Source organism: Polynucleobacter sp. MWH-UH23A (assembly GCF_040409805.1).
In the GTDB taxonomy this organism is placed as follows: Bacteria; Pseudomonadota; Gammaproteobacteria; order Burkholderiales; family Burkholderiaceae; genus Polynucleobacter.
Map to the genome: position 1 here is coordinate 737,394 of NZ_CP099572.1, position 230,686 is coordinate 968,079.

212 protein-coding genes and 8 tRNA genes (1 of these 220 running past the window's edge) are annotated in these 230,686 nt (G+C 45.2%); 143 read left to right on the forward strand and 77 right to left on the reverse strand.

Annotated elements, in window-relative coordinates:
* Positions 1-134: 134 nt before the first annotated feature.
* A complete protein-coding gene (locus tag NHB35_RS03985; protein ID WP_353433386.1) occupies positions 135-1,136 on the forward strand; it encodes a class 1 fructose-bisphosphatase in 1,002 nt (333 codons plus the stop codon).
* A gap of 92 nt (positions 1,137-1,228) precedes the next feature.
* Here the strand turns inward: NHB35_RS03985 and cphA (NHB35_RS03990) are convergent, their stop codons facing one another.
* Positions 1,229-3,799 (reverse strand): cyanophycin synthetase, encoded by a 2,571-nt coding sequence (cphA, locus tag NHB35_RS03990; RefSeq protein WP_353433106.1) that lies wholly within the window; start codon positions 3,797-3,799, stop codon positions 1,229-1,231.
* On the reverse strand, positions 3,800-5,992 hold the full coding sequence (gene cphA, locus NHB35_RS03995; protein ID WP_353433107.1) for a cyanophycin synthetase: 2,193 nt from the start codon (positions 5,990-5,992) through the stop codon (positions 3,800-3,802). It lies immediately after the preceding gene.
* Between the two features lie 202 nt (positions 5,993-6,194).
* Between cphA (NHB35_RS03995) and NHB35_RS04000 the strand changes: the two genes are divergently transcribed.
* The 11 genes from NHB35_RS04000 (at position 6,195) to NHB35_RS04050 (ending at position 17,497) form a co-directional block, all read left to right on the forward strand.
* Positions 6,195-8,552, forward strand: coding sequence for an ABC transporter ATP-binding protein (locus tag NHB35_RS04000; protein ID WP_353433108.1), 2,358 nt, complete (start codon positions 6,195-6,197; stop codon positions 8,550-8,552).
* The gene (locus NHB35_RS04005) at positions 8,549-9,028 is read left to right on the forward strand and encodes a DUF1854 domain-containing protein (protein ID WP_353433109.1); all 480 of its coding nucleotides are present in this window, start codon (positions 8,549-8,551) and stop codon (positions 9,026-9,028) included. Before NHB35_RS04000 ends, NHB35_RS04005 begins: the two co-directional genes overlap by 4 nt.
* A 15-nt stretch (positions 9,029-9,043) precedes the next feature.
* Positions 9,044-9,119 (forward strand) — tRNA-Thr (locus tag NHB35_RS04010).
* Between the two features lie 267 nt (positions 9,120-9,386).
* Positions 9,387-10,385 carry a tripartite tricarboxylate transporter substrate-binding protein gene (locus tag NHB35_RS04015; RefSeq protein ID WP_353433387.1) on the forward strand — a complete coding sequence of 333 codons (999 nt, stop codon included), beginning with the start codon at positions 9,387-9,389 and terminating at the stop codon, positions 10,383-10,385.
* 82 nt (positions 10,386-10,467) lie between these two features.
* A complete protein-coding gene (locus NHB35_RS04020; RefSeq protein WP_353433111.1) occupies positions 10,468-10,995 on the forward strand; it encodes a tripartite tricarboxylate transporter TctB family protein in 528 nt (175 codons plus the stop codon).
* A 41-nt stretch (positions 10,996-11,036) separates the two neighbouring features.
* The gene (locus NHB35_RS04025) at positions 11,037-12,533 is read left to right on the forward strand and encodes a tripartite tricarboxylate transporter permease (RefSeq protein ID WP_353433112.1); all 1,497 of its coding nucleotides are present in this window, start codon (positions 11,037-11,039) and stop codon (positions 12,531-12,533) included.
* A 98-nt stretch (positions 12,534-12,631) separates the two neighbouring features.
* Positions 12,632-13,003: a DUF2946 family protein gene (locus NHB35_RS04030; protein ID WP_353433113.1), complete on the forward strand. Its 372-nt coding sequence runs from the start codon at positions 12,632-12,634 to the stop codon at positions 13,001-13,003.
* 69 nt (positions 13,004-13,072) lie between these two features.
* Entirely contained in the window at positions 13,073-15,256 is a 2,184-nt protein-coding gene (locus NHB35_RS04035; protein ID WP_353433115.1) for a TonB-dependent receptor, read from the forward strand.
* Complete coding sequence (locus NHB35_RS04040) at positions 15,256-16,500, forward strand: sialidase family protein (protein WP_353433116.1); 1,245 nt, start codon at positions 15,256-15,258, stop codon at positions 16,498-16,500. The genes NHB35_RS04035 and NHB35_RS04040 overlap by 1 nt, the downstream gene beginning before the upstream one ends.
* A complete protein-coding gene (locus tag NHB35_RS04045) occupies positions 16,500-16,976 on the forward strand; it encodes a TlpA disulfide reductase family protein (RefSeq protein WP_353433118.1) in 477 nt (158 codons plus the stop codon). The genes NHB35_RS04040 and NHB35_RS04045 overlap by 1 nt, the downstream gene beginning before the upstream one ends.
* A 38-nt stretch (positions 16,977-17,014) precedes the next feature.
* Positions 17,015-17,497, forward strand: a complete 483-nt coding sequence (locus tag NHB35_RS04050) for a copper chaperone PCu(A)C (RefSeq protein WP_353433119.1) — start codon at positions 17,015-17,017, stop codon at positions 17,495-17,497.
* An 87-nt stretch (positions 17,498-17,584) separates the two neighbouring features.
* Here the strand turns inward: NHB35_RS04050 and ilvD are convergent, their stop codons facing one another.
* Complete coding sequence (gene ilvD, locus NHB35_RS04055; protein WP_353433120.1) at positions 17,585-19,276, reverse strand: dihydroxy-acid dehydratase; 1,692 nt, start codon at positions 19,274-19,276, stop codon at positions 17,585-17,587.
* A 228-nt stretch (positions 19,277-19,504) separates the two neighbouring features.
* Between ilvD and NHB35_RS04060 the strand changes: the two genes are divergently transcribed.
* Positions 19,505-20,134, forward strand: coding sequence for a response regulator (locus tag NHB35_RS04060; protein ID WP_353433122.1), 630 nt, complete (start codon positions 19,505-19,507; stop codon positions 20,132-20,134).
* 101 nt (positions 20,135-20,235) lie between these two features.
* Positions 20,236-21,273 (forward strand): helix-turn-helix domain-containing protein, encoded by a 1,038-nt coding sequence (locus tag NHB35_RS04065; protein ID WP_353433124.1) that lies wholly within the window; start codon positions 20,236-20,238, stop codon positions 21,271-21,273.
* A 30-nt stretch (positions 21,274-21,303) separates the two neighbouring features.
* On the opposite strand, the gene NHB35_RS04070 is transcribed toward NHB35_RS04065, so the two are convergent.
* The 3 genes from NHB35_RS04070 to ppa form a co-directional block, all read right to left on the reverse strand.
* Positions 21,304-21,642 (reverse strand): P-II family nitrogen regulator, encoded by a 339-nt coding sequence (locus NHB35_RS04070; protein ID WP_173955517.1) that lies wholly within the window; start codon positions 21,640-21,642, stop codon positions 21,304-21,306.
* Positions 21,643-21,713: 71 nt separating this feature from the next.
* Positions 21,714-23,333, reverse strand: a complete 1,620-nt coding sequence (locus tag NHB35_RS04075; RefSeq protein WP_353433125.1) for an NAD+ synthase — start codon at positions 23,331-23,333, stop codon at positions 21,714-21,716.
* A gap of 33 nt (positions 23,334-23,366) precedes the next feature.
* Positions 23,367-23,903 (reverse strand): inorganic diphosphatase, encoded by a 537-nt coding sequence (gene ppa / locus NHB35_RS04080; protein ID WP_353426738.1) that lies wholly within the window; start codon positions 23,901-23,903, stop codon positions 23,367-23,369.
* 173 nt (positions 23,904-24,076) lie between these two features.
* Between ppa and NHB35_RS04085 the strand changes: the two genes are divergently transcribed.
* Positions 24,077-26,137 carry a sodium-translocating pyrophosphatase gene (locus NHB35_RS04085; protein ID WP_353433126.1) on the forward strand — a complete coding sequence of 687 codons (2,061 nt, stop codon included), beginning with the start codon at positions 24,077-24,079 and terminating at the stop codon, positions 26,135-26,137.
* A gap of 135 nt (positions 26,138-26,272) precedes the next feature.
* Positions 26,273-26,503, forward strand: coding sequence for a hypothetical protein (locus NHB35_RS04090; protein ID WP_353433127.1), 231 nt, complete (start codon positions 26,273-26,275; stop codon positions 26,501-26,503).
* Positions 26,504-26,538: 35 nt separating this feature from the next.
* On the opposite strand, the gene trxB is transcribed toward NHB35_RS04090, so the two are convergent.
* Complete coding sequence (gene trxB, locus NHB35_RS04095) at positions 26,539-27,495, reverse strand: thioredoxin-disulfide reductase (protein WP_353433128.1); 957 nt, start codon at positions 27,493-27,495, stop codon at positions 26,539-26,541.
* 39 nt (positions 27,496-27,534) lie between these two features.
* On the opposite strand from trxB, the gene NHB35_RS04100 reads away from it, so the two are divergent.
* The 4 genes from NHB35_RS04100 to NHB35_RS04115 all read left to right on the forward strand — a co-directional run bounded on the left by NHB35_RS04100 (position 27,535) and on the right by NHB35_RS04115 (position 32,051).
* Entirely contained in the window at positions 27,535-29,847 is a 2,313-nt protein-coding gene (locus NHB35_RS04100) for a DNA translocase FtsK 4TM domain-containing protein (protein ID WP_353433129.1), read from the forward strand.
* A 7-nt stretch (positions 29,848-29,854) separates the two neighbouring features.
* The gene (locus NHB35_RS04105) at positions 29,855-30,538 is read left to right on the forward strand and encodes an outer membrane lipoprotein carrier protein LolA (protein ID WP_353433130.1); all 684 of its coding nucleotides are present in this window, start codon (positions 29,855-29,857) and stop codon (positions 30,536-30,538) included.
* 49 nt (positions 30,539-30,587) lie between these two features.
* Positions 30,588-31,898 carry a serine--tRNA ligase gene (gene serS / locus NHB35_RS04110; protein ID WP_353433131.1) on the forward strand — a complete coding sequence of 437 codons (1,311 nt, stop codon included), beginning with the start codon at positions 30,588-30,590 and terminating at the stop codon, positions 31,896-31,898.
* A 63-nt stretch (positions 31,899-31,961) separates the two neighbouring features.
* A tRNA-Ser gene (locus tag NHB35_RS04115) sits at positions 31,962-32,051 on the forward strand.
* An 852-nt stretch (positions 32,052-32,903) separates the two neighbouring features.
* Here the strand turns inward: NHB35_RS04115 and NHB35_RS04120 are convergent.
* Both NHB35_RS04120 and NHB35_RS04125 read right to left on the reverse strand, forming a co-directional pair.
* The gene (locus NHB35_RS04120) at positions 32,904-33,194 is read right to left on the reverse strand and encodes a DUF6804 family protein (RefSeq protein WP_353433132.1); all 291 of its coding nucleotides are present in this window, start codon (positions 33,192-33,194) and stop codon (positions 32,904-32,906) included.
* Positions 33,195-33,206: 12 nt separating this feature from the next.
* Positions 33,207-33,881, reverse strand: coding sequence for a hypothetical protein (locus NHB35_RS04125; protein ID WP_353433133.1), 675 nt, complete (start codon positions 33,879-33,881; stop codon positions 33,207-33,209).
* A gap of 102 nt (positions 33,882-33,983) precedes the next feature.
* On the opposite strand from NHB35_RS04125, the gene NHB35_RS04130 reads away from it, so the two are divergent.
* On the forward strand, positions 33,984-34,475 hold the full coding sequence (locus tag NHB35_RS04130) for a hypothetical protein (protein ID WP_353433134.1): 492 nt from the start codon (positions 33,984-33,986) through the stop codon (positions 34,473-34,475).
* A 411-nt stretch (positions 34,476-34,886) separates the two neighbouring features.
* The gene (locus NHB35_RS04135) at positions 34,887-35,276 is read left to right on the forward strand and encodes a surface-adhesin E family protein (RefSeq protein ID WP_353433135.1); all 390 of its coding nucleotides are present in this window, start codon (positions 34,887-34,889) and stop codon (positions 35,274-35,276) included.
* 94 nt (positions 35,277-35,370) lie between these two features.
* Here NHB35_RS04135 and NHB35_RS04140 read toward each other — a convergent pair whose 3' ends face one another.
* The 3 genes from NHB35_RS04140 to NHB35_RS04150 form a co-directional block, all read right to left on the reverse strand.
* Positions 35,371-36,774 carry a hypothetical protein gene (locus NHB35_RS04140; RefSeq protein ID WP_353433136.1) on the reverse strand — a complete coding sequence of 468 codons (1,404 nt, stop codon included), beginning with the start codon at positions 36,772-36,774 and terminating at the stop codon, positions 35,371-35,373.
* A 626-nt stretch (positions 36,775-37,400) separates the two neighbouring features.
* Positions 37,401-37,919: a hypothetical protein gene (locus NHB35_RS04145; RefSeq protein WP_353433137.1), complete on the reverse strand. Its 519-nt coding sequence runs from the start codon at positions 37,917-37,919 to the stop codon at positions 37,401-37,403.
* A gap of 20 nt (positions 37,920-37,939) precedes the next feature.
* Positions 37,940-39,169, reverse strand: coding sequence for a site-specific integrase (locus tag NHB35_RS04150; RefSeq protein ID WP_353433138.1), 1,230 nt, complete (start codon positions 39,167-39,169; stop codon positions 37,940-37,942).
* Positions 39,170-39,315: 146 nt separating this feature from the next.
* Here NHB35_RS04150 and NHB35_RS04155 point away from each other — a divergent pair, with 146 nt between their 5' ends.
* The gene (locus NHB35_RS04155) at positions 39,316-39,579 is read left to right on the forward strand and encodes a hypothetical protein (RefSeq protein ID WP_353433139.1); all 264 of its coding nucleotides are present in this window, start codon (positions 39,316-39,318) and stop codon (positions 39,577-39,579) included.
* 20 nt (positions 39,580-39,599) lie between these two features.
* Here the strand turns inward: NHB35_RS04155 and NHB35_RS04160 are convergent, their stop codons facing one another.
* Complete coding sequence (locus tag NHB35_RS04160; RefSeq protein WP_353433140.1) at positions 39,600-40,406, reverse strand: hypothetical protein; 807 nt, start codon at positions 40,404-40,406, stop codon at positions 39,600-39,602.
* A gap of 223 nt (positions 40,407-40,629) precedes the next feature.
* Between NHB35_RS04160 and NHB35_RS04165 the strand changes: the two genes are divergently transcribed.
* Positions 40,630-40,848 carry a DUF465 domain-containing protein gene (locus tag NHB35_RS04165; RefSeq protein WP_353433141.1) on the forward strand — a complete coding sequence of 73 codons (219 nt, stop codon included), beginning with the start codon at positions 40,630-40,632 and terminating at the stop codon, positions 40,846-40,848.
* Positions 40,849-40,870: 22 nt separating this feature from the next.
* On the opposite strand, the gene NHB35_RS04170 is transcribed toward NHB35_RS04165, so the two are convergent.
* The 4 genes from NHB35_RS04170 to NHB35_RS04185 form a co-directional block, all read right to left on the reverse strand.
* Positions 40,871-41,212, reverse strand: a complete 342-nt coding sequence (locus NHB35_RS04170; protein ID WP_353433142.1) for a zinc ribbon domain-containing protein YjdM — start codon at positions 41,210-41,212, stop codon at positions 40,871-40,873.
* Between the two features lie 12 nt (positions 41,213-41,224).
* A complete protein-coding gene (locus NHB35_RS04175; protein WP_353433143.1) occupies positions 41,225-41,572 on the reverse strand; it encodes a phage holin family protein in 348 nt (115 codons plus the stop codon).
* 68 nt (positions 41,573-41,640) lie between these two features.
* Positions 41,641-41,841, reverse strand: coding sequence for a SlyX family protein (locus tag NHB35_RS04180; protein ID WP_353433144.1), 201 nt, complete (start codon positions 41,839-41,841; stop codon positions 41,641-41,643).
* Between the two features lie 12 nt (positions 41,842-41,853).
* Positions 41,854-42,075 carry a hypothetical protein gene (locus tag NHB35_RS04185; RefSeq protein ID WP_353433145.1) on the reverse strand — a complete coding sequence of 74 codons (222 nt, stop codon included), beginning with the start codon at positions 42,073-42,075 and terminating at the stop codon, positions 41,854-41,856.
* Positions 42,076-42,104: 29 nt separating this feature from the next.
* On the opposite strand from NHB35_RS04185, the gene NHB35_RS04190 reads away from it, so the two are divergent.
* A complete protein-coding gene (locus NHB35_RS04190; protein WP_353433146.1) occupies positions 42,105-43,103 on the forward strand; it encodes an LLM class flavin-dependent oxidoreductase in 999 nt (332 codons plus the stop codon).
* A gap of 16 nt (positions 43,104-43,119) precedes the next feature.
* On the opposite strand, the gene NHB35_RS04195 is transcribed toward NHB35_RS04190, so the two are convergent.
* Both NHB35_RS04195 and NHB35_RS04200 read right to left on the reverse strand, forming a co-directional pair.
* Positions 43,120-43,530 (reverse strand): putative toxin-antitoxin system toxin component, PIN family, encoded by a 411-nt coding sequence (locus NHB35_RS04195; protein ID WP_353433147.1) that lies wholly within the window; start codon positions 43,528-43,530, stop codon positions 43,120-43,122.
* A 17-nt stretch (positions 43,531-43,547) separates the two neighbouring features.
* The gene (locus NHB35_RS04200; RefSeq protein ID WP_353433148.1) at positions 43,548-44,096 is read right to left on the reverse strand and encodes a YaeQ family protein; all 549 of its coding nucleotides are present in this window, start codon (positions 44,094-44,096) and stop codon (positions 43,548-43,550) included.
* Positions 44,097-44,174: 78 nt separating this feature from the next.
* Here NHB35_RS04200 and NHB35_RS04205 point away from each other — a divergent pair, with 78 nt between their 5' ends.
* From NHB35_RS04205 to NHB35_RS04220, 4 genes are all read left to right on the forward strand, one after another.
* Positions 44,175-45,161, forward strand: a complete 987-nt coding sequence (locus NHB35_RS04205) for a tripartite tricarboxylate transporter substrate binding protein (RefSeq protein WP_353433149.1) — start codon at positions 44,175-44,177, stop codon at positions 45,159-45,161.
* 27 nt (positions 45,162-45,188) lie between these two features.
* Complete coding sequence (locus NHB35_RS04210) at positions 45,189-46,817, forward strand: NAD(P)/FAD-dependent oxidoreductase (RefSeq protein ID WP_353433150.1); 1,629 nt, start codon at positions 45,189-45,191, stop codon at positions 46,815-46,817.
* A 6-nt stretch (positions 46,818-46,823) separates the two neighbouring features.
* Positions 46,824-48,239: an oxygen-independent coproporphyrinogen III oxidase gene (gene hemN / locus NHB35_RS04215; RefSeq protein ID WP_353433151.1), complete on the forward strand. Its 1,416-nt coding sequence runs from the start codon at positions 46,824-46,826 to the stop codon at positions 48,237-48,239.
* Positions 48,240-48,406: 167 nt separating this feature from the next.
* Positions 48,407-49,033, forward strand: a complete 627-nt coding sequence (locus NHB35_RS04220) for an OmpW family outer membrane protein (RefSeq protein ID WP_353433152.1) — start codon at positions 48,407-48,409, stop codon at positions 49,031-49,033.
* 48 nt (positions 49,034-49,081) lie between these two features.
* Here NHB35_RS04220 and NHB35_RS04225 read toward each other — a convergent pair whose 3' ends face one another.
* Positions 49,082-49,678: an AAA family ATPase gene (locus NHB35_RS04225; protein ID WP_353433153.1), complete on the reverse strand. Its 597-nt coding sequence runs from the start codon at positions 49,676-49,678 to the stop codon at positions 49,082-49,084.
* A gap of 67 nt (positions 49,679-49,745) precedes the next feature.
* On the opposite strand from NHB35_RS04225, the gene NHB35_RS04230 reads away from it, so the two are divergent.
* Positions 49,746-51,668 (forward strand): ATP-binding cassette domain-containing protein, encoded by a 1,923-nt coding sequence (locus NHB35_RS04230; RefSeq protein WP_353433154.1) that lies wholly within the window; start codon positions 49,746-49,748, stop codon positions 51,666-51,668.
* Between the two features lie 4 nt (positions 51,669-51,672).
* Here the strand turns inward: NHB35_RS04230 and NHB35_RS04235 are convergent, their stop codons facing one another.
* The 4 genes from NHB35_RS04235 to NHB35_RS04250 are packed head-to-tail and all read right to left on the reverse strand — an operon-like array spanning position 51,673 to position 55,576.
* The gene (locus tag NHB35_RS04235) at positions 51,673-51,993 is read right to left on the reverse strand and encodes a chaperone modulator CbpM (protein WP_353433155.1); all 321 of its coding nucleotides are present in this window, start codon (positions 51,991-51,993) and stop codon (positions 51,673-51,675) included.
* Between the two features lie 4 nt (positions 51,994-51,997).
* Positions 51,998-52,978, reverse strand: coding sequence for a DnaJ C-terminal domain-containing protein (locus tag NHB35_RS04240; RefSeq protein ID WP_353433156.1), 981 nt, complete (start codon positions 52,976-52,978; stop codon positions 51,998-52,000).
* 60 nt (positions 52,979-53,038) lie between these two features.
* Positions 53,039-54,586: an altronate dehydratase family protein gene (locus tag NHB35_RS04245; RefSeq protein ID WP_353433157.1), complete on the reverse strand. Its 1,548-nt coding sequence runs from the start codon at positions 54,584-54,586 to the stop codon at positions 53,039-53,041.
* A gap of 27 nt (positions 54,587-54,613) precedes the next feature.
* Entirely contained in the window at positions 54,614-55,576 is a 963-nt protein-coding gene (locus NHB35_RS04250) for a tripartite tricarboxylate transporter substrate binding protein (protein ID WP_353433158.1), read from the reverse strand.
* Between the two features lie 62 nt (positions 55,577-55,638).
* Between NHB35_RS04250 and NHB35_RS04255 the strand changes: the two genes are divergently transcribed.
* Positions 55,639-56,784, forward strand: coding sequence for an enolase C-terminal domain-like protein (locus NHB35_RS04255; protein WP_353433159.1), 1,146 nt, complete (start codon positions 55,639-55,641; stop codon positions 56,782-56,784).
* On the opposite strand, the gene NHB35_RS04260 is transcribed toward NHB35_RS04255, so the two are convergent.
* Positions 56,771-57,706 (reverse strand): 3-hydroxyacyl-CoA dehydrogenase NAD-binding domain-containing protein, encoded by a 936-nt coding sequence (locus NHB35_RS04260; RefSeq protein WP_353433160.1) that lies wholly within the window; start codon positions 57,704-57,706, stop codon positions 56,771-56,773. The two genes, NHB35_RS04255 and NHB35_RS04260, sit on opposite strands and share 14 nt — an antisense overlap.
* A gap of 146 nt (positions 57,707-57,852) precedes the next feature.
* On the opposite strand from NHB35_RS04260, the gene NHB35_RS04265 reads away from it, so the two are divergent.
* From NHB35_RS04265 to NHB35_RS04280, 4 genes are read left to right on the forward strand one after another with little or no spacing between them, the layout of a single operon-like run.
* Positions 57,853-58,779, forward strand: coding sequence for an SMP-30/gluconolactonase/LRE family protein (locus NHB35_RS04265; RefSeq protein WP_173956703.1), 927 nt, complete (start codon positions 57,853-57,855; stop codon positions 58,777-58,779).
* Positions 58,766-59,515: a GntR family transcriptional regulator gene (locus NHB35_RS04270; RefSeq protein WP_353433161.1), complete on the forward strand. Its 750-nt coding sequence runs from the start codon at positions 58,766-58,768 to the stop codon at positions 59,513-59,515. Before NHB35_RS04265 ends, NHB35_RS04270 begins: the two co-directional genes overlap by 14 nt.
* A gap of 6 nt (positions 59,516-59,521) precedes the next feature.
* Positions 59,522-60,571, forward strand: coding sequence for an Ldh family oxidoreductase (locus NHB35_RS04275; RefSeq protein ID WP_353433162.1), 1,050 nt, complete (start codon positions 59,522-59,524; stop codon positions 60,569-60,571).
* Between the two features lie 19 nt (positions 60,572-60,590).
* Positions 60,591-61,562, forward strand: a complete 972-nt coding sequence (locus NHB35_RS04280) for a tripartite tricarboxylate transporter substrate binding protein (RefSeq protein ID WP_353433163.1) — start codon at positions 60,591-60,593, stop codon at positions 61,560-61,562.
* 32 nt (positions 61,563-61,594) lie between these two features.
* Here NHB35_RS04280 and NHB35_RS04285 read toward each other — a convergent pair whose 3' ends face one another.
* Positions 61,595-62,296 (reverse strand): pirin family protein, encoded by a 702-nt coding sequence (locus NHB35_RS04285; protein ID WP_353433164.1) that lies wholly within the window; start codon positions 62,294-62,296, stop codon positions 61,595-61,597.
* Between the two features lie 78 nt (positions 62,297-62,374).
* Here NHB35_RS04285 and NHB35_RS04290 point away from each other — a divergent pair, with 78 nt between their 5' ends.
* Entirely contained in the window at positions 62,375-63,787 is a 1,413-nt protein-coding gene (locus NHB35_RS04290; RefSeq protein WP_353433165.1) for a TAXI family TRAP transporter solute-binding subunit, read from the forward strand.
* Here NHB35_RS04290 and NHB35_RS04295 read toward each other — a convergent pair whose 3' ends face one another.
* The 3 genes from NHB35_RS04295 to NHB35_RS04305 form a co-directional block, all read right to left on the reverse strand.
* The gene (locus tag NHB35_RS04295; protein WP_353433166.1) at positions 63,788-64,246 is read right to left on the reverse strand and encodes a phosphate-starvation-inducible PsiE family protein; all 459 of its coding nucleotides are present in this window, start codon (positions 64,244-64,246) and stop codon (positions 63,788-63,790) included. It abuts the gene before it with no gap.
* 106 nt (positions 64,247-64,352) lie between these two features.
* On the reverse strand, positions 64,353-65,627 hold the full coding sequence (locus NHB35_RS04300; RefSeq protein WP_353433167.1) for an NAD(P)/FAD-dependent oxidoreductase: 1,275 nt from the start codon (positions 65,625-65,627) through the stop codon (positions 64,353-64,355).
* Between the two features lie 9 nt (positions 65,628-65,636).
* Positions 65,637-65,969, reverse strand: coding sequence for a c-type cytochrome (locus tag NHB35_RS04305; protein WP_353433168.1), 333 nt, complete (start codon positions 65,967-65,969; stop codon positions 65,637-65,639).
* 198 nt (positions 65,970-66,167) lie between these two features.
* Here NHB35_RS04305 and NHB35_RS04310 point away from each other — a divergent pair, with 198 nt between their 5' ends.
* From NHB35_RS04310 to NHB35_RS04320, 3 genes are read left to right on the forward strand one after another with little or no spacing between them, the layout of a single operon-like run.
* Positions 66,168-67,901 carry a phospholipid carrier-dependent glycosyltransferase gene (locus tag NHB35_RS04310; RefSeq protein WP_353433169.1) on the forward strand — a complete coding sequence of 578 codons (1,734 nt, stop codon included), beginning with the start codon at positions 66,168-66,170 and terminating at the stop codon, positions 67,899-67,901.
* Complete coding sequence (locus NHB35_RS04315; protein WP_353433170.1) at positions 67,898-69,169, forward strand: sialidase family protein; 1,272 nt, start codon at positions 67,898-67,900, stop codon at positions 69,167-69,169. The genes NHB35_RS04310 and NHB35_RS04315 overlap by 4 nt, the downstream gene beginning before the upstream one ends.
* Positions 69,166-69,789 (forward strand): hypothetical protein, encoded by a 624-nt coding sequence (locus tag NHB35_RS04320; protein ID WP_353433171.1) that lies wholly within the window; start codon positions 69,166-69,168, stop codon positions 69,787-69,789. The genes NHB35_RS04315 and NHB35_RS04320 overlap by 4 nt, the downstream gene beginning before the upstream one ends.
* Before the next feature lie 68 nt (positions 69,790-69,857).
* Here NHB35_RS04320 and NHB35_RS04325 read toward each other — a convergent pair whose 3' ends face one another.
* The 6 genes from NHB35_RS04325 to fabI form a co-directional block, all read right to left on the reverse strand.
* Positions 69,858-70,847 carry a tripartite tricarboxylate transporter substrate-binding protein gene (locus tag NHB35_RS04325; protein ID WP_353433172.1) on the reverse strand — a complete coding sequence of 330 codons (990 nt, stop codon included), beginning with the start codon at positions 70,845-70,847 and terminating at the stop codon, positions 69,858-69,860.
* Positions 70,848-70,937: 90 nt separating this feature from the next.
* The gene (locus NHB35_RS04330) at positions 70,938-71,783 is read right to left on the reverse strand and encodes a CoA ester lyase (protein ID WP_353433173.1); all 846 of its coding nucleotides are present in this window, start codon (positions 71,781-71,783) and stop codon (positions 70,938-70,940) included.
* Between the two features lie 23 nt (positions 71,784-71,806).
* Positions 71,807-73,183 carry an MmgE/PrpD family protein gene (locus NHB35_RS04335; RefSeq protein ID WP_353433174.1) on the reverse strand — a complete coding sequence of 459 codons (1,377 nt, stop codon included), beginning with the start codon at positions 73,181-73,183 and terminating at the stop codon, positions 71,807-71,809.
* 9 nt (positions 73,184-73,192) lie between these two features.
* The gene (locus tag NHB35_RS04340; protein WP_353433175.1) at positions 73,193-74,077 is read right to left on the reverse strand and encodes a MaoC family dehydratase N-terminal domain-containing protein; all 885 of its coding nucleotides are present in this window, start codon (positions 74,075-74,077) and stop codon (positions 73,193-73,195) included.
* A gap of 35 nt (positions 74,078-74,112) precedes the next feature.
* Entirely contained in the window at positions 74,113-75,450 is a 1,338-nt protein-coding gene (gene chrA, locus NHB35_RS04345) for a chromate efflux transporter (RefSeq protein WP_353433176.1), read from the reverse strand.
* Entirely contained in the window at positions 75,447-76,232 is a 786-nt protein-coding gene (gene fabI / locus NHB35_RS04350; protein ID WP_215317584.1) for an enoyl-ACP reductase FabI, read from the reverse strand. The genes chrA and fabI overlap by 4 nt, the downstream gene beginning before the upstream one ends.
* Before the next feature lie 134 nt (positions 76,233-76,366).
* Between fabI and NHB35_RS04355 the strand changes: the two genes are divergently transcribed.
* The 5 genes from NHB35_RS04355 to NHB35_RS04375 all read left to right on the forward strand — a co-directional run bounded on the left by NHB35_RS04355 (position 76,367) and on the right by NHB35_RS04375 (position 82,702).
* Positions 76,367-78,169: an extracellular solute-binding protein gene (locus tag NHB35_RS04355; RefSeq protein ID WP_353433388.1), complete on the forward strand. Its 1,803-nt coding sequence runs from the start codon at positions 76,367-76,369 to the stop codon at positions 78,167-78,169.
* Positions 78,170-78,180: 11 nt separating this feature from the next.
* Complete coding sequence (gene yejB, locus NHB35_RS04360) at positions 78,181-79,245, forward strand: microcin C ABC transporter permease YejB (protein ID WP_353433389.1); 1,065 nt, start codon at positions 78,181-78,183, stop codon at positions 79,243-79,245.
* Positions 79,242-80,267 (forward strand): ABC transporter permease, encoded by a 1,026-nt coding sequence (locus tag NHB35_RS04365; RefSeq protein WP_353433177.1) that lies wholly within the window; start codon positions 79,242-79,244, stop codon positions 80,265-80,267. Before yejB ends, NHB35_RS04365 begins: the two co-directional genes overlap by 4 nt.
* Positions 80,264-81,910 (forward strand): dipeptide ABC transporter ATP-binding protein, encoded by a 1,647-nt coding sequence (locus NHB35_RS04370; protein ID WP_353433178.1) that lies wholly within the window; start codon positions 80,264-80,266, stop codon positions 81,908-81,910. The genes NHB35_RS04365 and NHB35_RS04370 overlap by 4 nt, the downstream gene beginning before the upstream one ends.
* Before the next feature lie 138 nt (positions 81,911-82,048).
* Positions 82,049-82,702 (forward strand): C40 family peptidase, encoded by a 654-nt coding sequence (locus NHB35_RS04375; RefSeq protein ID WP_353433179.1) that lies wholly within the window; start codon positions 82,049-82,051, stop codon positions 82,700-82,702.
* Between the two features lie 28 nt (positions 82,703-82,730).
* Here NHB35_RS04375 and NHB35_RS04380 read toward each other — a convergent pair whose 3' ends face one another.
* Entirely contained in the window at positions 82,731-83,546 is an 816-nt protein-coding gene (locus NHB35_RS04380; protein ID WP_353433390.1) for a patatin-like phospholipase family protein, read from the reverse strand.
* Positions 83,547-83,820: 274 nt separating this feature from the next.
* On the opposite strand from NHB35_RS04380, the gene scpB reads away from it, so the two are divergent.
* The 15 genes from scpB to NHB35_RS04455 all read left to right on the forward strand — a co-directional run bounded on the left by scpB (position 83,821) and on the right by NHB35_RS04455 (position 101,554).
* Positions 83,821-84,552, forward strand: coding sequence for an SMC-Scp complex subunit ScpB (gene scpB / locus NHB35_RS04385; protein WP_353433180.1), 732 nt, complete (start codon positions 83,821-83,823; stop codon positions 84,550-84,552).
* A 6-nt stretch (positions 84,553-84,558) separates the two neighbouring features.
* Positions 84,559-86,313: a 23S rRNA pseudouridine(2605) synthase RluB gene (gene rluB / locus NHB35_RS04390; RefSeq protein ID WP_353433181.1), complete on the forward strand. Its 1,755-nt coding sequence runs from the start codon at positions 84,559-84,561 to the stop codon at positions 86,311-86,313.
* Positions 86,314-86,496: 183 nt separating this feature from the next.
* On the forward strand, positions 86,497-86,988 hold the full coding sequence (gene rimP / locus NHB35_RS04395) for a ribosome maturation factor RimP (RefSeq protein WP_353433182.1): 492 nt from the start codon (positions 86,497-86,499) through the stop codon (positions 86,986-86,988).
* Complete coding sequence (gene nusA, locus NHB35_RS04400) at positions 86,985-88,466, forward strand: transcription termination factor NusA (RefSeq protein ID WP_215389758.1); 1,482 nt, start codon at positions 86,985-86,987, stop codon at positions 88,464-88,466. The genes rimP and nusA overlap by 4 nt, the downstream gene beginning before the upstream one ends.
* Before the next feature lie 13 nt (positions 88,467-88,479).
* On the forward strand, positions 88,480-91,233 hold the full coding sequence (gene infB / locus NHB35_RS04405) for a translation initiation factor IF-2 (RefSeq protein WP_353433183.1): 2,754 nt from the start codon (positions 88,480-88,482) through the stop codon (positions 91,231-91,233).
* 12 nt (positions 91,234-91,245) lie between these two features.
* Positions 91,246-91,614 (forward strand): 30S ribosome-binding factor RbfA, encoded by a 369-nt coding sequence (gene rbfA, locus NHB35_RS04410; RefSeq protein WP_353433184.1) that lies wholly within the window; start codon positions 91,246-91,248, stop codon positions 91,612-91,614.
* Between the two features lies 1 nt (position 91,615).
* Complete coding sequence (gene truB, locus NHB35_RS04415; protein ID WP_353433185.1) at positions 91,616-92,527, forward strand: tRNA pseudouridine(55) synthase TruB; 912 nt, start codon at positions 91,616-91,618, stop codon at positions 92,525-92,527.
* Between the two features lie 58 nt (positions 92,528-92,585).
* Complete coding sequence (typA, locus tag NHB35_RS04420; protein WP_353433186.1) at positions 92,586-94,403, forward strand: translational GTPase TypA; 1,818 nt, start codon at positions 92,586-92,588, stop codon at positions 94,401-94,403.
* Between the two features lie 92 nt (positions 94,404-94,495).
* A complete protein-coding gene (locus NHB35_RS04425; protein ID WP_353433187.1) occupies positions 94,496-96,847 on the forward strand; it encodes a Tex family protein in 2,352 nt (783 codons plus the stop codon).
* Positions 96,848-96,857: 10 nt separating this feature from the next.
* Entirely contained in the window at positions 96,858-97,766 is a 909-nt protein-coding gene (locus NHB35_RS04430) for a pseudouridine synthase (protein WP_353433188.1), read from the forward strand.
* A gap of 34 nt (positions 97,767-97,800) precedes the next feature.
* On the forward strand, positions 97,801-98,055 hold the full coding sequence (locus NHB35_RS04435; RefSeq protein WP_353433189.1) for a hypothetical protein: 255 nt from the start codon (positions 97,801-97,803) through the stop codon (positions 98,053-98,055).
* Positions 98,056-98,140: 85 nt separating this feature from the next.
* The gene (gene dusA / locus NHB35_RS04440; RefSeq protein WP_353433190.1) at positions 98,141-99,226 is read left to right on the forward strand and encodes a tRNA dihydrouridine(20/20a) synthase DusA; all 1,086 of its coding nucleotides are present in this window, start codon (positions 98,141-98,143) and stop codon (positions 99,224-99,226) included.
* Positions 99,227-99,280: 54 nt separating this feature from the next.
* Positions 99,281-99,356 (forward strand) — tRNA-His (locus NHB35_RS04445).
* Between the two features lie 80 nt (positions 99,357-99,436).
* Positions 99,437-100,222 carry an SUMF1/EgtB/PvdO family nonheme iron enzyme gene (locus NHB35_RS04450; protein WP_353433191.1) on the forward strand — a complete coding sequence of 262 codons (786 nt, stop codon included), beginning with the start codon at positions 99,437-99,439 and terminating at the stop codon, positions 100,220-100,222.
* Positions 100,223-100,225: 3 nt separating this feature from the next.
* The gene (locus NHB35_RS04455) at positions 100,226-101,554 is read left to right on the forward strand and encodes an AAA family ATPase (protein WP_353433192.1); all 1,329 of its coding nucleotides are present in this window, start codon (positions 100,226-100,228) and stop codon (positions 101,552-101,554) included.
* 4 nt (positions 101,555-101,558) lie between these two features.
* On the opposite strand, the gene NHB35_RS04460 is transcribed toward NHB35_RS04455, so the two are convergent.
* From NHB35_RS04460 to NHB35_RS04475, 4 genes are all read right to left on the reverse strand, one after another.
* Positions 101,559-101,897, reverse strand: coding sequence for a hypothetical protein (locus NHB35_RS04460; protein WP_353433193.1), 339 nt, complete (start codon positions 101,895-101,897; stop codon positions 101,559-101,561).
* A 41-nt stretch (positions 101,898-101,938) separates the two neighbouring features.
* Positions 101,939-102,232 (reverse strand): ADP-ribosyl-(dinitrogen reductase) hydrolase, encoded by a 294-nt coding sequence (locus NHB35_RS04465; RefSeq protein WP_353433194.1) that lies wholly within the window; start codon positions 102,230-102,232, stop codon positions 101,939-101,941.
* Positions 102,233-102,588: 356 nt separating this feature from the next.
* Positions 102,589-104,178, reverse strand: a complete 1,590-nt coding sequence (locus tag NHB35_RS04470; protein WP_353433195.1) for a gamma-glutamyltransferase family protein — start codon at positions 104,176-104,178, stop codon at positions 102,589-102,591.
* Between the two features lie 19 nt (positions 104,179-104,197).
* Positions 104,198-105,178 carry a tripartite tricarboxylate transporter substrate binding protein gene (locus NHB35_RS04475; RefSeq protein ID WP_353433196.1) on the reverse strand — a complete coding sequence of 327 codons (981 nt, stop codon included), beginning with the start codon at positions 105,176-105,178 and terminating at the stop codon, positions 104,198-104,200.
* A gap of 118 nt (positions 105,179-105,296) precedes the next feature.
* Here NHB35_RS04475 and NHB35_RS04480 point away from each other — a divergent pair, with 118 nt between their 5' ends.
* Genes NHB35_RS04480 through NHB35_RS04490 form a run of 3 tightly spaced genes read left to right on the forward strand, consistent with a single transcriptional unit; the run spans position 105,297 to position 108,526 of the window.
* Complete coding sequence (locus NHB35_RS04480; RefSeq protein WP_353433197.1) at positions 105,297-106,613, forward strand: aspartate aminotransferase family protein; 1,317 nt, start codon at positions 105,297-105,299, stop codon at positions 106,611-106,613.
* A 49-nt stretch (positions 106,614-106,662) separates the two neighbouring features.
* Positions 106,663-107,538 (forward strand): isocitrate lyase/PEP mutase family protein, encoded by an 876-nt coding sequence (locus tag NHB35_RS04485; protein ID WP_353433198.1) that lies wholly within the window; start codon positions 106,663-106,665, stop codon positions 107,536-107,538.
* Positions 107,539-107,548: 10 nt separating this feature from the next.
* On the forward strand, positions 107,549-108,526 hold the full coding sequence (locus tag NHB35_RS04490; RefSeq protein WP_353433199.1) for a tripartite tricarboxylate transporter substrate binding protein: 978 nt from the start codon (positions 107,549-107,551) through the stop codon (positions 108,524-108,526).
* A 13-nt stretch (positions 108,527-108,539) separates the two neighbouring features.
* On the opposite strand, the gene NHB35_RS04495 is transcribed toward NHB35_RS04490, so the two are convergent.
* Together NHB35_RS04495 and NHB35_RS04500 are read right to left on the reverse strand one after the other, a co-directional pair.
* Positions 108,540-109,268, reverse strand: coding sequence for an LrgB family protein (locus NHB35_RS04495; protein WP_353433200.1), 729 nt, complete (start codon positions 109,266-109,268; stop codon positions 108,540-108,542).
* The gene (locus tag NHB35_RS04500) at positions 109,261-109,608 is read right to left on the reverse strand and encodes a CidA/LrgA family protein (RefSeq protein ID WP_353433201.1); all 348 of its coding nucleotides are present in this window, start codon (positions 109,606-109,608) and stop codon (positions 109,261-109,263) included. The genes NHB35_RS04495 and NHB35_RS04500 overlap by 8 nt, the downstream gene beginning before the upstream one ends.
* A gap of 136 nt (positions 109,609-109,744) precedes the next feature.
* Here NHB35_RS04500 and NHB35_RS04505 point away from each other — a divergent pair, with 136 nt between their 5' ends.
* From NHB35_RS04505 to soxA, 6 genes are read left to right on the forward strand one after another with little or no spacing between them, the layout of a single operon-like run.
* On the forward strand, positions 109,745-110,194 hold the full coding sequence (locus NHB35_RS04505; protein WP_215317607.1) for a (2Fe-2S)-binding protein: 450 nt from the start codon (positions 109,745-109,747) through the stop codon (positions 110,192-110,194).
* A 10-nt stretch (positions 110,195-110,204) separates the two neighbouring features.
* Entirely contained in the window at positions 110,205-112,421 is a 2,217-nt protein-coding gene (locus tag NHB35_RS04510) for a molybdopterin cofactor-binding domain-containing protein (RefSeq protein ID WP_353433202.1), read from the forward strand.
* 18 nt (positions 112,422-112,439) lie between these two features.
* Positions 112,440-112,916, forward strand: a complete 477-nt coding sequence (soxX, locus tag NHB35_RS04515; protein ID WP_353433203.1) for a sulfur oxidation c-type cytochrome SoxX — start codon at positions 112,440-112,442, stop codon at positions 112,914-112,916.
* Positions 112,917-112,925: 9 nt separating this feature from the next.
* Entirely contained in the window at positions 112,926-113,390 is a 465-nt protein-coding gene (locus NHB35_RS04520; RefSeq protein ID WP_353433204.1) for a SoxY-related AACIE arm protein, read from the forward strand.
* 10 nt (positions 113,391-113,400) lie between these two features.
* Positions 113,401-113,730 carry a thiosulfate oxidation carrier complex protein SoxZ gene (locus tag NHB35_RS04525; protein WP_353433205.1) on the forward strand — a complete coding sequence of 110 codons (330 nt, stop codon included), beginning with the start codon at positions 113,401-113,403 and terminating at the stop codon, positions 113,728-113,730.
* Positions 113,727-114,509 (forward strand): sulfur oxidation c-type cytochrome SoxA, encoded by a 783-nt coding sequence (gene soxA, locus NHB35_RS04530; protein WP_353433206.1) that lies wholly within the window; start codon positions 113,727-113,729, stop codon positions 114,507-114,509. Before NHB35_RS04525 ends, soxA begins: the two co-directional genes overlap by 4 nt.
* A 16-nt stretch (positions 114,510-114,525) precedes the next feature.
* On the opposite strand, the gene purU is transcribed toward soxA, so the two are convergent.
* The 4 genes from purU to NHB35_RS04550 all read right to left on the reverse strand — a co-directional run bounded on the left by purU (position 114,526) and on the right by NHB35_RS04550 (position 118,805).
* A complete protein-coding gene (gene purU / locus NHB35_RS04535; RefSeq protein WP_353433207.1) occupies positions 114,526-115,380 on the reverse strand; it encodes a formyltetrahydrofolate deformylase in 855 nt (284 codons plus the stop codon).
* Between the two features lie 78 nt (positions 115,381-115,458).
* Positions 115,459-115,815, reverse strand: coding sequence for a hypothetical protein (locus NHB35_RS04540; RefSeq protein ID WP_353433208.1), 357 nt, complete (start codon positions 115,813-115,815; stop codon positions 115,459-115,461).
* Between the two features lie 14 nt (positions 115,816-115,829).
* Positions 115,830-116,243 carry a surface-adhesin E family protein gene (locus tag NHB35_RS04545; protein WP_353433209.1) on the reverse strand — a complete coding sequence of 138 codons (414 nt, stop codon included), beginning with the start codon at positions 116,241-116,243 and terminating at the stop codon, positions 115,830-115,832.
* Between the two features lie 99 nt (positions 116,244-116,342).
* A complete protein-coding gene (locus NHB35_RS04550; RefSeq protein ID WP_353433210.1) occupies positions 116,343-118,805 on the reverse strand; it encodes a penicillin acylase family protein in 2,463 nt (820 codons plus the stop codon).
* Between the two features lie 135 nt (positions 118,806-118,940).
* Between NHB35_RS04550 and NHB35_RS04555 the strand changes: the two genes are divergently transcribed.
* Both NHB35_RS04555 and NHB35_RS04560 read left to right on the forward strand, forming a co-directional pair.
* Positions 118,941-119,028 (forward strand) — tRNA-Leu (locus NHB35_RS04555).
* A gap of 27 nt (positions 119,029-119,055) precedes the next feature.
* Positions 119,056-119,529 carry a hypothetical protein gene (locus tag NHB35_RS04560; protein ID WP_353433211.1) on the forward strand — a complete coding sequence of 158 codons (474 nt, stop codon included), beginning with the start codon at positions 119,056-119,058 and terminating at the stop codon, positions 119,527-119,529.
* A 19-nt stretch (positions 119,530-119,548) separates the two neighbouring features.
* On the opposite strand, the gene NHB35_RS04565 is transcribed toward NHB35_RS04560, so the two are convergent.
* From NHB35_RS04565 to NHB35_RS04585, 5 genes are read right to left on the reverse strand one after another with little or no spacing between them, the layout of a single operon-like run.
* The gene (locus NHB35_RS04565) at positions 119,549-119,962 is read right to left on the reverse strand and encodes a biopolymer transporter ExbD (protein WP_173955595.1); all 414 of its coding nucleotides are present in this window, start codon (positions 119,960-119,962) and stop codon (positions 119,549-119,551) included.
* A gap of 2 nt (positions 119,963-119,964) precedes the next feature.
* Entirely contained in the window at positions 119,965-120,657 is a 693-nt protein-coding gene (locus tag NHB35_RS04570; protein WP_353433212.1) for a MotA/TolQ/ExbB proton channel family protein, read from the reverse strand.
* Between the two features lie 5 nt (positions 120,658-120,662).
* Positions 120,663-121,343 (reverse strand): energy transducer TonB, encoded by a 681-nt coding sequence (locus tag NHB35_RS04575; protein WP_353433213.1) that lies wholly within the window; start codon positions 121,341-121,343, stop codon positions 120,663-120,665.
* Complete coding sequence (murI, locus tag NHB35_RS04580; protein WP_353433214.1) at positions 121,340-122,167, reverse strand: glutamate racemase; 828 nt, start codon at positions 122,165-122,167, stop codon at positions 121,340-121,342. Before murI ends, NHB35_RS04575 begins: the two co-directional genes overlap by 4 nt.
* A gap of 47 nt (positions 122,168-122,214) precedes the next feature.
* A complete protein-coding gene (locus NHB35_RS04585; RefSeq protein WP_353433215.1) occupies positions 122,215-123,738 on the reverse strand; it encodes a fumarate hydratase in 1,524 nt (507 codons plus the stop codon).
* A 178-nt stretch (positions 123,739-123,916) separates the two neighbouring features.
* Here NHB35_RS04585 and acs point away from each other — a divergent pair, with 178 nt between their 5' ends.
* The 6 genes from acs to NHB35_RS04615 all read left to right on the forward strand — a co-directional run bounded on the left by acs (position 123,917) and on the right by NHB35_RS04615 (position 128,981).
* On the forward strand, positions 123,917-125,890 hold the full coding sequence (acs, locus tag NHB35_RS04590) for an acetate--CoA ligase (RefSeq protein WP_353433216.1): 1,974 nt from the start codon (positions 123,917-123,919) through the stop codon (positions 125,888-125,890).
* Positions 125,891-125,949: 59 nt separating this feature from the next.
* Positions 125,950-126,040, forward strand: a tRNA-Ser gene (locus tag NHB35_RS04595).
* Positions 126,041-126,154: 114 nt separating this feature from the next.
* Positions 126,155-127,879, forward strand: coding sequence for an amidohydrolase family protein (locus NHB35_RS04600; protein ID WP_353433217.1), 1,725 nt, complete (start codon positions 126,155-126,157; stop codon positions 127,877-127,879).
* Between the two features lie 26 nt (positions 127,880-127,905).
* Complete coding sequence (locus tag NHB35_RS04605; protein ID WP_353433218.1) at positions 127,906-128,211, forward strand: YciI family protein; 306 nt, start codon at positions 127,906-127,908, stop codon at positions 128,209-128,211.
* 69 nt (positions 128,212-128,280) lie between these two features.
* Positions 128,281-128,637 carry a DUF6516 family protein gene (locus tag NHB35_RS04610; RefSeq protein ID WP_353433219.1) on the forward strand — a complete coding sequence of 119 codons (357 nt, stop codon included), beginning with the start codon at positions 128,281-128,283 and terminating at the stop codon, positions 128,635-128,637.
* Complete coding sequence (locus NHB35_RS04615; protein ID WP_353433220.1) at positions 128,634-128,981, forward strand: winged helix DNA-binding protein; 348 nt, start codon at positions 128,634-128,636, stop codon at positions 128,979-128,981. Before NHB35_RS04610 ends, NHB35_RS04615 begins: the two co-directional genes overlap by 4 nt.
* A gap of 2 nt (positions 128,982-128,983) precedes the next feature.
* Here the strand turns inward: NHB35_RS04615 and NHB35_RS04620 are convergent, their stop codons facing one another.
* Positions 128,984-129,574 (reverse strand): DUF1080 domain-containing protein, encoded by a 591-nt coding sequence (locus NHB35_RS04620; RefSeq protein ID WP_353433221.1) that lies wholly within the window; start codon positions 129,572-129,574, stop codon positions 128,984-128,986.
* A gap of 156 nt (positions 129,575-129,730) precedes the next feature.
* Here NHB35_RS04620 and NHB35_RS04625 point away from each other — a divergent pair, with 156 nt between their 5' ends.
* The 6 genes from NHB35_RS04625 (at position 129,731) to NHB35_RS04650 (ending at position 140,467) form a co-directional block, all read left to right on the forward strand.
* A complete protein-coding gene (locus tag NHB35_RS04625) occupies positions 129,731-132,103 on the forward strand; it encodes a DUF748 domain-containing protein (protein WP_353433222.1) in 2,373 nt (790 codons plus the stop codon).
* A 9-nt stretch (positions 132,104-132,112) separates the two neighbouring features.
* Positions 132,113-132,337 (forward strand): hypothetical protein, encoded by a 225-nt coding sequence (locus NHB35_RS04630; protein ID WP_353433223.1) that lies wholly within the window; start codon positions 132,113-132,115, stop codon positions 132,335-132,337.
* A 185-nt stretch (positions 132,338-132,522) separates the two neighbouring features.
* Positions 132,523-134,325 (forward strand): NAD(P)H-dependent oxidoreductase subunit E, encoded by a 1,803-nt coding sequence (locus NHB35_RS04635; protein WP_353433224.1) that lies wholly within the window; start codon positions 132,523-132,525, stop codon positions 134,323-134,325.
* A 29-nt stretch (positions 134,326-134,354) separates the two neighbouring features.
* Positions 134,355-137,249, forward strand: a complete 2,895-nt coding sequence (gene fdhF, locus NHB35_RS04640; protein WP_353433225.1) for a formate dehydrogenase subunit alpha — start codon at positions 134,355-134,357, stop codon at positions 137,247-137,249.
* 101 nt (positions 137,250-137,350) lie between these two features.
* Positions 137,351-139,006, forward strand: coding sequence for an L-aspartate oxidase (nadB, locus tag NHB35_RS04645; protein WP_353433226.1), 1,656 nt, complete (start codon positions 137,351-137,353; stop codon positions 139,004-139,006).
* A gap of 72 nt (positions 139,007-139,078) precedes the next feature.
* Positions 139,079-140,467, forward strand: a complete 1,389-nt coding sequence (locus NHB35_RS04650; RefSeq protein WP_353433227.1) for a TAXI family TRAP transporter solute-binding subunit — start codon at positions 139,079-139,081, stop codon at positions 140,465-140,467.
* A gap of 130 nt (positions 140,468-140,597) precedes the next feature.
* On the opposite strand, the gene NHB35_RS04655 is transcribed toward NHB35_RS04650, so the two are convergent.
* The 6 genes from NHB35_RS04655 to pgi all read right to left on the reverse strand — a co-directional run bounded on the left by NHB35_RS04655 (position 140,598) and on the right by pgi (position 146,267).
* Entirely contained in the window at positions 140,598-140,870 is a 273-nt protein-coding gene (locus tag NHB35_RS04655; protein ID WP_353433228.1) for a BrnA antitoxin family protein, read from the reverse strand.
* Positions 140,830-141,042 (reverse strand): BrnT family toxin, encoded by a 213-nt coding sequence (locus NHB35_RS04660; RefSeq protein ID WP_353433391.1) that lies wholly within the window; start codon positions 141,040-141,042, stop codon positions 140,830-140,832. The genes NHB35_RS04655 and NHB35_RS04660 overlap by 41 nt, the downstream gene beginning before the upstream one ends.
* A gap of 229 nt (positions 141,043-141,271) precedes the next feature.
* Positions 141,272-142,126: a carboxylating nicotinate-nucleotide diphosphorylase gene (nadC, locus tag NHB35_RS04665; protein ID WP_353433229.1), complete on the reverse strand. Its 855-nt coding sequence runs from the start codon at positions 142,124-142,126 to the stop codon at positions 141,272-141,274.
* Between the two features lie 80 nt (positions 142,127-142,206).
* Positions 142,207-143,334, reverse strand: coding sequence for a quinolinate synthase NadA (nadA, locus tag NHB35_RS04670; RefSeq protein ID WP_353433230.1), 1,128 nt, complete (start codon positions 143,332-143,334; stop codon positions 142,207-142,209).
* A 39-nt stretch (positions 143,335-143,373) separates the two neighbouring features.
* Positions 143,374-144,759, reverse strand: a complete 1,386-nt coding sequence (locus NHB35_RS04675) for a phosphomannomutase/phosphoglucomutase (RefSeq protein WP_353433231.1) — start codon at positions 144,757-144,759, stop codon at positions 143,374-143,376.
* Between the two features lie 5 nt (positions 144,760-144,764).
* Positions 144,765-146,267, reverse strand: coding sequence for a glucose-6-phosphate isomerase (gene pgi / locus NHB35_RS04680; protein ID WP_353433232.1), 1,503 nt, complete (start codon positions 146,265-146,267; stop codon positions 144,765-144,767).
* A gap of 166 nt (positions 146,268-146,433) precedes the next feature.
* Between pgi and NHB35_RS04685 the strand changes: the two genes are divergently transcribed.
* The 3 genes from NHB35_RS04685 to NHB35_RS04695 all read left to right on the forward strand — a co-directional run bounded on the left by NHB35_RS04685 (position 146,434) and on the right by NHB35_RS04695 (position 148,125).
* A complete protein-coding gene (locus tag NHB35_RS04685; protein WP_353433233.1) occupies positions 146,434-147,570 on the forward strand; it encodes an NAD(P)/FAD-dependent oxidoreductase in 1,137 nt (378 codons plus the stop codon).
* A gap of 34 nt (positions 147,571-147,604) precedes the next feature.
* Positions 147,605-147,692 (forward strand) — tRNA-Ser (locus NHB35_RS04690).
* Positions 147,693-147,912: 220 nt separating this feature from the next.
* Positions 147,913-148,125, forward strand: a complete 213-nt coding sequence (locus NHB35_RS04695) for a hypothetical protein (RefSeq protein WP_353433234.1) — start codon at positions 147,913-147,915, stop codon at positions 148,123-148,125.
* Positions 148,126-148,166: 41 nt separating this feature from the next.
* On the opposite strand, the gene NHB35_RS04700 is transcribed toward NHB35_RS04695, so the two are convergent.
* Positions 148,167-148,985 carry a hypothetical protein gene (locus NHB35_RS04700; protein WP_353433235.1) on the reverse strand — a complete coding sequence of 273 codons (819 nt, stop codon included), beginning with the start codon at positions 148,983-148,985 and terminating at the stop codon, positions 148,167-148,169.
* A gap of 267 nt (positions 148,986-149,252) precedes the next feature.
* Between NHB35_RS04700 and NHB35_RS04705 the strand changes: the two genes are divergently transcribed.
* Positions 149,253-150,707, forward strand: coding sequence for a HAMP domain-containing sensor histidine kinase (locus tag NHB35_RS04705; protein ID WP_353433236.1), 1,455 nt, complete (start codon positions 149,253-149,255; stop codon positions 150,705-150,707).
* Positions 150,708-150,795: 88 nt separating this feature from the next.
* Positions 150,796-152,928 carry an alkyl sulfatase dimerization domain-containing protein gene (locus NHB35_RS04710; RefSeq protein WP_353433237.1) on the forward strand — a complete coding sequence of 711 codons (2,133 nt, stop codon included), beginning with the start codon at positions 150,796-150,798 and terminating at the stop codon, positions 152,926-152,928.
* A 12-nt stretch (positions 152,929-152,940) separates the two neighbouring features.
* Here NHB35_RS04710 and NHB35_RS04715 read toward each other — a convergent pair whose 3' ends face one another.
* Positions 152,941-153,873 carry a transporter gene (locus tag NHB35_RS04715; RefSeq protein WP_353433238.1) on the reverse strand — a complete coding sequence of 311 codons (933 nt, stop codon included), beginning with the start codon at positions 153,871-153,873 and terminating at the stop codon, positions 152,941-152,943.
* Positions 153,874-153,938: 65 nt separating this feature from the next.
* Positions 153,939-155,174 carry a CoA transferase gene (locus NHB35_RS04720; RefSeq protein WP_353433239.1) on the reverse strand — a complete coding sequence of 412 codons (1,236 nt, stop codon included), beginning with the start codon at positions 155,172-155,174 and terminating at the stop codon, positions 153,939-153,941.
* Between the two features lie 141 nt (positions 155,175-155,315).
* Here NHB35_RS04720 and NHB35_RS04725 point away from each other — a divergent pair, with 141 nt between their 5' ends.
* The gene (locus tag NHB35_RS04725) at positions 155,316-156,296 is read left to right on the forward strand and encodes a tripartite tricarboxylate transporter substrate binding protein (protein WP_353433240.1); all 981 of its coding nucleotides are present in this window, start codon (positions 155,316-155,318) and stop codon (positions 156,294-156,296) included.
* Positions 156,297-156,299: 3 nt separating this feature from the next.
* The gene (locus tag NHB35_RS04730; protein ID WP_353433241.1) at positions 156,300-157,103 is read left to right on the forward strand and encodes an enoyl-CoA hydratase/isomerase family protein; all 804 of its coding nucleotides are present in this window, start codon (positions 156,300-156,302) and stop codon (positions 157,101-157,103) included.
* Between the two features lie 16 nt (positions 157,104-157,119).
* On the opposite strand, the gene hemW is transcribed toward NHB35_RS04730, so the two are convergent.
* From hemW to rph, 3 genes are read right to left on the reverse strand one after another with little or no spacing between them, the layout of a single operon-like run.
* Positions 157,120-158,295, reverse strand: coding sequence for a radical SAM family heme chaperone HemW (gene hemW, locus NHB35_RS04735; RefSeq protein WP_353433392.1), 1,176 nt, complete (start codon positions 158,293-158,295; stop codon positions 157,120-157,122).
* Between the two features lie 28 nt (positions 158,296-158,323).
* Positions 158,324-158,926, reverse strand: coding sequence for an RdgB/HAM1 family non-canonical purine NTP pyrophosphatase (rdgB, locus tag NHB35_RS04740; protein WP_353433242.1), 603 nt, complete (start codon positions 158,924-158,926; stop codon positions 158,324-158,326).
* Between the two features lie 36 nt (positions 158,927-158,962).
* Positions 158,963-159,703 carry a ribonuclease PH gene (rph, locus tag NHB35_RS04745; RefSeq protein WP_353433243.1) on the reverse strand — a complete coding sequence of 247 codons (741 nt, stop codon included), beginning with the start codon at positions 159,701-159,703 and terminating at the stop codon, positions 158,963-158,965.
* A 35-nt stretch (positions 159,704-159,738) separates the two neighbouring features.
* Here rph and NHB35_RS04750 point away from each other — a divergent pair, with 35 nt between their 5' ends.
* The 4 genes from NHB35_RS04750 (at position 159,739) to NHB35_RS04765 (ending at position 164,005) form a co-directional block, all read left to right on the forward strand.
* The gene (locus NHB35_RS04750) at positions 159,739-160,683 is read left to right on the forward strand and encodes a YicC/YloC family endoribonuclease (RefSeq protein WP_353433244.1); all 945 of its coding nucleotides are present in this window, start codon (positions 159,739-159,741) and stop codon (positions 160,681-160,683) included.
* 38 nt (positions 160,684-160,721) lie between these two features.
* Positions 160,722-161,360, forward strand: coding sequence for a guanylate kinase (gene gmk / locus NHB35_RS04755; RefSeq protein WP_353433245.1), 639 nt, complete (start codon positions 160,722-160,724; stop codon positions 161,358-161,360).
* A gap of 44 nt (positions 161,361-161,404) precedes the next feature.
* Positions 161,405-161,608, forward strand: coding sequence for a DNA-directed RNA polymerase subunit omega (gene rpoZ / locus NHB35_RS04760; RefSeq protein ID WP_173955625.1), 204 nt, complete (start codon positions 161,405-161,407; stop codon positions 161,606-161,608).
* A gap of 102 nt (positions 161,609-161,710) precedes the next feature.
* Positions 161,711-164,005, forward strand: a complete 2,295-nt coding sequence (locus tag NHB35_RS04765) for a bifunctional (p)ppGpp synthetase/guanosine-3',5'-bis(diphosphate) 3'-pyrophosphohydrolase (RefSeq protein WP_353433393.1) — start codon at positions 161,711-161,713, stop codon at positions 164,003-164,005.
* A gap of 29 nt (positions 164,006-164,034) precedes the next feature.
* Here the strand turns inward: NHB35_RS04765 and greB are convergent, their stop codons facing one another.
* On the reverse strand, positions 164,035-164,535 hold the full coding sequence (gene greB, locus NHB35_RS04770) for a transcription elongation factor GreB (protein WP_353433246.1): 501 nt from the start codon (positions 164,533-164,535) through the stop codon (positions 164,035-164,037).
* Positions 164,536-164,553: 18 nt separating this feature from the next.
* On the opposite strand from greB, the gene NHB35_RS04775 reads away from it, so the two are divergent.
* The 8 genes from NHB35_RS04775 (at position 164,554) to NHB35_RS04810 (ending at position 172,626) form a co-directional block, all read left to right on the forward strand.
* A tRNA-Arg gene (locus NHB35_RS04775) sits at positions 164,554-164,630 on the forward strand.
* A 99-nt stretch (positions 164,631-164,729) separates the two neighbouring features.
* Complete coding sequence (locus tag NHB35_RS04780; RefSeq protein WP_353433247.1) at positions 164,730-165,920, forward strand: ABC transporter permease; 1,191 nt, start codon at positions 164,730-164,732, stop codon at positions 165,918-165,920.
* Entirely contained in the window at positions 165,920-166,729 is an 810-nt protein-coding gene (locus NHB35_RS04785) for an ATP-binding cassette domain-containing protein (protein WP_353433248.1), read from the forward strand. Before NHB35_RS04780 ends, NHB35_RS04785 begins: the two co-directional genes overlap by 1 nt.
* The gene (locus tag NHB35_RS04790) at positions 166,726-167,661 is read left to right on the forward strand and encodes an MlaD family protein (RefSeq protein WP_353433249.1); all 936 of its coding nucleotides are present in this window, start codon (positions 166,726-166,728) and stop codon (positions 167,659-167,661) included. The genes NHB35_RS04785 and NHB35_RS04790 overlap by 4 nt, the downstream gene beginning before the upstream one ends.
* On the forward strand, positions 167,658-168,284 hold the full coding sequence (locus tag NHB35_RS04795; protein WP_353433250.1) for an ABC-type transport auxiliary lipoprotein family protein: 627 nt from the start codon (positions 167,658-167,660) through the stop codon (positions 168,282-168,284). Before NHB35_RS04790 ends, NHB35_RS04795 begins: the two co-directional genes overlap by 4 nt.
* A 9-nt stretch (positions 168,285-168,293) precedes the next feature.
* Positions 168,294-169,292: a tripartite tricarboxylate transporter substrate binding protein BugE gene (locus NHB35_RS04800; protein WP_353433251.1), complete on the forward strand. Its 999-nt coding sequence runs from the start codon at positions 168,294-168,296 to the stop codon at positions 169,290-169,292.
* 53 nt (positions 169,293-169,345) lie between these two features.
* Positions 169,346-170,131: an SDR family oxidoreductase gene (locus NHB35_RS04805; protein WP_353433252.1), complete on the forward strand. Its 786-nt coding sequence runs from the start codon at positions 169,346-169,348 to the stop codon at positions 170,129-170,131.
* Between the two features lie 128 nt (positions 170,132-170,259).
* Positions 170,260-172,626, forward strand: a complete 2,367-nt coding sequence (locus tag NHB35_RS04810) for an FtsX-like permease family protein (protein WP_353433253.1) — start codon at positions 170,260-170,262, stop codon at positions 172,624-172,626.
* A gap of 8 nt (positions 172,627-172,634) precedes the next feature.
* On the opposite strand, the gene NHB35_RS04815 is transcribed toward NHB35_RS04810, so the two are convergent.
* Genes NHB35_RS04815 through NHB35_RS04830 form a run of 4 tightly spaced genes read right to left on the reverse strand, consistent with a single transcriptional unit; the run spans position 172,635 to position 174,887 of the window.
* Complete coding sequence (locus NHB35_RS04815) at positions 172,635-173,171, reverse strand: RDD family protein (protein WP_353433254.1); 537 nt, start codon at positions 173,169-173,171, stop codon at positions 172,635-172,637.
* A gap of 11 nt (positions 173,172-173,182) precedes the next feature.
* Complete coding sequence (locus NHB35_RS04820; protein WP_353433255.1) at positions 173,183-173,803, reverse strand: DUF3106 domain-containing protein; 621 nt, start codon at positions 173,801-173,803, stop codon at positions 173,183-173,185.
* Positions 173,804-173,850: 47 nt separating this feature from the next.
* Positions 173,851-174,321: a DUF3619 family protein gene (locus NHB35_RS04825; RefSeq protein ID WP_353433256.1), complete on the reverse strand. Its 471-nt coding sequence runs from the start codon at positions 174,319-174,321 to the stop codon at positions 173,851-173,853.
* Positions 174,318-174,887: an RNA polymerase sigma factor gene (locus tag NHB35_RS04830; RefSeq protein ID WP_353433257.1), complete on the reverse strand. Its 570-nt coding sequence runs from the start codon at positions 174,885-174,887 to the stop codon at positions 174,318-174,320. The genes NHB35_RS04825 and NHB35_RS04830 overlap by 4 nt, the downstream gene beginning before the upstream one ends.
* Positions 174,888-175,078: 191 nt before the next feature.
* On the opposite strand from NHB35_RS04830, the gene NHB35_RS04835 reads away from it, so the two are divergent.
* From NHB35_RS04835 to NHB35_RS04970, 28 genes are all read left to right on the forward strand, one after another.
* A complete protein-coding gene (locus tag NHB35_RS04835) occupies positions 175,079-176,866 on the forward strand; it encodes an acetolactate synthase 3 catalytic subunit (protein WP_353433258.1) in 1,788 nt (595 codons plus the stop codon).
* Positions 176,866-177,357 (forward strand): acetolactate synthase small subunit, encoded by a 492-nt coding sequence (gene ilvN, locus NHB35_RS04840; protein WP_011902903.1) that lies wholly within the window; start codon positions 176,866-176,868, stop codon positions 177,355-177,357. The genes NHB35_RS04835 and ilvN overlap by 1 nt, the downstream gene beginning before the upstream one ends.
* A 55-nt stretch (positions 177,358-177,412) precedes the next feature.
* Positions 177,413-178,429 carry a ketol-acid reductoisomerase gene (gene ilvC, locus NHB35_RS04845; RefSeq protein ID WP_353433259.1) on the forward strand — a complete coding sequence of 339 codons (1,017 nt, stop codon included), beginning with the start codon at positions 177,413-177,415 and terminating at the stop codon, positions 178,427-178,429.
* A 38-nt stretch (positions 178,430-178,467) separates the two neighbouring features.
* Positions 178,468-179,115, forward strand: a complete 648-nt coding sequence (locus tag NHB35_RS04850; protein WP_215389640.1) for a phosphatidylserine decarboxylase — start codon at positions 178,468-178,470, stop codon at positions 179,113-179,115.
* 25 nt (positions 179,116-179,140) lie between these two features.
* A complete protein-coding gene (gene pssA, locus NHB35_RS04855) occupies positions 179,141-180,004 on the forward strand; it encodes a CDP-diacylglycerol--serine O-phosphatidyltransferase (RefSeq protein ID WP_353433260.1) in 864 nt (287 codons plus the stop codon).
* Between the two features lie 219 nt (positions 180,005-180,223).
* Positions 180,224-181,768: a 2-isopropylmalate synthase gene (locus NHB35_RS04860; protein ID WP_353433261.1), complete on the forward strand. Its 1,545-nt coding sequence runs from the start codon at positions 180,224-180,226 to the stop codon at positions 181,766-181,768.
* Between the two features lie 216 nt (positions 181,769-181,984).
* On the forward strand, positions 181,985-182,254 hold the full coding sequence (rpsO, locus tag NHB35_RS04865) for a 30S ribosomal protein S15 (protein ID WP_068323724.1): 270 nt from the start codon (positions 181,985-181,987) through the stop codon (positions 182,252-182,254).
* 272 nt (positions 182,255-182,526) lie between these two features.
* Positions 182,527-184,686 (forward strand): polyribonucleotide nucleotidyltransferase, encoded by a 2,160-nt coding sequence (gene pnp / locus NHB35_RS04870; RefSeq protein WP_353433262.1) that lies wholly within the window; start codon positions 182,527-182,529, stop codon positions 184,684-184,686.
* 32 nt (positions 184,687-184,718) lie between these two features.
* Complete coding sequence (locus tag NHB35_RS04875) at positions 184,719-185,717, forward strand: NAD(P)H-quinone oxidoreductase (protein WP_353433263.1); 999 nt, start codon at positions 184,719-184,721, stop codon at positions 185,715-185,717.
* Positions 185,718-185,733: 16 nt separating this feature from the next.
* Positions 185,734-186,492, forward strand: coding sequence for a triose-phosphate isomerase (gene tpiA, locus NHB35_RS04880; RefSeq protein ID WP_353433264.1), 759 nt, complete (start codon positions 185,734-185,736; stop codon positions 186,490-186,492).
* 20 nt (positions 186,493-186,512) lie between these two features.
* The gene (gene secG / locus NHB35_RS04885) at positions 186,513-186,857 is read left to right on the forward strand and encodes a preprotein translocase subunit SecG (RefSeq protein ID WP_353433265.1); all 345 of its coding nucleotides are present in this window, start codon (positions 186,513-186,515) and stop codon (positions 186,855-186,857) included.
* Between the two features lie 85 nt (positions 186,858-186,942).
* Positions 186,943-187,027 (forward strand) — tRNA-Leu (locus tag NHB35_RS04890).
* Positions 187,028-187,134: 107 nt separating this feature from the next.
* Positions 187,135-187,494, forward strand: a complete 360-nt coding sequence (locus tag NHB35_RS04895; protein ID WP_068948474.1) for an NADH-quinone oxidoreductase subunit A — start codon at positions 187,135-187,137, stop codon at positions 187,492-187,494.
* Between the two features lie 5 nt (positions 187,495-187,499).
* Positions 187,500-187,982, forward strand: coding sequence for an NADH-quinone oxidoreductase subunit B (locus tag NHB35_RS04900; protein ID WP_114638664.1), 483 nt, complete (start codon positions 187,500-187,502; stop codon positions 187,980-187,982).
* Between the two features lie 3 nt (positions 187,983-187,985).
* A complete protein-coding gene (locus NHB35_RS04905) occupies positions 187,986-188,585 on the forward strand; it encodes an NADH-quinone oxidoreductase subunit C (protein ID WP_353433266.1) in 600 nt (199 codons plus the stop codon).
* Between the two features lie 3 nt (positions 188,586-188,588).
* Positions 188,589-189,842: an NADH-quinone oxidoreductase subunit D gene (locus NHB35_RS04910; RefSeq protein WP_353433267.1), complete on the forward strand. Its 1,254-nt coding sequence runs from the start codon at positions 188,589-188,591 to the stop codon at positions 189,840-189,842.
* A gap of 22 nt (positions 189,843-189,864) precedes the next feature.
* Positions 189,865-190,371: an NADH-quinone oxidoreductase subunit NuoE gene (gene nuoE / locus NHB35_RS04915; protein WP_173955649.1), complete on the forward strand. Its 507-nt coding sequence runs from the start codon at positions 189,865-189,867 to the stop codon at positions 190,369-190,371.
* Entirely contained in the window at positions 190,368-191,666 is a 1,299-nt protein-coding gene (nuoF, locus tag NHB35_RS04920) for an NADH-quinone oxidoreductase subunit NuoF (RefSeq protein WP_353433268.1), read from the forward strand. The genes nuoE and nuoF overlap by 4 nt, the downstream gene beginning before the upstream one ends.
* A 31-nt stretch (positions 191,667-191,697) precedes the next feature.
* Entirely contained in the window at positions 191,698-194,007 is a 2,310-nt protein-coding gene (gene nuoG / locus NHB35_RS04925; protein ID WP_353433269.1) for an NADH-quinone oxidoreductase subunit NuoG, read from the forward strand.
* An 8-nt stretch (positions 194,008-194,015) separates the two neighbouring features.
* Complete coding sequence (gene nuoH / locus NHB35_RS04930; RefSeq protein WP_353433270.1) at positions 194,016-195,089, forward strand: NADH-quinone oxidoreductase subunit NuoH; 1,074 nt, start codon at positions 194,016-194,018, stop codon at positions 195,087-195,089.
* Between the two features lie 11 nt (positions 195,090-195,100).
* Positions 195,101-195,592: an NADH-quinone oxidoreductase subunit NuoI gene (gene nuoI, locus NHB35_RS04935; protein ID WP_215317688.1), complete on the forward strand. Its 492-nt coding sequence runs from the start codon at positions 195,101-195,103 to the stop codon at positions 195,590-195,592.
* Positions 195,593-195,613: 21 nt separating this feature from the next.
* A complete protein-coding gene (locus NHB35_RS04940; RefSeq protein ID WP_353433271.1) occupies positions 195,614-196,261 on the forward strand; it encodes an NADH-quinone oxidoreductase subunit J in 648 nt (215 codons plus the stop codon).
* Positions 196,258-196,566: an NADH-quinone oxidoreductase subunit NuoK gene (nuoK, locus tag NHB35_RS04945; protein ID WP_114638655.1), complete on the forward strand. Its 309-nt coding sequence runs from the start codon at positions 196,258-196,260 to the stop codon at positions 196,564-196,566. The genes NHB35_RS04940 and nuoK overlap by 4 nt, the downstream gene beginning before the upstream one ends.
* A 2-nt stretch (positions 196,567-196,568) precedes the next feature.
* Positions 196,569-198,623 carry an NADH-quinone oxidoreductase subunit L gene (nuoL, locus tag NHB35_RS04950; RefSeq protein WP_353433272.1) on the forward strand — a complete coding sequence of 685 codons (2,055 nt, stop codon included), beginning with the start codon at positions 196,569-196,571 and terminating at the stop codon, positions 198,621-198,623.
* Between the two features lie 24 nt (positions 198,624-198,647).
* A complete protein-coding gene (locus tag NHB35_RS04955; protein WP_353433273.1) occupies positions 198,648-200,114 on the forward strand; it encodes an NADH-quinone oxidoreductase subunit M in 1,467 nt (488 codons plus the stop codon).
* Positions 200,115-200,124: 10 nt separating this feature from the next.
* Positions 200,125-201,624 (forward strand): NADH-quinone oxidoreductase subunit NuoN, encoded by a 1,500-nt coding sequence (gene nuoN / locus NHB35_RS04960; RefSeq protein ID WP_353433274.1) that lies wholly within the window; start codon positions 200,125-200,127, stop codon positions 201,622-201,624.
* A gap of 159 nt (positions 201,625-201,783) precedes the next feature.
* On the forward strand, positions 201,784-202,383 hold the full coding sequence (locus NHB35_RS04965) for an NUDIX hydrolase (RefSeq protein WP_353433275.1): 600 nt from the start codon (positions 201,784-201,786) through the stop codon (positions 202,381-202,383).
* Between the two features lie 76 nt (positions 202,384-202,459).
* On the forward strand, positions 202,460-202,948 hold the full coding sequence (locus NHB35_RS04970) for a DUF1178 family protein (RefSeq protein ID WP_353433276.1): 489 nt from the start codon (positions 202,460-202,462) through the stop codon (positions 202,946-202,948).
* Positions 202,949-203,031: 83 nt separating this feature from the next.
* Here NHB35_RS04970 and NHB35_RS04975 read toward each other — a convergent pair whose 3' ends face one another.
* Positions 203,032-204,552: a CoA-acylating methylmalonate-semialdehyde dehydrogenase gene (locus NHB35_RS04975; protein WP_353433277.1), complete on the reverse strand. Its 1,521-nt coding sequence runs from the start codon at positions 204,550-204,552 to the stop codon at positions 203,032-203,034.
* A 157-nt stretch (positions 204,553-204,709) separates the two neighbouring features.
* On the opposite strand from NHB35_RS04975, the gene NHB35_RS04980 reads away from it, so the two are divergent.
* Both NHB35_RS04980 and NHB35_RS04985 read left to right on the forward strand, forming a co-directional pair.
* The gene (locus NHB35_RS04980) at positions 204,710-205,831 is read left to right on the forward strand and encodes an NADH:flavin oxidoreductase/NADH oxidase (protein ID WP_353433278.1); all 1,122 of its coding nucleotides are present in this window, start codon (positions 204,710-204,712) and stop codon (positions 205,829-205,831) included.
* A gap of 15 nt (positions 205,832-205,846) precedes the next feature.
* Complete coding sequence (locus tag NHB35_RS04985; RefSeq protein ID WP_353433279.1) at positions 205,847-206,842, forward strand: tripartite tricarboxylate transporter substrate binding protein; 996 nt, start codon at positions 205,847-205,849, stop codon at positions 206,840-206,842.
* Between the two features lie 8 nt (positions 206,843-206,850).
* Here the strand turns inward: NHB35_RS04985 and NHB35_RS04990 are convergent, their stop codons facing one another.
* Positions 206,851-208,161 (reverse strand): amidase, encoded by a 1,311-nt coding sequence (locus NHB35_RS04990; protein ID WP_353433280.1) that lies wholly within the window; start codon positions 208,159-208,161, stop codon positions 206,851-206,853.
* 81 nt (positions 208,162-208,242) lie between these two features.
* Here NHB35_RS04990 and NHB35_RS04995 point away from each other — a divergent pair, with 81 nt between their 5' ends.
* The 3 genes from NHB35_RS04995 to NHB35_RS05005 all read left to right on the forward strand — a co-directional run bounded on the left by NHB35_RS04995 (position 208,243) and on the right by NHB35_RS05005 (position 212,136).
* A complete protein-coding gene (locus NHB35_RS04995) occupies positions 208,243-208,905 on the forward strand; it encodes a SprT family zinc-dependent metalloprotease (RefSeq protein ID WP_353433281.1) in 663 nt (220 codons plus the stop codon).
* 62 nt (positions 208,906-208,967) lie between these two features.
* Entirely contained in the window at positions 208,968-210,059 is a 1,092-nt protein-coding gene (locus NHB35_RS05000) for a tartrate dehydrogenase (protein ID WP_353433282.1), read from the forward strand.
* Between the two features lie 112 nt (positions 210,060-210,171).
* The gene (locus tag NHB35_RS05005; protein ID WP_353433283.1) at positions 210,172-212,136 is read left to right on the forward strand and encodes a tetratricopeptide repeat protein; all 1,965 of its coding nucleotides are present in this window, start codon (positions 210,172-210,174) and stop codon (positions 212,134-212,136) included.
* On the opposite strand, the gene dnaQ is transcribed toward NHB35_RS05005, so the two are convergent.
* From dnaQ to NHB35_RS05030, 5 genes are read right to left on the reverse strand one after another with little or no spacing between them, the layout of a single operon-like run.
* On the reverse strand, positions 212,129-212,842 hold the full coding sequence (dnaQ, locus tag NHB35_RS05010; RefSeq protein ID WP_353433284.1) for a DNA polymerase III subunit epsilon: 714 nt from the start codon (positions 212,840-212,842) through the stop codon (positions 212,129-212,131). The two genes, NHB35_RS05005 and dnaQ, sit on opposite strands and share 8 nt — an antisense overlap.
* Positions 212,842-215,940 (reverse strand): efflux RND transporter permease subunit, encoded by a 3,099-nt coding sequence (locus NHB35_RS05015; RefSeq protein WP_353433285.1) that lies wholly within the window; start codon positions 215,938-215,940, stop codon positions 212,842-212,844. Before NHB35_RS05015 ends, dnaQ begins: the two co-directional genes overlap by 1 nt.
* The gene (locus tag NHB35_RS05020; RefSeq protein ID WP_353433286.1) at positions 215,937-217,301 is read right to left on the reverse strand and encodes an efflux RND transporter periplasmic adaptor subunit; all 1,365 of its coding nucleotides are present in this window, start codon (positions 217,299-217,301) and stop codon (positions 215,937-215,939) included. Before NHB35_RS05020 ends, NHB35_RS05015 begins: the two co-directional genes overlap by 4 nt.
* 60 nt (positions 217,302-217,361) lie before the next feature.
* Positions 217,362-217,808, reverse strand: a complete 447-nt coding sequence (gene rnhA / locus NHB35_RS05025) for a ribonuclease HI (protein WP_353433287.1) — start codon at positions 217,806-217,808, stop codon at positions 217,362-217,364.
* Positions 217,808-218,629: a class I SAM-dependent methyltransferase gene (locus NHB35_RS05030; RefSeq protein ID WP_353433288.1), complete on the reverse strand. Its 822-nt coding sequence runs from the start codon at positions 218,627-218,629 to the stop codon at positions 217,808-217,810. Before NHB35_RS05030 ends, rnhA begins: the two co-directional genes overlap by 1 nt.
* Positions 218,630-218,636: 7 nt before the next feature.
* Here NHB35_RS05030 and gloB point away from each other — a divergent pair, with 7 nt between their 5' ends.
* The 7 genes from gloB (at position 218,637) to NHB35_RS05065 (ending at position 228,447) form a co-directional block, all read left to right on the forward strand.
* Complete coding sequence (gloB, locus tag NHB35_RS05035) at positions 218,637-219,440, forward strand: hydroxyacylglutathione hydrolase (RefSeq protein ID WP_353433289.1); 804 nt, start codon at positions 218,637-218,639, stop codon at positions 219,438-219,440.
* Positions 219,440-220,843, forward strand: coding sequence for a transglycosylase SLT domain-containing protein (locus NHB35_RS05040; RefSeq protein WP_353433290.1), 1,404 nt, complete (start codon positions 219,440-219,442; stop codon positions 220,841-220,843). The genes gloB and NHB35_RS05040 overlap by 1 nt, the downstream gene beginning before the upstream one ends.
* A gap of 33 nt (positions 220,844-220,876) precedes the next feature.
* Complete coding sequence (locus tag NHB35_RS05045) at positions 220,877-222,760, forward strand: propionate--CoA ligase (protein ID WP_353433291.1); 1,884 nt, start codon at positions 220,877-220,879, stop codon at positions 222,758-222,760.
* Between the two features lie 231 nt (positions 222,761-222,991).
* On the forward strand, positions 222,992-224,179 hold the full coding sequence (gene carA, locus NHB35_RS05050) for a glutamine-hydrolyzing carbamoyl-phosphate synthase small subunit (protein WP_353433292.1): 1,188 nt from the start codon (positions 222,992-222,994) through the stop codon (positions 224,177-224,179).
* A complete protein-coding gene (carB, locus tag NHB35_RS05055) occupies positions 224,179-227,442 on the forward strand; it encodes a carbamoyl-phosphate synthase large subunit (protein ID WP_353433293.1) in 3,264 nt (1,087 codons plus the stop codon). Before carA ends, carB begins: the two co-directional genes overlap by 1 nt.
* Positions 227,443-227,497: 55 nt before the next feature.
* Positions 227,498-227,974, forward strand: a complete 477-nt coding sequence (greA, locus tag NHB35_RS05060) for a transcription elongation factor GreA (RefSeq protein WP_353433294.1) — start codon at positions 227,498-227,500, stop codon at positions 227,972-227,974.
* Positions 227,974-228,447 carry a DUF4149 domain-containing protein gene (locus NHB35_RS05065; protein WP_353433295.1) on the forward strand — a complete coding sequence of 158 codons (474 nt, stop codon included), beginning with the start codon at positions 227,974-227,976 and terminating at the stop codon, positions 228,445-228,447. The genes greA and NHB35_RS05065 overlap by 1 nt, the downstream gene beginning before the upstream one ends.
* Positions 228,448-228,473: 26 nt before the next feature.
* Here the strand turns inward: NHB35_RS05065 and NHB35_RS05070 are convergent, their stop codons facing one another.
* Positions 228,474-229,100, reverse strand: coding sequence for a YhbY family RNA-binding protein (locus NHB35_RS05070; RefSeq protein WP_353433296.1), 627 nt, complete (start codon positions 229,098-229,100; stop codon positions 228,474-228,476).
* Between the two features lie 127 nt (positions 229,101-229,227).
* On the opposite strand from NHB35_RS05070, the gene NHB35_RS05075 reads away from it, so the two are divergent.
* On the forward strand, positions 229,228-229,902 hold the full coding sequence (locus tag NHB35_RS05075) for an RlmE family RNA methyltransferase (protein ID WP_353433297.1): 675 nt from the start codon (positions 229,228-229,230) through the stop codon (positions 229,900-229,902).
* Positions 229,903-230,049: 147 nt separating this feature from the next.
* Positions 230,050-230,686: the 5' end (the start) of an ATP-dependent zinc metalloprotease FtsH gene (gene ftsH, locus NHB35_RS05080; RefSeq protein ID WP_353433298.1), read on the forward strand. It continues 1,241 nt past the right edge of the window; the window shows 637 of its 1,878 coding nt (coding positions 1-637); its start codon is at positions 230,050-230,052; the stop codon falls past the right edge of the window.

The following is a 230,686-nucleotide window of genomic DNA, read 5'->3' on the forward strand; positions in this document are numbered from 1 at the left end:
ATACATAATAGCATCAAAATAAACATCAAACAACTCAAAATTTCCAATTTGGAGGCTAAAAATAAGGTGTTTTTAGTAGGAAACTAATTACAGGGCAAAATAGAGACCAATTCATGTTTTAGCGCTCTGGAGAAATCGTTTTGTCTTCTACCCATACCAATTTCAAGCAGTATTTGGCAATAGCCAAACCAAAGGGGGCTGCTGTGCCAGCTGGCCTCCAAGATTTATTGCTTGCTGTAGTCAATACCTGCTCAACCCTAAGTCATGAAGTTGCTCAAGGAGCATTAATTGGACTGCTGGGTTCTGCTGGTACCGGAAATGTTCAGGGTGAAGTTCAGCAAAAGCTCGACATTATTGCGAATGATTTATTAATTGATGGTGTAAAGAACTGCAAATCATTGGCTGGACTAGCATCTGAAGAAATGGAATTGCCTGTTCCTGTTCAGGGTGCAGGCGACTATTTATTATTATTTGATCCACTCGATGGCTCATCTAATATTGATGTCAATGTTTCCATTGGGACAATTTTCTCAATTCTCAAAAAGCAAGATCCGCAAGCGCCACTACAAACCTCTGACTTTTTATTATCAGGTCGTCACCAAGTGGCTGCTGGATATGTCGTGTATGGACCTCAAACCACAATGGCTCTGACCTTGGGCGATGGCGTTGTGATGTTTACGCTGAATAAGGTGACGGGCGAGTTCTTGCTCATTAAAGACGCCGTGACGATTGCGCATTCAACCAAAGAGTTTGCAATCAATATGTCCAATATGCGCCATTGGGCGGATCCAGTGCGCCGCTATGTGGAGGAGTGCTTAGCCGGAGTAGGCGGCGCTCGTGAAAAAGACTTCAATATGCGTTGGATTGCATCTATGGTGGCCGATGTTCACCGTGTACTTTCTCGTGGTGGCGTATTTATGTATCCATGGGATAAGCGCGAGCCAAATAAGCCAGGTAAATTGCGCCTGATGTACGAAGCCAACCCCATGAGTTTCTTGGTGGAGCAGGCAGGTGGCGCATCTACCAATGGCAAAGATTTGATTATGGATTTGCAACCTACCGATCTGCATGAACGTGTTTCAGTAATACTTGGGTCTAAAGAAGAAGTTGATCTTTTGCGTCACTACCATGCATAAGAATGTTTTCAGATTAAATTCCGAGATCATAGGTAAAAAACCCAATCAGACGATTGGGTTTTTATTGAGTAAGGCTTAATCAATTTAGCCTTCTAAGGCTGCACTTTTTCTTTAAGGTAGGCTAATGACTCCTCAACCTGGTCAATTAAGATTAAGCAGATATCGCCCTCAGAGACATCATTCAAGGCGGTATCAATAGCCAGAAACTCCCCATGAATTTCTTTCACCTGTTTAGCTCTAGTTGCGCCAACCAAGCCTTCTTGTAAAAGCTTTAATACTTCGCCGTCTTCGCGACCGCGCTGACAGGCATCTTGATAAAGAATGACATTGTCAAATGCATTGCCCAGAATACGCGTGAGATCACGAATATCTTCATCCCGACGATCACCAGCGCCACTGATAACCACATGGCTCTTTTTGGGTTTCATCGCCTCAATTGCACTGGTCAGAGCACGCATCGCATCTGGATTGTGGCCATAATCGGCAATGACGGTAGCGCCTTTGTGTTTGAACTGGTTAAAGCGACCCGGTACAGAATTGGCAGTGCTTTCAAAGCTGCTTAAGCCGCGTGCAATTTTTTCTGCATCCAATCCAAGCGCCCAGGCAGCGCCAATTGCCGCCATGGCATTCTCGATTTGGAAGCCAAGGACACCATTTTGGGTTAATGGGATTTCGCTAACAGGGAAGCGGTAGATGACGCGCGAGCCTTTTGAAGCGACGATATAGGTGCCGTCAAAGAAAATGACTTTTTTGTTTTTCGCACGATGCGCCGTAATCACAGGGTGATGTTGGTTCTGGGCAAAGAAGATGACGCGGCCAGGGCATTTATCACCCATCTTTGCAACCATTGGATCTGCTGCATTCAACACTGCGGCACCTGTAGGGGCGACGTTTTGCACAATCACACGCTTGAGGATTGCTAGATCTTCAACGCTGGTGATGTAGTTCAATCCCAAGTGGTCACCTTCACCAATATTAGTTACAACGGCCACTTCACAACGATCGAACCCTAAGCCTTCACGTAATAAACCACCACGAGCAGTTTCCAGAACAGCTGCATCTACATCTGGATGCATTAATACATTACGCGCACTCTTAGGCCCACTGCAATCACCAGTGTCAATCAGGCGGTTGTTGATGTACACACCATCAGTGCCAGTCATGCCAACTCGTAAGCCCGTTTCACTCAGTAGATGGGAAATTAATCTGACTGTCGTAGTTTTGCCGTTAGTTCCGGTAACGCCTACTACTGGAATGCGTCCATCTTCACCGGGAGGGAACATCATATTGATGATGTCTTCGCCAACGGGGCGACCTTTGCCGTAAGAGGGTTTGAGATGCATGCGCAATCCAGGGGCCGCATTGACCTCGACGATGCCACCACCTTGTAGCTCTAATGGTTTGTAGATGGACTCACAGAGAATATCGACGCCAGCAATATCAAGGCCAATCATTTGAGCTGCCGCAACTGCACTTGCTGCGACATCGGGGTGCACATCATCGGTTACATCGGTTGCAGTGCCACCAGTACTGAGGTTGGCATTATTACGTAGCAAGACACGCTCACCAATTTTGGGAATATATTGTGGCGAGAGTCCATTGCTTGCCAAGTGCGCAAGTGCAATATCATCAAAACGAATCTTAGTTAGGGCGGTAGCATGACCATCACCACGTAAAGGATTCTGATTCTCTTTTTCAACTAGCTCAGCAACCGTATGTTTGCCATCGCCCACAACTTGAGCAGGTTCACGACGGGCAGCTGCTGATAAGCGATTACCTACAACCAAAAGCCGGTAGTCAGCTCCAGGAAGATATCGCTCAACAATCGTTTCACGTCCAAAGGCTTGCGTCACTTCAAAACCAGCGCGCACTTCCTCTTCGGTCTGAATGTTTGCAACAACTCCTTTACCTTGATTGCCATCTTTGGGCTTCAAAACGATAGGGCCACCAATCTTTTGGGCAGCACGCCATGCATCATCAGCGCTTGTTACTACCTCGCCAATGGGAACGGAAACGCCTGCAGCGGCGAGTAAGTTCTTGGTAAGCTCTTTATCTTGGGCAATCGCTTCCGCAATTGCGCTCGTATCACTCGTTTCCGCGGCTTGAATACGTTTTTGCTTGCTTCCCCAACCAAATTGCACCATGCTGCCTTCAGTCATGCGGCGATATGGAATGTTTCTTTGAACGGCGGCGTCCACTATTGAGCCAGTGCTGGGGCCTAGGCGCACATCTTCATAAAGCGCTTCAAGCTCAGATAAAGCAGCAGCTAGGTCAAAAGGAGCGTCATTAAGGGTCGCTTGAATCAGTGCGAAGGCAAAATCAAATGCCATACGGCCAACAACTTCTTCAATGTATTCAACAACAACTTGATACACGCCTTCGTCAATCGTTTGTACAGTGCGACTAAATGTCACAGGACATCCTGCTTGTGCCTGCAATCCAAGCGCAGCATGTTCTAGAGCGTTTGCAAGAGAGAGTGGGTCAGTGAGTCCGCCGCGACGCATGCTGCCAAGTTGTGGAAAGCGTTCACGAATTTTGGTCTCAAACTGAGGAATAGCATCGATTGAGCGCTCGTTCACATCGCAAGTGACAATGGCTTCTAATGCTGTGTGGCGACTCCATAAATTTGGGCCGCGCAACATACGAATGCGGGTGATTTCCAATTAAGCCCCTGTTATGGTTGTTGCATCTGGCACAAAGGTTTGCGCGCCAGCTTCAATCACGTTAAATGGAATATCCAGGGCCCATGCTGCTGCAATGGCAGCGCCGAGGTTCATGGTTTTCCAAGGTGTGGTGGTATTTGATTCGGAGTGTCTTGGTACTGGGATCGATTTCTGATCTAACTTGCCAGCTTTCAATGTGATTTGTTGTTTGCCAACGAGTACAGCACGACCACCATTTTGAATATGCGCTTTAACTACTTCAGAGTCTAGATTTTCGCTAAAGAAAATCACCTCACCATCGCATAGCTCAGCCATTTGAACGCACATGGCATCATCAGCATTCAGCACACCAACACCAGTTGGAAGCACAACGTCAATTTGAGTGCGCACAATGCTAAAGACTTGATCTTCATCATAGATAGCGTACTCAGGGAAGTTGGCTTTGGGGTCTACGTTAAGAACAATACCCACTTGGCAGCGATCATAGGCTAAACCTTCAATCAACATTGACAGGTGATTGTTTTCAATAACAGCAGCCTCAACAGCACGGTTCAATAGTGTGCGACGGGCATTTTCCCAGTTTGATGCATTGGTGTTCGGAATGGCTCGATTGCCAAAGAACAAGCCCTTACTACAAGATAGGCCGACGTATACATTAGTAAGACGTAAAAAGTGGGCAACCATTTCAGCAACGGGTGTTTTGCCACTCTGGCCACAGATACCAACTAAGGGAATGCGGAAGTCGGCGCCAGGTGGGAAGAGGTGATTCGCAATCTCTTTTCCAACGGGTTGTGGCTTACCGCTTGCAGGCTTTAAGTGCATCAATAGACCTGGGCCTGCATTGACCTCAACTATCGCTGCATTTTGTTCTGCGAGTGGACGGCTGATATCTTGCGCCACAAGATCAACGCCAGCGATTTCTAAACCAACAACACGAGCGGCTAAAGCAACCTGCCTGGCGACATCAGGGTGAACTAAGTCGGTGACGTCAAACGCCACATTGCCATTACTTTGAATAAGTACTTTTTGATCCAGGGCGGGGATGCTATCACCAGTAAGTTTTTGACGAGCCAGTTCTAATTCAACGGCAGAATCAATTCTGACGGGATTCAAAGGATGTTCTTCAGCAGTACCGCGACGGGGATCAGAATTAATCTGAATTTGAATGAGTTCACGAACGGTATGTTTACCATCACCAGTAACCCAAACGGTTTCACCTTTTGCGGCAGCAACAACTTTATTGCCAACAACTAGTAAGCGGTGCTCATCACCAACAATATGACGCTCAACCAAAACTTCGCTACCTTCATCAATCGCTACAGCATAGGCTGCTTCAATTTCTTGTTGGGTGTACAAATTAATAAATACGCCACGACCATGGTTTCCGTCAATCGGCTTCACAACAACAGGTAAGCCGATATCTTGTGCTGCCTCCCAGGCATCATCAGGACTAGTAACGGTTCTACCTTCAGGCGTTGGAACACCTGCGCTACGTAACAGGCTTTTAGTTAAATCTTTATCACGAGAAATCGTTTCTGCAATCGCGCTGGTTTGATCTGTCTCAGCAGTCCAGATGCGACGTTGCTTTGCACCATAGCCTAATTGAACTAAGTTCCCTTCAGAAAGGCGAATCGAGGGAATGCCACGCTCTTCGGCAGCATTCACAATACACGCAGTGCTAGGGCCAAGTAATAAGTCATCACCAAGATCGCGCAACTTCTCAATGATGTCTTGAACTAATGCAAGGTAGTCTTGATTGTCTTGGGCAAGTGCCAAATAAAGATCACGAGCGTACTTTAATGCGGTGAGGGTAACTTCTTCATTGATCGCACTAACCATGACTTTGTAAACACCACGACGGTCGCCGTCACGAGCCTTGCCAAATCCTCCAGGAATTCCAGCGAGATTTTGCAATTCAAGTGTCAGGTGCTCCATGATGTGAGCTGGCCAAGTGCCTTCTTCAACGCGTTTGAGAAAGCCGCCGGTTTCACCATAACTGCAACGGTGCTCAACTAGACTTGGAAGTGCTTTAACCAGGCGGTCATAAAAGCCTGGGATGAGGTTAGAAGGGTAGTCCTCAAGTTCGCCGATATCGATCCACACCTCAATGACAGGGTGGTAGGTCCACATATTGGGACCACGCAGGTGCTTAACACTCAGGATTTCAATATATTTATCTAATAACTGGGGCATTTAAGGTTTAGCGAGGGGTCTTAGCCGAAGTTCGGGGCTTGGACGGAGCAGGCTGTCTCTGAGTTCTAGTTTTATTGAAAATCCAAAAAGTGGCAAAAATACATAAAAAAGCTGATTACGCTAATTTAACGGTTTTCCGCCCCCTAAAGTTGACAGAGACAATAAATCTAAAAAATTGAGCTCCACTATACTTTTGGGGTTAATGAAGCCAGAAATCCTACCTTTTGCCCCCGCTTTGCCAAGCTACTGGCAAGCCATTTTGAGGGGTGAAAAATCGCCTATTCAATCCGAAGAAGCCTTGCTGGCATGGGTTGAACTCGATTTAGATGCGGATCTGCGTTTTAACAAAAGCCTTTTGGCGCTGACAGAACAGCTCTTAATTTGGACTGATGGTCAGCATTTTGAGTTCTGGACGATTGGCGCAGAAGTGCGCTTGGTTCACGGGGATCATGCAGGTGTCGGGCACTTAAGGCTCGAGTTAGCCAACAGTCTGAAAAAGATTTGGTATTTCACTCTAGCAGTGAACCCACAAGTGCTGCGTCTGCAATCTGCTTTCAGAAAGTTGACTCAAGGTAGTCAGCAAAGCGAGAGTGAGCTCAGCGAGTATGACAAGCAAGTATGCCCAGCATGCTTAAGCCCCAAACCCGCAAACTCCGATGCTTGTCCAACCTGTGATCCTGAAGACGATAAGCCGCCTTCAACCTGGACATTATTCAAGCTTTGGCGTTTTGCTAAGCCTTATCAAAGCCAGCTATTACTCGGTTTTGTCTTGACCCTGTTATCGACTGGTGCAACTTTGATTCCGCCATACCTTACGATGCCTTTAATGGATCATGTATTGATTCCATATGAGCGGGGCAATCCAATCGATTTTCATTTGGCGAGTATGTATTTGCTAGCACTCTTTGGTGCAGCGCTAGTTGCTTGGGGTCTTGGTTGGTGGAAGACATACTTGCTTGCACTAGTGAGCGAGCGTATTGGTGCAGACCTTCGCAATACTACTTTTGAACACTTATTAAAGCTCTCGCTCGAGTACTTTGGGGGCAAGCGCACTGGTGATTTGATAGCTCGCATAGGCGCGGAGACCGATCGTATCTGCGTCTTCCTATCCCTTTACGCGCTCGACTTTGCGACAGATGTGCTCATGATTACGATGACTGCGGCCATCCTAGTTTCGATTGATCCGTTATTAGCTTTGGTCACTCTAGCGCCGTTGCCATTCATTGTCTGGATGATTCATGTGGTGCGCGATAAGTTGCGTTTTGGTTTTGAAAAGATTGATCGTATTTGGTCTGAAGTGACCAATATCTTGGCTGACACTATTCCAGGTATTCGTGTTGTCAAAGCATTCGCACAAGAAGATCGCGAACTTAAACGTTTCGTAGATTCCAATAAACACAATTTACAAATCAACGATCGAGTCAATCGCGTTTGGGGATTGTTTTCTCCAACAGTCACTTTATTAACTGAGACTGGTTTGCTGGTGGTGTGGGGCTTTGGTATTTGGCAAGTAGCACATCAAAAAGTGACAGTAGGTGTGCTGATTGCCTTCCTGGCTTACATTGGCCGTTTCTATGTGCGCTTGGATTCTATGAGTCGGATTGTTTCGCATACTCAAAAAGCTGCTGCAGGTGCTAAACGTATCTTTGATATTCTGGACCACGTCTCAAGCGTTCCCGAGCCCATCAATCCCGCGCCTTTAGGCCCTGTTCAAGGTCGAATCACCATGCGTGGCGTGGGCTTTCGGTATGGCAACCGTGCCGTATCCAAAGGAATTGATCTAGAAATTGCCCCTGGAGAAATGATTGGCTTGGTTGGTCATAGTGGCTCAGGTAAGAGTACCTTGGTAAACCTGATCTGTCGTTTCTATGACGTGAGCTCGGGTTCTATTGCATTAGATGGGCGCGATATTCGCAGTATTGGTATCGCAGACTATCGCAAGCGCATCGGTCTTGTGTTGCAAGAGCCATTCTTATTCTTTGGAACGATTGCTGAAAATATTGCATACGGAAAACCTGATGCAAGCCGTGAAGAAATTATTCAAGCAGCCCGTGCTGCCCATGCTCATGAATTTATTCTGCGCCTACCGCTTGGTTATGACTCGCTGGTGGGTGAGCGTGGTCAATCACTCTCTGGTGGTGAGCGTCAACGTATTTCAATCGCTAGAGCGTTGCTGATTAACCCAAGCATCTTGATCTTGGATGAGGCTACTTCATCAGTCGACACTACCACCGAGAAAGAAATTCAGCGGGCGTTGGACAACTTAGTGAAGGGACGCACAACGATCGCAATTGCACACCGTCTCTCTACTTTAAGAAAGGCCGATCGCCTTGTGGTGCTTGATAAAGGCGAGATCGTAGAGATTGGTTCTCATGAGCAGCTAATGGAGGCTGAAGGCGCCTATTACACCTTGTACCTGGCGCAATTGCGCCATGCTGCAGAGCTGGTCGAGGGTGGTGCAATCGGCGAAAGTTTAGAAGAGACCGCAGAAGAAAAACAAGCAGAAAGACAAGAAGAATCCTTGCAAGTAATCGCGAAAAATATTGGGGGAGGGGTATGACGCAAGATCATCAATCCACTAATGCATTACATCGTGATTCGCTTGGACGTTTAGTCTTTATCGACGCAAAAGGGATATCGCACATCGACGTTCATCCAGTCAGAGCATTCCCAATTACCGCAACCAGTGTTGGTATTGCCATCATGAACCAATCAGGCAAGGAAGTCTGTTGGTATCCAAATGTATCGGACATTCCAAAAGCAGAACTCGTGCTTATTGAGGAAGAATTGGCTGCACGTGAATTTATGCCGGTAATTGAAAAAATCACTAGAGTCTCTACCTTCGCAACACCCAGCATCTGGGATATCGAAACTGATCGCGGCCCTACGCGGATTCGTTTGAAGGGTGAAGAAGACATTCGTAGAATCGCTGGCAATACATTGCTAATTGCCGATTCGCATGGCTTGCAGTTCTTAATTAAAGATGCCACCCAGTTGGACAAGACCAGCAAGAAGTTTTTGGACCGATTCCGCTAGAATTTAACCAATTCAGCCGCTTTAGCTCAGTTGGTAGAGCAGTTCATTCGTAATGAAAAGGTCGCCAGTTCGATTCCGGCAAGCGGCACCATCACACTTGCCCCGAATGCCTTTAGGGTCTTTAATGGTGCAAGTTTTTGCAATTGCAAACGCCCTTTTTGTGCAGAAATTAGTACACTATGAATTGGCTTTGGCTTGATTTATAAGGGTTTTCACTAAAACGAAGACCTCTATGTGACTCGTTTTTGAAATTATTGATGGTAGTCAAGTTCAACTTTTCTAACTTGTTCAAAAATCACACGTGTATTAAATAAGCCAAATTAAATTGGTAATCATTTTGGAGACAGATGTTATGAAGATGAAGTTAAAAGGGGCTTTACTTTCTGCCGCATTGGCCCTTGGCGTTACTGGCGCATCGACTGCCTACGCAGCATGGGAGCCAACTAAACCAGTTGAATTCATCATTCCAGCAGGCCCAGGTGGCGGCGCCGATCAGATGGCTCGCATGATTCAGGGAATCATTACCAAAAATAATTTAATGAAGCAGGCAATCATTCCGGTCAATAAAGGCGCCGGCGCTGGTGCAGAAGGCTTCTTGGCAATGAAAGAGGCAAAGGGCGATCCAAATAAGATCGTGATCACTCTTTCTAATTTGTTTACAACACCATTGGCAACAGGTGTTCCATTTAGCTGGCAAGACATTACGCCAGTGGCAATGTTGGCACTTGATCAGTTTGTGCTGTGGGATAACGCAGAAAAGCCTTATAAGACTGCGAAAGAATATATCGATGCAGCAAAAGCAGCTGGGCCTGGCAAATTCAAAATGGGTGGCACAGGCTCTAAGTCTGAAGATCAAATCATTACCGTAGCCATCGAAAAAGCGACTGGTGCAAAGTTCACCTACCTTCCATTTAAAGGGGGTGGCGATGTAGCGGTGCAACTCGTTGGTAATCACATTGATTCTTCCGTGAACAATCCAATTGAAGCCGTTGCTCAATGGCGTGCTGGTAAGTTGCGCGCGCTTTGTGTGTTTGATGACACTCGTATGCCTTACAAAGAGAAGATCACTCCAACGCAATCATGGAACGATATTCCAACCTGTAAAGAAGCTGGCGTTGCCACTGACTATGTCATGTTGCGCGGTATCTTCATGGCTCCCGGTGTAACGCAAGAGCAAGTTGATTTTTATGTGAACTTATTCAAAAAAGTTCGCGAGACACCAGAGTGGAAAAAATTCATGGCTGATGGCGCTTTCAACCAAACATTCATGACTGGTAAAGAGTTTCGTAATTGGCTCACATTGAATGAAGCTTTACATAAGCAATTGATGAGTGAAGCTGGCTTCTTAGCCAAGTAATTTGTAGGGTATCGAATAGGGCCTCCTTTGGAGGTCCTATTTTTTAGTTGTGTTTTATTAACTCTAATTAGTGAAAAAAGTAATGTCTGAACATAATAAAAATACAAATACAGAGTCTGTAATTAGCGTGCGCGCTATGGAGATCATTACAGCGCTTTTATTTATAGCGGTTGGCCTGACTGTGATGGTTGGCAGTATTAAGTTGGGTGCAAGTTGGGGTAGTGATGGTCCCGAGGCGGGCTATTTCCCTTTTTATGTCAGCTTAATCATTATTGTTTCTAGCGCGATTACGCTTTATCAAGCGGTGATTGTGAGCAAGAATAAGAAAACCGAGTCATTTGTTGATAAAGAATCATTTGGTCAAGTGATGGCTGTTTTGCTCCCGGCATTTGTGTTTATTTTGGGTGTTCAGTTGATCGGTATTTATGTTTCCTCGGCTATTTACATTGCCATATTTATGGTTTGGTTAGGTAAGTATCCAATTTGGAAGGCTGTTGCCGTAGCAGTGGGTGTAAGTGCTGCCCTTTACTTTATGTTTGAGTATTGGTTCCAGGTTCCACTACCACATGGTTCGTGGATTAACCCGCTCGAGTTCTTGGGCGTGCAATAAAAAATAACTATTAAAAAAGATTAGAAAAGAAGGAGTCCAAGTTGGAAGAAATTAGCGCTCTATTCAGCGGCTTTGCCGTTGCAATGACACCATTTAATTTATTGCTCATGCTCGTTGGTGTGACGCTTGGGGTGATCATCGGCGTGTTGCCTGGTCTTGGTGGTGCAAACGGAATTGCGATTTTGCTGCCATTGACTTTTACAATGCCCCCAACATCTGCAATCATCATGCTCTCTTGTATTTACTGGGGTGCTTTGTTCGGTGGTGCGATTACATCCGTTCTGTTTAATATTCCTGGTGAGCCGTGGTCGGTTGCGACAACCTTTGATGGTTATCCAATGGCGCGTAATGGCAAAGCTGGCGAGGCCCTAACAGCGGCGTTTACTTCTTCATTTGTGGGTGCGTTCATCGCGATCGTGATGATTACTTTCTTGGCTCCTTTGGTGGCTAAGTTCGCATTGCAGTTTGGTCCGCCCGAGTTCTTCTCTGTCTATTTACTCACCTTCTGTAGTTTCGTGGGTATGAATAAAGGTTCGCCATTTAAGACCATTTCCGCGATGATGTTAGGTTTCGCATTAGCGGCAGTAGGTATGGATACCGTTACTGGTCAATTACGCTTGACTTTTGGCCATGCTGAATTGATGCGCGGTTTTGACTTCTTGATCGCTGTTATCGGCTTGTTCGGTATTGGCGAGATTCTTCTTTCTATGGAAGAGGGTCTGGCTTTCCAAGGCGCGGCTGCGAAGATTCGTGGCAAGGTTGTGTTGGAAACTTGGAAGCAATTACCAAAATATTGGGCAACCTCAATTCGTAGTTGCTTAATTGGTTGCTGGATGGGTATTACTCCAGGTGGCGCCACACCAGCATCCTTTATGGCCTACGGTGTTGCTAAGCGTGTATCGAAAAATGGCGAGAAGTTTGGTACCGGCCAGATGGAGGGTATTGTTGCTCCAGAAACTGCCGCTCACGCTGCAGGTACATCGGCCTTGCTCCCAATGTTGTCTTTAGGTATCCCAGGTTCACCAACCGCAGCGGTATTGCTCGGTGGTTTATTGATTTGGGGTCTGCAACCTGGCCCATTGCTCTTCGTCGAGAAGCCAGACTTTGTGTGGGGCTTGATTGCGAGTATGTACTTGGGTAACTTGGCAGGCTTGTTTGTGGTGCTAACTTGCGTGCCACTGTTTGCCTCCATCTTGAGAATTCCATTCTCAATCATCGCTCCAGTCATTATTGTGATTTGTGCGGTCGGTGCGTATACCGTTCATAACGCAACCTTTGATGTTTGGCTGATGCTTGGTTTTGGTGTGCTTGGTTATGTCTTTAAGAAGCTTGATTACCCAATGGCTCCAATGGTCTTGGCCTTGGTGTTGGGTGATCGCGCAGAAGACTCATTCCGTCAGTCAATGCTGATTTCACAAGGTAGCTTAGATGTGTTCTTCTCCAACTACTTAGTTGGCGCCATCACTACATTTGCATTGTTGCTCTTGTTCTGGCCGTTGATTGGTAAGTTGATTGGCAAGAAAAAGGCTGCGGCATAAGGCCCAACCTAATTAATAGTTGGGTTTGTTAGTGAAAAGGAGGCGAATGCCTCCTTTTTGCATTTGAGTTGTAGAAAATCCGATAAAATCCCTTCATCATGAATTTCCATAAAAATCGCCTCATTCACTGGATTGCCGCTATGGCCATCGCAATGAGTGCGCTTGCACCAGCAGTTTCACAAGCAGTATCGCTTGCGAAACACGGCCAGGGTTTCTCAATGGAGATTTGTTCTGCCGATGGCAACAAGATGCAAATTGATATTCAGGCTGATGATCAGGAAGTTGCCAATCAAATACAGCCTTGTCCATATTGTGTAGCTCATAACCCATTTACACCAGCATTCAATACAAACCTCACTTTTGCAACGCCAACATCATTTGCGTTGCTTCCAAAGCTTTTCTATCAATCACCCAAACCTCTTAATGTTTGGGTAACCCCTCCCTCAGCAGCGCCTCCTACACAAGCCTAAATCTATTTAGGGCATAGCCTAGCTATGTAGTTGGCAACCAAGTTGCCGTGAAGTTGTGTGGAGAAGTGCGTGTTATTTAAGCAAAAGAAAATTATTGCGTGTATTGGTCTGTTATGCAGCTCAATGGCTGCAGCTCAGATTGCGCCGCCACCTGACTATGATCAAAAGTTAAGCAATGTAGTTGTCAGTGCAACGCGTTCTGGAACTCCGCTGGATGAGGTTCCACTCAATACAACAGTTTTAACTAAGGAAGTTTTAGAGAGCTCTCCAGACCAAACAATTGATCAGGTTTTAAAAAATGTGCCAGGGGTCATCCTGAATGATCAGCCTTATTATCAAAAGGATCCGACAGGCCAAAGCATCAACGTGCGCGGGCTTGGTAATGCTAGAACTCTCGTTCTTATTGATGGCTTACCAGCTAATGATGCATTTTATGGAACTGTTCAGTGGAACTTAGTTCCAATGTCCTCAATAGATTCGGTTGAGTTTATTAGGGGTGGTGTTTCCAGTTTATGGGGAAACTATGGGATGGGTGGCGTGATTAATATTAAAACGAAGACGCCATTTAATAGTCAGCAAGAGGTATCGGCAAGTATGGGCTCATATGGCACTGGGAATGTTGCAGCCTCAAAAGATATCATGGCTTCAGACGCATTACAGCTACGCTTTTCGGCTGACTATTTTGCTACTGATGGTTATCAACAGATTGCAACGATTGCACCAGCTGCACCAAATAGCATTAAAAATGGCCAAGGTCCTGCAAGCTCTTATAACTCCAATATGAGGCTTCAAGGCTATTTCAAGACCAGTCAAGACACCACTGGATTTTTTAGGGCTGGTTACCATACGATGTCAGACTTATCCTCAGGGTATGCATTTGCAACAAATATCATGCAGGAAACTGATTTGGCTGCCGGCACAACAACGCGTTTAGACACTAGCTCTAAGGTGGATGCCAATTTCTTTTATGAAAATACGGGCTTTAATAAGCAGAATGGATCTACAAGCACAACCGCCTCTAATGGAATTCCAGCCAATACGCCATATATCAATGCAAACTATAAGGATCCATATAGCACTATAGGTGCTTCGGCTCAGTACACAAAGGATCTGACTGGCATAGTCGATCAATACGTTGTTGCCGTAGACGCGCGTAGTATTAGTGGCTCAAATCAAACTAATAATTTTTTGAATAATGGTGCTTCGTCTGCAGTGAACTACGCAAAGGGTCAGCAAACATTTTATGGCTTGATGGGTCAGATCAAATCTAAAGCAGAGTCTTTTCCGTTAGAGACAACATTGGCAGCTCGAATCGACCAGTGGAATAGTCAAACGCCTAATTACTACAATGCTGGATCGAATGGCGTCAATCCGGTCTATCAAAACATCCCAAGTCAAAGTAAGACGCAACTTAGCCCAACTTTAGGTTTGCTCTATAAATTAAGCAGTAATTGGGATCTTCGATCCGCTGCTTACCAAGCATTTCATGCTCCTGGTATGAATAACACCTTGCGTAGTTATGGTTCTGGTAATGGGTATTCATTTGCGAATCCAAATCTGACTCCTGAAACAATGACTGGTTATGAAATTGGCACCGATTATCGATGGAGGGGTGGTTTTGCCCAATTAACGGGGTTTAATAACTATATTCAAAATGCGGTAGCCTCATATTCTCTTAATAAAAACAGTAGCGTTGACCAAGCTTTAGCTCAACAGTTATGCGGGGCATCTACCACTTGGACCGGTCAGACTGGTCAGTATGGCGCTTGTGCATCAGCACAAAGCCTGAGTTACTACACCAACAATCAAAATTTGCTTAGTCAGGGTATTGAGTTTCAATTTCATCACGACATTAACTCTCAATGGGCTACAGACGCAAACTATGCATTTACAAGCACCAAACTAACAATGAGCGCAACGAGTGATCCAACAGGTAAGCAGTTAGGAGGAGTGCCGCAGAATTTGCTAGGCGGTGGTATTACGTATTATCCAGTTCCGCAGGCTAGCCTGACTGCTACCGTTCGTTACGTTGGCAGTTCTTGGATGAATACCTCTAATACCCTGCCGGTACCTGCGTATGCGGTAGTTGGGTTGCGCGCAAATTATGAGATGACTAAAAATGCCACTATTTATGCATCAGCAGTCAACTTATTCAATCGACAATATATTACTTTCGGTACTGGATCCAATAATACGAGCTATATATTAGGTATGCCCCAGTCAATTAATGTTGGCGCACGTATTATTTTCTAATGTCATCATTTTTCACCTATCCTGCTTTCAAAGTACTTTTCTTAAGTGCTTTGGGAGTGGTGTTCTCTAATTATGCTATTGCCCAAATGGATCACTCATCTCATATGATGAGTTCTTCGACTAAGTCTGTTGCATGCACAAGTTCAGGTCTAGAGTGCGCTAATGCAGCAACTCCATTCATGCTACAAGATGGTGGTTTGTTATTAGCTTGGACAGCTGGAGGGCGGGTTTCTGTGGCACAGTCGTCTGATAAGGGGAAAACATTCTCAACCCCAGTATCTATCGCTCAACATGGTAAGGCCTTAGATTTCGGTGCTGACGCCAGACCCCAAATTGTTGCCAATTCGAATGGAAAAGTGTTTTTAGCATACGCTTTCTTCAAAGATTCCAACTGGAATGCGCAAATCAATACCTCAATTTCAAATGATGGTGGCAAGACATTCTCGGCACCAAAGTCTCTAGTGAATGACTCAGCTAGTCAGCGATTTCCATCTGCGTTGATTGGGTCAGACAATGCCATTTTTGTGGCATGGATTGATAAACGCATAGTGGCCGATGCTAAAAAGGCCGGGCAGCAACGTTTGGGCGGTTCTATTACATATTCTTTCTCTGAAGATGGCGGTGAGACTTTTGCTCCAGAAAGAATTGCTAACGAAGCAAGCTGTGAGTGTTGCCGAATCGGTGCAGCTATAGATTCACAAGGTGGAGTAGGGGTAGTGTATCGAGCGATATTTCCTGGTGGTATACGAGACCATGCTACCCAAATCATTGCGTCATCGGGCCCTGGAAAAGTCCGCCGCGTTTCTAATGATGAATGGAAAACCGATGCTTGTCCGCATCACGGGCCTACAATCGCTATTTCCCAATCTGGAAAGATGCATGTAGCTTGGTTCACGCAAGGTAGCAATCGCTCAGGCGTATTTTATGCAAGCTCCGTTAATCGGGGTGAGACATACACCAAGCCACAACGTATTGGAGCGATAGATGCAAATATTTCAAGACCATATCTGTTGGCGGTAGATAACTCGATTTGGTTAGCATGGAAAGAGTTTGATGGTGTGCGTACAGCAATCTACTTAAAAAAATCATTTGATGATGGAAAGATATGGTCTGCCCCAGAAATGATTTCTAGTACAACTGGATATAGCGATCATCCGTTGTTATTAAACCAAGGCGATGAGGTATATCTCTCCTGGCTTACTCGCGATGATGGTTACCAACTAATACCATTAAACTCAAAATGATGAAAAAAATATTTCTACTTATTTCCTTGATGTGTATTTTTATTCAATCAGGGTTTGCACAAGGTAATTCAATCAAAAATTATCAAAAAGGCGATTGGAAGACCATTGTTAAGCCTTACGCTGGTCAAGCAGTCATTGTTCACTTTTGGGGCGTCACATGCGCACCTTGCGCCAAAGAAATGCCGCAATGGGGAAAGTTTGTTGCTCAGAATAAGAGTGCGCCGGTTATTTTTATACAGGTCGATGATGTATCTCCTGATAGTGCTTCCAAGATGATGTCTTCTGGCGGTCTCGCTACTGCAAATGCTTATACGTTAGCGTCGCCGTTCGATGATGCTTTGCGCTACGAGATTGACCCCAAATGGCGCGGTGAAACACCGATGACATTATTGATCGATAAAAATGGAAAGGTGATGCAAAAAACGGGCACTATGGATTTCTATAAATTAAGGCAATGGTATTTAGTCAGTGCCTAATTTAGCTGGCAAGGTAATAAATTCTTAAGGAGAGTTAAATGAAACAATTTTTATATAAAGCGATTGCTATCAGCGTTCTTGGGCTTGCTGTATCGGCTGTCTCAATGGCACAGGGCGTTACAAAATCTGTTAAAACGGATGCGATCAAAATCGAGGGAGCCTATACACGCGCTACTGCTCCTGGCCAACAAGTGGCTGGCGGTTTCATGAAAATCGATAACAAGGGCAATGTGGCTGATCAATTGTTATCAGCAAGCTCCCCGGCTGCAGGTGAAGTTCAATTGCATGAGATGGCAATGGATGGCAATGTCATGAGAATGCGCCAAGTAAAAGACATTGCTGTTCCTGCAGGTGGTTCTGTTGAATTAAAACCAGGCGGTTATCACTTGATGTTCATGAATTTAAAAGGCCCATTCGCTGCTGGACAAACGGTTCCCGTTAAGTTGAAATTTGCGAAGGCAGGAGAGGTTGAGGTAAAAATGCCTGTAAATGCCATGGGTGCTCAGCACAATATGCATTGATATATATTAAAGGTAGCATCATTAAAAAAGCCCCTAGTCTTATCTAGGGCTTTGTTTTATTAACTTCTTTTCTTGCTTGATTGCTTATTACAGATCTAAGTTCAAGTCTGTTACCGCACCTTTACTGGCAGTACTTGCCAGCTTGGCATACTTGGCTAGTAAGCCGCGGGTATAGCGTGGCTTAGGTTGCTTCCAAGCGGCGCGACGCTTAGCGATTTCTTCATCGCTGACATTGAGCTGAATCAGTAGTTTGTGAGCATCTATGGTTACGGAGTCACCTTCGTTGATGAGCGCAATGGTGCCACCAACATAGGCCTCAGGAGCCACGTGACCAACAACCATGCCCCATGTGCCACCAGAGAAGCGGCCATCGGTAATGAGGCCCACGGATTCACCTAAACCTTGGCCAACCAAGGCTGAGGTAGGTGCGAGCATTTCACGCATACCAGGGCCGCCTTTAGGGCCTTCATAACGAATCACTACGATGTCGCCATCCTTGATCTTCTGAGCCATGATGGCTGCCATTGCATCATCTTCTGAATCAAATACGCGTGCAGGGCCAGTAATGGATGGGTTCTTCAAGCCAGTAATTTTCGCAACACAGCCTTCTGGAGAAATATTGCCCTTCAAGATGGCCAAGTGACCTTGTTTATATAAAGGATTATCTAAAGTGCGAATTACCTTTTGATCAGCACGCGGTACTGAAGGAACATCCTTTAATACTTCGCCAATCGTTTTGCCTGTGATGGTCATGCAATCACCATGTAACAAGCCGCCATCTAACAAAATTTTCATCACTTGTGGAATGCCGCCAGCTTGATGTAAATCGGTTGCAAGATAAGTCCCTGATGGTTTCATGTCAACGATAACGGGAACACGTTTACGAATGCGCTCAAAGTCATCAATTGTCCAGTCGATTTCTGCGGCGCTAGTAATGGCCAAGAAATGCAATACCGCATTAGTCGATCCACCTACCGCCATGATGACGCTGACAGCATTCTCAATGGATTTTTTGGTAATGATGTCACGTGGGCGTAAATTATTTTTAATGGCTTCCACTAGAACACGTGCGGACTCAGCGGCGCTTGCCACTTTCTCAGCATCTTCGTTCGCCATCGTTGAGGAGTAGGGGAGACTCATACCAAGAGCCTCGAAGGAGGAGCTCATCGTATTGGCGGTATACATGCCACCACAAGAGCCGCTGCCTGGGCAAGCGTGCTGCTCGACACCTTTTAAGTCTTCTTCAGTCATTCTGCCCGAGGTAAATTCACCAACCGCTTCGAATGCGGAAACAATATTGAGATCTTTGCCTTTATAGTGACCTGGCTTAATAGTTCCACCGTATACATAAATCGCAGGAACGTTGGTGCGGGCAATCGCCATCATGCCGCCTGGCATATTTTTATCGCAACCTCCAATAACAAGCACACCGTCTTGCCATAAGCCGTTGACGCAAGTTTCGATACTATCGGCAATCACTTCACGAGATACGAGTGAGTACTTCATCCCTTCGGTGCCCATGCCAATACCATCAGATACTGTTGGAGTGCCAAACATTTGCGCTTTGGCGCCAGCTTCTTCAAGCGCAGTAACGGCAGCATCCGTTAATTTTTGCAAGCCACTATTGCAGGGAGTAATAGTGGAGTGACCATTGGCAACGCCAACCATAGGCTTGGAGAAATCCTTTTCTTGATAGCCCATCGCGTAATACATCGAGCGGTTTGGTGCGCGGGCAACTCCCTCGGTGACCATACGAGAGCGTTCATTAAGGCGTTTCATGCTAATTACTCCAGAAAAAGATGATTTCGAAAGGCTCTATTGTGCCGTGAGATGCTCAGTGCCGTATTTGTCCGCAGGCTGCTCAATATTGCTTAGATATGTTGCACTGCAGTATTAAATTACGGCTTAGACCCTAGTTTAAGTCGTAAATGTTAGCCTGATAGCTAATAGCCTGATCAAATTCACTGCAGTACATTTGCCTATCGAATACTTTTTCCTTTGAATTCAATGACTAAAGTTGGCCATGTTTATTTAATTGACGATGATGAGTCTATGCGCTTGTCTCTCACCAGGATGTTACGAGAGTTAGGTTATCTCGTTGAGGAATACGCTTGTGCAAAGGTTTTTATAGAGAAGTCCATACCAGTATCTCCAGCGGTTATTTTGTTAGATATGCAAATGCCAGATATGTCAGGCTTGGATTTGCAGGAAGCACTTCTGAAATTAGGTCGCAAAACACCTATCGTCTTTGTAAGCGGCCAAAGTCACCCCCATCAAATTGTTCAGGGCCTCAAAAAGGGCGCCCTCGACTTTCTATTTAAGCCTTTTAATCTAGAGGAGCTATTAAAAGCAGTAGCCGATGCAGTCGACTTTGATAGCCGTCAATTGAGGCGCGTATCTATTGATGTTGAAACCAAGCGAGATTATGAGAGGCTTACTCCTAGAGAGCGGGAGGTCTGTGCTTGGTTAGTCAAGGGACTATTAAACAAAGATATTGCGGTCAAATTAGGGACTACAGACGCAACGATTAAGGTTCACAAAGCCAGAGTAATGGAAAAGATGCATGCAGATTCGCTGCAGACCTTGGTTAAGAAGTACTTGGAGTCGGATCTCGAAAATCACCCTTTGACCACTTGAGCACAGTTTGAGCTTAATAATTGCCTATACGGCTAATTACTTCTGTGCCATTATGGGATTAATATCAAATCTATTAAATTAAACAAATTTGATTCTGGCAAGTGAATACATCAAACAAACTTCCTGAAATAAAAAAAGAGGCTTTCAAGAAAGCCCGAGAAAGTCTTGGATTAAGCACCAAAGATTTATCTGGGATGGCATGTTTATCGGTTCGTCAAATTGAGCAAATTGAAAATGGTGAGACCAGTACCTTTTACGGACCTCAGGTAAAAGTTACGGCAGCAAAAAAGGTTGCGGGCTTGCTCAAATTAAAAGAAGAAGACGCTTTTGATTTTGGGGCAGTAACGCCTAATAAAGCAGAGACCAAAAAAGAGGTCAAAGAATCTAAAGAGGACGCTAAAGATTCCGAAAAAGTATTTAAGGAAGTTCAATCCACTGATACAGAGTCATCAAAGTCGATTAAGACAAGCGCGCCTAAAAAAGCGGATGACCTAAAGAAATTTGCGCCATCTCAACAAGCCATTAATCAAAGCACCCAAAGTTCCGCCTCAAAAAATCCAAAGAGAAGGCTATACATTCTTGGAGGTATTGCTGCAGCACTAGTTTTTTCAATCATCAATTTGCGCCCCTTATTTTTCCCGGAGGTGGTTAAAGAGGAAGTAGTGGTTGTGGAAGAGACTCAAGCCGCAGCTCCTGCCGATGCGCCTGTAGATCCTAAGGCAGCATCGCCAGCAAGCGCTCCTGAGCCGGCTTTGGCGGCAGTTGCGCCTACTCCAGCCCCAGCTGCTGTGACAGCCCCATCAACAGAATGCCCGCCCGCGGATACTGCAGCAGTGAGCTACAAACCAGACGCCCCTAAAAAGGCTGGAGATATGGTGTATTTGCAATCTAAGACTGCGCAAACGGTTTGTGTTGTTGATGCGAGTGGTAAGACTCAAAATAAAACACTAGAGCCTGGAGTGGGGGCTAGTATTTATGGAAGGCCGCCATTGAAAGTATTAACTTCAGGCTCGGCTCAAGTGGATATCTATTACCAAGGCGTAAAAGTGCGTTTATCTAATACCACCGCAAAGAATATTCTTTTGGAGCCGGCTGAAATTATTCAGCCCTTGGCTCCCACAGATTCCCAGTTTCGTTGAAACGGGATTACTTCAATCTAATTTGACTTCTTAAACTGCTGACTCGTTTGTTTCGCCAGTACGAATACGAATCACTTGTTCAACTGGAGTGATAAAGATTTTTCCATCACCAATTTTGCCAGTACGAGCAGCTTTGGTAATCGCTTCGATTGCCGCTTCAACACGATCGCCTGGAACAACAGCCTCGACCTTTACTTTAGGCAAGAAGTCGACCACGTATTCAGCGCCACGGTAGAGTTCGGTATGGCCCTTTTGGCGGCCAAAACCCTTCACCTCAGTTACGGTAAGGCCAGTTACGCCAACTTCAGCTAGTGCTTCACGAACTTCATCGAGTTTGAACGGTTTAATAATAGATGTAATGAGTTTCATGTATTCCCCCTAATGCAGTAATCATACCTAGAACTGGAAAGAAGTGCCAAATTTGGCCTTCTACGAGCACTTTAGGCTCTAAATTGGGACGTGATGGGATAACGCCAGTCGCGACCGAAAGCGCGGGTGGTAACGCGAACCCCAGGTGGCGCTTGACGTCGCTTATATTCATTTAGCTTAATCAAACGCGTCACTTTTTCTACGCTCTCAGCATCAAAGCCAGCATCAATAATTTGGGAGATGGATTGATTCTGTTCCATATAGCGCTCCACAATGCCATCGAGCACTCCGTAAGAGGGTAGGCTGTCTTGATCCTTTTGGTCAGGGCGCAATTCTGCGGAAGGGGCGCGCGTCAGAATGCGCTCCGGAATGATTGGTGCAATGCTATTGCGATAGGCACACAATCGGTAAACCAAAGTCTTAGCAATATCTTTAATCACTGCAAAGCCACCAGCCATATCTCCGTAGAGAGTGCAGTAGCCGACAGCCATCTCACTCTTATTGCCAGTTGTTAATACAAGACGTCCAGTTTTATTTGAGAGAGCCATCAGTAGAGTGCCACGAACACGTGCCTGAATATTCTCTTCAGTAGCATCCACAGACATGCCCTTGAACTGTTCTGCTAGAGAAGCTTCTAGCGCATCAACAGGACCGCTAATTGGAATCTCATCGTATTGGACACCTAAGTTCTGCGCCATTTCACGGGCATCAATCCACGAGATATCTGCGGTATAGCGTGAAGGCATCATGACAGTGCGTACTTTATCGGCACCAAGGGCATCTACTGCAATTGCTAGCACTAGGGCGGAGTCAACGCCACCAGACAAACCAATGATGACCCCAGGAAAGCGATTCTTATTGATGTAATCGCGTACACCCAAAACGAGGGCTTGATAGGCCTGTGCCTCAACGCTTTGTGTTGCGGTAATGGATCCAGCCTCAAGCTCTCCAGCGCTATTGACATTGACTAAGCCAAGGGCGGACTCAAACTGTGGCATTGCCATCGCCACTTCACCTTTGCTAGTTAAAGCAAATGAACCACCATCAAACACTAACTCATCTTGGCCACCAACAGCATTGACATATACCAATGGCATTTTGGTTTGCGCTATATGACTACGCAAAACATCAATGCGTAGCGCTTCTTTCTGGAGGTGATAGGGGGAGGCATTAGGCACTAGCAATACCTTCGCACCAGCAGCGTGCGCTTGTTTTGCTGGTCCAGCATGCCAAGCGTCTTCACACAAAATCACACCATATGAAATGCCATCACATTCAAATACACAAGGTTTATCGCCAGGTACGAAGTAACGCACTTCATCAAAGACTTCATGATTAGGCAATTCTTGTTTGGCATAACCTGCAATTACCTTGCCATTACGCAAGACCGAGGCGTAGTTCTGCAAACCATTACCAGTTTGTTTGGGATGCCCGACGATGACAGTGAGATCCTGAAATTGCGCTAATGACTTGCAGAGCGATTCGAGCTCTTGTGCGGCCGCTTGAATGAAAGCAGGACGTAGTAATAGGTCTTCTGGGGGATAGCCTGTGAGCGCAAGCTCTGGCGTAATAAGGAGCTTAGCGCCTTTGGTGCTAGCTTCCTGAGCGGCTTTGAGAATGAGCTGCGCATTGCCAGCCAAATCGCCCAGTAATGGGTTGATCTGGGCTAGGGCGATGGTTTGCGCGCTCACTCCGAATCACAAAGCCTAATCAGTGTTTAAGAATTAAGCGTGCTCTTTGTTGTAACGCTCAATGCCCTCAAGAATTTCTTTATGGGCTTCTGCAACGCCACCCCAACCCTTGACTTTGACCCATTTACCTTTTTCAAGATCTTTGTAGTGTTCGAAGAAGTGCTGAATCTGATTCAAACGCAATGGGTTCATATCTTCTGGTTTTTGCCAGTGAGTGTAGATTGGCAAAATCTTATCTTCTGGAACTGCCAACAATTTTGCATCTTGGCCTGCTTCATCTTCCATTAATAAAATACCAATCGCGCGGCAGCTAACAACCACCCCTGGAATTAATGGAAAAGGCGTAATCACGAGAACGTCAACAGGGTCGCCATCACCAGCAATCGTTTTATTGATGTAACCATAGTTACATGGATAGTGCATAGAAGTGCCCATGAAACGATCGACAAAAATAGCGCCACTCTCTTTATCCACCTCATACTTGATTGGATCCGCGTTCATTGGGATTTCAATAATGACGTTAAAGCTCTCTGGGATCTTTTTACCTGGCTTGACGTTGTCGAGACTCATAAATACTCCGAATAGTGATTAGTAAATACCCTGATCCTCGAGAGGGGGCACAGGGGTAATTCTGCTACATACTGATACAGCTTAAAGACCATAGTTTAAAGCCTTCGCAAACCTGGTTGACCTAAGCGCTAGTAGATACAAAACAATAAAGACTAACTTTAGGGAGTTCAAGCATGAGTAATGTCACTTTAGGCTTGTATTTTGCCTTGGCATGCGGTGTCTTAGCCGTAATTTACGGTTTTGTGATGCGCGGCTGGATTTTGAAGCAAAGTACGGGCAACGCCAAAATGCAAGAAATTGCAGAGGCGATTCAGCAGGGTGCGGCAGCGTATTTATCGCGCCAGTACAAAACGATTGCCATTGTGGGGGTAGTTCTCACTATTTTGATGGCGCTCTTTTTGGATTTTGCAACCGCCATTGGTTTTGTAGTGGGAGCAGTTCTTTCCGGTGCTTGTGGTTTCATCGGGATGAATGTTTCAGTACGCGCTAACGTCCGTACTGCAGAAGCTGCAACCAAGGGAATGAACGAAGCGCTCAATGTCGCATTTAAAGGTGGCGCCATTACTGGCATGCTGGTAGTTGGCCTTGGGCTTCTGGGAGTTGGCCTGTTCTTTATGTTCCTAGTTTCGATTGGCGCTGGACAAGACCTTTCTTCAGTCTTGCATCCATTGATTGGTTTAGCCTTCGGATCCTCATTGATATCGATTTTTGCCCGTTTGGGTGGCGGCATCTTTACTAAAGGCGCAGACGTTGGCGCCGACTTGGTTGGTAAAGTTGAAGCGGGTATTCCAGAAGATGACCCACGTAATCCAGCGGTGATTGCAGATAACGTTGGTGACAACGTTGGCGATTGCGCAGGTATGGCAGCTGACTTATTTGAAACATATGCGGTGACGCTGATTGCCACAATGGTCTTGGGATCTTTGATGGTATCTGGTGCCCCAGTAGCAGCAATCATTTATCCATTGGTTCTTGGTGGTGTATCGATCATCGCCTCCATCATTGGTTGCTCATTTGTTAAAGCAAGTCCTGGTATGAAAAATGTGATGCCAGCGCTTTACAAAGGTTTGATTATTGCAGGTGGACTGTCATTAGTCGCTTTCTATTTTGTGACTAACTTCATCATGCCTGATGATGCTTTAGGGATCCCAGGTAGTCAGTGGCGCTTATTTGGTTCAACAGTAGTAGGGCTTTTATTGACCGCTGCATTGGTATGGATTACTGAGTACTACACGGGTACTCAATTTAATCCAGTACAGCATATTGCCGAAGCATCCACTAAAGGTCACGGTACTAATATCATTGCTGGTTTAGGTATTTCGATGAAATCGACTGCTTACCCAGTGTTGTTTGTGTGCGCAGCGATTTTTGCCGCTTACTGGTTGGCTGGTTTATACGGTATCGCAGTAGCCGCTACATCAATGTTATCGATGGCAGGTATTGTGGTTGCGCTTGATGCTTATGGCCCAATTACTGATAACGCTGGTGGTATTGCAGAAATGGCAGGATTGCCGCAGGCAGTACGTGATATCACTGATCCACTCGATGCTGTTGGCAATACAACCAAAGCAGTGACCAAAGGTTACGCGATTGGCTCAGCCGGTTTAGCTTCATTGGTGCTCTTTGCAGACTATACCCACGCATTAGAGGGTATTGGTCAGCAAGTCTCCTTTGATCTTTCTAATCACATGGTCATCATTGGGCTCTTTATTGGCGGCATGATTCCTTACTTGTTTGGCGCGATGGCAATGGAAGCGGTAGGTCGTTGCGCAGGTGCTGTGGTTGAGGAAGTTCGTCGTCAGTTCCGTGATATTCCTGGGATCATGTCTGGCACTGCAAAGCCTGAATACGGCAAAGCAGTGGATATGCTTACCTCAGCCGCCATTAAGGAAATGATTATTCCTTCCTTATTGCCTGTAGTTGCGCCAATCGTTGTAGGCCTCCTATTGGGACCTGCTGCATTGGGTGGCCTCTTGATGGGTACTATTGTGACGGGATTATTTGTTGCGATCTCGATGTGTACCGGTGGTGGTGCTTGGGATAATGCTAAGAAATATATCGAAGAAGGTAACTTCGGCGGTAAAGGTTCTGAAGCGCATAAAGCGGCTGTTACTGGTGATACTGTGGGCGACCCCTACAAAGATACTGCTGGTCCAGCTGTGAACCCACTCATTAAGATTATCAACATCGTTGCCTTGCTCATCGTTCCATTACTACCAGTGATTACACGATAAGCATGCGTTAAACAATACGCAACTGAAGTAGTTGCAACAAACAAAAACGCCTAGCATTGCTAGGCGTTTTTTATATCCATAAATTATTTGCGTGATATCCAAAATGCCATACTGGTAAATATTTTGAGGTTGCTGATGAAGAACATAAAAAAGCAAGAACTTTTCGCGAAGAAAAAAAATAGATTAAAAAATTCAGATCCTGAAATTACGTTATCTATATCAGTGGATGTAGGTGATCGTAAAACCTTTCCGAAGGGATTTGTTGATAGAGATAAATTGAATGCAACTACCGAAGTTGAAATTGAGTTGCATAAACGAGAAGATGATGAGCAGGCGAGATTAGATGCGCTAAACAAAAACGCCTAGCATTGCTAGGCGTTTTTATTCGGTAGTTATAAAACCTATTCCAGCATTTCTAAATACCGCTGTGCATCCAATGCGGCCATGCAACCTGTACCAGCGCTAGTAATTGCTTGGCGATAGATATGATCTTGTACGTCGCCGGCTGCAAACACGCCAGGGATATTGGTAGCGGTAGCGTTCCCCTCTAATCCCGAATGGGTCTTGATATAACCGTTGTTCATATCCAATTGACCTACGAACAAATCAGTATTGGGTTTATGACCAATGGCAATAAAGGCGCCAGTCACAGCAATCTCTTCAGTACTGCCATCTTGCTTTTTGATGCGAACACCAGTGACGCCTTTTTCATCGCCGAGAACTTCGTCAAGAGTGGAGTTCAATTTGAGTTCCACTTTGCCCTCAGCAACTTTTGCCATTAAGCGATCATTCAGAATCGGTTCGGCGCGGAATTTGTCGCGACGATGAATAACAGTTACTTTCTTTGCAATACCAGTGAGATAGAGTGCTTCTTCAACAGCGGTATTGCCGCCGCCAACAACACACACATCTTGATTGCGATAGAAGAAGCCGTCGCAAGTTGCGCATCCAGACACACCACGACCCATGAAGGCTTCCTCACTTGGTAGGCCAATGTATTGAGCGGAGGCGCCCGTGCAAATAATGAGTGCATCGCAGGTGTATGTTCCAGCATCGCCGACGAGGCGGATAGGCTTCTCTTTTAAAGCTGCAGTATGAATGTGGTCAAAAATGATTTCGGTATTGAAATGTTCAGCATGCTTTAAAAAGCGATCCATGAGCTCTGGGCCTTGCACCCCATTAGGGTCTGCTGGCCAGTTTTCAACGTCAGTGGTGGTCATTAATTGACCCCCTTGAGCCAGGCCGGTAATGAGGGTGGGCTTCAGATTGGCTCGGGCGGCATAAACCGCAGCGGTATAGCCTGCAGGACCGGATCCGAGGATGAGAACTTTGGAGTGTTTTGGGGTATTTGTAGTCATATCCAAATTATAGAATTGCTTGTTTACAATCGGTAGAACATGGCGAGAACCGTATACCCAAAGTCTAAGACCCAAACGACCCCCCAACCCCCTAGTGGCGATGGGCAGGGTAGGGTGCCCCGCCTCCTCTTGGAGGCCCGTTGGTTTATCTCCCTGGGTCTCTGTTTAGGCTTATTTGCCATATTGCTTACTTATTCCAAGGCGGATCCAGCTTGGTCACATGCCAGTTTTGAGGCCCCCAAAAATCTAGGTGGTCGTTTTGGTGCCTATTTGGCTGATTTAATGCTCTATATCTTCGGAATATCTGCTTTTTGGTGGGTTGTTCTGTTTGGTCGCCGCGTACTTCATGGTTGGCGTGAGCTGTGGAGTATTCCGCTGCCACCAGATCCCGAGGCAAAGCCAGATTCTTTATTAATGCGTTGGTTGGGCTTTGCTCTTACTTTAATTTGCAGCATGGGTCTTGAATCAATTCGTTTGCATTCTTTAGGCTGGGAATTGCCAAGACCACCAGGTGGCATTTTGGGGGAGTTGATTGGCGACCCCATGCAAATGTCATTAGGCTTTACTGGCGCCACCTTAGTTTTGCTCTTTGGTTTATGCGCAGGCCTATCACTCTTTTTGCATTTCTCATGGCTTGATGTTGCTGAAAAAGTAGGGCGCTTCTTAGAAGTGTCTTATCACCGCATTCGTGAGCGTCGCGATAGTGAAGAGGACCGTAAGCTTGGTGAAGCTGCCGCTGAAGAGCGTGAAGAGTTTGTTGAAGAAATTCGTGGTCGTGTTGAGGTTGCGGCGCCTGTTCAGATTGTGCGAGCCCCAGTGGAGATTCCGAAGAGCGTTCGGGTTGAGCGCGAGAAGCAACAACCGCTATTTGTGGATATACCTGATTCTGAGTTGCCGCCACTAGCATTGCTAGATCCCGTTCCTGAAGCCAAGGAAACTATTTCAGCGGATGTGTTGGAATTTACTTCGCGCTTGATTGAGCGCAAATTAGCAGAATTTAATGTTCAGGTAACTGTGATCGCTGCCTACCCAGGTCCTGTAGTGACTCGTTACGAGATTGATCCAGCAGTAGGTGTAAAGGGTAGCCAGATTGTGAACCTGTCCCGTGACTTGGCTCGCTCACTTGGTGTTGTCAGTATGCGAGTTGTTGAAACAATCCCAGGTAAAACTTGTATGGCTTTGGAGCTTCCAAATCCAACACGTCAGTCTGTCTACTTATCTGAGATTCTGACTTCACAGGTTTATAACGATAATCATTCCTTGCTGACTCTTGCATTAGGTAAAGATATTTCTGGCAGTCCAATGGTTGCCGATCTGGCTAAGATGCCACACTGCTTGGTAGCGGGTACTACTGGTGCCGGTAAATCTGTTGGTATCAATGCCATGATTTTGTCACTCCTCTTTAAGGCTAAGCCTGATGAAGTGCGCCTCATCATGATCGACCCTAAGATGTTGGAGATGGCAATCTACGACAAGATTCCGCATTTGCTTTGTCCGGTAGTAACGGATATGAAGCAGGCGTATAACGCGCTCAACTGGGCCGTGAATGAGATGGAGCGTCGCTACAAACTCATGAGTAAGTTTGGTGTACGCAACCTTGCAGGCTTTAACAAGAAGATTGCCGAAGCGGAAGAGAAGGGCGAGAAGCTTACCAATCCATTTAGCTTAACTCCCGAGGATCCAGAGCCAATTTATAAAGCGCCTGTCATTGTGATTGTGATCGACGAGTTGGCTGACCTCATGATGGTCTCTGGTAAGAAGATTGAAGAGTTGATTGCCCGTATCGCACAAAAAGCGCGTGCTGCAGGTATCCACTTGGTATTAGCTACGCAACGTCCTAGCGTTGATGTGATTACTGGTTTGATTAAGGCGAACGTGCCAACCCGTATTTCCTTTCAGGTCAGCAGTAAGATTGATAGCCGTACGATTTTGGATCAACAGGGCGCTGAGACACTCTTAGGAATGGGTGATATGTTGTACATGGCGCCAGGTACTGGATTGCCAGTTCGCGTACATGGCGCATTTGTCTCCGACGATGAAGTGCATCGTGTAGTTGAGTGGCTTAAGGAGAAGGGCGAGGCAAACTATATTGATGGTGTTCTCGAGGGTGCTGATGAGTCCAATATTGATTCACTCACTGGTGAGAGCGGTGGGGAAGCAGATCCACTCTATGATCAAGCGGTAGCGATTGTTCTGGAAAACAAACGCCCATCGATTTCTTTGGTACAGCGTCACCTCCGAATTGGCTATAACCGTGCAGCACGTCTGCTTGAGGATATGGAAAAGGCAGGTCTCGTTTCTAAGATGGGCAATGGCGGTAATCGTGAGATTCTTCATCGTCCTTCGGAGTAATTTCCCTTTGCGAAAATTCTGGTCCGCGGTATTCATTGGTGTTTCATGTATTGCTCTGTCTAACTTAGCCCTGGCAGAAGGCGACACAGGCTCTGATCAGTTGCGTCAATTTGTTCGTAATTCCAAAACTGCTGAAGGTGATTTTGTTCAGCAACAACTACGAGCACCTAAGGCTAATGAACCACAAGACAAAGGTCTTAAGGTTGTTCGCCAAACCCAAGGTCATTTTGTATTTCAAAGACCGGGCCGATTTGTTTGGGACACACAAAAACCTTATGAGCAAAAACTCATCACCAATGGAAGTCAATTGGTCTTGTGGGATAAAGATTTAAATCAAGCAACTATTCGTCCTGCGGGTCAAGCTTTAGCTGCTACACCAGCCGCAATCTTATTTGGTGAAACTTCACTGGATCAGCATTTCGACTTAATTGATGGTGAGGAGCGTCTAGGAATGAAGTGGGTTGCATTGCTGCCTAAAAAGGATCCTAGTGCTAAGAATAAAAATGACTTGCCGTATACAAAGATATCGATTGGCATGAGCAATGGTCTGCCAAAGGCTTTAGAGTTAGTGGACGGTTTAGGCAGCGTGGTTTTGGTGACGTTAGATAGAATCCAGTTAAACGTCAATTTGCCAGCTAATCGTTTTAATTTCACTCCTCCTGCGGGAGCTGAAGTCTTACGCTTAAACTAGAGCCTAGAAAATAGCTAAAACAAATAACCCTTAATTTATTGAGCTTTACATGATTGATCCGCAACTCCTTCGCAAAGATATCGCCGCTGTGCAGGCGCGTTTAGCCACTCGTAAATTTCAATTGGATGTCGAGAAATTCAACAGCCTAGAATCTGAGCGCAAATCTTTGCAAACACGCACAGAAGAGTTGCAAGCAAAACGCAATCAGTTATCTAAAGCGATTGGTATGAAGAAGGGCAAAGGCGAAGATGCTTCCGCTGAAATGGCTGAAGTTTCTCAAGTCAATGTGGATATGGAATCTGGTGCTGCACGTTTGGCAATTTTGCAAGCGGAGATTTTAGACTTCTTGATGGGTATTCCTAATTTGCCAGATGAGTCTGTACCAACTGGTAAAGATGAAACCGAAAACAAAGAAATCAAGCGATGGGGCGAACAGCCTATTTTTGATTTTGAAATTAAAGACCACGTTGATCTTGGCGGTCCTTTGGGATTAGATTTTGAAGTCGCTGCAAAGATTAGTGGTTCACGATTTGTGGTCCTTAAAGGACCGATTGCCAGATTGCATCGAGCTCTAGCACAATTCATGATTGATACGCATGCAAGCAATCATGGATATCAAGAGGTTTATGCGCCTTATATGGTCAATGCTGCATCTATGCGTGGCACCGGTCAATTACCAAAGTTTGAAGAAGACCTTTTTAAGGTTCCCCGCCAAATGGGTGGTGAAGGTGAAAGCGGTGAAGCTAAGACTGAAAATTTTTACCTCATTCCTACCGCGGAAGTGCCTGTGACTAATCTTGTACGTGACGAGATTGTCAATGCCGATACTCTACCATTAAAGTTTGTTGCTCATACACCTTGCTTCCGATCTGAGGCTGGCAGCTATGGCCGTGATGTACGTGGCATGATTCGTCAACACCAGTTTGATAAGGTTGAGTTAGTCCAAATCACTAAGCCTGAAGATTCGATGCAAGCACTTGAGGATCTAACGGGTCATGCAGAACGAATCTTGGAATTGCTTGAGTTGCCATATCGTAAGGTTTTGCTATGCACTGGGGATATGGGCTTTGGTAGCACTAAGACGTATGACTTAGAGGTCTGGGTGCCATCACAGAATGCATATCGAGAGATCAGTTCTTGCTCAAGCATGGGCGATTTCCAGGCGCGTCGCATGCAAGCTAGATTCAAGGCGGGACAAGGTAAGCCAGAATTAGTTCATACCCTCAATGGTTCAGGATTGGCTGTGGGCCGAGCATTGGTTGCGCTGATTGAAAATAAACAGCAAGTAGATGGCAGCATTGCGATTCCTAAAGCATTGCAACCTTACTTAGGCGGTCTAGAAGTTCTTAAGCCAGTTTAAGTAGGGCTAATTCAGCACCAGGCACTTAAAAATCACCCCAAAGCTATAATTTCCTTTCGGTTCGGAGAGGTGGCAGAGTGGTTGAATGTACCGCACTCGAAATGCGGCGTAGGGTAAAACCTATCGAGGGTTCGAATCCCTCCCTCTCCGCCATATATAAAATATCCTTATAAAACAATTACTTATAGGATTATTGGCGATGTATTTTGTACTACAATTTTGTACAACAATTTCTCCCTAATTTATAAACTCCCTTATATTTGCTCTTGCCGAGACCAGCTTGGTGGGGGGTGGGGTAATATTGGTTTCGAAATCAATAAGCATCTTAGCGTCTTTGCAAAATGCCAACTTTAAAAGGGCGGCACTAGCGCTAATTGCGGTGTTGATGTTTGGTTGTGCAACGCCTCCTCAATCAGACCCCTCTCAGGTTGAGATTTCATGTGCCAAGAACTGCTCGGAAACGCTTGCTACTTGTACTAGCGGTTTTAAGTTTTTTCCTGTTGTTGCTCAAAAGCAATGTAATGATAACTATGACATTTGTATTAAAGGCTGTCCGCCAAGGGTTGCAATAGTCCAAGCAATACAAAATAGCCCATCTGTAAAGCTTGAAGAGCTTATCAAATGCTTAAAAAGGGGTTAATCGGTCAAAAAGACTACGACGCTAAAAAGGCTGAAATATTGAAGAGCGTGTAATTCTTTAAGCGCACTATGGAGAGGTTCTGCTTCGATAAATAAAAGCCATCAATAATCAATCAACCAGGGCTTTCGATTTATGCGTGCTACACGAACCAAAGATAGATTCCATGGAGAATTCCAATTGGGAAAAATATTGCGCCCGCTACAAGAAATCCCCAAGCATTATGTCCAAAGCAGTAAATAATATGGGTAAGCCAAGCCGCAACAGAGGCGAACCCCAAAGCCCAGCCGAATATATTTCCCATTAGATTTCCCTTATGAAGTTTCTGAATAATTGAAAAGAAGTGCTATTTAAACCGTAGGGTTTAATTAACAAGGGTGCTGCTTCCATTTATTAAAAAAGAAAAGGTAGTAGCAAGTAGCTATATCAATAAGTATCCAAACAATTTTTGTTAGATGGATGGGTATAAGTGGGTTGAATAAAAAAGCTATTGCAATGAGTATTGCCTTGTTTGACTTAGAAAGGGTGCTCCAACTTGCATATGCCAAGTAGACGCCACCAAAACATATGAGCACTCTCACAATCAAATAGAATTTGTATGGGAGAGGAAGTATTGCTAAGAAAGCTATTCCACTAAGTATCTTATGCATTTCAGACATTTCCTGCGCAAATTATTTGGATGTGGCTTGCTTATCTAGGCGCTCCATATTTTGCGAGGCTTCTCGCAATATCGGAACCATACATTTTTTGAAATCAGTAACAGCATTATTATTTTTAATGCGAATCCCTGCATCATTAACATCTGAAACTGTTAGGTCAAGTGGTGCGAGGATATCCATCCCCCCCTTGCCAAGGTTAAATGCAACTGATACTTTCTTGGAATCTATGATTTGTGTAAATATCTCCATTGCTGCATCATCGAAATTAAAACCAGAGGTTAGTCCACCAGGAGATTCTGACGGCTCACCCCCTAAGTATCCCTTGCTATTATTTACCCCGCTTGGCGCTACCAAATATGCAAAGTAAGGTCTTTTTGGGATTGCCTTGGCTCTGGGCTGTATTGGGTTAATTTTATAGTTAACAACCTTTAGGGAAACAATGATATTTGACCTGTTTTCGGTGATACCCATTCCAAGCGACCCGCTAACCGAATAATTGGCGTCCCTTTCATAAGCGCTGCTTTTAATGATTGATGTGAAATTGAGTAGGCAGAATTGCGGATTGCCTTGGACTGTCACAGGCTGAAATGAGACTTTATATGTGCCATACATGTCCTCCGTGGGGGAAGCAGCAGAGCTCGATATCAGACTAATAAGCAGGATTAGCATCGGCACTACTCTTTTCATTTTTTTGGCTTTCTTCCGCCTGCATTAAGGCAGGCTTGCATGGTCGGATATGGCGTGAAATTCTTAGTTTGCTTGTAATAGGTGGTATCAGGGGCATGGCAAATGCCTGATTTACTCATTTTTATGGGCTCTGAAGCTGAGAATGCTGCTGTAACCAATAAAAAGCTTGTAATTAGGGAAATGACTATAGATTTCATCATTAAACAGTATCACAATCTAAACTCAAGTCAAACAGCCATTTCTCAAAGGGGGTCGTTTATGAATATGAAAATTAATCAAATATTTGCTGGGTTATTTCTCTCTTCTGCCGCAGCGTTTGCAAATGCTAATTGCTATGGAACAGCAAATTCCTATAACTGCTATGACTCCCAAAGTGGGAATTCCTACAATGTCCAGAAGTATGGCAATACCACTCAAATGCAGGGATATAACGCAAATACGGGTAACAGCTGGAGTCAAAACAGCAACACATATGGGAATCAGACATATACACAAGGCACTGCAAGCAATGGTAATTCATGGAATCAAACAACCACTCCTAATGCTGTATATGGCACAGACTCAAGAGGCAATTATTACTATAGGAATAGATAGACATTTCTTGCGAGATTGAGTCCAAAAAAGATGGTAATGAATATTATGTTTCCAAACGTTAAGGCAACTAGTGTCTGATGCATTAAAGGCAGTCCTTTGGATAGCTGGTTTTTATTTTGTATACACGAACTTTATAGGCAATGAGTCAGGTTGCGATAAGTACGCATCTAAATTCTCATGCAGTTATGTTGAGAAAAAAGCTAACTATGATGTCTATTATTGGCGGAATGTTTCTGACGGAGACTCTGCCGATGAAAAATACATCGGCTCTACTATAGGACTGGCTCAATGTCGAGATTATGCAATTTCCCATGCGAACTATATTCACGAGAGATGGAATGAACGTTCCTATATCTGTATGTTAGTTAAGGATGGAAAGAATTTGGAGAAGCACCGACTTATTTATTAATTATGAAAAAACTTATATGCCTTTACTTGCTAATTTATTCCTGCTACTTGCATGCAGCTGGTTGGGAGGAGGTCGAAGGACTCACCGGTACTGAAGCGGCTCACTATATTGACCGGACTAGAATTAAGAAGATGGGACCTAATCAGGCTTCGTTATGGTTGCTATTAAATAGAAAAACTCCAACTATCTACGAAGGTCAATCCGTATGGTCTACTGCCAGTCTTTTGGAGTTTGATTGCAAGCAACAAAAATACAGGATCGGTATCACCTACTATTACTCTAAACCCATGGGCGAAGGTGTTGTTATAGGAAATTTGAGTGTGCCTGCTTTGTATCAGCCCCCGGCTCCCAATAGTCCGCCAGAGTTATACATGATGATTGCTTGTAAATAAAGGTAGATTCGGTGGCTTATGAACCCCTCTATAGGGAGACTAAGGTGACTAAGTTATATCTATATGTATATAGATAGTTAATTAAGTGCACATCCTATAGAGCTTCTATAGCGACTGTAGCGTCTAAGTTGGTATGTTCTTTAAAGGCTTTAAGCATTACTTCTTTAGCAATATTCTTAGCAGACTCCTTAACCAAGATGCAGTCGTGTATAGGTAGGGCAACTATTCCTTTGCTATTTAGCCTAAGCAGAACATCAACCAATATCTCACTTTCCATGAACATAAACTTCATTCCATTTGTTTTGCCAAAGAGTTTAGTAATAGGTTTATGAAAAGAGTAAATATCAGCAATTAAATGTTGCTCTATATTCTCTCGGTAAGGGTAAAGCTTTTGAATCTTCTTGGGCATTGTCCACTCATTTGATGAGGTTGAATTTAGCATCACATTTATGAGCTTCTTAGTGGCTTCTCTGGCTTTCTCCCAATTGGGTATTAGGTAGCCATCATCAAAGGTTATCGGTGCTTTAGCAAGGCTGTATGCAAGTCTGACAGCCATCTGCCCATAATCAAGACTAACGACCCATTCGTCATCAATTGTGATGTCTCTGATGTCTTCAGACTTCATTGAAATCCAAAATCCTCCATAAACTCGTCCGCCTTGCTCAAAGCTGCCGTTATTAAATATACACTTTAATTCAATTCTTGAGTCATCGATGTCCTTGTCGCCGTGATAGCAAATATCAGCGCTTCTTAAAAAGGCATTAATTTGCTCCATTTCATCTCTGTACTGAGTTGCTAATTCTGTTTCAGGATATTTAATTAACCTACCTTTTGCTTGACCATTTACTTTTTCTGCTCGCAATTCAAGTACATTTTTAGATTTCTCTAATGTAAGGTCTAAATAGGTAAGTTTGCGTTCGTTAATGCGAGTTTTGAGGCGTTTTCCAGCCCAGAATGAGGTCACCTCACCAGTCTTTTGATTGCCTGCCTGAACCTCTAAAAAAGCCATCTCTGGAGTTGCTAAATTCTTGATATTTTGAGATAAAGTATTGTTCAAAATAGACGATTCAGAGTCTTTGCGACTTAGATGTCGATTTGACAGGCTTATAGCAATTCGTTTATCAGCTCCAGTTAAGTGTCGATGAACTGCTTCACAAATAATGGCTTCAATTTGCCTATTAAATATCTCTAAATCTCTCTTTTTTCGTGACCTCTTTCTTAGTCCTAAATGACGCTCATAATTCTGCATTTGATTGATTACATCAGCAATTAAAGTCTTTGCTGAGGCTGTTTTAGCCTGTCTAAGTGGATTAAAGAAGCGGTCTCTTTTTGTCATGAAAAGTAGTGAATAATTACCTTTAATTAAACACAGTTTAGGGTGCTTTTTAGCTATACATGCACGATAAATTAATCTTTTTTGCCAAGATGATTTATGTATAGACCATCTACTATAAGTACAGGAATCGCAAGAAAAAAAATACTTATGATTCTCTGCCAAGTTAATCGCCACAGCATAAATAATTGCAAAGTTTATCCCTCTAAATAAAAGCAGGGTAATAAATTGTTGATTTGCTCTCCACTTGACTCCTTCTGTGCTCTTTCAAAGCTAGATGTAATGGTCCAGATGCCAAGACTTATTAATCCAAGCATTGTGATAAGTCCACTAATATCTTTTAAATCCATTATTTATTCTCCACGGGACTTCTAAGGGAATGTCGTTTCATGAGGTCAATCAAGTCTCCAGTCAGTTGATTCAGACTTTTTAGATACTTTATGGCTTCATCAAGTTCTCTATGATGACGGTGCAGGAATATCTCCATTTCCGTATCCGAATACTTCGCATGAAGTTCTAACCAGTAGGACTTATCCTAATAAATCCTTGCGTCCAAAGTTACATAGGACTGAATATCTGGCTGGAATGAGGATTGCTTTAAATGCTATATAACAGGGTTTAAGCGCTCTTTATGATGTTCAAATGACATTGTGCAATCATTTGTTATGTTTGCAGGGGTTTCAGCAGCCTCTATCTGCTCCATGAAAGTCTTGGTGCTCATGAAATAACTCCTTTTGATGGGTTAAATCACCCTTAGCAGATTGGAAATAGTAAAGTTAATACCTCATTCTCTATCTTAGTCGGCGAACCTGTACCGCTTGTTTAACTCCCTGAACCTGCATAAAAAATGCACCACCGTTTTGGTAGATTAAGACTTTTGGGGCGTATGCATAATGGTAGTAGTAGTAATAGGTTGCTTGTTGCCAAACTTGACCATTCATGAGGGCATAGATGGATTCACCTTCCCAGCCTTTGAATTCTCCATTAATAGAGGATTCAATAATGTCACCAGAGGGCCTTGTAGACCCCCCAGATGACACTTGTTGTACATTAAGTTTTTTGCCGTTAATTAAGAGTTTTCCAGCGCTCGGGCAAATTACTACATTAGGATAATATTCATACAAATACTCATATTCGTATTTGACTTGCCATATTCCACCACTTGCGAGCTTAAAAATTTCATCGTTATTTCCCATGAATGGCGTCGGAGAGAGGATGGAGTCTTTGTAGCAGTTTGCTGATGCTTGAGACGCAGCATTTAACAATAAGGTGAATAAAACAGCATTCATAAGGTTGCTTAATCTAAGCATGGAAGTTTCCTGTTTGTGTGTTAGTACTTAATCTTTTTTACCGCTTCATATTTGGTTTTTGTATTGGTGCCACCTGAATACAGACCATAGGTCATTGTCTTTTTTTCATGACCAACTATATCTGCCGCCACTCCTTCGGGTACCCCCGCATTCTCTAATTGAGTTGCTACCGTGTTTCTGAAGCAATGGAATACATGCGTTCTGCCAAACCCAAGTTTTTTCTTTAGATTTCCAAATCTTTTGCCGATTGCATTGCTGCGGTCGTTATATTTATTAAAGGTAAGCCCTGATAGTAGGTATCCATCCTTTGATTCCTTAGCCAATTTATCTACTAACTTTGAAATAGAAGGGTGTATTGGCACTTCTCTATTGCCTGCTTCAGTTTTTGCATCTGTAATTTTGAGGCATTTAACCCTATCGACAGAAATAACATCAGAAGTCTTAAGGCTACATAACTCCTCAATCCTTGCGCCGGTATAGGCAGCCAAGTTGATAATTTGAGTTAAGCGCTCATCGTCTTTTTCTTCAGCAGCTTTGATTAACTGCTTGACCTCATTACTCTTAAAAGAAATCCTCTTGTTTGCTATCTTAACTTGTTTATTTGAGGATTTGAAATCTAACCCTTCAAATGGGTTTGGTTTATCAGGAGCAATTATTTGCATTCTCTTGAGATATTTAAAGTATTGCCTCACAAAACCATAGTTCTTTTCCTTGGTAGCCTTGCTATTTCCATCCTCATCAATCATTTCATAGATGAGGGGTGTCGATATCATTTCTAAGGTGGTAAAGGTGTCTGCGACTCTTTTGATGGCAGTTTTAGCCATATCTTTCGTCTTTGGTTCAACCATCCATTGCTTTAGAAATTTATCTAAATAGAGCAGGGTGGGAATTTCTCTTCGTGTGGCAATTGCATAGTAAGCATGCTTTTGACTGTCTGGTAATGAATCAGCTGTAGCTTCAAGTGCATAGTCTTTGTCGCTCATGCCTGTGTCGGGATTAATTTTTCCCTCGGGATGAGGAAGTATGGATGCTGCCAACGCTTGAGTCCCTGTTGGGCTACCTCTTAGGGCTGAAAACTGTAGCTTCCAGTCGCCTACCAGCTTCATCGCTTTTAGTTCTGCTACTTTCTTATCGGAAGTTTGCAGCGTTTGTTTAAGCTCTCTCTTGCCGTTATAGTGGTCTCTGAGCTCTGCGGGGATAACTAAGCGTGCATACCAGCATTTGCGTTGTAGTAGTATGTGATTTGACATGGTTAAAAATATAGTTTTGTACTACATTTTTGTACTACGCATGATTTGTAAAGTCAAGGAATATAATGTTTATAAGGCTAAAAAGACTTTTAGCAGAGTATCCCTCCCTCTCCGCCATATTCTTAATTTCACCTTAGGAATTCAATATGAATTTCTCACGCTATTTCATTCTCACTCTGCTTGCGGTTGCTATTAGCGCATGCTCAACTCCACCAAGCCGTTTTGGAGTGTATCAGCAATCTGATGGGACTATTGGCGTGCATGCTCCTAAGGATTCCAAAGAAGAAGAGGCTCAAGAAGTTGCTCTTGCAGAATGCAAGAAATTAGGAAAGCGTAGCGTCACGATTATTGATAGTCGGAAAACGATCAATGATCGCTTTCCAATGACCTACAACTATCTCTGTAGATAAATTTGTTTTAAGCTAGAGGGCTAGCTTAATAACCACTTTTTGATGGATTTGTTGACGCACATCGCATCTAAAGCAAGGCCAAAGAATTCTGAGCCATTAGTGACCATGTTTTCAATGGCTTCCACCTTGCCAGATTTAATGCCTCGTAAGTAAGTAGCTGCACGGTAGCGCAAGAAGTGCTCCGTTTCACCATCTTCATTTTCAGTGGTGCAAATCTCTAGGCTGCCATAACGTGTTTCAGGATTAATGTTGAGAACTGAAAGCTCAATAGCCCCCAATACCTTATTAGGGATTGGAATGGGAACATAAGAGTAGAGCGATACCAGCATTTCCTCTTCATCTACTTCAATGATATGGTCGATATCCAATACATCCTGTTCAGTTAATTCTGTTTCACCAGAATCTCCCCCGCCAAATGTTGATTCAAATTGCAACATGGCAGTATTGCTGTTCTTCGAAATCTCGATCATGTCTGGATAGCCGAGTAATCCTTTCCACCAATACATGAGTGAGAAAGTGCAGGGCTTCACTTCAACCAATCCCTTTTTAGTAGATTTAGCAAAGTAGAGACCATAAAACTCATCATCTTTTTCTAGTCCATATTGATCTACTTTAGGTGACTTATTTGCGATCTTCTTGCTTGTTTTCGCAGTAGATTTTTTCACCGCTGGCTTTTTAGACGTCGGTTTCTTGATCACAGCCTTCTTTGCTGCTGGCCTCTTTACCGCTTTTTTAGCAACAGTCTTTTTAGTAACCTTCTTGGCGGGAGACTTTTTCACCGCTTTGGTAGCCACTTTCTTTTTTGTTGTCGCCTTCTTTGTGGCCATGATGTGTTGCCCTTATGGTTTGGTAATTAAAGTGTGTATTTATTGGTATTAATTTATCAATACTACTGCAAATTAATCATTCAAAACCAATGACCTTAAGAAATATTTCTGAATGTATTGTTCTTCGGAGTTGAGGTTGATACACTAAAACTGTGTGGTGGGTTTATAGATTTTCTAGATACATGACACAATTTGTTTTCATTACTTTTAAATGGGAGATTCTATGTTTCCGGAGTATCGTGAATTAATTACTAAGCTTAAAACTACCGACCGTCACTTTTCTCATTTATTTGATAAGCACAATAAACTAGATGCCAAGATTCTTCGGATGGAAGATCATAAGGAGCCGAGTACCCCAGAAGAAATTGAAACCTTGAAAAAGGAAAAGCTGCTTTTGAAGGATCAAATCTACGCAGTGCTCAAGAAGGCCAGCGCCGCCTAATTGCCCTATAAAAATGAGGGCATTAAGCCTTCTTTAAGAAGCAGGCTTTTAAGAGCATATTGCCTGCTTCTGTTTTGCAATCTACCTCATGGTCCCCTGAGACCAATCTAATACCTTTAATCTTAGTACCTACTTTTAGGGTAGTGGAGGAGCCTTTGACTTTGAGGTCTTTGATCAGTGTGACAGTGTCTCCATCAGCTAGTAAATTGCCATTTGCGTCTTTAACGATTAAGCCAATATCTTCTTCCTCGACTACTGCCATAGGCCATTCATGCCCGCACTGAGCGCAAACATAGTTATCGCCATCGGGATAAGTCATGTCCTCTTGGCAAGCAGGACACTTCGGAAGGCTATCTGTACTCATAGATCGGAGTAATTAAAAGAGAAGGCCGCTTACAAAGAGGCTGAATATGGAAATAAAGATGCTGGCAAAAAAAGCCGTCCAGAAACTGGAAATCGTAAAACCGCTTACCAAGGCCGATACGAGCATTAACACCAAAGCGTTTACCACCAGCAAGAACAAACCCATGGTTAATACTGTCAGAGGGAGTGTGAACAAAATGAGTAAAGGCTTCACTACCGCGTTGGCAAAACCTAATAGTAAAGCTGCAATTAATAGAGAGCCGCCATCAGCAAACTTCAGGCCACTGAAAATATAGCTTGCCACCCAAAGGGAGAGAGAGGTTAGGCCCCATTGGACTAAAAACAGTGTGAGGTTGCCCATTTAGGACTCCTTTGATATTGGTTATTAATAACTTCTTTAAGTGACGTAGCAATATGGTATCAGTCGTATCAATAATGCGGCGGAATTTCATCTTTAAGACTGATGCCGCCTGAGCCACTAGAGCTAGCCTGTTCTTTGATGGCTTTGAGCTCTCTATAGAGAAATTCAATTTGCTGCTGTTGTTTGTAGACGGTCTCATTGAGTTTTTCAATGAGATCTTCGGTAAAGCTGAGCTTGATTTCAAGGTTGGTGATGCGATCTTCTGTCATTGCTTGCCTTATTTATTCTGAGATGAGTTCAAAGCGACCATCTTCCATCTCTACTTTTGGTCTAATCCAAAAATCATGGGATTGCATAGATTCATAGACATATGCAGGCTCAAGAGTAGCCTCCACATTGGCGAGCAAAAGAACTTTATAAAAACCACCAGTCTTTATGTGTCGCAACTTTGCTCCAGGCTTAAAGATTCCATCATCTGGATCAGCCATTTTGGGTTTACTCATAAAACGCACTTTCTCGGTATGATTTGGTGATGGCAAATTCTGTTCCGTACTCTATTCTAGATATATCTCCGATACCACAGGGATTTACCGCGGCTGATGCTTTACGTAACTCCCTAGATGTGGCACAGCATGCAGAGCGGTGGGGCTACACGCGCTACTGGGTAGCTGAGCATCACAATATGACTGGTAATGCCAGTTCGGCTACTGCTGTGTTGGTGGGCTATATTGCAGGCGGGACTAAAAGTATCAAAGTTGGATCTGGCGGCGTAATGCTGCCCAATCACGCACCTTTAGTGATTGCTGAGCAGTTTGGCACGCTTGAGTCTTTATATCCTGGCCGCATAGAGTTGGGCTTAGGCAGGGCGCCTGGCACAGATCAAATGACCGCTAGAGCATTGCGCCGTGATTTATTAGGAAGTGATGATCGCTTTCCTCAAGATGTTCGTGAATTGCAACATTATTTTGGCCCCATTCAAGAAGGGCAGTCAGTAAAGGCAATTCCAGGAGCCAATACCAATGTACCTATTTGGATTTTGGGGTCCAGTCTCTATGGTGCTCAGCTAGCCGCGCATTTTGGCCTGCCTTACGCCTTTGCATCCCACTTTGCACCAGATCATTTATTGGAAGCAATGTCGATTTATAGAGACTTATTTAAGCCTTCGGAGCAATTGGCAAAACCATACTCCGCATTTGTGATGAATGTCGTTGCAGCTGATACCGATGAAGAGGCGCAGCATCTGTTTACAACCTTGCAGCAGAATGTGGTGCGCATGCGTCGTAATACCAGAGGTCAACTACCGCCACCGATTGAGGATCTAGATGATTTTTGCGATCCTCATGAACAAGCAGCAGCGGCTCATACTCTGCAGTGCTCATTGGTGGGTTCGCTAGAAACAATTCGCAAGGGAATGCGCACATGGTTAGAGCGCACAGGTGCAGATGAGATTCTATTCACAGGTCAAATCTTTGATCATCAAGCACGACTCAAATCATTTGAGATTGCGGCTCAAGCAGCTCAGGGTCTTTAGGAATAAAAGCGTAAATTCAGACAGTGCTGTAATCAGCGCTAATGAGAATGCTCTCTACGGCAGCCTTTTTGGCTAGCTTGAGAAGTTCATTATCTTTACTTAGTAGTACACAGGGTTTTGAAGTGTGGGCGAGGTCTAAAAATACCTGATCGTCTGGGTCTTGGCATTTCCACGGTGCGCTGATGAGTGTTTCATCTTCGATGATGGCGGCTAATTTGCGCCATTCATTCAGTATTTGCCCCTGGGTGGATTGATCCAGGGAAAAGAGGGGTCTGGAAATAACATCTGCAAATTCCTCAATCGTTTTTGGAGTGGCTAAGGCATTAATTTGCTTATCTACTAAAGCCGCCCTAATATGAATTGCCCGAAAATCGTTAAAGACAAATATGTCTAGCAATACATTGGTGTCAAAAATAACAGTCTTCATCAAATTAATTTAAAAAATTAATCTTGCTGATTACGCCATACTTCTGGGGTGATCGTCACTTGACCTAGATCTGAGGAGACGTAGACTTCACTGTCTTGAATATTGACATGTAACACCATGCTGCGTTCAACCAGCCTGTTTAGTTCCTGCGATTGTTCAGCAGGTATGGCAATCACTTGCAGATTACGAGCGCGGGTTAATTTATTCGCAATACCATCCCACCAGATTTTGCTAGTTTGTCCACCATAGCAATACACAATGACTTGATCTGCGCGACCACAGGCTTTGAGGATGCGGCGTTCATCTGGTTGACCTACTTCAATCCACAGTTTGATTTGATCAGTTAGATCCTTGATCCAAAGATCGGGTTCATCGGTATCACTCAAGCCTTTGGTAAATACCAAATCTTCATGGGCTTGTAGGGCAAAAGCGATGACTCTGATCATCATCCGCTCATCTGTTTCCGAGGGATGTTTAGCAATGGTGAGGGAGTGACTGCCGTAGTAGTGGCGGTCTGAATCTGCGACGTGAAGGTCGGCTTTATGGATAGTTGCGCGAAGAGCCATGCGGCATTATCGCCTTTAAATCAATCAAGCCCAGATTGCCGTATCATTTTAGGAATTTACCCGACCTTTGGAGTCCATATGATCGCCAACTTAACTTGGAGAATTCGCATAGTAGCGATACTTCTGCTTGGCGTATCTGCTCTTTTTAGTCCCGCAGCCAAATCTGCTGAAAATTGGCCAAGTAAGCCTATCAAAATCATTGTTCCTTTTTCTCCGGGTAGCGTTCAGGATGCACTAGCCCGATCATTTTCGAATGAGCTTGGCGCCGTTTTAGGTGAAGCTGTAATTGTGGAAAACAAAGCAGGAGCAGGGGGCACTGTTGGAACTGGTATCGTTGCCAAATCCAATCCTGATGGATATACATTCTTAATGGCAGCAGCTAGTCACAATATCAACGGAAGTCTCTTCAACAAACTGAGCTTTGACCCAATTAAAGACTTTACTGGGGTAGCCTATATTGGTACGAGTAGTTATGTGATGATGACGAACTCAGAGTTCCCTGCAAAGTCAGTTGCGGAATTCATTTCCTTGGCAAAGGCAAATCCTGGGCAGTACAACTATGCCAGCGCCGGAAATGGTAGTGCCTCGCATTTGGCTATGGCTTACTTTGATAGTATGGCTGGGATTCAGTTGGTGCATATCCCAACGAAGGGCACTGGCGATGCTATTGCAGAATTATTGGCAGGACGTGCTCAAGCAGTCATTGCGGCAAACGTCGCCGCTTTGCCATTTGCATATGATTCGCGCATTCGGTTTTTGGGGGTCTCTTCAGAGAAGCCGTCTCCATTTGTTCCGGGTGTTCCACCCATTGGGAATACCGTGAAGGGTTATGTTTTTGATAGCTGGTTCGGTTTGCTGGCACCAGCGGGCACTCCGCAGGAAATTATTACCAAAATGCAATCCCAAATGAGCAAGATATTGAAGCAACCAGACATCATTGAAAGAATGAAGCGCCAAGGCATTGAGATTGGCCGTTTGACTCCCGGCGAATTCAATCAGTTATTGGTTGGGGATTATGTTCGTATGGCAAAGGTTGTAAAAGCATCTGGAGCAAAGCCTGAATAAGCTCAATACGGTGAATAGTTAAGCCCCATGATTCGAATTACTGAACTGCGATTGCCTATCGATCATGCCCCAGAGTCTTTGGAGGCTGCAATATTAAAGAGGTTAGGCTTAACTGCAAAAGAATTCATTTCATTTGAGATCTTTAAGCGTAGCTATGATGCTCGCAAAAATGTCTCGCTTGCTTTTATTTATACCGTCGATGTCTCGGTGAAGAACGAAGAGGATGTCTTAAAGAAATTTGTAAACGATGCTCACATTCGCCCATCACCGGATACCAGCTATCACTTTGTAGCAAAAGCACCTGCATCTATTGACACAGGTAAAGCACTGCGTCCCATAGTGATTGGATTTGGCCCATGTGGAATCTTTGCCGCTTTGGTGCTAGCGCAAATGGGTTTTAAGCCGATTGTGCTCGAACGTGGCAAGCAGGTTCGTGAGCGCACTCAAGATACTTGGGCCTTGTGGCGTAAAAAGATTCTAAATCCAGAGTCCAATGTGCAGTTTGGTGAGGGTGGCGCAGGAACTTTCTCTGACGGTAAGCTCTACAGCCAAATTAAGGATCCTAAGTTTTATGGGCGCAAGGTTATTCATGAGTTTGTGAAAGCGGGAGCTCCTCCAGAAATTCAGTATGTTGCTAAACCACATATTGGTACCTTCCGTTTAGTGGGGATGGTAGAAAAGATTCGCCAAGAAATTATTGATTTAGGCGGTGAAATCCGCTTTTCGCAGAAAGTGATTGGTTTTGATATTCAAAATGAGCAAATCACTGGCGTCAAGATTGAGGGGCACCCAGATTTGCCCGCTAGTCATGTTGTTTTGGCTTTGGGCCATAGCGCACGCGATACATTTAAAGCATTGTATGATGCCGGTGTTTTCATGGAGGCGAAACCATTTTCAGTTGGTTTCCGTATTGAACATCCACAATCCCTCATTGATAGAGCGCGTTTAGGCCCTCATGCCGGAAATGAATTAATTGGCGCTGCTGACTATAAGTTAGTCCACCATGCTAAGAATGGGCGCTCTGTCTATAGTTTCTGTATGTGTCCAGGGGGTACGGTGGTGGCGGCCGCATCGGAACCTAACCGCGTAGTAACGAATGGCATGAGTCAGTATTCTCGCAATGAGCGCAATGCAAATGCTGGAATTGTGGTTGGCATTACACCAGAGGACTATCCAGGTGGCCCGCTTGCGGGTATTGAGTTTCAGCGCCAATTAGAATCTAAAGCATTTGAGTTAGGTGGCGGAACCTATGAGGCGCCAGGCCAATTGGTTGGAGATTTTATTGAAGGCAAACCCTCGACCGAGTTTGGTAGCGTCATTCCGTCATATAAGCCTGGAGTTCATTTAACGGATTTGGCTCAAGCTTTACCGCCATACGCGATTGAGGCAATTCGAGAGGCATTACCTGCATTTGAAAAACAAATTAAAGGATTTTCTATGAAAGATGCGGTATTGACTGGTGTTGAGACTAGAACTTCCTCTCCATTACGCATTACCCGTGGACCTAATTTCCAAAGCCTTAATATCAAAGGGCTCTATCCCGCTGGAGAGGGCGCTGGTTATGCTGGCGGAATCTTGTCTGCTGGTGTGGATGGGATTAAAGTAGCAGAAGCAGTCGCACTAGACTATTTATCGCAAGAAACCACCCATCATTAAGTCAACATGAGCTCCACGGTAACTCAAGAAAATACACAAGAAAAAGAAGTCTTGTTTCATCCTGAGTTGCTTCAAAAATTCGACATTAATGGACCGCGCTACACATCCTATCCAAGCGCTGATCGCTTCCATCATGAATTCTCAGAAAAAGATTATCTAGGGGCTCTCAAGCGAGTAGCAAATATTAACGAGCCTTTATCGCTGTATTTTCATTTACCGTTTTGCCCCAATATTTGCTACTACTGCGGTTGCAACAAGATCATCACAAAAGATCACGGTAGAAGTGCTAAGTACATTAAGTATTTGGCTAAAGAGATGGCCATGGTTTGTGATGCCATGGATGTCCATAAAAAAATTCCAATTACTCAGCTACATTGGGGTGGGGGCACGCCTACCTTTTTATCTCATGAAGAGATGATCGAGTTAATGCAGCACACTCGCCAGCACTTCGATTTATTGCCAGATGGCGAATATTCCATTGAGATTGATCCGAGAAGGGTGTCAGAAGAAGATATCAAGCTTTTAGCTGACTTGGGTTTTAATCGCATTAGCTTGGGTGTACAGGATTTCAATTTAGCAGTACAAGAAGCGGTGCATCGCGTTCAAACCATCGAAGAAACCCAGGCTGTAATGGATTGGTCGCGTAAGTATGGCTTTAAATCACGCAGTGTTGATTTGATTTATGGCTTACCTAAGCAAACCCCTGAGACGTTTAAAGAAACTGTTGATGCGGTGCTAAAGATGAATCCGGATCGACTCTCGGTTTACAACTACGCTCATTTACCCCACATCTTTAAGCCACAGCGTCGTATTGCAGAAGCTGATCTTCCACCAGCTGCAGCTAAGTTGGATATCCTATCCAACACCATCGAGAGGTTGGGTGAGGCTGGTTACCAATTTATTGGTATGGATCACTTTGCTAAACCCAATGATGAATTGGCAATAGCGCAAAAAGAGGGTAAATTGCATCGCAATTTTCAAGGCTATTCAACCCAAGCAGAATGCGACCTCTTAGCTTTTGGAATCTCTTCTATTGGCAAGGTGGATGACTGTTACTCTCAGAATGTGCGCACTTTAGATGAGTACTATGCTGCGTTGGATTCTGGCCACCTTCCAGTATTAAGAGGTTTGCACTTAGATCAAGATGATTTATTGCGCCGTGAATTGATCGGCGAGTTGATGTGTCAATTCAATCTAGATACGAAGCGCTTTGCAGACGAACATAAGATCGACTTCAACACTTACTTCAAAACAGAGATAGATGAGCTTAAAGATCTAGAAAAAGCCGGTCTATTAGAGTGGCGTGATGAAGGGATTTACGTGCCCATCAAAGGACGCTTGCTAGCAAGACGTGTTGCGATGACTTTCGATCGACACCTTAGGGAATCGCATGCTAAAGGCACGTATTCAAAAGTGCTTTAGGGTAAACCACAGTCAATTTGATCTAGATCAAACAAGTAGGAAAACAATGTTGCTTTTAAACCATTAAAAAAATCTCGACACATAATCGTTTGATGTAAATCAAATTCCCCCAAGCGTATCAATTTCAAAATGAATCCATCGAAATTGATAACAAAAAGGGAATCATCATGCGTCTTAAATCACTAGTGGCAGCAATCGCTACAGTTGCATCCTTAGCCCCAATCGCAGCACATGCTCAAGCAAATGAGAATCCATGGATGGTTCGTGTGCGTGCCGTGGACCTTCTTTGGAATAACGGTCAAACTGGTATTGCCCAGACTCAAAACCTAAAGGCTAAAAATGAATGGATTCCTGAATTTGATGTGACATATTTCTTCACCAAGAATATCGCTACTGAGCTCGTGCTTACCTATCCGCAGCAAGTCACTATTAATAACGCATCAACGCAGGCTGGAAAAATAAGTGCACTTCCACCGTCTCTCTTATTGCAATATCACTTTACTGATTTGGGTGCATTTAAGCCATATGTGGGCGCAGGTATTAACTACACCATTTTTGGCAATCGTCAAAATTTCCCTGCTTATAGCAATGCAGTGCAGGTTGAGCCATCGAGCGTGGGCTTTGTGGGTCAAATCGGCGCAGACTACATGTTTGACAAAAATTGGGGTGCTAACATTGATCTGAAATATGCAACTATGGCAACTAATGTGCAGTATGTTGCTGGTGGCGCGAATGCTGGCAAACTTACTTTGAATCCTTGGATGCCTGCAGTTGGTGTGACTTACAAGTTCTAAGAATTCAGCTCTTAGTATCTTGAAATGGGGCCCCTAGGGGTCCTATTTTTATTTGATCAAATGATTAATTAGCTGCTCAAACTTCATCTGATCAAAATTCAGATTGTCAAAACGCTGAATCGATTGATGCTGGGGCGGATCAATCCTACGTTTGACATATTCATGCCAATGGGCCAGTTTCCATTGATCTCGAGGGTCGTTGCGCTTCTCCATTCGAGTTTTTGCTTTGCCTTCTTCAAGATCAATCCAAGCAATAGAAATCTTGGTTTGATTTGGTATTCCGAGTGCTTTGGGGTCAAACATGCGCCCACTTTGAATCTCTTTTGAAAATGGCCCCACGAGGATGACGTTCACGCCTAGCAATAGATTCTCTCGAGCAATGTCGATTAAGCCATGGTACTCCCAATCCCTTAGATTTTCTAAGTAGTAGGGGCTATCACGATCATTTGGGTTCTGGGTTGTTAGTTCCATCACATGGGCGCTAAAGGCGCCATAAACCGTGTCTTTATCTAAAAAGAAAAAGTCTTCCCCAGTCCTTTCGATGATGAGCGGTAGTGCTTTTTTGGCTAGCGTTGATTTCCCAGTGCCGGCATGACCTGCAAAAAGGATGAGGCTGGGGGTAGAGGGGGTGAGTTTACAGACCATTTGTCATTAGTCTCGCAGAAATCGAGAGAAATTTCTTCTGTTTCTCTGAAGTGACGATAATGTCGCCATGGCTTTAATCGTACTAACTGATGCAAAACTGGCTTTTGGCCATGTAGATCTCCTAGCAAATACCGCTTTTTCGCTCGAATCAGGCGAACGCGTTGGCTTAATCGGCCGCAATGGCACTGGCAAATCCTCTTTATTGAAGATCCTTGCTGGCATAGAAAAAATGGATGACGGGCTCTTGCAATATCAGCAAGGGCTTCGTATTGCCTATGTTCCTCAAGAGCCCATATTTGAGGCAGAAGAAACAGTCTTTGAGGCGGTTTCTAAGGGGGTTGCCGAAGCAAAAGCTTTGCGTGAGGAGTATGAGGCTCTTAGCGTCGGCGAATGGGACGATGCTGCTCATCATCGCTTGGATGAGGTTCAGTCCAAACTTGAAGCGCTAAGTGGTTGGAACTGGGAGCAGCGTGTTCACGAAACTCTAGATCGTTTGCATTTAGATGCCGAAGTCAAAATTAGTAATTTGTCTGGCGGTACAAAAAAACGAGTAGCACTTGCTAGAGCATTGGTTGAAGTTCCGGATGTTCTATTGTTGGATGAGCCAACCAACCACTTAGATTTAGATTCAATTGCGTGGCTAGAAGAGCTTCTGAAAGAATATCAAGGCTCTGTGATTCTGATTACGCACGATCGAGCATTTTTAGATAATGTTTGCACGCAGATAGTAGAGCTTGATCGTGGAATTTTGCGAAGTTACCCCGGAAACTTCACGCAATATGAAGTGCTTAAAGAGCAGGAGTTGAATGCTGAATCTTTGGCTAACGCTAGAGCTGACAAGCTCTTGGCACAAGAAGAGATTTGGATTCGGAAGGGCGTTGAGGCAAGGCGTACTCGCAGCGTAGCCCGCATTGCTCGCTTGGAAAAACTGCGTGCTAGTCGCGCTGAGCGAAGAGATGCGATGGGACAGGTTAAGCTTGCTGTTTCTGCTGGTGAGCGAAGCGGCAAGATTGTTGCTGAGTTACAAAATGTCAGCAAGTCTTATGACAGACCGATTGTGAAAGACTTTACGGCCACAATATTGCGTGGCGATAAGGTTGGTTTGCTTGGTCCAAATGGTGCTGGCAAAACAACTTTGCTGAAATTAATTTTAGGAACAATCGCACCAGATTCTGGTTCTGCAACTATGGGTACCCGTATTGAGGTTGCTTACTTTGACCAGATGCGCGAAGGTCTTAACCTCAATGCATCACTAGAGGACTATATTAGTCCTGGCAGCGAATGGATTGAAATTAATGGCAATAAGAAACACGTTAAAAGTTACTTGAGTGATTTCTTATTCGCGCCAGAGAGAACTAATTCTCCGGTGGGTACATTGTCTGGTGGGGAGCGCAACCGTCTTTTGTTAGCTCGTCTATTTGCAAGGCCAGCGAATGTGCTGGTTTTGGATGAACCAACCAACGATTTAGATATTGATACCCTCGATTTGCTAGAGCAGTTACTACAAGACTACAAAGGAACTGTTTTCTTGGTAAGTCATGATCGATATTTTCTAGATAATGTGGTCACTAGCATCATCGCCCATGAAGGTGATGGCTTTTGGCGTGAGTATGAGGGTGGCTATGAAGACTGGAAAATTCAGAAAGCCCGTTCAGAACAGTTGCGTACTGATAACCAAAGGCAAAAAGTTTCTACAAAGCAAGAATCTGCATTGTCTCCGACACCAACCGCGACGCTTAAGACAGTCGTTAAAAATAACGTACAGAAGCTTAATGGCAAAGAACGGCAAGAGCTGGAGGGGTTGCCTGCCCTTATTGAAGAGTTGGAGGCTGAGCAGGCAGACATCGGTATTGCGATGAGCAATCCTGATTTATATAAAAACGAGCCAGAATTAGCCGCTAGCATGCAGGCGCGCTTGAGCGAGATTACTGAGCAGCTAGATCAAAAGTTGCAGCGCTGGGAAGCTTTGTTGAGCCGCTCAGAATCTTAGGGGATTAGTCACCGCGATGAAGTTGTGCGCGTAACTGCGCAATTTCATCGAGCAGATCAAGTGCTAGAGCAACGCCCGGAACATTTAATTCAAGATCATGGGTAAGGTGAGCGGCAGTCTTTGCTCTACGTAAAGAATCACCACTAAAACGCCAGTCTTCTGGTGACGAGCCGGTAGGGCTCAATACTCCTTCGGTTACCCAAGTCATAATTAAATCTTCTGGGGTCCGTGATGCATGTGAGAGCTCAACAATACTCATATGTACTTCGTACTCGACAACGCTACCTTCAATCCAGGTGATATTGCTTGTATTTGTTTGTGTCATGGCATCATCCCTTCAAATGGGTTCTAGGGTTGAAATCAAAAGCCTTCTCAAAGTTTTGATACGCCTCTTTACGAGCATCGGTATCGGCGGGCGGCAGTGCGATAGTCGGGACTACATATAGGTCGCCAGGTTCTGCGCTTGGTATACCTTTGCCCTTAAGGCGCATTTTTCGCCCGGCCACAGTGCCTGCCGGTATTTTGAGTTCCAATGTTGATCCAGCAGGAGTTGGAAAATTGACAGTAGTTCCGAGAGCAGCTTCCCATGGCGCAAGAGGGATATCGATAAAGACATCTTTTCCATCAATGCGATAAATAGGGTCCGCATGAAAATCAATTTCAAGATAAAGATCGCCTGCAGGCCCTTGACCAACGCTTGGGCCACCTTGTCCAGAAAGCCTGAGATTCTGACCTGCTTTAATTCCTTTGGGGATGCTGACATCCAGTTTGCGTTCTTGCGTTATCACGTGACCGCTTGCATCCATAGTTGGCATGTGTAGGGCAATAGTTCGCTTAGCGCCGTTATACGCATCAGCAAGATCAATCAAAATTTTGGCGTGATGATCTTGCCCTTTGAAATTCATGCCTTGGCGTGTATGGCTACCTTTACCACCCTGTCGGTGCCTGCCTCTGCCAAATAGGGATTCAAAAAATTCGCTTTGATTACCCTCAAACCCACCGCCATATCCTGGGTGGCTACCGCCAAAGCCGCCGTCGGAATATTCAAAGCCTTCATTCCAGTCAGGCGGGGGAGTGAAGTCCTGACCATTTTTCCAGTTGGCGCCAAAGCGATCGTAAGCCGCCCGCTTCTCTGTGTCTTTTAATACGGCGTAGGCTTCGCCAATTTCTTTGAATTTTTCTTCGGCACCAGCCTCTTTATTGACGTCTGGGTGATACTTGCGAGCCATCTTGCGATAGGCCGATTTGATTTCTGCCTCGGTGGCTGTGCGGGCAAGACCGAGGGTTTCGTAATAATCCCTAAATTTCATATGCCTGTGTTAATCCTTAACCAATTGATACTGCATTAATGGATTAATTCTACAGGCGTATTAGCTCATTACGCCAATTTGCCAAGGCACAAATTCATAGTCTCCTAGACCTAAAAGCTCGCTCTTAGATCGTTCTCCAGACGCCGTTCTAAGGAATAGTTCGAAGATGCGCTGCCCCATCTCTTGGACAGAGATTGTTCCGTCCAAAATTTCCCCACAGTTAATATCCATATCTTCAGTTAGACGCTGATACATAGGGGTATTTGTAGCCAATTTAATGCAAGGTGCGGGTTTGGATCCAAACATGGAGCCACGACCAGTAGTAAAGGCAACGAGATTTGCTCCACCAGCAATTTGACCGGTTGCAGATACAGGATCAAATCCAGGGGTGTCCATAAACACAAAGCCTTTGGTGGTAACTGGCTCTGCATATTTGTACACTTCCATTAACGGACCAGTTCCACCTTTCATGGAGGAGCCTAATGATTTCTCAAAAATATTAGCTAGTCCACCAATTTGATTTCCTGGACTTACTTGGCCGTTAATCTGCACATCGCGACCAACGGAATATTCATCTTTCCACCAACGAATACGTTTTATCAACTTTTCGCCAATTTCTTTGCTTGCAGCGCGCCGAGTGAGGGTGTGCTCAACCCCATAAATCTCGGGGGTCTCAGACAAAATACCGGTGCCACCATGGCGAGAGAGGATATCAATCGCTGCGCCTAGTGCGGGGTTAGCTGTAATGGAGGAAAAGCCATCCGAACCCCCGCACTGAAGACCTACTATGAGGTGACTTGCGGATACAGTTTGTCGGTTTGCTTTATTGGCTTCAGGTAACAACGCTTTAACTGCTTCGATACCAGCTTCAATCGTTTTGCGTGTTCCGCCGGACTCTTGCATGATGAAGGTATGCAAGTTAGATCCCTCTTTAAGATCCTCTTGTTCCATTAAACCTTTTAGTTGATTACGTTCGCAACCAAGACCCACAATTAAGGCGGCCGCAAGATTGGGGTGGCGAGCATATCCGGCCATGGTGCGACGAAGCAATTGCATCGGCTCACCGCTCATTTCCATTCCACAGCCGATGCTATGACTGAACGCAACAACACCATCAACATTGGGAAAATCTTTTAAACGTTCTGGTGTGAAATAAGCGGCGATTTTGTTTACTACGGTGGCGGAGCAGTTAACTGTCGACAAAATACCGATGAAGTTACGTGTACCCACCTTGCCATTTGATCGGACATAGCCCTGGAAGGTTGCGCGCTCAGACTCGGGAAGCATTTGAGTGGGTTTGTATTCGCTAGCATGCGCATAATCGCGATCAAATTCACGGAACTCAGTATTGTGACTATGAACCATAGTCCCAGGTTCAATATCCGTATTAGCAAAACCTACAGTAACGTTATATTTAAGAATGGGCTCACCCTTAAGAATCTTCTTCGCAGCAATTTTGTAGCCTGCAGGTACTTGGCTACGACTGGTGAAGTTCTCGCTAGGTACTTCAGTGCCAATGCCCACGTCTATTCGAGCAACAACAATGTTGTCATTCGGATGTAGACGGATGATTGGGCCGGCTAATTTTTTTTCAGAGATTTCAATCATGGAATGCTTTCTAGTAAAGGAATGTAATTATTCTGCCGTAGCGCCAGATTTCTTGACAATTGGACCCCATTTAGCGACCTCAGATTTGATGTAATCACCTAGCTGACTAGGGGTGCTGGTGACAATCTCAAAACCTTTGCCGTTAATTTGGCTTTTAATCTCTGGGTTATTTAAAACTGTATTTAACTGCGAATTGAGTTTGTCAATAATTGCCTTTGGGGTATTAGCAGGGGCAACAATTGCGTATACCAACTCAACTTCAAACTTAGGTAGAAATTCAGAAATTGCTGGAATTTCAGGTGCATTTGGTGAGCGCTTGAGGCTGGTGATTCCAAGCGGAATTAATTTTCCTGAACGAACGTAAGGGAGTGCTGCGGGTGTGCCAACCAAGGCAGTTTCAATTTGCCCGCCCAGTACATCGGTAAGTGCTGGTGCTGCGCCTTTATAAGGAACATGCAGGATGTCGGTTCCTGCTTGCGTATTAAAGAGCTCGCCACCAAGATGCAATGGGGTGCCTGCACCCGAAGAGGCAAAGCTAACCTTATTCGGATTTGCCTTTGCATAAGCAATCAGCTCTGGGATAGTTTTAAACGGTGCCGAGGGATTGGCTACAAATAACAACGAGGAAGAAGCAACCAATGAGACTGGTGAAAAATCTTTAACGAGGTTGTAATTTAGTTTTTTATAAAGCGTTTCATTAATAGCCTGGGTGCCTACCATCATCAAGAAAAGCGTGTATCCATCAGGTTTGGAGTTTGCAACATACTCTGCTGCTAAGTTGGCGCCAGCACCTGGTTTATTTTCAATAATGATAGGCTGCCCAAGATTCTCACCAAGCTTTGGCGCAAAGCCTCGAGCTAGAACATCAGAAGGGCCTCCTGCTGCGAATGGAATAACCAATTTAATCGGCTGAGAGGGATAGCTTTGAGCTTGCGCATTTAAGGTAAAGCAAATACTGATAAGCGACAATGCTAAAAATACTTTTCTCATGTAATGTTCTCCTTAATTATTTTCTTAATCTTTTCTTTTAATGTGTTGGTTAATTTTTTAATATGAAGATTACTCAGGCTCTCATTTTTCCGTTATCCATCCCATTGATTGAGCCAATCAAGATGGCCAAGGAAGTCATCACAGATGCCAAAACTGTGTTGGTTTGTTTGGCTGATGAAGATGGCCTCCAAGGTTGGGGTGAGGCGTCGGTTGCGCCACTGATGACGGGTGAGACCCTTGATAGTTTATTTGCCAGCATTAAATACTTGACAGAAAGAATGCGCTTAACAGAGTGGACCGAGCCCAAGGCTTTCGCTGGCCAACTTGATACGATCCTGTATGGCAATCCATCAGCAAAGTCTTGCTTGGAAATGGCGTTGCTTGATTTGTACACGCAAAAGAAATCAATACCTTTATGGAAATACCTGCAGTCCCTAAGCAATGAAAGCGCCCCAGTAAGTCCGAAAGACATTCCATTATTAAGAATGCTTGGTGGCACTTTAGATAAAGAGATTGCAGACGCAAAAACATTTCGCCAAGCTGGATTTAAGCATTGGAAAATCAAGATTGGCCTTTTATCTTTAGATGAAGATTTGCATCGTGTAAAGGTATTGTCTGAGTTGCTAAAGGGCGACGTGGTATCAGTGGATGCTAATGGCGCCATGCCTTTGGCAGATGCAATTCGCTTTTGTGAGTCTACAGAAGCTAAAAATTTATCTTTCGCAGAGCAATTGATTAATGCGAATTCTTCATTAGAAGATTTTGTATTGCTTAAGAAGCAATCCGCAATCCCCATTGCCTTGGATGAGTCTATCCATGGCAAAGAAGAGATTGAAAGCTTTATTAACGCAAAAGCTTTTGATGGTGCAAGCCTTAAATTAATCAAAACTGGTGGAGTTCTGGGAGCATGGATTTGTGCCCAGACATTGCGTGCAAACAGTTTCAAGCTAAATTTAGCGTGCAAAGTCGCAGAAACATCCTTATCAGGTGCGGCAACCGCCTCAATTGGCTTTGCCTTAGGCGAAGTTCCCTGGGGATTTAGCATGTCAAATCAATATTTGCAGTTTGATATTTGTGATAAGCCGTTGCGAGCAAATCAGGGGCATTTGGACTGCGCCCAAATGAATGCTGTTGGTGTTGGCATTACCCCCAATATTGATCGCGTGAAAGATGCTGTGGCTCAAGGCTATTCGGCTATTCAATATTAAGAACATCAAACGCAGCTTTTAATCTGCGTGAATAAGAGTCCGATACCTGGGCAATTTCTTCGGGGCTCCACTTACGAAATCCTTCACCCGCTTTCATGCCAGTTTTTCCGTCGGCCATGAGTTGTACAACTTTTGGGGGCAAGGTGGTGATGTTGGATAGGGACGGGTAAATTTCTTTCGCCGCATTGGCCATGCCATCCCAACCTGAAATTTCTTTCTGCGTCATTGGACCGACCGCAGCATAACGAAATCCAAAGCTATAACGTACCGCATCGTCGATATCTTCCGGGGTTGCGATGCCTTCCTGTACGAGAGATAAAGCCTCTCTCATCAAAGCGTGTTGAATGCGGTTAGCCAAAAATCCTGGAATATCTTTTTTCACCAGAACTGGTTTTTTGTCTACTGATCTATAGAGTTCGCACGCTTGCTCGGCGTATTGAATGTCTGTCTTTTGGCCCATGACAATTTCAACTAATGGCACCACTTCAGCAGGCATAAAGTAGTGCGCACCCATCATACGGTTAGCTGTTTTTAAGCCTTCTGCAATTTTGCTGATTGGGAACCCAGAGCTATTACTTCCAATAGGAATATTTGTTGGAACTACTTGGTCTAAGTATTTGAAAACTTCTTGCTTTAAAACAAGGTTCTCTGCGACGGTTTCAATGACCCACATACAATCATTCCACCCCTGGTATTCCTCAAGTATTCCAACGACTTGCTGCTTCTTGATGTCAGCTTGATCTTTGGTGGCATTATCTCCTTCCACGCCAATTTTCTTTGCAAGGGCGAGGGCCTTATCAAGACAGGCCTCCGCTTTCTCATTACTTCTTCCTAAGATGACTACAGGGACGCTATGAGCTAAAAATCCAGCGGCAATGCCTGCGCCCATGATTCCGGTTCCAACAACGACTACAGATTTCATATTTTTAAACCTATACGGTTAAGTAATAATTTGATTAGATGGTGACGAGTCAATAATTATGTAAGATTAGCATCATTTATGGTTTAATAGTAAAACCTTAAAACTAACTTATCCGTATAACTAATTCGAGGAGACAAAACGTGACCATGCATAACCCCTTCCAGCCAGTAGAAAAAATCAAAACGGAAGTTTTTGCAACGATGCCAGAGAAATTTAGAAAAAAATCTCGTACTGGCTGGTCAGATCCAAATCGTCAGGGGGCAGAGGTAGAGTGTTTCTTGGAGGGCCCATCTTTTGATCGCGAAGGTAATTTGTGGTTTGTTGATATTCCCTTTGGCCGTATTTTTAGAATCGATACCAAAGGTAATTGGGAATTAATTACTCAATACGATGGGTGGCCAAATGGATTGAAATTCCACAAAGATGGTCGCGCATTCATTTGTGACTACAAAGCAGGGTTGCTGGCTTTAGATCCAAAAACTGGAAAAATTGAAACTATTCTGGGTTCTATGTATAGCGAGAACTTCAAGGGTTTAAATGACCTTCACTTCGCATCCAACGGTGATCTGTATTTCACAGACCAAGGTCAGACAGGTATTGCGGATCCAACGGGTCGTGTATTTAGATTGCGCGCTAATGGTCAATTAGATCGTTTGGCATTAAATGTTCCAAGTCCTAATGGTATTACCTTAAACACCCAAGAGAAGCACGTATTTGTTGCAGCTACTCGCTCACAGCAAATTTGGCGCCTGCCATTAATGGCTGATGGCTCAGTTTCTAAGACAGGTGTAGCTATTCAGTTAACTGGTGGTGTTGCAGGACCTGACGGGATTGAGATGGATTCTGAGAATGGTTTATTGGTATGCCATCTTGGTATTGGTATCTGGAGATTTGATAGCAATATGTTGCCTACCCACTTAATCTACTCTGAAAATCCACATCATCACCATTTGGCGAATATGTGCTTTGGCGGTCCTGACAATAAAGATCTCTACATTACTGAATCTTTGTCGGGCGATATTTTGAAAGTAACCTTGCCAGTTGCTGGCAAAAAAATGTTTGGACTTTCCTAAATTGTCTGAGCGCTTACCGTTATACAAGTCTCTAGCGAATACGCTAGAGCAGCGTATTTATAACGGAGACTGGCCTGTCGGGTCTGTCTTGCCTGCCGAGGCAGACCTGTGCCGAGATTTTGACTCTAGTAGACATACTTTGCGGCATGCCTTGCAGATTTTGGAGGCGAATGGATTGATCTATCGCCATCAAGGTGCGCCCACAAAAGTAGTCTCACGGCAACGTTTGCGTCGTTTTACACAAAGCTTTAATTCCCCAATTGATATCTTGAGTTATTCACGTGATACCTATCGTGAGAACTTAATTGAGGAATATATTGAGTTAGATCAACCCTTGAGTCAAATCGTTGGTGCTCCAGTGGGTTCTTCTTGGTATCACATTGGTGGAATTCGCAAACGCCAAAAGTTAGAAGAGGTTATTGCCTGGACTGATATTTACATCTTGCCCCAGTTTGCATCGCTGACAAAAGATCCTGAGCACACCCAGGTGATGGTGTATGAGCAAATTGAAAAAAAATATGGTGCCCGAATTGAGCGTGCGGAAGTGGATGTGTATGCCGCATCAGCATCGCCTGTCATTTCCAAAAAACTGAATATAGAGCCTAATGCCTCATGCTTAGTGATTATTCGCCGCTATTTTGATGACCAAGATAAGCTGTTTGAGGTAACGGTCACGCATCATCCTGAAAATAAATACAAATACAGCATGGAATTTAAAGCGAGCTCAGAGGTATAAATCAAGATGAAATATTTATCCATTGCAGATGCTCAAGGATTCATCGCTAGAGCGCTAGAGGCAGAAAAAGTACCTGCAGCGGATGCAAAATTGATTGCTAACCTGATGGTGCAATCGGATCTGGTTGGCGCTGATGGACATGGAATTTTTCGGTTGCCTGCTTACCTTAAGAGAATACGTGCTGGCGGTGTAAATCTTCAGCCCAATATTCATGTTGAGCGCGAGCAGGGCGCGACTGCGCTCATTAATGGCGACAATGCGCTAGGTCATTTAGTGATGAACCGTGCGGTTGAGCTTGCGCTTGAGAAGGTGAAGCAAAATAGCGTCTGTTGGATTGGAAGTCATTATGGAAATCATTCTGGCGCCGCATCAGTATATGTTCGTAAATTAGCTGAAAAAGGCTATATTGGAATTTATATGGCGGTTGGCAATGCGAATCACATGGCTCCATGGGGTGGAATTGATTTGCTTTTATCAACCAATCCAATTGCTATTGCCGTTCCTGCCGGTAAAGAGCCAATTGTCTTATTGGATATAGCTACTACAGTCGCCGCCTACGGTAAAGTAAAAGTCGCTGCGCAAAAGGGCGAATCTATTCCTGATGATTGGATGATAGATAAACAAGGCAAACCGATTACAGATCCAAAGCGATCTGCTGAAGGTTCTTTATTGCCAATCGGTGGCTACAAAGGCTATGGCTTAGCAGTCATGATTGGCCTATTAGCCGGCGCCTTAAATAATGCGGCAGTAGGCAAGGGAACAATTGATTTCAATGCTCACCATGATTTGGTTACCAATACTGGGCAAACGATTATTGCGGTAGATCCAAGTGCTTTTGGTAATAGGGATGACTTCATCGCTCGGGTGATTGAACTGGTGAATGATTTGAAAAGCTCGACAACCCTTCCTGGAGTGAAAGAAATCCGCGTACCAGGAGAAGGCGCTGCTAAAACCATGTTAGAAAGACAGAAATTGGGCATACCAGTTTCGCCCGAACTGCTAGGTGCCTTAAATGCCTGCGCTAGAGAATGCGGAATAGCGACTCTAGCACTATAAAAATTCTGGAGGAGACAATATGTTTAAAAATATAATCAAAAACATAGCAATCAGCGTAGCGATATCAGCCCTTTTTGCGGGGGTGGTCAATGCCGCCTATCCGGATAAACCAATCAAGATGATGATTGGTTATGCGCCGGGTAGCTCAACGGATATCGTAGGTAGAATGATTGCGAATGATTTAAGTGTTGCGCTCAAGCAACCAATCGTTGTTGAGAATCGTGGTGGAGCTGCAGGAAGTTTAGCTGCAGAAGCAGTGGCTAAAAGCAATCCAGATGGCTACACGATCTTATTCGCGCAAAACGGTTTGGCAATTAATGTTGCCGCAAATCCAAAATTACCCTTTAACGGTCAAAAAGATTTATTGCCTGTAGTGGGTGTTGCTGCCACTCCTCACATTCTGATTGTGAACAATAATTCTCCAGCGAAAAATGTAGCTGACTTAATGGCGATGCTAAAAGCTGACCCTGGAAAATTGAGCTTTGGTTCTTCTGGCATTGGGAATTCGGATCACATGGCAGGAGAGTTGTTTCTGGCTACCACTGGTTTGCAAGCCATTCATGTGCCCTATAAAGGCGGCTCACCTGCTGCTACGGATTTAGTAGGAGGGCAAATTGATTTCTATTTCGCAGGAATGCCTGTAGGGCTTCCGCTCTATAAAGGCGATAAGGCGAGAGCTTTAGCGGTGACAAGTAAAAATCGTTTTAGTGGCGCTCCTGAGTTGATGACTATTCAAGAGGCTGGGGTGAAGGGCTATGAGATGGCTTTATGGCAGGGCATGTTTGTGCCAGCCGGAACACCACAAAATATTATCAAGGCGCTTAATAACTCAACTCTAAAAATTCTGGAAACCCCTGAGATGAAAGAGCGTTTTCAAAAAGCGGGCGTCCAAATCGCACCGATGGACACCAAGCAGTTCTCAGAGCTTTACTTTTCCGATATAGCAAGATGGAAAGTGGTGATGGAAAAAGCCAAGATTAAACTAGACTAATTTCAAAACCAGTCTTACTACAGAATTACTGCTTAAGCGCTGAGGTCAAACACTAAGACTTCAGCGCTTTTTCCATTGGAAATCGTCAATTGAGACTCATCTTGTATTAACAGAGCATCACCACCGTTGAGATCCAGGTTATTGACTTGCAGAGAGCCGCGAATAAGGTGGACATACGCTTTACGACTTGGGTCCAATTCGAGGTCGGCGGACTGTTCGCCGTCAAATAAACCTGCATATATTTTGGCATCAGCTGAAATACTGACTGATCCAGCCTCGCAAGTTGGAGAGGCAACCAAACATAACTTCCCATCCTTATTGACAGTTGGAATGGTTTTTTGTTCGTAGCTAGGTGCAATTTCTAATTTATTGGGTTCAATCCAAATTTGTAGGAAGTGAGTGGTCTGGTCTTTTGCATGATTAAATTCGCTATGCATTATCCCAGTGCCAGCACTCATGCGTTGCACATCCCCAGGGGGAATGCCTTTGATATTTCCCATGCTGTCTTCATGTGCCAGCTCACCCGATAGCACATAGCTAATGATTTCCATATTTCGATGGCCGTGCTTCCCAAAGCCCATCCCAGGAGCAACGCGATCTTCATTAATAACCCGTAAATTCCCCCAGCCCATAAAACGGGGGTCGTGATAGCCAGCAAATGAAAATGAGTGAAAGCTTTTGAGCCAGCCGTGGTCGGCATAGCCTCGCTCTTGGGATTTTCGGATAAATAGCATATCGAACGTCTTTTCTTGATTATTGCTGCATTAAGCACATTATCATTAGCTTTTGAAATATTTGCTAAATGGTTGGGCATGGGAAGCTTTAAAGAGAATACTCACGAAACCTTTTTGGGTTTAAAAGAGACTATTACTGAGAAATGGTCTGATTTCATCCAATTCTTAGAAGAGGCGTGGCCGCTATTAATTCTCTTGCTCGCGATTTTGATGGGTATTTGGTGGTATGCAGACCCACCTCCGCCAAGACATGTGCAAATGGCCACTGGATCAGCAGGTGGTTCCTATGAAGAGCTTGGTAAAAAATATGCTGAGTATTTCGCTACAAAGGGCGTAACACTTGAGCTTGTCCCAACAATGGGCGCACAAGAAAATCTCATTCGCCTAAGCGATCGAAATGACCCTGTTCAAGCCGCCTTCGTTCAAGCGGGAGTAGAGCGACCTAAAAATATTAGCGGCATTCAATCCTTGGGTTCTATTGGTTATGATCCGATTTGGTTCTTTTATCGCGGCCCTGAAGTAAAGAGTAGCGACTTTCAAGTAGTCGCTGGGCACTCAAAATATTTTTCCAATCGCAAAGTGTCTGTAGGGGCCGAGGGGAGCGGAACTCATGCCCAAACTACCCGGATTATTAAGCTATCCGGATTGGAGAATGCCGGATTGCAGTTTGTGAACTACCCAGGTGAAAAGGCTGTTAAAGCTTTACAAGCTGGTGAGATTGATGGCGCATTTATTGTTGATGCTTTAGAGGCGCATAACGTGCAGACTTTGCTTAAGGATCCCCAATTACACTTAGTTACCTTTAAGCGTGCAGAAGCGTTCACGAAGCTCATTCCATACGTGAAAATTTTGAACGTCCCTGAGGGGGCCTTTAATCTGCAGCGTAATTTCCCAAATCAAGATATCAAGTTAATTGCAACCACAACCAATTTGTTGATTGATGATCGGATGCATCCGGCGATTCAGTTTCTCTTTTTGGAGGCTGCCCGCGCAATCAATGGTAAAGAATCCTTTTTTGCGAATAGAGGTGAGTTCCCATCCTTTAAGGATTCTCTTTGGCCAGAAAGTCCAGTAGCTGTCCACTACGAAAAGAACAGTTATCCACTCATTGCGGCGTACTTTCCATTTTGGATGGCGGAGTTTATTAACCGTCTGTTATTTATCTTCTTGCCGTTTTGTGTAATCGCCTATCCTGTTCTGCGAGCTTTACCAAGCTATAGAACTAAGTTGATGTACAACAAGATCAATCGACTATACGGGGAATTAAAAACTTTTGAGCAAAGTCTATTGGCAACGTTTGACAGCGCTCAAAGAGATGAATACTTGAAAAAGCTAGATTTATTGGAATATCAGGCGCTCAACATCAAGGTATCGAAACGTCTCGCCGGTGACTATTACACCTTGCGAACAAGCATCGACTACGTACGCAATTGTTTGAATAGGGGTGTACACCCCTATCAGTTCAACGATGCAGTCGACCCGGATCTTTGATTATTCGTTTTCTGCGTGGCGACTTGGAAATTTAAACGAGGCGTAGCGAACGACTGCATTGGCCAAGGCTAGAACAAGAATAGTAATCCCCATGAGCAGGATTGCCATATCTGCCTCGTGCTTGGTGTTTACCAAATCAATAATCAGACGTGTTACTGCAGTAATCGCAACATAAATTAGGAACCGTACCGGCATATGGTTGGTCTTGAAATAAATTCCAACCATAGCGCCGATTTCAAGGTAGATAAATAAAAGTAGTAGGTCTTCGATGGATGCAGATCCTTTGCTGACCATTCCCAAGAAGGCAACTACTGCAGACCAAACTGTTGCAGCGCCAATGCCAAACAATGCAATCCGATGAAAGAGCGAGACAAACAAATTGCCAATGGGTACTGTCCACCGCTCAATAGCGTTCTCTATTTTGGTTGCGTCTTTCGGTGAAGTTGGGGTCATATTCATAAAGCCTCCTATATTATTGTTATTGAGCTCAGTATATTTATCGGAGTAAATAAGTAAACAAAAAAAGGGGCAAATGCGCCCCTTTTTTCATAAGTGTTGACCCAGATCAACCTAGGGCGTCTGCCCAAATATTGTGGGCCCAACCCCATGCGTACACTCCTTCCAAGGTTGATGGGGCAGCCGAAAGGCCGCCAGAGCCTGGAACCGGTTTAAAGGTCTTCTCTGCGGCAATGTACTGGTGCACACTTGCCACATGGACCACCTCCTTTGTATTAACGAAACTGTAGCAGGTGTTTGTTAATACTGGGGAGGGATTCACTTCCCAGCCGCTGAGTTCAGCAACAATTGCAGCCGCCGCAACTTTAGCGTGTTGATTTGCCATGTGACCAGATTTTGGCATTGCAAAAGCAACCTGTATTGAATCACCTAATACATGGATATACTTTTGCGCTGTTGACTCAAAGTTCAGAAAATTCACATTAACCCAACGACCATTGGCATTGGCAAGACCAGTTTTAACTGCAATGTCACCAGCGCTCATAGCGGGTAATAAGTTCAATACATCCGCTTTGATGTCTTCTTGAATTTCAAACTTAATTGTTTTGGTTTTTGCATCAACTCCAGTCACATTGTATTTTGGTAAATACTCAATCATGCCGGGGTACTGTTCTGCCCACACTTTTTTGAAGAGCGCACCTTTAGAAACCACGTCTTGATTGGCATCTAGGATGAGTACTTTGGACTTCGGCTTGTGTTGCTTGAAATAGTTTGCTACTTGGCAAGCACGCTCATAGGGTCCAGGAGGGCAACGGTATGGTGCCTCTGGAATGCTAATCGCAAAAGTTCCACCATCTCGCATTGCGGCTAGTTGCTTATGTAAGGTTACAGTCTCGGGACCTGCTTTCCATGCTTGCAAGGTAACCCCAGCTTTATTGGCTTGCGCGAGACCTTCGATGGTATTCATTAGCAGGCTTGTGCCTGGCGACAAAATCACTTTGTCATAGCGTAAGGTTTTACCCGATGCAAGCTTGACAGTTTTTTTTTCGGGATCAATGTTGCTGACACTGTCTTGAACCATCTTGACTCCATGCCGCTTGCTTAGATTGTCATATGGGCTAGTAATATCGGCTAAAGTGCGTGATCCACCAACTACAAGGTTAGATAAGGGGCATGAAACAAATGCGGCGTTGGGTTCTATCAAAGTCACATTTGCTGTGTTGTTGGAAAAAAGACGTAAATACTTCGCTGCGGTAGCGCCACCATAGCCACCACCAATTACAAGTATTTCTGCTTTTTGTAAGTTTGCACGGGCTTGACCGGCAAAGCCTGCCAATAAGCCAATTCCAGCTGCGCTTTGTCCAATAAAGTGTCGACGATCCATGTTGGGCTCCTATTTATTTCCCAATTGCTTGGCGATGATTTCGAGTTGCTCATCAGAGTAACCTTTGGCAAGTTGCGGCATGATCGTACCTTCTCGAGCACCAGATTTAAATGCTTTGAGTTGAGTCAGAATCTGCTCGCTAGTCAGATTGTTGATTAATGGCATGCCACCATCAACTACACCTTTACCATCGGTGCCGTGGCAGTTAGCACAGGTTGCAGCCAGTCCGCGGTGATATAGATTGGTCGCCTCTGTTGACTGTGCTTGGGTTTGATAAGAAATAAAGAAAAGGTTTAAAAAACCTAAAAGGTATAAAGAGGGCTTTATTTGTTTCCATCGCATGAGAGCAATCTCCATTTCTAATTGGCGCCTAAGTGAGGGCAACCTTGTTTATAAGCTTGTACTATCTTAATCAAGAACTAGGGAAATGCGAAGGAAGTGAGACTCTTTTTTTAAGATGAAATTTTTATATATTCATACCCAATTAGGGGTAAAACCAATTTTGCCGCTACAAGCCCCTTGCCCCTATAAACTATAGATATGCGTGGCTCATTCACCCTCCGATATTCACTAGTTACCTTGGTCTTGGCCATATTTGCCTACCTTTACGGTCTAGATAGTCGTTTTGCCCCTAAAAATGGGGATGAGTACCCCTATATGCACATTGTGAGAATGACCGCGGATTCGGGATCATGGTTGCCGCTTCAATCTGAAATGGACGGCATTAAAAATACCAAGCCACCACTGATTTTCTGGCAGGGGATTGCTAGTACTCATTGGGCAAGTCAATGGAGTCTAGAAAACTTACGTTGGCCAAGCGTTCTCTACACCGCACTTACTGCATTGCTACTTTTTGTGTCTGTTCGTCGTTTTAGCGGAAAAACACAAACTGGAATTCTTGCGGCATTGGTTTGGCTATCTTTTTTTGCAAGCTATCGATATGGTCGACCATTTTTGACGGACCCTCCAGAAGTATTTTGGTTAAGTCTGCCATTTTTTGCGCTTCTATATTGGGGTAGAGCTGCCTTTGAATCGAAATTACTATTTCCGGTATTTGCAGGCATATCTTTAGGTTTTGCCTTATTTGCTAAATCATTTGCTTATATTGTTCCCGCTACATTTGCTCTGGGCTTGTATTACTGGCACTGGCGAAAGTGGAGTATTTCTCAAATACTCATTCGCGATCTATATAAATTGATATTGCTTGGCACTATCGCACTTGGTATTTTCTCCCTATGGTTTGCCTTAGACCCAAACCCTGAGGCTGTTTGGCGGGAGTTTGTCTTGGGTGAGAATGCAGGGAAGTTTTCCGCTAGAAGCTCTAATTATTTTTTGGATTTCATAAGGGGTGGTGACAGCATTTGGATGTTAACAATTACATCACTGGCAAATGCTGGACTCTTTTTCTTTGTACTGATTTCAACATTGCTGCAGTGCTGGCGTGAAAGACGGTTCATGTCTGCAGAGGGATCATTATTGTTAGTGTTGGTTGCAGCTTTCTTCTTAGTGTTTGGCTTGCCAAGTCAACGATCTGGTCGCTATCTTCTTCCCGTGATGCCGGCATTTGCTGCTTTGATCGCTATGCATTGGGATCGATTGCCTTTATGGGGATTCCGAATTGCACTGGTATTGCAGTTGCTCATACTCGCCCTATTGTTATGGCTTGGGCTCAATCTTCAGCTCTCTACATTGATCGGAGGGTCAAGTACTTGGCATTACAACCCAGCGCATTGGTTTTTGATGGGACTGAGCCTATTACTTGTCATTATTGGATTAATCCGACGTGAGCGCAGCAAGGCTTTTGCCTTAATGGCATGTTTTTTGGTTTATAGCGCTTTAACGAGCAGCTTGGCTCCGCTTGAAGGTCAGCTAGGGCGATTTTCTGCGCAGACAATTGAGCGTCTGCAGGGTAAAGATGTATGGATTCCATGCGACTATCGCGCAAAAGATGAGGAATATCGATTGCTTCTTCCAGGGGTTCAATTACATGGTTATCTAGCTAAAGACGCGGGCAATATTGAGGGGCTTACTAAAACGTATCCAATTGTTGCTGTACATGCACCAATGGGTGCCGTACCTATCTTATGTGAATCCTGTCAGATATTAGGTCAACGCATGGAGATGAGAGCGCGCCACTCCGATAAAGAAATTAAAGAAATGTTACTTGGAAAAATTGCTGAGCATTTGTTTGTGGTCGAATACTTAGTTTCCACTCCAGTCGCTACTTCTATCACTAACCTAGATCTGTTAAATGTGAAGGATGTTTGTAGATGAGTCGCGTGCTTGCATTTTGTTTTTTGTTATTGGCAGCAGTGCTTGGCTTTATTCACATTGATAGTCGGCCAAGTTGGGCGTCGTTTGCTACGAGTGATGGTGTTCATGAAGAGTCTGTGGAAGTATCAGCAGATAAAGCTCCAGAATCAAAGATAAGCGCTATAAAAGGGAAGTCTATTTCTCAACCCGCAGTCCAAGGCCCACACATGGACTGGTTGCCGGACACAGGCGCCGCCTCTGTACATGCCGCTTCATTAATTGGATTAAAGGATGGTGGTGTTCGGGCATTTTGGTTTGCTGGTAGTCGCGAAGGTGCTCCAGATGTGGTGATCAATACGGCAGTCCTGGATCCAAAATTAAATATATGGGGTCCACCAAGCCTGGTAATAGATAGGGTTGCCGCAGAAAAAGGCCTATCACGCTATATTGCCAAGCTTGGTAATCCCGTGCCAGCACGACTTGCTGATGGACGTTTGCAGCTATTTTTTGTAACGGTATCGATAGGGGGTTGGGCGGGTAGTTCAATCTCAACGATGTTTTCTGAGGATGAGGGTGCAACATGGACGCGTCCACAACGTTTAATTACATCACCGTTTTTTAATCTCAGCACTTTAGTTAAATCACCAGCAGTAGCGTTTGCAGATGGTCGCTTAGGATTGCCCACCTATCACGAATGGATTGGTCGCTTTGGTGAGTTTTTGAGATTAGATGCCGCTCAGGTGCTAGATAAGCGTCGCATGAGTGCAGGGCGAAGTGCCATACAACCAGTTATCTTTATAGATGACGCACAAAGTGCGACAGCACTTTTCAGGCAAACGCGTGGTGCAGGGAAGCCAAAACAAATTCCAGTAACTGCCACTCAAAATGCCGGTCAATCATGGCAATCATTGGGTGATTTAGAGATTTTGAATCCCAATTCAGCAGTGGCAGGGGTGTTGTTACGAAACGGAGCTCATTTACTGGCGCTTAATAATATTGAGGCAGGGCGTTATCGCCTAGTATTAATGATGAGTAAGCCCAAATCAGGCGAATGGCATATTGTAGAAACCATCGAAAACGATGAAGCTTTGCCAGAACAAGAGCGTAAGGAGTTTTCTTACCCATATTTGCTGAGCACGCATGGTGATGATGCGCACTTGGTTTACACCTGGGATCGTAAAAAGATTCGACATGCTTATTTCTCAAGCACATGGTTGGATCGGACTTATAAGCAATTACCAGTTCCAGTTGAAAAACAATCTGCCGCTGAATCAGGAGGGGTGCAATGAAAAACGATCTCATGCAGACCATCGCCTTGGTAGAGATGTCGATTACTTGCTCTGTGGTATTGATTCTGCTGCTTCAAACCCTTTCTCGTAATGGCATTCCATTCTCTATAAAGACCTTACTGCTTTTAATGTTCGCCAATCTGTTTTTTTGGCCGCTTGGAATGTCGATGGAATTACCCTTAGCAGGTTATGTGCGTGGGGTGCTTGGGGATCTGAGCATTGTGAGCATGTTGTTACTTTGGAGCGCCTTGTTGCCGAACCAGCAAGTGACTCCCACTCCAATTAAATGGTGTATTGCAATTTTGGCCATTGCTTTTTACCCCTTTGCTTTAGGCGTCAGCATGTTTGATCCTTACGCTTGGGGTTATGGATCATTTGCTTTCCTAATAGGTGTTCTGATTTTTGCCTTGGTATGCGGCCTAGCTGGTTGGGTCAAAGGGGTTTGGATTATTGGTGCTGCCATCATTGCATGGAGCTTGCGTTGGCATGAGTCCAGTAATTTGTGGGATTACCTTTTGGATCCCGCGCTAGCAATTTGGGCTTTGTTTGCTGCATGGAATGGATTGCGTAAGCAACGAAAAGAAAAAGCTCGATCTGGGTATTTATTTAGACCAGGTTGATAGTCTATCTATAGGTAAAAATAAAGCCAGCTAAACAACTAGCTGGCTTTTTTTAGTACGGAGATAGATTAGTCTGCGTATGCTCCTGCTTTACGAATCACCGGACCCCATTTATTGATTTCGGCATCCAAGTGATCTTTAAGCCCATTTGGCGTTCTCTTAGCTGGAGGAACGATTTCAATATTGGACTCCGCTAAACGAGTCTTCACTTCAGGATCGTTTAAAGCAACGTTGAGTGCTTTATTAATCTTATTGATGACAGCTTGAGGGGTTCCCTTAGAAACATACATACCATGCCAAACTTTTACATCAAAGCCTTTGAGACCTTGCTCATCCAACGTAGGAACATTTGGCAGGGCAGGGAGACGTTTTGGTGTGGTTACGCCATAGGTTTTTACGAGACCATCTTTAATGTATGGAATGGTTTGCGTAGTTTGATCGCATAAAAGATCAACTTGTCCACCCAAGAGGTCGGTTAGCGCAGGACCTGTGCCTTTGTAAGGAACGGTAGTGAGTTCTACGCCTTCACGAGACATAAATAGGAGGCCGCACAATTGAGAAACTGCGCCTGGACCAGCATTAGCCAAGGTGACCTTCTCTTTGTTTGCCTTGATATAAGTCTCGAGCTCTTTAAAGTTGTTTGGCGGGAAGTTTTTACGACCCAATAGAACCATTGGTACGTCAACTACTTGGCCGATGTATTCAAAATCTTTCATCGGGTCAAAAGGTAGCTTCTTGTACAAAGCAGGGGCAGTAGCCATACCCATGTGGTGAATAAAAATCATGTAGCCATCTGGAGCAGAGCGAGCCACGCGAGTAGCGGCAATTGTTCCACCAGCACCAACGGTATTTTCAACGATGACAGATTGACCTAATTCCTTGCCCATAGGAACTGCAATTAAGCGAGCAACTGCATCTGTAGGGCCGCCCGCAGCAAATGGAACCACTAAGGTAACTGGTTTATTTGGGTAAACATCAGCAGCCATTACGCTGCCAGATATGAAAGTGCCCGCAACAAACGCGCATGCACTTGCAAGTAAGGATTTATAAAATGTCATGATTAGTCCCGCCGTAGTTATATAGTTTTTTCTGGTACTGCTCGGAAAGGTATTTTGCCATTTTTTGGCAAAAAAGAGTTTGCTTCTAAATTAGTGTTTACCAGCAATTGCTAGTGTTCTTTTGGCTAAAAGAACTACGGGTCTATCAATCATCTTTCCGTCTAATTTCACGGCGCCACCCTTGGAGGCTTTGTCCGCCTCAATCACCCTTTGAGCCCAATGAACTTCTTCTTCTGTAGGCATAAAGGCTGCTTGAACAATAGCGACCTGCTTGGGGTGAATACAAAGTTTCGCACCAAAACCCATGCGTTTGGCACGCTCAGCGTCATCGGTAATGCGAGGTAAGTCATCTGTCGATGGTGTAACCCCATCAACTGGAGGGGTAATTTGCGCAAGTCGAGAAGCCAGCACGATTTGATAACGCGCAGTTTGTAGTTCGGTCTCTTGTGCATCGCACATCATGCCAAGATCAGCTTGTAAATCTAGATTACCTAAGGCCAGACGCAAGACTTGATTGGAGTTTGCGATCTCGTTGAGGTGATGCAAGCCAAGAGCAGTCTCAATCATCGGGATGATGGCTGTATTTGGCAGTATGAGGGCAGCACCATTAATTTGATCTAAAGATTCACTTTTAGGAATGAGGATGCAAGCAACTTGTAACTCTTGCGCCAAAATTAAATCCGCTGCATAAAATTTGGAGCCTGGTGAATTTGTCCGAATCACAAGCCGTTTTTTTTGCTCATCCGAAAACTGCGACCAAGCAGACCGTATTGCATTACGCGCAGTTTCTTTATCTTCTTCAGCTACCGCATCCTCTAGGTCTAATATGACGCCACTAGCGCCACTATCTAATGCCTTCAGAAAACGCTCTGGGCGAGTGCCAGGAACAAACAAGAAATTAGAGCAAAAACCGAGAGGGGTGTTCAGTGGATTCATATAAGAGGGTATGACTTTTGAAGTTATGTATTAGCTAAGAGATTACCAATCACTTGTTGTTTGCGAATATTCCACAAAAGATCAATCGCTTGATTCATTTCGCTTGGATTTGCTCCACCACTAAATGCGGCGAGACGAAGTGCTTTGTCGGTGATTTCAGCGCGGGTGAGAGTATTGCCAGGATCTCCCTTGGGCTCATCAACACGACCATCTAAGATTTGGCCATTTTGCAAATGTACCTTTACTTTGCCAATCCAGCGTTGAGGGTAGGCTGAATCAACTTCAGGATCTAAAGTCATAGTAACGCGGTCACGGAACAGGCAAATTGCATCATCATGAAAATGTTGATCGAATTCCTGTAAGCCTGCAAATTGATAATGCGCGATCAACGCAAGCACTGTGCCCATGGAAAACTTGGACTGATGAACGGTAGCGGGATCTGTCACAGGTCCTAGGACATCAATCGCGCCCTGATGAACTAGAGTTTCCACTTTTAGGATATCGCTCGGTTTAAGTTTGTGTGCAAGTATGACTTGCAGTAGCGCATCGGCAGCGGGGTGAGTATGACGACAGGAGGCGTGATATTTGAAGCTTGTTTCCACCAAAGCCCAACGAGTGCCCAGCCCATCAACCAGTTTGCTGGGAACCGCATCACTTGACATGCCGGCCGCTAAACCTTGTTTACCTTCCAAAATATGCTCTGCACCAGTAAAGCCAGACTTGGCAATGTAAGCAGACATCAAGCCGGTGGAGGCGGCATGAGCGGTATGCAATTGCTTGGAGTCGGCGGCATCTCGCAAGAATTCCCAAAGACCAGCAGATTGTGTGCCTGCAGAACCAAAGGCATGCAGCATTTGTTCTGGATTGAGTTTGAGTAGTCGCCCTACAGTGGCTGCAGCAGCGATAGTTCCTGCAGTACCTGTCGTATGAAAAACTTTGTAGTGTGAGCGACCCAAAAATTCACCAACACGTATACCAACTTCATAGCCAGCAACAGCAGCAACAATCAAATCCTCACCGGATGCGCCTATCGCCTGTGCACAAGCTAGCGCCGGAGGAAACACCACGGTAGCTGGATGAAACACAGAGCCGTTATGCACATCGTCTTGCTCAGCCACATGGGATGCGGCAGCATTTGCCATTGCCGCTAAAAAGGGGCTTGATGTTTTGCGAGTAATGAGGATTTCAGATGGTCCAGCATGAGAGACATCGAAGCCACCCATCTGCTGTGCAAACTGAGTAATCGTTTCAACCGGGCGAGAGCCTTTGCCGGCAATTGCAGAGCCAAACCAGTCGACCAAAAGATCTTCTGCTCTAGCAATAACATCATTCGGAATATCAGAGATGTTGAGGTTTGCCGCAAATGCAGCAAGCTCACGAGAAAAATGTTCAGTTGTCATATCAAGTTTCTAGGCAAGAACTGCAGTAGCCTGCATCGTGAGCCAACCTTCGTGGTCTTGCGCCCAAATCGCAATCGTTTTGCCTGAAGGATCTTTTTCTAAGTCGGGTTTAGCGCTGACTTTGAAGATATTGATATCAAAAGTAGGCCGAATAGCACGGAACTCAAAGCTCTTGAGCTTGCAACCCGGAATGCTTAGGCGCACCAGATCTACGAGTAATGTCGCAATCAAAGGCCCATGCACGATGAGGCCTGGATAGCCCTCTATCTCAGTGACATATTTGCGATCGTAGTGAATGCGATGGCCGTTAAACGTGAGTGCGGAATAACGAAATAACAAAACATCGTCAGGAGTAATCGTCTTGCTCCATTTGGCATCACTTGGTGCAGACGTTGGTGCAACAGGCTTGTCATCTGGCCCTGGAGCATCGCGATAAACAATGTCGTGTTCCTCAATAATCGCCAAACCTTTTTGATTGGAGATTTCATGCTTGACTAAGACAAAAATCAAATCTCCTGTGCGGCCGGATTTATGGGTCACGGATTCAATTTTGGAAACGCGTTGAATTTCATCGCCAACTTCTAATGGTTCTAGCCATTGCACGCGACTACCTGCCCACATCCGACGGGGTAATGGCACAGGAGGCAAAAAGCCGCCACGCTTAGGATGCCCATCAGTACCGATTTCTGATTGACGAGCGTGCGGCAAGAAATATAGCCAGTGCCAAAGCTCGGGCAAAAAAGTGCCTTTGCTTGGCTCAGGGTCTTGTCTATCCAGAGTTGCTGATAGTGCGCGTACTGGCGCAGCGGTAACAGTGTCAGATAGCGTCTCGGTTTTGCCGAGCCACTCTTGAAGATGGGTGATGGTTTGAGGTTCAATTCGCATAACTTCCATTATGCCAATCTTAGGAAAAATACTATTGCGCTAGATCAGCCAAGCAATACGCCTGCTAGGTGACTAAGAAGGCCGGCAAGGGCGCAGCCGCCAAAAACTGTCATGACACCTTTTTGGTACTTGAATAGGGCAAGCGAGGCCGCACCACAGATGACAATGGAGAGCCATGAGATAGATCCGCCAATGCCATGTGGAAAGAACACGTGGTAAGCAAAAAATAAGCCTAGATTCACAATGACTCCGACAACGGCAGCAGTAATTGCGGTGAGCGGTGCAGTAAAACCTAGTTTGCCGTGCGTCGACTCCACAAGGGGTCCACCAACCAAAATAAAAAAGAATGATGGCAAGAAGGTAAACCACGTTGCCACAATTGCACCTAGCACACCAAACCAAAATGGATCACTATTTCCAATGAGGTGTTGAATGTGACCAGCTAGGTAACCAACAAAAGCGACAACCATGATGAGTGGGCCGGGCGTGGTTTCTCCTAGAGCAAGTCCATCAATCATTTGATTGGCACTTAGCCAATGGAAGTGATCTACTGCGCCTTGGTAAACATATGGTAATACCGCATATGCGCCCCCAAATGTTAAGAGTGCAGCCTTAGTAAAGAACCAGGCGATATTGGGGTAAAGCGTTTTCCATCCAAACACTAAACCAAGTATTCCGATAGGAATAAGCCAGCAGCACAGAGCGACGACACTATGCAGCACAGTTTTTTGAATACTAAATTGTGCATGCGGTGGAGTAGGGGTGCTGTCATCAATGATGGCAGCACCATAATGCGCAAGCGATTTATTGCTATGACCAGACTGCTGAAAATAATCTGGATAGCGTTTTCCACCCCAATAGCCAAGTGCTGCAGCAATCAAAACAATGATGGGAAAAGACAAGTTCAATATAAAGATTGCTAGAAAAGAGCACAGCGCAATCCATTTAAGTGCATTGTTGTGAATCGTCCGTTTACCAATACGCACGGCAGCATGTAATACGATTGCCGTGACCGCTGGTTTAATGCCGAAGAAGATGGCGGCGATCCACGACACTTGCCCAAAGGTGATGTAAATCCAAGATAAGGCAATCAAGATCAAGAGTGATGGTAAAACAAAGAGGCTGCCCGCCAAAATGCCACCCCAGCTGCGGTGCATCAGCCAACCAATATAGGTAACGAGTTGCTGAGCTTCTGGTCCGGGCAAAAGCATGCAGTAATTGAGAGCATGTAAAAAGCGCCGCTCAGAAATCCAGCGACGCTTTTCTACTAACTCTTGATGCAAAACGGCGATTTGTCCCGCGGGCCCCCCAAAACTAATGAAGCCAAGTTTGGTCCAAAATTTGAGGGCTTCGCGAAGGCTAATGGTTGAGGATGAACTCAAGCCTCTTCCATTCCGCCAATCACTTGGCTAAAGCCGTTATCAACGTAAATGATTTCTGCGGTTATGCCATTTGCTAGATCGGATAGCAAGAAGGCGGCAGTATTACCAACATCATCAATTGTGACATTGCGACGCAGTGGTGCAGTTTGCTCAACTGCTTCCAAAATCTTGCCAAAGCCCTTGATACCAGAAGCTGCCAAGGTTTTGATGGGGCCAGCAGAGATGCCATTGGCACGAATACCCTTAGGTCCAACAGAGCCGGCTAGGTAGCGCACAGATGCTTCAAGCGAGGCTTTGGCTAAACCCATGGTGTTGTAGTTTGGAACGTTCTTCATTGAGCCAAGATAGGTCAATGTCAGTAATGAAGATTTATCGCGCAACATTGGTAATGCTTCTTTTGCCATAGCCGGGAAACTGTAAGCAGAAATATCATGAGCAATTTTGAATCCCTCGCGTGAAAGGCCATCCAAAAAGTCGCCAGCAATGGCTTCACGAGGCGCAAAGCCGATCGCATGAACAAAACCGTCAAATTGCGGCCAGGATTTTGCTAAATCCTTAAATAGTGCCGAGATTTGCTCATCACTACCAACGTCACAGTCAAAAATGAGCTCGGAATTAAATTCTTTCGCAAAATCCACAATACGGTCTTTAAAGCGCTCACCAACGTAGGTGAAGGCAAGCTCGGCACCTTCACGGTGGCAGGCTTTGGCGATGCCATAGGCAATCGAGCGGTTAGAGAGGAGGCCGGTAATGAGGATTTTTTTGCCAGCGAGAAAGCCCATATTGTGTCCTTTGCTTCAAATATGATTTGCTATCTACAATTGTTGCATATATGCCAGCCCAAACCCTTTTTGCCCCCTTTGCCATATTTCGCAAAATTACCCAAATCTTGCTCTTGGCCGCCCTGACGGGGGCAATGAGCGGTGTGGCATTGGCGGCTCAGGGCATTGCTCAATATGGCAAACCAAAGTATCCGGACGGCTTTGCCCATTTTGATTATGTCAATCCCAATGCACCCAAGGGGGGTACCCTTGTTTTGCCAAATCCAGGTCAAAGAACTAGCTTTGATAAGTTCAACCCATTTACATTGCGTGGTGTGACCGCACCTGGCATTGAGTTGATGTTTGAGTCTTTGGCTGAAGGTAGTGCTGATGAAACATCGAGCGTTTACGGATTACTTGCAGATGACATTGAAGTTGCAAAGGATCGCAAGTCAGTTACGTTTCATATTCGTCCTGAGGCAAAATTTTCAGATGGCAGTCCCGTATTAGCAGCAGATGTGAAATACAGCTTTGATGTGCTGATGAGTGGGAAGGCACATCCGCGTTACAAAACCACTTTTGCCGACATCTCATCTGCAGTAGTTCTTTCTGATCGATTGGTGCGTTTTGAATTTAAGAATAACAATTCAGAATTGCCGATTCTGGCAGGAACACTTCCCATCTTCTCGCGTAACTGGGGCAAGAAGCCTGATGGCAGCATGATTCCATTTGAAAAGCTTGCTTTCGAAACCCCAATCGGTAGCGGGCCTTATTTGATAGAGTCATTTAAGGCAGGCAAATCCATTGTCTATAAGAAGAACCCGCAGTATTGGGCTGATCAACTTGCTAAACCACTCAATATCAGAGTTGGCTTTTATAACTTCGACAGAATTCTTTATAAACTTTACAGCGATGATGCGGTGCGTCTTGAAGCATTTAAAGCGGGGGAGTTTGATGCCATCGTAGAGTACCGTGCCAAAATTTGGGCTAAAGGATATGTTGGGTCGAAATTTGATAACGGAACGCTGACCAAGAAAGCATTCATTAACCACAATGGCGCAGGAATGCAAGGTTTTGCAATGAATGTCCGCAGACCTATTTTTCAAGATCCGCGCGTTCGCCAGGCTTTAGGCTTGGCTTTGGATTTTGAGTGGCTCAATCGCCAGATCTTTTTTGATCAATATGGTCGGATCAACAGTTACTTTACGAATAGCGATTTGAGCGCGAACTTTGATGGCCCAAGTAAGCCAACTGAAGGCGAGTTGAAACTACTTAAGTCCCTCAAGGCACAATACCCACAGTGGGTGCCGGATGCCGTCTTTGGGCCTATGCCTCCAGCGCCATCAACCTTGCCCCCAAGCAGCTTGCGCCAAAACTTGCGTAAAGCACGAGAGCTATTAATGCATGCAGGTTGGCAATATCGCGATGGTGCCTTGCGTAATGAGAAAGGGGAGCCATTTCGTTTTGAGATTGTGGAGGATGGTGGATTCTTTCTCAGAGTTATTTCTGCATACATTCGCAATCTTGAGAAATTAGGAATTCAGGTGGACGTGCGCACCAGTGACTTTGCGCTTCATCAAAAACGCATGAATGAATTTGATTTTGATATGACAACTGTGCGTTTTCAGGACTCACAAAATCCAGGAAGTGAGTTATGGGATCGTTTTGGTAGTCAGGCTGCAAAAGAAAAGGGTTCCGATAATGTGATTGGAGTTCAATCACCCGTTGTCGATGCCCTAGTTGCGGAAATTACCAAAGCCCAAAATCGTGATCAATTAAGAACGGCTGCCCGTGCTCTCGATCGAGTGTTGTGGAATAGTTATTACGTAGTGCCGCAGTGGTACAACCCCACGCATCGCGTCGCCTTCCGAAAGGAAATGCGTTATCCAGAACCGCCACTGTATTACCAAGCTGAGCCTTGGATTATGCAAAACTGGTGGAAAGAGGAAAGTAAATAATGCAAGCTCAAATGCGCGTTTATATTCTCAAGCGTTTGCTGTTGATGATTCCAACTCTCTTAGGCGTCTTAACACTCACATTTGCCGTGGTGCAATTTGTTCCAGGTGGCCCAGTTGAGCAAATGGTGCTCGAACTCAAAGGTAAGGGTAGCGCTGCAACTGGTGGCAGTGAATCGTCGGGTGCTGGCGCAAATTACCGTGGCCGCCAAGGAATAGATGTACAGCGTTTAGAGGAGGTCAAAGCGCTCTATGGTTTTGATAAGCCGCCAGTCGAGCGCTACTTCATGATGCTTGGACGATTTGCTCGATTTGATTTGGGCGATAGCTATTACCAACATGAAAGTGTGTGGCGCTTAGTGGTTTCTAAGCTTCCAGTCTCCATCAGTATTGGGTTATGGACATTTTTCATTACTTATCTGGTATCCATTCCTTTGGGTATAGCAAAAGCAGTACGCGATGGATCACGTTTTGATGCGGTAACAAGTACGATGATTCTAGTGGGTTATGCCATTCCCGGATTTGTATTGGGTGTTTTATTGCTAGTGATATTTGGTGGCGGTAGCTTTCTGCAAATATTTCCTTTACGGGGTCTTACTTCGGATGACTGGAGTGAGCTCAGCCTAATTGGCAAGGTTATGGATTATCTGTGGCATCTTGTTTTGCCTATTACCGCATCGGTATTGGGTAGCTTCGCTGTAGTGACGATGCTGACTAAGAACTCATTCTTGGAAGAGATTCGTAAACAGTATGTGTTGACTGCCAGAGCCAAAGGCTTAACCGAGAAGCAGGTGCTATGGAAGCATGTATTTCGTAATGCGATGTTGCCGCTGGTAACTGGTTTCCCAGCCGCCTTTATTGGCGCCTTCTTTACAGGCTCCCTCTTGATTGAAACTCTGTTTTCATTAGATGGCCTGGGCTTACTATCTTATGAATCGGTGATGCGTCGTGACTATCCCGTTGTGTTTGGAACACTTTATCTATTTACCTTAATTGGATTGTTTACCAAACTCATTTCCGATCTCTGCTACGTTTATGTTGATCCTCGCATTCAGTTTGGTTCGGGAGGGGGGTCATGAGTCGTTGGCAGCGTTTTAAAACGAATCGCCGTGGTTACATCAGCCTCTGGATTTTTCTTGGTCTCTTTGGCCTATCTCTTTGTGCCGAGCTGATTGCGAACGATAAGCCTTTAGTGGTTCGCTATGACGGGCATTTTTATTTTCCGATTGTGAAGAATCAGCCTGAAACAGTTTTTGGTGGTGACTTTGCAACTCCAACAGACTTTTTAGATCCTGATATTCGTCACAACATCACAAGCGCTGGAAATTGGGCGATCTATCCACCGATTAAATACAGCTACGAGACACTTAATTACTTTGCGACTTCGCCCAATCCAGCCCCACCGTCCTGGCAGAATTGGCTTGGGACTGATGACCGCGGTCGTGACGTTCTATCTCGTCTGATCTACGGTTTCCGTCTATCTATTCTCTTTGGCCTTGCATTGACGATCGTGGGCGTTACTGTTGGTGTTATCACAGGTTCATTAATGGGATTTTTTGGTGGTAAGTTTGACTTGATTTCTCAGCGCTTGATTGAGATTTGGTCCGCAATGCCAGAGCTATATCTACTCATTATTTTTGCTTCGATCTTTCATCCAAGTGTTTTGTTATTGATTCTGTTGTTGGCGGCTTTTGGATGGATGGGTTTATCAGATTATGTGCGTGCTGAATTTTTCCGTAATCGCGCCCTAGAGTATGTGCGAGCCGCAAGAGCGCTGGGCTTAAGCAATGTACAAATCATGTGGCGACATATTCTCCCTAACAGTTTGACCCCTGTCATTACTTTCTTGCCATTTCGCATGAGCGCCGCAATTTTGTCTCTCACTAGCTTAGATTTTCTTGGGCTAGGAGTTCCTCCGGGTACCCCTAGTTTGGGCGAGCTTCTTTCACAAGGTAAGGGAAATCTAGATGCCTGGTGGATTTCCTTATCTACTTTTGTGGTTTTAGTCAGCACCTTGTTACTGCTGACCTTTATGGGCGAGGCCCTACGAGATGCTTACGACTCACGTAAAGCTGGACTCATGAACGGAGGTCGTTCATGAGTCTGTTGCGCTATGAAGACCTTTCTATTTCATTTGGCGCAGGGCGCCGTGAAAAGTTTGCTGTCAACCAACTTAATCTTGATATTGGTGTTGGCGAAAGATTGGCCTTAGTGGGCGAGTCCGGCTCTGGAAAAACACTTACTGCATTAGCGCCTCTCAGATTGGAGCCTGAAGGTGCCAAGGTAAATGGCAAAATTTTATGGAAGCCTCGTGATGCAAAAGAAGGGCATGGCGAAGTAGATCTCTTATCTTTGTCTATTGAAGATATTCGAGAGATTCGTGGGCGTGAGATTGCCATGATCTTTCAGGAGCCAATGACAGCCTTAAATCCGCTGTTCACGATTGGTAACCAAATAATCGAGGCGGTGCAGATTGATCAACCCTTGATCTCAAAGGCTGATGCAGTTGATGCTGCGATCGATTTACTGAAAAAGACGGGTATTCCAGAGCCTGAGCGCCGCTTCCACTCATATCCCCATCAACTGTCAGGTGGTCAACGGCAGCGTGCCATGATAGCGATGGCCTTAGCTTGTAAGCCAAGATTGCTGATTGCTGATGAGCCTACAACTGCATTGGATGTCAGTTTGCGGATGCAAATTCTCGATCTCTTAAAAGAGTTGCAACAAGAGTCTAAAGAGCACGGCGGTATGAGTATTTTGCTAATTACTCATGACCTCAGCTTAGTAAAGCATTTTGCGCAACGGGTTGCCGTTCTCAATCAAGGAAACTTAATTGAAGTTGGTACAACTAAACAAGTATTTGATCATCCGGTGGATCCCTATACTCGCGCCTTGGTAAATAGCGAGCCCGTACGCAATCTTGCACCTGTGATGCCCTTGTCACCAGTCCTATTAAAGACTGAGGAGTTATCGGTTGCTTATCCAAGTTCTGAAACAGTTGGCTGGTTTAAAAAAGCGCCACCACACAAAGTGTTAAAGAAAGTCAGTTTTGAACTAAAGCAGGGCCAAACGATCGGGGTGATAGGTGAATCTGGTTCTGGCAAAACCACGCTAGGCATGGCTGTTCTGGGCTTGCTGGGCGACTCTGCTGCCCAAGTCTCTGGCAGCGTGGATGTGCTTGGTAAAGATTGGCACTTGTTAAAACCAGTTGAGCGCAGAGCAATGCGCGCTAGCTTGCAGGTAATCTTTCAGGATCCATTTGGTTCGCTATCTCCGAGAATGAGTGTGTTGCAAATCATTGCAGAGGGCTTGGATGTGCATCATCCAAATCTATCTACCACTGAGAGAGAATCTCGAGTGATAGATATGCTTAAAGAAGTTGGTCTTGATCGCTCAGCCTTGCATCGTTACCCGCATGAATTTTCTGGTGGGCAACGTCAGAGAATTGCGATTGCGCGCGCACTCATTTTGCGCCCGCAGATTTTGGTCTTGGATGAGCCGACTTCAGCATTGGATGTCTCTATTCAAAAACAGGTACTCGCCTTGCTTTCTGAGCTGCAAAAGAAATACAACTTGGCATACATCATGATTAGTCATGATCTGGCAGTGATTCGAGCCATGTCTCATGAAGTGATGGTGCTCAAAGAGGGTAGGGTTGTGGAGTTTGGGGAAACCGAAACCCTCATCAAACACCCGCGACAGGTATACACAAAAGAGCTTTTTGCTGCGGCCGAATTAAGTTAAATGCCATTTCATGTGCTTATATTTGGTGCATATTTACCGAACAAAGATGCTAGTTAAGATAAAAAATCTAATAAAAACAACATATTAAGAGACATACTTCAACTTGGTTAATTGGTGGATCTTTGTTAAACTGATCAGATGTCATTCAAAAAAGCGCTTCTTTCGAAATACTTAGGACTCTTTTTGGTCTTGGGTATGCCTTTCATGGCTCATGCGGCTGATGCATCTGCAGATGCTGCTGCGGTCGCTGAAGCTGCAGTTCCAAAAGAGAGTATGTTTCAAGCAGGTAAGGCATACATTGCTAAGGTTTCTGATCGTCTTGCGGATACCGTCACTGGAAAATCTGAAGAATTAATTAACCGCGCCATGGAAGTGATTGGCGTGCGGTATCGCTGGGATACAGAGTTGCCTCAGTCTGGATTAGATGGCAGTAGTTTTGTTGGTTATGTATTTAAAGACAAGCTAGGCTTTTTATTGCCGCGCAAGTCCACGCAAATGAGTCGTGTTGGTAAGCCAATCAGTCGCGAGGAATTGCAACCAGGTGATCTCGTGTTTTTCAATACGATGCGCCTCACGTTTTCACATGTGGGCATTTATGTAGGTGACAATAAATTTATCCACTCACCATCGAAGGGCACTAGCGTGCGCGTAGATGATCTTGGTAGTTTGTACTGGGATAAACGCTTTGATGGTGCACGTCGCCTAGATGGCAGTGACAACCTGGACGACAGCGAGCGTCAAGAGTTGTTGAACGAAGTGAAAAACCTCAAACGTAAGTCACGAAGTCTTTAGACTCTCCTCGCTGTAGCTCTTATAGGGCCTAGCCCTTCAGCTTTTCCTTAATCAACCCCATTTGTTCTTGCGTGGCCACTTCGCCAGCAAGAATAGCGGCATTTCGGGATTTAAAGTCGCTGCCGCTCATTTGTTTTAGATGTGGTGTGATGACAATATCGGCACTTTTTAATTCAAACTGATTGATACTTCTTTGCATAATCGAGATCGTTTGTTGAAGCACGCCAAATGTGCCGCTCGCATCTTGGTGAACGGGCTCCGAAGAGATGTTGACCGCAATCACTATGGTTGCCCCCATTTGCCTTGCGTAACTTACTGGCACTGGCGCAACTAAACCGCCATCCACATATTCTTTACCGCCAATGATCGTTGGCTGAAATACGCCAGGAATACTGCAAGATGCTCGAACAGCTTGACCAGTGTTCCCAGTGCGAAACAACACACCTTTGCCTGATTGCAATTCTGTTGCAACGATTCCTAGCGGAATGCGCATTTGTTCGATGGATTTATTCTGCACTTCACGATTAATCATGTTTTGCAGGGCATCGCCCTTAATTAATCCGCCAAAGCGTCCTGCAAATGGCAAACCCCAGTCAGCAATAGTCGCTTCATCTAAATTCAGGGCAAGCCGATTGAGGTCAGTTCCGCTGACTCCAGATGCTAGTAGGGCCGCAATGACACTACCTGCGCTACTGCCAACGACAATATCGGGTCGAATTCCTTGTGCCTCGAGAGCTTTAATGACACCTACATGCGCAAAGCCTCGGGCAGCTCCAGCCCCCAAAACTAGCCCAACAACTGGCTTTTTTGAACCTATGAAGCTGCATGAGCTGAGGCCTCCCATGCTTAAAAGAGAGGCAATTCCAAGCTCCAGTGCTTGACGGCGACTGGGGGATGGTGGGTAGAGCAAGGTTTTTGATGAATTCGAATGCATATGGCTATTGTATTGAGCCTACCTTATAATGGCCTTACGGTGAACGAAAAAGACTTCGTGCAGCGCGGACAATTCCCAAACTAGAAATCAGATGGATCGCCCGTAGTCGCTAGAAAACACCTAACCCATTACTGAAATACATTTATAAGAGTCTAGTCAGGACATTCCTGATAGCCCAATTTTTATGGACGATCACAACAAGCGCGTTATCGAAACAGCCCTCCTGTGTGCACAGGAACCGCTCACCGTGGCTGACTTGTCACGCCTGTTTGTAGAAGATATCACTACAGCCGATATTGATGAAGCACTAGCAGAGTTACAGCGCGCTTGGGATGACAAGGGCATGGAGCTTGTGCATATTGCAACTGGCTGGCGTTTCCAAAGTCGTCTGTCTATGCGCGAATACTTGGATCGCCTCACGCCAGAGAAGCCGCCAAAGTATTCTCGTGCGGTAATGGAAACTCTGGCAATTATTGCCTACCGCCAACCCGTGACACGTGGCGAGATCGAAGAGATTCGTGGTGTTGCTGTCAGTAGTAACGTGATGAAACAGTTAGAAGATCGTGGTTGGGTTGAAGTGATTGGCCACAAAGACACCGTTGGCCGTCCAGGTTTGTATGCCACCACAAAACAGTTCTTAGATGATTTGAGTCTCACTAATTTACAAAGTTTGCCGATCTTGGAAGATGCTGCGCCAATGGCCGCTGCTGAGCAGTTAGGGCAAGCCGTGATGGAGTTTGATCCATCAGCAACAGTAGAGACGGTAATCATCGAAGAATCTGAAGTGACTGAAATTACTGAAGCCAGTGATGAAAACGCAGAGGCAGCAGCGGAAGAAACAGCAGAAGAAATAACAGCAGAAACAGCAGAAGAAGCAAGCCCAGAGTCTGATGAACAAACAGACGAAACAAAATAATTTGTAATGACAAGTTCTCACGATAACGATTCAGCCCCAGCAGTCCCCGCAGTAGCTCCTAGCCAAACCGAACATCAGCCTCCTGTCCAACAGGTTGGCTCAGATCAGTCGGAAGTTGGGGAGCGTAGCTCGCGTGATGATCGGGGTCCACGTCACCCGCGACGCGCTGGAACGGGTAAGCACCCCTTTAACAAGAAGCGCCCATTTAATAAAGACAAGCAGCGTCGTGATGGAGACCAGCAAAATGCTCCGCGCGAAGGGGGCGGTAATCAGGGGTCTAAGTTCGCCCCCAATGCAGCAGAGGCGGAAGCTTTATTTGCCTCCGTAGTATCTGGTGAATTTGATGCGGCATTAGATGCTCCAGAGGTAGTAGAGGTAAAGAATCCCGAAGGTTTAAATGAGAGTGAAATCTCGCATCAGACGGGTGCTGAGCGCCGTGCGCAACGCGCACAGAGATCGCGCGAAGATGAAGACTCTGATGCGCCTACGGAAGAAGAAATGAGCAGTTTGCAATTTGCCAATATTGATGAATTGCCTTTGAGCTTACGTGATGAAGTTTGGTCCGATCTTGATGGATTGGATGACGAAGCGGAAGACGAAGATACTGTTAAGTTACACAAGGTATTGGCGGATGCTGGCATGGGTTCACGCCGTGACATGGAAGATCTGATTATTCAGGGTCGCGTGTCAGTCAATGGTTTGCCTGCGCATATCGGTCAACGCATTGGGCCAACCGATCAAGTCCGTATTAATGGCAAACAAGTTCATCGCAAGATTCAGACAAAACCACCGCGTGTGATTTTGTATCATAAGCCTGCCGGTGAAATCGTTAGTCAGTCAGATCCTGAGGGTCGTCCAACTGTATTTGATCGTTTACCAAAGCCTCGTCAGGGGCGTTGGATCGCGGTAGGGCGCCTAGACTTTAATACCGAAGGTTTGTTGTTATTTACAACTTCTGGTGAATTGGCTAATCGCTTAATGCACCCACGCTATGGCGTAGAGCGTGAATATGCTGTGCGTATTTTGGGTGAGCTTAGTCAAGAGAACACTGCGCAACTGAAGAGCGGTATCAAACTCGATGATGGGCAAGCACGCTTTTTACGTTTATCAATGGGTGGTGGCGATGGTGCCAATCGTTGGTATCACGTTGCACTGACTGAAGGTCGTAATCGTGAAGTGCGTCGTATGTTTGAGGCAGTGGGTCACACCGTATCTCGCTTGATTCGTACTCGCTATGGCATGTTCTTATTGCCTCCGCGTCTACGTCGTGGCAAATGGGAAGAAGTAGAGGCTGGTGGCATCTATAACTTGATGAAGTCTGCTGGCTTAAAAATGCCGCAACCGCAAGACAAGGGTCGTAATCCCAATTCAGGCGGTCAAAGTCGCAACCCTGAAGGTATGGATTTCCAGCCTGACCCAATGCAAACCTCAGTTTCTTATTGGGGCTCACGCGATGCCTTAACTTTGGCTAGTGGGCACCATGGAATGACCCATCAGGGTAAGAATGCCAAATCTGGTGGTTCTGGAGATGGTCGCGGACCCTTCCGGGGTCGTACTCAGGGTGGCAGACCTGGGCAAGGAGGTCAGGGTGGTAATGGCCAAGGTCGAAATAAGGGCAAGAAGGTGCACCACGGCCAGTCTGCTTTTGTCGCTGGAAACCCCCAGAATCCGGGTAGTGGCCCTAAACGGGGTGCGCCAAAAGGTAAAAAACCTTTTCATAAGGGCCTCAGAAAACCTCGAAATCCTGGCGAAAGCTTCTGATTTTTAACAGTTTTCCCTAGAAATCCCTTCAAAAATCCGCTACAATTTAGGACTTGTAGCACAAATAGCTGCAAGTGTTGTTACCGACTGATGTTGCGATCAACGTAAGTCGGCCTGTTCTGAATTTCAAGAATATGGGCTTTGAAGCCCATTTTTTTTTGCCGTTTTAGTTTGAGGGAAATTGTGAGAGATCAGCAGATCATTGCTGCAGAGTTGGAAAACCTAGGTTACACGCTAGTCGATATCGAGCGTGAGGCCGGCGGTTTGCTGCGCGTCACAATCGAAAACCCTGACTATGAACGATTGATTACGGTGATGGATTGTGAAAAGGTGAGTCATCAATTGAGCTACACCTTGCCGGTCGAGAACATTCCTTACGAGCGCTTGGAGATTTCTTCTCCAGGCTTGGATCGCCCAGTGAAGAGCGCTGCGGATTTTGAGCGTTTCGCTGGTATGGAAGTGGATTTGAAGTTACGTGTTGCTGTTGGTAACCGTAAAAATTTTCGTGGTGTGTTGCAAGGTTTGCTGAGCGGTGAATTGAATTCACCTGATGCGAAATTTGGTTTGGTGTTCGAGGCAGCTGATGGTCAGCCGTCTCAATTGGAGTTTTCTTTAGCCGAGGTCGATAAGACTCGGTTGGTCCCTGTTATTGATTTCAAAGGAAGAAAGTCATGAGCCGAGAAGTTCTCATGTTGGCAGACGCGCTAGCGCGTGAAAAGAACGTTGATCAAGCGATTGTGTTTGAGGCGCTTGAAATGGCGTTGGCATCAGCCACAAAGAAACGTTATGCAACCGAAGACGTGGATATTCGTGTATCGATCGATCGCGATTCAGGTGAGTATGAAACCTTTCGTCGCTGGTTGGTAGTGCCAGATGAGGCTGGTCTTCAAGAGCCAGATAAGGAAATTTTGCAATTTGAGGCTAAAGAGCAAATTGCTGATATCGAAGTAGGTGACTACATCGAAGAGCAGATTGAGTCTTTGGCTTTTGGTCGTATTGGTGCGCAAGCTGCTAAGCAAGTCATTCTGCAGCGCATTCGTGACGCTGAGCGCGAACAAATTTTGAACGACTACCTAGAGCGTGGCGAGAAAGTCATGACTGGTACTGTTAAGCGTGCCGATAAAAATGGTTTGATTATTGAATCAGGCCGTGTTGAAGCACTGTTGCGTCGTGATCAAATGATTCCAAAAGAGAACTTGCGTTCTGGTGATCGTGTGCGCGCATACATCCTTAAGGTAGATCGTGAAGCACGTGGCCCGCAAATTGAACTTTCTCGTACTTGCCCAGAGTTCTTGATTAAGTTATTCGAGAATGAAGTCCCAGAGATGGAACAAGGCCTTCTTGAAATTAAGGGTGCCGCTCGCGATCCAGGCGTACGCGCAAAGATTGCTGTAATTACTTATGACAAACGCATTGACCCAATCGGTACTTGCGTTGGCGTTCGTGGAACACGTGTTACTGCGGTGCGTAACGAAGTTGCTGGCGAAGCGGTAGATATTGTTTTATGGTCTGAAGATCCAGCGCAATTTGTGATTGGTGCCTTGGCCCCAGCGCAAGTATCTTCTATCGTGGTTGACGAAGAGCGTCACGCAATGGATGTGGTAGTTGACGAAGAGAATTTGGCAATCGCGATTGGTCGTAGCGGACAGAATGTACGCTTGGCAAGTGACTTGACTGGTTGGCAGATCAACATCATGACTCCTGAAGAGTCAGCAGAGAAGACAGAAAAAGAGGCTTCATCTGTGCGTCAGTTGTTTATGGACAAGTTGGATGTTGATCAAGAAGTTGCTGATATTTTGATTGAAGAAGGCTTCAATACATTGGAAGAGGTGGCTTATGTACCGCTTTCTGAAATGTTAGAAATCGATTCGTTCGATGAAGACACTGTTAATGAGCTGCGTACGCGCGCTCGCGATTCTTTGCTGACCATGGAATTGGCGAAAGAAGAGCGTATTGGTGAAGTGTCACAAGACCTGCGCTCATTGGAGGGCATGACCCCTGAATTGATTGCAAAACTTGCTGACAATCAAGTGCATACCCGTGATGACCTCGCTGAACTAGCTGTTGATGAGCTGGTAGAGGCAACACAAATTGACGAAGAAACTGCGAAAACGCTCATCATGAAAGCGCGCGAACATTGGTTTACTTCATGAGAGGAAGTAGTACATGGCAACAACAACAGTAAAAGTACTCGCTAAGGAACTGAAAAGATCCTCGGCTGACCTCTTGGAGCAATTAAAGGCAGCTGGGATCGAAAAAGGTTCTGAAGATGAGAGCATTACCGATAAGGACAAAACAGCCTTACTTGAGTATTTGCAAAAAGCGCATGGCAATGTTGAGACGGGTGCTCGTAAAAAGATTACCTTGATCAAGCGTGAGAGTTCTGAGATTCGTCAGGCGGACTCTGCTGGACGCACTCGCACCGTGCAAGTTGAGGTTCGTAAAAAGCGGGTCTTGGTGAAGCGCGGTGATGAGACTGCAGCTCCTACTGCCGAAACCGCAAAACCAGCAAAAGCTGCTCCAGCTGCACCATCTAAACCAATTCTGACAGAAGAAGAGTTGGAGAAGCGTGCGGCAGAGGCAACTCGTCAAGCTGAGTTGTTGGCACGACAAGAAGCTGAAATGAAGGCTGCTGAAGAGGCTCGTCAAAAAGAGGTGGCGACACCATTAGAGAAGGAAGAGCAGGCAACAAAAGAAGCGTCTGATGCTGCAGCTGAGAAAAAAGCGAAAGCAGATAAAGCGGCAAAAGAATTAGCTGCTGCTAAAGAGAAAGAGTTAGCTGATCTTCGTGCTCGACGTGCTGCTGCTGAGGCGGAAGCTTTGGCGATTCGCGACATGATGAGTGCACCAGCACGTGTCTTAAAGGCGCCAAGTGAAGTTGCTGCTGAAGAAGCGAAAAAAGGAACTCTACACAAACCTGCAAAAGCAGAAGGTGCTGAAGAGAAGAAAAAGCCAACCAAGGTTGGTGGTAAGACGATTAAGTCTTCTGAAACTTCATCAACCTGGCAGGAAGAGGGCGCCAAGAAGCCTAGTGGCGGATTGAAGACTCGCGGAGATACTTCCGGCGGTGTTGGTGGATGGCGTACAGGCGGAGCTCGTAAGAAGCAACGTCAAATTGCCGAGGCAAACGTGGATACCAATTTCCAAGTGCCTACCGAGCCTATCGTGCGCGATGTCAATGTTCCAGAAACAATCACTGTTGCTGAGTTGGCTCATGCCATGGCAGTGAAAAGTGCAGAAGTCATTAAATTGTTAATGGGTATGGGCCAGATGGTCACCATTAACCAAGTGCTCGATCAAGATACTGCGATGATTATTGTCGAAGAAATGGGTCACCGTGCCCATGCTGCGAAATTAGATGATCCAGATCTCGATCTTGGTGCTGAGGGTCATGATGCGGAACTATTACCACGCCCACCAGTGGTTACGGTAATGGGTCACGTTGACCACGGTAAGACATCTTTGCTCGATAAGATTCGTACTGCAAAAGTTGCCTCAGGTGAAGCAGGAGGCATTACTCAGCATATTGGTGCATATCACGTAGAAACACCGCGCGGCATGATTACCTTCCTTGACACTCCAGGTCACGAGGCGTTTACCGCAATGCGTGCTCGTGGTGCGAAGGCTACGGACATTGTGATTCTGGTAGTTGCAGCTGATGATGGCGTGATGCCGCAAACCAAGGAAGCGATTCACCATGCAATTGCTGGTGGAGTGCCATTGGTGGTTGCGATTAATAAGATTGATAAACCCGAAGCAAATCCAGAGCGTGTAAAAACAGAATTGGTTGCAGAGCAAGTGGTTCCTGAGGAATACGGTGGTGATGTGCCATTTGTTCCAGTTTCTGCCAAATCAGGCGAAGGGATTGATGCATTGTTGGAGAACGTTCTCTTGCAAGCAGAAATCTTGGAGCTCAAGGCACCTAAAGATGCGCCTGCTCAAGGTCTTGTGATCGAAGCAAGATTAGATAAAGGTAAGGGTGCTGTGGCAACCGTTCTGGTTCAGTCAGGTACCCTCAAGCGTGGCGACATGTTGTTGGCCGGATCTACTTTTGGACGTGTTCGTGCAATGTTGGATGAAAACGGCAAGCCTTGTAATGAGGCTGGTCCTTCTATTCCGGTGGAGATCCAAGGTTTAGCAGAGGTGCCTGCCGCTGGTGAAACTGTTCAAGTGGTTCCAGATGAACGTAAGGCTCGTGAGATTGCACTCTTCCGTCAAGGCAAGTTCCGCGATGTGAAGTTGGCTAAACAACAAGCCGTCAAACTTGAAACCATGATGGAAAACATGGGTGAGGGCGCGATTGAGGCGAAGCTGTTGCCATTGATCATCAAAGCAGACGTACAAGGCTCTCAAGAAGCCTTGGCCCAATCTCTAATGAAACTATCTACGCCAGAAGTGAAGGTGCAGATTGTTCACGCGGCTGTGGGCGGCATTACTGAAACTGACGTGAACTTGGCTGTTGCCTCTAAAGCTGTGATTATTGGCTTTAACTCTCGTGCTGATGCAGCTGCGCGTAAGCTTGCTGAAAACAATGGTGTTGATATTCGTTATCACAACATTATTTATGACGCGGTAGACGAAGTGAAACTCGCCTTGAGCGGTATGTTGACTCCAGATAAGAAAGAAGAAATCACTGGCTTGGTTGAGATTCGTCAGGTCTTCTTGGTATCGAAAGTTGGCGCAATTGCTGGTTGCTTGGTGGTTGACGGAGTTGTTAAACGCACATCTAGCGTTCGTCTCTTGCGTGATAACGTGGTTATCTGGTCTGGTGAGCTCGATTCGCTTAAACGCTTTAAAGACGACGCAAAAGAAGTTCGCGCCGGAGTTGAGTGCGGTCTGTCGCTAAAAGGTTACAACGATATTAAAGAAGGCGATCAACTCGAAGTATTTGAAGTAACTGAAGTTGCCCGTTCTCTGTAAGTTGTAGTCGATATGCACAAGACTAGTCCGCATCGTAACCAGCGTCTCGCCGATCAAATTCAGCGAGACCTGGCTGAGCTCATTCCGCGTGAGCTACGTAGCTCTAGTCTGGGATTGATCACTCTGCAAAGCGTTGAGCTATCTCCAGACTTGGCTCACGCCAAAGTATTTTTTACTGTATTGGGTGCTGAACCTGAGCATGCTTTAAATGCATTGCAAGAAAAAGCAGGCTATTTGCATTCATTACTATTCAAGCGTTTGCACATTCATACTGTGCCAACTTTGCATTTCCAATATGACAACTCAGTAGAACATGGTATTGAAATGTCCAAATTGATCGATAAAGCAGTGGAGAGCGATCATCAGGATGAGAATTCTTAATATGTCCACGCGGATTGACGGAGTGGTTTTGCTTGATAAGCCAGCAGGAATGAGTTCTCAAGGTGCAGTTACCGCTGTGAAGCGCGCATTCAATGCTGAAAAAGCAGGTCATACCGGCACTTTAGATCCAATGGCAACAGGCTTGCTACCGATTTGCTTGGGTGAAGCCACTAAATACTCGCAAGATTTACTTGAGGCAGATAAAACCTATGTTGCTCAAGTCAAATTTGGTTCTCGCACTGACACGGGTGACGCAGAAGGTTTGGTTATTGAAGAATTGCCGCTGCCTAAATTTGATAATCCAGATGATATTCGTAAAGCATTAGATGCTTTACTGCCAAAATTTACAGGGGCTATCTCACAAGTGCCTCCAATGTACTCAGCATTAAAGCGTGACGGCAAACCTTTATATGAATACGCACGCGCAGGAGTCGAGCTTGAGCGGACCCCGCGTGACATTGTGATTCATAAAATTCGTTGGACCAATATTGCCTGGCCTCAAGCAACCCTAGAGGTGACTTGTAGCAAAGGCACTTACATTCGTGTACTGGCTGAAGACATTGGTAACGCTCTAGGTTGCGGTGCCCATTTGGTGGGTTTGCGCAGAACAGAAGTGGGTCACTTAAGCTTAGAACACTCTTTTACAATTGAGTCGATTCAACAGGCTATACACGATAGCTCTAGCTATATTCTTCCGGTAGATGCGCTTTTGCAGACCTTGCCTCACTTAACAGTGGATGAGCAACAAGCAAAACGATTAGAAATGGGTCAACGTGTCCCACTCAATTTGCCGTCTATCGAAGCATTGGTGCGTATTTATCGTGCCACTGCTGCACCACATAACTTTATTGGAACTGCTGATTGGCGTTCTGGGGTATTGCATCCAAAACGACTTATTTCGCAGGCACACTAAGGCAACCCAAGCAGAACTAACCACCCATTTTTATTATTTTTAACTTTAGAAGCTTCACATGACTAAACGCGCACTTCGTAATATCGCCATCATCGCCCACGTTGACCACGGTAAAACTACCTTGGTTGACCAACTTTTGCGTCAATCGGGTACCTTCCGCTCAAATGAGAAAGTGGCCGAACGCGTCATGGACTCAAACGATCTTGAAAAAGAGCGTGGCATTACCATTCTGTCCAAAAACTGCGCAGTTGAATATGACGGTACTCACATTAATATCGTAGATACACCTGGACACGCAGACTTTGGTGGTGAGGTAGAGCGTGTGCTGTCGATGGTGGATGGCGTACTCTTGCTAGTTGATGCCGTTGAAGGCCCAATGCCACAGACTCGCTTCGTTACTAAGAAAGCGTTGGCTCTTGGACTTAAGCCGATCGTTGTTATTAATAAAGTGGATCGTCCAGGCGCTCGCACCGACTATGTGATTAATGCTACTTTTGAGTTGTTTGACAAATTAGGTGCTACCGAAGAGCAATTAGATTTCCCAGTGGTATATGCCTCTGGATTGAATGGTTATGCCGGCATGACTGATGATGTGCGTGAAGGCGATATGCGTCCTTTATTTGACACAGTTCTCAAGCATGTGCCAGTACGCGACGATAATCCGGACGGACCTTTGCAGCTACAGATTACCTCTATTGAATACAGTACTTATGTTGGTAAGATTGGTGTTGGTCGTGTTAATCGCGGTACTGTAAAGCCAGGCATGGATGTGGTCTTTATGGATGGTCCAGAGGGCGTACAGCGTAAGGGTCGTATTAATCAAGTATTAAAGTTCCGTGGCTTAGAGCGTGAATTGGTTGATGAAGCCCAGGCGGGTGACATCGTATTGATCAACGGTATTGAAGATTTAGCAATTGGTACTACTGTATGTGCACCTGATACTCCTGATGCATTGCCAATGCTCAAGATTGATGAGCCAACTTTAACTATGAACTTCATGGTGAACACAAGCCCATTAGCGGGTCGTGAAGGTAAGTTTGTTACTAGCCGTCAAATTCGTGAGCGTTTGGATCGCGAGCTTAAGTCCAATATGGCATTGCGCGTCAAAGACACTGATGATGACACCGTATTTGAGGTATCAGGCCGCGGTGAGTTGCATCTCACTATCTTGGTAGAAACAATGCGTCGTGAAGGCTATGAGTTAGCTGTTTCGCGTCCTCGCGTGGTTTTCCATGAAGAAGATGGCGTCAAGATGGAGCCATATGAGAACTTGACTGTAGACGTTGAAGACACTACTCAAGGCGCAGTGATGGAGGATTTAGGTAAGCGTAAGGGCGAATTGCTCGATATGGTCAGTGACGGTAAAGGTCGAACCCGTTTGGAGTATCGCATTCCTGCGCGTGGTCTGATTGGTTTCCAGGGCGACTTTATGACTATGACCCGCGGTAATGGTTTGATGAGTCATACATTTGATTCATATGCGCCAGCTAAAGAGGGTATTTTGGGCGAACGTCATAACGGCGTATTAGTAAGCCAGGATGATGGCGAGGCAGTAGCTTACGCTTTATGGAAATTGCAAGATCGTGGCCGTATGTTTGTAAGCCCAGGGGATCCTTTGTATGAGGGTATGGTGATTGGTATTCATAGTCGTGATAACGACTTAGTTGTAAACCCTATTAAGGGTAAGCAGCTCACTAACGTTCGTGCATCAGGTACCGACGAAGCAGTTCGCTTAGTGCCACCAATTGCACTCAATCTTGAGTATGCAGTTGAGTTTATCGATGATGATGAGTTGGTTGAAGTAACACCAAAGAGTATTCGTATTCGTAAGCGCTACCTCAAAGAGCATGAGCGTAAAAAAGCCTCACGCGAATAAGTAAGTCTCAGTATCACCACAAAAGTCACCTGAGGGTGGCTTTTGTACTTCATTGAATTCAATATTCCAAATATAGAAAATTAATTAAATTCATGTTGCCATCTATAGAACAACGCCTTGCCCAAGAGTTATCCGCCAAGCCTAACCAAGTGGCGGCTGCTATAGCCCTATTGGATGAGGGTGCAACCGTCCCATTTATTGCCCGTTATCGCAAAGAAGCTACTGGTGGTCTAGATGATGCACAGTTACGCCTATTGGAAGAGCGATTGGGTTATTTACGAGAGCTTGAGGAGCGCCGCAAGACTATCGTGGCGTCTATTGAAGAGCAGGGTAAGATGACGCCTGAGTTGCTCAAAGCCATCATGATGGCTGAAGATAAGACGCGACTAGAGGATCTTTACTTGCCTTATAAGCCTAAGCGCAGAACCAAGGCACAGATAGCACTAGAGGCTGGTTTAGAGCCTCTTGCTAACGATCTACTTGCAAATCCAAGTCTAGATCCTGAGATAGAAGCAGCGAAATATATTAAAGAGGCCTTTAAAAAAGAGCAGGGTGACAATGCTGGCGTGCCAGATACCAAAGCAGCGCTAGAAGGTGCTCGCCAAATCTTGATGGAGCGTTTTGCTGAAGATGCCAGCTTGGTTCAATCCCTAAGAACGTATCTACAAGATCATGGTGTAGTTGAATCTAAGGTGATTGCAGGCAAAGAGCAAGAGGGTGAAAAGTTCGCAGATTACTTTGACTACTCTGAGCCTATTAAAGCTATTCCATCTCATCGAGCGCTAGCCCTATTTCGGGGTCGTCGGGAGCAAATGCTGATGGTGAGCTTACGCTTAGATAGCGAGGAAGAAAAGCCGAAATGGGATTCACCGCACAATCCTTGTGAGCAACGCATTGCCAATCATTTCAAGATTAAAAATGAAGGTCGTCCAGCAGATGCCTGGTTAGCCGATACGGTTCGTTGGACCTGGCGCATCAAATGCTCTATGCATCTTGAGACAGAGCTCATGACTGCCTTGCGCGAGAGGGCAGAGACCGAGGCGATTAATGTCTTCGCTCGTAACCTTAAGGATCTCTTATTGGCTGCCCCTGCTGGCCCTAGGGTCACTATTGGCTTAGATCCTGGCATGCGCACTGGAGTCAAAGTTGCAGTCGTAGATGAGACCGGCAAGGTGGTTGATACCGATGTGATCTATCCGCATCAACCTAAAAATGATTGGGCTGGCTCATTGGCGACCTTGGCTAAATTGGCTCAGAAACATAAAGCAACATTGATTTCTATTGGCAATGGCACAGCATCAAGAGAAACCGATAAGTTGGCACAAGATTTAATAAAGGCTAAACCTGAACTAGGACTTACAAAGATCGTGGTTTCTGAGGCGGGTGCTTCAGTGTATTCCGCATCGGAATATGCTTCAAAAGAATTGCCGGGAATGGATGTTTCTCTGCGTGGCGCCGTCTCTATTGCCCGCAGACTACAAGATCCACTTGCTGAACTAGTCAAAATTGATCCAAAGTCGATTGGCGTTGGTCAATATCAGCACGATGTCATGCAAACCCAGCTCGCTAAATCATTAGTGGCGGTAGTTGAAGACTGCGTAAACGCCGTTGGCGTCGATGTGAATACCGCATCAGCCCCTTTATTGGCGAGAGTCTCGGGTTTGAGCTCAACGGTTGCCGAAGGAATCGTTGCGTATCGGGATAGTAAGGGTGCATTTAAATCTAGAGCGGATTTAAAGAGCGTACCCCGCTTGGGTGAAAAGACCTTTGAGCAGGCGGCAGGGTTCTTGCGCATCATGAACGGACAAGATCCTTTGGATGCATCTGCCGTTCACCCAGAATCCTATCCATTGGTTGAAAAAATTCTGAAAGACATTAAGAAGAGCGTTAAAGAAGTCATTGGTGATACCAATTTACTCAAGTCCTTATCGCCAGAGAAATACGCTGATGGGCAGTTTGGTGTTCCAACGGTCACTGACATCTTGAAAGAGTTAGAAAAGCCAGGAAGAGATCCACGTCCAGAATTTACGACTGCTACTTTTAAAGAGGGTGTCGAAACGATTGGGGATCTGAAGGCCGATATGGTATTGGAAGGAGTGGTGACCAATGTTGCCGCCTTTGGTGCTTTCGTGGATATTGGCGTTCATCAAGATGGCTTGGTACACATCTCGGCTTTGTCTAATACCTTTGTTAAGGATCCCCATACAGTTGTTAAGGCGGGTCAAGTAGTGAAGGTAAAAGTGCTAGAGGTAGATGAAAAGCGCAAGCGCATAGCTTTAACGATGCGTTTATCAGATGAAGCCCCTAAGACTGGTTCTAGAGTCGAGCAAAGACCTCAAAACAGACCAAAGCAAAACGAAATTAAGAGACCACAAGAGGATCGAAGACAGGCGCCTCTTATGAATAATGCAATGGCGATGGCTTTAGCAAAGCTCAAGAAGTAGTGTTTAGAATATGAGCAAGGTGAATTCAGAAGGGGTGTCAGCATCGCGGGTGTATTTACCAGCCGATCAATCACATCTGAATTTATTGCAATTTTTCATCGCTCAATTTCCACACATTGACGCAGGTGAATGGGAGATGCGTTTCGCTGAAGGATTGATATTAGATGCCGATGGTCAAGCCTTAGCGGCGAATGACCCATATCGTCCCAATGTCCACCTGCACTACTTTAGAAGATTGGCTCGTGAGCCAGAGATTCCATTCGAGGAGAGTATCCTTTTTCAGGACGAGCACTTGCTAGTCGCGGATAAGCCTCATTTTTTGCCAGTAACGCCTAGCGGTTTGTACTTACATCAAACACTACTTAATCGTTTGAAGAAAAAAACACAAATTCAGACGCTGAGCCCAATCCACCGTATAGACCGAGATACAGCGGGTTTAGTTGTCTTCTCTATTAATTCAGATGAGAGGTCGCAATACCAAAATCTATTTCGTGATCGAGTCGTAAATAAGGTGTATGAGGCAATCGCACCATACTCTGAAGCTTTAAATAAACGATTGCCATTTACATACCAAAGTCATCTTGAGGAATCGGAACACTTCTTACAAATGCAAGAGGTGGAGGGCGAGGCAAATACTGACACACAAATTGAGTTCATTGAGGTAAGTAAGCCATGGGCTCGATATCGCTTAATCCCTGGTAGCGGCAAAAAGCATCAACTACGTGTCCATCTAAATGCGCTTGGGGTGCCAATTAAAAACGATCAGATTTACCCAATTCTGACGCCATATCAAGAATACGAGTTGGACTTTACAAAGCCGCTGCAATTGCTAGCTAAGTCAATTACTTTTCAAGACCCTATTACAGGCGCACATAGGGAATTTTTCAGTAGTCAAGAATTGAAATTCGGATTAAATTGAAGCTATTAACTTAAGCATATAGGGAGTAATCAAGATGAGTAAAGAAGAGTTGGGTCCTGATGGTTTGCCAGGCCATGATTACTTTTTAGATGCAGTTAACCATATCGATGAGGCTGTGAAGAGTAATACCATTGCGATTGGTGCCGCAAAGGGAATCGTATTTAGTCTAGTTGAAACATTGGGTGCTATGGTTGGCGATCCTGACCTACCAAATCACCTCAAGTCTGGATATATGGGCGCCCTCGATTTAGCTGCAGAGCTTGAGGCTAAGCTTGAAAAGATGAAGTAGGGTAGCTAGTTCCTTCGATAGTTCAGGGCAACTTCGGTTGCCCTGATGCCTTTAAAATGAGGCATTGATCAATGCATAGATGTATATGAATAATGCCCCACAAAAGCGAATGGCAGTTGCTCCGATGATGGAGTGGACAGACCGTCATTGCCGCTCTTTTCACCGCTCTCTTAGCAAAGAAGCTGTCTTATATACAGAGATGGTGACCACTGGCGCGCTGATGCATGGCGATGTACCTCGTCACTTGGATTATTCGCGAGACCAGCATCCTGTTGTATTGCAGCTGGGCGGATCGGAACCAAATGATTTAGCAAAATCTGCTGAGCTGGCTCAGCAATGGGGCTACGATGAAATTGATTTGAATTGTGGTTGCCCATCAGAGCGCGTGCAGCGTGGGGCATTTGGTGCCTGCTTAATGGCTGAGCCTAAGTTAGTTGCTCAATGCGTTAAGGCAATGAAAGATGCTGTTGACATTCCAATTTCAGTAAAGCATCGATTGGGGCTTGATTCAATGGATGCTTCTAGCTCGAAAGAAGACTATCAATTTGCACTGAACTTCATTTTGTCGGTTGCTGATGCTGGTGCCAGTCAAGTCACCATTCATGCGCGTAACGCAGTTCTCAAGGGCTTATCTCCAAAGGAGAACCGTAGTAAGCCGCCTTTACGATACGAAGTAGCAGCTCAATTGCGTCTAGATGCTCAAAAGCATTTTCCCAACTTAAAAGTGTTGCTAAATGGCGGCTTAGAATCCAATGAGCAAATTGCTGGTCACTGGAATGATTTTGATGGCTTTATGGTTGGTAGAGCGGCGTATCATTTCCCCGCAATGCTTTTGGGGTGGGATGATTTAATTCGATCAAATGGTGATGCAGCGGGTTACCTCTTTAGTGAAACCGAATGGCATCGTATTCAGATTGCGTTAGTGAAACAAGTACAGGCTTGGTTTGACGAGTGCCGAGAAAAGGGCAAGCCGTTTTATATTGGCGCTTTCACAAGGCATATATTGGGCTTGGCTCATGGCAGGGCGGGTTCACGTTATTGGCGCCAGCGACTCTCAGATCATCACGCCTTAGCCAAAGTGCAAAGTAAGGCAGGGATTGCTGATTTCTTTATTGATGCCAGCCTAACCCTTGGTGATTGGGCTGCTTTTGAGCTCGAGACCGCAGAATAGGCTTGTTTTAGCGGGTTTTTGCCTAAAAAGGCTATAATTTCACCTTCTTCAGAGGCGGACGTAGCTCAGTTGGTAGAGTCCCAGATTGTGATTCTGGTTGTCGCGGGTTCGAGTCCCGTCGTTCGCCCCAGATACCCCCTGAGGCTCTCCAAAGATCTCCAATTATCCTTAAGGCTTCCTTAAGGAGCTTTTTCTATTACAGTCATCAAAATGAAAAAGTTTGATATTTACCAAATCCTATTTGGCATTTTGTTATCTGCTATCGCTTTGTATTTCCTATTGCGACCAAGCGCCAGTCAAAGTGCACCATCATCATCAATTCCAACCACACCTATTGCCAATCTCTCATGGGATCAAACGGAGATGACTATTGGTGATGTCAAGGCGTTTGCTGTTGCAACGGGTTTTGTTAGTGCCGCTGAGAAACAGGGTGGGGGATTATCGTATGAGACGGGCTTTGTTCAAAAACCGGGCTGGACCTGGAGAATGCCCTATGGTGTTCCAGCGGGCGATTTAGAACCAGCCGTTCATCTCAATCAAAAAGAAGCTGAATCGATTTGTCGGTATTACGGAAAACGTTTACCAACTGATGCGGAATGGACGTCTGCGGCATTTTTAGAGCAACGGTCTAACCCGCCAACTGGATTTATCAAAGGGCAACGCTATCCATTTCCGGGTGGTAGCACGCCGTTGGTCTCACATTGCTTAAATGGTTGCGGTGACTATAAAGGCCTAGCACCAGCGGGAGCGCTTAATCGCGGTACTGGTCACGTTAACACCAAGACAACAAAACCAGGCGTCAATGGCCTTTATGACATGGGCGGTAATGTATGGGAATGGACGTCAACTGAGCGTAATGGTGGGTACATTACTCGAGGTGCTTCATGGTGGTATGGCCCTGAGCGTCAGCAAGAGTCTGATGTGGAGTCTAAGTCGGGTGATATCGCTGTGGTCTATATTGGATTTAGATGTGTAGCCGACCTCGTGAAACAATAAGGGATGTCTTCCTCCATTACCCATTCTCCTGAAATCGAAATTACGCCAGACTATGAAGCGGTAATTGAGGCAATAGATCGTGGCGATCCTTATATCTTTGTTAGCGGTAAGGCTGGAACAGGTAAGACCACGCTGATTGGTTATCTACGAGAAACCATTGCAGGTAATGTGGTGGTTGTAGCGCCAACAGGAGTAGCTGCACTGCAGGTAAGGGGAGTGACAATTCATTCCTTCTTTAGATTACCTCCGCGTTTAATCTTTCCTGAAGAGGATATTAAGCCACTGCGTGATAAACGACTCTATAAAGATATTCGTTTGCTCATCATTGATGAGATCTCTATGGTTCGTGCAGATGTAGTGGATGCTATGGATTTATTCCTTCGCGAGAATGGACCTCAAAAAGGAAAACCCTTTGGCGGCATCCAGGTCATGTTTGTGGGGGACTTGTTTCAGTTGCCGCCCGTTGTATCGGCTGCGGATATGCAGGTGCTAGCAGATAGGGGGTATGAAGGCCCTTATTTCTTTTGCGCAATGGCGCTTCATCGTAAAGATGTCACGATGGTGGAGTTAAGTAAGATCTTTCGCCAAAAGGATGCCAGTTTTGCTAGTTTGTTAAATCAAATTCGCATTAATCAAGATGCTGATGAGGCGATCGATACTCTCAATGCCCAGTGCTATCGCAAAGATCAATCGGTTGATGAACAAACGATAACGCTCACCACTACTAATGCCAGAGCTGATCAGATTAATGCTGCCGGCCTTAAGGCTATCCAGATGGATGCCAAGGTTTATGTCGGCAAAACTACCGGTAAGTTCAATGTTGATGATCGCAATCTACCATCGCCTAATCAGCTCACTCTTAAAGTGGGTGCTAAGGTGATGTTTACTGCTACCGATCCTGGATTTCCGAAACGATGGGTTAATGGAACCATTGGGGTTGTGCGAGAGTTGCTACCTGACAAAGTAAAGGTCATGGTTCAAAATGGACCCTATTCCAATACAGTAGAGGTAACTGGACATCAATGGGAATCGTATCGTTACGACCATGACATGATGTCAGGAAAAATATTACCCAGCATTATCGGTACCTATGAGCAGATACCGCTCATATTAGCGTGGGCGGTGACCATTCATAAAAGCCAAGGAAAGACTTTAGATAAAGTCAAAGTAGATCTTTCATCTGGTGCTTTTGCTTCGGGGCAGGTTTATGTTGCCTTAAGTCGCTGTAAAACCATCGAAGGCATCACCTTGCAGAGGCCCATTGAACCAAGAGACTTGAGTTGCGATCAAGAAATCAAGCGCTTCTATCTTAATTGCTTGCCTGCTAAATAAGGTCTTAAGCAGCCCTTCTAATCTTTCTAATGGGACTTATTTTCGACTTGGATACTTTTTGTTTTTCAAGTGCTTCGCTAGCAATCAACTTAAATTCACCCTCAACAAATCTTTTCAATGCCTCACGCATCAGGGGTTGATATCCCATGTCATATTTTGTACCTAGAAGTTTAAATGACTCAATTAAGTCTTTCTCAAGACGAATTGAAATCATCTGAAGATCCAAAGCATCGTCAATTTGCGAGCCCAATTTTTTTTCTGCAGCCTTGGCATATTTAATTTCTCTACCAAAATCACCTTGATCCCAAGCTTCAGCACTATTTGGAGTTTTTACTTTTTTCATTTTTGCGATCATTGCTTTCCTCGCGTGTAAGTCATTACGTTTTAGCAGGGTATTGATATTGTATTGTATATACGAATTTCTGTAGAATTTGGCGGAAATGCAGTTTTTAAGTAAATCAGGTTCTTATCGAATACAAATACGATCTTAATTAATGCGCCACGATCATTTTCGGCAATAAACCATTCGGTTGGTGGCTCTGTAATGTGTTCAAGTCCTTTGTCCTCAAGATAGGAACGCGTTCTATTGAAAAAGCATTGCTCAACATCGCTACGGCTTATACCGTGCTTTTGCTCCAACTTTCTTTGAATTGCTGGGCTAATTACTAGATTTTGCATGCACCCACCTTTAATTGGTATATACAAATTTTACCAATTAAAGAATCTTCAATTTGATTGTCTATCAATCTCCACACTAGAAACCATGCTACTCAACCTAACAATTTTGAGTATATGTATTGATTAAAATTTTATTTCCTGTCTTCATATTTAAATCCTAATGAAAAATAATTCCAATGAATTTGATGGGCTGACTAAAGAGTCTCTAGTATCCAACAGGAGCGTAAGGGTAGGGTGGGGTATGGATGCTAAAGCCATCGCCACAGATGAATCTGATGATTTACTACTTAGTGATTTCTCAAATTTCGATGATCAAAAATTAGAGTGGTGACTTATTTATATCTACGTTTCTGTAATTAAAACCCAGCCGCCAAACCATCACGTCGATGGTCACTACCGGCGATATATGCAGAAATGGCATCATCACTGAGTTTGGCAATTGCTTGAGCGCTACCAAAATCTAAGCTGTTAGCAGGTTGAACGGCAACCTCGTGACCCATGGCTCTGAGTCCATCAACAATGCTTTGTGGCATTGCTGCTTCAACCGTGAGTTTTCCTAAGTCATCAATTCGCCAGCGTGGTGCATCAGAGCAGGCTTGGGGATTAAGATATTCATCCACAAAACGCATCACAAATTGAATGTGTCCTTGTGGTTGCATATTCCCGCCCATCACACCAAATGCCATTGCAGGCTTGCCATTCTTGTTTAAGAAGGCGGGAAGTATGGTATGGAACGGACGTTTACCTGGTCCAACTTGATTAGGGTGACCATCTTGTAGGCTAAAACTCATGCCACGATTATGGAAAGCGATTCCGCCAGGGGCAACCACGCCAGAACCAAAGCCTTTGAAGTTCGACTGAATATAAGAAATCATCATGCCGGATTCATCTGCGGCGCATAAGTAGACCGTGCCACCAGAATGGGGGTCGCCAGCACCATAGCTGCCTGCCTTATGATGATCAATTAATGCAGCTCGACTCGCTAGATAATCACGATTTAATAGACTCGATACTGGAACTGTCATAGAGCGCGCATCAGATACATAAGCATATGCATCGGCAAAAGCAATTCGCATTGCTTCAATTTGCAGATGAATGCGTTGTGCAGAGTTGGCTGGATATTGCTTCACATTGGCTGCCTGCAAAATTCCTAAGGCCATTTGCGCCGCAATGCCTGACCCATTTGGTGGTATTTCAAGAAGGGTGTACTCGCCATAGTCAAACGCTAATGGCTCAACCCAATCCGGTTTATTGTCTGCAAAGTCCTGCATCGTAAAGCAGCCACCAGTAGATTGCGCAAAATCCACCATACTTTGTGCAAGCGGGCCTTTATAAAATGACTCGCCTTCTGTTGCAGCGATTTCTTTAAGGGTTTTTGCTTGCGCTGGGTATTTCCAGATCTGACCTGCTTGAGGTGCTTTGCCGTCAATTAAGAATGATTCAGAGAAGCCAGGTTGGTTTTTTAGAATAGGGATTGCTTCACGCCATTGGCGCGCAATAACAGGTGAAACGGGAAAGCCATTCTCTGCATAATCAATTGCACGCTTGAATAACTGCGCAAAAGGGAGCTTGCCGAACTTTTTTGATAATGCAACCCAACCGGACACCATGCCGGGCACTGTTACTGTGCCCCAGCCAATTAAATCCATTGCTGATTTACTAGAAAAATACTCAGGTGTCCAAGCTGCGGGAGCGCGACCTGAAGCGTTTAGCCCATGAATTTGTTTGCCATCCCACAAAATGGCAAAGCCGTCCCCACCAAGACCGTTCATAGTGGGTTCAACTACTGTTAACGTGATTGCTGTAGCTAAGGCGGCGTCAACTGCATTACCACCATTTTGTAATGCTTCAATGCCAGCTTGAGTTGCTAGCGGCTGAGAGCTGGCAACCGTATTTTTAGCTAAAACAGGAGCGCGACCGCCACCAAAGGGAGGGGAAATTAACATGAACTAATTTTTCTGAAATTTAATCAACTTTGACATTGGCAGACTTTACTACTTTCTCCCATTTATTTGCTTCATTTGTAGTAATTTCAGCAAGCTTCTCAGAATTGGCAAATTGCGGATGAATGCCTTGAGCGGCCATGCGTGTTTTGAAATCAGGATTCGTCAATATCTTGCGAATTTCACGTTCAAGCTTGGCAACAATAGCGGGCGATGTACCTTTTGGAACATAGACTGCATAAAAGTTTTCAACATCAAATGATTTCATGCCGTCCTGGCCTAAGGTGGGCACGTTTGGCATAAGAGGGGATCGGTCAGCAGCTGCAATGGCAATCGGGCGTAATTTACCGCTTTGAATATGTGGTAAGGAGGCGGTCACGCTATCAAACATCATCAAGGTATTGCCGGCTATTAGATCGGGCAGAGCGAAGCTACTACCTTTATAAGGAATATGGGTTCCACTGGCGCCAATGCGCTCCATAAACATAGTTGATTCCAAGTGCGAAAGACTTCCGTTGCCTTGAGAAGCGTAATTAAAATTTCCTTTTTTAGATTTAATAAATGCAATCAGCTCAGGAAGGTTCTTTGCAGGAACGGTTGGGTTGATCACGATCAAATGTGGAACGGCGCCTATTAATGCAACTGGAACAAAATCTTTTTGTAAGTCAGCAGGAGGATTTTTAAATAGCGCCGAAGATATTGACTGATTGGTAAGGGCGCTAATATGAATCGTATAGCCATCTGGTGCAGCCTTTGCTGCCGCTTGAAGACCAATCATTCCACCCGCGCCTGGTTTGTTGTCAACTACAACGGATTGACCCAAAGCTTCTGCTAGTGGAGCGGTGACACTTCTAGCAAAAATGTCAGTGGAGCCACCAGCAGGAAAGGACACTATCGCAACGATGGGTTTCTTGGGCCAATCGGTTTCATTTGCAGCAAAAACAGATCCGCATAAGCCTGCAAAGATGCCAATACTTAATAGAAGAGATTTGGTTAAGGTCATTTCAGATTCCGCTAATTCAATGGGTAATATAGTATTAGATATTCCAATATAACTAAATATAGAAAACTTCAGAGACAGCAAAATGAGTGCAAGCAATAAAACCTTAAAGGGAGTGGATATGTCAGCATATTGGCTGCCATTCACGCCCAATCGATATTTTCACCAACATCCCAAGATCATGCAGTCCGCAAAGGGAGCTTACTACTACGATGATCATGGGCGTAAGCTCTTTGATGGCCTGTCTGGTCTTTGGTGCTCACCTTTGGGGCATGCTGATCCACGTATTGGTGCGGCGATATCTAAACAATATGAAACGATGGATTATTGCCCCGCATTTCAGATGGCAAGCGAAGAAACCTTTCGCCTAGCAACTCGTATTGCAGACATGGCTCCGAAAGGTTTGGACAAAGTCTTTTTTACAAACTCGGGTTCAGAGGCTGTTGATACTGCCTTAAAGATTGCTATTGGATATCACCGTGTGATGGGCAATGCCTCTCGCATTCGCATGATTGGTCGGGATCGTGCCTACCATGGCGTTGGTATGGGTGGTATTTCGGTTGGGGGAATGGTTGCCAATCGCAAAATGTTTGCCAGCATGATGATGCCCGGTGTCGATCATTTACCGCACACACTAAACCTTTCTCAGATGGCTTTTTCAAAAGGGATGCCAACTTGGGGTGCTCACCTAGCTGATGAGTTAGAAAAGATCGTTGCCTTGCATGATGCCAATACGATTGCAGCAGTAATTTTGGAGCCTGTGCAGGGTTCAACGGGTGTGATAGTGCCCCCACAAGGTTATCTTCAAAAAATTCGTGAGATTTGTACTAAACATGGCATCTTATTGATCTTTGATGAAGTGATTACCGGCTTTGGTCGTCTAGGCGCTAATTTTGGCGCAGATCGATTTGGTGTAGTTCCAGACATGATTACTTTTGCCAAGGCGATTACTAATGGTGTGATTCCATTAGGTGGGGTGATTGTTCGTGGCGATATCTATGACAGCATCATTGCCAATGGTGGACAAGAGCAGGCAATTGAATTCTTCCATGGTTATACCTATTCAGGACACCCGATACCAACTGCTGCAGGACATGCGGTGCTCGATATATTTGAGTCGGATGATTTAGTGAATCGCGCAAAGACTTTAGAGCCCGTTCTAGAAAACGGCTTGCACGCCATGAAAGGAAAATTAGGCTTATTGGATATTCGAAACTTTGGACTATCTGGAGCGATAGAGCTTGAGCCTATTGCAGGTAAGCCGGGCTTACGAGCCCTTAAGGTTTTAGAGGCCTGCATTGAGCGTGGCGCACTAGTGCGAGTAGCGGGCGATGTGATTGCTGTAGGCCCACCATTTATTTCAGAGCCAAAAGAAGTGGAATTTCTCTGTAGCGTTCTTGGCGATGCAGTTGATGCTGCAATGAAAATCAATTCTTAAATAACTAAATACAAAGTAATTCAACTAGAGATGGATCGATAGGTGACACATGAGCAAGCAGCGAATTGAATATAACCAGCGCCTAAGTAAACCGGGATTGATTGTTGCCCCCGGTGTTTATGAAATGGTCTCATTGCGTTTAGCAGACCGCATGGGCTTTGATGCACTTTATATGACCGGTTATGGCACTGTTGCTTCTTTGCTAGGTTTGCCGGATGCAGGCATAGCAACTTATACAGAAATGGTTGGGAGAGTAAACACCATGGCAGGTATGGCTAAAACGCCCTTAATTGCTGATGGTGATACTGGTTACGGTGGATTGCTTAATGTTCGCCACACTATTCGTGGGTATGAAGCTGCAGGTGCAGTAGCTATTCAACTAGAAGACCAGGAGTTTCCAAAAAAATGTGGGCACACCCCTGGGCGCAGAGTGATTCCCATGGAGGATATGGTGAAAAAAATTGAGGTCGCCGTAACCTCTCGAAGTGACCCAAACTTCAAAATTATTGCCAGAACTGATGCCAGGACAACACTAGGTTTGGATGAGGCATTGCGCCGAGGCGAGGCATATGCTCGTGCAGGGGCTGACATTCTTTTTATTGAGTCCCCCGAAACACAAGATGAGATGAGAAAAATCGGCCAGACCTTTCCAGATCATCCATTGATAGCTAATATGGTTGAGAAGGGTAGAACCCCCGTTTTATCCAAGGTGGAACTCGAGCAGCTCGGTTACAAGATTGCGATTTTTCCAGTGACGGCCTTGCTGGCCTCTGTACAAGCAATGACTGGCGTCTATAAGCACTTTAAAGACTCTGGTTCATCTATTAACAATCCCGTTGATTTGTTTGACTTCGGTGAATTATCAAAACTAATGGGTTTTGAAGATGTATGGGAATTTGAAAAACGATTTGTAGAAGTTAAATAAGGGGCTTTCTATGAAATGTATTCCTAAGTTTCTAACGGTATTTTTTCTGTTTGGCTCGCTTCTGGCAACAAATAGCTATGCGCAAGCAAATTACCCCAATCGCCCAATTCGTTTAATTATTCCTTTTACACCCGGCGGCGTAACCGATACATCAGGCCGTTTTATAGCTGAACAGTTGTCATTAAAGCTTGGGCAGCAAGTGATTGCCGACAACAAACCAGGCGCCTCTGGAAATATCGGCACCCAAATGGTTGCGACTGCAGAACCTGATGGCTACACTTTATTGCTCGGGTATGCGGGAACGCTATCGATTAATCCATCTTTGTTTGATAAGGTTCCTTTTGACAGCGTTAAAGACTTTAGCCCCATTGGAAAAATTGGTGATGCTATCTTAATCATCGTTGCTAATAATGATTTCCCAGGTAAGACCCTGGGGGATGTGATTGCGATTTCGAAAAAAGATCGCAACGGTCTTTCATATGGAACATCAGGATCAGGTGGAACACCGCATATTGCCGGTGAATTATTTAAGCAAAAGACTGGCGCCAATCTCGTGCATGTTCCCTACAAAGGGGGTGGTCAGGCATTACTAGATTTATTGGGAGGCAATATTCCATTGGTGTACACGGCTGTTGCCGGAGCAAACCAATACGTTGCCACTGGAAGAATTAAAGCGATTGCAGTGTCGAGTGCAAAACGTAGTCCCAGCATGCCTGATGTACCAACTTTTATAGAAAGTGGAGTTAAGGATTTTGTGATTGATGACTGGGTTGGATTGCTGGCACCAGCAAAGACACCCAAACCAATCATTAATAAACTGAATCAAGCCTTAAATGAGATATTGAATTCTCCTGAGGGTAGAGCAAAACTATTATCGATGGGCATCTTCCCTTCGCCCGGTACCCCTGAAAAGTTTGGGGATCAAATTAAGGGTGACCTGATTCGGTTTGCGCCTATTGTGAAGGCGGCTCAGATTAAAACTGAGTAGTTTTAGCGGTCTCTCAACGATTCAATATGTGATAAATGATGGGAATGGCAACGGCGCTAATAACGCCATTCATTCCCATCGCCAAACTTGCATAGGTTCCCGCTTCTGGGTGAATACTAAAAGCACGTGAGGTACCGATGCCATGAGCACCGATACCAATTGCAAATCCTCGTTGCCACCATGCTTTCATACCAAGCGCATTTAAAACAAATGGCGCTAGGATTGCACCCAGTATTCCAGTGCTGACTGCAAAGATAGCAGTTAGTGTTGGCGAAACATTGATTCTTTCTGCAATACCCATTGCAATCGGCGCAGTCACAGACTTGGGATACATGGCTCCAGTGATGCTGTTATCAGCCCCAAGGAGGGTAGCAATACCTACCGCACTCACAATAGACACCAAGCCGCCCGTGCACAGCGAAGCCAATAGGGGAATGGAGCGACCTTTAAGACTGTTCAGGCCTCGGTAGATTGGGATTGCAAGTGATACTGTTGCTGAGCCTAATAAGAAGTGAATAAATTGCGCACCTTCAAAATAACTTGAATAGGGCATATCAATCAGTTGGATGATGCTAGCCACAATCAAAATTGCAATCGCCACAGGATTGGCCAATGGATTTTGTTTTGAGTGCTTATAGATAGTTAACCCAATTTGATAGGCTGCCAAGGTAATAAAGAGTGCGAATAGGGGGCTACCGGATAGGTATACCCAAATTTCTACGATGGAATGCTTCTCACTCATGATTTTCTTTCTTGCTCAGAAAGCGAACAACGACAGCGCTAGAGCCTATCGTGAGGATGACGCTACCAATGAGTGCTGTAATGATCGCAAAGGCGTTTGCCTTGAGTTGCGGCAGAAATAGAACCACCCCGACAGCGGCAGGTACAAATAAGAGGCCAAGGTATTGACTAAAAGTGTCTGCTACAGCTGCCAGCTCCGCATTGATGCCTTTGCGTATGACAAGCCAGCAAACTAATAGAACTAGCCCAATAACTGGGCCTGGGAGGGTGGGTAGAAGGAACTTAGAAACCAGCTCACCAAGGCTTTGAAAGAGGAGGATTTGAACTAGGCCAAAAATCATGAATTGATATTACAGGCTCTCATTTATGTTGCATAGCAATAAATTAATTCTTGTTTAAGATAAGAGCACAAAAGCGAAGGGGTTAATCCCCTCATTTATTAAAACGAATACAAAAAGAGACCAATAGGAGACCGTAATGGCCGATTTAAATGTCAATGGCAAAAAATACAAAGTGGACGTTGATCCAGATACTCCATTGCTATGGGTAATACGAGAACAAATCGGCTTAACTGGCACCAAGTATGGTTGCGGTGTTGGTCAATGTGGTGCATGCACTGTGTTGTTTGAGGGCCAAGCAGTACGTAGCTGCTCCTTGCCGGTTGCTGCAGCTGAAGGTAAAAAAATTGAAACGATTGAGAGTCTTGAGAAGAGCGGACAGCTCTCTAAAGTTCAAAAAGCTTGGGTTGATAATCAAGTGCCTCAGTGTGGCTACTGTCAATCTGGCATGGTGATGGCAACAACCGCATTGCTACGCAATAATCCAAAACCAACCGATGCTCAGATTGATGAGTCCATCACTAATATCTGCCGTTGCGGCACATTTCAACAAGTGCGCGCGGCCATTCATGCTGCTAGCAAGGCTTAAGGGGGTAATCATGACTAATGCAATTAATACTTCCCGCCGTCAGTTTGTTGTTGGTTCTAGCGCTATTGCTACGGGCTTAGCTATCGGTTTTGATTTAAGTTTTATGTCCAATGCCCATGCGGCTATGGGCACAGGCACTACTTCTATGGCACCTTTGGCTACTCCAGAGATTGGTGTATGGGTAGTGGTTAAGCCAAATGATGATGTTGTAGTTCGTATTGTTCGTTCTGAAATGGGTCAAGGCACGATTACTGGTTTGGCTCAGATGGTTGCTGAAGAGTTAGAGTGTGATTGGAAGAAGGTCAACTATGAGTATCCAAGCCCCGCTGAAAGTTTAAAGCGCAAAGCCGTATGGGGTAGTTACTCTACTGGTGGTAGCCGCGGCATTCGTACATCTGAGCAGTATGTACGCAAAGGTGGCGCAGCCGCCCGCATGATGTTAATTCAGGCGGCGGCGAATCAATGGAATGTCCCGGCCTCAGAGTGCGTTGCTGCTAACAGCGTGATTACCCATACTCCATCAGGACGCAAAACAACGTTTGGAAAAGTTTCTGTAGCGGCATCACAACTGCCAGTGCCAACAGAAGTTCCTTTAAAAGATCCAAAAGAGTGGAAACTCATTGGTAAATCAGTCAATCGTATTGATGGCGTCTCCGATAAGGTAACGGGTCGTCAGATATATGCAATTGACCTTAAGATGCCAGGCATGTTGGTTGCCAACATCAAAGAATCTCCTGTATTTGGTGGAAAGGTAAAGAGTTATGACGCCGCTAAAGCTCAGAGCATGAAAGGCGTAAAGAAGGTAGTGCAAGTTGGTGATTCAGCAGTTGCTGTGGTGGCTGATACTTTCTGGCAAGCTAAAACTGCTTTAGACCAAGTCAATATTGTTTGGGATAACGGCGCTAATGGCGATGTCTCAAGCGCCTCAATTAAGAAGATGCTTGAAGATGGCCTGAATGCAGATGATGCATTTGTTCATAACACTAACGGCGATGTTAAATCCGCTCTCTCTAATGCGTCTAAAAAGATAGAGGCAACTTATTTCTATCCATTCTTAAACCATGCAACGCTTGAGCCGCAAACAGCTACAGCAAAATGGACTCCGGATTCTTGTGAAGCTTGGGTGCCTACTCAAGACGGCGAGGCATCTTTGGCGGCAGTGATTGCAGCCTCTGGTTTGCCTGCTGAGAAATGTAACGTCTACAAAGTGAACCTTGGAGGCGGCTTTGGTCGTCGTGGCGCTTTCCAGGACTACACAACCCAGGCGGTGAACATTGCAAAACAAATGCCTGGTACGCCGATCAAGTTGATTTGGACTCGCGAAGAGGATATGACGCAAGGTCGTTACCATCCGGTGATGATGTGCAAGATGACAGCAGCGATCGATGACAAGAAAAATGTCACTGGTTTGAATATGCGTTTGTCAGGCCAGTCTATCTTGGCCGCAGTACGCCCAGCTGTTGTAGCTGCCAACAAAGGTAAAGATCCGTTGGCATTTCAAGGTCTCGACCCAAGTGGTGAACACGGTATTACCTATAGTTTCCCCAACTTGACGATTGATCATGCAATGCGTAATACCCATGTCCCACCAGGATTCTGGCGCGGTGTTAACGTCAATCAAAACGCCATTTTTATTGAAACCTTTATGGATGAATTGGCTGAAGCAACTGGTATGGATGCGGTGGAGTTCCGCCGTAAGCATATGAAGGACTTCCCAAGAGCAGAAGCGGTTTTGAATGCAGTTGCTGATGGCATTGGCTGGACCAAGCCTGCTGCCCCTGGTGTTTATCGTGGGGTTGCGCAGATGCGCTCATTCGGTAGCTACGTTGCAGCAGCATGTGAACTTTCTGTGAAGAATGGCAATGAAGTGAAGATTCATCGCATTGTTGCTGCTACCGATCCTGGTTATGTAGTGAACCCAGCACAAGTCAATCGTCAAGTATCTGGTTCTTTCGTGTACGGCCTATCTGCACTCTTTGAAGAAGAAATTACGATCGAGAAGGGCGCTGTTGTGCAGAAGAACTTTGATACCTTTAACTCGATTCGACTCTCGCAAATGCCAAAAGTCGAAACCATCATTATTCAGGGTGGCGGTAAAGATTGGGGCGGAGTTGGTGAGCCAACGATTGCGGTTGCTGCACCTGCGGTGCTCAATGCGATTTACCGTGCTACCGGCAAGCGTTACCGTACAGTGCCTCTGAAAAATAGTGGTATCAAGCTCGTTTAATCTGGAGAATTGCACTAGATGAGCAAGAGGGGCGTTCTAGCGATCATATTGCTAGGCGCCCTTAGTTTCTCTGGAGTATTGGCGCAACAAATAGTGGCGGGTCAGATTGAAAAGCCTCTGACTGCTACTCCCGGAGACGCACAGCATGGTCGTGCGATTGTCTTAAGTCGTCAAACAGGGCTATGCATTCTTTGTCATAGCGGACCTTTTCCAGAGGAGCGATTTCAGGGTAATTTAGCTCCCGATCTGGCTAGTAGTGTTGGCTCTTTGACTGCCCCACAACTGCGTGCCAGACTCGTCAATGCAAGTTATTTCAACCCCAATACCATCATGCCGTCTTATTACCGTACAGATCATTTAAATCGTGTAGCGAGTAAGTTTGCAGGCCAAACGATTTTAAGTGCGCAAGAAATAGAAGATGTTGTCGCCTTCCTATTAACCCTTCAAAATGTGAATCAACAAACAAAAACAATCAGCAATAAAAACACCTATTGAATTATGAAGATGCAATTAAGTCGCCGCCGTTGGTTAAAAAGTATTCAAAGTCTTAGTATTTTTGCTTTGGGCACTTGGTTTAGTCCTTTGAATGTGCTGGCCAAAAAGGAGGATGCAACAAAGGCCATACAAGAAATCACAGGAGGTAAGCCCATCATTGATGGCAAGGTGAAGTTAGTTATTCCGCCGCTTGTAGAAAACGGAAACTTAGTTGTTCTCAAGCTGAGCGTTGAGAGCCCAATGACTGCTAATGATTATGTTAAATCCGTTCACGTCATTGCAGAAGGCAACCCTTTGCCCAATATATTTACGGTGCACTTAACGCCGCGATCTGGAACTGCCAATATTACGACTCGTGTACGTTTGGCAGACAGCCAAACTGTGTGGGCAATCGCGCAAATGAGCGATGGCAGTTTTTATCAAGGCTCTGCTGAGACTTTGGTAACACTCTCAGCTTGTACAGAACTTGTGTGAAGGTTTGGATATGAGTAAAACATCACGCACTTCCATCACCATGCCAACCACTGCAAAGCAGGGTTCGATTATTGAGATTCGTGCAATAGCACAGCACGATATGGAGTCTGGTTTTCGATATACCGAAGGCGGTAAATTGATTCCTCGCGACATTATTCGGGAATTCACCTGCACCTATAACAATGTAGAAGTATTCAGGGCGGATTTTTATCCCGGTACTGGCGCTAACCCATTAATTATTTTCACTACTATTGCCACAGAGACGGGTAATTTGGAATTTAGATGGGTCGGTGATGATGGTTACGAAGCAATCAATCAAGCCCACATTACGGTTTCATGAGTATTTCAAAAAGCTGGGCTTTTGTATTTGGTCTCTTCTATTTCTTTGCTTCTGCAGGCAGTAGCGCGTCAGAGCTAAACAAATCAAAGCTTCAGTCTAGCTATGAACTGATGTCGGCTGAAAATAAAGCGATGCAAGACGATGCAAGCTTAAATCCAGCAATGTTCTGGGTTGGTGACGGCGAGGCCCTGTGGAATAAGCAATCTGAGAAAAATGGAAAATCATGTGCCAGTTGTCATGGTGATGCAAAAAAGTCGATGCGTGGAGTTGCCACCGCTTTCCCCAAAATGATGAAAGCCAAATTACAAACCCTAGAGGGGCAAATCAATCAATGCAGAACTCAGGCACAAGAACAAACGCCTCTGGCTTATGAGAGCAAAGACCTTCTTGCACTTACAGCATATATTGCATATCAGTCAAAAGGTTTGCCAATCGCTGTTCGCGAGACTCCTGAAAACAAAAGCGCTATGCAAAAAGGTCGCAAGACTTTTTACGAACGAATGGGGCAACTCAATTTATCCTGTGCTCAGTGTCATGAAGAGCGTGCGGGGCTTAAATTGGGCGGCGCAGTGATTCCACAAGGACATCCAAATGCATATCCAATCTACCGTTTGGAGTGGCAAACTCTGGGCTCTTTGCAGCGCCGTCTACGCAACTGTATGAGCGGTGTTAGGGCTCAACAGTTTGAGTATGGTTCTCCTGAGATGGCGCAGCTTGAGTTATTTCTAGCAGCGCGTGCACGCGGGCTTCCCCTGGAGTCTCCAGGGGTAAGGCCGTAGTGAAACAAAAAGCTAATTAATCAGAGAATACGACTGAGGTAGCGCCATTGATTAAGACGCGGTCGTGCAAGTAGTAGCGCAGAGCGCGTGAAAGAACGGTGCGCTCTAAATCGCGGCCCTTACGTACGAGGTCCTCTGGGGTATCGCCGTGAGTAACGCGAGTGACATCTTGCTCAATAATTGGACCTTCATCCAAATCGCTTGTAACAAAGTGCGCAGTTGCGCCAATCAGCTTAATACCGCGCGCGTGCGCCTGATGGTATGGCTTAGCCCCTTTAAAGCTAGGCAAGAAAGAGTGGTGTACGTTAATACAGCGGCCTGATAACTTAGTAGACAAGTCATCTGAGAGAATTTGCATATAGCGCGCCAAAATCACCATATCCACTTTCGATTCGGCAATGATGTCCAAAAGTTTTGCTTCTTGGGCAGGCTTGGTTTCAGGGGTTACTGGTAGGTGATAGAAGGGGATATCAGCAAAATCAATGCTGGCATAAACATCACGCGGGTGATTTGAAACAATGCCACAGATAATCATCGGCAGCTCGCCAATACGCCAGCGATAGAGAAGATCAACTAGACAATGATCTAATTTAGAGGCCATGATGAGAACGCGTTTCAGGTCTTTTACTGCACGTAGATTCCAAGTGAGCTCAAATCGTTTTGCGATTTCGGTAAAACCAGATCGCAAAGTATTGCCATCTGTTGGACAGCTAAAGCTAACGCGCATAAAGAAGCGTTTTGATGCTTTGTCATCAAACTGTTGCGCCTCTTCGATGTCGCCACCTGCTTGGAAGATATAAGTGGATACGGCGGCCACAATTCCAGGTTTGTTTGGGCAGGTTAGGGTGAGGTAATAGTTTTCAGTTGTCATCTTGAGAAGCGTAAATAGTGCTGGTAAACCCTGATTTTAGCCTTTACCAGTTGGTAATGACTACATTCAAAGCAATTATTACTTGCCAGGGTCTTTGGGTTGGTCGGCTGGGCCAGTAAGCGGTGAGCTTTTATCGATGACCTTAGGCATCACCACATCCTCACAGATAGGTTTGGGGCCAACAATATTGGTGAAGCTACACTCTTTTTTGGTAGCTGCCGATGCCACATGCTCTAAAGGCGATTTGCCTGTAGTAACAGTTGACGCCACACTGGTTGCAGTAACGGGGTTAGCTACCGCAACCGCTGCAACGCTAGTGCCGGCCGAACTTGCGGCTGCTGTACTGCTGGCACCAATCGCGGCGATTGGTGCGGCACAGCCAGGCAAGAAAATTGTGCTGATGAAGCAAAGTGCGGTAATCCAAAAAGCCCGCATACATCTAGCTTGTATTACTTAGCCACTTTACAGACAGAATTGAATACGCCAGCTGTCCAGCTTTCACTAACTACGGGCTCGTATTTGCTATCGGGAGTATTGCTCTCCGAGACTACTTTTCCAGAACCCTTGTTTCCAGAAAATTCTTTATAGGCAATAGGGCGATAGCTCACTGATGGACAATCATATTCATTTAAGCCAATGATGGAGCTAACGGCTTCTTTGTTAGTTGGATTGGTGCCCGGCTTTTTAAAGTCCAGCATAGAAATAATTTGAGTTTTCTCACCTTGCGTTTGTACAGTATCCAAATCGACATATACCGTCATGAGTGCATTAGAGCCTAATTCTTTCCATGCGGCATTAGCAGTTCCTTGTGCACCAATAAAAAGTGCTGAAGCAGTAAGCAAAGCCAAAAGAATGTTTTTCATTGATTTACCTTAAAAAATGAGCAATGCAACAAAACGTTAGCAAAACATTTAATGTATTTAGCATTTTATACAGCTATCACAGCTTTGCCATATAAGAGCTTACTTATTGCTTAACTCTAGAGTGCGAGCTGCCTTCTCTGGCTTCATTTGTAAGGGCAGGTACTCATTCTTAGCCCATAGAGAATTCATATTACGGTACCAAGGACTTTGAACCCAGCCAGACTGCCCAGCTTGATAAATAAAGAGCGACTTCTCAAGATCGGATAAGTCATAAATAGTACGCAGGCTTGGGGCCTGAAGCGTTTCATAAGGATTGTCTGAGCGCAATAATTCCAGGCGACCTACATTGACGGTATTACTATCTCCAGGAAACGGCGTACTGATATTAAATAGTTTTCCGATAAGAGGTACTTTGCTTAGTGGGCGATGCTCTGAAATAGCAATGTGAGCCTTACCCCATGACCAGGATTTTGGATCGTTTCCATATTGCTTGCTTAGATAGTCTAGTGCTTTATCGAGCGCTTGATCAGCTGAGTCCTGGCAGTTTTCAATATTTTGCGTTTTGGGATCGTCACACCAAGGGCTATCAGGATTTTTTAAAACACCTAGCAAGCCTCCTCGATAATTTTTATCGCCATAGGTTTGCGTGAAGATATAACCAAGTCTTGAAAAAACGTTACGCGTGAGTTGATCTGCCCAAGCATTAAAAATCAGGGCTGCTGAGCTATCTACTTTCATGTCGCCATTGAAGTCTTTGCTCATTTCCATAGCTTGATTTGCTAGTGGATGCTTTGATTTACTAGATTTAAATAAATCTAACAGTGGAAGCGAGCTTAAGGAGAGGGTGTCAGACTGCATTACCTTCATGTCGGCAAAACTATGGGTCTGCTTAGAATTAATGAGATCAACTATGCGATCGTAGCGAGCCGATAGATCCCAATCTCCAGTGAGCGGATTTGGGTCATTAGTAGCGATAATCCGTTGATTTGCCGTAGCAATCCAACCTTGCTCAGGATTATTAATGGCTGGCAAATGGTCAAATGGAACATATCCTGCCCAGTCATACTGCTTTTCCCAGCCAAGCGCAGGTGCTACGCCATATAAACCCTGGTGAATGACTCGTTTAGGTGCAACACCAGCGGCTTGATAAGAAATGTTTTCATCCACATCAGCCATCACCACGTTTTGCATGGGTGCGTAATTCTTATGTAAGGCTGCTTTAAAAGAATCCAAATCTTTGGCGCGGTTCATTTCAAGTAAACCGACCACGGATTGATTTTCTTGATCCAGCGCAGTCCAGCGAAGAGCCAGTGCATATCGATCGGTATCAATGAGCCGTTTCACTCGTGCATATGAGTCTGAAATTACGGGCCCATGCCGCGTTTCTTTCACAATAAAAGTGAGTGGGGCTGAATCCTTGATATCAATGATTTCTTGACGCACCGTGAAAGGCAGCATGCCATTTGGGCCGCGATACATTCCTGGATTATTGGGGTCCACTTGTTCAAGATAAGTGTCTTGGACATCGGGGTTAGTGTTCGTAAAGCTCCATGCATACTTTTCAGCTCTACCAAGCACAATTGCTGGAATGCCAGGTAGGGTGCCGCCAATCACATTGAGTCCTGGGGCATCAAGATGCGCAAAATACCAGATAGCTGGTGCCGATAAGCCTAGATGCGGATCATTGGCTAAGAGGGGCTTGCCAGTTTCGGTAAGTTTCCCGCTTAATGCCCAATTATTAGAACCAATGCCATCCTTACCACCTGGAAGATCAACGTGGGTAAGCTCGGTGGCTGGTAGTTTTTTGGATTTATTATTGGCTGGCCCGGTCTGTGCGTTAAATACATCGAGCTCTTTATAGAGTTTGGCAAAGTCCGTTGTAGTGAGAGTCTCACCATTGGGCTGAAAGGATGGCATTACCTCCCAGATTTGTTTGGTGCTGAGATATTGCGATAGCTCTAAACGTTGCAATTCTTTTTGCCAATTACCCCCAAGGTCATACGCCATCATCAGCATCCAGGCTACGCTATCAGTAGGCGACCAATGCCCTGGTTTAGAGCCTGTTAAAAAATACTCCACCGGTAGTGCCCAACCCAAGTTAGCGTTACCAGCGTTGACACCATCTGAGTATGCTTGAAGTAATCTTTTTGCGGCAACTGGATATTTGTCAAATTGTTTTTCGGCTGCACGCTTTATGCCAAGAGTCCGAATGAATCTATCAATATTGACCGTTTCAGAACCCAGAATTTCAGAGAGTCGCCCGCTAGCGATGCGGCGATTCATTTCTAGTTGCCAAGAGCGCTCAGTTGCGTGAAGGTAACCTAATGCAAACAAGGCATCAGTTTGGCTTTTAGCTTTGATATGAGGGATGCCGGTTTCATCAAAGGAGATAACAACAGAATCGCCCAAGCTTTTGATGGTTCTTTTCCCAGAGGGGTTGGATTGGGCTGAATATAGGTAAGCAATAACAATTGCCAGCATCATCAATATGGCACCCCCAGCAATCCAACGAAGCGGTCGTAAGAGTTTGTAAATGCCAGCCATCTTTCTCTGAGAATTCATATAAATATTTTAATGTTTTTGGGCGGTATGCCAGTAAGTCTTAAGTGCTATGGGTCACCTTGGGCTGTTTCTGGCGCACATGCTAAAATTTGGGCTGTCTTGATTTACATAGCGCGGCAATAATTGCTTGTGCGAGCCCGGGTGGTGAAATCGGTAGACACACAGGATTTAAAATCCTGCGACCTAAACAGTCGTGCCGGTTCGATTCCGGCCCCGGGCACCAAATCCAAATTCCTTGTATTCATTTCTTATGAATCTGATCAAAATCCTCGTTTGTCTTTGCCTGTATTCAATCTCTGCATTAGCGTGGTCGATTGATGTCATGGAGTTTCGTTGTACAAGAAAAGAAAAGGATTACACGGAAGAGTACGATATGAAAATTACCTTGGCCTCAGGTAGTCAAAAAGCTAAGGTATATCTAGATGATCGAGATTTGGATCGTTCCGATGAATTCGGCAAACAAGTAGTCAAGAGTGTGACTTTGGCTAGACCTAATATTGTGATTTCGATTGAGGCGAGTTTCGAGCCAGAAAAGGTGATGGATATTTCTTATCCAGCGGGAACAGTTTCAACGCAAATGACGCTAGACCCAATTACAGGAAAGTTAAAAAAAGTAGAAAAAATTCAAGGTGGCATTTTGGGTGCCACCATTGGCAATGGCACGCAAGTTACCGAAGAGAATTGTGCGCTAACGAAGATGCCTTACCGAGTCACCAGCAAATAAGCTGCAGACTTTTAGAACGCTAGTTAGGCTCTGTCACAAACCCCAGTTTTGTTAGCCCTGCACGGCGGGATGCGGCCAGTACTTGGGCGACATATTCATACTTCACAGCTTTGTCGGCACGCAAATTAATTTCTGGTTGTGGATCTTTTTGTGCTGCTTTTTCTGCATAGCCATCAAAGGTCTTGAGGTCGATTTGAGTGCTATTCCAAAAAATTTGACCTTTAGCATCAATCGTCAATTGCACGGATTCAGGTTTGACTTCATTACGCACGCTATTGGCTTTAGGTAACTCAACTTTTACCGCTTGCTGAATAACGGGAAGGGTGATGATAAAGATGATGAGCAATACCAACATGACATCGACCATGGGTGTCATATTGATTTCCGCCATGATGGCGTCATCGTTTTGATCGTCTTGCAAATGAAACGCCATGCTTATTCTCCAGAATTCACGCGGGCGCCAGTGACAAAATAAGCTAACAAATCATTGCCGAATCGATTGAGGTCGGCCACAAACAATTTATTAGCGCGATTAATCGCGTTAAAGCCCAATACCGCTGGAATCGCCACAGCAAGACCTAGGGCGGTCATAATCAACGCCTCACCAATCGGACCGGCCACTTGATCAATTTGGGCGCTGCCAGAGCTACTAATAGAGATCAAGGCATGGTAGATGCCCCATACGGTACCAAATAGACCAATAAAAGGTGCGGTTGCACCAGTTGAGCCTAAAAAGGTTAGACCCTTTTGCAGGCTGGCGGCTACGCCATCAATGCTGTTCTTAATGTTTCTTGCCATCCACTCTGAATAGTTCAAGGTTTGGAGCAATTCACGATGATTGCTTGATTGACCTTGATGGTGAACAGAAGCGCTGCTCGCAGATTTGGCAATCTGATAGTAAGGATTGCTAGCGGGGGTGCTAAAGGATTGCAAGCCTTGCTCAAATGAGTTCGCATGCCAAAATTGATCAAGCTCAGGTTTGAGTTTGCGAAGATTGCGCAATTCCCAAAGACGGGTAAGCAAAATAACCCAAGTGATGATTGAGCAGGCTAGCAGAGCAATTGCCACAAAGCGGGTAATGCCGTCGCCTTCAAGCCAGAGATTTGCAATTCCAAATGGTGTATTCATAGCACTTAATTCTTGAGGTTAAATTTAATTAAAAGATTCGTTGAAATTCGTTGGGGTGAGCCATTGACTAAAAAAGGTTTAAAGCGGTAACGTCGGCCGATATCGGTAGCAGCGCGATCAAGTCTAGGAAAGGTGCTTGATTGCAATATGGCAACATCTTCAACTTCACCCGTTTCAGAAATAATTAAACGCACCACTACCGTTCCTTGCTCTCCAGATCTCTTGGAGAACGAAGGGTAATACGCATCAGCATCAGGCTGGAACACGACAATCAGTTTACCAATGTCTGTTTGTATAGGGGTGCCACTTGCTCCGCCTGAAGTTGCTGGTGCTACAGCGGCATTTTGTGTCTGACTTTGAGCAGATGATTCACTCTTTTGTGTAGGGGTATTTTGCGTTTGGGGTGTAGGTATTTTTGGAGAAGTCTTGTCCTCTACAGTTTTCTTTTTTGGCTCTTCTTTAGGTTTTGGCGGTGGCGCAGGGGGTTGCTGACTTTTGCTTGAGGCAGTATCGGGACTCACAAGGTTCGCCATGACGCGTTCGTCATCTACACGGGTAGGTTTAGAAGACCAGTGTAAAAATTCTAAAGCTGGTAATGCATGCAGCAACAGCACAATACCAATAATAATGCGTTCGCTTTTTGTAAACGGTAGACGTTCATCAACCTTTTGCCAAAATGGACTCATGACACAGATCCCAGCTGCGCTGTACTAACGCGGTGGTTCTTTAGATCGGAGTGCATTAAATCTTGCGCCATCTTCAAAAGTGCATGCTCATCTTTGCTGCTAAAAAAATGTACCGCACCATATCGCGCTGTATCGGCGTTAGGAAAATCTGCTGCTGGATTAAGTGCAAGCCCCTCTAATTGTCGCTTCAATTGTTTTACTACCGCTTCACTGGTATCAATGAGGGTAATCTTGTCACCCAGTAATTTACGAATTGCTTTTCTTAAAAATGGATAGTGGGTGCAGCCTAACACAATGGTGTCCGAACCTGCAAGCTGAATAGGTTCTAAATGCTTTGCCAGAAGTTCTAAGGTTTCTCCATCATTCGCTTTACCTGCTTCAATCAATGGAACTAAACCTGCGCCAGCTTGTTTAATAAATTGACAATCAACAGGTAGCGTAGAAAGTAGGGCGTTGAACTTATCACTCTTCAAAGTGGCTTCAGTTGCTAGGACGCCAACGATGCCGTTTGCCGATTGCATGGCAGCAGGCTTAATACCTGGTTCAACCCCCACAATGGGGATTGGGATTGCTGCGCGAATATCCTTAATTGCTTGTGCAGTTGCAGTGTTGCAAGCAACCACAATGGCATCACAACCTGCCCCAGCGAGATGCTTGCAAAGGCTTAAGCTGCGCTGCGCAATCCAATCGGGAGATTTTTCACCATAAGGTGCGTTTGCTGAATCAGCTAAATAGATATAGTCGTGTTGTGGAAGCTGGCGTAGCGCCTCATCCAAAATGGATAAGCCACCAACGCCAGAATCAAAAACGCCTATTAACGACAATTCAGTGTCAACTCAGTACCAAGTTAAAACTAGTCAACAAAAATGAATTAAGCAATCTTGACGGGAATACCGCCAATCTTTGCTTGCCATTCTTTTGGACCAGTCTCATGCATTGAGATGCCTTCCGAATTCACGGCAACGGTCACTGGCATATCTTTGACTTCAAATTCATAGATGGCTTCCATGCCTAAATCAGCAAAGCCAACTACTTTAGAAGCCTGGATTGCTTTAGAAACGAGGTAAGCGGCACCGCCTACTGCCATGAGGTATGCAGACTTATGTTTCTTAATGGCTTCGATTGCGACGGGACCACGTTCTGCTTTACCAATCATGGAAAGCAAGCCAGTTTTGGCTAGCATCATTTCAGTGAACTTATCCATACGGGTGGAAGTAGTGGGACCAGCTGGACCAACAACCTCATCGCGAACAGGATCTACTGGGCCAACGTAATAGATGACTCGGTTTTTGAAGCTCACTGGTAATTCTTCGCCTTTAGCAAGCATATCCTGAATGCGTTTGTGTGCTGCATCGCGACCAGTTAAAATTTTGCCATTCAGCAGTAATGTTTCGCCTGGTTTCCAACTCGCTACTTCTTCCGCAGTCAAGGTATCTAAATTCACACGCTTTGATTTTTGAACGTCTGGTGTCCACGTCACATCAGGCCAGTCGGATAGGGAGGGCGCCTGAAGTTTTGCAGGGCCATCGCCGTGCAAATGGAAATGCACGTGACGGGTCGCCGCGCAGTTTGGAATCATGGCAACTGGTAATGAAGCGGCGTGAGTTGGGTAGTCCAAAATCTTGATATCCAAGACGGTGGCCAAGCCACCCAAGCCTTGGGCGCCAATACCGAGTTTGTTGACCTTATCGTAGAGTTCTAAACGCAATTCTTCAATGCGGTTCTTAGGGCCACGCTCAATCAATTCTTGAATATCGACTGGACCCATCAAAGCTTCTTTAGCCATGAGCATGGCTTTTTCTGGAGTGCCACCAATACCAATACCCAGAATGCCAGGCGGGCACCAGCCAGCACCCATGGTTGGGACAGTTTTAAGTACCCAATCCACAATGGAGTCAGATGGGTTAAGCATCACCATCTTGGCTTTGTTTTCAGAGCCGCCACCTTTTGCGGCGCAAATGACTTCAACATCATCGCCCGGAACAATTTCATAATGAACCACGGCAGGGGTGTTATCGCCGGAGTTCTTGCGTTTACCTGCTGGGTCGGTTAATACGGAGGCACGTAAAGTATTCTCAGGATTAAGGTAAGCGCGACGAACACCTTCATTCACCATCTCAGTAACGCTCATCGTGGCATCTGCCCATTGAACATTCATACCAATTTTCAAAAAGACCACGGCAATACCAGTGTCTTGGCAAAGTGGGCGATGGCCTTCAGCGCACATACGACTATTGGTCAAAATTTGGGCAATCGCGTCCTTGGCTGCCTCACCTTTTTCTAAGGAATAAGCCTTACCCATGGCATCAATAAAGTCCTTGGGGTGGTAGTAGGAAATGAACTGAAATGCGTCCGCAACGCTTTGAATGAGGTCGTTTTGTTTAATCTGAGTCATGGTTTTTTTGGCTTATTTCCACATTAATAGTAAGGTTTGCCCTATTTTAAGGGTTTGCCATAGAGCAAATCCCAAGTGTTTTCACTTATCTTCGTAACTCTTGAGGGGGTATAACCCATCATTTTGCTGGTTTTTGGCAAAAAAAGAACATTGTTTATTAAAAAGAGGGCAGTGAAGCATGGAACCATTAAAGCAAGAAAACCGCGTTTTTAACCCACCTGCAGACTTTGTAAAGGGTGCGGCTATTCCAGGCATGGATGCCTACAAAAAGCTTTGCGCTGAAGCTGAAAAAGATTATGACGGTTTCTGGGGTCGCCTCGCTAAAGAGAATATCTACTGGAAAAAGCCATTTACCAAGGTCTTGGATGAGTCCAAAGCGCCTTTTTATAAATGGTTTGAAGATGGCACAACCAATGCTTCTTATAACTGCTTAGATCGCCAAGTTGAAGCTGGTCTAGGTGATAAGACCGCTATTATTTTTGAAGCTGATGATGGCACTGTTACTAAAGTTAGCTACAAAGAGATGCTTGAGCGTGTTTGCAAAATGGCAAACGCACTGCGCAAGATGGGCATCAAGTCTGGCGACACTGTCATAATTTATATGGCGATGACTATTGAAGGTATTGTGGCAATGCAAGCATGTGCTCGTATCGGCGCAATTCACTCCGTAGTGTTTGGCGGTTTCTCTGCGCAAGCATTGCGTGATCGCATTATTGACGTTGGCGCTGTTGCTGTGATTACTGCTGATGGTCAGTATCGTGGTGGCAAGTCATTACCGTTAAAAGCCATCTGCGACGAAGCACTCTCAACAGGCGAGTGTGGCAAGGTTAAGCATGTGATCGTGAGCAAGCGCACAGGTACTGCGATTGATATGAAGGCGGGCCGTGACGTTTGGATGCAAGACATTGTGGCCAATGAGTCAACAACTTGTGAGCCAGAGTGGGTCAGTGCTGAGCATCCACTCTTTATTCTCTACACATCTGGTTCTACTGGTAAGCCAAAGGGTGTGCAGCACTCAACTGGTGGTTACCTCTTGTGGGCAATTCTCACAATGAAGTGGACCTTCGATATCAAGCCAAACGATGTCTTCTGGTGTACAGCTGATATTGGTTGGGTAACAGGTCACTCATACATCACATACGGTCCACTCGCAGTAGGCGCCACTGAGATTGTGTTTGAAGGTGTGCCTACTTATCCAAATGCTGGTCGTTTCTGGGAAATGATCCAAAAACACAAAGCAACGATTTTCTACACAGCACCCACTGCAATTCGTTCATTGATCAAAGCATCAAGTAATGATCAAGCAGTGCATCCAAAGAGCTATGACTTATCTTCTTTGCGTCTATTGGGTTCAGTTGGCGAGCCAATTAATCCAGAGGCATGGATGTGGTATTACGAGAATGTGGGTGGCTCACGTTGCCCAATCGCTGATACCTTCTGGCAAACCGAAACCGGTGGCCATATGATTTCTCCATTGCCAGGCGCAACACCAATGATTCCAGGTTCATGCACATTGCCGTTACCAGGTATTCAGGCGGCAATTGTGGACGAAGCTGGTCATGACGTTCCAAACGGAAACGGCGGTATCTTAGTTGTGAAGCGTCCATGGCCTTCCATGATCCGTACCATTTGGAATGACCCGGATCGTTTCGTGAAGTCTTACTTCCCAGAAGAGTTAGGTGGCAATCTCTATCTCGCGGGTGACGGTGCTATTCGTAACAAAGAAACTGGCTACTTCACCATTACTGGTCGTATCGATGACGTTCTGAACGTATCGGGCCACCGTATGGGCACAATGGAAATTGAATCATGCTTAGTTGCTAATCCATTAGTTGCCGAAGCTGCAGTAGTAGGTCGCCCAGACGATCTGACTGGTGAAGCGATTTGTGTATTCGTGGTTCTCAAGGGCGGTCGTCCAACTGGTGAAGATGCTAAGAAGGTTGCCACTGAGCTGCGTAACTGGGTTGGTAAAGAGATTGGTCCGATTGCCAAACCAAAAGATGTTCGCTTTGGTGATAACTTGCCTAAAACCCGTTCAGGCAAGATCATGCGTCGTCTCTTGCGTGTGATTGCGAAGGGCGAGGAAGTGACTCAAGACACATCCACTTTAGAAAACCCAGCAATCTTGGAGCAACTTAAAGAGTCTCTCTAAGGCGTATTTACTGGGATTTGGGGTAAAACCCTTTCGGCAATCGTATAATCATCGGTTCCGGAAGGGTGGATGAGCGGTTTAAGTCACACGCCTGGAAAGCGTGCGTAGGTTAATAGCCTACCGCGGGTTCGAATCCCGCCCCTTCCGCCAAATAATATGAAACCACCTCCGGGTGGTTTTCTTATGCCCATAAAACTACCTATCTGTAAGCATTTCAAATTCCGCTATGCTTAGCTATCCAATCCATTCTTAAAGAGATTTGAAATGAAACGTTTAATGCAAAGAGCTTTACTCTCATTTGGCCTCATCGCTAGCTTGCATATGGCTAACGCAGCCACAAATCAAGCTGGACAGTCTGCCGACACCATTTTTTATGGCGGACCTATTCTGACGGTGAATGCAAAAAACGAGGAGGTGCAATCGCTTGCTATCCAAGATGGAAAGATTGTTGCGGTTGGTAAGAAAGATACTGTCGTAAAAAAATGGCAGGGTGCCAACACTAAGGTAATTGATCTTCAAGGCAAAACATTGATGCCGGGCTTTGTAGAGCCACATATTCACATTGTGATGACGGCGATGACAGAAGTCCTCTGGCTCAATTTATCTAATTTCACGCCTCAGTACGACACCTTGGATTCGCTTAGTCAAAAGCTTAAAGCAAGGTTAAAGACGCTACCAAAAGGCCAGTGGTTGGGTGCATTTGGTGTAGATCCATCTCGTACACAACCCTTTATGGCTGAGTTAACTGCAGACGTTTTAGATAAAGTATCGACAGAGGTGCCTATTGCGGTCATGAATCAATCAGGTCATATTTTGTATGTGAACCATAAGGCGCTTGAGCTTGCGGGCATTACGGATAAAACGCCCAATCCTGGAGACGGTGGCATTTATATGAGGGATGCTCAGGGACGCTTAACAGGTGTCGTAGTCGAGGCGCCAGCTATTTTGTCCATTCTTAAGCATGTGCCACCTCCATCTGAAGCCGAATTAGCGGCAGCCATGCAAAAAACCGCCAAGATGATTGCTTCCAAGGGCGTGACCACTTCGGCTGAAATCACTCTGGGTTTAATGCTGGGTTTAGATAATGAATCAAAATTATTTAATGCTATGACACATAGTGGCGATTTCCCGATTCGCGTTAGAGCCTATCTATATGGGCCATTATTAGCAAACGGTACAAATGGCATCAAGCCAAATGATGGTGACGATAGATTGCGTTACGTGGGTGTGAAGTTTGTTTCAGATGGATCCACCCAAGGCATTACTGCGGCTTTGAATGAGCCCTATATTTACCCTAAGGGCACAACATTTCGTGGCAACTTAGATTACTCTGATGATCAAATATACAAGATGACTAAGCCTATTTTTGATCAAGGCTGGCAGATTGCGACGCATGCCAATGGTGATCGTACTATTGAACAAACCCTCAACACCTATGCCAAGTTATTAGCTAATTCACCTGATCCAAAGGCGCGTCGTTTGCGTATCGAGCATTTCACAATCAATACTCCTGAGCAGGTGAAGCGTGCAGTGAAGTTAGGCGTGATTCCTGGCTTTACGATTGGGCATGTAGATTATTGGGGAGAGGCATTTCATGACAAGATTGTGGGCCCAGAGCGTGCAGATCGCATTGATCCATCCGGCTCATTTAAAAGAGAGGGCGGACGCTTTGCTTACCATAGCGACTCCCCAGTTTCCAATGTAGGACCATTAAATTACATTTCCGAAGGTGCTGGTCGTCTGTGGCAAAAAGAACCGCGCAAAGTTTTGGGCCCCAATGAACGAGTGTCAGTTGATGATGCTATTCGTGCGGTAACTATCAACGCCGCTTATGAAATGTTTTTTGACGATAAGGTCGGTAGTCTTGAAGTAGGTAAACAAGCTGACTTAGTAGTCTTATCAGCAAATCCTAAAAAGACTCCTGTTGATCAGATCCGCAATATTCAGGTTAAGGAAACTTGGATTGATGGTAAAAAGCAGTCTTGGTAAGCTGGAAAACCACTTAAGGAAAAAACATGATTTTTGCAATTTTATTAATGGATAGACCTGGGACTGCGGACTTACGTCTGAAGGTTCGCCCCGAGCACCGCGCTTATTTAGCTCAACAAGCTGAGCGGATGGCATTTGCTGGCCCGCTTACTTCTGAAGATGGTCAAACAGTTACAGGAAGCCTTTTGGTAATGGATTTTCCAAGTCGGGCCGCAGTAGATGAGTGGTTAAGTAACGAGCCTTTTACCAAAGCAGGTGTCTACGAAAAACCCGTTATCCATGTATTTAACAATATGTGGGCGCAAAAGGTGGGGTTTCCGCCAGCGGCATAAGCCCGCCATACCCATGTTAATTCATGGGTTGTCATTTTTGATATATCATTAGTTGATATAGTATGGGCGATGAAAATTGATGGCATCTCCACATTACTAGAATTGCATCAACAGGTGATTGATCAAGAGGATGGTTATTGGGTGAAGATAGACACTTGGCAAGTAGTGCCAACAGATGCTATTCCGCACGGAATTCGATATTCTTTAACGCTGCATAATCCTGCTGGTGAGCGTATTCTTGGCTATGACAATGCACATGCATTCAAGTCGATAAGATCATATGCAGGCAGGAAGTTCCCATATGATCATAAGCATCGTAATTCCAAAGATCACGGCACTAGATATGTGTTTAAGGATGCCTATCAGTTATTGAGTGATTTCTTTATTGATGTTGATAAAGCGCTAAAAGTGGATAAAGCAAAATGAAAGTCATCAAAATTGGTATTGCATCTCAGGCAGATATCCGTAAACGGATGTTGGCAATTGCAAAAGGGGATATAAAGGCAAAGCCCAGCGATCCAAAAATATGGTTCACTTCTATGCGATCGCTTGCTCAAGTTCTTAGTGATGAAAATCGCGCATTATTGGATGTGATTCGATCATCCAAGCCAGTCTCTATTTCTGAGTTGGCTGAGATGACCGGTCGTAAACAGGGAAACCTATCAAGGACCCTCAAAACGATGTCGAATTATGGTCTTGTAAAAATACAAAAACAAGACAGATCACTTAAGCCAATTGCATGCGGTGACCGTATCGAAATATTTGTTTAAAACTAAATTGGCTTAATTTGAAGTTTTCTAAATTTCACAACGCCACCTGCGGACTGAAGTGCAATTGGACCTTCGGCAAAGCGGCTATCCTGTCCATCACCTACGGTCACCACACCATTTAGACTCACTTTAAAGTGAGATCCAGTGGCTACGATTTCCATAGTATTCCAACGACCGCCTGCTTTGTGGATAGGATTAACCTTGGCAACATCCACAATAGCCCCGGTTGCATAGGCTTGCTCAGGACGTGTATCCCAAATATTGACCTCATATCCATTGGCAGCAGTAATTTTATTGGGATCTTGGCAGCGAATAAAGATGCCGCTATTAGTTTCAGATTCTGCCCAAAACTCGGCTTTGATAATGAAGTTTTTATAGGATTTTGTACTAACTAAAAAACCCATCGGCTTATTGCCTTCAATGATTCCATTGCCGATAACCCAGTTGGCATTACCCACAATATTCCATCCGCTGAGGCTAACGCCATCGATGAGGTCGACAAAACCATCTTGATTTTGAGCGGTGGCGAGATTGCTTATGCACATCTGCATACAGAGGCAAAACAGTGCTGCGAACTTAAGAATGGTTTTCATGATGTCTCCCGGGTTATTTAGTTATATTTGTTACACATTCTGTGATAATTTTCATTGTTACTGATATTGCTTGATAAAGACAAGTAGATGCTTTCCCTGAATAAACCCATAATTTACCTCTGGTGTCGCAGGGCATTAGGCGCTTTGCTAGCGGTAGTGATTCTATTTTGGGTGGCATGTCATGCATTTGTACCTGGTCTATTAAAAAAGACAGTATTGGAATATGGTCAAAAAATTGGCTATGAAATCACCTATCAAGATTTGAGTTTGTCTCCTTTGCGTTTACGCATGACCGTAGATGGTTTTCGCCTAGCAAAAAAGGATGGGGATCAGTTACTAGAACTAAAAAAACTAACTATTGACTTCAAGTGGACAAAGCTTATGCTGGGGGAGGTGGGCTTAGATGCGGTTTTGCTAGATGAGCCAAGATTATTGATTGAGAAAAAGGCAAGTACAAAAGATGGGACTTCTAGGACTTGGAACTGGCAAGAACTATTCCTTGCCATTGAGAAAAGCTTTCCGCCCAAAGATGAGGTCACAGAAAATGCAAAACAAAATGCGCCACTAAAGATCTCAGTGGAAGAGTTTGAAGTAAGCGGTGCATCGCTTCGTTTGGTGGATGCTTCAACTCAATTGAGGGGGGAGTTAAAACCCTTTTCAATTAAATTATTTGATGTAGCTAATTACAACCAAAAGGGTGTTGTCTCCGGGGTTCGTGGTCAATATGACTTTAATCTAGGCTCTTTGCAATTAGCCATCCCTGGTATGAATAAAACGATCGCGTTTGATCATGTTGCAATAGCGGGTAGCTTGAGTAATCCCAGCCTCAATATTTTGGCGGCGCAATTGGATCTGAGTTTAGATGGAGGGAAAATCTTATCCCACTGGGATTTAAATACTGCATCTAAGATATTTGAAGGTAAGGTCAAACTGCAAAACCTTAAAGCTGCACCTTGGATTGCAATGTTGTCAGCTAATAAAGAGTTGGTGGCCAAAAGCGGCGAAATTAATGCGGATTTGTCTATCAAGTTGAGCAATGAATCAAATAGCATTACTGGAAACGCTCAGCTCAATAAAGTCTCTGTGCTTGAGAAGGGTGAAAAATCACCTTTAATTGATTGGGACCTGGCGGATATTCGCCATTTTGAATTCAAAACTATTGGCGCAGGGACAAAGCAGTCAAGCGCCTTAACGATTGATGAAGTCTTGTTAGAGCGCCCAATACTTCGTTTTGAAATTAACGCACAGGGGCTGTCTAATTTTCGCCGTCTATTTTCTAGAGCTGCCGAAGGTGATTCGGCTGGTAGTCTAGCCAAGGAGGATGCACCAAAGAATTCAAAAGGTACATTTGGATTAGATATTCGATCTGTCAATCTGAAGTCTGGCGAAGTATTTTTCACAGACATGGCAATGAAGCCAAATTTTCATGTTGATGTACAGAAATTTAGTGCGAGCTTTGTTGGTGTTAGCAATACACCTGGGCGATTTGCTGCTGTCGCGATGGCAGGAGTGGTGGCGAACACGGGGAGTATGCGTGCTAAAGGTCAAACTTCTTTTGACGACCCGCGACGTAATCATGACATCTTCATGAGCTTTAGGAACTTGCCGCTCACGACATTCAATCCTGCGGTAATGACCTATGCTGGATATCAAATTACGGGCGGCAAACTTAACCTGAATCTGAATTACCGTGCAAAAGATGGTCAACTAAATGGTAGCAATCAAATCATTATTAAGAATATTCAGCTAGGCGATGAGGTGGAGAGCTTTCAGGGAAAAAAATTGCCGCTAGGCCTAGCCATTGCGCTTTTGGAAGATTCTGATGACACCATTGATGTAACTGTGAAAATTGCTGGAGATGTAGATTCACCAGAATTTAGCGTTAGTGGCCTAGTGTGGCAGGCGATTGGTAATGTACTCACTAATGTGACTACTGCACCCTTTAGGGCGTTGGCCTCTATTCTGGGTATGAACTCTGATGAGGGCGTTAATGCCGTGCCTGGCGAAGCTGTATTTTTGCCAGATGATCAAGAGCGCTTGGAAAAATTTGGTCAGTTCCTTATCAAGAGACCAAATGCCATTATGGAAATTATTGGTACCTATGATCCAGTGCAAGATAAGCAGGCGATGGCAAGAGCAAGAGCAGATACTGCGATTTTGAAAGATGCTGGATTTAAGTTGCAATCAGGTGAACCGGTGCCATTCCCTAGCCTGTCTGATCCACGAATTCAGTCGGGCTTAAAGGCGGCATATGCCCAATATATTGGTCGCATCAAACTGGGGCAACGCTTGCTGTCGCTTCCTGAAGGCGAGGCTCGTAATGAGCAATTGCACAATGAACTGATTGCGGGCATCGAAGTCACAGAGGTAGAGTTAAAAGCCCTTGCCAAGCATCGCGCTCAACTCGCTTTTGAAATGATGTCTAAAGAGAATCCGAATCTAAAAGAGCGTATTAGTGTTGGCGATGTGAAGACTGTAGAGGGTGGTAAGAACGGGATTCCGCTCGATATGCAACTCAGAATCAAGTAGACTTGAGCCATGAAATCATCAAAAATGCGCTTAATTTGGCTTCCTACTGTCTTATTGACTATGGCTTTAACCGCCTGCGGCTCAATAGAGCAGGCTGCTCAGGATGACTGCACCTCAATTGGTTGGCAAATTGGCAGCAAGGGCTACCAGGACTGCTACAAGGCAAGACTCTATGAGCGCAAACTGGACTATTCATTGCCACCAGGTGATCAGCCTTCCCCATCTTTGCTATAACTAGGGTTTACCCTTACAAATACCCTTTAAATCTCCCTTGAGCTTAGTCAAGGACTTAGCGCGGGAAATAACCCAAAATCTGCTGTTAAATGGCAAAAAACCCCTTTTTTGGGGGGATATGCATGCGAGCACGTATTGCAAACCAAGTACTAAAAACGAATTTTAAAAAACAGAGACAACAGAATATGAATCACCCAAAGCCTTCCAAAGAAGTCAACGCGGTCGCTGTTGCAACTGCAGATGATTTGCGGGAGACCATTCGTCGCAAAAGTAAATTAAAAGGTCGTCAAGCAGATGATGCTTCGATCGCTGAAGTACGACAGTTAATTGGCAATGCGCCGCATCGCCGTGATTTGTTAATTGAAAATCTACACAAGCTCAATGATGAATATCGCGCGTTGCATGATCGTCATTTAGTTGCGCTGGCAAAAGAAATGAATTTGCCAATGTCTGAGGTATATGAGGTAGCTACGTTCTATCACCACTTTGAAGTGGTCCGTGGTAATGATCCTGTTGCTGACATCACTGTGCGTGTATGCGATGGTGTTGCCTGTGAATTAGCGGGAGCGAAAAATTTATTAGCTAAGTTACCCGCGCTGTTGGGTAACCCCAATGTGAAAGTGGTGGCAGCTCCATGCGTGGGCCGCTGCGAACAAGCGCCAGTAGCAGTAGTGCATCAATATCCAGTCATATTCGCTACCGCAGACAAGGTAGAGGCTGCAGTCAATAACAAACTCACCACCCATCCATTGGCAAAGGATGATGCTAGCTTTGAGCCTGCGACATTGGCAGAGAAGGGTGTTTCACCTCAGGGCGAGAACCAGGCTATTTCACCTGACTATGTTGGTTATGAGTCTTACCGAGCTAAAGGTGGTTATGCTCTAGCTAAAGAAATTGTAGAAGGCAAACGTGATGCAGAAAGCATCATCAAAGCCATGGAAAATTCTGGTTTGCGCGGTTTGGGTGGCGCAGGCTTCCCTGCAGGTCGCAAGTGGCGCATTGTCAAAGATCAGGTGGCGCCTAAATTAATGGCGGTCAATATTGACGAGGGCGAGCCAGGCACATTTAAAGACCGCACCTACCTTGAGCGTGACCCACATCGTTTCTTAGAGGGTCTTTTGATTGCTGCCAATGTAGTAGGTATTGATGCTTGCTACATCTACTTGCGTGATGAATATCACGGTTGCCGTGAGTTGCTAGAAAAAGAGCTGGCCAAGCTCAAAGCTAATCCACCATTTGCGATTCCGAATATTGAGTTGCGCCGCGGTGCTGGTGCCTACATTTGCGGCGAAGAATCCGCCATGATTGAAAGTATTGAAGGCAAGCGTGGTGAGCCCCGTATGCGCCCACCATACATTGCGCAAGTCGGTTTATTTGGTAGACCAACGCTAGAGCACAACTTTGAGACTTTGTATTGGGTGCGCGATATTGTGCAGTGTGGTCCAGAGTGGTTTAGCTCTTATGGTCGTCATGACCGTAAAGGTTTGCGTAGCTACAGCGTTAGTGGTCGCGTAAAAAATCCTGGAGTGAAGTTAGCGCCAGCTGGAATCACGATTCAAGAGCTCATTGATGAGTACTGCGGTGGTATGCAAGACGGTCATCAGTTCTATGGCTATTTGCCTGGTGGCGCATCAGGCGGCATCTTGCCAGCAACCATGAATGACATTCCGCTCGACTTTGATACTTTGCAGCCTTATGGTTGTTTCATTGGTTCCGCAGCTGTAATGGTATTTAGTAATCAAGATAAAGCGCGCGATATGGCTCTTAACGTAATGCACTTCTTTGAGCATGAGAGCTGTGGTCAATGTACACCGTGCCGTGTAGGCACCGGCAAAGCAGCCAAACTCATGCAGGCCAAATCTTGGGATCAAAAAACGCTTGAAGATTTGGCAACTGTAATGGTCGATGCTTCGATCTGTGGTTTAGGTCAAGCAGCGCCAAACCCCATTCGCTGTATTCATAAATATTTCCCACAAGAAATCGTATAGGTTAAAGATCAGGGAAGAACGAGACAGATATGAACGCACCAACAAATCCAAAAGAACTCGAATTGCAAACTGTGGAATTCAAGTTAGATGGCAAGACGATTGTTTCCTATGAAGGCGAAACGATTCTCAAGGCGGCTAAACGTCATGGCATTGATATTCCACATCTGTGTTTTAAAGATGGTTATCGTCCAGATGGTAACTGCCGTGCTTGCGTAGTTGAAATCAATGGCGAACGTACTTTAGCCCCAAGTTGCTGCAGAAGTGCAACCCCAGGCATGGAAGTCAAAGCCAATAGTGAACGTGCTCTTAAGAGCCAGAAGCTCGTTTTAGAAATGCTGCTCTCTGATATGCCTGATGAAGGTTTTAAGTGGGTAGGTAATTCTAAAGAAGAAGAACAAAAACAACAGCATGGTGAGCTGAGTACTTGGGCGGCGCGTATGGATGTCACTGTCCGTCCTGAGCTCAAAGCACTACGCCGTGAAAAAGTCAGCAATGATCTCTCCCATCCAGCGATGGCGGTAAACCTTGATGCGTGTATTCAATGCAATCGTTGTGTGCGTGCTTGTCGTGAAGAGCAGGTGAATGATGTGATTGGCTACGCTATGCGTGGCGCGCATAGTGAGATCGTATTTGACCTCAACGACCCAATGGGCGAGAGCACTTGCGTTGCTTGCGGTGAATGTGTGCAAGCTTGCCCAACTGGCGCATTAATGCCAAAAGGATTGATTGGTTCGCAAACTGTGGATCGTAAGGTTGATTCTGTATGCCCATTCTGTGGTGTCGGTTGTCAGATTACCTACAACGTTAAAAATGACAAGATTGTCAGCGTTGAAGGTCGTGACGGTCCAGCGAACCATAATCGTCTGTGCGTTAAAGGGCGTTTTGGTATGGATTACATCCATAATCCCCAGCGCTTAACTAAGCCTTTGATTCGTAAACCAGGTGTTCCAAAAGATGAATCGATTTTGGAAGGCAAACAAGATTGGTCTGATATCTTCCGTGAAGCAACTTGGGAGGAAGCGCTTGATTTTGCTGGCGGCAAACTCAAAGAGCTTAAAGATAAGCATGGCCTAAAAGTGCTAGCGGGCTTTGGCTCTGCTAAAGGTAGTAATGAAGAGGCTTACTTATTCCAAAAACTTGTTCGTACTGGCTTTGGTAGCAATAACGTCGACCACTGCACCCGTCTTTGCCATGCATCATCTGTGGCCGCACTATTAGAAGGTGTCGGTTCCGGTGCTGTAAGTAACCAGGTCAATGATGTTGAGCACTCTAGCTTGATTATGCTGATTGGTTCTAATCCAACTGCAAACCATCCTGTAGCAGCAACTTGGTTTAAGAATGCTGCTAAGCGTGGCGCCAAATTGGTATTATGCGATCCACGCAAGACTGAAATTAGTAAACATGCTTGGCGCACCATGCAGTTCAAGCCCGACACTGATGTGGCCATGCTCAATGCCATGATCTACACGATTATTGAAGAAGGCTTGGCAGATAAAGAATTCATCGCTAATCGCGCAAATAACTTCGAAGCTCTTAAAGAAAATATTAAAGGCTACAGCCCAGAAGCAATGGCGGCAATCTGTGGCATTCCAGCAGAAACTTTGCGTGAAGTTGCTAGAGAGTTTGCGACTACGAAATCAGCAATGATTTTGTGGGGCATGGGTGTGAGCCAGCACGTGCATGGTACTGACAATGCGCGTTGTTTAATTGCCTTGGTCAGTATCACTGGTCAAATTGGAAAGCCTGGATCAGGCTTGCACCCACTGCGTGGTCAAAATAACGTGCAGGGCGCCAGTGATGCTGGATTGATACCGATGATGTTCCCAAATTATCAGCGTGTAGATAATCCAGAAGCGCATGCTTGGTTTGAGAAGTTCTGGAATACTCCGCTAGATAAGAAACCCGGATACACCGTTGTTGAAATCATGCACAAGATTACCGCCCCTGATAGCGACCCGGACAAAATCCGTGGCATGTATATTGAGGGTGAAAACCCTGCAATGAGTGATCCGGATTTAAATCATGCTCGTCATGCGCTCGCATCTCTTGAGCATTTGGTTGTGCAAGACATTTTCATGACTGAAACTGCATTATTAGCAGACGTCGTATTGCCAGCAAGTGCTTGGCCAGAGAAGGTGGGCACTGCAAGTAATACTGACCGTATGGTGCAGATGGGTAGAAAAGCAGTAGAACCTCCGGGTGATGCCAAAGCCGATTTGTGGATCATTCAAGAGATTGCTAAGCGAATGGGATTGAACTGGAATTATCAGGGTCCTGACGCTGGTGTAGCTGAGGTTTATGAGGAAATGCGTCAAGCAATGCATGGCGCAATCAAAGGTATTACCTGGGATCGTTTGGTAAAAGAATCGAGCGTGACCTATCCATGCCTATCCTTGGAAGATCCAGGTCGTCCAATCGTATTTGATGATGAGTTTGCTACGCTGGATGGCAAGGTGAAACTAGTTCCAGCAGACATCATTCCTGCAAATGAGCGTCCAGACTCTGAATATCCATTTGTACTCATTACGGGTCGTCAGTTAGAGCATTGGCATACTGGCAGCATGACCCGTCGCGCAACCGTATTGGACGCGATTGAACCCATGGCGACCGTATCCATGAACGGTGAAGATATGACTCAGCTAGGCGTATCTTCAGGCGATGTAATTACTGTGCAATCGCGCCGTGGTGAGGTTGGTATTTATGTGCGTAGGGACGATGGCACACCTAGAGGCTCTATCTTTATTCCATTTGCCTACTATGAGGCAGCAGCTAACCTCATTACTAACCCAGCTTTAGATCCGTTTGGCAAGATTCCGGAGTTTAAGTACTGCGCGGTGAAGTTAAGCAAAGGTGGTGAAGCCTCTAAGATTATGGGTTATGGCACTAATGCTCCTAACGGACCAAAATTGACAGTGAACGTTTAAGAGTTAACAAAATTTAGCAATAAAACCAGTAAATGGGCTCCTTTAGGAGCCCATTTACTTGATTCAACCAAAATAGGTTTGCCCATTAAAATAACTCTTTTATGGCTAGTTCCAAACCATCTTCCTCACAAACCCAGGGCAAGTTGCCCGTTCTCATCATTGGTGCAGGGCTTGCGGGCTTAACAGTTGCTCTGCATATGGCAGAGAGCCAGCCAGTCATTTTGATGGCCAAGCGTGGCCTCAATGAAGCAGCAACTGCATGGGCGCAAGGCGGTATCGTTGGTGTAGTCGATAAAGAGCATGACAGCATTGATGCTCATGTGGCTGATACATTAAATGCAGGTGCAGGCTTAGTAGTGGAATCTACTGCGCGCTACATTGCCGAAGAAAGCGCTGAGGCAATTAAATGGTTGGTGGAACAGGGCGTTCCGTTTACCGAAGATAAATCTGGTCCGATGGGTTTGCATCTCACGCGTGAAGGCGGGCATAGTCATCGACGCATTGCGCATGCTGCCGATGCCACAGGCAAAGCCATTCATGAAGTGTTGCTTGATAAGGCCAAGGCACATAAAAATATTCAGATCCTGGAGCACTGGATTGCTTTAGATCTCATTACCAATCGACATCTCGATGTAAAGACACAGCGCACTAAACCCAATCGTTGTTATGGTGTCTACGCTCTAGACATTAACAATAATCGTGTAGAAACGATTGCCGCTAAGTCAGTCGTACTCGCCACAGGCGGTGTGGGTAAAGTCTATCGCTATACCAGTAACCCTGATACCGCTACTGGTGATGGAATCGCCATGGCTTGGCGTGCTGGTTGCCGCGTTGGCAATATGGAATTTATTCAGTTTCATCCAACCTGCTTGTATCACCCCAGTGATAGAACATTCTTGATTACGGAAGCCATGCGTGGTGAAGGTGGCTTATTAAAGCTGCCAAACGGTACGCGTTTTATGCCCGAGCATGATGAGCGCAATGAATTAGCGCCTCGGGATATCGTCGCTCGTGCTATCGACTTTGAAATGAAAAAGCACGGCTTAGACTATGTACATCTAGACGCTACTCATTTAGGCGAAGCTTTTATCAAAGAGCATTTTCCAATGATCTATGCCCGTTGCTTAAGCTTGGGTCTAGATATCACTAAGGAACCTATTCCAGTAGTTCCTGCAGCGCACTATACCTGTGGTGGCGTTGTAACCGACCTGAAGGGCCGTACCGACTTACCAGGTCTATATGCCGTGGGTGAGGCTACATATACCGGTTTACACGGCGCCAATCGTCTGGCCAGTAACTCACTATTAGAGTGTGTTGTGATTGGTAAGGCAGCAGCGCAGGATATTTCTGCTCTCAATGCACCAGAAGTGCCAAATCTGCCCCTTTGGGACGAAAGCCAGGTCGAAGATGCTGATGAGCAGGTGGTTATTGCCCATAACTGGGATGAATTGCGCTCGCTCATGTGGAACTATGTGGGTATCGTGCGAACCAATCGTCGATTAGAGCGCGCACTACACCGCATTAAATTACTTCGTTATGAAGTTCAAGAGTATTACGCCAACTTTAAAGTGACCCGTGACCTAATCGAGTTACGTAATTTGTTGGAATGCGCTGAGCTTATTGTGCGTTCGGCCCTGATGCGTCGCGAGAGTAGGGGATTGCACTACAGTCGTGATTACCCTGGAACTTGGGCGGTATCCTATCCAACTATTCTCACGCCACAAATGGATAGTGCCGAGAGTGTTCAAGAAGCATAGTTTCTAAAACTCCAGAATTGCCAAGTTCTATCCTTTTGGTGCTAAGCTAAGGCATCTTTTTCGGGAGTGCCTATGGCCAGCTTTAAAGAGGATGTATCTGAGCATATTGCTGCCGTATATCAAACGGTGATCGATGAGGCTAAAAGCTGGATTAGCCTATTAAAAGAAATCTGGCCACTACTCTTTCTCCTATTACTCGGTTTGAGTATTCTGCTGTGGTTTGCTAAACCAGCCCCTCCCAATAAGGTTCTGATGGCAACGGGAGTCGGCGGATCTTACAAAGCCCTTGGTGAGCAATATCAAGCCTACTTTAAGAGTAAAGGCATTCATTTAGAGCTAGTTGAGACACATGGCTCGCAAGAAAATTTGCAGCGACTGATTGATCGCAAGGATCCAATTCAGGCGGCATTTGTTCAGGGTGGCTTGATTAATGTAGATTACCTATCAGGCGTAGAGTCTCTAGGTAGCGTTGATTTTGAGCCGGTGTGGGTTTTCTATCGCCACAAACTCTATGATGAGACTAAGCATATCTTAGATCGTGATATTGCCAAACTCAAAATCAATATTGGCCCAGTTGGTAGCGGCACGCACACTCAGGCTTTAAACATCTTTAAGCTCAATGATTTATCCGCAAACTCTCCAAACTTACTTTCATTACCCAATGCGGATGGTGTTGATGCATTACTAAGTGGAGAGATTGATGCCATCATATTGGTCGATGGTTTTGAGTCTAAGAATGTTCAAAAACTTATTAAAAATCCAGAAATTCATTTAGCGAACTTTGGCAGGGCGAATGCCTATACTCGCTTAATGCCTTATTTTGAGGAGCTGACCGTTCCGATGGGTGGGTTTGATTTAGGGAAAAATATTCCCGATCACCCAATACAGCTCATTTCAACAACAACAAATTTATTAATCGATGACAGGCTGCATCCAGCAATCCAAGCCCTGTTCTTAGAGGCGGCTAAAGAGATTAATGGTAAAAAGTCCTACTTTGCCAAGTCAGGTCAATTTCCAAGTTATCTCAATACCGAGGCACCCTTGAGCAGTGAGGCGAAGTATTACTACGAGAAGGGTATGCCAGCCCTAATGAAGTATTTGCCATTCTGGCTCGCTGAATTTATTGAGCGGATGTTTGTATTGCTGTTGCCATTTGCAGCCTTTGCCTACCCAATTATTAAGTCGATTCCTACTTACCGTACGAATTTAGCTAAAAAGCAGATTAATTCTGTTTATAAAGAGCTCGATAAGTTTGAAAAGGATACGCTAGAGTCATTTGACCCGAATCGACTAGAGCAATACATTGAGGTTCTCAATGCGATGGAGTTGAAGGTAATTAATTCGAAAGCCTCTAAGTTAGTGACGGCTGATTGCTATAGCCTGCGAAACAATATTGAATTTATTCGTAATGCTCTAGAAAAACAGATGCTTTATCGGGGTAGGGACGGGCTTACTAGCTAGGCAGCTGAATGCTCAGCGCTGGTGCTTCCTTGGGGGGGTTGTGATTAAGATAAATCAGATTGTTTGAAGCTCAACCATTCTGACTCCGCACATTGATCATGCTTCTGAGGATTTTTATTTCTAAATCCTTTTAAAGTACACCCTTTGAAACCGCTTCTTTAATATGATTGCTCAGACGTGTCTGCCATCCTTTACCGCTAGCACGTAGCTTTTCAAGTACATCAAAATCCAAGCGTAGGCTCAACATTATTTTGGTATTTTTAATGGGGGGGCGACCAACACCTCGCTTAATTAAAGTGTCCCGAACATAAACATGTGCATCTCGAAACCATTTCTCATCGAGTTCGGGTGCATCATCTGGATCAACCCAATCTTTCGACATATTTTTTGATTTCACGTTCATTTGCTCTCCTTAAGCTGATAATTCTTTTGCTGTTGCCTCTATACGTCCAGACCAACACAATTGGAAGGTGATACAAATGGCCAAAAGTGATAATCCTTGTTTCCCCATAATTCTTCCTGTCGTCTAGTTGGTTCATATGGGGCGAAGTAAAGACTTCGCTTGATCTCGCCATATCTAGTCCACGAGTAAATAGTGTGATTTCTCGCTTTGCATGATCAAATTCAATCAATAGTCCACCTAATTAATGTATATACAATAATAATTAATATCAATACAAAAATTGAGGACCAATCACTGAGCCCCAATAAATGCATGGGGTATTAGTCTAAAAATGAAAAACCCTACTGAATATCAGTAGGGTTTGAAGAGGGTGTCAGTAAAAAACGGCGAATTGAAAGGGGTTACAAAACTCGCATCGAAAAATCTACTGCAATCACATCTTTAGTGAGCTTGCCCAGGGAGATGCGATCAACTCCAGTAGTGGCAATCGCACGCATTTGTTCTAAATTGATTCCACCAGAAGCCTCTAACAGTGCGCGACCAGCAGTGATAGCTACTGCTTGCTTCATTTGATCGGTTGTAAAGTTGTCAATCAAGATGTTTTTAGCTCCAGCAGCCAGAGCTTCTTCTAATTCAGCAAAATTCTCAACCTCAATCTGAATATCCACGCCTGAGTTCAATGCTTGTGCTTTCTTAAGCGCTGCAGTAACGCTACCTGCTGCAGCAATATGATTTTCTTTAATCAAAACGCCATGCCATAAAGCAAGGCGTTGATTTTGGCCGCCACCAATTCTCACTGCATACTTTTGGGCTTGGCGTAGACCAGGAATGGTCTTGCGAGTATCGAGCACTGCGCAACCTTTAGGGTTGGGGCTTGCGCCAGCGATGGCATCTACGTGTTGGCGTGTAATGCTAGCTGTCCAAGATAGGGTCTGTAGAAAATTAATGCAGGTGCGCTCAGCGGAGAGCAGGGCTTGAGACTCAGCCGATATATCGCAGACTTTGGTGTCCGCTTTCATCAAATCGCCTTCCATGTAATGCCAGGTGATTTTGGCATTAGGATCCAATTTCTTAAGGGTACCCTCAAACCAATCTACACCACAGAGCACCGCATCTTGGCGCACAATCAATTGAGCCTGCAACGTTTTGTTAGGTACTAGCTTTGCAGTCCAATCGCAAATGCCCAAATCTTCCATGAGTGCATCATGAATATTGCGTTGACGAGCTTGCTCTAAGGTTTCGTTGAAGTCGAACATGAATAAATTAAAGAAATGGAGTAATTAATTGAGCAATGAACAAAAGCCAAAAGAAATGAACTATATGAACTAAATAAACCTTAGGCAGCGCCAATATTTTTTACAAATCCGTGCTGTGCTTTTGCTAAGAGCTCAGGGTGGTGAGTTGTGAAATCGAGCATGCGCTCAATGCAACTTAAAGCCTGGTTCCGTATGGGTTCATCAACAAAGATTTCACCTGAAGCATTTTCTAGGCAATCCAAGATACCCTGCAAGCCATTCATGGCCATCCAAGGACAATGGGCGCAGCTCTTGCAGGTGGCGCTATTGCCAGCAGTAGGGGCTTCAATCAGTTTCTTATTAGGGGCAAGTTGGCGCATACGATGCAAGATGCCTTTATCAGTCGCCACAATATATTCGGTTGCAGAACCTTCAACGACTGCCTTAATCATGGCAGAGGTCGAGCCCACCACATCGGCCAAATCAACCACAGCTTGTGGGGATTCAGGGTGAACCAAGATCTTGGCATTGGGGTGCGCGGCTTTGAGAATCTCCAACTCAGCCGCTTTGAATTCATCATGAACAATACAGGCGCCATTCCAAAGGAGCATGTCTGCACCAGTTTGCTCTTGAATATACCTACCTAAGTGGCGATCAGGTGCCCACAGAATTTTTTTGCCTTCCACTTTAAGTTGATGAACAATCGCTAAAGCGCAAGAGCTAGTTACCATCCAATCGGCCTGAGCTTTTACAGCAGCCGAGGTATTGGCATAAACCACCACCACACGATCAGGGTGTAAAGCACGAAACTTGGCAAAGTCATTAGCATCACAACCCAAATCAAGAGAGCAGGTCGCTTCGAGATCAGGCATAAAGATGCGCTTTTCAGGAGACAAAATTTTGGCAGTCTCACCCATAAAACGTACACCAGCCACAATTAAATTCTTAGCGGGGTGATTTTTGCCAAATCGAGCCATCTCTAAAGAGTCTGCAACAAAGCCACCAGTCTCCAGCGCTAAATCTTGAATATCACCATCAACATAGTAATGAGCGACTAGAGCAGCATCTTTTTCAATCAAGAGCTGTTTGATACGAGCAATGACAGCTGCTTTTTCAGGTCCAGCTAAATGAGGGGGAACTTTTGCCCAAGCTTGGGCAGTGCAGGTGATCCCAGCCGAGTCTTGCTGGGGGTAGTCAAAAGCAATAGGAGCTCTAATTGTTAAGTTCATAAGAAATCTTAATTCACTTCACAGATTTCTGTGCGAATGCTAAAACGGCAACTTTGCATCTGGCTTAGCCGCCAACAATACTGCTTTAAACTCCGCCTGAATACGGGCAATCGCTTCTTCACTATCAGCCTCAAAACGCATCACCACTACCGGAGTGGTATTCGATGGTCTAGCAAGACCAAAGCCATCAGCATACTCAACTCGCACGCCATCAATCGTATTAATCGATTCAGAAGTGGGGAACTTGGCGCTGGCTTTGATGACTTCCAAGAGTTCAAAAGGCTCACCTTCAGCGCATGCTAATTGCAACTCAGGGGTGCAAATGGCATTGGGTAAATCGTTGAGTGTCTTGTTTGAATCTTTTTCTTTAGAAAGAATCTCTAGCAATCTTGCGCCAGTATAAAGACCATCATCAAATCCAAACCAACGGTCTTTAAAGAAGATATGGCCAGACATTTCACCAGCAAGGGGGGCACCAGTTTCCTTAAGTTTGGCTTTTACTAAAGAGTGACCTGTTTTCCACATGAGTGGCTCACCACCATGCTGCTTAACCCAGGAGGCTAAGTTGCGAGTACATTTGACGTCATAAATAATCTGGCCACCAGCATTACGAGATAGAACATCTTTGGCAAACAGCATCATTTGGCGGTCAGGGAAAATGACTTGACCATCTTTAGTGACCACACCAAGTCGATCGGCATCACCATCAAAAGCTAAACCAAGTTCGTTATCAGTAGTTTGTAGGTTTTTAATGAGATCCTGTAAGTTCTCAAGATGCGCAGGATCTGGGTGATGATTCGGAAAATGTCCATCGACTTCACAAAAGAGCTCTTGTACTTCACAACCGAGCGCTCTAAATAATTGACCCGCAAATGCACCGCCAACGCCATTGCCGCAATCAACGGCAATTTTCATGGGGCGAGCTAGTTTGACATCGCCAACAATATGCCTGAGGTACATCGGGAAAATGTCGAACGTGCTGCGAGTTCCTTTGCCTGTAGCAAAGTCTTTGGCTTCAATGCGCTTGCGTAGATCCTGAATCTGAGCGCCATAAATCGCGGCACCACCGAGAACCATCTTAAAACCGTTGTAGTTTGGCGGGTTATGACTCCCGGTAATCATGATGCCTGACTTGGGCTTTTTGCCATCAAGTACTTGATTAGCACCAAAGTAGACCATTGGTGTAGCAACCATTCCCAGGTCAATCACATTAATACCAGTAGACAGTAAGCCTTCAGTCAATGCTTCAATCAGGCTGGGCCCAGATAAGCGACCATCACGACCAATCACGATTTCAGTTTCGCCAAGATTGCGCATCTCAGTACCAAATGCTTGGCCAATCAGTTTGGCAATTGATGGATCGAGCGTTTGATCAATGATGCCGCGAATATCGTAGGCTTTAAAAATTGATGGTGACAGTTGCATAAGGATTATTGATTAAGAAGATTAATGCGTGCTGCAGTAACCGCATCGATGCTGTCACTTGCTTGAATATTGCTCTCGCCACTGCTAAGTGCTTTTTCAATTGGCTTAGCAAGGACTTTGCCGTATTCCACACCTGGTTGATCAAAGCTATTGATATTCCATAATGCACCTAAAGTGGCTGCACGGTTCTCATATAGGGCAAGCAGGGCGCCGAGATAGAAGGCGTTGAGCTCGGGTAGCAGCAATAAATTACTTGGCCGCTTGCCAGGGTAAACGTCATTTGGGTTGTCTGCTGACTTGCCATGAGCCAAAGCCTGAGCTTGTGCCAGGCAATTGGAGAGTAAGATACGGTGATGTGCTACAGCTTCTGGGCGATCACTCATGGGTTTGCGTACTGCAATGAAATCAATGGGGATGATTTCAGGGCCTTGATGAAACAGTTGAAAGTAGGAGTGCTGAGCATTACTACCGGCGCTACCAAAGACTACTGGCGACGAATGCTTAACGGGTTTACCATCTTTGCCGATACTCTTACCATTACTTTCCATGTCTAGTTGCTGCAACCACTTTGGAAACCAATCTAATGCATCAGCATACGGGATAGCGGAGTACGCTTTAATGTGATGTTTTTCTTGTTGATGCAACAGGGCAAGTGCCATGATGACTGGAAGGTTTTCTTCTAGAGGGGCATTTCTGAAATGCACATCCATGGCATGTGCGCCAGCCAAGAACTCTTCAAAGGTCTTAAAGCCATATTGCAAAGCAATCGGCAGGCCTACGGCTGACCACACGGAGTAGCGACCGCCAACCCAGTCCCAAAATGGGAAGATGTGGTCTTTTTCAACACCAAATGCCTTTGCCGCTGGCACATTAGCGGTCACTGCATAGAGGGCCTTGCTAATTTGACTATTGGTGAGACCATTCTCTTTGAGCCAAGCTGCGACCGCTTTGGCGTTCATAGTGGTCTCTAAGGTCGTAAATGACTTAGAGACAATGATGACTCTGGTGCTGTGGGGTAATGCACGATTTAGTATCCGTGCTAACTCTGCGGTATCAATATTGGCAAGAAAATGCATGCGCATGCCATGGCTTTCGATACCTGATACGTGCGCAAGTGCCTCAATCGCCAAACGGGGGCCAAAGTCAGAGCCGCCAATGCCGATATGAATGACATCGGTAACGCCAACCCATTTATTGCAAAGCGCTTCGATGCGATGCCAAACTTCACTAACGGCTGGCATGACATCTTTGCCGTCTAAGAGAACGGGGTCTTTTGAAAGGTTGCGCAGTGCGGAGTGAAGCGCAGGGCGATCTTCACTTTGGTTGATATGTTTGCCAGCAAACATATCAGCAATAAATTCAGGCAGCTTCGCTTTGCGGGCAAATGAAAAGAGATCTTCCCACTGTGCTGTGCTGATATTTTGATAGGCCGTATCTAAAACGACATCTACAGCCGCAATAGCGGTCTTAGGTAGGTTTTGTGTAGTTTGGGAAGGCCGTAAGGACATTTTTAGATTTTATCAATAACTCTATGAAAACCCCCTTAAAACACTGAAAATGTTAGGATTTCAGTATATTTGCTAAGCGTAAACACCAATCAAAGACAAATAGCAAAAATTGAGAACAAAGATAGCGAACAAAGACGCAGAATAAATAATAGGGTGAGACAGATAGATGGAGCAGGTTGATTGTGTTGTCGTTGGTGCTGGAGTGGTTGGTCTAGCTGTAGCTAGAGAGATGGCACTACAAGGTCGTGAAACCATTTTGCTTGAGCGTGAAAACGCTTTTGGCACCATCAGCAGCGCAAGAAATAGTGAAGTCATTCATGCTGGTATTTATTACCCAAAGGATTCTCTAAAAGCCAAGTTATGCGTTGAGGGTAACCGACTGCTATATGAGTATTGCCGCAATCATCAGGTGGCTACACAACCATATGGCAAGCTTATCGTTGCTAGTGATGAGACCCAGATGAATGACTTGCAAGCCATTTTTTATAAAGCGCAACAAAATGGTGTGCCTCATATCAAGCTCATTACCGAACAAGAGGCTAAGACCTTAGAGCCAAATCTCAACTGTTTTGCAGCCATTCTTTCTTCCACCACAGGCATCGTAGATAGTCATGGTTATATGCTCTCGTTGCTGGGGGGCTTTGAGGATGCGGGTGGTATGGTTGCTTACCAATCTCCATTACTCAGCGCGAAGCCGATTGGTAATAATGCGCAGAATGGTTATCAATTAGAAATTGGTGGTGCGGATGGCATGCAAATCCAAACAAAACTTCTCGTTAATTGTGCGGGTATGAGTGCACCAGCAGTAGCACAAAAGATTGAAGGCCTTTCAAATGATCAAATCCCAAAAGCTTATTTTGCAAAAGGAAATTACTTTTCTCTCTCTGGCAAATCACCATTTAGCCATTTGATTTATCCAATTCCTGAACCTGGTGGCCTTGGTGTGCATCTTACTTTGGATATGGGTGGTCAAGCTAAGTTTGGTCCTGATGTCGAGTGGCTGGATATTGATCGTGAAGAGCAAATCGATTACACCGTTGATCCCAAACGAGGCGAGGGCTTTTATGAAGCAGTTAGACGCTACTGGCCCGGCCTCAAAGATGGGGCCTTGCAACCGGATTATTCTGGGGTGAGGGCCAAAATTGTTCCGCCTAATGCGCCAGCGGGGGACTTTTGCTTCAATACACCCCAAGAGCATGGTATGCAGGGACTCTTTAATCTATATGGCTTTGAGTCGCCTGGATTAACGTCTAGCTTGGCTATTGCTAAGTATTTAGAGGCTCAAATCAAAAGTTCTCTATAATCTAGGGCATGAATCCAACCGGCTTGATATCTAAGGAAGAGTGGCAGAGCGGTTGAATGCACCAGTCTTGAAAACTGGCGACTGTAATAGGTCCGTGAGTTCGAATCTCACCTCTTCCGCCAATCCCCTCTTTATTCGAATTTATTGGCTTTATAGCTAATAGCCAACCCCTTTTTTCTTAATTAGTATCAAAAGTTCCTAGGGGAGATACTGGTCATCAATAGGGGCATTGATTATGACGACATTACAAGAAATTAAAGAGGCAAAAGCCCTCGGTAAAAACTGAGACTAGCTCGGGAGGAGCAAGGTCATAACTTAGCAATTATGGCCAGTCAATGCGGTATGTCTGTGGTTCAACTAGTTGCTCTTGAAGCGGGGAATTATTTTGCTTTCCACGGCAACCTTGAAGAGATGCTTGTAAAAGCAGCCACTTATGCGAACGCATTAGAGGTGAGAGTTTCTGAACCCACTTCTCTTGTGCCCCATTCTTTAACTGAATCTGCAAACGCAGAGATGTATATCCCACCTTTTTTGAGAAAAGCTCAGCAGTATTAGTTGTGTGAAGTTGTGGACAGTTGTGAATTTCTCCGCATGCATTAAAAGCTAGCAGCCAATCCAATGGATGTGCCACGTACGTTTTGTCCAAATTGATATCGAAAGACAAGTCTGATTCTGCTGAAGATGGGATCAGACGCGCTTCTGTCTAACTCAATACCGGTGCCTACAGACGATAATGAGTCAAAGCCCAAGGCGCCGCGAAGATCGCCCAAGAATTCAGTATGAGCTAATTCGAATACTGCTCGCAGCGGTCTGTCTAAAAGCATGATCGGTGTTGGAATACGGCTGCGAGCCCATATGGCAAGGCTTTGCGAATCCGCTGAACCTTGGACAGCAGTAGAGGTGTCAAATGTTCTTACGGGAATATTTGTGTAGCGCAGCTCGATGTCAATCTCTTGATCGGGTTTGTAATTCTCATAATCGAGCATCAAGGAGCCACCAAGACCATAAGAATTCATGCGACCGCCATTGAGGAATTGCATATCAACGCCAGTGCGATTTTGGATGACGCGAGAGGCGATGGACAGATCACTTTCTAAGTGCCCCAGCATGACTTTAGCAATTGGTCTAAATCGTAGCTCATCCGTGATGGGAAAATCCCAGCCAATTCCACCAGTGCCAGTAACGCTGTTCCAGTGAACGGGGACGGTGGCAGAACTACTGCCAATACCATCAATAAAGGTTGGGTTGTAGCGATTGATCGCCATTGTTCCCTCTAGGTAAAGTGGGAAGTTCGCACTAATGCGATCGCCGCCACCAAGAGAGATCATTCTTAAGTCAGAATCATCGCCACCATTGCGAATCGATAAAGATCCCGTTGTGACATCAGGGGTTAATGAGTACCCCGTTATAGTCATAAAGGCATCTGCTCTTTTCTTTAGGAAATTATTGGTGGCGTTGTATAAGGCGGACTGGGCATGCAAATTGCTACACATTAACGCAATCAACATACAAAAAAGCGTGGCAAAGATTCGGGCATGTAGCCGCATGATTAAAGCGCAATAGATGCCACGATGTGGCTAAAGAAAGGCAAAGACAAATTGTAAGTCACCCTAGGTGGTGCTAGCCCTGGGGATAATGGCGAACTATCATTTAGACATCTTGCTCGTTGTACGATAGTGCTTATGAAGGTATTGATAGCGCTTTACTTCTTTATTTTGGCCATCATTCAGATGGGCCTATTTTTTGGTATTTATCACTACTTTAGATCTCAAGATTCTGTAAAACCAAATTCATATTGGATGAGCTCATTGCTTGCCAGTATGCTTGCTTTATTTATTTTTGGTGCAGGTATCGTCACTGTGGACGATATTGCCAAGCCCGCATTTAATTTCACCATTGGTAATTCCTTGTTTTATTTGGCGGCGGTGTTGCAGGCTTTATTTTGTCACTCTCTTAACCGTCCTGTCTCAAAGGCCCAGAAAGTCGGATTTGCTTTTTCAACACTTGTTTTTTTAGTTGCCTTTGAATGGATGCGAAATGCTAGTAATTTTGAGATTCGCACTGGCTTCATGTGTATTTTGGCAAGCATTTTTTATGTATGGCAAATATATGAAGTACGTAAAAAGAGGAAGGTGGAGCCATCTAGCCAGCTAGCCTATTTGCAATACGCAAGCTCAGCCGAATTATTTTTTGCCGTTGGACGTTTTGTTATTTTGGTCGTTTCTTCTTTGACGATTCGGCAAATTGAGCAGATTCCGCAAGTCTTGATCCTATTTACGATCATCCAGCTGGTGATGAATACCTTGTCTTACATTGCAATCGGTAGCTATTGGGCTGAGCAAATTGCCAAGTCAAATGCTAGATCTCAATTAGAGAATGAGGAAATTAAGACTTTATTGAAGGAGCGAGAGTCTTTAATTGATTCATTATTAAGAGCCAATAAAACTGCAAGTACTGGCGCATTATCAGCCTCCATTGCACATGAATTAAATCAGCCCTTAGGCGCTTCGAGCCTGAACATTCAATTTTTGCAAAAGAAGTTAGCCGAGGGCGAATTAAATCCAGTCTTACAGAAAGAGATATTAGACACTTTGCTTTCTGATAATCAGCGTGCTGCTGCTATTATTAAATCATTGCGCTCGATTTTCTCCGATGAAGCCTTGATTTCTACAAAAATTAATGTAGGCAAGCTATTTCAATCTGTTTTAAGTATTACGAAACCCGAAATTGCCTCCAAGAAAATTCAGATAGCATTGCGTATAGAGGATGGTCTAGTAGCAATTGCCAACCCAGGAGAGATGCGCCAAGTTTTATTAAATTTAATTAATAATGCGATTCAATCTCTGGCCATATCTTCAGTTGCAAATAAGCAAATCACGATTGAGGGTAAGCACCTCAATAATGGTTTTATCCGGATTGTGATTGCGGACAATGGGTCTGGGGTATCGGAAGAGGCCCAAAGACATTTATTTGAATTGCTTTCTAGCGCTAAGCAGTCAGGCATGGGTCTAGGGCTTTGGCTATGCAAGCATATCGTTACCCGTCATGGTGGCTCTATTAACTATGAGTCGAATGAGGGCGGTGGCGCTAAGTTTGTATTTGATTTGCCTATTGAAGATATAGATCAAGGTGCTTAGAGTAGTTTAAGTTAGCTCAATGGCTAATTGCCATGTGTATGACACAACCTATCATGGAGTTTCAGAAATCATATTTTTGGAACTCTTTGTGAACATCAAATCTATCCCAATCGTTATCGCTTCCTCATTGGCTTTTGCCTTACTCCTTTCCTTATTAAGTGCTAGTTCAGTATTTGCTGCAGGCGGGGGTGGTGTAGTTACTGATCCAGGAGCGATGGAGGGTAAGCACTTTGATCCCAAGGGGAGGGCGCCATCGAGTTACACCGTCGAACTCCAAAATGGCTTGCGTAAAACCTTGCCGTTTCAAGATAAGCGCGACTTTGAAGAATCTCAGCGTGGGTTTATAGCAGCGCCTGCTTATAAGTCGATTATGGCCGACGCGGGTAACGTAGCTTGGGATATGGGTAGCTATGAGTTTCTGCTACAAGGCAAGGATTTTGATAGTGTTCATCCATCATTGCAGCGTCAAGCTATTCTCAATATGGGGTACGGACTCTATGAAGTTGTGCCTGGCAAGATTTATCAAGTGCGTGGCTTTGATTTAGCAAACATCAGTTTTGTTAAAACCGATACTGGTTGGATTGTGTTTGATCCCCTCACTGCTAAAGAAACTGCTAGAGCTGCTCTAGAGTTGGTTAATGAAAAGCTTGGCAAACGCCCAGTCGTGGCAGTGGTGTATTCACATTCCCATGGCGATCACTTTGGTGGTGTGCGTGGTGTGGTAGATGAGGCTGATGTTAAAAGTGGCAAGGTAAAAGTAATTGCGCCAGCAGGCTTTATGGATCATGCTGTTGCCGAGAATGTCTACGCTGGTAATGCTATGACCCGCCGGATGTATTTCCAGTATGGTGTTTTATTGCCTCGCAGCCCTTTTGGGCACGTGGACCAATCGATTGGTAAGAATACAGCTGCTGGAAACTTAGGTTTGATTGAGCCCAATGTCTATATCAATCAGTCATTTGAAAAAATGATGGTTGATGGTATAGAGATGGAATTTCAAAATACACCAGGCACCGAAGCGCCAGCGGAGATGAATACTTATTTCCCACAGTTCAAGGCAATTTGGGCAGCAGAAAATATTACAGGCACCATTCATAACATCTACACACTACGCGGAGCTTTAGTGCGTGATGCTCTAGCATGGTCTAAAAATATTAATAATGCTTTATATCGCTACGGCAATGATGCTCAAGTGATGTTTGCATCTCATAGCTGGCCACGTTGGGGTAATGAGCGCATTCAAGAGGTGATGCGCACTCAGAGAGATAGTTATGCGCATCTCAATAATGAAGTTTTACATCTAGCAAATAATGGGGTGACGATCAATGAAATTCATAATGTTTACAAGCAGCCAGAGAGTTTGAGATCGCAGTGGGCAGCCCACAGCTATCATGGCTCTGAAGAGCATAACAGTCGCGCTGTAGTAAACCGCTACCTTGGCTACTGGGACGCTAATCCGGCAACATTGATTCCCTTGTCGCCAAAAGATTCTGCTCCACTGTACGTAGAGATGATGGGTGGCTCAGGAAAGATTATGATCAAAGGCCGTGAACTTTATAAGCAAGGCAAGTATCGCGAAGCAATGGAGATTGTGAATAAGCTGGTATATGCACAACCCAATAACACTGCCGCTAAAGATTTGTTGGCTGATATCTTTGAGCAAATTGGTTACCAAAAGGAAAGCCCAAGCGTACGCAATAGCTTCTTGGGCGCGGCATATGAACTTCGCCATGGTATGCCCTCTGGTGCATCACCAAAATCCAATGGCCCCGACATGATTAAGGCGATGACTACCGAGCTTTGGTTAAATTCATTGGCTATTAGCATGGATAGTAAGAAAGCTGCTGGCATGAACTTCACCATCAATCTATCGACGCCAGACAATGGTGAGAAATTCGTAATCGAGATGAGTAACTCTGCACTGACCAATATCAAAGGTCAGCAGGCCAACAACCCAACGTTGACAGTGATTGTTAACCGTAGTGATCTCGAAAAAGTGATGGGTGGTCAAGCTACCTTTGAACAACTACAAGCAGAGAGAAAGGCAAAATTTGTTGGCGATCGTAAAGCCTTTGATCAACTGAGATCTACTTTGACAATCTTTAAGCCCGATTTTGAGCTAATGCCGGGCACTAAACCTAAGATAACTGGAAATGAATCGGCTAAACCCAAACAAGATCCATTTGCAGCTCAGGAGTTGGCTATTACTGCTGGTGAGTAGTCTTAAGCGCTTTTAAAAAGCGTAGTGGTATCGCAATGCCAAGAGTTCGGTTTGCATAAACCCGTTTTTGACTTCCATGTCGCGGCCGTATTGCATAGTGAATCGCCCATAAGGCGTTCTAGCAACAGCACTCAGTAAATAGCGTTGGGTATTAATCACGTTGTTCTGGTAAACATTGTTAACCGACTGTGCGCCACCAGCCACGTAGATATAGTTCGCGGCAACCGTAAAAGTTTGGTTGATGTTGTAAATGGGGCCCATCTGAGTGGTGGTAAGGGGTTTTTGGTTTAAGGCTACATTGGTAGGGGAGAAACAAGCGGCAGCACACTGACTGTTGCCACCGTAGAACATGGTATCTACTGCAATGGCACCATCAACTTTGCCAACAAGAGGTGTCTGAAAACCCATCTGCACATCAGAGTAATAGCGGTTCTGTCCTAGGTTAAATGCTTGGCTACTTTTATAAGTACCCGTTGGCAAGCCAAGATAAGCAGCAAGTCCTAAGTAAGTGCGGGTTTCATGATTGGAGTATGGCCAAAGAGCAGTGGCTAATGCAGTATCGCCAATACCAGTGCTTGCTGGATAAGAGGCTAAAGAACCTCCTTGCCAAGCAGTGCCGTATGGCAATTGAACATAGCTCACTCCTGGTAGTCCCGCTAGACTGTAGGTGTGTGAGATGCGAGCAATAGCGCTATTGGTATTGATCACTGGATTGGCGTAAGGGCCCTTAGAAAGCGCTGTCCCATTACTGTAGTAAGTGGTGTTTTGAGTGCTGTAGTAAGTAAGAGTAAAAGCGGTGATATCGGGTGGCGGAGCAACAATGTCATTCGGTTGCAAGTCTACGGCATGGGCATCTTGAGTTGATATAAACCCTAAAGTTAGCCCCATAGCCAGTACCAAAGCTGACGGTAAAGCAAATAAGAAAGATAAAGAGTGCGCTTGCATGGTTGCAGATTTTATAACCTTACAAGCAAGCTCTTTTAAAAATTTAAAGAAAAATCTCTCAGAGACTAAGGTGCAAACGCACCACCAGCCTCTAAGGCTTTGAGCTCATCACCAGCAATACCCAGCTCTTGAAGTAGCTCGGCATTATGCTCACCCAATAGTGGTGGGTGTTTGCGCACCTGTTGTGGAGTGCCCATCATTTTGACTGCAAATCCAATATTAGGAACTTTGCCTTCAATAGGATGATCAATCTCCATGCGCATCTTGCGATGTTTGCCGTGTTCACTATCAAATGCTTCTGGATAAGTATTAATCGGGCCCGCAGGGATACCTTCAGCAAGTAATTCATCTACCCATTGAGATGCGGGTTTCGTAACAAAGGTTTTCTCCAGCTCTACTGCAAGTTCATTGCGATTGGCTAGGCGAAGTGGATTGGTTTTAAACCTAGAATCTTCAAACAGTTCAGGTCTGCCAATCTTGTCGCATAAAAGCTTCCATAGCTTTTGATTAGTAGCGCCCATCACGAAGTGACCATCAGCAGCCTTCATGGCTTGATAGGGGGCGCTCATGTGATTAGCAGTGCCAAGCTTGTAGGGCTCAACACCAGTACCCCAGTACTGCGCGGTATCCCAAATCGAAAATGCTAATGCGGAATCAAATAAGGAGGCGTCAATAAATTGACCTTCACCAGTTTTAGTTTTACCAATGTAAGCAGACAAAATGCCATACACGGCAAAAAGTGCGCAACCAATATCGGCTACAGGAACACCAGCTTTGACTGGTGGGCCATCGGGGTAGCCAGTCACACTCATGACGCCGGACATGGCTTGAGCCATTAAATCAAAACCAGGTCGGTCTGCCCATGGACCACTTTGGCCAAACCCGGAAATGCTCGCGTATACCAAGCCGGGATTGATCTTTTGTAATGAAGGGTAATCAATACCGAGTTTTTTCATGACGCCAGGGCGATAGTTTTCGACCAAGATATCAGCTGTTTTTACAACCTCGAAAAATACTTTTTTCCCTGCTTCTGTTTTGAGATTCAAAGTCAGGCTGCGCTTGTTGCGATTCATATTCAAAAAGCCCATGCTGTCTGAGCCTTTCATCTTGAATCCCATTGCGCCTCGGGTTTGGTCGCCAGTGCCTGGCGGCTCAATTTTGATCACATCAGCGCCTAAGTCTGCAAGCAACATGCAGCAGTAAGGCCCAGCCATCACCTGACTTACGTCAAGTACGCGCACTCCAGCTAGAGGAAGGGGGCGGCTAGAACTAGACCCTTGTGCGGATATAGGGGAATTCATGGATGGCTCATTAATTTTTATGTATAGAATGGGGTCAATAGTAGCAAACACCACAAATGCACTATAAAAATACAACACTAGAAGAAACTTGGAGACCGTATTTTGAACAATGCCTTACTAAATTTAATAACTAAATCTTTTTTGAGTAAAGCCCTTGCATCACGTGCATTGCTAGCTTTAAGCATGCTAGCCTGTATTAATGTTGGCTTTGCACAATCTGCATACCCAACAAAACCGATTCGCTTGGTAGTGGGTTTTGCACCCGGTGGTGGCACTGATATTGTTGCTAGAGCAATCGCTCCAAAGATGGGTGAGATTCTGGGTCAAAGCGTCATTGTGGAAAACAAGTCTGGCGCAGCTGGAACGATTGCCGCAGATCAAATTGCCAAATCTACGCCTGATGGCTACACACTATTAGTGGGCCATTCCAATTCCAATGCGATTGCACCTTATGTTCTAACTAATGTGCCATATAACCCAGCAACGGATTTCACACCCATTACTTATTTGGGCTATGTGCCTAATGTATTGGTTGTTAAATCTTCGCTACCCGTTAATTCTGTATCGCAATTAATTGCTTTGGCAAAATCCAATCCTGGTCAAATGACATATGGTTCATCAGGTATTGGTAGCACTCAACACTTGGCTGGTGCATTATTTGCCAAGATTGCCGGTATTCAGTTAAATCACGTTCCTTATAAAGGGAGCGGTCAGGCGATTATCGATTTGCTCGGCGGTCAAATCACAATGAACTTTGATACTTTGCCGCCGAACTTGCAGCAAATTAAGGACGGTAATTTAAAAGCCCTAGCGATTTCCACACCAAAGCGTTTATCGATTTTGCCAAACGTCCCTACATTTAGTGAGGTTGGGATTACTGGTTTTGATGTGACCAATTGGTACTCTGTAATGGGCCCCAAAGGCATGGACCCTGTAGTGGTCAACAAGATCGATCAGGCAGTTAAAGCAGCTATGGCTGACCCACAAATTAAGAAGACTTTAGATTCTCAAGGATTGCAGCCGGAGGGTCCTGCAACACCTGCAGCATTTGGTTTATTCCTTAATGCGGAGTTACTCAAATATCAACGCTTAGTCAAAAGCTTAAACATTAAAGCTGAGTAATTGATGTCTCAAGCTGGTCAGGGAAATAATGAACGCGTAGCACAAGTCACTCTTGAGTTACGCGACCAGTTTGCTTACATTACTTTTGATCATGTCGCCGCTCGCAATGCGATGACGGTTGGCATGTATCAAAGTCTCAAAACGATTTGCCAAGACATTGCCAAAAATCCAAGTATTCGGGTGGCTATATTACGTGGTGCGGGCGGAAAATCTTTTGTGTCTGGGAGTGATATTGCCCAATTTGCAAGCTTTACCAGTGGCCAAGATGGCGTGCGTTATGAAGAGGGCATTGATGACTACCTAAGTCCTTTGGCCTTATTGCCTATACCAACTATTGCGGTAATCGATGGAATGGCTGTTGGCGGCGGTTTGGCGATTGCGAGCTGTTGCGATTTTCGTATTTCAACACCAGATGCCAAGTTTGGTGTGCCAATTGCCAGAACCTTAGGTAATTGCTTATCTGCTGGCAATGTGGCTTGGCTAGTTGCCCACCTGGGCATCAATATTGTGAAGCGGATGTTGCTTCTCGCTGAACTCATACCCGCAGAGCAATTGCTGCAACAAGGTTATCTTCTAGCCACCTATGAACAAGAAGACCTTGCCAAAGAAGCGGATGTACTAGCAAAAAAACTTTCTGTATTGGCGCCGATTACTCAAAAATCGAGCAAGCTCACATTGGCCAGATTGCTGCGTAATCAATTGCCTGATTGTACGGATTTGATTTCTGAAACCTATGGCAGTGCAGACTTTAAAAACGGTGTGGCCTCGTTTTTAAATGGTGAGCCACCGATTTGGACTGGTAAGTAATCCAACAGCTATCAGTTCAGTCTAAAAACAGCTCTTGAAGATTATTGAGGTAACGCAAACCTAATTCAGTTGCTTTGAGCTTGCTGGGGTCCTCATCTAGTAAGCCTTTCTTGCTAGCTTGCTCAAGTCCTTTGCTAATCATGCTCAGCGGCAGGCCTGTGCGCTCGCTAAAAGTATGGGTGTCAACCCCACCAGTAAGGCGCAGGGCATTGAGCATAAATTCAAAAGGAAGGTCTTTAGGTTCGATAACTTTAGACTCGATGAGTGCATTACCCTTGTTTTCCATGGAAGACATATAAGTTTCTGGATGACGCTCTCGCACTTGTCTCGTGATGCGATCCGGAAATGAAATCTTGCCATGTGCACCAGCACCGATGCCGATGTAATCACCAAAGCGCCAATAATTCAGATTATGTTTGCACTCTTGATTCTTCTTGGCATACGCAGATACTTCATAACGTGCATAGCCTGCTTTAGTAAGTAAATCTAAGTTCTGCTCAAAAATGGCATCAACGACATCATCAGACGGTAGCTTTGGTGGGAAGTTGGCAAAGTAAGTATTGGGCTCTAAAGTTAAGTTGTAAAACGATAGATGAGGTGTGCCAAACGATAGAGCAGTTTGCACATCTGCTCTCGCATCAGTAAGGCTTTGATTGGGAAGTCCATACATTAGATCCAGATTGACAGATTTAAAGTGTTCTAGCGCAATCGCGATAGCCTGTTGAGCTTCAGCCCCATTATGAATACGCCCCAAAGCTTGAAGCTTTGCATCATCAAAGCTTTGTACGCCAATAGAAACCCGGTTAATGCCACACTTAGCAAACGCCGCAAACTTTTCCGCTTCGATAGAGCCAGGATTAGCCTCCATCGTGATTTCGGCATCGGGTTCTAAATTCACTCGCGCCCGAATGGCGCAGAGTAGCTCATCCATACCTTCAGGTGATAGTAGGCTGGGGGTGCCACCACCAATAAAAATACTATGGACTTGCCGTCCCCAAATATTCGGTAGCTCAGTTTCTAAATCGGCAATGAGCGCTTTGATGTAACGCTTCTCATCAAAACCCGATTGATTGACGCCATCCTTCTTAATTTGATGCGAATTAAAGTCGCAGTAGGGACATTTCTTTTCACACCAAGGAAAGTGAATGTAGAGTGCCAATGGCGGAAGTGCTGTTAGGCTCACCGCTTGCATTTGAAGCGGTTTTTGTAAATTAGTCACGCTAGATTGATAACTCTCTACGAGATTTGAGCTGAGTAATGAGTTCTCGCAGTGCTTGACCACGGTGACTAATCGCATTCTTTTGTTCTGGATCTAGTTCTGCAGCAGTTAAGCCCAATTGTGTTAAGAAGAAATGTGGGTCATAGCCAAAACCATTCGACCCCCTAGGTTCATCAATAACAGTGCCATACCAACGTGTTTGCACAATTAAAGGCTCAGGATCGTTGACCTTATTTACAAATACTAAGGCGCAAACATAGTGCGCTCCACGATTGATATTGCCTGCTAGATCTTGAATGAGCTTTTGATTGTTCGCCACATCATTTACCGGTTCACCTGCATAGCGTGCCGATAAAACGCCAGGTGCGCCATCTAATGCATGGGCGCAGATACCAGAGTCATCGGCAAGTGCAGGCAAGCCACTGACAGCACTTGCATGACGCGCCTTAGCCAAAGCATTTTCAACAAAGGTGTGATGTGGTTCTTCTGCCGATGCAATGCCCAGTGCACCTTGAGGCATCACTTCAAACTGCAAAGGCGCAAGCAGGGCAGCAAACTCGCGCACCTTACCCGCATTATTGGAAGCAAGAACCAGCTTTTGCATAGAATAAAAAGCTATTAAAGAGATTATTTAAAGAGATTATTTCAGCGACTGAATTTGTAGCTTCGTGAGCTCATTAATACCTTGCTCCGCCAGATCTAACAGGGCGGTGAGCTCACTTCTCGAGAAGGCTGTGCCTTCAGCAGTACCTTGTACTTCAATCATGCCGCCCTTACCAGTCATGACGACGTTCATATCGGTATCGCAAGCAGAATCTTCGGGGTAATCTAAATCTAATACGGGTACGCCTTGATAAATACCTACAGAGATAGCAGCAACGCTATCAATGATGGGATCTTGCGATAGGGTACCGTCTTTGAGTAATTGGTTGACAGCATCACGAGCAGCAACATAAGCTCCTGTAATCGATGCAGTACGAGTGCCGCCATCCGCCTGCAATACATCGCAATCTAAATGAATGGTGCGTTCACCCAAAATTTTGAGATCAAAGACGCTACGCATTGCTCGACCAATCAGACGCTGGATTTCTTGTGTGCGCCCGGATTGTTTGCCACGGGCTGCTTCACGGTCGCTACGAGTGTGTGTTGAGCGAGGCAACATGCCATACTCAGCGGTAACCCAGCCTTCGCCAGAACCTCGTTTATGTGGCGGCACCTTATCTAGGATGCTGGCTGTACACAGAACCTTCGTATCACCAAAGGCAATCAGGACAGAACCTTCTGCGTGCTTGGTAAAGCTGCGTGAGATTGTGACAGGACGCAAGTCTTTGGGCTTACGACCGCTTGGACGGGCAATATTGGCTACGGTGGCGCTACTCATGGCGGGGTCCTAAATAAAGAATCTACAATGTCCATATGATATCGAGCATGACTGGTTATGGCAGCGCTTCTCGCCAAGTCTCCCTAGGGGCTGGGGTGGTGGCTGATCTGCAGGTAGAGTGCCGTGCTGTAAATAGCCGGTTTTTGGACTTGGGCTTTCGTCTTCCAGATGAATGCCGTGCTGCGGAGCCTGCCCTCCGTGAAATAACAGCCCAAAGCTTATCCCGTGGAAAAGTGGAGTTTCGGGCGGCTTGGCGCATCAATAACACTAATTCCAATGCTGGGACTGGCTCCGCTAAAACTGATGCCCATGCTCTAGGGACAATCAGCAAAGACCGTCTTGACGCGCTCTATACCTTGCAAGAGCGTGCTCAAGACATTTTCCCCAAAGCTAGAGAGTTGAGTATTGGCGAGATCTTGCGTTGGCCTGGCATTGTTGTTGAACCTCGTGGTGAAGAAGAAGGATGGATTGCTGCAACGGTTGAAGCGGGCCGTGCAGCGTTAGACGCGCTCATGAAGAGTCGCCAAGCTGAAGGTAAAGCTTTGGTAGTCGTGCTGACTAATATCGCCACGAAGATGTATCAAATCATCACCAAGATCGAACCCAGGGTTCCTGAGTATGTGGTGCAATATCAAGAAAAACTTACTGAACGCTTGGCGGAATCTCTGGCCGGCCAAGAATTGGGTAAAGGCATTGGTTCTGAGTTGATGGAACGCATTCGTCAGGAGGTGGTTCTTTATGCAGTGCGTATTGATGTGGCTGAAGAGTTCGCTCGTCTCAAGACGCACTTAAATACAGTGCAGACTGCCTTAGCTGGAAAGGGTCCTGTAGGCAAGAGGTTAGATTTCTTGATGCAAGAATTGAACCGTGAAGCTAATACCCTGAGCTCTAAGTCAGTATCTGAAGAATGCACCCAGGCTGCTCTCGAGCTTAAGCTTCTGATTGAGCAAATGCGTGAACAGGTTCAAAATCTTGAGTAATTTCATCGACTGAATTTATAGATGCATGACATAAATACATGACTAAGCCAAGCTCGACACCCCCTTATCAAGGCAGTATGTTGATGATTGTTGCACCATCGGGTGCAGGCAAATCTTCTTTGGTGAATGCTTTATTAAGCGAAGATCCAGCGCTGAAATTATCTTTATCGACAACTACACGATCCCCAAGACCTGGCGAAGTAGATGGCAAGGATTATCGTTTTGCCTCACAAGAAACATTTATTGCTGAACGTGATCAAGGACATTTTTTAGAGTGGGCGCAGGTGCACGGCCATTTTTATGGCACATCTAAACCATGGATTGAATCTCAAATGCAAGCGGGTAATGATGTGATGCTTGAGATTGATTGGCAAGGGGCACAACAAATTCGTAAGCTCATTCCGTCGGTACAGTGGATCTTTATTTTTCCACCTTCGATTGAGGCTCTAGAGGAGCGCCTGCGTAAAAGAGGGCAGGATGATGAGGAAACCATTCAGCGCCGTTTGGCCGCTGCTCATGTGGAGCTCATGCATGCCCATGAAGCGGACTATATAGTAGTTAATGATTCCTTTGAGCAGGCTCTAGCGGATTTGAAGCACATTTTGGCCTCTAGCCGTCTACGTTCTGGACCGGCTATGGCCCGTAATCCAGCGCTTTTGAGGCGTCTAGGGGTCTAATCGGGTATCCTATTGGTATTGAAGCTAATTTAAGTGAGTTCAGCATGGCCCGTATTACTGTAGAAGATTGCCTTAAAACTATCCCAAATCGTTTTGAACTGGTATTGGCTGCGACTTATCGCGCTCGTCAATTGGTTCAAGGTCACTCTCCACGTGTTGAGTCCCGTGATAAAGCTACGGTTGTTGCATTGCGCGAAGTAGCTGCTGGTGCGACCGACCGTGACATGCTGACCAAAGTACCTTTGTAATTCAGGAGTTCCGGTGTGGAGCTCCCTCTAGGAACTGGGCCATCAGGGTCTAAAAACACATCGGAATTTGTTGGCGGTTCTTCGCCTAAAGAGCAGGCTAGTCTGCTCGATTCAGAATCTAATTCCAAAGATAGTAAAAAGTCTATTATTGCGAGCCTACTCGCACAATCGAGTCGTCATCTCTTTGGGCCGACTTCAGCACCTGATCGTCCTTTAAAGCACCAAGTCGTATCAATTGATGGCTTGCTCTCTAAGCTAAGCTATCTCAAGTCTGAGGAAGTGGCGCAGATAAAAAAAGCGTTTCAGTTCGCAGATGCTGCGCATCTCGGGCAATACCGTCACAGTGGCGAGCCTTACATTACTCATCCGGTTGCTGTGGCTGAGCTCTGTGCCACCTGGCGCCTAGATGCACCTTCCATCATGGCGGCGCTCTTGCATGATGTGATTGAAGACACGGGGAGCACTAAGGCTGATCTCGTTGAAAAGTTTGGTACCAAAGTTGCTGAGCTTGTTGAAGGATTAACCAAACTCGATAAATTAGAGTTTCAAAGCCATGCTGAAGCTCAAGCAGAGAGTTTTCGTAAGATGTTCATGGCGATGGCGCGCGATGTGCGCGTGATTTTGGTTAAGCTTGCTGACCGAACTCACAATATGCGCACCTTGGATGCTGTACCAATGGAAAAGCGCCGCAGGGTTGCAACAGAAACCATTGAAATCTATGCGCCCGTTGCTCACCGCCTTGGTCTGAATGTCATTTATCGTGATCTTCAAGATCTCAGCTTCCGTTACTCAATGCCGATGCGCTTTAGGGTGATTGAAGGGGCGGTCAAGCGGGCGCGTGGTAACCGTAAGGAGATGGTAGAGAAGATTTTGCAGGCCTCGCGTATGGCATTTGCAAAAGCCAATCTTAATGTTGATTTACGCGGTCGCGAAAAAACGCTTTATAGCATCTACAACAAGATGCGCACCAAGCATGTGAGCTTCTCACAAGTCCTAGATGTCTATGCATTCAGGGTAACCGTCAGTTCAATTGATGAGTGTTACCGTGCGTTGGGAATATTGCACTCTCTTTATAAGCCTATGCCAGGTAAGTTTAAGGATTACATCGCTATTCCGAAATTAAATGGCTACCAGTCATTACATACGACCTTATTAGGTCCTTCAGGGGTGCCAGTAGAGTTCCAGATTCGTACTTCGGATATGCATGCAGTAGCGGAGGCTGGAGTGGCGGCACACTGGGCCTACAAGGAAGGCTCTCCCGATATGAGTGAGGTGCAAAATCGCGCACACCAATGGTTGCAGTCATTGATTGATATTCAGGATAGTAGCGGCGACTCTCAAGAGTTCTTGGAGCACGTCAAGATCGATTTGTTCCCTGATGCCGTATATGTATTTACGCCAGCCGGCCAAATTCGTGCTTTACCAAGAGGTGCAACCGCCTTGGACTTTGCATATTCTATTCATAGTGATCTGGGTAATACTTGCGTTGCTGTCAAGATCAATGGCTTGCAATTGCCCCTGCGCAGCGAACTCAAAAATGGCGACATTATTGAGGTCGTGACCTCAGCAAACTCACAACCGAATCCTGGTTGGTTGGCATTTGTGCGTACTGGTAAAGCCAGAGCATCCATTCGCCACTCATTAAAGACCAAGCACTATTCTGAATCCTTGCAGCTAGGTGAGCGTCTCTTGGCTAATAGCCTACGCCAGCAAGGTGTTGATGCAGCGCTCATTACTCCAGAAATTTGGGAAAAGTTGATGCACTGGACGGGTGATAAAACGCGTGAAGAAGCTTGCGTCAACATTGCCTTAGGGCGTCGTTCGCCACAAGAGCTGGCTATTCGTTTGAAGATTTTGATTGATGATGAAGGTGGTGCTGAACAAATGCGCCTGGGTGCAGCTGACTGGGTGAACCCAAGTCAAGATATTGCCCAACATCAACGCCAGGCTATCTTGGTTGATGGTCGTGAAGGCAATTCTATTCACTTTCAGTCTTGCTGCCATCCTATACCAGGCGACAACATCATTGGCTATCTAGGTAAGGGTGAGGGCTTACAAGTTCACACCAATGATTGCCCAGTAGCCATGCGCATGCTCTCAAAAGACAGTGATAAGTGGGTGGAAGTTGAGTGGGGTAAAGATCTCAATCGCGAATTTGAAGTCGATTTAGCAATAGACACGATACAAGGCAAGGGTGTATTAGCGCGAGTAGCAAGTAGCGTTACCGCAGCGGACTCCAACATCATGAATGTATCTATGGAAGACCGCTTCAAAGAAGACTCCGTCACTATCCGCTTTACGATCCAAGTCTTTGATCGTTTGCATCTCTCCAAAGTCATGCGTAGCTTAAGAGCGAACCCTGATGTGATGCGTGTTACTCGTACCCGTGCACTGTAAATCGCACTGTAAATATACATGCCTAGAATTTACCGATACTGCACATCCAGTATTTCAATTTCAGTGGGACCTGTCGGTGTTTGTATGGTGACGCAATCACCGAGTCTAGATTTAATTAAAGCTTTGGCAATGGGTGAAACCCAGCTGACATGATTTTTCTCTAGATCTACTTCATCAACCCCTACAATGGTGATCTCAGTTTCTTTTCCAGCATCTTTACCCTCTAGCGGGGAATAGGTGACCGTTGCCCCAAAAAAGATCTGCTCGGCATCGGCTTCACTTGATTTTCGGGCGGTATTATCGACAACCACAGCAACTTCGAGGCGTTTATTTAGAAACCGAATCCGTCGATCAATCTCTCGAAGACGCTTTTTTCCGTAGATGTAGTCCCCATTTTCTGACCGGTCGCCATTGCTGGCAGCCCAGTGCACCACCTTCACAACCTCGGGTCTATCAAGGTTTAGTAGCTGTAAGAGCTCAGTCTTTATGCGCTCGTGACCAGCGGGTGTAATGTAGTTTTTCTCTTCCATGGCATAATTATGGCTGTTGCGGCTGTAGCTCAGCTGGATAGAGTACTTGGCTACGAACCAAGGGGTCGTGGGTTCAATTCCTGCCAGCCGCACCATCTTATATAGGGCCTAGTTGAAAAACTGGGCCCTTTTTCATAGAGTTTTAAGAATCGACTTTTCTCAGTACATTCATACGGATACCTTATAGTCTATTCATGAGCGTTTCTGACACCGTTTCCCCAGCATCTTCATCTGCTAGCCCACCTGTGGTGGCATGGGCTCAACTGGATGCCAGTCACGCCAAAATTACCTTGAGCGGCAATGTCGACATTTATAGCCTTGGCGGTATTTGGACACAAGTACAAGAAAGTCAACATTCCTGGCTTTCCAAGATTGCCCCAAGTGATTTGAAAAATGCATTCTTGACATTGGATGCTGCCAAGGTGACATCGATGGATGGCGCCGCTATTGCATTTGTCATCAATACTCAAGAAACACAAGTAAAGGCTGGAGCTCAATTTGATCTTCAGGGTTTGCAAGAGCGCTACCAGCCCTTACTAAAAGAATTGCAACCCATTGCAAATCTGTTTCCAACTCCAGTAGTAAAACCAAAAAGAAGTTTTGTTGTCAGTACCGGAATGGCTGTACAAAATCTTCTGAATGATACGAAAGGTTTAATTACCTTCTTGGGTCATTTGTCGGCGGATTTAGCATGGTCAGTGCGCAATATTCGCCAAGTACGCTGGGGTGATTTTGTGAATGCCGCGGTAGAGGCTGGTATTGCTGCTTTGCCGATTGTTGGGCTAGTGTCATTTCTGATTGGCGTTATTTTGTCATTCCAGGCGGCAATCGGCATGAAGCAATTCGGCGCTGTTTCTTTTGTGGGGCCTCTAGCTGCTTTAGGTATTGTGCGTGAGATGGGACCTTTGATCACTGCCATCTTGTTGGCGGGTAGATCTTCTGCAGCCTTCGCCGCAGAGATTGGCACGATGACAGTCAATAGCGAAGTTGATGCTCTAGTAACAGGGGGATTAAGTCCAATTCGTTTCTTGGTCGTGCCACGCGTCCTGGCAGGCATATTGGTAGCCCCCATTCTGACTTTATTTGCTGACATCGTCAGCATTATTGCATCGATGTTCACTATGTTGATTTACGGTATTCCGTTTATCAACTTTTATAACGGCATGCTTAGTGCAGTTGATGTGGAAGATATTATTTCGGGATTGGTTAAGGCAACGATGTTTGGTGTAGTGGTATCGGCAATGGGTTGCTTGCGAGGCATGCAAACTGGTACTGGTGCTGCTGCAGTCGGTATTTCCGCTACGCGCGCAGTAGTGAGTAGTATCGTGATGATTGTGTTAGTTGACGGCATATTTGCAGTCATTTCTTATAAGACGGGTTTTTAATGAATGCGCCAATAGCCCCGTCAGTTAAAGCCACAACAAGTCAATCAAGCTCTAGCTATGCGATTGATGTACAAAACCTCACCGTGGGTTACGGCTCTAATGTACTCATGGAAAATTTGAACTTCACTGTGAATAACGGTGAAATTTTTGTGATTTTGGGTGGTTCTGGTTGCGGTAAATCCAGCTTGCTGAAGAATTTGTTTGGTTTGTATCAACCCTTATCAGGAGATGTCTTGATTGAGGGTCAAAACATCACTAAGGCTCAGGGCGCAGAACGACAAAAAATCATGACCAGCTTTGGGGTGATGTACCAACAGGGCGCATTGTTCGGTTCAATGAATTTGCTGGATAACGTAACTCTGTTTATGCAGGAGTACACCCAACTGACGCAAGACCAGATGGATTTATTGGCGCGCTGCAAGCTAGATTTAGTTGGCCTATTGCCATACGAATCCTATATGCCAAGCGAAATCAGTGGCGGCATGCAAAAGCGCGCGGCGATTGCTAGGGCAATGGCACTCAATCCAAGAATTCTGTTTTTGGATGAGCCATCGGCTGGTCTAGATCCCATTACTTCAGCCGATCTAGATCAGACGATCATGGACTTATCTAAAAACTTGGGTATTACCTTTGTAATTGTTTCCCATGAATTGGCAAGCATCTATGCGATTGCCGATAAAGTCATTATGTTGGATAAGGGTGCCAAGGGCATTATTGCTGAGGGCGATCCAAAAGTATTACGAGACACCAGTGCCGACCCCCGTGTACATCAATTCTTTAATCGCATTATGAGTAAGGACGTAGCATGAGTAATAACTCAAATCCCAATTACTTTCGTCTAGGCATCTTTGTCTTAGCGGCCATCGGTGCTTTGGTTACGGCGATTCTGATTTTCGGCTCAGGCCAAATATTCAAAAAATCTTTTTTCGTTGAAACGTATATCAAACAATCTGTCACTGGACTGGATACCGGTGCAGCAGTACGTTTTCGTGGCGTTAAGATTGGTCAGGTTACCTTCATAGGCTTAACAGGCGATGTTTATGAAGACGACATGCCATTTAAAGAGCGCAAGCAGTATGTGGTAGTCCGCATGCAAATATTTGGCGAGAAGGTAGACCAAAAGCAGATAGCTGATTTTGTGAAAAATAGTCTGCGTGCCCGGGTTAAATCCATGGGTATTACTGGTGTGAACTATATTGAGTTTGATTTTTCTCCGCAAAGCGCAGAGGACCACGCGCCATTGCCGTATTCATGGAAGCCGGAATATCCAGTCGTACCTTCTTTGCCTAATCAAGCAGATGAAATTATTTCCGGAATTCAGAAATTGATTAGCGCCTTAAATGAAGTAAATATTGATGGCACCCAGAAGAAATTTGATGCTTTGCTTGCAAACTTAAATGTCTTAATGGCGGGCAATGGTAAAGATAATGCTGGCTTAGTGCAGTCCGTAAAGAATATGAATGTCATCCTGGAGCGAATCGCCAAAGTGACTGATAAAAATGAACTCAGTATATTGATGCGTGAACTGATAGGCACGATGGTAGCAATTCGTCAAACGGTAACAACTATGCAAGGCGACACTCAGTTAACAATTGAGAACCTCAAACAAACGAGCGAACAGTTGAACGAGTTCTCACGAATTGCAAGTCAGTCACCATCGAGCATTATTTGGGGTGAACCCCCAGCAAAAATTACCTTGCCTATGAATGGCACGCAAGGACAATCCGGAGCGCAAAAATGAGAAAACCGTTTTTATTGATTGCTTTGGTGTTCATCTTAAGCGCTTGTTCATTGCCTACTCGCGCACCAGTTACCCCAACTAGTTGGATGGTTTCGCCTGAGCGAGTTGGACCAGCCCGACAAGCGCGTACAGAGTATTGGTTAAAGATTGGCGCTGTTTCAGTAGCACCACCTTTTGATGGCAAGTCGCTGGTTTATCGATTGGGCGATGCGCGCTATGAGAAAGACTTCTATAACATCTACACCTCCATCCCTGCAGAGATGATTGGCAATGCAGAGCGGCAGTGGATTAACCAATCAAATATTTTTTCTGCCACCTTAGGTCAAGGTAATAGCTATTTTCCCTATTACATCTTGCAAGCAACGGTCAATGAGTTCTATGGTGATTACCGTGTGAAGCCAGAAGCTGTTGTGAGTATGGAATTTTTCTTGAGCTCAACCAATAGCGGCAAGGGGAGTTCTTTGATTGGCACTAATCGTTATACCAAGCGTGTCGCTCTGAAGGACAATACACCTCAGGCTTTAGTCTTGGGTCAACAACAGGCTTTAGCGGAGATTTTTAAAGAGTATGAGTCTGCGTTGAATCAATATGCGGGCAACTTGCCTAAACCTTTAGGAATGTAGGAATACGGAATGAGAAAGCATAGCAACTTACGTACATTGAGCAATTTGCGTGCATTGCTGAGTTCAACAATCTTAGCTTTAGGATTGCTTGGGCCTGCTCATGCACAAAGTTTTCCAACTAAACCTATTCGCTTAATTGTTCCGTTTGCGCCTGGGGGTAGTACCGATATCATCGCGAGAGCAGTAGGCGATGCATTGGGACGTCAATTGGGTCAGCCTGTGATTGTGGAAAACAAAGCAGGTGGGGGTGGTTCAATTGGCGCGCTCGAGGTGATGCGTGCTCCTAAAGATGGATACACCATTGGTATGGCTACGGTATCTACTACAGCCGCTAACCCGGCCATTAACCCCAAGATTGGTTATGACCCCATTACTGATTTCACTGCAATTAGTAACATTGCCGCAACTCCAAATATCATTGCAGTGAACCCCTCCTTTCCAGCAAAGGATTTCAAAACCTTTATGGCTGTCTTGAAAGCCAATCCTGGAAAGTATTCCTATTCAAGCTCGGGCACAGGCGGTATTGGCCATTTGCAAACAGAGTTGTTTAAGAGTCTAGCTGGCGTATATATCGTACACATTCCGTATCGTGGTGCAGGCCCTGCATTGGCTGATACTGTGGGCGGTCAAGTGTCGATGATTTTTGATAACCTACCATCAACATTGCCATTTGTTAAAGACGGTAAATTGGTTCCCATCGTTATTGCTGCGCCCAAACGCTTAGCGCAATTGCCTAACGTTCCCACTTTTTCTGAGGTTGGCATGGCGCCAGTCAATCGTATGGCGTATTACGGCATATTGGGTCCAGCAGGCATTCCAAAAGATATCGTGGATAAATACTATGCAGCTTTGAAGGCTGTAGTGGCAGATCCAGCGGTTAAGAAGCGTATAGAAGAGACTGGCTCGATCATCAACGTGAATGGGCCAGAAGCCTTCTCAAAAGAGATCAAAGCGGAATATGCTGTTTACAAAGAAGTAGTGGCAAAACAAAAATTGGCTTTGGATTAAGATCAGAATCAAACCAAAAAATTGCAAAATAAATAAAAATAACTGGAGATATTATGGATTTAGGTATCAAAGGCAAAGTAGCGTTAGTAATGGCATCTAGCCGTGGTTTGGGTCAGGCTATGGCTGTTTCCTTAGCGCGTGAAGGTGTGAAAGTAGCCGTTACCGGCCGCAACCCTGAAGGTTTGCAAAATTCAGTCGAGTTAATTGAAGCGGCTGGTGGCGTAGCTTTGGCATTGAACTGGGATTTATCAGATTCATCGGTTATTGATAGTTTGGTATCTAAAGTAGAAAAAGAACTTGGCCCCATTGATATCTTGATCAATAACACTGGTGGACCCCCTCCAACACCTGCTGCAGGACAAGATCCAGCATTGTGGCAAAAGAGTTTCAATGACATGGTGCTCTCACTGATTGCCATTACCGATCGTGTCCTACCTGGAATGCGTCAGCGTAAATGGGGTCGTATTATTACGAGTACTACTTCTGGCGCGATTGCACCGATTAAAAACTTAGCAATTTCAAATACCTTGCGGGCCGCATTATTGGGTTGGTCAAAAACCTTGGCTGCTGAGGTTGCTGCTGAGGGCATTACCGTCAACGTCATCATGCCAGGTCGTGTTGCAACCGATCGTTTACGTCAACTCGATGAAGCGCGAGCTAAGCGAGAAGGTAGTAGCTATGAGGAAGTTGTTAAAGCCAGCTTGCGTCAAATACCAATGGGGCGCTATGGAGATCCCAAGGAGTATGGTGATGCGGCAGCTTTTTTAGCAAGTCAGAATGCATCTTTCATAACTGGCACCATTATGAGAATTGATGGTGGCCAGATTCAGGCGATTTGATTACCCAGCTTCAGAATCTATATAGTGTTTTGCGGCAAGACCTGCGCTCGAAAGAGCTCAGGTGGCTGTTTGCTGCTTTAGTTATTTCCGTAAGCGCTTTAACAAGTGTTAGTTTTCTAGCAGATCGTATGCATCGGGCATTTGAGTTTGATGCTCGTCAACTTTTGGCATCTGATTTGCTGATCGTAGCGGATCAGCCTATTTCACCGATTCTGATTGAGCATGCTCAACAGAGTGGACTAGATATTGCGCAGACAACAGTCTTTCCAAGTATGGCTAGCAGCGCTAAACACAGCAAGCTGGCATCTATCAAAGCAGTGAGCGCAAATTACCCTTTGCGAGGATCATTAGCCATCTATCCACTTGGCGACGATTCTTCCAATGAGGTGCCCCAAAAGCATGGGCCATCGGCTGGTACTGTTTGGGTGGAGCCAGCCATGCTTCGAAGCTTACAAATACAACCGGGTGACGAACTGCGTTTGGGGGATCGCCAGTTTCTAATTGCGGGTGCATTAGTAAAAGAGCTTGACCGTGGCGCAGGCTTCATGAATTTCGCACCTCGCATCATGATGTCTTTAGATGATTTGCCAGCAACTGGCCTAGTGGGAATGGGAAGTCGGGTCACTTACCGCTTATTGCTAGCAGGATCTGACAGTTCTATTAGTGCTTACCGTGAATGGGCAGAAAAGTCTATACAGAACCAAAATTTGCGCGGAATTCGTATTGAATCTTTAGAGAACGCGCAGCCGATGATGCGCAAGACGCTGGAGAGGGCAGAGCAATTTTTATCACTCGTTGCTTTACTCACTGCCATGATTTCTGCGGTAGCAATTGCTTTATCTGCACGGCGCTATGCAGTTGGTCAGGCTGATGTTTGCGCGACCTTGAAATGTTTTGGTGCCACCAGAATGACGATTCTAAGAAAGCAGTGGACCACGATGCTGTGCTTGGGCGGATTGTCCGCAATCTTGGGCTCGATGATTGGCTTTGTCGCACAAGAAACGCTGACACAGGTGCTGGGTAATCTGCTTGTTTCCTCATTACCAAGGCCAAGCTTGCTTCCTGTGCTTTGGAGTACTGCATTCACTTGGGTCTTACTATTTGCTTTTGCAGGACCGCCTTTATTAAGTCTATCTTCAGTATCGCCGATGCGTTTAATTCGAAAAGAATTCGAGTTTGCTGGTATCTCTACACTTTGGGTTTTTGTTATTGCTCTCGCTAGTTGCGCTACATTGATTGTATTGGTTGCACGTGATTGGAAGTTGGCTCTTTGGGTGGGTTTGAGCTTCATTGGCGCATTACTCCTTTTTTCATTGTGCGCTCGTATTTCTCTATGCCTTGTTTCAAAAATTTCATTGCGTCAGTTTGCTACGCATTTCGCCTATACAGCGATGGAGCGACGCTCAGGCTTTGCTGTGATGCAGATAACAGCTCTTGGCATCGCTATCATGGCTATTCTCTTGATTTTCTTGTTAAGACAAGATTTGCTTAATGCCTGGCGTGGCAATATTCCTCAAAATGCACCCAATCGTTTTATGATTAATGTGCAAGGTGATCAGAAGCTTAGTTTGGCTAAACTCATTGAATCATCGGGTGCGCCTAAACCCGATTTTTACCCCATGGTCAGAGGGCGCCTGATTCAAATTAATGGCGTTGATATTTCACCTGCTAGCTATTTGGATGAGAATGCAAAGCGTTTAGTCGATCGTGAATTTAATCTCTCCTATACAGATCAATTACCTGAGGGTAATCGCATCCTGTCAGGACAATGGATTGTAGGGAATCAACCGCAAATTTCGATTGAATCAGGAATTGCTAAGACCCTAAAGCTTAAGCTTGGAGATCTATTAACTTACGAAGTTGCCGGCGAAACAGTTAGTGCACCCATTACTTCCATTCGTAAATTAGATTGGAGTTCCATGCGTGTGAACTTCTTTGTCATCATGCCTCCGGCGCTTTTGCAATCTATGCCGCAATCATGGATTACTTCTTATTATCAAGCGCCTAATCTGGATAGCTTGGATTTTCAGATAAATCAAGCCTATCCGAATGTCACCATGGTGGATGTCTCTGCATCATTGCAGCAGATTCAGGAGGTGTTGAATAAACTTTCAACCGCATTGGGCTTGTTGTTTGTATTTACGCTGATGGCAGCGATTCTAGTTCTAATGACTGCTATGGCTGCTACACAGGATGAGCGCTTCAGAAATGCTGCTTTATTAAAGGCTATAGGGGCTTCACAAATGATGCTTAAGCAGATTGCAATAACGGAGCTATTAATCATCGGAGCGCTTGCAGGCCTATTGGCTGGTCTTTCTGCGGGTATCGCTGCCTGGTGCTTGGGTCGTTATGTAATGGATATTGAATTCAATGCCTTTGCGCAAGCTATCGCCTTAGGTCTTGTTCTTGGTGTGGGTGCCACTATGACGGCAGGATATCGCTTTCAAAAGCGCATTCAAGCTGCTACAGCAGTGCAATGTCTGCGTGAGTGCTAAGGATGCTATTAAGAGAGTTTGACTAGATTTTTTGGCAACTCAACTAATCTAGAGTTTGCTAATCGATCTGGAATGCTTTGACGTAAGGAAGGGTTGCGTCTATCCAGGAAAATACTCAGTGGCCAGATAAATAAAGCGACAGCAAAAAGCATCTCAATGATTTGCCATTTCTCCAGATGAAACATCCATTGCAAAAATACGCATGGGACGATCCAAAGTGAGCCATATACATATCGCCAAATTGCCTGACGTCTGGTTAGATTAAAGCCATTTGTACCAATCATACGAATGCGCCAAGTTTGCATTGCCAGTGTTTGTCCAGATTTTGTCCAATACCAAACAAAATAAATGCCCAAGACAGAATACAAATACAAAAAAGTCAACCAGCTCGGCAAAGAAATTCCAAAAAGAATGCCAAGCCCTAAATTGGGGAGTAGAAAAGTAAAGGCGACTACACCTAGCAATACGAGTTGTTCATAAAGGCAGCAAGAAACTCGGCGCCAAAATTGAGGTGCAGGTAATGAGCTTAATTCAGCAGGCGTCATTGATAAGGCGCTTATTGATTCTCAGTAGTACTTGGCGCTGTTGGAGTTGCCAAAGAGCCAGCTTCGGATGTGTTTGCTTGAACAGCACGCGGACTGGGTGCGGCAGGAGGAGGGGTGGTTTCGCGTTGGATGGCGTGTTGTTGTAGGGTGGGAGCGCTAATTGCGTTTGGCTTTTTCTTGGCCTCCTTCTCAGCTAACTTCTTTTTTTGTTCATCGCTGAGTTTTTGATAAGCGCTCCATGCCTCTACTTTTTTCTCGGCGGGAAATTTCAAGCTAGTGAGATAGTTTTCCCGTGCAATGCGACGATCACGTTGAGATAAGTTTGACCAACTGGTCATGCGCGATTGCAGCCTTTCTTGATCTGCAGGCGCCATCTTGGGATATAGGTTTGCTACATAAATCCACTTTTTACGACTATCGGGAAGCATGTAGTCCCAGTCGCTTTCTAACGGTGCCAGTGTTTTTTGCTGTGCAGGGCTCAAGCTATCCCAGGTCCCATCTGGAGCCTTAGCGGGTATAGCTGTAGTTTTCCCATGCGAAGGGTTGGCACTTTGTGCATAAATATCTGTAGCGCAAAAGACGAACAGTGAAAGCGTAAACGCCATCAAGGGTTTGCTAACAAGATTCTTCATGTCTTTGCTTAAGTTAGCTGCGATGAAGTAAGTCATCATGACCAAGCTTATTTGCTTGGTGATAACTCACTGGAGGAATCTTCAGAATCAGAAAGCGCGCCGTTTTTAAGGAAGGCCATAAACCCGCTGTCAGCATAGGCATCTGGCGGAACATCGTCAGTGAGTAATGCGGCATCTACTTCAGCGATATCGTTGATGCGAGACTCGTTTTGCCATTGCGCAATACCGATGAGTCCAAATACGAGTACCACTAGGGGTGCCAACCAACCAAGGGTATCCCAAAGACTGCTGGAGGATTTAAAACTGCCAGCCCAATTTCCGGATGTGCCAGCAAGAGCTGGAGTCTTGACAAGTATCTTCTCTGGCTTGCGGACAGCTAAAGCCTTTTTGCGAGCTTTGTACAGTCGATCTTTGATGTGCGCAGGCAGGCTTTGAGCTCCTTGGCTCAAAAGGGCTGCGCTGGCGCGACCAAATTCATCGGCTTGTACTGGACTGAGGGTTTCATCAAGGTGCTTCACAGGGTAATTCCTTTTAATTTCAATGCTTTAGCTAATGATTGCGTTGCCCTAGAGCAATGCGTTTTGACACTACCTTCGCTGCAATTCATAGCTTTGGCTGTGTCGGTAATGCTTAGCTCATCCCAATAACGCATCAGGAAGGCTTCTCGTTGACGTACAGGTAATTTAGCGATTTCTGACTCCAAAGCCTGTAAAAGCTGAGTCTTTTCGAGCTGTTTTGCCCCATCTTGGTGAATTTCACTGTCATCTGGAGCTGAAAGCGACTCAAGAGGGTCAAAATCATCGCTATCTTCAGTTTTTCTGCTCATGCTGGAGAACAGGCTTACCCATGCATTTCGAACCTTTTGACGTCGAAACCAGTCGTGAATTCGGTTTTGCAGAATTCGGGTGAATAGCAGGGGCAGCTCAGGGGCGGGCTTATCGCCATACTTCTCAGCTAACTTAATCATGGCATCTTGAACGATATCCATTGCAGCATCATCGTCGCGCACGGCATAAACCGCTTGCTTAAAAGCACGCTGTTCGACGCTACTGAGAAAGTCGGATAGTTCTTGGGCGGATGCCATGCAGTCGATTACACCTGAATCGGTCGGAATTGGGTCATTTTAGGGGATTGCTATAGAATATAGGGCTTACTACCTAGATTCTCATTTACGAAGTGGTTTTTCCGGTAGCAGCGCCGTTCGAACTCAGGCCATAAGCAGGGGATAGAACTGACTAAACAATTTTTTGCCGAAAATTGCAAAGGACGAAAGAAATGAATACAAGCAGCGCCGAATTTTTAGCTACTAAAGCTAACAAAGACTCAGCCAATACAAATACCGTAGCAGCGCCTCCAGAAATGATTGGTGCTGAAATGCTCGTGCATGCACTGCATAAAGAGGGCGTTGAATACGTCTGGGGTTATCCAGGTGGTTCCGTACTCTTTATCTACGATGAAATTTTTAAACAAAATAAGTTCGAACACATTTTGGTTCGCCATGAACAAGCAGCAGTTCATGCAGCAGATGGCTATGCACGTGCTACCGGTAAGGTCGGTGTCGCATTAGTTACATCAGGTCCTGGTGTTACGAATGCCGTTACGGGTATCGCTACTGCATACACTGATTCGATCCCAATGGTGATCATCAGCGGTAACGTGCCAACATATGCAATTGGTGAGGATGCCTTCCAAGAAGCTGACACTGTTGGCATTACTCGCCCAGTGGTAAAGCACAACTTCCTCGTGAAGGATGTGAAAGATTTACCACTGGTGCTGAAGAAAGCTTTCCATATTGCGCAGACTGGTCGTCCAGGTCCAGTGTTGATTGATATTCCGAAAGACGTATCTGCTGCCAAAGGTCCGTTTGTCTATCCAGAGACTCTGGAGATGCGCTCATATAACCCCGTAATCAAGGGCCACAGCGGTCAAATCCGTAAAGCGATTGCTTTATTGCAAGAAGCTGAACGCCCATATATTTACACTGGTGGTGGCATCATCCTAGCTGACGCAGCACCAGAGCTCAAAGAGTTTGCGGATTTATTGGGTTACCCAGTTACTAATACCTTGATGGGTCTTGGTGGCTTCCCAGGTACAAGTCCACAGTTTGTTGGTATGTTGGGTATGCATGGAACATACGAAGCCAATATGGCAATGCAACACAGTGATGTATTGATTGCGATCGGCGCACGCTTTGATGATCGCGTTATCGGTAATACTGCACACTTTGCAAGCCATCCTCGCAAGATCATTCACATTGATATTGATCCATCCGTGATTTCTAAGCGGGTGAAAGTCGATGTTCCTATCGTTGGTAATCTCAAAGAAGTATTAGTTGAAATGACTGCTCAGCTTAAAGCTGCTGGTCCACGCAAAAATGGCGACAAGGTTGCTGCTTGGTGGGATCAGATCAATGAGTGGCGCAAAAAAGATTGCTTGAAATATGACGAGGCATCGCAGATTGTGAAGCCACAGTATGTTGTACAAATGCTATGGGAACTCACCGGTGGTGATGCGTTTATTTGTTCTGACGTTGGTCAGCATCAAATGTGGGCTGCGCAGTTTTATAAGTTTGATAAGCCACGTCGTTGGATTAACTCCGGTGGTCTGGGCACCATGGGTGTTGGGCTGCCTTATGCAATGGGCATCAAGAAGGCATTCCCTGAGAAAGATGTTTTCACGATTACTGGCGAAGGCTCGATTCAGATGTGTATTCAAGAGCTCTCGACTTGTAAGCAATATGACACACCCGTGAAGATCGTGTCACTCAACAACCGTTACCTTGGTATGGTTCGTCAGTGGCAGGAACTGACCTACAACAAGCGTTATTCCAGCTCGTACATGGATTCTTTGCCTGACTTTGTGAAGTTAGCAGAGGCCTATGGACACGTTGGCATGCGTATTGAGAATAAATCCGATGTTGAAGGTGCACTCAAAGAGGCAATTCGCTTGAAAGAACGTACGGTATTTATGGACTTCCAGACTGACCCAGAAGAAAACGTTTGGCCAATGGTTCAAGCAGGTAAGGGTATTACTGAAATGCTTTTGGGTAGCGAGGACCTGTAATGCGACACATTATTTCTGTTCTCATTGAGAACGAACCTGGTGCTTTGTCTCGTGTAGTAGGTTTGTTCTCAGCTCGTGGCTATAACATTGATACCTTAAGTGTTGCGCCAACGGAAGATCCATCGCTTTCACGTATGACGATCGTCACTTTTGGCTCGGATGATGTCATTGAGCAAATCACCAAACACTTAAATCGCTTAGTGGAGGTCGTTAAGGTATTCGACTTGAGTGAAGGTCCTCATATCGAACGCGAACTCATGATGATTAAAGTTCGTGCAGTAGGCAAAGAGCGTGAAGAGCTCAAGCGTACAACTGACATTTTCCGTGGCCGCATTATTGATGTCACCGACAAGAGCTACACCATCGAATTGACTGGTGATGGCGCTAAGTTGGATGCATTTATTGATTCGATTGATCGTGCATCGATTCTAGAAACCGTGCGTTCAGGCGGATCTGGTATTGGGCGCGGCGAGCGTATTTTGAAAGTCTAATTTTTAAACCGATTTATTACTCTAATAACGATATTTTTCAACAGAAGGAAACAGCATGAAAGTTTTTTACGATAAAGACGCAGATTTGTCCCTGATTAAGGGCAAAAAAGTCACGATCATTGGTTACGGTTCACAAGGCCATGCACACGCATTGAACCTCAAGGATTCTGGTGTGAATGTAACTGTTGGTTTACGTAAGAACGGTGCTTCCTGGAGCAAGGCTGCAAATGCAGGTTTGACTGTTAAGGAAGTTGCAGATGCTGTTAAAGATGCTGACGTAGTCATGATGTTGTTGCCTGATGAACAAATCGCTGATGTGTATAACAAAGAAGTGCATAGCAATATTAAGCAGGGCGCCGCACTCGCATTTGCGCATGGCTTTAACGTTCACTACGGTCAAGTTCAGCCACGCGCTGATTTGGACGTGATCATGATCGCTCCTAAGGCTCCTGGACACACTGTTCGTGGCACATACTCGCAAGGTGGTGGTGTTCCTCACTTGATCGCTGTATACCAGGATAAGTCTGGTTCAGCACGTGATGTTGCTTTGTCATACGCAACTGCCAACGGTGGTGGTCGTGCTGGCATTATTGAAACTAATTTCCGCGAAGAAACTGAAACCGACTTATTTGGTGAACAGGCTGTTCTTTGCGGTGGCGCAGTTGAATTGATTAAAGCAGGCTTTGAAACTTTGGTTGAGGCTGGTTACGCTCCTGAGATGGCTTACTTTGAGTGCTTGCATGAGCTCAAGTTGATCGTGGATTTGATCTACGAAGGTGGTATTGCCAACATGAACTACTCAATTTCCAATAATGCCGAATACGGTGAGTATGTAACTGGCCCACGCGTCGTTACTGAAGATACTAAGAACGCAATGCGTCAGTGCTTGAAGGATATTCAGTCTGGTGAATATGCAAAGAGCTTCATCTTGGAAAACAAGGCTGGTGCTCCAACATTAATCTCACGTCGTCGTTTGAATGCAGAGCATGACATCGAAGTAGTGGGCGCGAAATTGCGTTCGATGATGCCTTGGATTGCGAAGAACAAATTAGTTGATCAAACTAAGAACTAATTTATTTATAGTCCTCACTTCAAAGGCTCAGAACAAAGATGATGTATCCCCATCCCATTATTGCGAAAGAAGGTTGGCCTTATTTGGCTCTAGTGGGAGTGGTGACCCTTTTGGTTCATCATTTTGGTGGCATTGCATGGTCGTGGCCCTTATGGATCATTTTTGTCTTTGTTCTCCAGTTCTTTCGCGACCCCCAGCGCATTCCGGCGCTTGGTCGTGATCTAGTTTTATCTCCTGCTGATGGACGTATTGTGGTTGTTGAAACAGCAAACGATCCCTATGCAGGTCGTGAAGCGCTGAAGATCAGCGTATTCATGAATGTATTTAATGTTCATTCCAATCGAAGTTCTGTAAACGGCCTGGTTAAAGAAATTCAATATTTCCCAGGTAAGTTTGTAAACGCTGATTTAGATAAAGCTTCCACCGAGAATGAGCGTAATGCAGTTGTGATCGACGCAAACGGTCAAACGATTACTCTTGTGCAAGTAGCTGGTTTAATCGCGCGACGTATTCTTTGTTATATCCATGTTGGAGATCGCCTAAAAGCAGGTGAGCGTTATGGCTTTATTCGCTTTGGCTCACGTGTAGACGTGTATCTACCCTTGACTGCTGAACCATTGGTAGCTGTGGGTGATAAAGTATTCGCAACGAATACCGCTTTGGCACGTGTGCCAGGTTTAGATTGATTTATTTCATTCAACGGAAAATACTTTGCCTACCTTTCGCCGTCGTGGTCGCATCAATCGCAGTCGCATTAATACACGCCGACTTGGCTCGAATGAGGAGCAATGGGCTGATTCTTTAGGCGATGACCTTGATTACGAAGTGGAAGAACTTCTTCCTGAAAAGCCACGCTTACGTAGCAAAGGCATCTATTTATTGCCGAATGCATTTACGACGGCGGCTTTATTTAGTGGATTCTTCGCCATCGTTAATGCGATGAATGATCAATTCCAGGTTGCTGCTATTGCGATTTTTGCATCGTTAGTGCTCGATGGAATGGATGGTCGTGTTGCCCGTATGACCAACACCCAAAGCGCGTTTGGTGAGCAATATGACTCACTAGCAGATATGGTGTCATTTGGTGTTGCTCCTGCATTGGTTGCTTACGAGTGGGCACTTAAAGACTTAGGTAAGTGGGGCTGGTTAGCCGCTTTTACTTATTGCGCTGGTGCTGCTTTGCGTTTGGCTCGTTTCAACGTTAATACTGGCGTAGTGGATAAAAAATTCTTCCAAGGACTTCCTAGTCCAGCGGCCGGTTCGCTGATTGCTGGATTTATTTGGTTGGCCGATGACAATAAAATTCCAGTCCGTGACTCTGCGATTCCTTGGATTACCTTCTTCATCGCGGTTTATGCTGGCTTAACTATGGTCTCTAACGCGCGTTTTTATAGTGGTAAAGCCTTGGATGTGCGCTATCGGGTGCCTTTTGGTGTAATGGTGCTATTGATTTTGACTTTTGTTCTGATCTCATCAAACCCGCCCTTAACGCTATTTGGTCTGTTTGTTGTTTATTCCGCATCGGGTTATGTAATTTGGGCCTGGGAACGCCTCAGTGGTAAACGTTTTAGCTAAAAGCCTATTTTTGGGGTATAGTGATTCTATGTTGATGAATTTCTCACTTTTAAACGGTCTTCTTCTGCTAGCACTAAGCCCAGAGCTTGGGGCGGGTGAGGCCTGAGTTGATGAGATAGATAACATCCATTAACCACCAATACCAGCCCCAGCAAATTGCTGGGGTTTTTGTTTTTAGGATGCTGTTCAAGAGATATTAAGTAAAACCGGAGAGTAGTGATGAGCGATAAAGTAATCATTTTTGATACCACCTTGCGAGATGGCGAGCAATCCCCTGGCGCGTCGATGACTAAAGACGAGAAGGTTCGTATTGCCCGTCAACTTGAGCGTTTGAAGGTTGATGTGATTGAAGCGGGTTTTGCTGCGAGCTCAGAGGGCGACTTTCAGGCGATTTCAGCAGTAGCTGCCGCGGTCAAGGATTCGATTGTCTGCTCATTAGCTAGGGCAAATGACAAGGACGTCACCCGCGCCGCAGATGCATTGCAAGCTGCAAATGCCAAGCGTATTCATGCATTTTTGGCGACCAGCCCATTACATATGGCTGTCAAATTGCGCATGTCTCCAGAGGAAGTATTGGAGCAGGCGAAACGCTCCATCCGTTTTGCTAGAAATTTGGCCTCCGATATTGAGTTTTCTGCAGAAGATGGTTATCGCTCAGAGATGGATTTCTTGTGTCGCGTGGTTGAGGCTGTCATTAATGAAGGTGCCTCAACGATCAATATTCCTGACACGGTTGGCTATGCAACTCCTGAGTTGTATGGCGAGTTCATTAAAACCTTGCGTACCCGTGTTCCTAACTCAGATAAAGCTATTTGGTCGGTTCATTGTCACAATGACTTGGGTATGGCTGTCGCTAATTCTTTAGCGGGCGTGAAGATCGGAGGAGCGCGTCAAATCGAGTGCACCATTAATGGCTTAGGTGAGCGTGCTGGCAACACCGCATTGGAGGAAATTGTGATGTCATTGCGCACGCGCAAAGATTACTTTGATATGGTTTGCGGTATCGATGCAAGCCAAATTGTTCCTGCATCCAAATTAGTCTCTCAGATAACCGGTTTTGTAGTTCAGCCAAATAAGGCGGTTGTGGGTGCGAATGCCTTTGCGCATGCCTCTGGCATTCATCAAGATGGTATTTTGAAGAATCGTGAAACTTATGAAATCATGCGTGCGGAGGATGTAGGTTGGACAACTAACAAAATTGTGTTGGGTAAATTGTCTGGTCGCAACGCATTTAAGCAACGCTTACAAGAGTTAGGTATTGCGGTTGAGGCGGAAGCGGATTTGAATGAGGCATTCACACGCTTTAAGGCTTTAGCGGATCAAAAGGCAGAGATTTTTGATGAAGACATCATCGCCATCATGTCTGATGCTGCTGCAGAAGAAGGCGAGTTCTTCCAGTTTGTTTCTTTAAATCAACATTCTGAAACTGGTGAGCGTCCTAAGTCTCGCATCACCTTCCGGATGGGGGATAAGGAAGTAAGTTCTGAGGCCGAAGGTAATGGTCCGGTGGATGCAAGCTTGAATGCGATTGAAGAAATTGCAAAGAGTGGTGCTGAGCAATTGTTGTATTCAGTCAATGCAATTACATCGGGCACTCAGTCACAAGGTGAGGTCACGGTGCGCTTGTCAAAAGGTGGACGCATAGTGAATGGCGTGGGCACGGATCCTGACATCATTGCAGCCTCCGCAAAAGCGTATTTGTCTGCTTTAAATAAGCTTCATGATCCAAGTCAGGCTAAGTTAAATGCACAAATGACCCCTTAATTATCCATAAGCTATTGATTTATATAGTATTTTCGCGGATGGGCTGCCCTTTGGTGGCTTTTTCGCTAAATAGGGTCTAAGGACTCTATCTGCTACAATTCGATAGCTTTGATTTATAAAGCTTTTTTAGTTTTTTATTGAAGTATTTTTTTGTTTAATTAAGCACGACACAAATTGGGTGAAAGCTCAGGTGTTCGCAAGTTAGGAGTATTAAAAATGGCAGTTGCTGATATTAAAACGGCGGAAATCGTCAAAGAAAACGCGCGCAGCGCAAACGATACGGGTAGCCCTGAAGTTCAAGTTTCATTGCTAACAGCCCGCATCAATGAATTAACCCCCCATTTCAAGGCTAACGCTAAAGACCATCACAGCCGTCGCGGTTTGTTAAAGATGGTTTCACGTCGCCGTCGCCTCTTGGATTACCTCAAAGGCAAAGATCTGGATCGCTATCGCGCATTGATCGAGAAATTAGGTCTCCGTAAGTAATTCTTATCAGTATTGCAATGCCATCTTGCTTAGGGTTGTTTCTTCACTGAATCAGTCTTAAGAAGGTGGCATGTTTTTTTGAGCGCTTTTAGATTATTTGTGTAGGGGATCGTGTCATTCCAATGAGTTTCTGAGTGGGAAAATCAGAGTCTCCCTGGAATGGCATCCCTTGAAATCTTCAATCGCTCCAGTGTTGTCGTGGCGCTGCTTTATCTCACGGCAAACGTAGTGCTCATGTGAGTATTGCGTGAATAATTTGGAGAGAATCAAAAATGAGTATGTTTAAAAAGGCAGTAAAGAGTTTTCAATGGGGCAACCATCAAGTAACCATGGAAACAGGCGAGATCGCTCGTCAAGCCGGTGGTGCCGTAATCGTTAACGTGGATGACACCGTGGTAATGGGCACAGTAGTTGCTTCTAAGACTGCTAAGCCAGGCCAAGACTTTTTCCCATTAACAGTAGATTATCTTGAGAAGACCTATGCTGCAGGTAAGATTCCTGGTGGCTTCTTCCGTCGTGAAGGTCGTCCATCTGAAGGTGAGACATTAATTTCTCGCTTGATTGATCGTCCTATTCGTCCTTTGTTCCCAGAGGGTTTCTACAACGAAGTTCAGGTTGTAGTGCATGTGTTGTCTATTAACCCAGATGTGCCATCTGATATTCCTGCGTTGATCGCAGCATCTGCAGCATTGGCTGTTTCTGGCATTCCATTTAGCGGTCCTGTTGGCGCGGCTCGCGTGGGCTATGCAAATGGCCAGTATTTATTAAACCCAACTCGTGCAGAGCAAACAACTAGTGAGCTCGATTTAATCGTTGCTGGTACACAAGCTGCTGTATTGATGGTGGAATCTGAAGCGAACCAACTTTCTGAAGAAGTTATGTTGGGCGCCGTTGTGTATGGTCATGAGCAAATGCAAACCGCGATTAATGCGATTAATGATTTGGTTCGTGAAGCAGGTAAGCCAGAGTGGGATTGGCAAGCAGCCCCTAAAGATGAGCCATTGATTGCCAAGGTTTCAGCATTGGCTGAAGGCCCATTGCGTGAGGCATATCAAATCCGTCAGAAAGGCGCACGTTCTGACAAGCTCAAGGCAATTACTAAGGAAGTTTTAGCGAAATTGGCTGAAGAAGGTGAAGTGGATGATGTTGCTGTTGGCAATATCTTGTTTGAAATCGAAGCTAAGATTGTTCGTAGTCAGATTTTGAATGGCGAGCCACGTATTGATGGCCGTGACACGCGCACTGTTCGTCCGATTGAGATTCGCAATGGCGTATTGCCACGCACTCATGGTTCAGCATTATTTACTCGTGGTGAAACTCAGGCGCTCGTTGTTGCTACTTTGGGTACAGCACGTGATGAGCAAATCATTGATGCGCTTGAAGGTGAATACCGCGACCGCTTCATGTTTCACTACAACATGCCTCCATTTGCTACTGGCGAAACTGGTCGCGTAGGCAGTCCTAAGCGCCGTGAAATTGGCCATGGCCGCTTGGCAAAGCGCGCGTTGATTCCTGTATTGCCAAGTCCAGAAGATTTTGCATACAGCATTCGTGTGGTATCTGAAATTACTGAATCTAATGGTTCTTCATCCATGGCTTCTGTTTGCGGTGGCTGCCTAGCAATGATGGATGCCGGTGTTCCAGTAAAGGCTCATGTTGCTGGTGTTGCAATGGGCTTGATTTTGGACGGCAATCGCTTCGCGGTTCTAACCGACATCTTGGGTGACGAAGATCACTTAGGTGACATGGACTTCAAGGTTGCTGGTACAGCTAATGGCATCACTGCATTGCAGATGGATATCAAAGTACAAGGTATTACTAAAGAAATCATGCAGGTTGCATTAGCTCAGGCTAAAGAAGGTCGCCTGCATATCTTGAGCAAGATGCAAGAAGCTATGGGCTCTGTGCGTACGGAGTTGTCAGCTCATGCTCCACGCATGGTGTCATTCAAGATTCATCCAGACAAGATTCGTGAAGTGATCGGTAAGGGTGGCGCAACTATCCAGGCCTTGACCAAGGAAACTGGTTGCAGCATCGATATTCAAGATGACGGTACTGTAACAATTGCCTCTACCAATGCGGATGGTTTGGCTGAAGCGAAATCACGTATCGAAGGTATTACTGCAGAAGCTGAAGTGGGCAAGATCTATGAAGGTCCAGTAGTTAAGCTGCTCGAATTTGGCGCTTTAGTAAACATTCTTCCTGGTAAAGACGGTCTTCTGCATATCTCCGAGATTTCAAATGAGCGTGTAAAAGAAGTTAAAGACTATTTGCAAGAAGGTCAGATAGTTCGTGTGAAGTTGCTTGCTGCTGATGAACGTGGTCGTTTGCGCTTATCTCTCAAGGCTGCAATGGCTGATGAGGGTGGCACGATTGCTCCTTTGGCAGGTGCAGCTGATGCAGCTCCTGCCCCAACCGGTGAGACTACTTAAGTTCTGATCTAGATCACTGGTAAGGATAGTTCATGCGCGTTATTGAGATCAAAGAATATGGCGCACCAGAAATGCTGGTGCCTAGCACTCGTCCTGATCCTGTAGTTCCATCTGCGGGATCTGGCGAGGTTTTAATTAAGGTTTTGGCTGCGGGAATTAATCGCCCCGATGTTTTGCAACGTAAAGGGCATTACCCAGTTCCTGTAGGCGCATCTGATATTCCTGGTCTTGAAGTTGCTGGTGAAATTATTGGCGGTGATTTATCACATGCTGATAATGCTTTTGGTCTAAAGCTTGGCGATAAGGTTTGTGCATTGGTGCAGGGCGGTGGATATGCAGACCTTTGTACTGCCCCTGTTGCGCAGTGCTTACCTTACCCAACTGGCTTTACTGATCAAGAGGCAGCAGCATTGCCTGAGACTTTCTATACCGTGTGGAGTAATGTTTTCATGCGTGGCGAGTTATCTGAGGGTGAGACTTTGTTGGTACAGGGTGGTTCAAGCGGGATTGGCGTTACTGCCATCTTGCTCGCAAAGGCTTTGGGCCATAAGGTTTTTGTCACTGCTGGCACAGATGAGAAGTGCGCTGCTTGTTTGAAACTGGGCGCTGATCTTGCAATCAATTACAAAACCCAAGACTTTGTCGAGGAAGTTAAAAAAGCCACTGATGGCAAAGGCGTGAATGTCATTCTAGACATGGTCACAGGTGCTTACGTTCAGCGTGAGATCGATTGCTTGGCTGATGATGGTCGTATTGTGATTATCGCTATCCAAGGTGGTTCTAAGGCCGAAGTCAGTACTAATCAGATATTGCGTCGCCGTCTCACGATTACAGGTTCAACATTACGTCCTCGCCCTGTTTCATTTAAGAAGCAAATTACTAAACAGTTACATGACAATGTCTGGCCATTGTTGAACGCGGGTAAGCTAAAACCAGCCATATACAAGACATTTACATTGGATCAGGCCGCAGATGCTCATCGCTTGATGGAGTCATCAGAGCACGTAGGCAAAATTGTTTTAACGGTATAACGGCTCTATCAATCCTATGCGTCCACTCATCATCGTTGGCAACTGGAAAATGAATGGCAGTCTTGTCAACAATCAAGATTGGATAAAAGCAGTTGCTCAAGGTATGCAAAGCGGTATGCCTGCTGGTCGTAAATTTGTAGTTTGTCCACCATTTCCGTATTTGCAACAATGTGGCAAATTAATTCAGGAGCATTCCATTGCTTTTTTAAGTTTGGGTGCCCAAGATGTTTCTTCGCAATCATCAGGCGCATATACCGGTGAAGCAAGCGCCAGCATGTTGAAAGAAATAGGTTGCCAGTATGTCATTGTCGGCCATTCTGAGCGTCGCCAGATGCACCATGAGGCTGATGAGACAGTTGCTGCAAAGGCATTGCAGGCGCTAGACAATGGCATGACGCCCATTATTTGTGTTGGCGAGACCCTTGATGAGCGTAATTCTGGTAGGGCTGAGGAGGTTGTTTGTGCGCAGGTGGCAAAGCAGGTAAATGTATTGCAAGATCGTTTAGCCGACTGCTTAATTGCTTATGAACCAGTATGGGCAATTGGAACTGGAAAAGTAGCTAGCGCACAAATTGCTCAAGATATGCACCGGCATATTCGTCTTCAATTGGCAGAGTTTGATGAAGATGTTGCATCGCATGTTGGAATTTTGTATGGTGGCAGCGTTAAGTCTGATAATGCTGTTGAATTGTTTGCCATGCCCGATATTGATGGCGGCTTGGTTGGTGGCGCATCTTTAGATGCGCAGGACTTTCTAGCTATCTGTAGAGCATAGTTTTTTATTGGAGAAAAGTTGTGGAATGGTTTAAGACTTTATTAATCGTGTTGCAGGTCATTTCAGCATTGGCTGTGATTTTGCTTGTTCTTTTGCAACAAGGTAAGGGCGCAGATATGGGGGCTGCTTTTGGTTCAGGAGCCTCTGGTAGTTTGTTCGGCGCCAGTGGTTCAGCCAACTTCCTGTCCCATACAACCGCTATATTTGCAGCTGTATTTTTTATCAGCACTATTGGCATTACCTGGCTTGGGAATAAGAAGGAAGTCAGTCCCGGCGTTCTCTCTGGAACGGTAGCTCCAGTCGCTGCCCCAGCAGCGCCTGCTACTCCTGCTCAAGACCCCAGCAAACCGGCGGTTCCGAAGTAAAAAGTAGTCTTTTACCGCTTTTCTTGCCTCTTTTTTGAGGATAGTGAGTGGTGCAATGCAGTAGAATTGATGGGTTTTGCAAGATGCCGACGTGGTGAAATTGGTAGACACGCTATCTTGAGGGGGTAGTGGCTTAGGCTGTGCGAGTTCGAGTCTCGCCGTCGGCACCAAAAATGCAGAATCTGTAAGGGTTTTTGCTCTAAATCAATAGAGCTTGCAGTGGAATAATGAATAATTTGCTGTTTTTAAAGGTTTACTAGACGAACACAGGGCTATTTTGAATCTCGCTAATTACTTTCCTGTTCTGCTTTTCATCCTCGTAGGAATTGGGGTTGGATTAGTGCCCATGTTCCTTGGAAAAATTTTGGCTCCTTCGAAGCCCGATGCTGAAAAATTGTCGCCATATGAGTGCGGTTTTGAAGCTTTCGAAGATGCGCGTATGAAGTTTGACGTGCGCTATTACCTCATTGCCATCCTCTTTATTTTGTTTGACCTTGAAACCGCATTCCTCTTTCCTTGGGGCGTTGCATTGCGTGATCTAGGCTGGTTTGGCTACGCCTCTATGGTGATCTTCCTCTTGGAATTCATTGTGGGATTTGTATATATCTGGAAAAAGGGCGCTCTCGACTGGGAGTGATCGATATGGCATTAGAAGGCGTTCTTAAAGAAGGTTTTGTAACAACGACAGCTGATCAGCTGATTAACTGGACCCGTAACGGTTCTTTATGGCCAATGACCTTTGGTCTTGCTTGTTGCGCAGTTGAGATGATGCATGCGGGCGCTTCCCGTTATGACTTGGATCGTTTTGGCGTTGTTTTCCGTCCATCACCGCGTCAGTCAGATCTCATGATTGTTGCTGGAACTTTGTGCAACAAAATGGCTCCAGCTTTACGCAAGGTATATGACCAGATGCCTGAACCACGTTGGGTAATTTCCATGGGTTCCTGTGCAAATGGTGGCGGTTACTACCATAACTCTTATTCAGTGGTGCGCGGTTGTGACCGCATTGTTCCAGTCGACATTTATGTCCCTGGCTGCCCTCCAACTGCCGAAGCGTTGATCTACGGAATTATTCAGTTGCAATCGAAGATCACTCGCACCAGCACTATCGCGCGGAAGGCCTAAAGCATGTCAGATCGTTTGGTTCAATTAGCCACTAACCTAGAAAAAGTTTTGGGTCAGCGTATCCAATCAGTTGAGATCGCTCTTGGCGAAGTAACAGTTACCGTAAAAGCAGATGCTTATCTTGAGTCTGCTTTGATGCTTCGCGATGATCCATCCTTAGCGTTTGAACAATTAATTGATTTATGTGGCGTTGATTACCAAGATTACCGTGATGGTACTTGGAGCGGTCAACGCTTTGGCGTTGTCAGTCACTTATTGTCTTTAGAGCATAACTGGCGTTTGCGCGTACGCGTATTTGCTCCAGATGATAGCTATCCATTGCTTGCTTCTATTACTTCGGTTTGGAACTCTGCTAACTGGTTCGAACGTGAAGCATTTGACCTCTACGGAATCATTTTTGAAGGTCACGAAGATCTACGCCGCATCTTGACTGACTATGGCTTTATCGGTCATCCATTTAGAAAAGATTTCCCAATTAGCGGTAACGTGGAAATGCGTTATGACCCCGAGTTAAAGCGCGTTGTTTATCAGCCAGTAACGATTGAAGCACGTGAAATTACTCCTCGCATTGTTCGTGAAGAGCAGTATGGAGGTCAGGCTTAAGTCATGGCACAGATTAAGAACTACACCCTCAATTTTGGTCCTCAGCATCCTGCGGCACACGGCGTTTTACGCCTTGTTCTTGAGCTTGATGGCGAGGTAATTCAGCGTGCAGACCCACATATTGGTTTATTGCATCGCGCTACCGAAAAATTAGCGGAGACACGTACTTGGATTCAGAACGTTCCATACATGGATCGTTTGGACTATGTATCTATGATGTCCAATGAGCATGCTTATGTTATGGCAATCGAAAAATTGCTGCAAGTGGATGTTCCATTGCGCGCTCAATACATTCGCGTTATGTATGACGAGCTCACACGCTTGTTGAACCACTTGCTTTGGATTGGTTGCCACGGATTAGACGTCGGCGCGATGGCAGTGTTCTTGTACGCATTCCGTGACCGTGAAGATATCTTTGATATGTACGAGGCAGTATCAGGTGCTCGTATGCATGCCGCTTACTATCGTCCGGGTGGCGTATATCGTGATTTGCCAGATCAAATGGCTCAGTACAACAAATCCAAGATTCGCAGTGCATCAGCTCTAAAACGTTTAAATGAAAACCGTAGCGGAACATTACTTGATTTCATTGAGCAATTTAGCAATGGCTTTGATGCAAACGTTGATGAGTATTGCAATCTTCTGACTGATAACCGTATTTGGAAGCAACGTCTCGTGAACATCGGCGTGGTAAGCCCTGAGCGTGCTTTGCAATTAGGCTTCACTGGCCCAATGCTTCGTGGCTCTGGTATTGAATGGGATTTGCGTAAGAAGCAGCCATACGAAGTGTATGACCGCCTCGACTTTGATATTCCAGTGGGTGTAAATGGTGATTCTTATGACCGCTATTTAGTTCGCATGGAAGAAATGCGCCAATCAAATCGCATTATTAAACAGTGCGTTGCTTGGTTAAAAGCAAATCCTGGTCCTGTGATGAGCGATAACCATAAGGTTTCTCCACCTAAGCGCGTGGATATGAAAACCAATATGGAAGAATTGATTCACCACTTTAAGTTATTTACTGAGGGCATTCACGTTCCAGATGGTGAGGCGTACTCCGCCGTTGAGCATCCTAAGGGTGAGTTTGGTATCTATTTGATTTCTGATGGAGCCAATAAGCCATACCGCATGAAGATTCGTGCGCCAGGATTTGTTCATTTGTCGGCGATGGATGAGATGTCTCGTGGTCATATGCTGGCTGATGCTGTAACCATTATTGGTACGCAAGATATTGTGTTCGGGGAGATTGACCGCTAATAAGCGTGCCAAGGATTATTCAATGACAACAACTCTTCAACTATCCGATAAAACGCTGGCAGATATTGCCCGCAATGTTGCGAAATATCCCCCAGAGCAAAAGCAGTCTGCAGTAATGGCTTCATTGATCGCCGCCCAAACTGAGGTGGGTTGGGTATCACCAGAGGTGATTGCTACTGTTGCTCAAATTTTAGAAATGCCAACGATTGCAGTTGAGGAAGTGGCAACTTTCTACAACATGTACAACACCAAACCGATTGGCAAGTACAAATTGGTAATCTGCACAAACTTGCCATGCCAGTTAACACATGGTGAAACCGCAGCTACATACTTAAAAGAAACTTTAGGTATCGGCTTTAACGAAACTACTCCATGCGGTACGTTTACCCTTAAAGAGGGCGAGTGCATGGGTGCTTGTGGTGACTCACCTGTCATGTTGGTAAATGACAAGCGCATGTGCAGCTTTATGAGTAAAGAAAAGATTGATGCTCTATTAAATGAGCTCCGTGCAGAAGGGAAAGCAGCATGACCAGCTTGCACGATCGTCACATTAAGCCTTTGATCCTTGCTGGATTGAATGGCAATAACTGGCGTTTAAAAGATTACGAAAGCCGCGGTGGCTATCAACAATTGCGTCGTTTAATTAATGACAAGGTTACTCCGGATTCCATCATCGCTGAGTTAAAGGCTTCTTCTTTGCGTGGCCGTGGGGGCGCTGGCTTCCCAACAGGATTGAAGTGGAGTTTTATGCCACGTCAGTTCCCCGGTCAAAAATATTTGGTGTGCAATAGCGACGAAGGCGAACCGGGCACATTTAAAGACCGCGACATCATGCGTTACAACCCACATGCCTTGATTGAAGGCATGATTATTGGTGCATACACCATGGGTATTAGCGCGGGTTACAACTATATTCATGGTGAAATCTGGGAAGTGTACTCACGCTTTGAAGAGGCTTTGGAAGAGGCCCGCGCTGCTGGATATCTAGGTGACAAAATTTTAGGTAGTGATTTCTCCTTCCAATTGCATGCGGCGCCAGGTTGGGGTGCATACATTTGTGGTGAAGAAACTGCGTTGCTCGAATCCCTGGAAGGTAAAAAGGGGCAGCCACGCTTTAAGCCACCATTCCCTGCAAGCTTTGGTTTGTATGGCAAGCCAACAACAATTAACAATACTGAGACCTTCGCAGCGGTGCCATTCATTTTGGCAATTGGCGGTCAGGCCTATTTGGATCTTGGTAAACCAAACAATGGCGGCACAAAGATTTTCTCTGTGTCTGGTGACGTAGCCCACCCTGGAAACTATGAAATTCCATTAGGCACACCTTTTGCCGAACTCTTGAAGTTGGCAGGTGGAATGCGTGATGGCAAAGCAATTAAAGCCGTTATTCCAGGCGGTTCATCTGCTCCGGTTATTCCTGGTGCGCAAATGATGGATCTAACAATGGATTACGACTGCATCGCTAAAGCTGGTTCGATGTTGGGATCCGGCGCTGTGATTGTGATGAATGAGACTCGTTGTATGGTGCGCGCATTAGAGCGCTTGTCTTATTTCTATCATGAAGAATCATGTGGCCAGTGCACACCATGTCGCGAAGGTACAGGCTGGTTATGGCGCATTGTTCATCGCATTGAACATGGTCTAGGCCGACCAGAGGATCTAGATTTGTTAAATGACGTTGCTGCAAATATTCAGGGGCGCACGATTTGTGCATTGGGTGACGCTGCCGCTATGCCAGTACGTGGCATGTTGAAGCATTACATGGATGAATTTGCGTATCACGTTGAACATAAGCGCTGCTTAGATTCTGCGAAACCTTTATAAGTTATTGAGTACGGGACACCTAAAAGTGAGCATGGTTGAAATCGAATTAGATGGTAAGACGGTAGAAGTTCCGCAAGGTTCGATGGTGATGCACGCCGCGAACAAGCTAGGGACGTATGTACCGCATTTCTGCTATCACAAGAAGCTATCAATTGCTGCTAACTGCCGTATGTGCTTGGTGGAAGTAGAGAAGGCTCCAAAGCCATTGCCTGCTTGCGCAACACCAGTGACCCAAGGTATGAAGGTATTCACGCACTCCGCAAAGGCGGTGGAGGCGCAGCGCTCAGTAATGGAGTTCTTGCTTATTAACCATCCACTGGATTGCCCAATTTGCGACCAAGGTGGTGAATGTCAACTTCAGGATTTAGCAGTTGGTTATGGCAAATCCAATTCACGCTATGAAGAAGAAAAGCGTGTGGTATTTCATAAGAATGTGGGCCCACTCATCTCCATGCAGGAGATGAGTCGTTGTATTCACTGTACTCGTTGCGTACGCTTTGGTCAGGAAGTTGCTGGCGTCATGGAGCTTGGCATGATCAATCGTGGCGAGCATTCAGAGATCACAACATTTGTTGGTCAAACTGTGGATTCAGAGCTTTCTGGAAATATGATCGACTTATGCCCAGTTGGCGCTTTAACAAGCAAGCCGTTCCGCTATGAGGCTCGTACTTGGGAATTGGGGCGTAAGCGTTCTGTAAGCCCACACGATAGCCTTGGCGCAAACACTACAGTTCAGACTAAAAATAACAAAGTAATGCGTGTTGTTGCTTTAGAAAATGAAGCAATCAACGAGTGCTGGATTAGCGATCGCGATCGTTTTTCTTATGAAGGACTCAATAGCGCTGATCGTGTGACTACGCCAATGGTCAAGCAGGGTGGACAGTGGCTAGAAACTGATTGGCAGTCTGCATTAGATTACGTGGCCCACTCTTTAAAGACCATTTCCTCTGAAAGTGGTACTCAATCGATTGGTGCCTTGGCTCATCCAATTTCAAGCACGGAAGAATTGCATCTCCTACAAAAGATAGTGCGTGGATTGGGTTCCAACCAAGTTGAAACTCGCCTACGTCAAACTAACATTGCTGGCGCAGCTTCTGCTCCTTGGTTGGGTATGCCTGTAGCCAAGTTAGGCGAGCTGGATCGTGCGCTAATCATCGGCAGTTTCTTGCGTAAGGATCAGCCCATTATTGCTGCCCGACTTCGTACTGCTGCTAAGCGTGGATTGCAGGTTTCACGCATCGATGCAGGTGGTGATGACTGGTTAATTCCAGCAAATAGTGTTGTTACTGCCCCTAGCTCTTGGTTAAATTCCTTGGCTGAAGTAGCTCAAGCTATCGCAAAGGCAAAGTCTGTTTCAGTTCCCGCTGGAACACCTTCAGTAACCATTTCAGCCGCGGCGCAAAAGATTGCTGATAGCTTGCTGTCTGGAACAAATACCGCAGTATTGCTTGGCTCGGCTGCAACAGCTCACCCACAATCTTCCGATCTGCATGTGCTTGGACAATTTATTGCTACACAGACCGATGCCACTTTAGGTTTCTTGCCTGAGGGTGGGAATGCGGTTGGCGCTTCATTGGTAAACGCTAATGGTGCTGGAGTTGATTCTGTATTATCGGGTGAGCGTCGCGCAGTGTTGTTAATGAATATCGAGCCTGATGCTGATTTGCCAAATCCAGATAAGGCACGTACTGCATTAGCAAAGTCAAATACAGTCATTGCATTAACTCCGTTTAAGTCTGCAGACTTAATGGAAGTGGCCGATGTCATTTTGCCGATTACTCCATTTACTGAGACAGTTTCTACATTTGTAAACGCTGAAGGTAGAGCACAGACTATTCAGCCTTCAGTAAAACCTTTAGGCGAATCACGCCCGGCATGGAAAGTATTGCGTGTGCTTGGCGGCTTGTTAGATCTTGATGGATTCCTCTACAACTTACCAGAAGAAGTTTTAGGTGAGGCATTAGGCGACAACTACTGCACTCGCTTAAATAATCAAAGTTCTAGCAATTCAGTTTCTGCAGTTGCACAAAGCTCTGGATTAGAGCGTTTGACCGATGTCAACATCTATGCAGGTGATCTCATTGTTCGTCGCGCGGCAGCTCTGCAGTTAACCAAAGATGCTAAGCGCGGTAATCAAGTTGGCTTGGGTCAGAAACTATTTGAAGAATTGAACCTCAAAGAGGGTGACGCTGTGCGCGTGTCACAGGGAACTGCCTCTGTTGATATGCCGGCGACGCTAGAGGCAAATTTAGCTGCAAATACTGTTCGAGTTTCAGCGGGCACAGCTGCCAGCTCAAAATTGGGATCTATGTTTGGTCCTGTAACCGTAACTAAGGCATAAGGAACAAGATGGAAAATTTCTTAGACCTCGTTACAACTCAAGGTGAAGCTATTTTTGGGTCACTATGGCCATTAGTTTGGGCTTTAGTTCGCATCGTCATCATCGTTCTACCAATGTTTGGATGTGTTGCCTATCTAACTTTGTGGGAGCGTAAATTAATTGGCTGGATGCACATTCGTCTTGGACCAAACCGTGTTGGCCCTTTAGGTTTGTTGCAGCCAATTGCTGATGCATTAAAGCTATTGATGAAGGAGATTATTTCTCCTGCTCAAGCCAGTAAGGTTTTGTATTTCATCGCACCCGTTATGGTTATTGCGCCAGCTTTCGCAGCATGGGCGGTAATTCCTTTCCAAGCGAAGATGATGTTGGCGGACGTCAATGCTGGACTTTTATACATCATGGCGATTTCCTCTATCGGTGTATATGGTGTCATCTTGGCTGGTTGGTCATCTAACTCGAAGTATCCATTCCTTGGTGCAATGCGTGCATCAGCGCAAATGATTTCATATGAAATCGCCATGGGCTTTGCATTAGTGACGGTGTTATTGACATCCGGCTCTTTAAATTTAAGCGCTATTGTTGAATCTCAAGAGCATGGCTACTTTGCTCATATGGGTCTTAATTTCTTGTCATGGAATTGGTTGCCATTACTGCCAATGTTCTTGATTTACTTCATTTCTGGTGTTGCCGAAACCAATCGTCATCCATTTGACGTGGTTGAGGGTGAGTCAGAAATTGTTGCTGGCCATATGGTTGAGTACTCTGGTATGTCTTTTGCCATGTTCTTCCTAGCTGAATATGCCAACATGATTTTGATTGCCGCTGTTGCATCCATCATGTTCTTGGGTGGGTGGTTGCCGATAGTTGATTTGCCAATTCTGCGAGATATACCAGGCTTTTTCTGGCTGTTTGGCAAAACTTTCTTCTTGTTGTCTTGTGTTATTTGGCTGCGTGCTACATTGCCACGCTATCGCTATGACCAAATTATGCGTTTAGGCTGGAAGATCTTCATTCCAATCTCAGTATTCTGGGTAGTGGTTATCGGTGCATGGGTGGTATCCCCATGGAATATTTGGAAATAAGTTGATCAATCATGTTTAAGAAAATTTCCCAATTCCTCGATAGCTTGATGTTGAAAGACATCCTAACCGGCATGTCAATTACCGGTCGTTATCTCTTTAAACCAAAAATTACTGTTCAATACCCAGACGAAAAGACTCCATTGTCAAATCGTTTCCGCGGACTGCATGCATTGCGTCGCTACGAAAATGGTGAGGAGCGTTGCATTGGTTGCAAATTATGTGAAGCAGTCTGCCCAGCCTATGCAATTACGATCGAGACGGCGGAGCGTGATGATGGAACCCGTCGTACTACACGCTATGACATCGATTTAACTAAGTGTATTTTCTGTGGATTCTGTGAAGAGGCTTGCCCAGTAGACGCAATTGTTGAGACCAATATTTTTGAATATTTTGGCGATAAGCGTGGTGACTTGTACTTCACCAAAGAGATGCTTTTGGCTGTAGGCGATAAGTATGAAAAAGATATTGCCGCTAACCGCGCTATTGATGCGCCTTATCGTTAATCGAATCGAGCAAAAGACACTATGACATTCGATCCATCCACTTTATTTGCCATGTTTTTTTATGGCTTTGCTGGTTTGCTAGTGATTTCTGCCTTGCGCGTGATTACAGCTCGCAATCCTGTTCACGCTGCCTTATTTTTAGTTCTAGCATTTTTCTGCGCCTCTGGAATCTGGATGTTGCTTAAGGCTGAGTTTTTGAGCCTAGCATTAATTTTGGTTTATGTTGGTGCGGTAATGGTTTTGTTCCTCTTCGTTGTGATGATGTTGGACCTGGATTTAGAGCATTTACGTCGTGACTTCAAAAAATTCCTTCCTATCGCATTCTTGATGGGTGCCGTGATTGTTCTTGAGCTATCTATCGTCATCATCAGAAGTTTCATCGGTACTAATGCGCCAGTTCAGTTGATGCCCGAAGAAGTAATGGCAAGCAATACACAAGCTCTGGGTATGTTGATTTTTGGTGACTACGTATATGCGTTTGAGGTTGCTGGCGTTATTTTGTTAGTGGCTATCATCGCTGCAGTTGCTCTGACTTTGCGTAATCGTAAAGATTCGAAGTCACAAAACATTCATGATCAGGTAAATGTAGTTGCTGCAGACCGTATGAAAATCGTCAAGATGGATGCCGATATGAATGCTAAGCAAGATGCTAGAGGAGAAAAGAAATGACGATTACTCTAGCTCATTATTTGGTGTTGAGCGCCATTCTGTTTGCCACCAGTGTGATTGGTATTTTCTTAAATCGTAAGAATGTGATCGTATTGCTAATGGCAATTGAGCTGATGTTGTTATCAGTCAACATGAATTTTGTAGCCTTTTCTCACTATTTGGGAGATATGGCTGGTCAGGTATTCGTATTCTTTATTTTGACTGTGGCTGCTGCTGAAGCGGCGATCGGCTTAGCAATCTTAGTTGTGCTCTTCCGTAAGGTTGACACAATTAATGCTGAAGATCTAGACCACTTAAAAGGCTAGTCATGCAATTAACCTTAACGATTCCTGTTCTCTGCGCAATTCCATTGGCGCCATTATTTGGCTCCATGATTGCTGGTTTCTTTGGCACTAAATTAGGCGGCAACCGAATTGGTCATGGCGCTTGCCAGTTTGTAACAATTTTGGGTGTGGCGATTGCTTTCGCCTTGTCATGCAATGTATTAGCTCAGGTGATGGACGGCTTTTATTTCAATGGCACTGTTTATCACTGGATGCAGTTAGGCGAACTTAATTTAGATATTGGTTTCTTAATTGATCCATTGACGGCAACCATGATGTGCGTAGTGACATTCGTATCATTAATGGTGCATGTCTACACAATTGGTTACATGCATGGCGAAGAAGGGTACAACCGTTTCTTCTCATATATTTCCTTATTCACCTTCGCCATGTTGATGCTGGTGATGAGCAATAATTTATTGCAACTCTTCTTCGGATGGGAAGCGGTGGGTGTCGTTTCCTATTTATTGATTGGCTTTTACTTCGAGCGTCAGTCTGCTGTTTTTGCAAACATGAAGGCTTTCTTGGTCAATCGTGTTGGCGACTTTGGCTTCATTCTGGGTATTGGTTTGCTGCTTGCAAGCACAGGCTCTATGCAATATGACGTCATCTTTTCGCAGAACGCTGCATTAGCCGCACAAACATTACCTGGCACTGGCTGGAATCTCTTAACTGTTGCATGTATTTGTTTATTCATTGGTGCAATGGGTAAGTCTGCGCAATTTCCATTGCACGTTTGGCTTCCAGACTCGATGGAAGGTCCAACCCCAATTTCCGCATTGATTCACGCAGCAACTATGGTTACAGCCGGTATCTTCATGGTGTCACGCATGTCACCTTTGTTTGAGCTTTCTGATGTTGCTCTTAGCTTCATCTTGGTGATTGGTTCTATCACGGCACTGTTTATGGGATTCTTGGGAATCGTGCAAAACGATATCAAGCGCGTTGTTGCGTATTCCACGCTTTCACAGTTGGGCTACATGACAGTTGCACTTGGCGTGTCTGCTTACCCAGTTGCAATATTCCATTTAATGACCCATGCATTCTTTAAAGCCTTGTTATTCCTTGCAGCGGGTAGTGTAATTTTGGGTATGCACCATGAGCAGGACATGCGCAAAATGGGTGGTCTGTGGAAATACATGCCAATTACTTGCCTCATGATGCTACTTGGTAACTTAGCCTTAATTGGTACGCCATTCTTCTCAGGCTTCTATTCAAAAGATTCGATTATTGAAGCAGTGGCGGCTAGCCATATTCCGGGATCTGGCTTTGCATACTTTGCGGTGATGGCCAGCGTATTTGTTACGGCCTTGTATTCATTCCGCCTCTATTTCTGGGTATTTCATGGCAAAGCACGTTGGGGTCATGCAGATTCTCATGACCATCACCATGCTCATGCGGAGCAGGGTGATGACCACGCTCACCACGGTTTAGCCCCTGGAGAGAAACCACATGAGTCACCATTGGTCGTCACATTGCCTCTCATTTTATTGGCAATCCCATCAGTGATTATTGGTTTCTATACCATTACTCCGTTGCTGTTCGGAACATACTTTGGCGATTCGATCTTTATTGATCTCGCGCGTCACCCAGTCATGAAAGAGCTCGCAGAAGAATTCCATGGCCCAGTCGCTATGGCTATTCATGCATTTACTTCCCCTGTATTAGGGTTAGTTATATTGGGTGTGCTGACTGCAGCTATCGGCTATTTATGGGCTCCTAGCATGCCTGCTAAGTTTGCTCAGACTTTTGCGCCAGTCAAAAAGCTTTTTGATAACAAGTACTACTTGGACGATTTAAATCAAGCGGTATTTGCCAAAGGTCTTATTTGGATTGGCGGAATTCTATGGCACCGTGGTGATCAAAAGGTCATTGATGGCTTCTTGGTAAATGGGAGTGCTCATACTGTAGGGCGCTTTGCCGGAGTCATTCGCCATTTGCAATCTGGTTATGTTTATCACTATGCCTTCGCAATGATTGCGGGCTTAGCGGTATTACTAGCCTGGGTTTTATATGCTTACCTGCCTTTTGTTCGCTAGGCCTTTGTTATTTAAGTAGCCACTATGATTCTTTCTTACGCCATCTGGACCCCAATCATTTTTGGACTCATTATTTTATTTTATGGGTCTGAGAAGCCATCTGCTGGAGTGCGTTGGCTAGCGCTTGTTGGCTCGATTATCGGATTTATCGCAACTCTGCCATTAGTTATCAATTTTGATATCGCTAATCCTGGTATGCAGTTTGTAGAAAAGATTAGCTGGATTCCTCGTTACGATATTAACTATTACTTAGGTATTGATGGTATTTCAGTGTGGTTCATCGTATTAACCGCTTTCATCAATATTTTTGTTGTAATCGCTGCTTGGGAAGTGATTGATACCAAGGTGTCTCAATACATGGCATCTTTCATGATCCTTTCTGGATTGATGATCGGTGTATTTGCTGCATTAGATGCATTGTTGTTCTATGTGTTCTTTGAGGCAACACTGATTCCGATGTACATCATCATCGGCGTATGGGGTGGACATAACCGTATCTACGCTGCATTTAAGTTCTTCTTATATACCCTGTTGGGATCCTTGCTGACTTTGGTTGCGATGCTGTATCTCTATAACGTCACCAATACCTTTGATATCTTGGCTTGGCAAAATGCACGCCTTGATATTGTTGAGCAAATTTTGTTGTTTGCCGCTTTCTTTATGGCATTTGCTGTCAAAGTGCCGATGTGGCCTTTACACACATGGTTACCAGACGTGCACGTTGAAGCACCAACTGGTGGCTCTGTGGTTTTGGCGGCAATTATGTTGAAGCTTGGTGCATATGGATTTTTGCGCTTCTCATTGCCAATTGCACCAGATGCAAGCCAATATCTAGGGCCCTTTGTTATTTTCCTATCACTAGTTGCGGTGATTTATGTTGGCGCAGTAGCTTTAGTGCAAAAGGATATGAAGAAACTGGTTGCTTACTCATCAGTAGCGCATATGGGCTTTGTTACTCTCGGTTTCTTCCTCTTTAGTCCTCTGGGCATTGAGGGTGGCATCGTGCAAATGATTTCACATGGTTTCGTGGCGGGCGCAATGTTCTTGTCTATTGGCGTGCTCTATGACCGCATGCATACCCGTCAAATTGCTGATTACGGTGGCGTAGTGCATCGCATGCCAGCATTTACTGCATTTGCAGTACTGATGGCAATGGCCAATTGTGGATTACCAGCCACCTCCGGTTTTGTGGGTGAGTTTATGGTGATTTTGGCTGCTGTGGATTATGACTTTGTGATTGGTATCTTAGCGGCAACAGCATTGATTCTGGGCGCTGCTTATTCCCTGTGGATGGTCAAGCGCGTATTCTTTGGCGCTGTTCATAATGCGCACGTTGAAGAGTTGAAAGATCTCAATGCTCGTGAATATTTCATGATGACTGTACTAACAATTTGCGTTATTGGTATGGGTGTTTATCCAAAACCATTTACTGACATCATTCATCCAGCTGTAATTAATCTGCTGCAGCACGTTGCTGTTAGCAAACTCTGAGTAAAAGCAAATGCAAGCATTCGATCTATACGCCGTCCTGCCGGAACTCGTTTTACTACTTGCTGCTTGCGTACTGCTTGTAGCTAGTGTTTATGTCCGTGAAAAGGTAAAGTCTGTACCAGGGGTAGAGCAAGATATATTTCATACCCCGCGCGGTGTAGGTTTTGTTTACTTCTTCTCATTAATTCTTTTGGGCTACCTCTTTTTGGCATTCATTGGTCGTTTAAATGATGTTTCCTTGGTTGCCATGAATGGATTATTCCAATCAGACTCACTATCCAACTTGCTTAAAGCATGTTCATGCGGAGCGGTGTTTGTAAGCTTAGTTTATTCAAAGCAGTATTTATCAGATCGCGCTTTATTCCGCCCTGATTTTATTGTTCTAGTCTTATTGGCTTTGTTGGGTCAATTTGTTTTGATTTCTGGAGCAAATTTATTAACTCTTTATCTTGGTCTGGAGTTGATGGCTCTGCCAATGTATGCGCTGGTAGCAATGCGACATAGTAGCGAGAAGAGTGTTGAAGCGGGCATCAAGTACTTCATTCTGGGTGCTTTGGCTTCTGGTTTCTTGTTATACGGCATGTCTATGCTCTATGGTGTTACAGGCTCACTAGACCTTATTGAGATCTTTAAAACAGTTGCAGACCCACGTGTAAACCACTTGGTAATGGCATTTGGCTTAGTGTTTATCGTAGCTGGCTTGGCCTTTAAGCTTGGCGTGGTGCCATTTCATATGTGGGTTCCTGATGTTTATCAAGGCGCCCCAACAGCGGTTACGCTGATGATTGCTGCTGCTCCTAAGCTGGCTGCTTTTGCTTTGGTATTCCGATTGCTAGTAAATACCTTATTGCCGTTAATGGGCGACTGGCAGCCAATGTTAGTACTATTAGCGATTCTTTCATTGGTTGTCGGGAACGTGACAGCGATCGCGCAAACCAATGTAAAGCGCATGCTGGCTTATTCGGCTATTGCGCAAATGGGCTTTGTCTTGCTTGGCATGTTGTCCGTATTTGATGATCATGCCTTTAGTGCATCTATGTTTTATGCCATTACTTATGTTTTAACAACGTTGGGCACCTTCGGTCTCTTGATGGTGTTATCTTGCAAGGGGTATGACTGCGAAACATTGGAGGGGCTAAAGGGATTGAATAAGAAACACCCTTGGTTTGCCTTCATTGGTTTAGTAATGATGTTCTCATTGGCGGGTATACCGCCAACAGTTGGATTTGCAGCCAAATTAGGCGTATTAGAAGCATTGGTAGATGCAGAGCATACTTTCTTGGCGATTATTGCCGTAATCGCCTCATTGATTGGTGCTTTCTACTACCTTAGGGTTGTTAAGGTAATGTATTTCGATGAGCCAGCTCATGAGCAAAGCGTGTCTGGATCAGGCTTTGCAAAGGGGATATTGAGTTTGAATACCGTTCTTGTGCTGGCTATTGGTATTGTTCCAGCAAGCTTGATGAGTATTTGCTTGGACGCAATGCGCCGTACCTTGCTTGGCTCATAGAGTATGAATGCATTGTTTATAAAGGCTCCCGAGGGGGCCTTTATTATTTTCTATTCGCCATAATAAATCCGACATAATCGCGTCATGGGAAATTGCTATGCTGTGATGATAGAACGTATTAATGCGAATCAATTTGACTGCATGATTTGGTGAAATAAGATGACTGAAAAAACCTTTGATGATTTACCTATCGGCGATATGCATTTGCGTGAAGATCGGATCGATGGTGTGGATGTATACGGCGGCATCTTTTTGAATATGAAGCGCGATCAAGTGAGATTGCCAGATGGCAAGACTGCTTTGCGTGAGTATTTAACTCATCCTGGTGCCGTGGCAGTTGTAGCAATCTTAGATGACGACAGAATTTTGCTTGAGCGCCAATATCGTTATCCCGTTGCTAAGGCTTGTATTGAAATCCCTGCTGGAAAATTAGAGCCTGGTGAAGATCCGTTGTGGTGTGCCCAACGTGAACTAGAGGAGGAGACTGGCTATACCGCGGCTAAATGGAGTTATATCCGTCGTATTCATCCTGTGATTTCTTATTCGACTGAATTTATCGATATATATCTCGCCGAGGATTTATCTCCAGGCAGAAGCAGATTGGATGCCGAGGAGTTTTTGGATGTCTTTGCAGCGCCTTTAGAGCAGTTGCTTGGATGGGTTGAGTCTGGTGAGATTACCGATGTAAAAACTTCTATTTCTGCATACTGGTTAGACCGGTATCGCAGAGGCTTTATTCAGGCTAAGCCAGTTTCTTAGGGCGTTTTATGGGTAAATTCAATTCCTATTAAAATAGGAGTATTGATTTTGGTATTTTTGTCCCCATTTAGCTCTTATGAAAGTCTATAACCTCGCTTGCCCTTTAGATCATCGTTTTGAAGGATGGTTTGCCTCTGAAGAGGATTGTCTCGCTCAGCAGGACAAGGGTATGCTCGCCTGTCCTGTGTGTGACAGCACAGAAATAAGCCGCATGCCATCGGCCCCTCATATTGCAAAATCTTCTAATACAGTTGTTGGCGTTTCTGAGGATGTCAACGCAAATGTAGGATCTGGTGAAGTTGTTGCCTTAACAGGTAATGACCATTCCCAGCTAGAAGCTCAGGTTCAAGCAGCCTTTTTAAATGGAATGCGAGAGCTGATGGGTAAGTCGGAGGATGTCGGCACCGCGTTTGCTGAGGAGGCTAGAAAGATTCATTACAAGGAAGCTCCAGAACGCAGCATTCGAGGTCAAACAACTTTAGATGAGGCTGAGTCTTTAAGGGAGGAGGGCATTGAAGTGTTGGCTGTGCCGATTATTCCTGCTTTTAAAAATACACTACAGTAATTACATCTGATTCCCAAAGAAAATAGCGATCTGTAGATCGCCATTTTTTATTGCTTTGCTTCCAAGATTAGAAGCGATGCCCGTTATTTTGAGGTAGGCATTACAAATTCAGCCCCTTTGGCAATGCTTTCAGGCCAGCGTTGCATCACGCTCTTCTGCTTGGTGTAGAAGCGAACACCTTCTTTGCCATAAGCATGCATGTCGCCAAACAGAGATTTCTTCCAGCCGCCAAAGCCGTGCCACGCCATGGGAACTGGAATAGGTACGTTGATGCCAACCATGCCCACTTGAACTCGACGGGCAAATTCACGTGCAATGTTGCCGTCACTAGTGAAGCAGGCAACGCCATTGCCAAATTCGCAAGAGTTAACCAGATTTAATGCCTCTGTAAAGTTAGCAACACGTAAGCAAGAGAGGACTGGTCCAAAGATTTCTTCGAGGTAGATCTTCATGTTTGGTGTGACATTGTCAAACAAGGTTCCGCCCAGGAAGAAGCCATTTTCATTGCCGGGAACTTTAAAGCCACGACCATCCACCAACAATTTTGCGCCTGATGCTACTCCGCTTTCAATATAACCAGTGATGCGTTCAAGGGCGGCCTTGGTAACGATAGGGCCCATTTCAGCATCAAGTTCCATGCCATTTTTTACCTTGAGCGTTCTGGTGCGCTCAATTAATTTTGGCATGATTTTCTCGGCCACATCACCCACTAACACCGCTACTGAAATCGCCATGCAGCGTTCGCCTGCGGAGCCATAAGCTGCGCCAACTAATGCATCAATTGCTTTATCGATATCTGCATCCGGCATGATAACCATATGGTTTTTGGCGCCACCAAGTGCTTGGGAACGTTTGCCAAAGTGAGCGCAGCGCTCGTAGATATAGTTTGCAATGGGAGTGGATCCAACAAAGCTAATTGCTTTCACATCCGGGTTTTCGATCAAAGCATCAACTGCTTCTTTATCACCCTGAACCACATTGAATACGCCATCAGGCAAGCCTGCTTCTTTAAGTAGCTTGGCCATAAAGAGTGATGCAGATGGATCTGTTGGACTAGGTTTGAGGACGAAGGTATTGCCGCAGGCGATTGCCATTGGGAACATCCACATTGGAACCATCACAGGGAAGTTAAATGGAGTGATACCAGCAACAACACCCAATGGTTGGCGCATAACCCAGTTATCAATATCAGTCGAAACCTGTTCGGTGTAGTCGCCTTTTAACAGCTCTGGAATGCCAGTTGCAAATTCGAGGATTTCAATGCCACGAGTCACTTCACCTTGAGCATCGGTAAATACCTTGCCGTGTTCAGCGGTAATGATTGCGGCCAATTCATCACGGTTTGCATTGAGCAGTTCGAGGTACTTGAAAAGGATGCGAGCGCGTCTGAGAGGGCTTGTTTGGCTCCAGCCCTCGAATGCCTTTTGAGCAACTGCTACAGCAGCATCAGCTTCCTTGCGGCTGGCTAGGGCAACTCTGCGTGCAACAGCCCCTTTGGCGGGGTTGTAGACATCTGCAAAGCGTCCGTCTTTTGGGTTAAGGACGGAGCCGCCTACATAGTGGCCAATATCTTCTTTTGATTCAAAGGCTTGCGGTGCATTCATAGTCATTTGTAGTAAGTAATAAGGTTTTTTTGGGTTAAAAAGCCATTCAGACCAATGGTCTGCAGGACTTCTCTGTCACGTTTATTCTTCTTTTGTTATTTTATCCCTTTACGATAAATTTCGTAATTTCACTCCATATTTAGACCTTTTCCTAGCTATGAGCCTTCTTTTTTCCAATTTCATCCTTGGTTCACCACGTGGCCCGCTTACCCTCGCTAATCGCATTGTGGTGGCGCCAATGTGTCAATACTCAGCCGTTAATGGCGAGGCTACTGATTGGCACCTCATGCATTGGGGGAATTTGCTTAATAGCGGGGCTGGGTTATTCATTATTGAGGCTACTGCTGTAACTCCTGAGGCTCGCATTACGCCAGCATGCTTGGGCTTATGGGATGACAGAACCGAAGCTGCATTAAAGGATAAATTGAGCCGTGCCAGAAAACTGGCGCCAACTACACCAGTATTTATTCAATTGGCCCACGCGGGGCGAAAAGCATCCAGCGCAACACCCTGGGATGGTGGGCAACTACTTTCGGTTGATCAAGGTGGCTGGGAAACATTAGCACCATCTGCTATTCCTCAACTTGATGGCGAGCGCTTGCCGCACGAACTATCGACTACAGAGCTCAGTGCGCTAATTGATGCCTTTGTTAAGGCTGCTCAGCGTGCTGATCGCATTGGCATTGATGGGATTGAGTTGTATGGAGCCCATGGGTATTTGCTGCATCAATTTTTATCACCGATTGCTAACCAACGCACCGATACTTATGCCGGCTCTTTTGAAAATCGAATCCGTTTTCCATTGGAGTTATTTGCAGCAGTCCGCAAAGCTTATAAAGGCGTTTTGGGGATTCGTATTTCGGCTAGCGATTGGATCGAAGGGGGCTGGACTCCTGAAGAAACTGCTGAGTTTGCTAAGCGCCTCAAACCCTTAGGTTGTGATTTTGTGCATATTTCCTCAGGTGGTATTTCACCTAAACAAAAAATTGCAATAGGACCAAATTACCAAGTGCCATTCGCTAAGATTGTCAAGGATCAATCTGGCTTGCCAACCATGACGGTGGGTTTAATTACTGAGCCAGAACAGGCTGAAGCCATTTTGCAAGCAGGAGATGCTGATTTGGTTGCCTTAGCTCGAGCATTTTTGTATAAACCTCGCTGGGGATGGGAGGCGGCGGCTGCACTCGGCGCTACAGTAAAGGCGAATGAACGTTACTGGCGTTGCTTGCCTCGTGAGGCCCAGTCTGTTTTTGGTGATGTCAAAGTAGGCCAGCGTTAGTAGATAGTTAATTCAATGAATTTCCGTGGAGATGAAATGAAAGCATTTTCGATTGCAACAAAGTCCTTAATTGTGGGTCTGATGGCATTTATAAATATTGCTGTTGCTCAGTCTTATCCAGATCGCCCAATTGTTTTAGTGGTTCCAAATCCACCAGGTGGCTTAGTTGATACTTCAGCTCGCTTACTAAGCGAGCCGCTGACTCGCGTAATTGGGCAGCCAGTCGTGGTTGACAATAAACCTGGAGCTAGCGGTAATACGGCCTATCAATATGTTGCTAAAGCAAAGCCAGATGGATATACCTTATTAATTTCTTATTCTGGATATCACGTTGGCAATCCTGCCTTAATGGATAAATTACCATGGGATCCAATCAAAGATTACTCTCCGATTGCGTTACTTACTGTATCGACCAATGTGATAGCAGTGCATCCATCAGTTCCCGTGAATAATCTTAAAGAGTTCATAGCCTATGCAAAAGCAAATCCTGGCAAATTAAATTACGCTTCCCAGGGAAATGGCTCCGTATCTCATATCGGTACTGAGATGTTCAAGCAGACTACAGGTGTGGATATGGTTCATGTTCCATACAAGGGGTCCGGTCCCGCAATTCAGGATGTTTTAGCTGGCCAAGTCCAAGTATTCATCTCTACCCCGCCTTCATTAATGCAACACATTCAAAGCGGAAAGTTAAAAGGCTTGGCGGTGACTGGTAAAAATCGTCATCCTGGTATGCCCAATGTACCCACTACTGCAGAAGCAGGCCTCCCATCTTTCCAACTGGAATCGTGGGTCGGCCTATTTGCACCAGCAGGCACTCCAGCGCCTGTTGTTTCTAAGCTAACAGAGTCTGTTAAAAAGAGTCTTGCTTTGCCAGAGGTGAAAGAACGAGCAGACGCAGCAGGTGTTGAGTTACGTTATCAAAACCCTGTTGCTACTGAAGCGCTTGTGAAGAAAGAATTGCCTTACTGGAATAAGGTAATTAAATCCGCAAACATCACTTTAGATTAATAAATGCCTTATGCCTGATCTCGTAAAACGGGATCAGGTAATGCAAGCGCAAACGCTCGAGCGACACTCAATAGAAATTGATCCTGTCCGTAAGCGGCGATGAGCTGCACTCCAATTGGAAGTCCATTGGGTCCGCTTGAGACATTGAGATTAATGCAGGGTAGACCTAATAAAGTCCAGGCCCGACAAAATAGAGGGTCGCCAGTCCCTTCCTTTATCAATGGTGCTTCACCGATGGCACTAGGCGTAATGATTAAATCGACACTTTCATTGAATAAACGCTGTATGGCTTTTCGGGCTACATGAGCTTGAAGTAAGTCGCGTTTGTATTGAGTATATTCAATGGAGGCACCCTGATTAATCTGCGATGCAATCATCGTGCTGAGTTTCTTAGAAAACTGCATCCTTTCAAAAGCAAGGCTTCGCGACATTTCGCTAAGCATGATGCGTGTTTGTATTTGAGTTAGATGTTGAAGCTCGGCGGGGAGTTCAATGTCACTCACTTTACCTCTTGCAAATGATTCAGCACTAAAGCGAGCAAGTGCTAGTGCCCCACGTGTCTCTGGGCTGGCATATTGCCATTCGGGTGTTTTGTAAATCCCAATGCGTGGTTTATTGTGAAGATCAATCATTTTGGCAAGATCATGATCGCCGCTCATCGCCGCCACCCCAAGCGCTACATCCTCCACAGTTCGACCAAAACAACCAAGCGTATCAAGTGATGGGGCCAGACTCTTGACGCCTGCGGTGCTAATTTTCCCATAGCTAGGTTTGTAGCCCACAACCCCGCAGAATGATGCTGGGCGAATAATTGATCCCGCAGTTTGACTGCCGGTAGTAATTGGGACCATAAAATCGGCCACTGCAGCCGCAGATCCACTTGAAGATCCACCAGGCGTATGTTGAGAGTGATGTGGGTTTGTAGTTGGTCCGCTCTTAAATGAGGCAAATTCTGTTGTAACAGTCTTTCCAAGAACGATGCCGCCGGATTGGCGCATCAGAGCTACAGATACAGCATCAGTGCTGGGGTAGTTGTTGGCATAGATGGGTGACCCATAACTGGTGGGTAGATCGTGGGTATCAAACAAGTCTTTTATGCCTATAGGTAGACCATGTAACAGGCCCTTAATAGCACCCTTGTCTAGGGTTCTAGCGCGGGCTAGGGCGTTTTCTTTGCCCAAGCTAACCCATGCCTTCAGAACGCTTTCGCGTTGCCCAATACGATCTAAGCAGGCTAGCAGCAAATCGGTTGCTCTAATCTCCCGTTTGGCTAGCTTCTTAGCAGCTTGGGATGCACTTAGACTTTCAAGATCTTTCATTAAGGTATTCTACTTTTGGTAGCGTATGATCGCAATTTCCTGCTGTTTTCTCTCCAATTTTTCTTAACTTACTATTTTTAAATGAAGCAACATTCTGTACGTGAAGCTTGGCTTGAAGATGCCGTAAGGCACTTAGAGCCAATATTTTCAAAAGCGGGTTATGCCATTCCTCCTGTAAGAGTTTCATGTGGTTTTCCAGCATCAAGTAGTCCAAGAACAACCTTAGGTCAGTGTTGGCCTCGTGAGCGATCCGGCGGTGGTGTAAATGAGATTTTTATATCGCCAAAACTCGATGATCCAGTTCAGTTGCTAGATACTTTGGTGCATGAGTTATGTCATGCGGTAGACGATTGTTTTAGCGGGCATGGGGAGGATTTCAAGGGAATAGCTCAAACCGTTGGATTGGAAGGTCCGGCTCGTATGGCGCATGCTACAGAAGAGCTCACGGTGAAGTTGATGATGATTAGTCAGGAACTTGGACCGTATCCACATCATGCAATTGTGTTTCCGCCACCCAGACCCAGCAATGCAAGTAGAAGTAAGGCCAAGTGCGGTCAGTGCGGTTATGAAGTGACTTTATTAAAAAAGTGGGCCAGTTATGGCGCTCCAATCTGCCCAAAAGACAATATCCGTATGCAAGAGGAAGTACCTGAAACAATTGAAAATACTGCAGAAAATGATTCCGAGAGTGTTGGAAAGGGTAGAAAGGCTCCTCCTGATGAAATCCGTCGTGCAATTAGCTAGCCTTAAAAAAGTTAAAATCGAATCTTGAATCTACAAAAACACTATTTGAGACTACATCCCCCATGAATACTAAGAAAATATTCAAAAATCCTAAGATTGCTGTTATTCCAGGTGACGGCATTGGTAAAGAAGTAATTCCAGAGGGCGTTCGTGCTTTAGAGGCTGCAAATCGCAAGTTTGGTATTGGTATGCAGTTTGATCATTTTAATTTTGCAAGTTGTGATTACTATCTTAAGCACGGCAAAATGCTGCCGGATGACTGGTTTGATACTTTAATGAAATACGACGCCATTTTCTTTGGTGCTGTTGGTATGCCAGATATCTTGCCTGATCACGTTTCATTATGGGGCAGCTTGATTCAATTCCGTCGCGGATTTGATCAATATGTTAATTTGCGACCAGTACGCTTGCTGCCGGGTGTTCCATGCCCACTAGCGAATCGCAAGCCTGGTGACATCGATTTCTTTGTTGTGCGTGAAAATACAGAAGGTGAATATTCCAGCGTTGGTGGAAAAATGTTCCCAGACACTGATCGCGAATTTGTAATTCAAGAGTCGATTTTCACAAGACAGGGTGTAGATCGCATTTTGCAGTTCGCTTTTGATCTTGCGCAGAGTCGCCCAAAGAAGCATTTAACTTCGGCCACAAAGTCGAATGGTATTGCAATTACGATGCCTTATTGGGATGAGCGCGTTGAAGCCATGTCTAAGAAATTTGGTGAAGTCAGAACAGACAAATATCATATTGATATCTTGGCAGCTCATTTCGTCATGAATCCAGATCGTTTCGATGTGGTTGTTGCAAGCAATCTATTTGGAGACATCCTCTCTGACTTAGGGCCTGCCTGTACTGGCACTATTGCAGTAGCTCCGTCCGGAAGTATTAATCCAGAGGGTAAATTTCCGTCGCTATTTGAGCCGGTGCATGGTTCAGCACCAGATATTTACGGCAAGATGATTGCTAATCCGATTGGGCAGATTTGGAGCGGGGCGATGATGCTCGATCACTTGGGCTACCCAGAAGCTGGAAATGCCATCTTCTCTGCAATTGAAAAAGTTTTAGCGGCTGGGCCTGCGCACGCTCCCTTAACACCCGATCTCGGTGGTACTGCAAAGACCGATGATCTCGGTAAGGCTATTACTGCAGCAATTTAATTTATTTTTTTAAATAGACATGGCACAGCCATACGCACCCTTGCTCCAACAGATGATGCAGGAGTTTCAGGCTCAGCACCTTGAATCCGCGGAGCGGATTGCTCGTTCAATCTTGCGCTTAAATCCTAAAGATCTTGTTGCCTTGCAGGTTCAAGGTCTTGCGATGGCTATGCAGGGAAAGGTGGCTGAGTCTGTAGAGTCATTTTCTAAGGCTGCCGTATTGGATCCGAAAAATCCTGAGTTACTTAATAATCTTGCCAAGGCTCAACATGGCGCCAATCTCTTTACAGATGCTACGAGGACTTATGAAAAATTAAATCGCTTAATTCCCAATAACGCCCAAATTTTGACAGACATGGGGACTTCATATGCAAAACTGAAACAGTTTGACAGGGCAATGTCCTCATATAACAAGGCTATTGACTTGCAAGATAATTACTTTTTAGCTTGGTCAAATCGCGGAAATCTTTATGCTTCTATGAGAATGACCAATGAAGCAATAGCAAATTTTCAAAAAGCTCTGTCACTGAATCAAAATTTTCCAGAGGCATGGACAAATTATGGAAACGCCCTTTTTGATTTGGGATCCCTGAATGCTGCGCTGAACGCTCATGAAAAAGCCATATTATTGAATTCGAATTATGCTGAAGCATGGGCAAATAAAGGCAACGTCCTTCTCGAGCTAAATAGGATAGAGGAATCTTTTTATTGCTATGAAAAAGCGTATTTTCTTAAGCCATCACACCCTTATCTTTATGGGCAATTGTTGGCAGCCAAATCAAATTTTTGTATATGGGATTCTCTGGAGCCGAGCTTAGATGGTCTGCCGCAAAAGATCACGGAGGGGGGGCTGCCAGCCTCAGTTCCATTTGTATCCCTTTATGCTTCAACTAATCCCAAAATTCAAAAATTATGCTCCGAAATTTATATGACTGACAAATTTGGCTCATATATTTTTAACCCCCCAGTTCGAACTGATAAAGTCAAGAAAATTAAGTTAGGGTACTTTTCATCTGACTTTAAGGATCACCCTGTCGGGCTGCTTATGGAGGGTATTGTCAAAAATCATAATCGAGATAAATTTGAAATTATTGGCTATTTTCTTAACAGAACAACAAGTGACCCTGTTGAGATTAATCTAAAATCCCATTTTGATAAAACATATGATTTATTTGGTATGGCAGATAAAGCAGTTTATGAATTACTGACGGCAGACCCTATTGATATTGCAATCGATTTAAATGGCCATACTTCCGGCGCTAGAACCGCTCTTTTTGCTCAAGGTCTCGCGCAAATTCAGGTTAATTATCTAGGTTTTGCTGGCACAACTGGTGCCAAATGTTACGATGCGTTAATAGCTGATTCGGTCGTGATTCCACCGAGTTCTAGAGAGTATTATTCTGAAAAAATCTACTATCTTCCAAACTCCTTTTTTCCTGCCGATTCCAGCATTCATCCTGACGAGTTTGGTTTACTACCTTCGCGTGATGATGAGAACTTACCTGAAAAAGGTTTTGTATTCGCATGCTTTAATAATGCATTCAAAATTAATCATGAAATATTTGGGAATTGGATGAAGATACTTGCCTCCATAGATGGTAGTGTCTTGTGGTTATCAAAACCCTCGTCAATAGCCATTAATAATTTGCAGTCTCAAGCAGCGCATCATGGAATCGACCCCGGTAGAATAGTATTTGCTAGTCGCGTTCCATCTAGAGTTTCGCACCTTAATAGATTGCGTCTTGCAGACCTTTTTTTGGATACAAATAACTATAATGCGCACACAACTGCAGCAGATGCATTGTGGTCTGGGGTGCCCGTATTAACTCAAATTGGTAATACATTTGCAGCCAGAGTAGCTGCAAGTCAACTCACTGCAATCGGCATGACTGAGTTGATTGTCGCCAGTCAAGAAGAATACATTTCCAAAGCGGTCGAATTAGCAAAAAAACCGGAGAAACTAATTGCTATTCGTAATAGGCTTGAGGCTAATCGCTTCACGGCGCCACTATTTAATTCAAAACAATATGTTCAAGATCTCGAGCAGATCTATTTAGATTTGACAAAGTCTAGCTAGAAAGACTTGAGGAGTTCCAAACAGGATCCTTTTTACTGGACTTAGCAATTTCCGTCAGGATCTTTTCATGCTGTTCTATTTCATCAGTGCTTGCGGTTATCAGTTTGAGCTTGGTGGGTAAGGTTTTAGAGCTAGCCTCTATCTCTTCGTTATTTGCCGTGTAGTCAATTAAATCAATTGAGAGGTCTTCTTGACCTCTTGTCATGGCTATATAGACTTCTGCCAATAGCTGGGCGTCTAACAGTGCTCCGTGAAGCGTGCGATGCTCATTGCTAATTGAGAATCGATCGCAAAGGGCATCCAAAGAGTTTCTTTTGCCCGGAAACATTTGACGCGCATCGAGTAGCGTGTCGGTAATTTTTGAGGCTAAGCCTCGAAATGGAGGGCGCTTTAAGAGAGCAAATTCATTATCTAGAAAGCCTAAGTCGAAGGCAGCATTATGAATAACTATCTCAGCACCGTCCACAAACTCAATTAACTCCTCTACGATATTGGCAAATACAGGTTTGTCAGAGAGAAACTCTCTAGAAAGTCCATGGACAGCAAAAGCCCCGGCATCAATATCACGCTCAGGATTAATGTAGTAGTGAAAAGTACGGTCAGTCAGTCGACGATCAATGACTTCAACACAACCAATCTCAATGATGCGATCACCCGTCGCATGACTTAATCCCGTTGTCTCGGTATCTAGAATAACTTGGCGCATCAGGTTCCCTCGAGCACGGAGGCTGGAATATCCATTGGTCCATTACCAGCATACTTATCAAGGTATAGATAGATCACTGGCGTAATGATCAGTGTGACAAATTGAGAAAAGATCAAGCCGCCAGCAACGCTAATACCAAGCGGCTGCCGTAATTCAGCGCCAGCTCCGATTCCCAATGCAATTGGCAGGGCACCCATTAAAGCAGCAAATGTGGTCATCATGATAGGCCTGAAACGTAAAATGCAAGCCTCTCGAATAGCCTTCTCTGGAGTCATATTTTGATTACGTTGCGCATCAAGAGCAAAGTCAATCATCAAGATCGCATTCTTTTTCACAATACCAATCAATAGCAAGATGCCGATGGATGCAACGATAGTTAACTCAAAACCAAAAAGTCTTAGCGAGACAATTGCTCCAATCGCCGCAGAGGGCAATCCAGCCAAAATGGTTAATGGATGGATATAACTCTCGTAAAGCACTCCAAGTAAGATGTAGATCACTCCTAAAGCGGCAAAGATCAAAATTAACTGACCGGATTGGTTACTCTTAAATACAGCAGCATCGCCGCCATAGCTAGTAATGATGGATGGAGGAAGATCTATTTGCTTGGTGTATTGCTCAATTTTTTTAGTGGCATCACCCAAGAAGACATCGGGTGCCAAGTTAAACGATAGGGTTACCGCTGGGATTTGACCCTGGTGATTTACTGCTGTTGGACCAATTGATCGATTAAAGGTGGCTAAGCTTGATAAAGGAATTAACTTATCGGTAGCGCGACCCCGCACAAAAATCTTATTCAGATCTGTCTCGAATTGGCGATCATCTTCAGAAGCCTCAAGAATCACATAGTAGGTATTCACAGGAGTATAGATGGTGGAAACCTGCTTCTCGCCATAGGCTGTATACAAGGCAGTACGGATGTCGGCAATCGATACACCAGCACTAGCAGCTTTCTCGCGATTGATATCAATCTTGACATTCAAGCCCTTGAGCTGCGAGTCACTGGTAACGTCTCTGAACATCGGATCGGCACGCATTTTTTGCATGAGCTTATCCGCCCATTCATTGACACCGTCAAAACCAACACTTTGCAAAATAAATTGATAACGAGATTTACTGCTCTTACCGCCTAACTGTAAATTTTGCACAGGTCGCATATACACCTGTAAACCAGGAATCTCTTTGAACTTTGCACGCAACCCTTCCATGACTTTGGACATTTTTTGACGTTCCGCTTTGTCCTTGAGTAGGATGAAGATACGTCCAGTATTGGTTCCAGAACTTGCGCCGCCACCGACGACGGAGATGGAGCTGGCAACATTAGGATCAGTGCTTACCAGTTCAGCCGCTTTATCTTGCAATGCAAGCATTGCCCTAAAAGAAATATCCTCAGAAGCTTCTGTCGTTGCCAAGATTTGACCAATATCTTCTTCGGGAAAGAAACCTTTTGGGCTGCTTACAAACAATACAACCGTGATCACAAAAGTTGATGCGGCACCCCATAAGACCTTTTTACGATTCGCTAAAGCTAGGTCTAAATAATGAATGTAGGTTTTGAGCATCCATTCAAATACGCGATCAAATTTCTTGTTGATTTCATATTCCTTTGCGTGCTGACCGGGCTTTGGTAAGAAGCGGCTGCAGAGCATTGGAACAACAGTGAGAGAAACGACGGCTGATACCAAAATCGAGAGTGATACCACTACTGCAAATTCTCTAAAGAGCAGACCGATAGGCCCCGCCATGAAGAAAAGAGGGATGAACACTGCTACAAGCGATATGGAGATGGAGATAATCGTGAAACCCACTTCTTTACTGCCTTTGAGGGAGGCCTTAAGAGGATCCATACCTTCTTCAACATAGCGCATGATGTTCTCTAGCACCACAATCGCGTCATCTACCACTAAGCCCACTGCTAGGGTAATGCCTAGCAAGGATATGTTGTCTAAGCTGTAACCCAAGAAATACAGCAAGAAAAATGCGCCAATCAAGGAAATTGGCAGGCTAATTGAAGGAATGATGGTGGCGGAAACGTGCTTAAGAAATAAAAAAATAACCAACACAACTAACAAGACAGTTAATGCTAGCGTGTAATTGACATCATGAATCGCCTCAATAATCGAAAGAGATCTATCGTTTACAAATTGCAGCTTGATTGACTCTGGCATTTGTTTTTGTAACTGAGGGAGTAACTCCTTCACCGACTTAACAACTTCAACAGTATTAGCGCTTGGCTGTCGCAAGATCGCTATTGCAATTGAGCGCTCGCCATTTGCAGAGGCGAGTGTTTTAACATCCTCGTAGCTCTCCATGACGTCTGCGACATCTTTAAGGTAAATAGGCAGACCATTTTTTTGGCTGATGATGAGATTGCCAAATTCTTCAGGGCGAACTAGTTGGGGGTTGGCGTAGATGGTGATGGATTGACGAGGACCATCTAATACGCCTACTGGACTATTTGAGTTAGCTTTGTTGATGGCAACAGCTACATCATCCATGGTGAGATTGCGATTAGCTAAGGCATCTGGATGAATTCGTACGCGAACTGCGTAGCGTTTTGCGCCATAGACAAGAACTTGTGCGACACCGCTAATGGTCGAGATATTTGGGGAAAGTAGGTTTTCTGCATAGGCATTCAGGTCAGATAAATTGACCGAGGGCGAGCTCAAACGAACAATTAATACTGGGGTGTCCGCGGGGTTGACTTTGCGGTATGACGGTGGAATCGTCATTTCAATTGGTAAGCGCTTTTGTGCACGAAGGAGTGCAGCCTGAACATCTACAGCAGCCTTATCAATATCACGATCATTATTAAATTCCAAAGTAATGCTTGTGCTACCAAGAAAGTTGGTAGAACTAATTACCGAAATGCCATCAATGGTGGAAAACTCTTTTTCTAGAGGTAACGCAACAGAGGATGCCATATTCTCAGGTGAAGCTCCCGGTAGTGAGGCGCTGACTGAGATGATTGGGGAGTTAAAGCTTGGAAGTGCCGCAACAGGAATTTTGAGATAGGCAACAGTACCAGCAATGATGGTTGCAATAGAGAGCAACACCGTCATCACGGGGCGGCGTATACATAACTCAGATAAGGTCATTTTTTATCTACAGGAGACGTGGGTGTTGGCTGAGCTACTGGTGCTGTTGCAGGTGCGCTCTTTGATTCACGAGTTTTACCACCAGGACGTAAGTTCTGCTTACCCTCTACAACTACCTTATCGCCAGCCTGAATACCGGTGATAACCGAAGACCCTTGGTACTCATAAATAACCTTAATAGGGATCATGCTGGCCTTCCCATCTTTATCCAAGGTAAATACAAATTTGCCGCGAGGATTAATTACTACAGCTTGTGATGGCACAGACAGAGCATCTTTGAGATCGCTAGCCACTAGCGAAACACGTGCAAACTGACCCGGTAGCAATGTCATGCCTTCATTGGGGATTTGTGCTTTTACTCGAACTGCTGCTATAGAGGGGTCAACTTGGTTATCAACAACTAGCACGGTGCCTTCATAAGTCTTCTTACTGCTGTCGCCAACGGTAACTTTGACCTTAAGTGGTTCACCGTCTAGCTGATTTTCTAAAATCGTTGGGATATCTTTTTCTGGAATAACAAATTGAACATTGATTGGATTTAGCTGGGTGATGGTAACCATGGCGCCAACACTCGATGTTGCTGTTGAACTGGTTGCTGTGGTTACTACGTTACTAGCCTGAACCAATGAGCCAGGGAATACATTGACTATGCCAGCACGGCCATCGATTGGGGATTTAATGTAATCAAAAGATAGTTGTACTTCAGCTGCCTTGGCTGCCGCCTCTGCTGATTTGGCATTGGCGTATGAGGTCTCAAGACCAGCTTTGGAGATAAAGTTCTTCGCAACTAGCTCTTTGGCACGCAGATACTGCTTCTGAGCATCGTCGGCTAGCGCTTTGAGCTTTTCGTAGTTTGCCTTGTCATTGCGATCATCCAGCGTAAAGAGTAAATCGCCCGCTTTAACCTCTTGACCGTCTTTTACATTTACTTTGGCTACTGTATTTGTAACCATCGGACGAATATCTACGATGCTATTGGAGACAATTGTTCCAGTTGCTTCAATGATGAGAGGAATATCTTTTTTCTCGACAACAATCGTTGTAACAGTAACTGGACCACCTGCTTTATCCGCGGCTGGGAAAAAGTAGTCAAACGCTTTGGATCCTGCATACAGAACAATCAGCAGCAATAGAATGCGCCATTTGTACTGAATTGCAAATGTCTTGATCGTGTGTAAATTCTGCTTTTTAAGCTTGCTCGCGTATGGACTTGCTTTCGCCCAAAGACTGCATAGGCGAGCCTTAGTAAAACCTTTTAGTCCGACTAATTTGGCAAGCAAGCGATCCAGGGTAGATTCAATTTTTGACACAGTCTCGTATTTCTTTGTTTTATATGGATTAAAAACCCATTTTGGGTTCATTAAAGCTTGCCCATTCTCTCATAAGAGTGCGAAAAACGCGCTCAAAAGAGGGTTTTTTTACTATGTCAGGTACTCTTCAACGCCTTTATTGGCTAGCTCATCTGCCAACTCGTTCCCAGGGTGGCCATTGTGACCCCTAACCCAATGCCAGGAAATTTCATGATCTGGAAGAAGGGCGTCCAATTCTTGCCATAGATCAGCATTTTTAACCGGTTCTTTGCTTGCTGTCTTCCAGCCTCGTTTTTTCCAGCCTTCAAGCCACTCAGTGACACCTTTTTGCACATATTGGGAGTCTGTCCAAAGTTCAACTGAACTTCTTTGCTTGAGCGCGCGTAGAGCAAAGATTACAGCGCTGATTTCCATCCGATTATTCGTGGTGAGTTTTTCACCTCCATGCAGATGCTTCTCATGTTCACCGGACGTTAATACAGCACCCCAGCCTCCAGGACCGGGATTGCCTTTGCAGGCCCCATCGGTATAGATGATGATGTGTGGTTTAGTGCTCATCAGTATTGTTCAGTGCTGGAGTCGTGAATTGCCATCAGTTTATTGCGTTCTGCCGCTGGGCTTAATTGCGTTAGGCTTGGGATGCGACTTTTCTGAACATGTCCAATCAGTCTGATGCCCTGATGCCGCTTAATAGCGGAAACAATAAATACAGCGCCAAATATTGGCCACCAGCGGTTTCCCATTCGCTCTAAAAAGTCCATACGGCCCATAGCTGATTCGCTGTGCAGGGGAAATTTGTAGCAACCAAAGTGACCGCGATCTAGTGAGTAATTGAGGAGTTGTAGCCAGTCCTTGATTCTGATTAGGCTAATAAATTGACCATCTCTTGGAAGGTAGGGGTTGCCTGTAAGGCGACTGAGATATTGTTTCCCCCCCCATAAGCTTGCGGGATTAAATCCAGAAATCACGATGCGGCCCTCTGGGCGTAAAACCCGATCTACTTCACGCAAAATCTGGTGGGGGTCGGCAGCAAATTCCAACACATGAGGCAGCACAATAAGATCAATACTTTCATTGGCAAATGGCATCTCCGAGGAGCTTCCTTCGATTGGATGCCAATTAAATCGTGTGATTAACTCGCGATTGTCATTGGAGTGGGTTAGAAGGGCATGCATGGGCATGCGGTTTTCTCGCAAGCTATTTAGTTGCGGGAGCCCAATTTGCACTGCATGAAACCCAAAAACGTCAGCCAATATCTGGTCTAGGCATTGTTGCTCCCAGCCTAATACGTAGCGCCCAGGCGGGGATTGGAGCCATTTTTCCCAGGAACTCCAAGGAGGTGTGCTGCTCTGCAGAGGAATGGGTGGGGTTGGTATCATCGCCTTTATGAATACTTTATTGCAAGTTTGGCCGATTCCGGCGTTTGATGATAACTATATCTGGTGTATCCATGATGGAAAGTCAGCCTTGGTGGTTGACCCAGGCGATGCCACTCCAGTTTTAAAGTATTTGGCTGACTCAAGGCTCCACTTAAAAGGAATCCTGATCACCCACCATCATGCGGATCATGTGGGTGGCATTTTGAGGTTATTAAATGAACTGGGTGCGGATATTTCTGTTTACGGCCCTCGTGGCGATAATATTCCTGGTCGTACCCAACTGGTTAAAGAGGGTGACGTATTAGAAATCTCTGCGCCTAGACTCACACTCAAAGCCTTTGAAGTCCCTGGACACACCTTAAGCCACATAGCGTATTTTGCAAATATGCAGGCAAACGTTATTGAGCCAATGCTATTTTGTGGGGATACCTTGTTTGCCTCAGGCTGTGGTCGATTATTTGAAGGGACGCCAACCCAGATGTCGCAATCTCTTGAAAAATTTAAGAGCCTGCCGAAAAATACCTTGGTGTATTGCACCCATGAGTACACCTTATCTAATATTCGATTTGCTTTGGCGGTAGAGCCAAATAATGAGAATCTCATCTCATGGTCAGAGCGTGCAAAAGAGCTTCGAGATAAAAACCTGCCGACACTACCAACAACAATTGGTCAAGAGCTTCAAGTTAATCCATTCATGAGATGTGATCAAGCCGAAGTAATTCAATCAGCAAAGGCTAGGTCAGGGCAAGCAGTGCTCCCTGACTCAGCCCATGTGCTTGCAGTCATTCGTGCCTGGAAAGATCAGTTTTGATGCGTTTGCTTTATGTTGCTATTGCAACGATTGCATTGCTCTCAGGATGTGCCAGCACGGGTGACTGGTCTTCAGATACGCCTACCAAAGGCACGTCTAAAAAAGCGACACGTGTGAATCTGAAGACTCAGTCCGTAAGTAAAGTTTATGCGCCATCAGATAATTTATGGATTCGGATACGCGATGGCTTTCAGATGGAGCCTATGAATAGCCCGCTAGAGATAGAGCAGGTTCGATGGTTAAGTGCCAGGCCTGATTATGTGCATCGATCAATGGCCCGTTCCTCACGCTACCTTTTTTATATAGTGCAGGAAGTAAATGCACGCAATATGCCAACTGAAATCGCTTTACTGCCGTTTGTAGAAAGCGCATTTGTTACCAATGCCAAGTCTAGTGCCAAAGCAGTGGGGCTCTGGCAATTTATGCCGGCCACTGGAAAAGATTTTCAGTTAACGCAAAATGTATTCAGAGATGAGCGCCGAGATGTATTGCAATCTACAGATGCTGCGTTGGATTACCTCCAGAGGCTCCATAACCAATTTGGGAGCTGGGAACTTGCTTTAGCTGCATATAACTGGGGTGCTGGTAATGTGCTCAAAGCACAAAAGCGCAACCAAGCCGCTGGTTTGCCTACAGATTACGAAAGTCTGACCATGCCGCGTGAAACGCGCATGTATGTGCCCAAACTTATGGCTTACCGTCAGATCGTTATGGACCCTGAGGCATATGGGATTGTCTTGCCTCAACTAGAGAATCACCCATACTTTGTGGCGATCGATGTGGACAACGACATTGATGTTGCGCTTGCAATTAAATTGGCAGAGATCCCTGAAGATGAATTTCATAGCCTAAATCCGTCATTCAATAAACCGGTGATATTGAGTAATGCGAATCAGCAAATTCTTCTGCCGTTTGGTCATGCAGAAATCTTTCAGGCTAATCTCAAAAAATTTAATAAACCCTTGTCTACTTGGACTGCTGTTAAGGTCTCTAAGACTGAGAGCGTCGATCAAGTTGCCAAAAATTTAGGGGTTGGTGCAGATTCTTTAAGGCAAGTAAATGGCATACCTAGGGGGATGCGCATCAAAGCAGGATCCACTGTGATCATTCCCAAAACTAACGGTAGGACTGGTGACGTGTCATCGGCAATGGCTGATAACGCAAGTTTAAGTCTAGAAAAACCACCGCCACCAGCGCCTAAGTGCCCAAAACCAGCAAAGGTAGCCAAGGGTTCTAAGACTGCAAAGTGCGCTCCAGCCAACCCAAGTAAGGGTAATTCTGCAGGGAAAAGCGCTGCTTCTCAGCATAAATCCGCATCGACAGGACTTGCAAAATCTGCGAAAAATAGTAGTTCACCCACTTTAAAAGCTAACTCAGCCACAAAAGGGGTGAGCAAAAACTAGTAATTTTTTAAAACTTTTTGATTAGGTTGACCCATGTCCTATAAAGCACACCATGAACGCTCAATTAAAGACCCAGATGGATTTTGGGGTGAGCAGGCCAAGTTAATACACTGGGAAAAGCCATTTGATAAGGTTTTAAATTATGACAATCCTCCATTTGCAAAATGGTTCGAGGGAGGTCTTACTAATCTCTGCTACAACGCAGTAGATCGCCACTACAAATCCAATCCTAATCAATTAGCCCTTGTAGCGGTTTCTACAGAGACTAATCAAGAAAAGGCTTATACATTTAAAGAGCTATACGAAGAAGTAAATCGTATGGCAGCAATTTACAAAGCTAATGGTATTCATAAGGGCGATCGGGTTCTGATCTATATGCCAATGATCGCTGAGGCGTGTTTTGCGATGCTAGCTTGTGCACGTATTGGTGCTATTCATTCTGTAGTATTTGGTGGCTTTGCTTCGCATAGCTTGGCTACTCGTATTGATGATGCTAAACCCAAGATGGTGGTTACGGCTGAAGCAGGTATGCGCGGTGGAAAAGCGGTTCCATATAAGCCCTTGTTAGATGAAGCGATTACATTGGCCACATACAAGCCTGAAAAGGTATTGATTGTGAATCGCGGCCTTTCTGAGTTCACCACCGTCTCTGCAAGAGATCTCGATTACGCGAGCGAAAGACAAAAGCACCTGAACGATATTGTTCCGGTTGAGTGGGTTGATGCAACTCATCCTTCATATATTTTGTATACATCTGGTACAACCGGTAAACCAAAGGGAGTTCAGCGTGATACCGGTGGCTACGCAGTAGCATTGATGTCAACAATGAACCACATCTTCTGTGGCAAAGCTGGTGAGACCATGTTCTGTACCTCGGATATTGGTTGGGTTGTTGGTCATAGCTACATTATTTATGGCCCATTGCTCAATGGTATGGCAACCATCATGTATGAAGGAACTCCATTACGCCCTGATGCCGGCATCTGGTGGGAGCTCGTTGCTAAATACAATGTTTCTGTCATGTTCTCAGCGCCAACTGCTGTTCGTGTTTTAAAGAAACAAGATCCTGCATTCTTAACGAAGCATGATCTTTCTACCTTGCGTGCTTTGTTCTTGGCGGGAGAGCCCTTAGATGAGCCAACAGCAAGTTGGATTCATGATGCGATTAAGAAACCGATTGTCGATAACTATTGGCAAACTGAGACAGGTTGGCCAATGCTCGCGATTCAGCGTGGTGTTGAAGTCATGCCGCATAAATTTGGCTCACCAGGTGTTCCATCTTTTGGCTACAACATGAAATTATTGGATGACGCTACCTCAGAAGAGCTGGGCGCGGATCAGAAGGGTGTGATCGCCATCGAAGGTCCGCTACCTCCCGGATGTATGCAAACGGTTTGGGGTGATGACAAGCGATTTGTCAGCACTTATTGGGAGACGATTCCTGGTAAGTTGATCTACTCAACATTTGACTGGGGTATTAAAGATAAAGATGGCTACTTCTTTATTTTGGGTCGCACTGATGATGTGATTAATGTTGCAGGTCACCGTTTGGGAACCCGTGAAATTGAGGAGAGTATTTCTAGTCATCCCAACATTTCTGAAGTTGCGGTTGTTGGTGTAGAGGATAAATTGAAGGGTCAGGCAGCTATTGCATTCGTTATTCCAAAAGATGCTTCAAAGGCGGAGAATTTGGAAAAAGAGTGTATGAAAACCGTCGATGCTCAACTAGGTGCTATCGCTCGACCAAGTCATGTTTACGTTGTAACTGCTTTGCCAAAAACGCGTTCTGGCAAGATTGTTCGCCGCGCATTACAGGCTGTTGCCGAAGGACGAGACCCTGGTGACATTAGCACCATGGAAGACCAAAATGTCTTAGCCCAAATTAAGACCATCATCGACCAAAAAGCAGCTGCATAGCTATTCTTTTCAAGCTCCCTAGATCCAAGGTCTAGGGGGAATTGGTCGCAAAGCCTAATTGGCTGGGGATTCAAGGGTTTAGAACGCAAAACTGGTATCATTACAGGGTTCGAAACTAATTAAATACCCTAGCGCTTAAAGACACTCACCTCCCGCATATACAGCCCCGGGTTGGTCTTTTTGGGGTTTTGAGCGTCGGATGGAGCAGGGACTGGAGATAGTTTGTCACCCTTGCTTCCTTCTTTTCCTCCTGCCGTGTTGGCCCTAGCTGACGGCACTATCTTCCCCGGTTTTAGTATTGGCGCCCCAGGCGAAACTGCTGGTGAAGTTGTTTTTAATACCGCCTTAACTGGCTATCAAGAGATCATTACTGATCCAAGTTATTCACGACAAATCGTGACTCTGACATACCCTCATATTGGTAATGTAGGAGTAAACGCCCAAGACGCGGAATCGGATCAAATTCATGCTGCAGGTTTGGTCATAAAAGACTTGCCTAAGCGGGTATCTAATTTTCGATCCGAAGCTAGCTTAGATGCTTATCTAACGAATGCAGGGGTTGTCGGCATCTCTGGAATTGATACTCGTAAGCTTACCCGCATCTTACGTGACAAAGGCGCTCAATCTGGCGCGATTGTTGCTGGTAAATTGGGTGACAGCCATGAATCTTTATCTGCAAAAGCCTTGCAATTAGCCAAAGCATTTCCTGGTATGGCCGGTCTTGATTTGGCGAAGGTTGTTACAACCAAGAAACCTTATCAATGGCGCGAAGCAGAGTGGGAGCTTAGCGGTCCCAATGGTAAGCCTGCTTACAAATCTTTAGATACATCTAAGCCTGTTAAGAAAGTAGTCGCTTATGACTTTGGTGTTAAGCGTAATATTTTGCGAATGCTCACAGAACGTGGATGTGAGCTCACTGTAGTACCAGCCCAAACTTCTGCAGCAGAAGTATTGGCAATGAACCCGGATGGAGTATTTTTCTCAAATGGCCCGGGCGATCCTGGTCCTTGTGATTACGCTATTGCTGCTGCTAAGGAAATTATTGAAAAAGGTGTTCCAACCTTTGGAATCTGTTTGGGTCATCAGATTATGGGTTTAGCTGCTGGCGCAAAAACCTTAAAAATGAAATTTGGTCATCATGGTGCAAACCACCCTGTAAAAGATTTGGACACTGGTCGTGTTGCTATTACTTCTCAGAATCATGGTTTCGCAGTCGATGCAAATACATTGCCAAGTAATGTGCGGGTAACCCATGTGTCTTTGTTCGATGGTTCTTTGCAGGGTCTAGCATGGAAGGATAAGCCAGCACTGTGTTTCCAGGGGCATCCCGAGGCCTCTCCAGGTCCTCACGATATCGCCTATTTATTTGATCGTTTTGTGGAGCTCATGAATGCTGCCAGCAAGAAGGGGGGCAAATAATGCCTAAGCGTAGCGACATTAAGAGCATTTTGATTATTGGTGCTGGTCCGATTGTGATTGGTCAAGCATGTGAATTTGACTATTCAGGTGCACAAGCCTGTAAAGCATTGCGTGACGAAGGTTACAAAGTCATTTTAGTGAACAGCAATCCTGCAACTATCATGACGGACCCTGAGATGGCGGATGTAACTTATATTGAGCCAATTACTTGGGAGGTGGTCGAGCGCATTATTGCGACTGAAAAACCAGATGCCATTTTGCCAACGATGGGCGGGCAGACTGCCTTGAATTGCGCGCTTGATTTACATCGCAATGGCGTGCTGAAGAAATACGGCTGTGAATTAATTGGTGCCTCTCCTGAAGCCATCGATAAAGCTGAAGATCGTCAAAAGTTTAAAGATGCTATGACCAAGATTGGTCTTGGTTCTGCAAAATCAGGCATTGCGCACTCTATGGAAGAGGCGCATGAAGTGCAACAACGTATTCAGCGCGAAACAGGTAGCTCAGGATTCCCTGTGGTTATTCGTCCTTCATTCACCATGGGTGGCTCAGGCGGCGGGATTGCTTATAACCGCGAGGAATTTGAAGAGATTTGCAAACGCGGACTTGATCTATCTCCAACGCATGAGCTCTTAATTGAAGAGTCGCTTTTGGGTTGGAAAGAATTCGAAATGGAGGTGGTGCGTGATCGTAACGATAACTGCATCATTGTTTGCTCCATTGAAAACTTGGATCCGATGGGTGTTCATACTGGTGACTCGATTACAGTTGCACCTGCACAAACCTTGACGGACAAAGAGTATCAATTGATGCGGAATGCATCGATAGCTGTTTTACGTGAGATTGGCGTTGATACAGGTGGCTCTAACGTTCAGTTCTCAATCAACCCGGTTGACGGTCGCATGATTGTGATCGAGATGAATCCCCGCGTATCACGTTCATCTGCGCTGGCATCAAAAGCTACCGGTTTCCCAATTGCAAAGATTGCTGCCAAGCTTGCTGTTGGCTACACTCTCGATGAATTAAAGAACGATATTACTGGTGGTGCAACGCCCGCATCCTTTGAACCATCGATTGACTATGTTGTCACCAAGATTCCCCGTTTTGCATTTGAAAAGTTCCCACAGGCTGATTCACGCTTAACTACACAGATGAAGTCTGTTGGTGAGGTAATGGCTATTGGCCGAACATTTCAAGAATCCTTCCAGAAGGCTTTGCGTGGACTTGAGGTTGGCGTTGACGGTCTCGATGAAGTTTCTACAGATCTTGATGACATTATTAATGAGATCAATGAGCCAGGCCCTGATCGCATCTGGTATCTCGCGGACGCATTCCGCATGGGAATGGGTTTAGATGAGGTCTATAGCGAAACCAAAATTGATCCTTGGTTCCTCGAGCAGATTGAAGAGCTCATTACCATCGAATCTGAACTGAAGCGGCGTAAAGTAGATAGCCTGTCTGCGGCAGAGCTGCGCTTTGTAAAGCAAAAGGGATTCTCAGATAGACGCCTTGCTAAATTACTTGGCGTTGATGCATCTTCTGTGCGTGCTGCGCGTCACCGCCTTAAGGTAGTGCCCGTTTATAAGCGCGTTGATACTTGCGCGGCGGAATTCTCAACCAATACAGCTTACATGTATTCAACATATGAAGCTGAGCATGGTGAATGTGAATCTCGTCCTACTGATAAGCAAAAAATCATGGTCTTAGGTGGCGGTCCCAACCGAATTGGTCAGGGTATTGAGTTTGACTATTGCTGTGTTCATGCAGCTTTGGCAATGCGCGATGATGGTTATGAAACCATCATGGTTAACTGCAACCCAGAGACTGTCTCTACAGACTATGACACTTCTGATCGTCTGTATTTCGAGCCCTTAACCTTGGAAGATGTTTTAGAAATCGTTGCCAAAGAAAAGCCAAAGGGCGTAATTGTTCAATACGGCGGTCAAACTCCATTGAAACTCGCTTTGGATCTTGAGCGTAATGGTGTTCCAATCATCGGGACCTCGCCTGACATGATTGATGCCGCAGAAGACCGTGAGCGCTTCCAGAAGCTGTTGCATGATTTGGGTTTGCGTCAACCTCCAAATCGTACAGCACGCACTGAAGATGAGGCTTTAAAGCTTGCTGAGGAGATTGGGTATCCATTGGTAGTTCGCCCATCCTATGTCCTTGGGGGACGCGCCATGGAAATTGTTCATGATGGTCGAGATTTAGAGCGTTATATGCGCGAGGCTGTAAAAGTTTCTCATGACTCTCCAGTGTTGCTAGATCGCTTTTTAAATGATGCGATTGAGTGCGATGTCGACTGCATTAGTGATGGTGGTAAGGTCTTCATCGGTGGGGTCATGGAGCATATTGAACAAGCTGGCGTTCACTCTGGCGACTCTGCATGTTCTCTTCCTCCGTATTCTTTATCGGATGCCACTGTTGATGAGATTAAGCGTCAGACAGCAGCAATGGCTAAAGGTCTCAATGTTGTTGGATTAATGAATGTACAGTTCGCAATTCAGAATGTCGACGGCAAAGACCTTATTTATGTTCTCGAGGTAAATCCACGAGCATCACGTACTGTTCCATTTGTGTCTAAAGCAACCGGTTTGCAATTAGCTAAAATCGCAGCACGTTGCATGGTGGGTCAGACTTTAGATAAACAGGGTATTCAATCTGAAGTGAAGCCTCCATACTTCTCAGTCAAAGAAGCGGTATTCCCCTTCAATAAGTTCCCTGGTATTGATCCAATACTTGGACCAGAGATGCGTTCTACTGGTGAAGTAATGGGCGTGGGCAAAACTTTTGGCGAAGCATTATTTAAGTCTCAGTTAGGCGCATTCATTAAATTGCCCAAGAGCGGTACCGTGCTACTCACTGTAAAAGATAGTGATAAACCGAAAGCAGTTGAGGTTGCCAAGCTCTTGCATCAATTAGGATTCCCAATGGTGGCGACAAAAGGTACAGCTGCGGCTATTGAAGCTGCCGGTTTACCTGTGAAACAAGTAAACAAAGTAAAAGATGGCCGTCCTCACATTGTGGATTTCATTAAGAATGGTGAGATTTCTTTAGTATTTACCACCGTTGATGAAACCCGTACTGCGATTGCAGACTCACGTTCAATTCGTACCAGTGCGCAAGCAAATGGCGTAACCTATTACACAACCATTAGCGCAGCTAGGGCTGTAATGGATGGATTGCTGGCTTCGCAGAATGGCAACAAGGACTCTTTAGAGGTTTATTCTCTTCAGAATTTACATGGAACGCTTATTTAATCTAAAATTAATTATCTAGGCGCGTTTTGCGCCTTTTTTAAGTTAGGTTAGTAGCATGAGCACAATTCCAATTACTAAACGTGGTGCTGAACTCCTAAAAGAAGAGTTGCACCATCTTAAGCATGTAGAGCGTCCTGCTGTTATTAACGCCATCGCAGAAGCTCGCGCTCAGGGAGATCTCTCGGAGAATGCCGAGTATGACGCTGCCAAAGAAAAACAGGGATTCATTGAAGGGCGTATTCAGGAGCTTGAAGGCAAATTATCGGCCGCTCAAATTATTGATCCAGCTGCGCTGGATGTATCTGGACGGGTTGTTTTTGGAGCAACTGTAGATCTTGAGGATCTTGAGGATGGCACTAAATTTACCTATCAAATTGTTGGTGACGATGAGGCTGATATTGCTGCAAATAAGATCTCAATTAGCTCACCAATTGCCCGCGCTTTAATTAGCAAGGAAGAGGGTGATGTTGTAGCGGTTCAGGCGCCCGGCGGTAACCGCGAAGTTGAAATCTTAGCCGTTAAATACATCTAATGTCACACCCCAGAATCCAGCGATTATTTACGGTAATTTCTGGACTTTGGGTTGGCGGATCCATCGCTATTGGTTTCTTGGTTGTACCCGTTCTGTTTTCAGTGCTTGGTGATCGACAGATTGCGGGTGTCATTGCTGCCAATCTATTCAAGGTAAATGCATACATTAGTGTAGGAGTTTGTAGCCTTCTAATGCTTTTTGCCAATCATCTAGTTACGCTTGGTAACCACTCATATAGATGCATTCGCTGGATTCTATTGTTAATGTTGATGTGTGCTGTGGCTACTGCATTCATCATCATTCCTTGGATGAATGTATTACGTGACCAAGCCATGCAATTGGGTATATCCGTTCGTGATACAAGCAATGCCAAGCTTTTTGGACGGCTGCATGGAGTTTCAAGCGTGATTTTTATGATCCAATCAATCTTGGGAATTGCATTGGTTTGGCGGACAACAAAAAACGTCGATTAGCGACGCTTCTTCCTGAATCTGAGCCATTAAGATCCCAGTGATTTTTTCTTATTGCTGCTCATACGCACCTTACGTTTTTTAATGGGCGCTGGTGCAGGTGTTGCTTTGCGGTAACCTGGAGATGACCAACCAATTTTTGACTCAGCCGCCTCCGAACGCAATATTCGTTTCTTGGGTGATGAAGACTTAGCAGCTGCTGCGCGTTCAAATGGGGATTTAGATGAGATCGAGCGACGATCTGATCTCTCCGAATTACTGGTTCGCACTCCGGTTTTAGAGCTCGTACGATTAGGTTGGCGCTTTGTGCGCGGAGCCTGTAATGACTTCTTAGTCTGTTTGCTGGAGCGGCCAAGGTTGGCGTAAGCTTCGTCAACCACATCTTTAGGTTTCCAGAGAACTAGTAACTTGCCGATATGTTGCACAGGGGCAGCATCGAGCTTATCGCACAGTTCCTCATAGATCGCAATACGCTCTTCACGATCATCGCCAAACACGCGGATCTTAATTAATCCGTGGTGATTAATTGCCGATTTTGCCTCTTTGATTACGGCTGGTGTTAATCCATCGCCACCAACCATTACCACAGGGTTTAGTCCATGGGCATCTGCTTTAAGAGATTTGCGTTGTGCTGGGGTAATCGTAATTGCTGTCATGGACTCGATGATAGAGCATAGAGACTAAATAAGACCTTTTAGAGCCAAAATTCAAGGTTTTTGGTGTAATTCTTTTTGCTTTAGGGCAAAGAAACAAGGAAAATACACCCTTGAAAGTGATTATGTTGTGGCAAAGAATAAATTTAATAAAAGCTGGTTACAGGACCATTTAACTGACCCTTATGTGAAGATGGCCCAAAAAGAGGGTTATCGTGCTCGAGCAGTCTATAAGCTAAGCGAGATTGATGAGGAAGATCATCTCATTAAAGCTGGTATGACAGTTGTGGATCTGGGTAGCGCTCCTGGTAGTTGGTCTCAATATGTGCGCAACCGTTTAACAGAACTAGGCAAGAGCAATCCTGCAATTGAATCTGGAAAGCCTGATGGTCAGATCATTGCAATTGATATTCTGCCTATGGAAGAGATTGCTGATGTGAATTTCATACAGGCGGATTTCCGCGAAGATGAAAGTCTAGCCGCACTTGAGGCATTGCTGCCCAAATCGGCCAGTGGCAAAGTTGATTTAGTCTTGTCTGATATGGCTCCTAACTTATCTGGCGTAGGGGTGGCAGATGCAGCAAGAATGGCTTTCTTGGCAGAAATTGCCCTAGATTTTGCTGTTGCACATCTAAAGCCTGAGGGTGCCTTATTAATTAAATGTTTTAACGGAAGTGGTTATAGCCAAATTGTGGAGTCCTTCAAAAAGGCATTCAAGTCAGTATCCTCACGAAAGCCAAAGGCCTCTAGAGCTCGATCTTCGGAAATTTTCCTTTTAGGTCGAAACCTAAAACCACCGAAATAAGCCTATAAATTCAGCAAATAACCCCCTGATTTACATGGGCTTACTAAATAAATCACGCCAAAGCCCTTGAAAAAGGCTGGTAGTAGAATCAAATACTTAGGTAGCGATTCGCTTTAACTACTGGATCAATCCAGAAAAGGACTCATTTTGAACAGCAATATGTTTCAAAAAATCGGTGTGTGGCTCATTGTGGGCTTGGTCTTATTTACTGTTTTTAAACAGTTTGATAAACCCAAGGACCAAAATCAAGTCACGTATTCTCAATTTATGGATGATGCCAAGGCGGGCAAAGTAAAGCGCGTCGATGTACAGGGCCGCACATTGCAAGTGACTCCGGCTGATGGCAATAAGTACTCGATTATCTCCCCGGGTGATATCTGGATGGTTGGCGATTTGATGAAGTACGGCGTCCAGGTTACAGGCAAAGCGGAAGATGAGCCCAATATGCTGGTCTCTGCTTTGTATTACCTTGGGCCAACACTGCTGATTATTGGCTTTTGGTTTTTCATGATGCGCCAGATGCAGGGCGGCGGTAAGGGTGGAGCATTTTCTTTTGGCAAGTCAAAAGCGCGTTTGATTGATGAAAATAGTAATACTGTCACGTTTGCGGATGTTGCAGGCTGCGATGAAGCTAAAGAAGAAGTATTTGAGTTGGTTGATTTCTTAAAAGACCCACAAAAATTTCAGAAGCTTGGCGGACGTATTCCGCATGGCGTACTCCTTGTGGGGCCTCCAGGCACTGGTAAAACTCTTTTGGCTCGTGCGATTGCGGGCGAAGCAAAAG

Bases quoted from the DNA above. Each gene is read 5' to 3' on its own strand.
- soxA (WP_353433206.1), top strand. From the start codon at position 113,727: ATGAGTATTTCAAAAAGCTGGGCTTTTGTATTTGGTCTCTTCTATTTC.
- NHB35_RS04810 (WP_353433253.1), top strand. From the start codon at position 170,260: ATGCATCGGGCATTTGAGTTTGATGCTCGTCAACTTTTGGCATCTGAT.
- NHB35_RS04380 (WP_353433390.1), bottom strand. From the start codon at position 83,546: ATGGGAGGCCTCAGCTCATGCAGCTTCATAGGTTCAAAAAAGCCAGTT.
- NHB35_RS04460 (WP_353433193.1), bottom strand. From the start codon at position 101,897: ATGAAAAAAGTAAAAACTCCAAATAGTGCTGAAGCTTGGGATCAAGGT.
- infB (WP_353433183.1), top strand. From the start codon at position 88,480: ATGGCAACAACAACAGTAAAAGTACTCGCTAAGGAACTGAAAAGATCC.
- NHB35_RS04550 (WP_353433210.1), bottom strand. From the start codon at position 118,805: ATGAATTCTCAGAGAAAGATGGCTGGCATTTACAAACTCTTACGACCG.
- NHB35_RS04315 (WP_353433170.1), top strand. From the start codon at position 67,898: ATGAGTCGCGTGCTTGCATTTTGTTTTTTGTTATTGGCAGCAGTGCTT.
- NHB35_RS04320 (WP_353433171.1), top strand. From the start codon at position 69,166: ATGAAAAACGATCTCATGCAGACCATCGCCTTGGTAGAGATGTCGATT.
- NHB35_RS04565 (WP_173955595.1), bottom strand. From the start codon at position 119,962: ATGGCGTTTCATTTGCAAGACGATCAAAACGATGACGCCATCATGGCG.
- NHB35_RS04150 (WP_353433138.1), bottom strand. From the start codon at position 39,169: ATGTCAAATCACATACTACTACAACGCAAATGCTGGTATGCACGCTTA.
- NHB35_RS04750 (WP_353433244.1), top strand. From the start codon at position 159,739: ATGATATCGAGCATGACTGGTTATGGCAGCGCTTCTCGCCAAGTCTCC.
- NHB35_RS04085 (WP_353433126.1), top strand. From the start codon at position 24,077: ATGAGTAATGTCACTTTAGGCTTGTATTTTGCCTTGGCATGCGGTGTC.
- NHB35_RS04165 (WP_353433141.1), top strand. From the start codon at position 40,630: ATGTTTCCGGAGTATCGTGAATTAATTACTAAGCTTAAAACTACCGAC.
- NHB35_RS04245 (WP_353433157.1), bottom strand. From the start codon at position 54,586: ATGATTGAAATCTCTGAAAAAAAATTAGCCGGCCCAATCATCCGTCTA.
- NHB35_RS04185 (WP_353433145.1), bottom strand. From the start codon at position 42,075: ATGAGTAAACCCAAAATGGCTGATCCAGATGATGGAATCTTTAAGCCT.
- NHB35_RS04190 (WP_353433146.1), top strand. From the start codon at position 42,105: ATGGCAAATTCTGTTCCGTACTCTATTCTAGATATATCTCCGATACCA.
- NHB35_RS05070 (WP_353433296.1), bottom strand. From the start codon at position 229,100: ATGACAGCAATTACGATTACCCCAGCACAACGCAAATCTCTTAAAGCA.
- purU (WP_353433207.1), bottom strand. From the start codon at position 115,380: ATGACAACTGAAAACTATTACCTCACCCTAACCTGCCCAAACAAACCT.
- NHB35_RS04220 (WP_353433152.1), top strand. From the start codon at position 48,407: ATGCGTCTTAAATCACTAGTGGCAGCAATCGCTACAGTTGCATCCTTA.
- NHB35_RS05065 (WP_353433295.1), top strand. From the start codon at position 227,974: ATGTCACACCCCAGAATCCAGCGATTATTTACGGTAATTTCTGGACTT.
- NHB35_RS04370 (WP_353433178.1), top strand. From the start codon at position 80,264: ATGAGTCTGTTGCGCTATGAAGACCTTTCTATTTCATTTGGCGCAGGG.
- NHB35_RS04330 (WP_353433173.1), bottom strand. From the start codon at position 71,783: ATGAATCCACTGAACACCCCTCTCGGTTTTTGCTCTAATTTCTTGTTT.
- NHB35_RS04910 (WP_353433267.1), top strand. From the start codon at position 188,589: ATGGCACAGATTAAGAACTACACCCTCAATTTTGGTCCTCAGCATCCT.
- NHB35_RS04465 (WP_353433194.1), bottom strand. From the start codon at position 102,232: ATGCAAAATCTAGTAATTAGCCCAGCAATTCAAAGAAAGTTGGAGCAA.
- NHB35_RS04495 (WP_353433200.1), bottom strand. From the start codon at position 109,268: ATGAGTGAGAAGCATTCCATCGTAGAAATTTGGGTATACCTATCCGGT.
- NHB35_RS04090 (WP_353433127.1), top strand. From the start codon at position 26,273: ATGAAGAACATAAAAAAGCAAGAACTTTTCGCGAAGAAAAAAAATAGA.
- NHB35_RS04630 (WP_353433223.1), top strand. From the start codon at position 132,113: ATGAAATCATCAAAAATGCGCTTAATTTGGCTTCCTACTGTCTTATTG.
- fdhF (WP_353433225.1), top strand. From the start codon at position 134,355: ATGAACGCACCAACAAATCCAAAAGAACTCGAATTGCAAACTGTGGAA.
- NHB35_RS04505 (WP_215317607.1), top strand. From the start codon at position 109,745: ATGGCCGATTTAAATGTCAATGGCAAAAAATACAAAGTGGACGTTGAT.
- NHB35_RS04280 (WP_353433163.1), top strand. From the start codon at position 60,591: ATGTTTAAAAATATAATCAAAAACATAGCAATCAGCGTAGCGATATCA.
- NHB35_RS04325 (WP_353433172.1), bottom strand. From the start codon at position 70,847: ATGACATTTTATAAATCCTTACTTGCAAGTGCATGCGCGTTTGTTGCG.
- NHB35_RS04575 (WP_353433213.1), bottom strand. From the start codon at position 121,343: ATGAGTCCATTTTGGCAAAAGGTTGATGAACGTCTACCGTTTACAAAA.
- NHB35_RS04205 (WP_353433149.1), top strand. From the start codon at position 44,175: ATGATCGCCAACTTAACTTGGAGAATTCGCATAGTAGCGATACTTCTG.
- rluB (WP_353433181.1), top strand. From the start codon at position 84,559: ATGACAAGTTCTCACGATAACGATTCAGCCCCAGCAGTCCCCGCAGTA.
- scpB (WP_353433180.1), top strand. From the start codon at position 83,821: ATGGACGATCACAACAAGCGCGTTATCGAAACAGCCCTCCTGTGTGCA.
- NHB35_RS04860 (WP_353433261.1), top strand. From the start codon at position 180,224: ATGAGCGATAAAGTAATCATTTTTGATACCACCTTGCGAGATGGCGAG.
- NHB35_RS04850 (WP_215389640.1), top strand. From the start codon at position 178,468: ATGATGTATCCCCATCCCATTATTGCGAAAGAAGGTTGGCCTTATTTG.
- NHB35_RS04210 (WP_353433150.1), top strand. From the start codon at position 45,189: ATGATTCGAATTACTGAACTGCGATTGCCTATCGATCATGCCCCAGAG.
- NHB35_RS04585 (WP_353433215.1), bottom strand. From the start codon at position 123,738: ATGACTCAGATTAAACAAAACGACCTCATTCAAAGCGTTGCGGACGCA.
- truB (WP_353433185.1), top strand. From the start codon at position 91,616: ATGTCCACGCGGATTGACGGAGTGGTTTTGCTTGATAAGCCAGCAGGA.
- NHB35_RS04310 (WP_353433169.1), top strand. From the start codon at position 66,168: ATGCGTGGCTCATTCACCCTCCGATATTCACTAGTTACCTTGGTCTTG.
- ilvD (WP_353433120.1), bottom strand. From the start codon at position 19,276: ATGAAACGCCTTAATGAACGCTCTCGTATGGTCACCGAGGGAGTTGCC.
- NHB35_RS04175 (WP_353433143.1), bottom strand. From the start codon at position 41,572: ATGGGCAACCTCACACTGTTTTTAGTCCAATGGGGCCTAACCTCTCTC.
- ppa (WP_353426738.1), bottom strand. From the start codon at position 23,903: ATGAGTCTCGACAACGTCAAGCCAGGTAAAAAGATCCCAGAGAGCTTT.
- NHB35_RS04340 (WP_353433175.1), bottom strand. From the start codon at position 74,077: ATGGAAGTTATGCGAATTGAACCTCAAACCATCACCCATCTTCAAGAG.
- NHB35_RS04020 (WP_353433111.1), top strand. From the start codon at position 10,468: ATGTCTGAACATAATAAAAATACAAATACAGAGTCTGTAATTAGCGTG.
- yejB (WP_353433389.1), top strand. From the start codon at position 78,181: ATGCGCGTTTATATTCTCAAGCGTTTGCTGTTGATGATTCCAACTCTC.
- NHB35_RS04990 (WP_353433280.1), bottom strand. From the start codon at position 208,161: ATGAAAGATCTTGAAAGTCTAAGTGCATCCCAAGCTGCTAAGAAGCTA.
- NHB35_RS04470 (WP_353433195.1), bottom strand. From the start codon at position 104,178: ATGTTAATTTCCCCTCCCTTTGGTGGCGGTCGCGCTCCTGTTTTAGCT.
- carB (WP_353433293.1), top strand. From the start codon at position 224,179: ATGCCTAAGCGTAGCGACATTAAGAGCATTTTGATTATTGGTGCTGGT.
- dusA (WP_353433190.1), top strand. From the start codon at position 98,141: ATGAATAATGCCCCACAAAAGCGAATGGCAGTTGCTCCGATGATGGAG.
- NHB35_RS05000 (WP_353433282.1), top strand. From the start codon at position 208,968: ATGAATACTAAGAAAATATTCAAAAATCCTAAGATTGCTGTTATTCCA.
- NHB35_RS04560 (WP_353433211.1), top strand. From the start codon at position 119,056: ATGAATCTGATCAAAATCCTCGTTTGTCTTTGCCTGTATTCAATCTCT.
- NHB35_RS04120 (WP_353433132.1), bottom strand. From the start codon at position 33,194: ATGTCTGAAATGCATAAGATACTTAGTGGAATAGCTTTCTTAGCAATA.
- NHB35_RS04570 (WP_353433212.1), bottom strand. From the start codon at position 120,657: ATGAATACACCATTTGGAATTGCAAATCTCTGGCTTGAAGGCGACGGC.
- NHB35_RS05020 (WP_353433286.1), bottom strand. From the start codon at position 217,301: ATGAACCCAAAATGGGTTTTTAATCCATATAAAACAAAGAAATACGAG.
- NHB35_RS04780 (WP_353433247.1), top strand. From the start codon at position 164,730: ATGAGCGTTTCTGACACCGTTTCCCCAGCATCTTCATCTGCTAGCCCA.
- NHB35_RS04805 (WP_353433252.1), top strand. From the start codon at position 169,346: ATGGATTTAGGTATCAAAGGCAAAGTAGCGTTAGTAATGGCATCTAGC.
- NHB35_RS04485 (WP_353433198.1), top strand. From the start codon at position 106,663: ATGAGCAAGCAGCGAATTGAATATAACCAGCGCCTAAGTAAACCGGGA.
- nuoI (WP_215317688.1), top strand. From the start codon at position 195,101: ATGTTTAAGAAAATTTCCCAATTCCTCGATAGCTTGATGTTGAAAGAC.
- NHB35_RS04290 (WP_353433165.1), top strand. From the start codon at position 62,375: ATGGGAAGCTTTAAAGAGAATACTCACGAAACCTTTTTGGGTTTAAAA.
- NHB35_RS05030 (WP_353433288.1), bottom strand. From the start codon at position 218,629: ATGATACCAACCCCACCCATTCCTCTGCAGAGCAGCACACCTCCTTGG.
- pgi (WP_353433232.1), bottom strand. From the start codon at position 146,267: ATGTCCTTACGGCCTTCCCAAACTACACAAAACCTACCTAAGACCGCT.
- NHB35_RS04900 (WP_114638664.1), top strand. From the start codon at position 187,500: ATGGCATTAGAAGGCGTTCTTAAAGAAGGTTTTGTAACAACGACAGCT.
- acs (WP_353433216.1), top strand. From the start codon at position 123,917: ATGGAACCATTAAAGCAAGAAAACCGCGTTTTTAACCCACCTGCAGAC.
- NHB35_RS04525 (WP_353433205.1), top strand. From the start codon at position 113,401: ATGAGTAAAACATCACGCACTTCCATCACCATGCCAACCACTGCAAAG.
- NHB35_RS04905 (WP_353433266.1), top strand. From the start codon at position 187,986: ATGTCAGATCGTTTGGTTCAATTAGCCACTAACCTAGAAAAAGTTTTG.
- NHB35_RS04815 (WP_353433254.1), bottom strand. From the start codon at position 173,171: ATGACGCCTGCTGAATTAAGCTCATTACCTGCACCTCAATTTTGGCGC.
- NHB35_RS04510 (WP_353433202.1), top strand. From the start codon at position 110,205: ATGACTAATGCAATTAATACTTCCCGCCGTCAGTTTGTTGTTGGTTCT.
- NHB35_RS04715 (WP_353433238.1), bottom strand. From the start codon at position 153,873: ATGCAAGCGCACTCTTTATCTTTCTTATTTGCTTTACCGTCAGCTTTG.
- NHB35_RS04480 (WP_353433197.1), top strand. From the start codon at position 105,297: ATGTCAGCATATTGGCTGCCATTCACGCCCAATCGATATTTTCACCAA.
- hemW (WP_353433392.1), bottom strand. From the start codon at position 158,295: ATGCAAGCGGTGAGCCTAACAGCACTTCCGCCATTGGCACTCTACATT.
- NHB35_RS04835 (WP_353433258.1), top strand. From the start codon at position 175,079: ATGAATACAAGCAGCGCCGAATTTTTAGCTACTAAAGCTAACAAAGAC.
- NHB35_RS04450 (WP_353433191.1), top strand. From the start codon at position 99,437: ATGAAAAAGTTTGATATTTACCAAATCCTATTTGGCATTTTGTTATCT.
- NHB35_RS04730 (WP_353433241.1), top strand. From the start codon at position 156,300: ATGTCTCAAGCTGGTCAGGGAAATAATGAACGCGTAGCACAAGTCACT.
- nusA (WP_215389758.1), top strand. From the start codon at position 86,985: ATGAGCCGAGAAGTTCTCATGTTGGCAGACGCGCTAGCGCGTGAAAAG.
- NHB35_RS04610 (WP_353433219.1), top strand. From the start codon at position 128,281: ATGAAAATTGATGGCATCTCCACATTACTAGAATTGCATCAACAGGTG.
- NHB35_RS04265 (WP_173956703.1), top strand. From the start codon at position 57,853: ATGCATAACCCCTTCCAGCCAGTAGAAAAAATCAAAACGGAAGTTTTT.
- ilvN (WP_011902903.1), top strand. From the start codon at position 176,866: ATGCGACACATTATTTCTGTTCTCATTGAGAACGAACCTGGTGCTTTG.
- nuoL (WP_353433272.1), top strand. From the start codon at position 196,569: ATGCAATTAACCTTAACGATTCCTGTTCTCTGCGCAATTCCATTGGCG.
- NHB35_RS04005 (WP_353433109.1), top strand. From the start codon at position 8,549: ATGACGCAAGATCATCAATCCACTAATGCATTACATCGTGATTCGCTT.
- NHB35_RS05040 (WP_353433290.1), top strand. From the start codon at position 219,440: ATGCGTTTGCTTTATGTTGCTATTGCAACGATTGCATTGCTCTCAGGA.
- NHB35_RS04130 (WP_353433134.1), top strand. From the start codon at position 33,984: ATGCCTGATTTACTCATTTTTATGGGCTCTGAAGCTGAGAATGCTGCT.
- NHB35_RS04875 (WP_353433263.1), top strand. From the start codon at position 184,719: ATGCGCGTTATTGAGATCAAAGAATATGGCGCACCAGAAATGCTGGTG.
- greB (WP_353433246.1), bottom strand. From the start codon at position 164,535: ATGGAAGAGAAAAACTACATTACACCCGCTGGTCACGAGCGCATAAAG.
- NHB35_RS04040 (WP_353433116.1), top strand. From the start codon at position 15,256: ATGTCATCATTTTTCACCTATCCTGCTTTCAAAGTACTTTTCTTAAGT.
- NHB35_RS04705 (WP_353433236.1), top strand. From the start codon at position 149,253: ATGAAGGTATTGATAGCGCTTTACTTCTTTATTTTGGCCATCATTCAG.
- NHB35_RS04285 (WP_353433164.1), bottom strand. From the start codon at position 62,296: ATGCTATTTATCCGAAAATCCCAAGAGCGAGGCTATGCCGACCACGGC.
- NHB35_RS04275 (WP_353433162.1), top strand. From the start codon at position 59,522: ATGAAATATTTATCCATTGCAGATGCTCAAGGATTCATCGCTAGAGCG.
- NHB35_RS04600 (WP_353433217.1), top strand. From the start codon at position 126,155: ATGAAACGTTTAATGCAAAGAGCTTTACTCTCATTTGGCCTCATCGCT.
- gmk (WP_353433245.1), top strand. From the start codon at position 160,722: ATGACTAAGCCAAGCTCGACACCCCCTTATCAAGGCAGTATGTTGATG.
- nadC (WP_353433229.1), bottom strand. From the start codon at position 142,126: ATGTTCGACTTCAACGAAACCTTAGAGCAAGCTCGTCAACGCAATATT.
- nuoN (WP_353433274.1), top strand. From the start codon at position 200,125: ATGCAAGCATTCGATCTATACGCCGTCCTGCCGGAACTCGTTTTACTA.
- ilvC (WP_353433259.1), top strand. From the start codon at position 177,413: ATGAAAGTTTTTTACGATAAAGACGCAGATTTGTCCCTGATTAAGGGC.
- NHB35_RS04160 (WP_353433140.1), bottom strand. From the start codon at position 40,406: ATGGCCACAAAGAAGGCGACAACAAAAAAGAAAGTGGCTACCAAAGCG.
- NHB35_RS04540 (WP_353433208.1), bottom strand. From the start codon at position 115,815: ATGCGGGCTTTTTGGATTACCGCACTTTGCTTCATCAGCACAATTTTC.
- NHB35_RS04685 (WP_353433233.1), top strand. From the start codon at position 146,434: ATGGAGCAGGTTGATTGTGTTGTCGTTGGTGCTGGAGTGGTTGGTCTA.
- trxB (WP_353433128.1), bottom strand. From the start codon at position 27,495: ATGACTACAAATACCCCAAAACACTCCAAAGTTCTCATCCTCGGATCC.
- rbfA (WP_353433184.1), top strand. From the start codon at position 91,246: ATGCACAAGACTAGTCCGCATCGTAACCAGCGTCTCGCCGATCAAATT.
- NHB35_RS04545 (WP_353433209.1), bottom strand. From the start codon at position 116,243: ATGAAAAACATTCTTTTGGCTTTGCTTACTGCTTCAGCACTTTTTATT.
- rdgB (WP_353433242.1), bottom strand. From the start codon at position 158,926: ATGCAAAAGCTGGTTCTTGCTTCCAATAATGCGGGTAAGGTGCGCGAG.
- NHB35_RS04940 (WP_353433271.1), top strand. From the start codon at position 195,614: ATGACATTCGATCCATCCACTTTATTTGCCATGTTTTTTTATGGCTTT.
- NHB35_RS04620 (WP_353433221.1), bottom strand. From the start codon at position 129,574: ATGAAAACCATTCTTAAGTTCGCAGCACTGTTTTGCCTCTGTATGCAG.
- NHB35_RS04050 (WP_353433119.1), top strand. From the start codon at position 17,015: ATGAAACAATTTTTATATAAAGCGATTGCTATCAGCGTTCTTGGGCTT.
- NHB35_RS04240 (WP_353433156.1), bottom strand. From the start codon at position 52,978: ATGAAATTTAGGGATTATTACGAAACCCTCGGTCTTGCCCGCACAGCC.
- NHB35_RS04375 (WP_353433179.1), top strand. From the start codon at position 82,049: ATGTCATTCAAAAAAGCGCTTCTTTCGAAATACTTAGGACTCTTTTTG.
- NHB35_RS04800 (WP_353433251.1), top strand. From the start codon at position 168,294: ATGAGAAAGCATAGCAACTTACGTACATTGAGCAATTTGCGTGCATTG.
- NHB35_RS04605 (WP_353433218.1), top strand. From the start codon at position 127,906: ATGATTTTTGCAATTTTATTAATGGATAGACCTGGGACTGCGGACTTA.
- NHB35_RS04720 (WP_353433239.1), bottom strand. From the start codon at position 155,174: ATGAATTCCCCTATATCCGCACAAGGGTCTAGTTCTAGCCGCCCCCTT.
- NHB35_RS04355 (WP_353433388.1), top strand. From the start codon at position 76,367: ATGAGCGGTGTGGCATTGGCGGCTCAGGGCATTGCTCAATATGGCAAA.
- NHB35_RS04980 (WP_353433278.1), top strand. From the start codon at position 204,710: ATGAGCCTTCTTTTTTCCAATTTCATCCTTGGTTCACCACGTGGCCCG.
- NHB35_RS04030 (WP_353433113.1), top strand. From the start codon at position 12,632: ATGAATTTCCATAAAAATCGCCTCATTCACTGGATTGCCGCTATGGCC.
- NHB35_RS04365 (WP_353433177.1), top strand. From the start codon at position 79,242: ATGAGTCGTTGGCAGCGTTTTAAAACGAATCGCCGTGGTTACATCAGC.
- NHB35_RS04260 (WP_353433160.1), bottom strand. From the start codon at position 57,706: ATGAAATCTGTAGTCGTTGTTGGAACCGGAATCATGGGCGCAGGCATT.
- NHB35_RS04975 (WP_353433277.1), bottom strand. From the start codon at position 204,552: ATGAATGCACCGCAAGCCTTTGAATCAAAAGAAGATATTGGCCACTAT.
- cphA (WP_353433107.1), bottom strand. From the start codon at position 5,992: ATGCCCCAGTTATTAGATAAATATATTGAAATCCTGAGTGTTAAGCAC.
- hemN (WP_353433151.1), top strand. From the start codon at position 46,824: ATGAGCTCCACGGTAACTCAAGAAAATACACAAGAAAAAGAAGTCTTG.
- greA (WP_353433294.1), top strand. From the start codon at position 227,498: ATGAGCACAATTCCAATTACTAAACGTGGTGCTGAACTCCTAAAAGAA.
- NHB35_RS04335 (WP_353433174.1), bottom strand. From the start codon at position 73,183: ATGACAACTGAACATTTTTCTCGTGAGCTTGCTGCATTTGCGGCAAAC.
- NHB35_RS04500 (WP_353433201.1), bottom strand. From the start codon at position 109,608: ATGATTTTTGGCCTAGTTCAAATCCTCCTCTTTCAAAGCCTTGGTGAG.
- nuoG (WP_353433269.1), top strand. From the start codon at position 191,698: ATGGTTGAAATCGAATTAGATGGTAAGACGGTAGAAGTTCCGCAAGGT.
- NHB35_RS04785 (WP_353433248.1), top strand. From the start codon at position 165,920: ATGAATGCGCCAATAGCCCCGTCAGTTAAAGCCACAACAAGTCAATCA.
- NHB35_RS04675 (WP_353433231.1), bottom strand. From the start codon at position 144,759: ATGCAACTGTCACCATCAATTTTTAAAGCCTACGATATTCGCGGCATC.
- rnhA (WP_353433287.1), bottom strand. From the start codon at position 217,808: ATGAGCACTAAACCACACATCATCATCTATACCGATGGGGCCTGCAAA.
- NHB35_RS04520 (WP_353433204.1), top strand. From the start codon at position 112,926: ATGCAATTAAGTCGCCGCCGTTGGTTAAAAAGTATTCAAAGTCTTAGT.
- nadA (WP_353433230.1), bottom strand. From the start codon at position 143,334: ATGAACTTAACAATTAGAGCTCCTATTGCTTTTGACTACCCCCAGCAA.
- NHB35_RS04695 (WP_353433234.1), top strand. From the start codon at position 147,913: ATGTCTGTGGTTCAACTAGTTGCTCTTGAAGCGGGGAATTATTTTGCT.
- nuoE (WP_173955649.1), top strand. From the start codon at position 189,865: ATGACAACAACTCTTCAACTATCCGATAAAACGCTGGCAGATATTGCC.
- nadB (WP_353433226.1), top strand. From the start codon at position 137,351: ATGGCTAGTTCCAAACCATCTTCCTCACAAACCCAGGGCAAGTTGCCC.
- NHB35_RS04200 (WP_353433148.1), bottom strand. From the start codon at position 44,096: ATGGCTCTTCGCGCAACTATCCATAAAGCCGACCTTCACGTCGCAGAT.
- NHB35_RS04235 (WP_353433155.1), bottom strand. From the start codon at position 51,993: ATGACACAAACAAATACAAGCAATATCACCTGGATTGAAGGTAGCGTT.
- rpsO (WP_068323724.1), top strand. From the start codon at position 181,985: ATGGCAGTTGCTGATATTAAAACGGCGGAAATCGTCAAAGAAAACGCG.
- NHB35_RS04430 (WP_353433188.1), top strand. From the start codon at position 96,858: ATGAGCAAGGTGAATTCAGAAGGGGTGTCAGCATCGCGGGTGTATTTA.
- NHB35_RS04455 (WP_353433192.1), top strand. From the start codon at position 100,226: ATGTCTTCCTCCATTACCCATTCTCCTGAAATCGAAATTACGCCAGAC.
- nuoF (WP_353433268.1), top strand. From the start codon at position 190,368: ATGACCAGCTTGCACGATCGTCACATTAAGCCTTTGATCCTTGCTGGA.
- NHB35_RS04425 (WP_353433187.1), top strand. From the start codon at position 94,496: ATGTTGCCATCTATAGAACAACGCCTTGCCCAAGAGTTATCCGCCAAG.
- NHB35_RS04955 (WP_353433273.1), top strand. From the start codon at position 198,648: ATGATTCTTTCTTACGCCATCTGGACCCCAATCATTTTTGGACTCATT.
- NHB35_RS04795 (WP_353433250.1), top strand. From the start codon at position 167,658: ATGAGAAAACCGTTTTTATTGATTGCTTTGGTGTTCATCTTAAGCGCT.
- NHB35_RS04135 (WP_353433135.1), top strand. From the start codon at position 34,887: ATGAAAAAACTTATATGCCTTTACTTGCTAATTTATTCCTGCTACTTG.
- NHB35_RS04790 (WP_353433249.1), top strand. From the start codon at position 166,726: ATGAGTAATAACTCAAATCCCAATTACTTTCGTCTAGGCATCTTTGTC.
- NHB35_RS04125 (WP_353433133.1), bottom strand. From the start codon at position 33,881: ATGAAAAGAGTAGTGCCGATGCTAATCCTGCTTATTAGTCTGATATCG.
- NHB35_RS04045 (WP_353433118.1), top strand. From the start codon at position 16,500: ATGAAAAAAATATTTCTACTTATTTCCTTGATGTGTATTTTTATTCAA.
- NHB35_RS04650 (WP_353433227.1), top strand. From the start codon at position 139,079: ATGGCCAGCTTTAAAGAGGATGTATCTGAGCATATTGCTGCCGTATAT.
- NHB35_RS04295 (WP_353433166.1), bottom strand. From the start codon at position 64,246: ATGAATATGACCCCAACTTCACCGAAAGACGCAACCAAAATAGAGAAC.
- typA (WP_353433186.1), top strand. From the start codon at position 92,586: ATGACTAAACGCGCACTTCGTAATATCGCCATCATCGCCCACGTTGAC.
- pnp (WP_353433262.1), top strand. From the start codon at position 182,527: ATGAGTATGTTTAAAAAGGCAGTAAAGAGTTTTCAATGGGGCAACCAT.
- rph (WP_353433243.1), bottom strand. From the start codon at position 159,703: ATGAGTAGCGCCACCGTAGCCAATATTGCCCGTCCAAGCGGTCGTAAG.
- NHB35_RS04970 (WP_353433276.1), top strand. From the start codon at position 202,460: ATGAAAGTCTATAACCTCGCTTGCCCTTTAGATCATCGTTTTGAAGGA.
- rpoZ (WP_173955625.1), top strand. From the start codon at position 161,405: ATGGCCCGTATTACTGTAGAAGATTGCCTTAAAACTATCCCAAATCGT.
- NHB35_RS04305 (WP_353433168.1), bottom strand. From the start codon at position 65,969: ATGCGATGGAAACAAATAAAGCCCTCTTTATACCTTTTAGGTTTTTTA.
- NHB35_RS04255 (WP_353433159.1), top strand. From the start codon at position 55,639: ATGAAGATTACTCAGGCTCTCATTTTTCCGTTATCCATCCCATTGATT.
- NHB35_RS04700 (WP_353433235.1), bottom strand. From the start codon at position 148,985: ATGACTATAACGGGGTACTCATTAACCCCTGATGTCACAACGGGATCT.
- NHB35_RS04615 (WP_353433220.1), top strand. From the start codon at position 128,634: ATGAAAGTCATCAAAATTGGTATTGCATCTCAGGCAGATATCCGTAAA.
- NHB35_RS04060 (WP_353433122.1), top strand. From the start codon at position 19,505: ATGACTAAAGTTGGCCATGTTTATTTAATTGACGATGATGAGTCTATG.
- NHB35_RS04225 (WP_353433153.1), bottom strand. From the start codon at position 49,678: ATGGTCTGTAAACTCACCCCCTCTACCCCCAGCCTCATCCTTTTTGCA.
- NHB35_RS04965 (WP_353433275.1), top strand. From the start codon at position 201,784: ATGACTGAAAAAACCTTTGATGATTTACCTATCGGCGATATGCATTTG.
- nuoK (WP_114638655.1), top strand. From the start codon at position 196,258: ATGACGATTACTCTAGCTCATTATTTGGTGTTGAGCGCCATTCTGTTT.
- NHB35_RS04170 (WP_353433142.1), bottom strand. From the start codon at position 41,212: ATGAGTACAGATAGCCTTCCGAAGTGTCCTGCTTGCCAAGAGGACATG.
- serS (WP_353433131.1), top strand. From the start codon at position 30,588: ATGATTGATCCGCAACTCCTTCGCAAAGATATCGCCGCTGTGCAGGCG.
- NHB35_RS04155 (WP_353433139.1), top strand. From the start codon at position 39,316: ATGAATTTCTCACGCTATTTCATTCTCACTCTGCTTGCGGTTGCTATT.
- soxX (WP_353433203.1), top strand. From the start codon at position 112,440: ATGAGCAAGAGGGGCGTTCTAGCGATCATATTGCTAGGCGCCCTTAGT.
- NHB35_RS04820 (WP_353433255.1), bottom strand. From the start codon at position 173,803: ATGAAGAATCTTGTTAGCAAACCCTTGATGGCGTTTACGCTTTCACTG.
- NHB35_RS04995 (WP_353433281.1), top strand. From the start codon at position 208,243: ATGAAGCAACATTCTGTACGTGAAGCTTGGCTTGAAGATGCCGTAAGG.
- dnaQ (WP_353433284.1), bottom strand. From the start codon at position 212,842: ATGCGCCAAGTTATTCTAGATACCGAGACAACGGGATTAAGTCATGCG.
- NHB35_RS04000 (WP_353433108.1), top strand. From the start codon at position 6,195: ATGAAGCCAGAAATCCTACCTTTTGCCCCCGCTTTGCCAAGCTACTGG.
- NHB35_RS04830 (WP_353433257.1), bottom strand. From the start codon at position 174,887: ATGGCATCCGCCCAAGAACTATCCGACTTTCTCAGTAGCGTCGAACAG.
- NHB35_RS04435 (WP_353433189.1), top strand. From the start codon at position 97,801: ATGAGTAAAGAAGAGTTGGGTCCTGATGGTTTGCCAGGCCATGATTAC.
- NHB35_RS04180 (WP_353433144.1), bottom strand. From the start codon at position 41,841: ATGACAGAAGATCGCATCACCAACCTTGAAATCAAGCTCAGCTTTACC.
- NHB35_RS04300 (WP_353433167.1), bottom strand. From the start codon at position 65,627: ATGGATCGTCGACACTTTATTGGACAAAGCGCAGCTGGAATTGGCTTA.
- NHB35_RS05015 (WP_353433285.1), bottom strand. From the start codon at position 215,940: ATGACCTTATCTGAGTTATGTATACGCCGCCCCGTGATGACGGTGTTG.
- nuoH (WP_353433270.1), top strand. From the start codon at position 194,016: ATGGAAAATTTCTTAGACCTCGTTACAACTCAAGGTGAAGCTATTTTT.
- NHB35_RS04985 (WP_353433279.1), top strand. From the start codon at position 205,847: ATGAATTTCCGTGGAGATGAAATGAAAGCATTTTCGATTGCAACAAAG.
- NHB35_RS04230 (WP_353433154.1), top strand. From the start codon at position 49,746: ATGGCTTTAATCGTACTAACTGATGCAAAACTGGCTTTTGGCCATGTA.
- NHB35_RS05045 (WP_353433291.1), top strand. From the start codon at position 220,877: ATGTCCTATAAAGCACACCATGAACGCTCAATTAAAGACCCAGATGGA.
- NHB35_RS04655 (WP_353433228.1), bottom strand. From the start codon at position 140,870: ATGAACGTGAAATCAAAAAATATGTCGAAAGATTGGGTTGATCCAGAT.
- NHB35_RS04635 (WP_353433224.1), top strand. From the start codon at position 132,523: ATGAATCACCCAAAGCCTTCCAAAGAAGTCAACGCGGTCGCTGTTGCA.
- NHB35_RS04250 (WP_353433158.1), bottom strand. From the start codon at position 55,576: ATGAGAAAAGTATTTTTAGCATTGTCGCTTATCAGTATTTGCTTTACC.
- gloB (WP_353433289.1), top strand. From the start codon at position 218,637: ATGAATACTTTATTGCAAGTTTGGCCGATTCCGGCGTTTGATGATAAC.
- tpiA (WP_353433264.1), top strand. From the start codon at position 185,734: ATGCGTCCACTCATCATCGTTGGCAACTGGAAAATGAATGGCAGTCTT.
- NHB35_RS04660 (WP_353433391.1), bottom strand. From the start codon at position 141,042: ATGGCGAGATCAAGCGAAGTCTTTACTTCGCCCCATATGAACCAACTA.
- NHB35_RS04070 (WP_173955517.1), bottom strand. From the start codon at position 21,642: ATGAAACTCATTACATCTATTATTAAACCGTTCAAACTCGATGAAGTT.
- fabI (WP_215317584.1), bottom strand. From the start codon at position 76,232: ATGGGCTTTCTCGCTGGCAAAAAAATCCTCATTACCGGCCTCCTCTCT.
- NHB35_RS04475 (WP_353433196.1), bottom strand. From the start codon at position 105,178: ATGACCTTAACCAAATCTCTTCTATTAAGTATTGGCATCTTTGCAGGC.
- NHB35_RS04100 (WP_353433129.1), top strand. From the start codon at position 27,535: ATGGCGAGAACCGTATACCCAAAGTCTAAGACCCAAACGACCCCCCAA.
- NHB35_RS04015 (WP_353433387.1), top strand. From the start codon at position 9,387: ATGAAGTTAAAAGGGGCTTTACTTTCTGCCGCATTGGCCCTTGGCGTT.
- NHB35_RS04490 (WP_353433199.1), top strand. From the start codon at position 107,549: ATGAAATGTATTCCTAAGTTTCTAACGGTATTTTTTCTGTTTGGCTCG.
- NHB35_RS04145 (WP_353433137.1), bottom strand. From the start codon at position 37,919: ATGCTTAGATTAAGCAACCTTATGAATGCTGTTTTATTCACCTTATTG.
- NHB35_RS04195 (WP_353433147.1), bottom strand. From the start codon at position 43,530: ATGAAGACTGTTATTTTTGACACCAATGTATTGCTAGACATATTTGTC.